207 protein-coding genes, 1 tRNA gene and 1 pseudogene (2 of these 209 running past the window's edge) are annotated in these 223,629 nt (G+C 73.4%); 90 read left to right on the top strand and 119 right to left on the bottom strand.

What is annotated here, in order from left to right:
* Positions 1 to 2,951 carry the 5' portion of a DUF4132 domain-containing protein gene (locus AB0D29_RS11985; RefSeq protein ID WP_362853576.1) on the bottom strand. The gene continues 190 nt to the left of window position 1, outside the view, so only the first 2,951 of its 3,141 coding nucleotides appear in the window; it begins with the start codon at positions 2,949 to 2,951; its stop codon lies beyond the left edge, outside the window.
* A 414-nt stretch (positions 2,952 to 3,365) separates the two neighbouring features.
* On the opposite strand from AB0D29_RS11985, the gene AB0D29_RS11980 reads away from it, so the two are divergent.
* Positions 3,366 to 3,584 carry a hypothetical protein gene (locus AB0D29_RS11980; RefSeq protein ID WP_351301951.1) on the top strand — a complete coding sequence of 73 codons (219 nt, stop codon included), beginning with the start codon at positions 3,366 to 3,368 and terminating at the stop codon, positions 3,582 to 3,584.
* 52 nt (positions 3,585 to 3,636) lie between these two features.
* On the opposite strand, the gene AB0D29_RS11975 is transcribed toward AB0D29_RS11980, so the two are convergent.
* Positions 3,637 to 4,029 carry a CU044_2847 family protein gene (locus AB0D29_RS11975; protein WP_362853574.1) on the bottom strand — a complete coding sequence of 131 codons (393 nt, stop codon included), beginning with the start codon at positions 4,027 to 4,029 and terminating at the stop codon, positions 3,637 to 3,639.
* Between the two features lie 343 nt (positions 4,030 to 4,372).
* Between AB0D29_RS11975 and AB0D29_RS11970 the strand changes: the two genes are divergently transcribed.
* From AB0D29_RS11970 to AB0D29_RS11960, 3 genes are all read left to right on the top strand, one after another.
* The gene (locus AB0D29_RS11970) at positions 4,373 to 4,924 is read left to right on the top strand and encodes an HPP family protein (RefSeq protein ID WP_362853573.1); all 552 of its coding nucleotides are present in this window, start codon (positions 4,373 to 4,375) and stop codon (positions 4,922 to 4,924) included.
* 140 nt (positions 4,925 to 5,064) lie between these two features.
* Positions 5,065 to 6,318 carry an MFS transporter gene (locus AB0D29_RS11965; protein ID WP_362853572.1) on the top strand — a complete coding sequence of 418 codons (1,254 nt, stop codon included), beginning with the start codon at positions 5,065 to 5,067 and terminating at the stop codon, positions 6,316 to 6,318.
* A 241-nt stretch (positions 6,319 to 6,559) separates the two neighbouring features.
* Complete coding sequence (locus AB0D29_RS11960) at positions 6,560 to 6,901, top strand: hypothetical protein (protein WP_362853570.1); 342 nt, start codon at positions 6,560 to 6,562, stop codon at positions 6,899 to 6,901.
* Positions 6,902 to 6,947: 46 nt separating this feature from the next.
* On the opposite strand, the gene AB0D29_RS11955 is transcribed toward AB0D29_RS11960, so the two are convergent.
* Positions 6,948 to 8,411: an amidase gene (locus AB0D29_RS11955; RefSeq protein WP_362853568.1), complete on the bottom strand. Its 1,464-nt coding sequence runs from the start codon at positions 8,409 to 8,411 to the stop codon at positions 6,948 to 6,950.
* A gap of 257 nt (positions 8,412 to 8,668) precedes the next feature.
* On the opposite strand from AB0D29_RS11955, the gene AB0D29_RS11950 reads away from it, so the two are divergent.
* On the top strand, positions 8,669 to 8,893 hold the full coding sequence (locus AB0D29_RS11950; RefSeq protein WP_362853562.1) for a helix-turn-helix transcriptional regulator: 225 nt from the start codon (positions 8,669 to 8,671) through the stop codon (positions 8,891 to 8,893).
* Positions 8,894 to 8,900: 7 nt separating this feature from the next.
* On the opposite strand, the gene AB0D29_RS11945 is transcribed toward AB0D29_RS11950, so the two are convergent.
* Positions 8,901 to 9,842, bottom strand: a complete 942-nt coding sequence (locus tag AB0D29_RS11945; protein ID WP_362853567.1) for an alpha/beta hydrolase — start codon at positions 9,840 to 9,842, stop codon at positions 8,901 to 8,903.
* Between the two features lie 126 nt (positions 9,843 to 9,968).
* On the opposite strand from AB0D29_RS11945, the gene AB0D29_RS11940 reads away from it, so the two are divergent.
* The 4 genes from AB0D29_RS11940 to AB0D29_RS11925 all read left to right on the top strand — a co-directional run bounded on the left by AB0D29_RS11940 (position 9,969) and on the right by AB0D29_RS11925 (position 13,601).
* Positions 9,969 to 10,559, top strand: a complete 591-nt coding sequence (locus tag AB0D29_RS11940) for a PadR family transcriptional regulator (RefSeq protein WP_362853565.1) — start codon at positions 9,969 to 9,971, stop codon at positions 10,557 to 10,559.
* 133 nt (positions 10,560 to 10,692) lie between these two features.
* The gene (locus tag AB0D29_RS11935) at positions 10,693 to 12,417 is read left to right on the top strand and encodes an acyl-CoA dehydrogenase family protein (protein WP_362853563.1); all 1,725 of its coding nucleotides are present in this window, start codon (positions 10,693 to 10,695) and stop codon (positions 12,415 to 12,417) included.
* Positions 12,418 to 12,683: 266 nt separating this feature from the next.
* Positions 12,684 to 12,908 (top strand): helix-turn-helix transcriptional regulator, encoded by a 225-nt coding sequence (locus AB0D29_RS11930; protein ID WP_362853562.1) that lies wholly within the window; start codon positions 12,684 to 12,686, stop codon positions 12,906 to 12,908.
* Positions 12,909 to 12,944: 36 nt separating this feature from the next.
* Positions 12,945 to 13,601 carry a class I SAM-dependent methyltransferase gene (locus AB0D29_RS11925; protein ID WP_362853560.1) on the top strand — a complete coding sequence of 219 codons (657 nt, stop codon included), beginning with the start codon at positions 12,945 to 12,947 and terminating at the stop codon, positions 13,599 to 13,601.
* A gap of 53 nt (positions 13,602 to 13,654) precedes the next feature.
* On the opposite strand, the gene AB0D29_RS11920 is transcribed toward AB0D29_RS11925, so the two are convergent.
* Together AB0D29_RS11920 and AB0D29_RS11915 are read right to left on the bottom strand one after the other, a co-directional pair.
* Positions 13,655 to 14,869: a cytochrome P450 gene (locus AB0D29_RS11920; protein WP_362853559.1), complete on the bottom strand. Its 1,215-nt coding sequence runs from the start codon at positions 14,867 to 14,869 to the stop codon at positions 13,655 to 13,657.
* Positions 14,870 to 14,984: 115 nt separating this feature from the next.
* Positions 14,985 to 16,076, bottom strand: coding sequence for a substrate-binding domain-containing protein (locus AB0D29_RS11915; RefSeq protein ID WP_362853558.1), 1,092 nt, complete (start codon positions 16,074 to 16,076; stop codon positions 14,985 to 14,987).
* Between the two features lie 292 nt (positions 16,077 to 16,368).
* Between AB0D29_RS11915 and AB0D29_RS11910 the strand changes: the two genes are divergently transcribed.
* Positions 16,369 to 17,073, top strand: coding sequence for an intradiol ring-cleavage dioxygenase (locus AB0D29_RS11910; RefSeq protein ID WP_362853557.1), 705 nt, complete (start codon positions 16,369 to 16,371; stop codon positions 17,071 to 17,073).
* 34 nt (positions 17,074 to 17,107) lie between these two features.
* On the opposite strand, the gene AB0D29_RS11905 is transcribed toward AB0D29_RS11910, so the two are convergent.
* The gene (locus AB0D29_RS11905; RefSeq protein ID WP_362853555.1) at positions 17,108 to 17,518 is read right to left on the bottom strand and encodes a DUF4440 domain-containing protein; all 411 of its coding nucleotides are present in this window, start codon (positions 17,516 to 17,518) and stop codon (positions 17,108 to 17,110) included.
* On the opposite strand from AB0D29_RS11905, the gene AB0D29_RS11900 reads away from it, so the two are divergent.
* The 3 genes from AB0D29_RS11900 (at position 17,498) to AB0D29_RS11890 (ending at position 20,222) form a co-directional block, all read left to right on the top strand.
* Positions 17,498 to 17,989 carry a helix-turn-helix domain-containing protein gene (locus AB0D29_RS11900; RefSeq protein ID WP_362853553.1) on the top strand — a complete coding sequence of 164 codons (492 nt, stop codon included), beginning with the start codon at positions 17,498 to 17,500 and terminating at the stop codon, positions 17,987 to 17,989. The genes AB0D29_RS11905 and AB0D29_RS11900 overlap by 21 nt on opposite strands.
* Positions 17,990 to 18,171: 182 nt before the next feature.
* A complete protein-coding gene (locus tag AB0D29_RS11895; protein WP_362853552.1) occupies positions 18,172 to 18,510 on the top strand; it encodes a hypothetical protein in 339 nt (112 codons plus the stop codon).
* Between the two features lie 113 nt (positions 18,511 to 18,623).
* The gene (locus AB0D29_RS11890) at positions 18,624 to 20,222 is read left to right on the top strand and encodes an FAD-dependent monooxygenase (protein WP_362853551.1); all 1,599 of its coding nucleotides are present in this window, start codon (positions 18,624 to 18,626) and stop codon (positions 20,220 to 20,222) included.
* Positions 20,223 to 20,273: 51 nt separating this feature from the next.
* Here the strand turns inward: AB0D29_RS11890 and AB0D29_RS11885 are convergent, their stop codons facing one another.
* Positions 20,274 to 20,804 carry a hypothetical protein gene (locus tag AB0D29_RS11885; RefSeq protein ID WP_362853549.1) on the bottom strand — a complete coding sequence of 177 codons (531 nt, stop codon included), beginning with the start codon at positions 20,802 to 20,804 and terminating at the stop codon, positions 20,274 to 20,276.
* A gap of 163 nt (positions 20,805 to 20,967) precedes the next feature.
* On the opposite strand from AB0D29_RS11885, the gene AB0D29_RS11880 reads away from it, so the two are divergent.
* Positions 20,968 to 21,933 carry a glycosyltransferase family 2 protein gene (locus AB0D29_RS11880; protein ID WP_362853547.1) on the top strand — a complete coding sequence of 322 codons (966 nt, stop codon included), beginning with the start codon at positions 20,968 to 20,970 and terminating at the stop codon, positions 21,931 to 21,933.
* A 10-nt stretch (positions 21,934 to 21,943) separates the two neighbouring features.
* Here AB0D29_RS11880 and AB0D29_RS11875 read toward each other — a convergent pair whose 3' ends face one another.
* The 5 genes from AB0D29_RS11875 to AB0D29_RS11855 all read right to left on the bottom strand — a co-directional run bounded on the left by AB0D29_RS11875 (position 21,944) and on the right by AB0D29_RS11855 (position 26,537).
* The gene (locus AB0D29_RS11875; RefSeq protein ID WP_362853545.1) at positions 21,944 to 23,170 is read right to left on the bottom strand and encodes a hypothetical protein; all 1,227 of its coding nucleotides are present in this window, start codon (positions 23,168 to 23,170) and stop codon (positions 21,944 to 21,946) included.
* A gap of 137 nt (positions 23,171 to 23,307) precedes the next feature.
* A complete protein-coding gene (locus tag AB0D29_RS11870) occupies positions 23,308 to 23,925 on the bottom strand; it encodes an NAD(P)H-dependent oxidoreductase (RefSeq protein ID WP_362853544.1) in 618 nt (205 codons plus the stop codon).
* 109 nt (positions 23,926 to 24,034) lie between these two features.
* On the bottom strand, positions 24,035 to 24,928 hold the full coding sequence (locus AB0D29_RS11865) for an arginase family protein (RefSeq protein ID WP_362853622.1): 894 nt from the start codon (positions 24,926 to 24,928) through the stop codon (positions 24,035 to 24,037).
* Positions 24,929 to 25,008: 80 nt separating this feature from the next.
* Positions 25,009 to 25,674 (bottom strand): nucleoside/nucleotide kinase family protein, encoded by a 666-nt coding sequence (locus AB0D29_RS11860; RefSeq protein ID WP_362853542.1) that lies wholly within the window; start codon positions 25,672 to 25,674, stop codon positions 25,009 to 25,011.
* A gap of 20 nt (positions 25,675 to 25,694) precedes the next feature.
* Positions 25,695 to 26,537: a methyltransferase domain-containing protein gene (locus tag AB0D29_RS11855; protein WP_362853540.1), complete on the bottom strand. Its 843-nt coding sequence runs from the start codon at positions 26,535 to 26,537 to the stop codon at positions 25,695 to 25,697.
* Between the two features lie 132 nt (positions 26,538 to 26,669).
* On the opposite strand from AB0D29_RS11855, the gene AB0D29_RS11850 reads away from it, so the two are divergent.
* From AB0D29_RS11850 to AB0D29_RS11815, 8 genes and pseudogenes are all read left to right on the top strand, one after another.
* Positions 26,670 to 27,272, top strand: a complete 603-nt coding sequence (locus AB0D29_RS11850) for a WHG domain-containing protein (protein WP_362853539.1) — start codon at positions 26,670 to 26,672, stop codon at positions 27,270 to 27,272.
* An 80-nt stretch (positions 27,273 to 27,352) separates the two neighbouring features.
* Positions 27,353 to 28,534 carry a GDSL-type esterase/lipase family protein gene (locus tag AB0D29_RS11845; protein WP_362853537.1) on the top strand — a complete coding sequence of 394 codons (1,182 nt, stop codon included), beginning with the start codon at positions 27,353 to 27,355 and terminating at the stop codon, positions 28,532 to 28,534.
* Between the two features lie 187 nt (positions 28,535 to 28,721).
* On the top strand, positions 28,722 to 31,484 hold the full coding sequence (locus AB0D29_RS11840; protein ID WP_362853535.1) for a sugar-binding domain-containing protein: 2,763 nt from the start codon (positions 28,722 to 28,724) through the stop codon (positions 31,482 to 31,484).
* A 16-nt stretch (positions 31,485 to 31,500) separates the two neighbouring features.
* Positions 31,501 to 32,069: pseudogene (locus AB0D29_RS11835) on the top strand (hypothetical protein).
* 195 nt (positions 32,070 to 32,264) lie between these two features.
* Positions 32,265 to 34,250, top strand: a complete 1,986-nt coding sequence (locus AB0D29_RS11830) for a calcium-binding protein (RefSeq protein WP_362853534.1) — start codon at positions 32,265 to 32,267, stop codon at positions 34,248 to 34,250.
* A 171-nt stretch (positions 34,251 to 34,421) separates the two neighbouring features.
* The gene (locus tag AB0D29_RS11825; RefSeq protein WP_362853532.1) at positions 34,422 to 36,008 is read left to right on the top strand and encodes a serine/threonine-protein kinase; all 1,587 of its coding nucleotides are present in this window, start codon (positions 34,422 to 34,424) and stop codon (positions 36,006 to 36,008) included.
* A gap of 45 nt (positions 36,009 to 36,053) precedes the next feature.
* Positions 36,054 to 36,626 carry an NAD(P)H-dependent oxidoreductase gene (locus tag AB0D29_RS11820; RefSeq protein ID WP_362853531.1) on the top strand — a complete coding sequence of 191 codons (573 nt, stop codon included), beginning with the start codon at positions 36,054 to 36,056 and terminating at the stop codon, positions 36,624 to 36,626.
* Between the two features lie 116 nt (positions 36,627 to 36,742).
* Entirely contained in the window at positions 36,743 to 38,479 is a 1,737-nt protein-coding gene (locus tag AB0D29_RS11815) for a hypothetical protein (protein ID WP_362853529.1), read from the top strand.
* A 33-nt stretch (positions 38,480 to 38,512) separates the two neighbouring features.
* Here the strand turns inward: AB0D29_RS11815 and AB0D29_RS11810 are convergent, their stop codons facing one another.
* Positions 38,513 to 39,085 carry a GNAT family N-acetyltransferase gene (locus AB0D29_RS11810; protein WP_362853528.1) on the bottom strand — a complete coding sequence of 191 codons (573 nt, stop codon included), beginning with the start codon at positions 39,083 to 39,085 and terminating at the stop codon, positions 38,513 to 38,515.
* A gap of 28 nt (positions 39,086 to 39,113) precedes the next feature.
* Positions 39,114 to 39,647, bottom strand: coding sequence for a GNAT family N-acetyltransferase (locus tag AB0D29_RS11805; RefSeq protein WP_362853526.1), 534 nt, complete (start codon positions 39,645 to 39,647; stop codon positions 39,114 to 39,116).
* Positions 39,648 to 39,772: 125 nt separating this feature from the next.
* On the opposite strand from AB0D29_RS11805, the gene AB0D29_RS11800 reads away from it, so the two are divergent.
* Positions 39,773 to 41,140, top strand: a complete 1,368-nt coding sequence (locus AB0D29_RS11800) for a pyridoxal-dependent decarboxylase (protein ID WP_362853525.1) — start codon at positions 39,773 to 39,775, stop codon at positions 41,138 to 41,140.
* A 196-nt stretch (positions 41,141 to 41,336) separates the two neighbouring features.
* A complete protein-coding gene (locus tag AB0D29_RS11795; protein ID WP_362853523.1) occupies positions 41,337 to 41,810 on the top strand; it encodes a hypothetical protein in 474 nt (157 codons plus the stop codon).
* A gap of 146 nt (positions 41,811 to 41,956) precedes the next feature.
* Here AB0D29_RS11795 and AB0D29_RS11790 read toward each other — a convergent pair whose 3' ends face one another.
* Entirely contained in the window at positions 41,957 to 42,736 is a 780-nt protein-coding gene (locus tag AB0D29_RS11790) for an NAD(P)-binding domain-containing protein (protein ID WP_362853621.1), read from the bottom strand.
* Between the two features lie 149 nt (positions 42,737 to 42,885).
* On the opposite strand from AB0D29_RS11790, the gene AB0D29_RS11785 reads away from it, so the two are divergent.
* Positions 42,886 to 43,383: a hypothetical protein gene (locus AB0D29_RS11785; protein ID WP_362853521.1), complete on the top strand. Its 498-nt coding sequence runs from the start codon at positions 42,886 to 42,888 to the stop codon at positions 43,381 to 43,383.
* A gap of 63 nt (positions 43,384 to 43,446) precedes the next feature.
* Here the strand turns inward: AB0D29_RS11785 and AB0D29_RS11780 are convergent, their stop codons facing one another.
* From AB0D29_RS11780 to AB0D29_RS11770, 3 genes are all read right to left on the bottom strand, one after another.
* Positions 43,447 to 43,797 carry a hypothetical protein gene (locus tag AB0D29_RS11780; RefSeq protein ID WP_362853519.1) on the bottom strand — a complete coding sequence of 117 codons (351 nt, stop codon included), beginning with the start codon at positions 43,795 to 43,797 and terminating at the stop codon, positions 43,447 to 43,449.
* Between the two features lie 348 nt (positions 43,798 to 44,145).
* The gene (locus tag AB0D29_RS11775; RefSeq protein WP_362853517.1) at positions 44,146 to 44,649 is read right to left on the bottom strand and encodes a hypothetical protein; all 504 of its coding nucleotides are present in this window, start codon (positions 44,647 to 44,649) and stop codon (positions 44,146 to 44,148) included.
* A gap of 122 nt (positions 44,650 to 44,771) precedes the next feature.
* Positions 44,772 to 45,803 carry an RNA ligase family protein gene (locus AB0D29_RS11770; RefSeq protein WP_362853515.1) on the bottom strand — a complete coding sequence of 344 codons (1,032 nt, stop codon included), beginning with the start codon at positions 45,801 to 45,803 and terminating at the stop codon, positions 44,772 to 44,774.
* A 153-nt stretch (positions 45,804 to 45,956) separates the two neighbouring features.
* On the opposite strand from AB0D29_RS11770, the gene AB0D29_RS11765 reads away from it, so the two are divergent.
* Positions 45,957 to 46,292, top strand: coding sequence for a hypothetical protein (locus AB0D29_RS11765; protein ID WP_362853513.1), 336 nt, complete (start codon positions 45,957 to 45,959; stop codon positions 46,290 to 46,292).
* Here AB0D29_RS11765 and AB0D29_RS11760 read toward each other — a convergent pair.
* Complete coding sequence (locus AB0D29_RS11760; RefSeq protein WP_362853512.1) at positions 46,289 to 47,203, bottom strand: MBL fold metallo-hydrolase; 915 nt, start codon at positions 47,201 to 47,203, stop codon at positions 46,289 to 46,291. The two genes, AB0D29_RS11765 and AB0D29_RS11760, sit on opposite strands and share 4 nt — an antisense overlap.
* Positions 47,204 to 47,287: 84 nt before the next feature.
* Positions 47,288 to 48,541, bottom strand: a complete 1,254-nt coding sequence (locus AB0D29_RS11755) for an MFS transporter (RefSeq protein ID WP_362853510.1) — start codon at positions 48,539 to 48,541, stop codon at positions 47,288 to 47,290.
* A gap of 143 nt (positions 48,542 to 48,684) precedes the next feature.
* Between AB0D29_RS11755 and AB0D29_RS11750 the strand changes: the two genes are divergently transcribed.
* Entirely contained in the window at positions 48,685 to 49,236 is a 552-nt protein-coding gene (locus tag AB0D29_RS11750) for a TetR/AcrR family transcriptional regulator (RefSeq protein WP_362853620.1), read from the top strand.
* A gap of 86 nt (positions 49,237 to 49,322) precedes the next feature.
* On the top strand, positions 49,323 to 49,838 hold the full coding sequence (locus AB0D29_RS11745; protein WP_362853509.1) for a GNAT family N-acetyltransferase: 516 nt from the start codon (positions 49,323 to 49,325) through the stop codon (positions 49,836 to 49,838).
* A gap of 2 nt (positions 49,839 to 49,840) precedes the next feature.
* On the opposite strand, the gene AB0D29_RS11740 is transcribed toward AB0D29_RS11745, so the two are convergent.
* From AB0D29_RS11740 to ppk2, 3 genes are all read right to left on the bottom strand, one after another.
* Complete coding sequence (locus AB0D29_RS11740; protein WP_362853507.1) at positions 49,841 to 52,480, bottom strand: SpoIIE family protein phosphatase; 2,640 nt, start codon at positions 52,478 to 52,480, stop codon at positions 49,841 to 49,843.
* 243 nt (positions 52,481 to 52,723) lie between these two features.
* Positions 52,724 to 54,577 carry a VanW family protein gene (locus AB0D29_RS11735; RefSeq protein WP_362853505.1) on the bottom strand — a complete coding sequence of 618 codons (1,854 nt, stop codon included), beginning with the start codon at positions 54,575 to 54,577 and terminating at the stop codon, positions 52,724 to 52,726.
* A gap of 124 nt (positions 54,578 to 54,701) precedes the next feature.
* A complete protein-coding gene (ppk2, locus tag AB0D29_RS11730) occupies positions 54,702 to 55,508 on the bottom strand; it encodes a polyphosphate kinase 2 (protein WP_362853618.1) in 807 nt (268 codons plus the stop codon).
* A 270-nt stretch (positions 55,509 to 55,778) separates the two neighbouring features.
* Between ppk2 and AB0D29_RS11725 the strand changes: the two genes are divergently transcribed.
* A complete protein-coding gene (locus AB0D29_RS11725) occupies positions 55,779 to 57,656 on the top strand; it encodes a protein kinase (RefSeq protein WP_362853504.1) in 1,878 nt (625 codons plus the stop codon).
* A gap of 37 nt (positions 57,657 to 57,693) precedes the next feature.
* On the opposite strand, the gene AB0D29_RS11720 is transcribed toward AB0D29_RS11725, so the two are convergent.
* From AB0D29_RS11720 to AB0D29_RS11700, 5 genes are all read right to left on the bottom strand, one after another.
* The gene (locus AB0D29_RS11720) at positions 57,694 to 59,097 is read right to left on the bottom strand and encodes a M1 family metallopeptidase (RefSeq protein WP_362853502.1); all 1,404 of its coding nucleotides are present in this window, start codon (positions 59,095 to 59,097) and stop codon (positions 57,694 to 57,696) included.
* Between the two features lie 91 nt (positions 59,098 to 59,188).
* On the bottom strand, positions 59,189 to 63,127 hold the full coding sequence (locus tag AB0D29_RS11715; protein ID WP_362853501.1) for a Pls/PosA family non-ribosomal peptide synthetase: 3,939 nt from the start codon (positions 63,125 to 63,127) through the stop codon (positions 59,189 to 59,191).
* A 206-nt stretch (positions 63,128 to 63,333) separates the two neighbouring features.
* Complete coding sequence (locus tag AB0D29_RS11710; protein ID WP_362853500.1) at positions 63,334 to 63,846, bottom strand: DUF6328 family protein; 513 nt, start codon at positions 63,844 to 63,846, stop codon at positions 63,334 to 63,336.
* A 44-nt stretch (positions 63,847 to 63,890) separates the two neighbouring features.
* Positions 63,891 to 64,214: a plasmid stabilization protein gene (locus tag AB0D29_RS11705; RefSeq protein ID WP_362853498.1), complete on the bottom strand. Its 324-nt coding sequence runs from the start codon at positions 64,212 to 64,214 to the stop codon at positions 63,891 to 63,893.
* Between the two features lie 79 nt (positions 64,215 to 64,293).
* Positions 64,294 to 64,704 (bottom strand): Fur family transcriptional regulator, encoded by a 411-nt coding sequence (locus AB0D29_RS11700; RefSeq protein WP_362853497.1) that lies wholly within the window; start codon positions 64,702 to 64,704, stop codon positions 64,294 to 64,296.
* 301 nt (positions 64,705 to 65,005) lie between these two features.
* Between AB0D29_RS11700 and katG the strand changes: the two genes are divergently transcribed.
* A complete protein-coding gene (gene katG, locus AB0D29_RS11695; protein ID WP_362853495.1) occupies positions 65,006 to 67,237 on the top strand; it encodes a catalase/peroxidase HPI in 2,232 nt (743 codons plus the stop codon).
* A 71-nt stretch (positions 67,238 to 67,308) separates the two neighbouring features.
* A complete protein-coding gene (locus tag AB0D29_RS11690) occupies positions 67,309 to 67,761 on the top strand; it encodes a hypothetical protein (protein ID WP_362853494.1) in 453 nt (150 codons plus the stop codon).
* Between the two features lie 55 nt (positions 67,762 to 67,816).
* Here AB0D29_RS11690 and AB0D29_RS11685 read toward each other — a convergent pair whose 3' ends face one another.
* Together AB0D29_RS11685 and AB0D29_RS11680 are read right to left on the bottom strand one after the other, a co-directional pair.
* A complete protein-coding gene (locus tag AB0D29_RS11685) occupies positions 67,817 to 68,194 on the bottom strand; it encodes a hypothetical protein (protein ID WP_362853492.1) in 378 nt (125 codons plus the stop codon).
* Between the two features lie 131 nt (positions 68,195 to 68,325).
* The gene (locus AB0D29_RS11680) at positions 68,326 to 68,751 is read right to left on the bottom strand and encodes a YjbQ family protein (protein WP_362853490.1); all 426 of its coding nucleotides are present in this window, start codon (positions 68,749 to 68,751) and stop codon (positions 68,326 to 68,328) included.
* Positions 68,752 to 68,848: 97 nt separating this feature from the next.
* Here AB0D29_RS11680 and AB0D29_RS11675 point away from each other — a divergent pair, with 97 nt between their 5' ends.
* Positions 68,849 to 69,754, top strand: coding sequence for a hypothetical protein (locus AB0D29_RS11675; protein ID WP_362853488.1), 906 nt, complete (start codon positions 68,849 to 68,851; stop codon positions 69,752 to 69,754).
* Here the strand turns inward: AB0D29_RS11675 and AB0D29_RS11670 are convergent.
* From AB0D29_RS11670 to AB0D29_RS11645, 6 genes are read right to left on the bottom strand one after another with little or no spacing between them, the layout of a single operon-like run.
* Complete coding sequence (locus AB0D29_RS11670) at positions 69,723 to 70,148, bottom strand: VOC family protein (protein ID WP_362853487.1); 426 nt, start codon at positions 70,146 to 70,148, stop codon at positions 69,723 to 69,725. The genes AB0D29_RS11675 and AB0D29_RS11670 overlap by 32 nt on opposite strands.
* A gap of 18 nt (positions 70,149 to 70,166) precedes the next feature.
* A complete protein-coding gene (locus tag AB0D29_RS11665; protein ID WP_362853486.1) occupies positions 70,167 to 70,877 on the bottom strand; it encodes an ABC transporter ATP-binding protein in 711 nt (236 codons plus the stop codon).
* Positions 70,874 to 71,647 (bottom strand): ABC transporter ATP-binding protein, encoded by a 774-nt coding sequence (locus tag AB0D29_RS11660; RefSeq protein ID WP_362853485.1) that lies wholly within the window; start codon positions 71,645 to 71,647, stop codon positions 70,874 to 70,876. Before AB0D29_RS11660 ends, AB0D29_RS11665 begins: the two co-directional genes overlap by 4 nt.
* Positions 71,644 to 72,642: a branched-chain amino acid ABC transporter permease gene (locus AB0D29_RS11655; RefSeq protein WP_362853484.1), complete on the bottom strand. Its 999-nt coding sequence runs from the start codon at positions 72,640 to 72,642 to the stop codon at positions 71,644 to 71,646. The genes AB0D29_RS11660 and AB0D29_RS11655 overlap by 4 nt, the downstream gene beginning before the upstream one ends.
* A complete protein-coding gene (locus AB0D29_RS11650) occupies positions 72,639 to 73,517 on the bottom strand; it encodes a branched-chain amino acid ABC transporter permease (protein WP_362853482.1) in 879 nt (292 codons plus the stop codon). The genes AB0D29_RS11655 and AB0D29_RS11650 overlap by 4 nt, the downstream gene beginning before the upstream one ends.
* Before the next feature lies 1 nt (position 73,518).
* Positions 73,519 to 74,694, bottom strand: a complete 1,176-nt coding sequence (locus AB0D29_RS11645) for an ABC transporter substrate-binding protein (protein ID WP_362853480.1) — start codon at positions 74,692 to 74,694, stop codon at positions 73,519 to 73,521.
* A gap of 256 nt (positions 74,695 to 74,950) precedes the next feature.
* On the opposite strand from AB0D29_RS11645, the gene AB0D29_RS11640 reads away from it, so the two are divergent.
* Positions 74,951 to 76,579, top strand: a complete 1,629-nt coding sequence (locus AB0D29_RS11640) for a carboxylesterase family protein (RefSeq protein WP_362853478.1) — start codon at positions 74,951 to 74,953, stop codon at positions 76,577 to 76,579.
* A gap of 82 nt (positions 76,580 to 76,661) precedes the next feature.
* Here the strand turns inward: AB0D29_RS11640 and AB0D29_RS11635 are convergent, their stop codons facing one another.
* Together AB0D29_RS11635 and AB0D29_RS11630 are read right to left on the bottom strand one after the other, a co-directional pair.
* The gene (locus AB0D29_RS11635; protein WP_362853477.1) at positions 76,662 to 77,510 is read right to left on the bottom strand and encodes a PaaX family transcriptional regulator C-terminal domain-containing protein; all 849 of its coding nucleotides are present in this window, start codon (positions 77,508 to 77,510) and stop codon (positions 76,662 to 76,664) included.
* Between the two features lie 115 nt (positions 77,511 to 77,625).
* The gene (locus AB0D29_RS11630; RefSeq protein WP_362853475.1) at positions 77,626 to 78,969 is read right to left on the bottom strand and encodes a phytase; all 1,344 of its coding nucleotides are present in this window, start codon (positions 78,967 to 78,969) and stop codon (positions 77,626 to 77,628) included.
* A 310-nt stretch (positions 78,970 to 79,279) separates the two neighbouring features.
* On the opposite strand from AB0D29_RS11630, the gene AB0D29_RS11625 reads away from it, so the two are divergent.
* From AB0D29_RS11625 to AB0D29_RS11615, 3 genes are read left to right on the top strand one after another with little or no spacing between them, the layout of a single operon-like run.
* Complete coding sequence (locus AB0D29_RS11625) at positions 79,280 to 80,671, top strand: MFS transporter (RefSeq protein WP_362853617.1); 1,392 nt, start codon at positions 79,280 to 79,282, stop codon at positions 80,669 to 80,671.
* A gap of 35 nt (positions 80,672 to 80,706) precedes the next feature.
* Positions 80,707 to 81,441 (top strand): response regulator transcription factor, encoded by a 735-nt coding sequence (locus AB0D29_RS11620; protein WP_362853474.1) that lies wholly within the window; start codon positions 80,707 to 80,709, stop codon positions 81,439 to 81,441.
* Positions 81,438 to 82,853, top strand: coding sequence for a HAMP domain-containing sensor histidine kinase (locus AB0D29_RS11615; RefSeq protein ID WP_362853472.1), 1,416 nt, complete (start codon positions 81,438 to 81,440; stop codon positions 82,851 to 82,853). Before AB0D29_RS11620 ends, AB0D29_RS11615 begins: the two co-directional genes overlap by 4 nt.
* A 4-nt stretch (positions 82,854 to 82,857) precedes the next feature.
* Here the strand turns inward: AB0D29_RS11615 and AB0D29_RS11610 are convergent, their stop codons facing one another.
* Entirely contained in the window at positions 82,858 to 83,817 is a 960-nt protein-coding gene (locus tag AB0D29_RS11610; RefSeq protein WP_362853616.1) for a TAXI family TRAP transporter solute-binding subunit, read from the bottom strand.
* An 80-nt stretch (positions 83,818 to 83,897) separates the two neighbouring features.
* On the opposite strand from AB0D29_RS11610, the gene AB0D29_RS11605 reads away from it, so the two are divergent.
* From AB0D29_RS11605 to AB0D29_RS11585, 5 genes are all read left to right on the top strand, one after another.
* Positions 83,898 to 84,530: a hypothetical protein gene (locus tag AB0D29_RS11605; protein ID WP_362853471.1), complete on the top strand. Its 633-nt coding sequence runs from the start codon at positions 83,898 to 83,900 to the stop codon at positions 84,528 to 84,530.
* A 12-nt stretch (positions 84,531 to 84,542) separates the two neighbouring features.
* On the top strand, positions 84,543 to 85,028 hold the full coding sequence (locus tag AB0D29_RS11600; RefSeq protein WP_362853469.1) for a PhzF family phenazine biosynthesis protein: 486 nt from the start codon (positions 84,543 to 84,545) through the stop codon (positions 85,026 to 85,028).
* A 158-nt stretch (positions 85,029 to 85,186) separates the two neighbouring features.
* Positions 85,187 to 85,459, top strand: a complete 273-nt coding sequence (locus AB0D29_RS11595; protein WP_362853468.1) for a hypothetical protein — start codon at positions 85,187 to 85,189, stop codon at positions 85,457 to 85,459.
* A 287-nt stretch (positions 85,460 to 85,746) separates the two neighbouring features.
* A complete protein-coding gene (locus AB0D29_RS11590) occupies positions 85,747 to 86,487 on the top strand; it encodes a tRNA-dependent cyclodipeptide synthase (RefSeq protein WP_362853467.1) in 741 nt (246 codons plus the stop codon).
* The gene (locus tag AB0D29_RS11585; RefSeq protein WP_362853465.1) at positions 86,477 to 87,661 is read left to right on the top strand and encodes a cytochrome P450; all 1,185 of its coding nucleotides are present in this window, start codon (positions 86,477 to 86,479) and stop codon (positions 87,659 to 87,661) included. The genes AB0D29_RS11590 and AB0D29_RS11585 overlap by 11 nt, the downstream gene beginning before the upstream one ends.
* Positions 87,662 to 87,770: 109 nt before the next feature.
* Here the strand turns inward: AB0D29_RS11585 and AB0D29_RS11580 are convergent, their stop codons facing one another.
* The 6 genes from AB0D29_RS11580 to AB0D29_RS11555 all read right to left on the bottom strand — a co-directional run bounded on the left by AB0D29_RS11580 (position 87,771) and on the right by AB0D29_RS11555 (position 94,472).
* On the bottom strand, positions 87,771 to 90,173 hold the full coding sequence (locus tag AB0D29_RS11580; RefSeq protein ID WP_362853463.1) for an excinuclease ABC subunit UvrA: 2,403 nt from the start codon (positions 90,171 to 90,173) through the stop codon (positions 87,771 to 87,773).
* Positions 90,174 to 90,252: 79 nt separating this feature from the next.
* Positions 90,253 to 90,666 carry a VOC family protein gene (locus tag AB0D29_RS11575; RefSeq protein WP_362853461.1) on the bottom strand — a complete coding sequence of 138 codons (414 nt, stop codon included), beginning with the start codon at positions 90,664 to 90,666 and terminating at the stop codon, positions 90,253 to 90,255.
* A gap of 10 nt (positions 90,667 to 90,676) precedes the next feature.
* Positions 90,677 to 91,096: a helix-turn-helix transcriptional regulator gene (locus tag AB0D29_RS11570; RefSeq protein WP_362853459.1), complete on the bottom strand. Its 420-nt coding sequence runs from the start codon at positions 91,094 to 91,096 to the stop codon at positions 90,677 to 90,679.
* 97 nt (positions 91,097 to 91,193) lie between these two features.
* Positions 91,194 to 92,213, bottom strand: coding sequence for a LuxR C-terminal-related transcriptional regulator (locus AB0D29_RS11565; protein ID WP_362853457.1), 1,020 nt, complete (start codon positions 92,211 to 92,213; stop codon positions 91,194 to 91,196).
* 103 nt (positions 92,214 to 92,316) lie between these two features.
* Complete coding sequence (locus tag AB0D29_RS11560) at positions 92,317 to 93,201, bottom strand: AraC family transcriptional regulator (protein ID WP_362853455.1); 885 nt, start codon at positions 93,199 to 93,201, stop codon at positions 92,317 to 92,319.
* Between the two features lie 359 nt (positions 93,202 to 93,560).
* On the bottom strand, positions 93,561 to 94,472 hold the full coding sequence (locus AB0D29_RS11555) for an aminoglycoside phosphotransferase family protein (RefSeq protein ID WP_362853453.1): 912 nt from the start codon (positions 94,470 to 94,472) through the stop codon (positions 93,561 to 93,563).
* A 123-nt stretch (positions 94,473 to 94,595) separates the two neighbouring features.
* On the opposite strand from AB0D29_RS11555, the gene AB0D29_RS11550 reads away from it, so the two are divergent.
* Positions 94,596 to 97,835 carry an amidohydrolase family protein gene (locus tag AB0D29_RS11550; RefSeq protein ID WP_362853452.1) on the top strand — a complete coding sequence of 1,080 codons (3,240 nt, stop codon included), beginning with the start codon at positions 94,596 to 94,598 and terminating at the stop codon, positions 97,833 to 97,835.
* Positions 97,836 to 97,866: 31 nt separating this feature from the next.
* Here AB0D29_RS11550 and AB0D29_RS11545 read toward each other — a convergent pair whose 3' ends face one another.
* The 5 genes from AB0D29_RS11545 to AB0D29_RS11525 all read right to left on the bottom strand — a co-directional run bounded on the left by AB0D29_RS11545 (position 97,867) and on the right by AB0D29_RS11525 (position 103,754).
* A complete protein-coding gene (locus AB0D29_RS11545; protein WP_362853450.1) occupies positions 97,867 to 98,265 on the bottom strand; it encodes a DUF4440 domain-containing protein in 399 nt (132 codons plus the stop codon).
* Between the two features lie 81 nt (positions 98,266 to 98,346).
* Positions 98,347 to 99,138, bottom strand: a complete 792-nt coding sequence (locus tag AB0D29_RS11540) for a methyltransferase domain-containing protein (protein WP_362853449.1) — start codon at positions 99,136 to 99,138, stop codon at positions 98,347 to 98,349.
* A gap of 559 nt (positions 99,139 to 99,697) precedes the next feature.
* Complete coding sequence (locus AB0D29_RS11535; protein ID WP_362853447.1) at positions 99,698 to 100,222, bottom strand: GNAT family N-acetyltransferase; 525 nt, start codon at positions 100,220 to 100,222, stop codon at positions 99,698 to 99,700.
* A gap of 63 nt (positions 100,223 to 100,285) precedes the next feature.
* The gene (locus AB0D29_RS11530) at positions 100,286 to 101,566 is read right to left on the bottom strand and encodes a serine hydrolase domain-containing protein (protein ID WP_362853446.1); all 1,281 of its coding nucleotides are present in this window, start codon (positions 101,564 to 101,566) and stop codon (positions 100,286 to 100,288) included.
* Between the two features lie 100 nt (positions 101,567 to 101,666).
* Positions 101,667 to 103,754, bottom strand: a complete 2,088-nt coding sequence (locus tag AB0D29_RS11525) for a SpoIIE family protein phosphatase (protein ID WP_362853445.1) — start codon at positions 103,752 to 103,754, stop codon at positions 101,667 to 101,669.
* Positions 103,755 to 103,983: 229 nt separating this feature from the next.
* Here AB0D29_RS11525 and AB0D29_RS11520 point away from each other — a divergent pair, with 229 nt between their 5' ends.
* A complete protein-coding gene (locus tag AB0D29_RS11520) occupies positions 103,984 to 104,604 on the top strand; it encodes an L-threonylcarbamoyladenylate synthase (RefSeq protein ID WP_362853443.1) in 621 nt (206 codons plus the stop codon).
* A gap of 18 nt (positions 104,605 to 104,622) precedes the next feature.
* Here AB0D29_RS11520 and AB0D29_RS11515 read toward each other — a convergent pair whose 3' ends face one another.
* From AB0D29_RS11515 to AB0D29_RS11500, 4 genes are all read right to left on the bottom strand, one after another.
* Positions 104,623 to 106,773, bottom strand: coding sequence for a bifunctional serine/threonine-protein kinase/ABC transporter substrate-binding protein (locus AB0D29_RS11515; protein ID WP_362853441.1), 2,151 nt, complete (start codon positions 106,771 to 106,773; stop codon positions 104,623 to 104,625).
* Positions 106,774 to 106,779: 6 nt separating this feature from the next.
* Positions 106,780 to 108,951 (bottom strand): bifunctional serine/threonine-protein kinase/ABC transporter substrate-binding protein, encoded by a 2,172-nt coding sequence (locus AB0D29_RS11510; RefSeq protein WP_362853440.1) that lies wholly within the window; start codon positions 108,949 to 108,951, stop codon positions 106,780 to 106,782.
* Complete coding sequence (locus AB0D29_RS11505) at positions 108,951 to 109,820, bottom strand: hypothetical protein (RefSeq protein WP_362853438.1); 870 nt, start codon at positions 109,818 to 109,820, stop codon at positions 108,951 to 108,953. The genes AB0D29_RS11510 and AB0D29_RS11505 overlap by 1 nt, the downstream gene beginning before the upstream one ends.
* Positions 109,821 to 109,912: 92 nt before the next feature.
* Positions 109,913 to 110,317 carry a GNAT family N-acetyltransferase gene (locus tag AB0D29_RS11500; RefSeq protein WP_362853437.1) on the bottom strand — a complete coding sequence of 135 codons (405 nt, stop codon included), beginning with the start codon at positions 110,315 to 110,317 and terminating at the stop codon, positions 109,913 to 109,915.
* A 181-nt stretch (positions 110,318 to 110,498) separates the two neighbouring features.
* On the opposite strand from AB0D29_RS11500, the gene AB0D29_RS11495 reads away from it, so the two are divergent.
* Positions 110,499 to 111,197: a beta-glucanase gene (locus AB0D29_RS11495; RefSeq protein WP_362853615.1), complete on the top strand. Its 699-nt coding sequence runs from the start codon at positions 110,499 to 110,501 to the stop codon at positions 111,195 to 111,197.
* Here AB0D29_RS11495 and AB0D29_RS11490 read toward each other — a convergent pair.
* The 4 genes from AB0D29_RS11490 to AB0D29_RS11475 are packed head-to-tail and all read right to left on the bottom strand — an operon-like array spanning position 111,194 to position 115,433.
* Positions 111,194 to 111,889, bottom strand: coding sequence for a ribonuclease H (locus AB0D29_RS11490; protein WP_362853435.1), 696 nt, complete (start codon positions 111,887 to 111,889; stop codon positions 111,194 to 111,196). The genes AB0D29_RS11495 and AB0D29_RS11490 overlap by 4 nt on opposite strands.
* A gap of 7 nt (positions 111,890 to 111,896) precedes the next feature.
* Complete coding sequence (locus tag AB0D29_RS11485) at positions 111,897 to 113,582, bottom strand: histidine kinase (protein WP_362853433.1); 1,686 nt, start codon at positions 113,580 to 113,582, stop codon at positions 111,897 to 111,899.
* A gap of 58 nt (positions 113,583 to 113,640) precedes the next feature.
* Positions 113,641 to 114,441, bottom strand: a complete 801-nt coding sequence (locus AB0D29_RS11480) for an ABC transporter permease (protein WP_362853431.1) — start codon at positions 114,439 to 114,441, stop codon at positions 113,641 to 113,643.
* 14 nt (positions 114,442 to 114,455) lie between these two features.
* Positions 114,456 to 115,433 (bottom strand): ABC transporter ATP-binding protein, encoded by a 978-nt coding sequence (locus AB0D29_RS11475; protein WP_362853429.1) that lies wholly within the window; start codon positions 115,431 to 115,433, stop codon positions 114,456 to 114,458.
* 183 nt (positions 115,434 to 115,616) lie between these two features.
* Between AB0D29_RS11475 and AB0D29_RS11470 the strand changes: the two genes are divergently transcribed.
* The 3 genes from AB0D29_RS11470 to AB0D29_RS11460 are packed head-to-tail and all read left to right on the top strand — an operon-like array spanning position 115,617 to position 117,691.
* On the top strand, positions 115,617 to 116,315 hold the full coding sequence (locus AB0D29_RS11470; protein ID WP_362853428.1) for a hypothetical protein: 699 nt from the start codon (positions 115,617 to 115,619) through the stop codon (positions 116,313 to 116,315).
* 2 nt (positions 116,316 to 116,317) lie between these two features.
* Positions 116,318 to 117,001, top strand: coding sequence for a TetR/AcrR family transcriptional regulator (locus tag AB0D29_RS11465; RefSeq protein ID WP_362853426.1), 684 nt, complete (start codon positions 116,318 to 116,320; stop codon positions 116,999 to 117,001).
* Positions 117,002 to 117,037: 36 nt separating this feature from the next.
* Complete coding sequence (locus AB0D29_RS11460; protein ID WP_362853613.1) at positions 117,038 to 117,691, top strand: response regulator transcription factor; 654 nt, start codon at positions 117,038 to 117,040, stop codon at positions 117,689 to 117,691.
* Positions 117,692 to 117,700: 9 nt separating this feature from the next.
* Here AB0D29_RS11460 and AB0D29_RS11455 read toward each other — a convergent pair whose 3' ends face one another.
* Positions 117,701 to 118,093: a MerR family transcriptional regulator gene (locus AB0D29_RS11455; protein ID WP_362853425.1), complete on the bottom strand. Its 393-nt coding sequence runs from the start codon at positions 118,091 to 118,093 to the stop codon at positions 117,701 to 117,703.
* A gap of 50 nt (positions 118,094 to 118,143) precedes the next feature.
* Here AB0D29_RS11455 and AB0D29_RS11450 point away from each other — a divergent pair, with 50 nt between their 5' ends.
* Positions 118,144 to 119,415 (top strand): MFS transporter, encoded by a 1,272-nt coding sequence (locus AB0D29_RS11450; RefSeq protein WP_362853423.1) that lies wholly within the window; start codon positions 118,144 to 118,146, stop codon positions 119,413 to 119,415.
* 15 nt (positions 119,416 to 119,430) lie between these two features.
* Here AB0D29_RS11450 and AB0D29_RS11445 read toward each other — a convergent pair whose 3' ends face one another.
* Positions 119,431 to 120,573, bottom strand: a complete 1,143-nt coding sequence (locus AB0D29_RS11445) for a serine hydrolase domain-containing protein (protein ID WP_362853421.1) — start codon at positions 120,571 to 120,573, stop codon at positions 119,431 to 119,433.
* Positions 120,574 to 120,704: 131 nt separating this feature from the next.
* A complete protein-coding gene (locus AB0D29_RS11440; RefSeq protein ID WP_030384970.1) occupies positions 120,705 to 120,908 on the bottom strand; it encodes a cold-shock protein in 204 nt (67 codons plus the stop codon).
* Between the two features lie 289 nt (positions 120,909 to 121,197).
* Here AB0D29_RS11440 and AB0D29_RS11435 point away from each other — a divergent pair.
* The 5 genes from AB0D29_RS11435 to AB0D29_RS11415 all read left to right on the top strand — a co-directional run bounded on the left by AB0D29_RS11435 (position 121,198) and on the right by AB0D29_RS11415 (position 124,110).
* Positions 121,198 to 121,271, top strand: a tRNA-Met gene (locus AB0D29_RS11435).
* A gap of 219 nt (positions 121,272 to 121,490) precedes the next feature.
* The gene (locus AB0D29_RS11430) at positions 121,491 to 121,988 is read left to right on the top strand and encodes a SigE family RNA polymerase sigma factor (RefSeq protein ID WP_362853419.1); all 498 of its coding nucleotides are present in this window, start codon (positions 121,491 to 121,493) and stop codon (positions 121,986 to 121,988) included.
* Complete coding sequence (locus AB0D29_RS11425; RefSeq protein ID WP_362853418.1) at positions 121,981 to 122,406, top strand: hypothetical protein; 426 nt, start codon at positions 121,981 to 121,983, stop codon at positions 122,404 to 122,406. The genes AB0D29_RS11430 and AB0D29_RS11425 overlap by 8 nt, the downstream gene beginning before the upstream one ends.
* Positions 122,407 to 122,504: 98 nt before the next feature.
* Positions 122,505 to 123,776, top strand: a complete 1,272-nt coding sequence (locus tag AB0D29_RS11420; protein WP_362853416.1) for a mannosyltransferase family protein — start codon at positions 122,505 to 122,507, stop codon at positions 123,774 to 123,776.
* A gap of 79 nt (positions 123,777 to 123,855) precedes the next feature.
* On the top strand, positions 123,856 to 124,110 hold the full coding sequence (locus AB0D29_RS11415; RefSeq protein ID WP_362853415.1) for an antitoxin MazE7: 255 nt from the start codon (positions 123,856 to 123,858) through the stop codon (positions 124,108 to 124,110).
* 14 nt (positions 124,111 to 124,124) lie between these two features.
* On the opposite strand, the gene AB0D29_RS11410 is transcribed toward AB0D29_RS11415, so the two are convergent.
* Genes AB0D29_RS11410 through AB0D29_RS11365 form a run of 10 tightly spaced genes read right to left on the bottom strand, consistent with a single transcriptional unit; the run spans position 124,125 to position 135,278 of the window.
* Positions 124,125 to 125,567, bottom strand: coding sequence for an ATP-binding cassette domain-containing protein (locus tag AB0D29_RS11410; RefSeq protein ID WP_362853413.1), 1,443 nt, complete (start codon positions 125,565 to 125,567; stop codon positions 124,125 to 124,127).
* Positions 125,564 to 126,394 (bottom strand): ABC transporter permease subunit, encoded by an 831-nt coding sequence (locus AB0D29_RS11405; RefSeq protein ID WP_362853411.1) that lies wholly within the window; start codon positions 126,392 to 126,394, stop codon positions 125,564 to 125,566. Before AB0D29_RS11405 ends, AB0D29_RS11410 begins: the two co-directional genes overlap by 4 nt.
* On the bottom strand, positions 126,391 to 127,338 hold the full coding sequence (locus AB0D29_RS11400; RefSeq protein ID WP_362853410.1) for an ABC transporter permease: 948 nt from the start codon (positions 127,336 to 127,338) through the stop codon (positions 126,391 to 126,393). Before AB0D29_RS11400 ends, AB0D29_RS11405 begins: the two co-directional genes overlap by 4 nt.
* Complete coding sequence (locus tag AB0D29_RS11395; protein WP_362853408.1) at positions 127,335 to 128,903, bottom strand: ABC transporter substrate-binding protein; 1,569 nt, start codon at positions 128,901 to 128,903, stop codon at positions 127,335 to 127,337. Before AB0D29_RS11395 ends, AB0D29_RS11400 begins: the two co-directional genes overlap by 4 nt.
* Entirely contained in the window at positions 128,900 to 129,724 is an 825-nt protein-coding gene (locus AB0D29_RS11390; RefSeq protein WP_362853407.1) for a class I SAM-dependent methyltransferase, read from the bottom strand. Before AB0D29_RS11390 ends, AB0D29_RS11395 begins: the two co-directional genes overlap by 4 nt.
* Positions 129,721 to 131,022 (bottom strand): MFS transporter, encoded by a 1,302-nt coding sequence (locus AB0D29_RS11385; protein ID WP_362853405.1) that lies wholly within the window; start codon positions 131,020 to 131,022, stop codon positions 129,721 to 129,723. The genes AB0D29_RS11390 and AB0D29_RS11385 overlap by 4 nt, the downstream gene beginning before the upstream one ends.
* Positions 131,019 to 132,074, bottom strand: a complete 1,056-nt coding sequence (locus AB0D29_RS11380) for an enolase C-terminal domain-like protein (protein ID WP_362853403.1) — start codon at positions 132,072 to 132,074, stop codon at positions 131,019 to 131,021. The genes AB0D29_RS11385 and AB0D29_RS11380 overlap by 4 nt, the downstream gene beginning before the upstream one ends.
* Positions 132,071 to 133,159 (bottom strand): pyridoxal-phosphate dependent enzyme, encoded by a 1,089-nt coding sequence (locus AB0D29_RS11375; protein ID WP_362853402.1) that lies wholly within the window; start codon positions 133,157 to 133,159, stop codon positions 132,071 to 132,073. The genes AB0D29_RS11380 and AB0D29_RS11375 overlap by 4 nt, the downstream gene beginning before the upstream one ends.
* A complete protein-coding gene (locus tag AB0D29_RS11370) occupies positions 133,156 to 134,001 on the bottom strand; it encodes a DUF364 domain-containing protein (RefSeq protein WP_362853401.1) in 846 nt (281 codons plus the stop codon). Before AB0D29_RS11370 ends, AB0D29_RS11375 begins: the two co-directional genes overlap by 4 nt.
* Positions 133,998 to 135,278 (bottom strand): ATP-grasp domain-containing protein, encoded by a 1,281-nt coding sequence (locus AB0D29_RS11365; RefSeq protein WP_362853399.1) that lies wholly within the window; start codon positions 135,276 to 135,278, stop codon positions 133,998 to 134,000. Before AB0D29_RS11365 ends, AB0D29_RS11370 begins: the two co-directional genes overlap by 4 nt.
* A gap of 148 nt (positions 135,279 to 135,426) precedes the next feature.
* Between AB0D29_RS11365 and AB0D29_RS11360 the strand changes: the two genes are divergently transcribed.
* From AB0D29_RS11360 to AB0D29_RS11345, 4 genes are all read left to right on the top strand, one after another.
* Positions 135,427 to 136,002: a GNAT family N-acetyltransferase gene (locus tag AB0D29_RS11360; RefSeq protein ID WP_362853398.1), complete on the top strand. Its 576-nt coding sequence runs from the start codon at positions 135,427 to 135,429 to the stop codon at positions 136,000 to 136,002.
* An 88-nt stretch (positions 136,003 to 136,090) separates the two neighbouring features.
* Entirely contained in the window at positions 136,091 to 136,375 is a 285-nt protein-coding gene (locus AB0D29_RS11355; protein WP_362853397.1) for a DUF6400 family protein, read from the top strand.
* On the top strand, positions 136,362 to 136,622 hold the full coding sequence (locus AB0D29_RS11350) for a hypothetical protein (RefSeq protein WP_362853396.1): 261 nt from the start codon (positions 136,362 to 136,364) through the stop codon (positions 136,620 to 136,622). Before AB0D29_RS11355 ends, AB0D29_RS11350 begins: the two co-directional genes overlap by 14 nt.
* Positions 136,623 to 136,731: 109 nt before the next feature.
* Positions 136,732 to 137,562, top strand: a complete 831-nt coding sequence (locus AB0D29_RS11345) for a class I SAM-dependent methyltransferase (RefSeq protein WP_362853394.1) — start codon at positions 136,732 to 136,734, stop codon at positions 137,560 to 137,562.
* Positions 137,563 to 137,596: 34 nt separating this feature from the next.
* Here AB0D29_RS11345 and AB0D29_RS11340 read toward each other — a convergent pair whose 3' ends face one another.
* Complete coding sequence (locus tag AB0D29_RS11340) at positions 137,597 to 138,556, bottom strand: LysR family transcriptional regulator (protein ID WP_362853393.1); 960 nt, start codon at positions 138,554 to 138,556, stop codon at positions 137,597 to 137,599.
* A gap of 178 nt (positions 138,557 to 138,734) precedes the next feature.
* Here AB0D29_RS11340 and AB0D29_RS11335 point away from each other — a divergent pair, with 178 nt between their 5' ends.
* Positions 138,735 to 142,208, top strand: a complete 3,474-nt coding sequence (locus tag AB0D29_RS11335) for a M28 family peptidase (RefSeq protein WP_362853612.1) — start codon at positions 138,735 to 138,737, stop codon at positions 142,206 to 142,208.
* A gap of 79 nt (positions 142,209 to 142,287) precedes the next feature.
* On the opposite strand, the gene AB0D29_RS11330 is transcribed toward AB0D29_RS11335, so the two are convergent.
* Together AB0D29_RS11330 and AB0D29_RS11325 are read right to left on the bottom strand one after the other, a co-directional pair.
* A complete protein-coding gene (locus AB0D29_RS11330; protein WP_362853392.1) occupies positions 142,288 to 143,397 on the bottom strand; it encodes a serine hydrolase domain-containing protein in 1,110 nt (369 codons plus the stop codon).
* Positions 143,398 to 143,590: 193 nt separating this feature from the next.
* Positions 143,591 to 143,875 carry a hypothetical protein gene (locus AB0D29_RS11325; protein ID WP_362853391.1) on the bottom strand — a complete coding sequence of 95 codons (285 nt, stop codon included), beginning with the start codon at positions 143,873 to 143,875 and terminating at the stop codon, positions 143,591 to 143,593.
* A gap of 99 nt (positions 143,876 to 143,974) precedes the next feature.
* Between AB0D29_RS11325 and AB0D29_RS11320 the strand changes: the two genes are divergently transcribed.
* Positions 143,975 to 144,364 (top strand): response regulator, encoded by a 390-nt coding sequence (locus tag AB0D29_RS11320; RefSeq protein WP_362853390.1) that lies wholly within the window; start codon positions 143,975 to 143,977, stop codon positions 144,362 to 144,364.
* A gap of 304 nt (positions 144,365 to 144,668) precedes the next feature.
* Positions 144,669 to 145,319: a DUF4360 domain-containing protein gene (locus AB0D29_RS11315; RefSeq protein WP_362853388.1), complete on the top strand. Its 651-nt coding sequence runs from the start codon at positions 144,669 to 144,671 to the stop codon at positions 145,317 to 145,319.
* On the opposite strand, the gene cynR is transcribed toward AB0D29_RS11315, so the two are convergent.
* A complete protein-coding gene (gene cynR, locus AB0D29_RS11310) occupies positions 145,286 to 146,248 on the bottom strand; it encodes a transcriptional regulator CynR (protein ID WP_362853387.1) in 963 nt (320 codons plus the stop codon). The genes AB0D29_RS11315 and cynR overlap by 34 nt on opposite strands.
* 124 nt (positions 146,249 to 146,372) lie before the next feature.
* Between cynR and AB0D29_RS11305 the strand changes: the two genes are divergently transcribed.
* Together AB0D29_RS11305 and cynS are read left to right on the top strand one after the other, a co-directional pair.
* On the top strand, positions 146,373 to 146,984 hold the full coding sequence (locus tag AB0D29_RS11305; RefSeq protein ID WP_362853385.1) for a carbonic anhydrase: 612 nt from the start codon (positions 146,373 to 146,375) through the stop codon (positions 146,982 to 146,984).
* Between the two features lie 53 nt (positions 146,985 to 147,037).
* Entirely contained in the window at positions 147,038 to 147,508 is a 471-nt protein-coding gene (gene cynS, locus AB0D29_RS11300; protein WP_362853383.1) for a cyanase, read from the top strand.
* A gap of 218 nt (positions 147,509 to 147,726) precedes the next feature.
* On the opposite strand, the gene AB0D29_RS11295 is transcribed toward cynS, so the two are convergent.
* Together AB0D29_RS11295 and AB0D29_RS11290 are read right to left on the bottom strand one after the other, a co-directional pair.
* Positions 147,727 to 148,137, bottom strand: coding sequence for a rodlin (locus AB0D29_RS11295; RefSeq protein ID WP_362853381.1), 411 nt, complete (start codon positions 148,135 to 148,137; stop codon positions 147,727 to 147,729).
* 79 nt (positions 148,138 to 148,216) lie between these two features.
* The gene (locus tag AB0D29_RS11290) at positions 148,217 to 148,978 is read right to left on the bottom strand and encodes a class I SAM-dependent methyltransferase (protein WP_362853379.1); all 762 of its coding nucleotides are present in this window, start codon (positions 148,976 to 148,978) and stop codon (positions 148,217 to 148,219) included.
* A 63-nt stretch (positions 148,979 to 149,041) separates the two neighbouring features.
* Here AB0D29_RS11290 and AB0D29_RS11285 point away from each other — a divergent pair, with 63 nt between their 5' ends.
* Positions 149,042 to 150,553, top strand: a complete 1,512-nt coding sequence (locus AB0D29_RS11285; RefSeq protein WP_362853378.1) for an AMP-binding protein — start codon at positions 149,042 to 149,044, stop codon at positions 150,551 to 150,553.
* 9 nt (positions 150,554 to 150,562) lie between these two features.
* On the opposite strand, the gene AB0D29_RS11280 is transcribed toward AB0D29_RS11285, so the two are convergent.
* The 4 genes from AB0D29_RS11280 to AB0D29_RS11265 all read right to left on the bottom strand — a co-directional run bounded on the left by AB0D29_RS11280 (position 150,563) and on the right by AB0D29_RS11265 (position 153,810).
* Positions 150,563 to 151,717: a serine hydrolase domain-containing protein gene (locus tag AB0D29_RS11280; protein WP_362853376.1), complete on the bottom strand. Its 1,155-nt coding sequence runs from the start codon at positions 151,715 to 151,717 to the stop codon at positions 150,563 to 150,565.
* Between the two features lie 103 nt (positions 151,718 to 151,820).
* Positions 151,821 to 152,003 (bottom strand): hypothetical protein, encoded by a 183-nt coding sequence (locus tag AB0D29_RS11275; protein ID WP_362853375.1) that lies wholly within the window; start codon positions 152,001 to 152,003, stop codon positions 151,821 to 151,823.
* A 62-nt stretch (positions 152,004 to 152,065) separates the two neighbouring features.
* Positions 152,066 to 153,397 carry a sigma-70 family RNA polymerase sigma factor gene (locus AB0D29_RS11270; RefSeq protein WP_362853373.1) on the bottom strand — a complete coding sequence of 444 codons (1,332 nt, stop codon included), beginning with the start codon at positions 153,395 to 153,397 and terminating at the stop codon, positions 152,066 to 152,068.
* Positions 153,394 to 153,810, bottom strand: coding sequence for a YciI family protein (locus AB0D29_RS11265; RefSeq protein ID WP_362853372.1), 417 nt, complete (start codon positions 153,808 to 153,810; stop codon positions 153,394 to 153,396). The genes AB0D29_RS11270 and AB0D29_RS11265 overlap by 4 nt, the downstream gene beginning before the upstream one ends.
* 182 nt (positions 153,811 to 153,992) lie before the next feature.
* On the opposite strand from AB0D29_RS11265, the gene AB0D29_RS11260 reads away from it, so the two are divergent.
* Positions 153,993 to 154,424: a GNAT family N-acetyltransferase gene (locus AB0D29_RS11260; protein WP_362853370.1), complete on the top strand. Its 432-nt coding sequence runs from the start codon at positions 153,993 to 153,995 to the stop codon at positions 154,422 to 154,424.
* A gap of 143 nt (positions 154,425 to 154,567) precedes the next feature.
* Positions 154,568 to 155,290: a hypothetical protein gene (locus AB0D29_RS11255; RefSeq protein WP_362853369.1), complete on the top strand. Its 723-nt coding sequence runs from the start codon at positions 154,568 to 154,570 to the stop codon at positions 155,288 to 155,290.
* Here AB0D29_RS11255 and AB0D29_RS11250 read toward each other — a convergent pair.
* Positions 155,287 to 155,988 (bottom strand): lysophospholipid acyltransferase family protein, encoded by a 702-nt coding sequence (locus AB0D29_RS11250; RefSeq protein ID WP_362853368.1) that lies wholly within the window; start codon positions 155,986 to 155,988, stop codon positions 155,287 to 155,289. The two genes, AB0D29_RS11255 and AB0D29_RS11250, sit on opposite strands and share 4 nt — an antisense overlap.
* A gap of 224 nt (positions 155,989 to 156,212) precedes the next feature.
* Here AB0D29_RS11250 and AB0D29_RS11245 point away from each other — a divergent pair, with 224 nt between their 5' ends.
* Positions 156,213 to 158,534 (top strand): serine hydrolase, encoded by a 2,322-nt coding sequence (locus tag AB0D29_RS11245; protein WP_362853367.1) that lies wholly within the window; start codon positions 156,213 to 156,215, stop codon positions 158,532 to 158,534.
* An 85-nt stretch (positions 158,535 to 158,619) separates the two neighbouring features.
* Here AB0D29_RS11245 and AB0D29_RS11240 read toward each other — a convergent pair whose 3' ends face one another.
* Complete coding sequence (locus AB0D29_RS11240; RefSeq protein ID WP_362853366.1) at positions 158,620 to 159,426, bottom strand: hypothetical protein; 807 nt, start codon at positions 159,424 to 159,426, stop codon at positions 158,620 to 158,622.
* On the bottom strand, positions 159,426 to 160,712 hold the full coding sequence (locus AB0D29_RS11235; RefSeq protein ID WP_362853365.1) for a VWA domain-containing protein: 1,287 nt from the start codon (positions 160,710 to 160,712) through the stop codon (positions 159,426 to 159,428). The genes AB0D29_RS11240 and AB0D29_RS11235 overlap by 1 nt, the downstream gene beginning before the upstream one ends.
* A 173-nt stretch (positions 160,713 to 160,885) precedes the next feature.
* On the opposite strand from AB0D29_RS11235, the gene AB0D29_RS11230 reads away from it, so the two are divergent.
* Positions 160,886 to 161,251 carry a DUF6204 family protein gene (locus tag AB0D29_RS11230; protein ID WP_362853364.1) on the top strand — a complete coding sequence of 122 codons (366 nt, stop codon included), beginning with the start codon at positions 160,886 to 160,888 and terminating at the stop codon, positions 161,249 to 161,251.
* A gap of 61 nt (positions 161,252 to 161,312) precedes the next feature.
* Here AB0D29_RS11230 and AB0D29_RS11225 read toward each other — a convergent pair whose 3' ends face one another.
* Together AB0D29_RS11225 and AB0D29_RS11220 are read right to left on the bottom strand one after the other, a co-directional pair.
* Entirely contained in the window at positions 161,313 to 162,968 is a 1,656-nt protein-coding gene (locus AB0D29_RS11225) for an FAD-dependent monooxygenase (protein ID WP_362853362.1), read from the bottom strand.
* A gap of 76 nt (positions 162,969 to 163,044) precedes the next feature.
* On the bottom strand, positions 163,045 to 163,455 hold the full coding sequence (locus AB0D29_RS11220; protein WP_030770995.1) for an organic hydroperoxide resistance protein: 411 nt from the start codon (positions 163,453 to 163,455) through the stop codon (positions 163,045 to 163,047).
* 128 nt (positions 163,456 to 163,583) lie between these two features.
* Between AB0D29_RS11220 and AB0D29_RS11215 the strand changes: the two genes are divergently transcribed.
* On the top strand, positions 163,584 to 164,069 hold the full coding sequence (locus AB0D29_RS11215) for a MarR family transcriptional regulator (RefSeq protein WP_362853360.1): 486 nt from the start codon (positions 163,584 to 163,586) through the stop codon (positions 164,067 to 164,069).
* A gap of 59 nt (positions 164,070 to 164,128) precedes the next feature.
* Positions 164,129 to 165,163, top strand: coding sequence for a PHP domain-containing protein (locus AB0D29_RS11210; protein ID WP_362853359.1), 1,035 nt, complete (start codon positions 164,129 to 164,131; stop codon positions 165,161 to 165,163).
* 25 nt (positions 165,164 to 165,188) lie between these two features.
* Here AB0D29_RS11210 and AB0D29_RS11205 read toward each other — a convergent pair whose 3' ends face one another.
* The 3 genes from AB0D29_RS11205 to AB0D29_RS11195 form a co-directional block, all read right to left on the bottom strand.
* Complete coding sequence (locus tag AB0D29_RS11205; RefSeq protein WP_362853358.1) at positions 165,189 to 166,388, bottom strand: NAD(P)/FAD-dependent oxidoreductase; 1,200 nt, start codon at positions 166,386 to 166,388, stop codon at positions 165,189 to 165,191.
* Positions 166,389 to 166,547: 159 nt separating this feature from the next.
* Complete coding sequence (locus AB0D29_RS11200) at positions 166,548 to 168,185, bottom strand: response regulator transcription factor (protein ID WP_362853356.1); 1,638 nt, start codon at positions 168,183 to 168,185, stop codon at positions 166,548 to 166,550.
* Positions 168,186 to 168,226: 41 nt separating this feature from the next.
* Positions 168,227 to 169,177 (bottom strand): UbiA family prenyltransferase, encoded by a 951-nt coding sequence (locus tag AB0D29_RS11195; protein ID WP_362853355.1) that lies wholly within the window; start codon positions 169,175 to 169,177, stop codon positions 168,227 to 168,229.
* 76 nt (positions 169,178 to 169,253) lie between these two features.
* On the opposite strand from AB0D29_RS11195, the gene AB0D29_RS11190 reads away from it, so the two are divergent.
* Genes AB0D29_RS11190 through AB0D29_RS11180 form a run of 3 tightly spaced genes read left to right on the top strand, consistent with a single transcriptional unit; the run spans position 169,254 to position 171,970 of the window.
* Positions 169,254 to 170,312, top strand: a complete 1,059-nt coding sequence (locus AB0D29_RS11190; protein ID WP_362853354.1) for a 3-oxoacyl-[acyl-carrier-protein] synthase III C-terminal domain-containing protein — start codon at positions 169,254 to 169,256, stop codon at positions 170,310 to 170,312.
* 30 nt (positions 170,313 to 170,342) lie between these two features.
* On the top strand, positions 170,343 to 170,945 hold the full coding sequence (locus AB0D29_RS11185) for an isoprenylcysteine carboxyl methyltransferase family protein (protein WP_362853352.1): 603 nt from the start codon (positions 170,343 to 170,345) through the stop codon (positions 170,943 to 170,945).
* Positions 170,942 to 171,970 carry an NAD(P)/FAD-dependent oxidoreductase gene (locus tag AB0D29_RS11180; protein WP_362853350.1) on the top strand — a complete coding sequence of 343 codons (1,029 nt, stop codon included), beginning with the start codon at positions 170,942 to 170,944 and terminating at the stop codon, positions 171,968 to 171,970. Before AB0D29_RS11185 ends, AB0D29_RS11180 begins: the two co-directional genes overlap by 4 nt.
* A gap of 94 nt (positions 171,971 to 172,064) precedes the next feature.
* Here AB0D29_RS11180 and AB0D29_RS11175 read toward each other — a convergent pair whose 3' ends face one another.
* Positions 172,065 to 173,069: a hypothetical protein gene (locus AB0D29_RS11175; protein WP_362853348.1), complete on the bottom strand. Its 1,005-nt coding sequence runs from the start codon at positions 173,067 to 173,069 to the stop codon at positions 172,065 to 172,067.
* Positions 173,070 to 173,263: 194 nt separating this feature from the next.
* Here AB0D29_RS11175 and AB0D29_RS11170 point away from each other — a divergent pair, with 194 nt between their 5' ends.
* Positions 173,264 to 174,886 (top strand): carboxylesterase family protein, encoded by a 1,623-nt coding sequence (locus tag AB0D29_RS11170; RefSeq protein WP_362853346.1) that lies wholly within the window; start codon positions 173,264 to 173,266, stop codon positions 174,884 to 174,886.
* Here AB0D29_RS11170 and AB0D29_RS11165 read toward each other — a convergent pair.
* Together AB0D29_RS11165 and AB0D29_RS11160 are read right to left on the bottom strand one after the other, a co-directional pair.
* The gene (locus AB0D29_RS11165) at positions 174,870 to 175,601 is read right to left on the bottom strand and encodes a hypothetical protein (protein WP_362853344.1); all 732 of its coding nucleotides are present in this window, start codon (positions 175,599 to 175,601) and stop codon (positions 174,870 to 174,872) included. The two genes, AB0D29_RS11170 and AB0D29_RS11165, sit on opposite strands and share 17 nt — an antisense overlap.
* An 81-nt stretch (positions 175,602 to 175,682) precedes the next feature.
* Positions 175,683 to 176,402 carry an MOSC N-terminal beta barrel domain-containing protein gene (locus AB0D29_RS11160; RefSeq protein ID WP_362853342.1) on the bottom strand — a complete coding sequence of 240 codons (720 nt, stop codon included), beginning with the start codon at positions 176,400 to 176,402 and terminating at the stop codon, positions 175,683 to 175,685.
* 26 nt (positions 176,403 to 176,428) lie between these two features.
* Between AB0D29_RS11160 and AB0D29_RS11155 the strand changes: the two genes are divergently transcribed.
* On the top strand, positions 176,429 to 176,908 hold the full coding sequence (locus AB0D29_RS11155) for a hypothetical protein (protein ID WP_362853340.1): 480 nt from the start codon (positions 176,429 to 176,431) through the stop codon (positions 176,906 to 176,908).
* Here AB0D29_RS11155 and AB0D29_RS11150 read toward each other — a convergent pair.
* From AB0D29_RS11150 to AB0D29_RS11130, 5 genes are all read right to left on the bottom strand, one after another.
* A complete protein-coding gene (locus tag AB0D29_RS11150; protein ID WP_362853339.1) occupies positions 176,874 to 178,727 on the bottom strand; it encodes a hypothetical protein in 1,854 nt (617 codons plus the stop codon). The two genes, AB0D29_RS11155 and AB0D29_RS11150, sit on opposite strands and share 35 nt — an antisense overlap.
* A complete protein-coding gene (locus AB0D29_RS11145) occupies positions 178,724 to 182,971 on the bottom strand; it encodes a DUF5682 family protein (RefSeq protein ID WP_362853337.1) in 4,248 nt (1,415 codons plus the stop codon). Before AB0D29_RS11145 ends, AB0D29_RS11150 begins: the two co-directional genes overlap by 4 nt.
* On the bottom strand, positions 182,968 to 184,125 hold the full coding sequence (locus AB0D29_RS11140) for an AAA family ATPase (RefSeq protein WP_362853335.1): 1,158 nt from the start codon (positions 184,123 to 184,125) through the stop codon (positions 182,968 to 182,970). The genes AB0D29_RS11145 and AB0D29_RS11140 overlap by 4 nt, the downstream gene beginning before the upstream one ends.
* A gap of 136 nt (positions 184,126 to 184,261) precedes the next feature.
* Positions 184,262 to 189,190 carry a DNA-binding protein gene (locus AB0D29_RS11135; protein WP_362853334.1) on the bottom strand — a complete coding sequence of 1,643 codons (4,929 nt, stop codon included), beginning with the start codon at positions 189,188 to 189,190 and terminating at the stop codon, positions 184,262 to 184,264.
* Positions 189,187 to 190,053 carry a DUF4132 domain-containing protein gene (locus tag AB0D29_RS11130; protein ID WP_362853332.1) on the bottom strand — a complete coding sequence of 289 codons (867 nt, stop codon included), beginning with the start codon at positions 190,051 to 190,053 and terminating at the stop codon, positions 189,187 to 189,189. The genes AB0D29_RS11135 and AB0D29_RS11130 overlap by 4 nt, the downstream gene beginning before the upstream one ends.
* Positions 190,054 to 190,254: 201 nt before the next feature.
* Here AB0D29_RS11130 and AB0D29_RS11125 point away from each other — a divergent pair, with 201 nt between their 5' ends.
* Positions 190,255 to 190,995, top strand: coding sequence for an HNH endonuclease family protein (locus AB0D29_RS11125; protein ID WP_362853330.1), 741 nt, complete (start codon positions 190,255 to 190,257; stop codon positions 190,993 to 190,995).
* The gene (locus AB0D29_RS11120; protein WP_362853329.1) at positions 190,992 to 191,279 is read left to right on the top strand and encodes a hypothetical protein; all 288 of its coding nucleotides are present in this window, start codon (positions 190,992 to 190,994) and stop codon (positions 191,277 to 191,279) included. Before AB0D29_RS11125 ends, AB0D29_RS11120 begins: the two co-directional genes overlap by 4 nt.
* Before the next feature lie 20 nt (positions 191,280 to 191,299).
* On the opposite strand, the gene AB0D29_RS11115 is transcribed toward AB0D29_RS11120, so the two are convergent.
* From AB0D29_RS11115 to AB0D29_RS11105, 3 genes are all read right to left on the bottom strand, one after another.
* The gene (locus AB0D29_RS11115) at positions 191,300 to 192,397 is read right to left on the bottom strand and encodes a YncE family protein (protein ID WP_362853611.1); all 1,098 of its coding nucleotides are present in this window, start codon (positions 192,395 to 192,397) and stop codon (positions 191,300 to 191,302) included.
* Between the two features lie 53 nt (positions 192,398 to 192,450).
* The gene (locus AB0D29_RS11110; RefSeq protein ID WP_362853328.1) at positions 192,451 to 193,131 is read right to left on the bottom strand and encodes an ankyrin repeat domain-containing protein; all 681 of its coding nucleotides are present in this window, start codon (positions 193,129 to 193,131) and stop codon (positions 192,451 to 192,453) included.
* 166 nt (positions 193,132 to 193,297) lie between these two features.
* Entirely contained in the window at positions 193,298 to 193,831 is a 534-nt protein-coding gene (locus AB0D29_RS11105; RefSeq protein ID WP_362853326.1) for a GNAT family N-acetyltransferase, read from the bottom strand.
* Positions 193,832 to 193,981: 150 nt separating this feature from the next.
* Between AB0D29_RS11105 and AB0D29_RS11100 the strand changes: the two genes are divergently transcribed.
* On the top strand, positions 193,982 to 195,262 hold the full coding sequence (locus AB0D29_RS11100) for a sulfite oxidase (protein WP_362853324.1): 1,281 nt from the start codon (positions 193,982 to 193,984) through the stop codon (positions 195,260 to 195,262).
* Positions 195,263 to 195,270: 8 nt separating this feature from the next.
* On the opposite strand, the gene AB0D29_RS11095 is transcribed toward AB0D29_RS11100, so the two are convergent.
* Positions 195,271 to 196,431: an alpha/beta hydrolase gene (locus AB0D29_RS11095; RefSeq protein WP_362853323.1), complete on the bottom strand. Its 1,161-nt coding sequence runs from the start codon at positions 196,429 to 196,431 to the stop codon at positions 195,271 to 195,273.
* 483 nt (positions 196,432 to 196,914) lie between these two features.
* On the opposite strand from AB0D29_RS11095, the gene AB0D29_RS11090 reads away from it, so the two are divergent.
* Positions 196,915 to 197,235 (top strand): hypothetical protein, encoded by a 321-nt coding sequence (locus AB0D29_RS11090; protein ID WP_362853321.1) that lies wholly within the window; start codon positions 196,915 to 196,917, stop codon positions 197,233 to 197,235.
* A 1,016-nt stretch (positions 197,236 to 198,251) separates the two neighbouring features.
* Here AB0D29_RS11090 and AB0D29_RS11085 read toward each other — a convergent pair.
* From AB0D29_RS11085 to AB0D29_RS11070, 4 genes are all read right to left on the bottom strand, one after another.
* Positions 198,252 to 199,001, bottom strand: coding sequence for a hypothetical protein (locus AB0D29_RS11085; RefSeq protein ID WP_362853319.1), 750 nt, complete (start codon positions 198,999 to 199,001; stop codon positions 198,252 to 198,254).
* Between the two features lie 403 nt (positions 199,002 to 199,404).
* On the bottom strand, positions 199,405 to 200,343 hold the full coding sequence (locus AB0D29_RS11080; protein ID WP_362853318.1) for an amidohydrolase family protein: 939 nt from the start codon (positions 200,341 to 200,343) through the stop codon (positions 199,405 to 199,407).
* A gap of 318 nt (positions 200,344 to 200,661) precedes the next feature.
* Complete coding sequence (locus AB0D29_RS11075) at positions 200,662 to 201,348, bottom strand: class I SAM-dependent methyltransferase (protein ID WP_362853316.1); 687 nt, start codon at positions 201,346 to 201,348, stop codon at positions 200,662 to 200,664.
* A 299-nt stretch (positions 201,349 to 201,647) separates the two neighbouring features.
* The gene (locus AB0D29_RS11070) at positions 201,648 to 202,622 is read right to left on the bottom strand and encodes a 2-oxoglutarate and iron-dependent oxygenase domain-containing protein (RefSeq protein ID WP_362853314.1); all 975 of its coding nucleotides are present in this window, start codon (positions 202,620 to 202,622) and stop codon (positions 201,648 to 201,650) included.
* Positions 202,623 to 202,862: 240 nt separating this feature from the next.
* Between AB0D29_RS11070 and AB0D29_RS11065 the strand changes: the two genes are divergently transcribed.
* From AB0D29_RS11065 to AB0D29_RS11055, 3 genes are all read left to right on the top strand, one after another.
* A complete protein-coding gene (locus AB0D29_RS11065) occupies positions 202,863 to 203,615 on the top strand; it encodes a VOC family protein (protein WP_362853610.1) in 753 nt (250 codons plus the stop codon).
* Between the two features lie 131 nt (positions 203,616 to 203,746).
* Complete coding sequence (locus AB0D29_RS11060) at positions 203,747 to 203,935, top strand: DUF6381 family protein (protein WP_030384902.1); 189 nt, start codon at positions 203,747 to 203,749, stop codon at positions 203,933 to 203,935.
* Between the two features lie 234 nt (positions 203,936 to 204,169).
* Positions 204,170 to 204,982, top strand: a complete 813-nt coding sequence (locus AB0D29_RS11055) for a DUF1206 domain-containing protein (RefSeq protein ID WP_362853312.1) — start codon at positions 204,170 to 204,172, stop codon at positions 204,980 to 204,982.
* 44 nt (positions 204,983 to 205,026) lie between these two features.
* On the opposite strand, the gene AB0D29_RS11050 is transcribed toward AB0D29_RS11055, so the two are convergent.
* On the bottom strand, positions 205,027 to 206,385 hold the full coding sequence (locus AB0D29_RS11050; RefSeq protein WP_362853311.1) for a M64 family metallopeptidase: 1,359 nt from the start codon (positions 206,383 to 206,385) through the stop codon (positions 205,027 to 205,029).
* Between the two features lie 138 nt (positions 206,386 to 206,523).
* Here AB0D29_RS11050 and AB0D29_RS11045 point away from each other — a divergent pair, with 138 nt between their 5' ends.
* Positions 206,524 to 207,903 (top strand): helix-turn-helix transcriptional regulator, encoded by a 1,380-nt coding sequence (locus AB0D29_RS11045; RefSeq protein ID WP_362853309.1) that lies wholly within the window; start codon positions 206,524 to 206,526, stop codon positions 207,901 to 207,903.
* Here AB0D29_RS11045 and AB0D29_RS11040 read toward each other — a convergent pair.
* From AB0D29_RS11040 to AB0D29_RS11020, 5 genes are all read right to left on the bottom strand, one after another.
* Positions 207,866 to 208,414 carry a hypothetical protein gene (locus tag AB0D29_RS11040; RefSeq protein ID WP_362853307.1) on the bottom strand — a complete coding sequence of 183 codons (549 nt, stop codon included), beginning with the start codon at positions 208,412 to 208,414 and terminating at the stop codon, positions 207,866 to 207,868. The two genes, AB0D29_RS11045 and AB0D29_RS11040, sit on opposite strands and share 38 nt — an antisense overlap.
* A 99-nt stretch (positions 208,415 to 208,513) precedes the next feature.
* Positions 208,514 to 209,413, bottom strand: coding sequence for an MFS transporter (locus tag AB0D29_RS11035; RefSeq protein WP_362853305.1), 900 nt, complete (start codon positions 209,411 to 209,413; stop codon positions 208,514 to 208,516).
* Between the two features lie 24 nt (positions 209,414 to 209,437).
* Positions 209,438 to 210,019: a helix-turn-helix domain-containing protein gene (locus AB0D29_RS11030; protein WP_362853303.1), complete on the bottom strand. Its 582-nt coding sequence runs from the start codon at positions 210,017 to 210,019 to the stop codon at positions 209,438 to 209,440.
* Positions 210,020 to 210,153: 134 nt separating this feature from the next.
* The gene (gene rpsN, locus AB0D29_RS11025) at positions 210,154 to 210,459 is read right to left on the bottom strand and encodes a 30S ribosomal protein S14 (protein WP_362853301.1); all 306 of its coding nucleotides are present in this window, start codon (positions 210,457 to 210,459) and stop codon (positions 210,154 to 210,156) included.
* Positions 210,459 to 210,599 carry a hypothetical protein gene (locus AB0D29_RS11020; RefSeq protein WP_362853300.1) on the bottom strand — a complete coding sequence of 47 codons (141 nt, stop codon included), beginning with the start codon at positions 210,597 to 210,599 and terminating at the stop codon, positions 210,459 to 210,461. Before AB0D29_RS11020 ends, rpsN begins: the two co-directional genes overlap by 1 nt.
* A gap of 17 nt (positions 210,600 to 210,616) precedes the next feature.
* Between AB0D29_RS11020 and rpmG the strand changes: the two genes are divergently transcribed.
* Genes rpmG through rpsR form a run of 4 tightly spaced genes read left to right on the top strand, consistent with a single transcriptional unit; the run spans position 210,617 to position 212,484 of the window.
* Positions 210,617 to 210,781, top strand: a complete 165-nt coding sequence (gene rpmG, locus AB0D29_RS11015; RefSeq protein WP_362853298.1) for a 50S ribosomal protein L33 — start codon at positions 210,617 to 210,619, stop codon at positions 210,779 to 210,781.
* Positions 210,782 to 210,822: 41 nt separating this feature from the next.
* Positions 210,823 to 211,071 (top strand): type B 50S ribosomal protein L31, encoded by a 249-nt coding sequence (locus tag AB0D29_RS11010; protein WP_362853296.1) that lies wholly within the window; start codon positions 210,823 to 210,825, stop codon positions 211,069 to 211,071.
* Complete coding sequence (locus AB0D29_RS11005; protein WP_362853295.1) at positions 211,068 to 212,210, top strand: GTP-binding protein; 1,143 nt, start codon at positions 211,068 to 211,070, stop codon at positions 212,208 to 212,210. Before AB0D29_RS11010 ends, AB0D29_RS11005 begins: the two co-directional genes overlap by 4 nt.
* Before the next feature lie 37 nt (positions 212,211 to 212,247).
* Entirely contained in the window at positions 212,248 to 212,484 is a 237-nt protein-coding gene (rpsR, locus tag AB0D29_RS11000; RefSeq protein WP_362853294.1) for a 30S ribosomal protein S18, read from the top strand.
* Between the two features lie 74 nt (positions 212,485 to 212,558).
* Here rpsR and AB0D29_RS10995 read toward each other — a convergent pair whose 3' ends face one another.
* The gene (locus tag AB0D29_RS10995) at positions 212,559 to 212,798 is read right to left on the bottom strand and encodes a DUF6158 family protein (RefSeq protein ID WP_362853292.1); all 240 of its coding nucleotides are present in this window, start codon (positions 212,796 to 212,798) and stop codon (positions 212,559 to 212,561) included.
* Positions 212,799 to 212,932: 134 nt separating this feature from the next.
* Positions 212,933 to 213,841, bottom strand: a complete 909-nt coding sequence (locus tag AB0D29_RS10990; RefSeq protein WP_362853290.1) for a LysR family transcriptional regulator — start codon at positions 213,839 to 213,841, stop codon at positions 212,933 to 212,935.
* Positions 213,842 to 214,024: 183 nt separating this feature from the next.
* Between AB0D29_RS10990 and AB0D29_RS10985 the strand changes: the two genes are divergently transcribed.
* Positions 214,025 to 214,555, top strand: a complete 531-nt coding sequence (locus AB0D29_RS10985; protein WP_362853288.1) for a DUF6817 domain-containing protein — start codon at positions 214,025 to 214,027, stop codon at positions 214,553 to 214,555.
* 6 nt (positions 214,556 to 214,561) lie between these two features.
* On the opposite strand, the gene AB0D29_RS10980 is transcribed toward AB0D29_RS10985, so the two are convergent.
* On the bottom strand, positions 214,562 to 217,813 hold the full coding sequence (locus AB0D29_RS10980) for a TIM-barrel domain-containing protein (protein ID WP_362853286.1): 3,252 nt from the start codon (positions 217,811 to 217,813) through the stop codon (positions 214,562 to 214,564).
* 222 nt (positions 217,814 to 218,035) lie between these two features.
* The gene (locus tag AB0D29_RS10975; RefSeq protein ID WP_362853285.1) at positions 218,036 to 219,634 is read right to left on the bottom strand and encodes an alpha/beta hydrolase; all 1,599 of its coding nucleotides are present in this window, start codon (positions 219,632 to 219,634) and stop codon (positions 218,036 to 218,038) included.
* A gap of 195 nt (positions 219,635 to 219,829) precedes the next feature.
* Here AB0D29_RS10975 and AB0D29_RS10970 point away from each other — a divergent pair, with 195 nt between their 5' ends.
* The 3 genes from AB0D29_RS10970 to AB0D29_RS10960 all read left to right on the top strand — a co-directional run bounded on the left by AB0D29_RS10970 (position 219,830) and on the right by AB0D29_RS10960 (position 222,359).
* A complete protein-coding gene (locus AB0D29_RS10970) occupies positions 219,830 to 220,687 on the top strand; it encodes an MBL fold metallo-hydrolase (RefSeq protein ID WP_362853283.1) in 858 nt (285 codons plus the stop codon).
* Between the two features lie 183 nt (positions 220,688 to 220,870).
* Complete coding sequence (locus AB0D29_RS10965) at positions 220,871 to 221,830, top strand: SDR family NAD(P)-dependent oxidoreductase (protein WP_362853281.1); 960 nt, start codon at positions 220,871 to 220,873, stop codon at positions 221,828 to 221,830.
* Positions 221,823 to 222,359 carry a GNAT family protein gene (locus AB0D29_RS10960; RefSeq protein ID WP_362853279.1) on the top strand — a complete coding sequence of 179 codons (537 nt, stop codon included), beginning with the start codon at positions 221,823 to 221,825 and terminating at the stop codon, positions 222,357 to 222,359. The genes AB0D29_RS10965 and AB0D29_RS10960 overlap by 8 nt, the downstream gene beginning before the upstream one ends.
* A 21-nt stretch (positions 222,360 to 222,380) precedes the next feature.
* Here the strand turns inward: AB0D29_RS10960 and AB0D29_RS10955 are convergent, their stop codons facing one another.
* From AB0D29_RS10955 to AB0D29_RS10945, 3 genes are all read right to left on the bottom strand, one after another.
* Positions 222,381 to 222,665: a hypothetical protein gene (locus AB0D29_RS10955; protein ID WP_362853277.1), complete on the bottom strand. Its 285-nt coding sequence runs from the start codon at positions 222,663 to 222,665 to the stop codon at positions 222,381 to 222,383.
* Positions 222,666 to 222,764: 99 nt separating this feature from the next.
* Entirely contained in the window at positions 222,765 to 223,433 is a 669-nt protein-coding gene (locus AB0D29_RS10950) for a response regulator transcription factor (protein ID WP_362853275.1), read from the bottom strand.
* Positions 223,430 to 223,629: the 3' portion of a sensor histidine kinase gene (locus AB0D29_RS10945; protein ID WP_362853273.1), read on the bottom strand. Its footprint extends 1,114 nt past the window's final position; 200 of the gene's 1,314 nt are visible here — the last part of the coding sequence; its start codon lies beyond the right edge, outside the window; its stop codon occupies positions 223,430 to 223,432. Before AB0D29_RS10945 ends, AB0D29_RS10950 begins: the two co-directional genes overlap by 4 nt.

Genomic DNA, 223,629 nt, shown 5'->3' with positions numbered 1-223,629 from the left:
CGGGTGGCCGGTTCCACGGCGAACACCTGCGCATGGCGCTGCCGTGTGGCCGCGTCCGTCGACTCCAGCAGTTTCCGCGCCTGGTCGACGGTCACCTCCCGCAGTCCGCAGGCGACCGTCTGGTCGCCGTCGTGCCCGTGGCTGAGGCAGTGTGCGCGCAGGGTGTCCGCCAGCAGTACCGCGGGATCGGCGTCCAGTGCCTGCTGTACGTACGTGTCGAAGTGCTTCGCCGCCCCGGCGACGACGAAGGGCTCGACATGGAGCAGCAGGTCCTGGAGGGCGAACAGCCCACCCGGGCCGCCCTCCCGCACGCGCCGTGCGCGTTCGTCGAGGATCCCGGTCATCAGATCCCGCAACGGTTCCAGCGCGGCCACCCGCTTCGTGACCTTCGGGAACGGCGTCAGGCCGTGCCGTGTGACGGTGTAGCCGTAGCTCCCCCGCACGGTGCCGGTGAGTTCGGTGCGGATCGGATCGCGGAACGCGGGATCGCCGAGTACGGATTCGACGCCTTCGGTGCCCCGGCGCTGTATCCATTGCAGGGCGAAGACCCGCTGACCGTCCCCGGGTTCGGCGAACGGTATGCCCGCCCGCCGCATCAGGACGAGCAGTTCGAGGTCGACGCCGACGCCCCAGAAGTCACCCCCCAGGGATCTGCTTTCCAGCCCGAGCAGCGGGTCGCGGGTCTCGCCCGCCTCCCGCATCCGTGCCGCGATCGACGCGACCACCGGTTCCAGCCCGGCGACGGGCTGGCGCAGGCCCGCGTACCGCCGGAGGAACAGCGTCAGCCAGGCGTTCGCGACCTGCGCCGACGCGGCGGAGTCGGGCTCCGCCCCTCCGGTGAGCCGTTCCAGCAGGCCGAGGCGTGCCATCAGGGCGAGCCAGGCCTCGGCGGCCGCGGTCTTCGCGACGGCCGAGGAGCCCCGGGGCTCCGGCAGGTGGGTCCTCAGGTGTCCGGCCGTGTCGGGGTGTTCCGCGAGATCCCGCTCCAGCGGCGCCGCCCAGGCCTCCCACACGGGAGCCGTGGCCGTCGCCAGTGCGCCGCCTCTCAGCAGCAGGTGGAGGATCTCGGTGTTGGTGTCGTCGGCGGCCAACGGGCCGCCGCCCATTCCCTCCGCCAGCTCCACGGCGAAGGACGCGGGGATGTTCCGCTGCCGGTGGTACGTGACCCCGTCCCGGACGAAGGAGGTGGGGATCCTGCTCTCCCTGCGGCACGATTCGAGGACGAGCCGGCGGTAGCTCTCGTACGCCTCGCCGACCGACGAGCGCGCGGCGATGTCGTCCCGGTACTGCCGGAGCAACTTCTCGTCGACGACGCCGAGGGCGCGGAACTCCGAGACGAGCTCCCGCAGAGCGCTCTCGTCGATGCCGCCCAGCCGCTTCTCGGCGGCGCGTGCCTCGGTGTAGAGCGGCCTGGCCATCGCCACGCTGCCCGCCGCGGCCACGATCCGCGCACCCTCGTCCAGGGCGAACGGCAGGAGCTCGGGATGAGGTGCCGTCAGTTTCTTCAGGCTCGCCGAAAGCTGGGTCGCGGCCCGGCCGGGCTTCGTTTCGGCCGTCTTCGCGCACGTGCGCAGCGGAGCGAGCAGTCCCATCGCCTGCCGTGCCAGCTCCGGGTGCACCCGGCAGACCCGGGAGAGGAAGTCCAGGGAGCGTACCGGTGTCCGGCCGACCGGCGCGGCTGCGCCCGCGTCGGGTTCCAGGCCCAGCGCCCGCGCCACCGCGTCCTGGGCCCCGACCTCCCGGGCCACGACCAGCCGTACGAAATGCCCGCCGTCCCCCAGCAGCGACGATCCGTAGCGGCGCGCGGTCAGCAGTTCCTCGTCCGGACCGGCCGGGTCGCCCGCGAGTACCGCACCCGCGTCGAGGAGCCGGCGTGCGTCGGCCGGCTGCCGCTGCCTCTGAGGGCCGGCCTCCGGTGCGCCCGCGGCGGCGTACTCCGCGCACGCGACGAGAAAGGACTGGTACCCGGATGCCCCGTCGGCGGGCAGGGTCCTGAGGGAGCGCCCCTCGGCGGCCTCCCGCTCGTCGTAGAGGGCCGTGATCGCTCTGATCCCCTCGGACCAGACGGTCCTCGGCACCACGTCGTACGTCCCAGTTCCCCGCCGCCCCCGGGCGTCGGTGAACGAGACGTCGTGCAGGCTCACCGGCGCCACGGGTCCCTGGTAACGCAGGTCGGCCACCATGCCGTGCCAGCGCCCCTGGTGGCCGAAGGTGAATCCGGCGCGCTCCCCGCTGATGCGTCCGCCGAACCGCGCCACCGAGCGCTCGAAGCGGGCCCCGGACTCATAGGAGGCGCCGTGGAAGACCGTGATGCCCTCGCGTGTGCTCCGCGTTCCCGGGGCGGGCGCGGGCGAGCAGTCCGGCCGTACGTACACCGCGCGGTGCAGTTGCTCGATCCCCTGCTCCCCGCCCAGCGGATCCAGCAGCTTCCGCCAGCGTTCGAGCAGCCCGGTGCCGCGCGGGTCGAGGAGCACCGGATGCGGGATCATGACCACGGCGTCGTCCAGCTCGTGTTCCCCGTCGAGTCCCGTCACCACCAGCGCACTGCCGCCCGGGCGCGGCGCGAGGCCCGTGAGCACCCCGGCGCGCCGCACGTCCGGCTCCGCCGCCGACCCGTCGCCCGCGCCGCCGTACGGCGCGATCACCGCGTACCGCAGGGCGCGCTGCCAGTACGGGTCGGGCCACACCTCACGTATCAACGCGGCGGGCACAGGCAGGCATTGCGTCATCCACCGTTCGACGCTCGTCTGCGCCTGGACGGCATGGTCGCCGATCCATTCCGCCAGCGCGGTCAACTCCCGTACCAGCGGCTCCGTCTTGAGTGCAGGCGGCACCTTCTTCAGCTCGCGCCCCGCCGCGGTACGGCAGCGGAGCACCGGCTTCGGCGCTGCCCAGGGATCGAGTGCCAGCTCATGGTCCCCCGCAGCCCTCCATGCAGTGGTCGAACTCATCGCGTGTACCCCCGTGGTGCATCGGTGCCCGCGCTCGTACGAGCAGCCGATCACAACCTACTAGCCCCCACTGACAGCACGGCTCTCCGCGGATTCACAGCACGCGGGCGGCCTCCCGAGATGCCGACTGGCGGGGCGGTGACTAGTATCGACCGTAGGTAACTGTGGCAATTGCGGGAAACACACCCTTTGCCTTCAGTGATGCGCCAGCACGCGCGGCGTGCGAATTTCGCACCAGCCCCGAAGGTCCGTGGCCCCATGAGGCCGCGTTGACGGCGGGCACCCCTTACACGTCACATGTGCAGGGAATTTTATGGACACGGGTGCGGCGCGTGCATCACATCTCATGTGTGAGGAGGAAAAGAAGTCTTCGTGCTCAAAGCAATTATGAAGGGTTCTGAAACCATGCGAGCAATGAGAGTGAAGCGACTCTTCGCGGTGTCCGCCATCGGCGTTCTGATGGCCGGCGGCGCCGCCATCGGAGCCGCAGGTACGGCTTCGGCGGCAACCCCGACCCACTCCGCCACTTATGTGACCGGCGGCGGCTGGGACCACGACCGGGGCGGCCACGGCTGGTACGACGACGATGACGACGACTGGGGCGGCTACGGAGGGTACAACGACGACTGCTGACCAGTCGGAAGGGCGCTGTGCGGCTCCAACGTGGGCTGCACAGCGTCACATTTCAGTGCGCGAGCCGTCCGCTTGAGGTGTCCGGACCCCCCGCGCCTTCCCCTTCCCGGGGGCGCCAGGTGAGGGTGACCGTGATCGCGGCCTTGGCCTCGCCGTCCGCCAGCAGGGCGACGGCCTTGCCCGGCTTCGCCATCAGCTCGATGCCGAAGGTGACGCCGACCTCATCGGGGCCGGCGGCCAGCGCGGAGTCGAGCACGGCGGAGCCGATGCCGCTGACCAGTTCGTTCAGCTGGTCCACGCGGGCGGTGAGGTGGTCCAGCGCACCCACGTCCTCGTAGGCGGGTTCGTCCGATCCGCGGGGAACGTCCTCGGGTCGCATCACGCTGACGCGGGCCAGTACGGTCTCCCCGCCCGGCAGTTCGATCTGCTGGATCCGCCGTTCCATCGGCTCTCCCCCTGCCACGGACAACCGGCTTTCGCCTGTGCCTCATTGACCTCGCCGACGGCCATTGTGCCCGTCGTGTCCGGCCCGTGCAGGGTGATCGCCCGATCCGTGAGCCACCGCCGCCGGACCCTTTCACCGGGTGTCGGCCGTACGCGCATGCCGTACGCCGGCGCGCCGAAGGCTGCCGCCCCCGCCGGAGCCGCCGAGGACCGGCCGGATATCGTCGTACGGGACGTCCCCGGCCCACCCTCGCCCCGGGCCGCCCCTGCCCCGGCAACCCGCCCGGGCCCTCCCGCCCTGCCCCGGCCCCGTCGGCCGCCTATCCCGGACGTTCCCCACACACATGCACACCGACACGATCCTGCGCCCCGAGCCCGCGCCCGCACCGGCACCGCCCCCGTCCGCGAAGGGAGCCGGGCGGGCCCCGGCCAGGCCCACCCCGGCGGCGGCCCTCCACACCATCTGCGCGGCGACCGCCGTCCTGCTGGGGCTCGTCGCCATCGGCGCGATGATCCACGAGCCGGTGCTGATACCCCCGCTGGCCGCCAGCGCCGCGCTGGTCCACAGCGCCCCGGCCCTGCCGCTCGCCCAGCCGCGCGGCGTCGTCATCGGCCATCTCGTCGGCTGCGCCGTGGGCTACTCCGTACTCGCCGTGGCGGGCAGCAGCGCCTGGGCCGCGGCCGTGGCGGCCGGAATCACGCTGGCGCTGAACATGGCCGCCCGTACCCCGCACTCGCCGGCCGTGGCCACCGCCGTGATCATCCTGCTCCAGACGCCGGACCCCCGACGGTTCGTCCCGCTGCTGTTCGGTTCGGCCGTCCTGCTGGTGCTGACCGGATACGCCGCTTCCCGCGTTCGCCGCAACGCTCCGAGGTACCCCGCCTACTGGTGGTGATCCGGCGACCGGCCGATCCGTGGGGTGACCCGGTGATTTGACCCGGTGGTTTGACCCGGTGGTGTGCTGCTCGCTTTGATTGCGCCGGCCGATGTGAGGCCGTTCGTACGAGAGGGCGAGAGGGCGAGGGCGCGCTGATCATGGTGGCTGGGCGCTCGCTGGGTCGGCGGTTCGGGTGGCTCTGGGCGGCGTACGCGGTCAGCACGCTCGGCACGTGGCTCGCGTTCGACGCGTTCACCTTGATCGCGATCCTCGTCCTGCACGCCGGGGCGACCGAGGCGTCGGTGCTGGCGGCCGCGGGGCTGGCGATCGGCTCGGTCGTGGCGTTGCCGCTCGGCCCGTGGGTGGAGTTCCGCCGCAAGCGGCCGGTGATGATCGCGATGGACCTCGTCCGGTTCGCGGCGTTGATGAGCGTGCCCGCGGCTTTCGCGCTCGGCCGGCTGAGCTTCGCCCAGCTGCTCGTCGTGTCGGTCGTCGTCGGCGCAGCCGACATCGCCTTCACGGCGGCCAGTGGCGCGTGCCTGAAGGCGCTCGTCCGGCCGGAGGACCTGCTCGTCGCGAACGGCCGGTTCGAGTCCACGACCTGGACCGCCACCATGCTCGGCCCGCCGCTCGGCGGCGCCGCGATCGTCCTGATCGGCCCGGTGATGACCGTGGTGGCCAACGCCGTGAGCTATCTGCTCTCGGCAGCGGGCATCCGCGCGATCGGCGGGCAGGAGCCGCGCCCCGCGCCCGCCGGAACGCGGCCGCGGCCGCGGCTGCGCGTCCGCGACCTGGCCGAAGGATGGCGGTTCATCCTGACCGACTCCGCGCTGCGCCCCTTGTTCGCCAATACGGTCCTGGTCAACGGCCTGATCATGGCGGCCTCGCCGCTGCTCGCCGTCCTCATGGTCCGCGACCTCGCCTTCACACCCTGGCAGTACGGCCTCGCCTTCGCCGTGCCCTGCGTCGGCGGCCTGATCGGCGCACGGCTGGCTCCCCGCCTCGTCGCGCGGTTCGGCCGGCACCGGGTCATGGTCACGGCCGGGGCGCTGCGGGCGTGCTGGCTGCTCGGGCTGGCCTTCGTCGGCCCCGGGACCGCCGGGCTCGTGCTCGTCATGGCCGTGGAGCTCGGGCTGATCACCTGCATGGGCGTGTTCAACCCCGTGTTCGCCACCTACCGGCTCGACCGGACCCCGGCAGACCGGGTCGCCCGCGTCCTGTCCGCGTGGTCGGTCACCAGCAAAGCGACCATCGCCGCGCTGACCGCCCTGTGGGGCCTGCTGGCCGGCATCACCGGCCCCCGCACCGCCATCGCGCTAGCCGGTCTCCTCATGATGGCGAGCCCGTTCCTCCTCCCCCGGCGCGACGGCACCCCACGGCACGAGCGGGAGCCGGCTCACGACCGCACCTGACGGCCCCGCGACTCACCGCCGGGGTCCGGAGGCCGGCAGTGGCGGCTGCTGCCACGCGCCGGTGAAGAAGCCGGCCGGCACCGGCGAGCGGGGGGCGACGTTGTGGTCCTGGCCGGTCAGAGCGTGGAGGGTGTAGTCGTCCAGGCGACCAACCGCCCCCGACCGTAAGGTACGTTGGGCGTGCCCGGACAGTCCACGCGGCCGGGGCCCGCCCCGGACCGCCTTACCCCAGGAGTCACCCGTGGCGCGCTCGCTCGACGGCCTCGTCTTCGTCCCCGTGGCCGACCAGGCACCCGGCCAGGTCGGCCGGCAGACCCGGTTCGAGTACCACGAGCAGGACGGCCGGGTCTGGGCCGAGTACGGCGGCGGAGACGTACTGAGGGGCTATCTCGTCGGCACCCGGGCGGACGACGCCGTCGACTTCCGCTACGTACAGCTCCGCCTCGACGGCACGACCGCGTCCGGGCACTGCACCTCGCTCGTCACGGAGCTCCCCGACGGCCGCCTCCGCCTGGAGGAGACGTGGACGTGGGAGTCGCAGGAGGGGCACGGCACCAGCACGGTCGAGCAGCCGCTCGGCTGAGGTCCTGCCGCGACGCCGAAGCCCACCCCGCGGCAGGTCCGCTCGATCACCGCGCCGGCAGCTCCGGACGCCGCTGCGCCCACGGCCGGACCGTCTCCAGCTGCGCCGCCACCCGGAGCACGGTCACCTCGTCGTCGCGGCGGCCCACCAGTTGCACGGCGAGCGGCAGCCCGTCCGGCCCCAGGCCCGCCGGGACGGACGCGGCCGGGTGTCCGGTGACGTTCCACAGCGCGGTGTAGGCGACCATCGGGCGCGAGCGCACCAGCGCCGTCAGCAGCCCGGCGCCGTCCAGCACGCCCACCGGGCGCGGCCGCTCGGCTATCACCGGGGTCAGCAGCAGGTCCATGGTGGTGAACATCCGGTCCGCGCGTGCCGCCAGCCGCTCCCCCGCCCGGATCCCGCGCTCCACGGCGGATTCGGGGACCAGCCGGGCGAGCGCGAGGGTGCCGCGGGTCCGCCGCTCCAGCAGGTCGGGGCGCTCGACCGCGGCGGCTTCCGCCCGTACGCCGCCGCAGAACTGCGCGGCGAACGGGGCCGTCGCGTCCGGGTAGCGGGGGTTGACCTCGCGTACGTCGTGACCCAGTTCGCGCAGCGCCCGTACGGTCTCCAGCAGGGCCTCGACGTGAGTCGGATCGGGGCGTACGCCGGGCACGGCGGGCTTGGCGGAGTAGCCGATGCGGAGCCGGCCGGGCTGGGTCTCCAGGGCCCGTACCCAGCCCGTGGTCGCGGGGCGGGCGCTCCAGCGGTCGGTGGGGGTGGTGCCGGCGAGGACGTCGTAGAGCAGGGCGGTATCGCGCACGGTGCGGGTCAGCGGCCCCACGGTGCCGAGGGCGTACCAGAGGTGGGCGTTCGGGGCGGTGGAGACCCGGCCGCGCTGGGGTTTGAGGCCGAAGAGTCCGCAGCAGGCCGCCGGGATGCGGATGGAACCGCCGCCGTCGCCGCCGAGCGCCGCCCCGACCAGTCCGGCCGCGACGGCGGCGGCGCTGCCGCCGCTGGAGCCGCCGGGGGTGCGGGTGGTGTCCCAGGGGTTGCGGGTGTGGCCGTGGGCCACGGATTCGGTGAAGGGCCACTGCCCGAACTCGGGCATCGTCGTCTTGCCGATGACGACGGCGCCGGCGGCGCGCAGGCGGCGTACGGCCTCGGAGTCGTCGGCAACGGGGGTGTGGTTGGCGGCGCCGCCGAAGGTGGTGACCTGACCGGCGACGTCCAGCTCGTCCTTGACCGCGATGGGGACGCCGTGGAGCGGACCGTCCGCTCCTTCCGCGTCCCGGGCATCGGCCTCGGCGAGGGCCTGCTCGGCCAGGACGACGCGGAAGGCTCCGAGGGCGGGGTCGATCCGGGCGATGCGGCGCAGCGCGGCCTCGACGAGGGCGCGGGAGGTGGTCTTGCCCGTGCGGACCAGCTCGGCCTGCCGCTCGACGGACAGGTACATCAACTCCGCGTCGTCCCGCTCCTGTTCCCCGCTCCGCTCCCCGTTCCGCTCCCCGCCGTGTGCGCCGTCCCTGTCCATGGCCACCCCTCCCGCTTACCAGTCGGTAACTCCGGGCAAGGCTGTCGTCCCACCGCGTGCACGTCAAGCACCCGTGGGCGGCCCGGCGCGCAGCGACATGCCCTGTCACACGCCTGTGACAGTCGGCGGACACGGCGATGAAGTCACACGGCCAATCTCTTTATCAGGGACAAACACCGCATTACGGAAAGCGTCCCCTGCTTCCGAGGTCGTGAGCAGAGATGACCGAGACGAAACGAAACGTCGGAGGAAATCCCATGAGCCTCACCCTCACCGCCCCGACCGCCGAAGCCACCCTCCTCGCCCCCCGCGAACAAGAAGCCCTCCGCCACATCGCCGCCGGACGCACCTACCTCCAGACCGCCCGCCACATGGGCCTCTCCAAGCACACCGTCGACGCCTACCTCCGCCGCATCCGCGCCAAGCTCAACATCAACAGCACCGCCGAAATGACCCGCATGGCCATCGCCCTCGGACTCTGACACCGGCCTACGAGCCGCTGGGAACGGGACTCGGCCGAGCTGCGGCCCGGTCCGCGACGAGCCGGACCGCCGCGATCGTGAGGTCCGGGTCGTGGAGCTGGACGTAGTGGTCGCTGCCGGTCGCCAGCAGGTGGGGGGTTTGCGGCCGCAGGCCCACCAGCGCCTGCTGGGCCTTGGGCCAGGCCGTCTCCAGCTTGGCCAGGAGGTCCTTGGACATGGTGGGCGGCGCGGCGAAGGGTTCGGTCTTGCTGAGCACCGCGACCGGGACCGGTGGGAGCGGGCCGCCGCGGTCGATGGCGGTGACTCCACCGTCGATGTCGACCTGCTCGAAGGCCGGGTCGGCGTCGAAGGGCGTGCCCGGATGCCGTAGCGCCTCGACGTACGCCGCCCAGTCCGCCCCCATCGCGGGCTTCAGCGCGGGCCCCAGCGCGTCGACCAGGACCAGACCGCGGGTTCGCTCCGGGTGCTCCTGCGCGTACCGCAGGGCGAGCATCCCGCCGAACGAGTGCCCCACCAGCAGGTACGGGCCCGGGATGCGCCCGACGGTCAGCACCCGGTCCAGGTCCTGGACCATGGCGGGCAGTTCCCGGGTGCCCCGTACGGGCGTGCTGCGGGTGGTGAGCGCCGGTGGCTGCGTGTAGCGGATGGTGCCCGGGCGGTCGTAGGTGCATACGCGGGTGAACTCGGCCACGCCCGGCAGTACCGCCGGCGCCTTCGGCACGGGCGGGGTGGTGTCGGTCAGCGACCACGGGTCGGAGGCCTCGTGCAGCCCGGACAGGAGGATGACGGTGGGGCTCCCGGAACCGGAGCAGTGCAGGTAGACGCTCCGCCCACCGCCGACGTCCACCTGCCGCTCGGTGTCCCCGCCGTCCGGCCCCGGTGTGCCCGCCACCAGCAGGAGGACGGCGACCGCGGCGGCCGTCAGCCCGCCCGGCACGCGCCATCGCATACCTCCAGCGTCCCGCGCCCCCCATGGGTCCGCCAACCAGGCCCCGTCCCGTCCGCCCGGGTGAGCCGCGTCTCACCTGGCTGCCGCCGCTTGTCTGTGCAACAAGTTGCATAGCAAGATCGCGGCATGGCGCTCGAACACGCGATCCTCGTCTCCCTGCTGGAGAAGCCGGGCTCAGGCTATGAGCTGGCCCGCCGGTTCGACCGGTCCATCGGCTACTTCTGGACCGCCACCCACCAGCAGATCTACCGCGTCCTCAAGCGCATGGAGAGCGACGGCCTGCTCACCGTCCGCACCGTCCCACAGCAGGGCCGGCCGGACAAGAACGAGTATTCAGCCGCCGGCCCGGGCCGCGCCGCACTCGCCCAGTGGCTGCACGAGCCGATCGAACCCGAGAGCCTGCGGCACGACCTCGCCGTGAAGATCCGCGGCGCGGCCTTCGACGACCCCGCCTCCCTGATCCGCGAGGTCGAGCGGCACCAGCAGGCACACCGGGACCGCCTCGCGCGCTATCTCGCCGGGGAGCTGCGCGACTTCACCGGGCCCGACGCCCCCTCTCCACTGGACGCCGGTCAGGAACTCCAGCACGTCGTCCTGCGGGGCGGAATCGCGCAGGAGCGGATGACGATCGCGTGGCTCGACGACGTCCTGGCGACCCTCCACCGGCTCGCCCGGCCCACCCCCAGCCCTCCCGCCTCACCCACCACGGCCGCCTGAACCGCACGGCACGCACCCCCACCAGCCGCACCAGCCGCACCAGCCGCACCAGCCGCACCAGCCGCACCAGCCCAGCCTCCTCTCTCCGCGCGTCCGCGCGACCTTCGACCCAACCCTCGGAAGGTGAACCGCCATGTCCGACCCTCTGCTGTTCCACCCGCACACCTACGACCCCGCGCACTTCGACCCGGAGACCCGCAGGCTCCTGCGCGCCACCGTCGACTGGTTCGAGGCCCGCGGCAAGCGCCGGCTCATCGAGGACTACCGCTCCCGCGCCTGGCTGGCCGACTTCCTCGCGTTCTCCGCCAAGGAAGGGCTCTTCGCGACCTTCCTGACCCCGGCCCCCGGCGCCGGCGAGGGCGAGCCGGACAAGCGCTGGGACACCGCGCGCATCGCGGCCCTCAACGAGATCTTCGGCTTCTACGGCCTCGACTACTGGTACGCGTGGCAGGTCACCATCCTCGGCCTCGGCCCGGTCTGGCAGAGCGACAACGCCGCCGCCCGCGCCCGCGCCGCGCAACTCCTCTCCGAGGGCGAGGTGTTCGCCTTCGGCCTCTCCGAGAAGACCCACGGCGCCGACATCTACTCCACCGACATGCTGCTGGAGCCCGACGGCGACGGCGGCTTCCGTGCCAGCGGCTCCAAGTACTACATCGGCAACGGCAACGCCGCCGGCCTCGTCCCCGTCTTCGGCCGCCGCACCGACGTCGAAGGCCCCGACGGCTACGTCTTCTTCGCCGCCGACAGCCGCCACCCGGCCTACCAGCTCGTGAAGAACGTCGTCGACTCCTCCAAGTACGTCAGCGAGTTCCGCCTCGACGACTACCCGGTGGCCGCCGACGACGTCCTGCACACCGGCCGTGCCGCCTTCGACGCGGCCCTGAACACCGTCAACGTGGGCAAGTTCAACCTCTGCACCGCCTCCATCGGCATCTGCGAGCACGCGATGTACGAGGCCGTCACGCACGCGCACAACCGGATCCTCTACGGCCGCCCCGTCACCGCCTTCCCGCACGTGCGCCGCGAGCTGGCCGACGCCTACGTCCGCCTCGTCGGGATGAAGCTGTTCAGCGACCGCGCCGTCGACTACTTCCGCTCCGCCGGACCCGACGACCGCCGCTACCTGCTCTTCAACCCGATGACCAAGATGAAGGTCACCACGGAGGGCGAGAAGGTCATCGACCTGATGTGGGACGTCATCGCCGCCAAGGGCTTCGAGAAGGACAACTACTTCGCCCAGGCGGCCATCGAGATCCGCGGGCTGCCGAAGCTCGAGGGCACCGTCCACGTGAACCTCGCGCTGATCCTCAAGTTCATGCGCAACCACCTGCTGGACCCGGCCGAGTACGCGCCCGTACCGACCCGCCTCGACGCCGCCGACGACGACTTCCTGTTCCGGCAGGGCCCGGCCCGCGGTCTGGGCTCCGTACGCTTCCACGACTGGCGTCCCGCGTACGACGCCTACGCGGCCGTGCCCAATGTCGCGCGCTTCCGCGAGCAGGCGGACGCCCTGTGCGAGTTCGCGGCCACCATCGCCCCCGATGAGAAGCAGAGCCGCGACCTCGACTTCCTCCTCTCCGTGGGCCAGCTGTTCGCCCTGGTCGTCCACGGACAGCTCATCCTGGAGCAGGCCCGCCTGACGGACCTGGACGAGTCCGTGCTCGACGAACTGTTCTCCGTCCTCGTACGCGACTTCTCCCAGCACGCCATCGAGCTCCACGGCAAGGACTCCACCACCGCCGAGCAGCAGGCCTGGGCACTCGGCTCCATCCGGCGCCCGGTGATCGACGAGGCCCGCGCGGCCCGCGTCTGGGCGCGCGTCGAGGCGCTCTCCGGCACCTACGAAATGGCGCCGTAGGCGCTCGGCTCCCTCGGCGGCCTGCCGCCACGCCACGGCGTGCGGGCCGCCGAGGGGGCTGACCAGGGGTTTCTTCGGGAGGGACGACCGGGCTGCCGATCGCAGCGGGCGCTGTCACACGCCTGTGACAGTCGGCGGACACGGCGATGAAGTCACACGGCCAATCTCTTTATCAGGGACAAACACCGCATTACGGAAAGCGTCCCCTGCTTCCGAGGTCGTGAGCAGAGATGACCGAGACGAAACGAAACGTCGGAGGAAATCCCATGAGCCTCACCCTCACCGCCCCGACCGCCGAAGCCACCCTCCTCGCCCCCCGCGAACAAGAAGCCCTCCGCCACATCGCCGCCGGACGCACCTACCTCCAGACCGCCCGCCACATGGGCCTCTCCAAGCACACCGTCGACGCCTACCTCCGCCGCATCCGCGCCAAGCTCAACATCAACAGCACCGCCGAAATGACCCGCATGGCCATCGCCCTCGGACTCTGACACCCCGGTGTCAGTGGGGACTGGGACCATCGGTCCATGACTGACCGTGCCGCCTTGATCACCGCCTACTGGGATGCCGCCGCAGCGACCTTCGACGACGAGCCCGACCACGGACTGAGGGCCGAGAGCACGCGCAACGCGTGGATCCAGCTCCTGCACACGCTCCTGCCGACAGAACCGGCCGACGTCCTCGACATCGGCTGCGGCACCGGGTCTATGTCCCTGCTGCTGGCCGGGGCCGGGCACCGGCCGACGGGTGTCGACCTGGCGCCGCGCATGCTGGAGCAGGCACGCGCGAAGTTCCAGGCCGCCGGGCTCGCGGGCCGTTTCGTGGTCGGTGACGCCATGCTGCCGCCGACCGGGAAACAGTGGTTCGACGTCGTGCTGTCCCGCCATCTGGTGTGGACGCTGCCCGATCCGGAAGCGGCCTTGCGCGCGTGGGTCACCCGCCTTCGACCGGGAGGCCGGCTGGTGCTGGTCGAGGGGCGTTGGCGCGAGGCGGGCGGGCAGGACGCCCCGTACGTCGCCGGCGCCGAATCACTCCCGTGGAACGGCGGAATCACCGCCGAAGACCTCGCCGCGGCCGTCCGCCCGCTCACTGCCGCCGTGCGCATCGAACCACTCAGCAGCAAGCCCGACCTGTGGGGCGGTCCGGTGGCCGACGAACGGTACGCCCTGATCGCCGACGTGTGAGCCGCCGAGGAGGCGGGCATCCGGTCGCCCGTGGTCGGCACGGCGACGCCCGGCTAGCCGCCGGGGGTGAAGGTCACCGGGAGGGTTTGGGGGCCGCGGAGGCCGCCGGGGCGCCAGCGGATCTCGTCCGGGGCCACGGCGAGCCCGGGGAGTCGGCGCAGGGCGGTGCCGATGGCGATCTGGCCCTCCAGGCGGGCCAGCGGCGCGCCCAGGCAGTAGTGGATGCCGTGCCCGAAGGCGAGGTGGGGGTTGTCCTGTCGGGTGATGTCCAGGTGGTCGGGGGCGGGGAACCGGGCCGGGTCGCGGTCGGCGATGGCCGAGGCGATCAGTACGGTCGCGCCGCGCGGGATGGACGCGCCCGCGATCTCGACGTCCTCGCGCGCGAAGCGGGCGATGCCCGGGCTGACGGGTCCGTCGTAGCGGAGGAACTCCTCGATCGCGCCCGGCAGCAGCTCGGCGTCGGAGCGCAGCAGGTCGAGCTGGTCGGGGTGGGCGAGCAGCATGGCGATGCCGCCGCCGATCAGGTTGACCGTGGTGATGTAGCCGGCGACCAGCAGCAGGAACACCATGGCGATGAGCTCGTCCTCGCTCAGCTGCTGTTCCGCGTCGCGGGCGGTGATGAGGCCGCTGAGCAGGTCGTCGCCCGGGGCTGCCCGTTTGGCGCGGATCAGTTCGGTGACGTACGCGCGCATGTGCTGCCACGCCTCGTTCACCACGGCGGGGTCCGGCGGCTCCGCGCCCCGCCTGATCATGCGGTCGGTCCAGCCCTGGAAGTCGTGACGGTCGTCCACCGGGACTCCGAGCAGTTCGCTGATCACCGTGACCGGAAGCGGCAGCGCGAAGTCCGCGATGAGGTCGGCGCGGCCGTGCGGGACGACCGCGTCCAGCAACTCGTCGGCGATGGCCTGGATCCGGGGCCGCATCCCGGCCACCCTGCGGGCGGTGAACGCCTTGGAGACCAGGCGGCGCAGGCGCGTGTGGTCGGGCGGGTCGCTGCGGAGCATGTTGCTCAGCATCGACTCGCGTTCCGTTTCGGGCAGCTGCTGCAGGAGGCGGGTGTCCGAGGCGTCGCGCACGTCGCTGCTGAGGCGGGGTTCGGAGAGGGCCGCGAGTCCGTCTTCGTAGCGGGTGACGAGCCAGGCCTCCAGACCTCCGGCGATGACGACGCGCCGGACGGGGCCGTCCTCGCGCAGTTGCCGGTACAGCGGGAAGGGGTCCGCGACGAAGGCCGGGTCGGCATAGGGCAGAAGGACCGGCCGCTCGCTCATCATGCCTCCAGAAGTACGTCGCCTTCTCTGTGGAGCGCGATGATATACGCCTAACTCTCCCCTAATGTCGGTTTCCGGCCACGCCCGGCGCTGCCCGCCGTACGGGAGGACCGCGTCACTTCAGGCCGATCTCCTCGCACGTGGCCTTGAGCTTGTCGGTGCAGATCTCCTCGACGGTGAAGACACCGTCGAGGACCACGGTGCTGCCGATGTTGTTCCTGGTCACGGAGGTGCCGGGGATGAGCACCGACGGCACGCGCTTGGTGGTCGGACTGCTGACCACCTGGTTGATGATCCCGTCGATCTTCTCGCCTTCGGCGAGGGTGACGGCGAGCTCCGCGGCGGCCTCGGCCTCGCGGGCGTACGGCTTGTAGACGCTCATGTACTGCTCGCCGGCCACGATGCGCTGCACGCCGGCGAGTTCGGCGTCCTGGCCGGTGACCGGGGGCAGCGGGTTGACGCCCGCGGCCTTGAGGGCGGCGATGATGCCGCCCGCCATGCCGTCGTTGGCGGAGTACACGGCGGTGATCTTGTCCTTGCCGAGGGCGGAGATCGCGGCCGCCATGTTGCTGTTGGCGTTCTCCGGCTTCCACTCGACGGTGTCGTACTCCTTGCCGACGTTGACCTTGCCCTCGAGGACGGAACGGGCACCGGCTCTGAACTGAGCGGCGTTCGGGTCGGTGACCGCGCCGTTCATCATGACGATCTTCCCGTTCCTGGCCTTGTCACCCAGGGCCTCCAGCAGCGCCTTGCCCTGCACGCGACCGACGTCCTCGTTGTCGAAGGAGGTGTACGCGTCGATCGGGCCCTCGGCCAGGCGGTCGTAGGCGACGACCGCGATACCCGCGGCCTTGGCCTTGGTCACCGCCCCGGCGATCGTCTTGGAGTCCACCGCGTCGATGATCAGGACATCGACCTTGTCGCCGATCATGGTGTCGACCTGGGCGTTCTGCTTCGCCGCGTCCCCCATGGCGTTGGCGTAGACCACCTTGCCCTTGCCGAGGGTCATGAGGGCGACCTTCTTCTCGATCAAGGGCTTGTCGAACTTCTCGTAGCGCGCGGTCTCGTTCTCGGGCAGCAGGAGTCCGACCTTGACCGCGCCCTCGCTCCCGCCGGCCCCGTCGTCCGCACCACCGCAAGCGGCGAGCGTGAGGGTGAGGGCCGAAACGGCCAGTCCAACGGCGGCACGACCCACATACACGTTCACGAAGTGAACCTCCCTGACGGGGCCGTGTCCGTACGGCCGAGGTGGGGGCAGTCAACGTGGCCGCTCCACTGCCGTCAAGAAGTGAAGTGTTAACGACCTGGCAACGTTGTCTTGATCTCGCCGCAAATCACCCATGCCGGTGTTTTATCCCCTACTCGCACACTCACTTCCTGACGTTACGTCAACTTCTGAACGAATGGTCCAGTCCAGGCTGGCCCGACGAAACCCGGCAGCGGCGGCCTCCGGTGTGTCGGTACCGACCGTGAAAGCTGCCGTCCGGCACGGTGGGCGCATGGCCGAGAACGACACCAACCGGACCAGCCGTCGTGCTGTTCTACGAGCCGCCGGTACGGCCGGGGCCGCCGCGCTGGCGGCGGCCTGCGCCGGTCCCGCCGGGACACGGGGTGCGGCAGGGCAGCCGTCGGCGTCGGCGCCTCGGCCGCCGACCGGCAGCGCCACCCCGTCCTGTGTCCTCGCGGTCGAGGCGGGCGCGGGCCCGTACTACCTGGACCTGGACCGGGTGCGTTCGGACATCACCGAAGGCATGGGCGGAGTGCCGTTCCGGCTGGACCTCACGGTGGTCCGGGCGTCGGCGGGCTGTCGGCCGCTCGCCGCCGCCACCGTGGACGTCTGGCACGCCGACCCCTCGGGCGCCTACTCCACCGGCAAGTCCACCTTCCTGCGCGGCACGCAGGTCACCGACGACGCCGGCCGGTGCGCGTTCCGGACGATCGTGCCCGGCTGGTACGCGGGGCTGGCACCCCACATCCACTTCAAGGTGCACCCCGACAGCCGGACCGAGACCACCTCCCAGCTCTTCTTCCCCGAGGACCTCCTGCTGAAGGTGTACGCGCGCCAGCCCTACGCACGCCGCCCCGCACCGGAGCACCCCAACCAGCGGGACAGCCGGTACAGGGCCGCCGGCGCCGCCATGACGCTGGCCGTATCGCCCGACGGCGACGGCTACCGCGCCGCGTACACGGTGGGAATCGCCTGAACCGGGGCGACCGCCGGGGGCGCGCCCCCGCCGCTCAGGCGGGCGGGGCGCCGAACGGGTTGTCGATGACGTAGCGCCACAGACCGTCCGGGCCGCGCCGTGCGACGTCCGTGGCGGTCCCGGCCAGCCGGACGGCCGCGCCGTCCGGTCCCGTGCCCTCGATGCGCCAGTCGACGATGAGCAGCGCGAGGTCACCCGCCGTGTACGTGTGACGCGGGCTGACCTCGATCGGCAGGCCCAGCGCGAGGAACTCGGCCGTGGCCGAGGCGAGCTCGGTGCCCGTCAGCGGGACTCCGGGCCGTGGGACGAAGACGGCGTCCGGCTCGTACACCTGGGCCACGGCCGCCGGTTCGCCGGTGTTGAAGGCCGCGGCGAACACGGCCGGATGTTGCCGGGGGTCGGTGGTCAGGACGACAGTGGGCGCATGATCGCGTTCGAGGTTCATGACCACAGCCAAGCCGACGCCGAAATGGGTCACCAAAGGGAAAGCCACGCCGACGGGTGGGACCCCGAGCTGGTTCCGGACGCCGGCGGGCGTACCCGACGGCCGGAGCCGGACTGCCCGGTGGAGCTGGCGCTCGCAGCCGTGTCCGGGCGCTGGACCACGCTCGTGCTGCGGGAACTGATGGGCGGGCCGCTGTCGTTCGGGGCGCTTTCGGCCCGGCTGCCCGAGATCAGCCCGAAGGTCCTCACCGAGCGGCTACGGACCCTGGAGGGGCGGGGTCTCGCGGTCCGGGAGCGGCTGCCGGGCTTCCCCGTACGCACGCGCTACGGGCTCACCGCGGCCGGTGCGGCCCTGCGGCCCCTGCTGGTCGAGCTGTACCGGACCGGGGTGGAGCTGGCGCGGGCCGGGGCAAATACGGAGACGGAGCGCGCCGGGGCGGGTCGGGGTTCGGGAGGGGCCGCCGCCCAGTAGCCTGAACGCGTTCAACCGGTGTGTTCCAGCCATGACGCTACGAGGGGGACGTTGTGAGAGCCATTGCGTCGAGCGGCAGAACCACTGCCGGCGGAGCCGCTCGCGGAGGTGCGCGCGAAGGTGCGCGCCACTGGGTTCACCCGTGGCAGTTCGGGCTCGCCGTGTGCGCCCTGCTCGCCCCCGTGCCGCCCGCGTTCATGGCCGGCGCCCGCATGGAGGGCCTCGGCTACCCCGTGTTCCTCTCCGTCACGGGCCTGCTGGTGGCGTGGCCGCTGTTCCTCCGCCACCGCCGGGTGGCGTTCGTACGGACCTCGGCCATCGGGGGGCTCGTCCTCATGATGTGGTCGTACGCGGGAGCCCTGGGCGGGCTGGGTGTCTTCTCCCTGTCGGTGCCCCTCATGTGGCTGGCCGCCTTCGCGGACCCGCGCCGCAGGCCGGTGCCCGCGGCCGTCATGGCCGGCGCCGGTGCCCTTCTGATGGTGGCGATGGCAACCGTGCCCGGCTTCTGGTGGCGCGCCTGACCGGGACTCGGCCTGGCCCCGGGCTGGTTCCGCGTAGTGCGCCGCGTCGCTCGGGGTTCCCGGCGGATCCCCCGGCTAAGGTGGAGACCCGAGGTCAGCAGGAGGATCGTGGCATGCCCGCGGCAGACACCGAGGTGGACGTACTGATCGTCGGCGGTGGGCCGGTCGGGCTCACGGCCCGCGCGCTGCTCCGACGCTGGGGCGTGCGGACCATGCTGGTCGAGAAACACTCCGCGCTGTCGCCCTTCCCCCGCTCCCGGCTGGTCAACGCGCGCTCGATGGAGATCTTCCGGCAGCTGGGCATCGCTGCCGAGATCACGGCCAACGCGTTCCCACGGGAATTCGGCCGCATCCGCTTCCGCGACACGCTGTACGACGCCGACTTCGCCACTGCGGCGATGATCGGGGTCAACGCGCCGATCCCCGAAAGCCCCGTGATCGGCGTGGCGACCTCGCAGGACCGGTTGGAACCCACCCTGCTCGGCGCGGCGGACACACCGGTGCGGTTCGGGGTCGAGCTCGTCGATCTGGCCGAAGAACCCGAGGGCGTCGTCGCCCAACTCGTCGACCGCCGAAGCGGTGGAGGGATGCGCGTCCGCGCCCGCTACGTACTCGCCGCCGACGGCGCGAACTCCACCGTCCGGCAACGGCTCGGGATCGACACCACCGGACCGGGAGCGATGGCGGCCGTCACCACCGTCGTGTTCGATGCCGAGCTCACCACCTGGTGCGCCGACCAGCCCGCCGGGGTCTACTTCACCGCCCACGGTTCCTTCCTCCCGCTCTACCCGGAAGGGGGCTGGGCCTGGCTGGCCCCCACGCCGGAGGACCCGGATCGCGCCGACTGGCCCGACCTCGTCTCGCGCGCCCTGGGCTCCGGTTCCGGCCCCGGCGTGCGGCCCGACGTGGTGCGGGTCCAGCACTGGGTGATGAACGCGTTCGTCGCGGAACGCTTCCACCACGGCCGGATCCTGCTGGCGGGCGACGCCGCGCACGCGATGCCCATCACCGGCGGCCTGGGCATGAACACCGGCCTCTCCGACGTGCACAACCTGTGCTGGAAACTGGCGGGCGTGCTCCACGGCTGGGCCGGACCAAGCCTGTTGGAGACGTACGCGACGGAACGACAACCCGTCGCACACCTGACCCTCCGTCAGGCAGTGGCCAGCACCCGCCTCATGTTCCAGGCACAGAGCCTGCGCCAAGAGCAGCTCGACTCCGGCGAAGCCGCCCCGGCGCACGTCGAACTGCCGTGGTCGGAAGGGTACTTCGCCCAACTCGGCCTCGTGCTCGGCGTCACCTACCGCTCCGCGGCCGTCCTCGTCGACGGCAGTCCCCCACCGCCCGAAGCATCCGAGCCCTCCGAGCCGTCCGACGTGGGCACGGACTACGTCCCCACCGCGGAACCGGGCCACCGCATGCCCCACCTCTGGCTCGCGCCCGACCGCTCGACGCTCGACGCCTTCGGCGAGTGGTTCACCCTGCTCACCCCGGACCCCGCCCGCTGGGAGCGGCAGACCGCCGCTCCGTGGCCGCTGCGCGTCGAGACCCTTGCGGCGGAGCACGCAGAGCTCTGCGGCCTGTCCCCGGACGGAGCACTGCTCGTCCGACCCGACGGCCACATCAGTGCCCGCTGGCCCGGCCGTCCGCCGAACGAATCGGCCCTCGTCCGCGCCCTCGCGGCCGTCACCGGCTCGACGGCGCCCCCGTAGACCGTACGAGGAGGCCCCGTCGGTGGTTCACCGACGGGGCCGGGTGCTGCGTCAGAGGGCGCTCTTGGTCGCGCTGTCGACGGAGCACTTCTTGTACTCGCTGCCGTCGCCCTTCCCGGTGTACGGGGTCTTGGCCTCGGTCTGTGCGGACGCACCCGCCTTGACGGTGAGTGCGCTCACCCTGGCCTGGGCCGAGGTCGCGGTCGAGGTGGCGTCCCCGCTGAACTTCATGGTGATGTTGTAGGTGTAGTCCACCGAACCGCTGTTGGTGACGGTGAGCCGGGCGACCAGGTTCTTGCCCGAGTCGTCCAGCTTGCAGCTGTCGATCCTGATGTCGCGTTCGGCCTTGTTCTTGCTGCTGGAACCGCCGGTGACGGACGTGCCGCCGGAAGTGCTGCTGCCGCTGGTGCTGCTGCTGTCGCTGCCGTTGCCACCACTGGTGGTGCTGCCCCCGCTGGAGCTGCTGGAGCTGGAGCCGTGGCTGCTGCCGCCGCAGCTGGCGCCGTGGGAGCCACGGGCTCCGGTGAGTGCGACGATCGCGATGCCGAAGACGGCGATCGCGCGGACATGGCGAAGCTTCACGTTCAACCCCGTTGAAATATCAGTGACCAAAAAGGCCCGCCTTGACGGGCACACGTCACCCTAACAGCGGACACCGGATGCCTCGTCCGAGCCCACACCGGAGGCGGAGCGGCCCGCGGCACTCGGGCGCCTCAACGTGCCGCCGCCAGGCGGTTCACGCATCATGAGTGCTGTGCATGACCCACACAGGGGACCGGTCTCTCTGTCGATCGTGGTCCCCATCTTCAACGAGGAGGAGGCCCTGCCCGTTCTGGTGGCGCGGCTCCGGCCGGTCCTGGACGGGTGCGACGAACCGTACGAGGTCCTCGCCGTCGACGACGGCTCGACCGACAAGACCCCCCATCTGCTGGAAGACCTGCGCAACGCCTGGCCCCAGCTGCGCATCGTGGCCCTGCGGCGCAACAGCGGCCACCAGGCGGCCCTCACGGCCGGACTGCACCGCGCCCGGGGCGCGTACGTGATCAGCATGGACGCGGACCTCCAGGACCCTCCGGAAGTCATTCCCGACATGCTCGCCCTGGCCCGGGCGGACGGTCTGGACGTCGTCTACGGCGTCCGGATGGACCGCTCCACCGACACCGGCTTCAAGCGCCGGACCGCCGCCGCCTACTACTGGCTCATGCGCCGTCTGGCCGGCTCCCACGTCCCTGCCCAGGCCGGCGACTTCCGCCTGCTGACCCGCCCCGTGGTGGAGACCCTCAGAACCCTCCCCGAGCAGCAGCAGATCTACCGCCTGCTCATCCCCTGGCTCGGATTCCCCAGCGGTCAGGTCACCTACCAGCGCGCGGAGCGGGTGGCGGGCACCACCAAATACCCCCTGCACAAAATGGTCCTCTTGGCCCTGGACAGCATCACCAGCTTCTCGGCGGCCCCCCTGCGCCTGGCCACGGCGCTCGGCGCCTTCAGCCTCGTCGTCTGCCTCGGATTCCTCACGTGGACCCTCGTCGTCCACGCCACGGGAAGCACCCTGCCCGGCTGGACCTCCCTGATCATCACGATCCTGTTCTTCGGCGCCGTTCAGCTGTTCTGCGTGGGCATGCTCGGCGAGTACGTGGCCCGCATCTACACGGCCGTCCAGGCCCGGCCCACCTATTACGTCGCCCGCGACACGGACGAGGAACAGCGGTAGGGCCGCTCGCCTACACCAGCACCCCGGAGAAGAACATCGCGCCCAGGAGGGCGTACTGGACCGAGCAGAGCACCAGCAGCGGCACCTGGACGAACAGGGACATGCGCCTGACCAGGATGAGCCCGACGAACATCTGCGCGTGATTTCGGTACCACGACATTTCCGCGCCCGCCAGGAACGGCACCAGGAAGACGGCCACCGTCAAGGTCAGGGCGGCCCATTCCTCGACCTCAAGTGCACGGTTGCGGATGAGGAGGGCGGCGGCCGTCGCCAGCACGAGGAGCACGAAGACGAGGTTCAGCCAGAGCTGGGTCCTGTGCGCGGCGAGGCTGTGCTCCACCAGCCACGGCAGATGTCCCTTGGGCGTGTACCAGTCGCTGAACGGGAAAGCGTACGCGTCCGCCATCGCGGCGAAGGGCTGGTGCAGGCCTCCTTGCCCGTAACTGGATTCCTGGAGGATCTCGTACGCGTCCCAGTGCCCCGTCGCCTGCCACATCAGCCATTTGGACCAGAGCACGCCGCAGCCGGCGAGGACTGCCGACAACCCGGCCTTCGCGAACCGGATCGGCCACGCGTCCCTCCGCCACGCGAAGAACGCGCTCAACAGCAGCATGCCGACGGCGACAGCGCCCACGGGATAGCAGGAGGCCGCCACGAAACCGCCGGCGGCGGCGATCGTCCAGGAACCGCGCTTCACTCCGGCGACGCAGACGAGCAGCGCCAGTGTTCCGGTGGCGAGGGGGAACACGGCATGGAGGTAGATGGCGCCCGGAAATACCGTACCGATGGCCAGGGTGAGGCCCGTGGCCCAGGTGAGCCGGGCGCCGAGCAACCACCACAGGACCGCGAACATGCCGAACAGGGACGCTTCGGTGACGACCACGGCGGACAGCTCATGGGAAAGCCCGGTGGCGGAAACCGCCCGGACCGACATGGGATACCCGGGAAACCAGGCGACGTTTCCGCACATGACGTCGCGGAAGTTCGGGTACCGGTCCCGGCACCAGAACATTTCGTAGCCGGTCTTGGCGATGGACAGGTAGTGGGCGGAATCCCAGCGGATGCGGCCGCCCGTGGACCAATACGCCACCTTGGATCCGTCGCCGGCGACCGATGCCTTCGCGACCGTCCAGGTGACGAGGTTCGCGATCAGCCATGCCACGACAGGCGGCAGCAGGCCATGGCGCCGGTCGCGGCGCACCGGCCGGACGGGTTCCACCACTGCCGGGTCAGGCATCAGGCACCGTGCCGATCATCTCCAGCTCCGCGGTCCGTCCGTCGTCCAGGCCGTACGGTGCCGTGCCGCACGATCAGTTTGGCGAACGCCTCGCGGAGCCGCACCCGGAAGTACCCCTCCGGCCGAGCGCAGTGCTGCTACCGGCCCGCGGGCTCCTCCTCGAACGGGAAGCGGGCGAGCGGGGTCTCGCCGTGGAAGAACGTCTTGGCGCGGACCATCGCGCGTTCGTCGTTCTTCACCTGACCGGGGCGCGAGCCGTTGCCGAACAGCACCCCGCCGAACCGCATCCGCATGTAGGCCGCCGAGTTGTTGAGGCTCGCCACCAGGCCGTCGGCGACCACCTCGTCGCGATCGGCCATGACCGTCACGCCCCACAGGGTCCGGCCCGCCATCCGCTGCTTGAAGTCCGAGCCGGGTGCCGTCAGCCAGCCCGACCAGTAGTCGAGGTAGCGCTTGGTCTGCGCGGAGAGCGAGTACCAGTACAGGGGCGAGGCGATGACGATGTCCGTGGCCTCCAGGGTGGCCTGGAGCAGCAGTTCCTCGTTCTCGTCGACGGTCCGGAACTCGCTTTCGTGCCGCCCGTCCTCGAAATCGGGCAGTGGCAGCTTGGCCAGGTCCACCCAGCGGCGCGGTACTTCAGCGGGCAGTTGTTCGGCCGCTGCCCGCGCGAGCATCTCGGTGTTGCCGTCCGCGCGGGAGCTGCCGAGGACGAAGAGGAACGAGCGGTCTGCGCCACGGGGCGTCTCGGTCTGCATCTCTGCTCCGGTTCTTCGACCCCCGAGTACGGGGGAACGGCTGCGATCATCGCCTCCAACGCCCCCGACCTGCAGGGCTATTCCGACAGGCGTACGAGGCGAAACCGGCTCACGCCGTGTGACCGGTCCCGGTCCGCGCCGACAGTCCTCGGCGCAGGCAAGCGGTGAGCCGGGCCGCGATGGTCCCGTCCGGGTCGAGGCCGGGGTTGAAGATCGTGACGTCGAGGCCGGCGGCCCGTTCGTCGGCCAGTGCCGTGCGCAGCACGCTCTCCAGCTCCGACCAGGTCAGCCCGCCGGGGATGCGGTAGTCGACGGCGGGCATGACCGCGTCGTCGAGGACGTCGACGTCGAGGTGGACCCAGTAGCCGGCGCTCTCGTCGTGGGCGAGGCGGCTGATGGCGGCACGCGCGGCGGTGGCGGCGCCGGCCGCGCGCACGGCGTCGAGGTCGACCGCATGGAGTCGGGGCGGCAGCGGTTGCATGCCGGCCTCGCGGGACTCGGCGGAGTCACGGAATCCGAAGGCGACGACGTCCTCGTCGCGCAGCAGGGGCCCGAGGCCTTCGAGGTCGGTGAGCAGCCGGGGGCCGCGGCCGGTGGCGAGGGCGAGTTCCATCGAGGCCGCCTCGCCGGTCGGCTCCGCCGAGGGCTGGTAGAAGTCGGTGTGGCCGTCGAGGAACAGCAGGCCGTAGCGGCCTCGGCGGCGCAGGGCCAGGAGGTTGCCGAGCAGGATGGTGCAGTCGCCGCCGAGGACCACGGGAAAGCGGCCGTCGTCGAGGACGGCGCCGACGGCGTCGGCCAGCCGGACGGAGTACCGGGCGATGCCGGCGGGGTTGAGGACCTGCGTGTCGGGGTCCCGTCGCGGGTCGTACGCCGGTGGCTCGACGCGGCCGGCGTGCACCGTGCCGGGGTGGTCCGCGAGACCGGCTGCGAGCAGAGCCGCGGGCAGGTCCTGGACGCCGGACGGGCGCAGCCCGAGTACGGACGGTGCCTCGATGATCGCCATTGCGCGCACGGAACCAGGATCCCGTACGGGGGTGCGCCCTGCCGTGCCGGGCCGGATGGGTTTCGGCGTCGGCGTCGCCCTCAGCCGGTGTCGAGGACGAGGTCGGCGCGGTGTCGGCCCGGGGCGACGAGGCGGGCGTTCACCTCGTCCGAGCGGGTCACCCACTCGCGTGCGTATGCCGGCTCCTTGCCGTGACGCACGTGCCGGTCGACCAGGCGCCGGACGCGCAGCTCCTCGTCCGGGGCGAGGTACCAGACCTCGTCCAGCAGCGGTCGTACCGACGCCCACTCCCCCGCGTCGTGCAGCAGGTAGTTCCCCTCGGTGATCACCAGCGGTACGGCCGGGGGCACGGGGATGCTGCCCGCGATCGGCTCCTCCAGGGAGCGGTCGAAGGCGGGTGCGTACACCGTGGCCCCGTCGGACGCGCGCAGGCGGCGCAGCAGCGAGACGTACCCCGCCACGTCGAAGGTGTCCGGAGCGCCCTTGCGGTCGGCCAGACCCACCCGGGCCAGCTCGGCCTGGGCGAGGTGGAACCCGTCCATCGGGACCACCACGGCCGTCTCCGGCCCGAGCGCTTCGGCGAGCCGTGCGGCCAGCGTCGATTTCCCGGCCCCTGGTGGCCCGGCGATGCCGAGGATCCGTCGGCCGCCCCGTACCGCCGGCCCGGCCCCTCCCGCCGCCGGCCCGGCCGACCCGGCCAGCCCGGCCGCCCTCAGTACCAGCTCCCTGGTCGTCTGCACCTGCATCCGCACATCCTGCCCGAGGATCACGCGGCCGTGGGCGCCGCGCCCTTCCACCCCCAGGCGGTGAGCATGCCCGGTGAGAGGCCGGTGCACCGCGGGGAATCCAGGTAGCGCACGGCTTCGTCGAGCTGTCCGTCGTCGACGATGCCGGTGGCGACCATGGCCTCCCGTGCCCGCTCCCAGGTCTCCGCCCAGAATCTGCTGATCGCGCTGCCCGGCAGGAGCGGCGGTACGTGGATCTCGGCCGCCACGGACTCCAGCCCGGCCTCGCGCAGCAGCTCGGGATGGCCGGGCACCCGTGCCACGTCGGTGCCGATGCTGTCGCGCAGCCCCTCCCACATCGCCCGCATCGCGCGGGTGTACGGGGTGACGGGCGCCGAGCCGGTGGTCAGGTCGACCGCATCGCTGATGACCAGTACGCCGCCGGGGGCGAGCAGCCCGCTCAGCTTGGCGACCATGTGCTGCGGGGACGGCAGGTGCATGAGGACGAACCGGGCGTGGACCAGGTGGAACGGGCCCGGGGCGAAGTCGTCGGAGGTGACGTCCCCCTGCAGCACCGTCAGTCCGGGCACCGGGTGCGCCGCGAGGAACCGTACGTCGCGGTCCACGGCGAGGACCGTCTCGACGCCCGCTTCCTCCAGCAGGAGGCGCGCCACCGTGCCGGTTCCGGCGCCCACGTCCAGGCAGTTCCAGCCCGGGCCCGCGCCCAGCAGCTTCAGTCGGGCCAGGGTCGTCGCGTCGTAGGTGAGGGCTCCGAGGTCGATCCGGTCGCCCTCGCCGCCCTCGTCGGGGCGGAAGACCCGCTCGCCGTAGCGCCCCTCGCCCGGGGAGTCGGTGTGGTCCGATGACAGCTCTTGGCCGGTCATGGGCCGATTGTCCCTCGATCGGCCCGGAGCGGCTCGCCCGGGCAGGGACGCCACGCGCGCACGCACCAGGCGGGGTTTGCCTAAAAGCTTTAGGTAATTTAATAATAGACATAGGCGAACGGGAGGATGGCCATGGCGCGCGTAGGACTGACCACGGAACGACTCACCCGGGCGGGGGCGGAGCTCGCCGACGAGGTCGGCTTCGACCAGGTGACCGTCTCGGCGCTCGCCCGGCACTTCGACGTCAAGGTGGCGAGCCTGTACTCGCACGTGAAGAACTCCCAGGACCTCAAGACCCGGATCGCCCTCCTCGCCCTGGAGGAACTCGCCGACCGGGTGGCCGCGGCGCTCGCGGGCCGGGCGGGCAAGGACGCCCTGACCGCGTTCGCGAACGTCTACCGCGACTACGCCAAGGAGCACCCCGGCCGCTACGCCGCGGCCCAGCTGAGGCTCAGCCCGCAGGACGCGGCCGCCAGCGCGGGCGTCAGGCACGCACAGATGACCCGGGCGATCCTGCGCGGCTACGACCTGGCGGAACCCGACCAGACCCACGCGGTCCGGCTCCTGGGCAGCGTCTTCCACGGCTACGTCAGCCTGGAGCTGGGCGGGAGCTTCAGCCACAGCGCCCCCGACGCCCAGGAATCCTGGTCACGGGTCCTCGACGCCCTCGACGCCCTGCTGCGGAACTGGCCCGCGCCCGCCGGCGCACCGGGTCCGACCACCCGGACGACGTAGGCCACGTAGACCGCCCAGTCCTCTCGGACCACTCAGACCACTCAGACCACTCAGACCACTCGGATCAACAGGCTGGAACCGTGAGTACCGCACCCGACTGGATCACCACCCCCATCACCTCCGACCTCCTGCGCGGCGCCCTCGACCTGGAGCAGACCGCGCACGGCGTGCTGCCGCACCGGCTGCCCGCCCGGGCCCGCGCCCAGAGCACCGACGGTCAACTGGCCATGGCCGAGGCCCAGCCCTCCGGCGTACGCGTGGTCCTGAGCACCCGCGCCACCGTCATCGAACTGGACGCGCTGCGCACCAAGCGTGCCTACGTGGGCGCCCCGCCCCGCCCCGACGGCGTCTACGACCTCCTCGTCGACGGACAGGCGGCCGGGCAGGCCTGCGTGACCGGCGGCAACCTGCTGACGGTGGACATGGCCACCGGCTCCGCGGAGACCCGGAGCGGCCCGGTCGGCACCGTCCGGTTCGCCGGTCTTCCCGACCGCGTCAAGGACGTGGAGATCTGGCTGCCGTACAACGAGACGACCGAGCTGGTGGCCCTGCGCACCGATGCCCCCGTCGAACCCGTGCCGGACCGGGGCCGTGCGCGGTGGGTCCACCACGGCAGCTCGATCAGCCACGGCTCCGACGCCGCGAGCCCCAGCGCGACCTGGCCGGCCGTGGCCGGGTTCCTCGGCGGTGTGGAACTGACCAACCTGGGTCTGGGCGGCAGCGCGCTGCTCGACCCGTTCACCGCCCGGGCGTTGCGCGATGCCCCCGCCGACCTGATCAGCATCAAGATGGGCATCAACCTCGTCAACACCGACGTGATGCGGCTGCGCGCCTTCGGCCCGGCGGTGCACGGCTTCCTCGACACCGTCCGCGAAGGCCACCCCACCGTTCCGCTCCTGGTCGTCTCGCCCATCCTCTGCCCCATCCACGAGGACACGCCCGGCCCCAGCGCCCCGGACTTCGAGGAGCTGAAGGCAGGCCGGCTCAGCTTCCGGGCCACGGGCGACCCCGCGGAACGGGCGGCCGGAAAGCTGACCCTGGGCGTCATCCGGGACGAACTCGCCCGGATCGTGCGGCAGCGCGCGGCCGAGGACCCCCACCTGCACTACCTGGACGGCCGTGCCCTCTACGGCGAGGCGGACTTCGCCGAGCTGCCGCTGCCCGACCAGCTCCACCCGGACGCCGCGGCGCACCGTCGCATGGGCGAGCGCTTCGCCGCACTGGCCTTCGAGTCCGGTGGGCCCTTCGCCACCGGCGGGTGAGCGGGCCGGGCCGCGGCGAGGGCGCGGGCGGCAACGGCGACGGCGACGGCGACGGCGACGGCGACGGCGACGGCGACGGCGCAGTCGGACCACATCTGGCGTGGCGTCCCCGTCCGCCGAGGCGAATGCCGGTATACCCCAGGGGAAGTCCCACCAGGTCCCTCTCCCCCGGCCCGCGGGAGGCCCCGTGTTCCACCGCCTCGGCCTCGCCGCGCTCGGCCTGGCCCTCGCCCTCGCCGCCGGCCCGTCCACGGCGGCTCCGCAGCCGGCTCCCACTCCGGGCTCGGCGTCCGCGCCGGGGGCCGGGCCGGGGGCGGGACGGCAGGTCCCGGCGGCCTCCGCGGTCACCGCCGTCGCGTCCGCCCCCGGCAGCACAACGGCCCTGGCCGGGTACGCCGTCCGGTCGACGGCGGAGGTCACCGACTCGGCGGCCACCGTCTCCAGCCCCGGATACCCGGCGACGGGTTGGTATCCGGCCGGCCCACGCTCAACCGTCCTCGCTGCGCTGCTCGCCGCAGGCGTGTACCCCGACCCCTTCTACTCCACGCAGCAGCAACGGATTCCGGCCGCGGACTTCGACGTGCCCTGGTGGTACCGGTCCGATTTCACCGTCACCGACACGACGGCCCGCACCCATCTGGACTTCAGCGGGGTCATCTCCGCCGCCGACGTGTACGTCAACGGCCACCGGATCGCCTCCGCGGCGGACGTCGCCGGCGCGTACACCCGGCACGAGTTCGACGTGACCGACCTGATCAAGGAGGGCACCAATACGGTCGCCTTCCGGATCCAGCCCAACGATCCGCGCAAGCGGCTCACCATGAGCTGGCTCGACTGGCTCCAGCCGCCACCCGACGAGAACATGGGCATCGTCCGCGACGTCACGGTACGCCGCGGCGGGCCGGTCGCCCTGCGCGACGCACACGTGGTGACGGCCCTGGCCATGCCGTCGATGGCTACCGCCGACCTGACCGTGAAGGCTCAGGTGCGCAACGACTCGGCCGCATCCGTCACCACCACGGTGTCCGGCACGGCGGGCCCGGCCGCCGTCAGCCGGACCGTCACTCTGGCCCCGCACGAGACGCGGACCCTGGTCTTCTCCCCCGCCGACCACCCCGCGCTCCGCCTCGGCGCGCCCCGCGTGTGGTGGCCCGCCGCGATGGGCGAGCAGCCCCTGTACGACCTCGACCTGACGGCGACCGTGAACGGCGCGCCCTCGGACACCGCGCGCCAGTCCTTCGGCATCCGCGACGTGCAGGCCCCCTTGAACGCGGACGGGGACCGGCAGTACCGGGTAAACGGCCGCCCGCTGCTGATCAAGGGGGCCGGCTGGTCCCCCGACGAGTTCCTGCGCTGGGACCGCACCTACGTCGAGGACCGGCTGAAGTACGCCCTCGATCTGGGCCTGAACACCCTTCGCCTGGAAGGGCACATCGAGCCCGACGAGTTCTTCGACCTCGCCGACCGGTACGGGATCCTGACGCTGCCCGGCTGGGAGTGCTGCAGCAAGTGGGAGGGCGAGGTCAACGGCACCGAGGCCGGGGAGGAATGGGACGATCCCGACTACCCCGTCGCCCGGGCCTCCATGGCTGCCGAGGCTGCCCGGCTCCGCCATCACCCCAGCGTGATCTCCTTCCTGATCGGCAGTGACTTCGCGCCGAACGAGGAGATCGAGCGGGGTTACGTCGACGCGCTGCGGGCCGCCGACTGGACGGCCCCCGTGGTCCCGGCGGCCTCCAACGCCTCCGCTCCGATCACCGGGCGCTCCGGCATGAAGATGACGGGACCGTACGACTGGGTGCCGCCCGGCTACTGGTACGGGAAGCGGGAGGGCGGCGCCACCGGCTTCAACTCCGAGACCAGCGCCGGCCCGGACGTACCGACGCTCGACACGCTGCGCCGCATGATGTCGCCGGCCGAGCTGGAGACCCTCTGGAAGAGCCCGTCCACCGCCCAGTACCACCGCTCCCCCTCGCGTACCTTCGCCACCCTGGGGCTGTACGACGCCGCGCTGGCCGGCCGCTACGGCGCCCCGACCGGCCTCACCGACTACGTGCGCAAGGCGCAGCTCGCCCAGTACGAGAACGTGCGCGCACAGTTCGAGGCCTACGGGCGCAACGCCAAGGACGCCTCCGAACCGTCGACCGGGGTCATCTACTGGATGTTCAACAGCGGCTGGACCTCCCTGCACTGGCAGTTGGTGGACCGCTTCCTCGACCAGGGCGGCGCCTATTTCGGTGCGAAGAAGGCGAACGAGCCGCTGCACGTCCAGTACGGGTACGACAACCGCTCGGTGTCGGTCGTCAACAACCGGACGTCCACGGCCTCCGACCTGACGGCGCGGGTGACGCTCTTCAACCCGGACGGCGCGCAGCGGTACGACCGGACGGTGACCGGCCTGAGCGTCGCGGGCGACGGCGCGAGCCGCACCGCGCTCACGGTCCCGGATCCGGCGTCGGTCCCGGGCCTGGCCACGACGTACCTGGCGCGGCTGCTGCTGACCGACGGCGCCGGACGCGAGGTGAGCCGGAACGTCTACTGGCTCTCCACCCGGGTGGACGTCCTCGACTACGACAACACCGACTGGTACTACACGCCGACCACTTCCTACGCCGACCTGCGGGGGCTGAACTCGATGCCGCAGGCGGCGGTCACCGCGGCCGCCTCGACGACGGAGGACGGTACGGGGACGTCCACGACGACGGTGACCGTACGCCGCACGGGCGCGGGCACCACCCCGGCCCTGCTCACCGACGTCCACCTCGTGGGCGCGGACGGCAATCCGGTGCTGCCGGTACGGTGGAGCGACAACCAGGTCAGCCTCTGGCCGGGCGAGTCCGCGACACTCACCGCGACCTACCGAACCGCGGACCTGCGCGGCTCCGCGCCGCGGCTGCGCGTCTCCGGCTGGAACACACCGACGACTGAAATCGGCGCCGGCGACCTCTGACCCGTCTGGATGGACCGTGTCCTTGCCGAGCCTGTTGGGGGTCTTCGCCCACCCCGACGACGAATCCCTGCTCGCGGGCGGCGTCCTCGCCCGGCACGCCACCTCGGACGCGCGTTCCGGCCCGACATCGTGGTCACCCACGACGAATACGGCCAGCTGACCGGGCACCCCGACCACGTCCACACCCACCGGGTCGCCCTGCTGGCCGTGCACGCCGCCGGCCTCGAACACCTCTACCCCGAGGCCGGGGAACCCTGGCAGCCCGGGGCCCTCTGTCTGGCCACCCATCCGCACTCGGGCGTCGGTGAGCTGGGCGGGTTGCTGGCCGGTGTCGGTAAGACGGTGCGCAGCGTTCCGGACGAGCGGGTGACCGCGACGGTCGACGTACGTCCGTGGCTGGACCGGAAGTGGGCCGCGATCGCCGCGCACCGGAGCGAGGTGGAACGCCACCGGTCGCTGCCCGGCATCCTCTCCCGTCTCCCCGCCGATGCGCGCGGGCGCATCCTCGCGACGGAGTGGTTCACCCGTCTGACCGTCCGTCCGGCGCCGGCCGACTCGGGGGACCCGGGTGGGTTGACCGGCTGAGCCGACGCCGTCGGGTCGCGGCCCTCACTCGTGCGGGTGGATCGGGGCGTCCAGTGGGCGCAGCACGGCCAGCCGTACGCGCGGGGCCGTGCCGCTGCCAACAGGCTGTGGCCTGTCACAGGGGGCAGCGGCCCGCGGCGCGGCGGCGAGCGGGCAGGAGGGACTCAGATCGATATGTCCGCATTCCCTTCCGGTGTGAGAAGAACGCTGGGTCGCGCCGGGGTCGCGGCCGCCACCGGCCTGGCCCTCGTCCTGACCCTGCCGGGGGCCGCCCTGGCCGCGCCCGGCGACCTCGATCCCACCTTCGACGGTGACGGGCGGGTCGTCACCGACTTCGCCGGTTACGACGAGAGCCGTGACATGGTCGTGCAGGCCGACGGCAAGATCGTCACCGTCGGCCTCAACACTCCTCCGCAAGGCGGCGCGGCCGACTTCGCGGTGGCCCGCTACATGACGGACGGCAGCCTCGACACCTCCTTCAGCGGCGACGGTCTGGTCCTGAGCGACCTGCGCGGTGACGGTGACGACGTGGCCAACGGAGTGGCGGTGCAGCCGGACGGCAAGATCGTCGTGGTGGGCAGCAGCGCGGCGCCCGACAGCGCCGGGCTGTTCACCGTGGTCCGCTACCGGATCGACGGCAGCCTCGACACCGGCTTCGACGGCGACGGCATCGTCCTCACCGACTTCGGCACCGGGGGCCCGCAGGAGGCCTTCGCGGTGACGGTGCAGGCGGACGGCGGCATTCTCGCCGTCGGCATGAGCGGCGCCGAGGTCGCGCTCGCCCGCTACCACGCGGACGGCAGCCTCGACACCTCCTTCGACGGCGACGGCAAGGCGACCACCGCCTTCGCGGGGGGCGCCGCGACCGCCTTCGACGTGACGACGCAAGCCGACGGCAGGATCGTCATCGCCGGCCGCGCCGGGTACAACTACCCCGCGAACGCCTCCGACTTCGCACTGGCCCGTTACCACTTCGACGGCAGCCTCGACACCTCCTTCGACGGCGACGGCAGGGTGACCACCGCCTTTGCCGAGGCCGACGTGGCCGGCGGGGTGCAGGTGCAGTCCGACGGGAAGATCGTCGCGGCGGGATCCAGCGCGTTCGACTTCGCGCTGGCCCGCTACCTCCCCGACGGCACGCTCGACGGCGGTTTCGACGGCGACGGCAAGGTCACGACCGATTTCGGGACCGGCACCCTGGACGGAAGCTCCGACCTCGCGCTGCAACCCGACGGGAAGATCGTCGCCGCGGGCATCAGCCGGAGCGATTTCGCGGTGGCCCGCTACAACGTCAACGGCACTCTGGACAGCGGCTTCGGGACCGGCGGCAAGGTGACCACCGACGTCTACTTCGGCTTCTTCGACACCGCCAGCGCGGTGGCCCTGCAGTCGGACGGCAAGATCGTCGCCGCCGGCAACACCGGCGACGACCGCGGCCTGGTCCGCTACCAGGTCGCCGCCACCCCGCCGCCCCCGCCCGGAGTGAACCTGTCCGTCACCAAGACCGGACCCGCCGTCGTCAGCCTCGGCGACCAGGCCACCTACACCGTGACGGTGACCAATACGAGCACCACGACGACGGCCACCGCGGTCACGCTGGCCGACACGCTCACCGGACCGGGCTCCCTGCTGTCCGCCACGCCCGGCCAGGGCACCTGCACCACGACCGCCACCGGCGCCAACTGCGCTCTGGGCTCCCTCGCCCCGGGGGCCAGGGCCACGGTGCAGGTGGTCGCCGAACCCCGGGCCACGGGCACCCTGTCCGACACGGCCACGGCCGGCGCCGCGCAGACCGACCCGGTGCCCGCCGACAACACCGCGAGGGCGGCCAGTACGGTCAACAACGCGCGCGGCTGCACGATCGTCGGCACCAGCGGCCCCGACAACCTGGTCGGCGGCTTCGGCAACGACGTGATCTGCGCCCTCAGCGGCAACGACGTCATCAGGGCCGGTTACGGCAACGACACCGTGCTCGGCGGCCCCGGAAACGACAACGCCGACGGCAGCTTCGGAAACGACACGCTGACCGGCGGTCCCGGGAACGACACACTGACCGGCTCCTACGGCGACGACCGGCTCAACACGGTCGACTCCGTCTCCGGGAACGACACCGCCAACGGCGGCCTCGGCACCGACACCTGCACGACCGACCCGGGCGACAGCCGCCTGAGCTGCCCCTAGGCCCCCTCTTTCGGATCTTGCCTGCCCCCCTTCGGATCTCGTCCGGTTCTCGTCCGGCCCGGGCGGGCTCCGAAGGGGCTCGTCCTTTAGGGTGACCCAGCGGGTGGTCCGCAGGGGCGGGTCGGCAATGGTCATGGGAGCGGGTGGAGTTGGTGGAGTCTTTGCTGCCCGGTGACCCGCCGGAGATCGGGGGGGTACCGCCTGCTGGCGCGGCTCGGCGCGGGCGGGATGGGCGAGGTGTTCCTGGCCCGCACCGCCTCCGGGCGGCCGCTGGCCCTGAAGACCGTGCACCGGGACCTGAGCCTGCAACCGGACTTCGCCGAACGGTTCGACCGGGAGATACGCACCAACGACCGCGTGCGCAGCGCGTGGACGGTCTCGGTGGTGGACTTCAGCCGGCCGGGCGCGTCCCCGCAGTGGCTGGCCACGGAGTACGTCGCCGCGCCTTCGCTGGGCGACTGGGTGCACCGGTACGGCCCGCTGCCGGCACCGGCCGTGCGGTCCCTGGCCCGGGAGCTGGCGGCCGCGCTCGTCTCCGTACGGGCGGCGGGCGTGGTCCACCGTGACATCAAGCCCGCGAACGTGCTGCTGGGCCGGGAGCGGCCCTTCCTCATCGACTTCGGCATCGCCCGCGCGGTCCGCGACCCCCGCTACACGCAGACGGGTGCCGTCATCGGCACGCCCGGCTTCCTCGCGCCGGAGCAGGCGACCGGATCCGTGGCCTCGGCGCCGGCCGACGTGTTCTCCCTCGCCGCCGTCCTCGTGTACGCGGCCACCGGGCGCGGCCCGTTCGTGGCCGGTGGCGAGGAGTTGGAGCTGCCGGCCCTCCTGTACCGGATCGTGCACGACGAGCCCCAGCTCGACGGCGTACCGGACGTACTTCTTCCGCTCGTGCGGGAGTGCCTGGCCAAGGACCCGGACCTGCGACCGACCGCCGAGGAGCTGCGGGAGCGGCTCGGTGCCTCCGAGGAGGAACAGGACGGCTGGAGCGGGGCGGTGCCCGCGGCCCTGGTGGCGGAGGCCGGCCGCCGGGAAGCCGCACTCCGCCGGCTCCTCAGCGCGCCGCAGCCGCCCGCCTACGCCCCTGGCGGTACGGGCCCTTCGCCGCTCGCCCCGCCGCCCCAGCCGCCCGCGACGGCTCCGGGCACTCCGCTGCCGTCCGCCGCTCCCACCGGGCGCGCCGACGGGTGGGCGTCCCGTAGGCCCCGCGTGATCACCGCGGCTGCCGGCGCCGCCGTCCTCGCCGGGGTCGTCGCGCTGACGGTCCTGTTTCCCCGGGGCGGTGACGGCGACAAGGCCGCGCCCCGAACCACATCGCCCACAGCGTCCGCCTCTGCCGCGTCGTCGCCCTCCGGTCCCTCGCTGCCGGCGTCGTGGGTCGGTACGTGGTCCGGCGTCGGCCCCGGAACCCCGGAGGCGGACGGCATCACCCGGGCGCGGGCCGGCGAGTTCTCCGTCACGGTCACGCTGCACGCCGGAGCCGTGGGCGAGCTCGTGGGCCGGCAGGTCAGCGACCTCAAGGAGCTCGCGACGGGACGCAACCTCGGGTGCACGGAAGCCCTCCAACTGCGCCAGATCCGCCAGGACAGCGCGGTCTTCGAGGCCGTGACCAGCCATCCGACCGACCAGACGGCCACCTTCGACTGCCCCAAGGGCAACCTCTACGTGCTGACCATGGCGGAGCAGGACCGGCTGACGCTGGAGTCGGAGGGAGCACAGTCGGCCGGCGCACCCGGGGCTCTGACCCGCCGTCAGTGAACCGGCGTTGACCTCAAGCGAACTTGAGGTCGTAAACCTGTGCTCATGACCACTCCACTGCGCATCGCACTCATTGTCGGCAGCACCCGGGAAGGCCGGTTCGGCCCGACGGTCGCCCGCTGGTTCGAAGCCGTCGCCACCGCTCGCGCCGACATCGAGCTCACCGTCATCGACCTGGTCGACGCCGACCTCCCGGCGCACTGGACCAGTGACCTCGCGCCGCGCGGCCGGGCCTTCGTCCAGCGCCTCGCCGAGGCGGACGCCTACGTGCTGCTCACCCCCGAGTACAACCACTCCTTCCCGGCCTCGCTGAAGCAGGCGATCGACATCGCCGGGCGCGTCTGGGCGCGCAAGCCGGTCGGTTTCGTCTCCTACGGAGGGCTCTCGGGCGGCCTGCGCGCCGTCGAGCAACTGCGCCTGGTCTTCGCCGAGCTGGCCGCGGCCACCATCCGCGAGACGGTCAGCTTCCACCAGTTCCCGTTCGACGAGGCCGGCCGGCCCCACGACTCCGGGTCGGCCGAGAAGGCGGCCGTGACGATGCTCGACGACCTGGTCTGGTGGGCCGGCGCCCTCCGGACGGCGCGTGAGCGCGACACGGTGTGGAGCGAGGCCTCGTGAGGGCCGTCCGCCACGACGCCTGAGGTTCGCACCCGTCCGCGTATCCGTGCCCCGTCCGCACCGAGCGGTCCACCGTTCGGCGCGGCCGGGGCAGACGGCGTACTACGCTGCCGATCATGAGCGGATCGGGGGCCGAGGAGCCCTGGCACGTCCTGGAGAAGGTGAGCGAGGGGCAGGAGGAGATACCCGGCCTGCTGCGCGGGCTGGTGACGCCCGGGAGCGGACGGGATCCGTGGTCGGCGTTCGACCACCGGCTGCGCTGGTCGGACCCTCCGGAGCTCGTCGTCGCCGTACTGCGGCGCTTGCTGGAGATGATTCCGCGGCTGGACGAGACGTGCCGGCTCGGTGTGCTCCGCCTGGTCGCGGACCGCGCGGTGATGATGCGCGTGGGCGCCTTCCGGGCGCAGGCCCCCGGTATGGCGGAGGCACTGGTCGAGGGCCAGCGCGCCGCGGCGCGGCTCCTCGTCGACAGCAGTGCCGAGGTCCGCTCGTACGCGGCCCGGGCGATCGAGCAGGTCCGCGCCGCCGACCCCGCGACCTTGGAGGCGCTGCGACGGCGGGCCGCGGTGGAGGTCGACCTCGCCACTCTGGGCCGCGTTCTGATCGCGGCCGGAGAAGTGCTCGCGGCATTCGGCGCGTCCCAGCCCGGGGGGTGGCTGGACCCCTGGCTGGACCACTCGGATCCGCACATCCGGCTGGCGGCCCGGAGCGCGCGGCTGACGTCGGGTGCGGCCACGGCATCGGTCACACCCACCGCCTCGTCACTCACCGGGAACTCCGATGCGCGTCGCGCGGCCGTCAAGGAGGCGGGCGCCCGGCTGCGCACCTGGCGGATTCCGCCGGACGGCGCGTGGGAGACGGTCCTCGCCGGGCTGTCCGACGACGACCTCCTGACCTCCGGCGAAGCGCACGACATCGTCGCCCGGGGCGGATCGGCGATCGCACCGTACGCCGATCACCTCGCCACCTTCCGCTGCCGCGAAAGCGGGCGCGCCGACAGCCTCGTGCAGGCCCTGATGGGCATCGGCGATCCGCGCGCCCTGCCGTGGTACCTCAGGCAGGCCGACAGCCCGTGGATGGAGGTCGAGTCCCTGCCGGTGGAGTGGGCCCCGAGCGTCATGCCCGCACTGCTGGTGCAGCTCGCGGGCCGGCGCACGGAGCGCGTCCTGCGCGTCCTCACCGGCTGGGGCCCTGCCGCCGCACCGGCGGTGCCGGATCTCACGGGGCTGCTCGACACCCCGCACGCACGCGCGGCCGCGGGCGCCCTGGGCCGGATCGGACCGGCGGCGGTCGACGCCGCGGGCCTGCTGGCCGCCCTCGCGAAGGGCGACCTGCGCCCACGGCGCTTCGCGGGGAGCGAGGACCGGGAGCCGCGCCGCTGGCACGGCGTACAGACCGCCGCATGGGCGTACTGGCGCGTCACGGGTGACCCGGGGCTCGCGCTCGCCGCCCTCGACGCGGCGATCCGGGGCGGGCTGGCCCGGCCGGTCCTGTCCCACCTGGCCGAGCTGGGCCCGCTCGCGGCCGGGTACGCCGATGCGCTCAGACCGTTGCTCGGCAGCCTCGGCGAGTGGACCCGGGTCGGCGCGGCCGAGGCCTGGTGGCGGCTGACGGGGGATGCCGACACTGCGGTGGCGACCCTGCTCCCCGAGCTGCACCCGCTGGCGGAGCACCGGGCGGGGCCGCTCCTCCTCCGGGTCGTCGCCGCCCTGGGCGCGATCGGCCGGCCCGCCGCTGCGGCGGCGCCCTTGCTGGCGGAGGTCACCGCCTCGGAGCGCCGCTACGGAGGGGACATCGTGCGGGACGAGGAACTCTGCCGCGTGGTGCGGACCGCCTTGGCGGCGATGGGCTGACTCCCTCGAGCACCGTCGCTCGGCGGCGCGCGGTCAGCGCAGGTCGAGCCGCATCAGGACGCGAGGGTGACCGGCCAGCACCGAGGTCGTGTCGGCGGCGTGCGTGAACCCGGCGCGTTCGAAGTTCTTCCGGATCCCGGCGTACGCCATCGTCATGTCGACCTTGGCGTCGCCGCTGTCGAGGGGGTACGCCTCGACGGCCGGGGCGCCGTGGGTGCGGGCGAACGCGACCGCGCCGGCGATGAGGGCGTGCGAGATGCCCTGCTTCCGGTGGCCGGGGCGGACCCGGATGCACCACAGCGACCAGACCGGCAGGTCGTCGACGTGCGGGATCGTACGGCTGCGCGCGAAGGAGGTGTCCGAGCGCGGCGCCACCGCGGCCCAGCCGACGGGCTCGTCGCCGTCGTAGGCGATCACCCCCGGAGGGGGCTGCGTGCCGCACAGCTCGGCGACGTACTCACCGCGGGCCGGTCCGCGCAGCTCGTTGTTGAGCTTGGACGGGATCCGGTGGCTGAGGCACCAGCAGACGTTGGCCCCGGCCGACTTCGGGCCGAGCAGGGCGCGGACGTCCGCGAAGTCCGAAGCCGGGCGAACTTCAATGGTCATGACACCACCATGGCACGGTGCACGGAGCTCACATGGGGAGGGAGCGCAGGTGTACCGGGCCGTCGGGCCGGTGCGCGTCGGCCCGCAACGGGATCGTCATGGTCGGCAACGGCATCTTCACGGTCCCACCCGGCTGTTCGACGTGGACGTCCTCGTCGAGCGTTCGCCAGCCGAGCCGTTCGTACAGGGGGACGAGGAGCGGTCGGCAGAAGAGCAGGGCGTGGTGAAGTCCCGTCGTCCGGGCGTGGTCGAGAGCGGCCGTCAGGACCAGCCGGGCCAGTCCACGTCCCCGTACGTCGGGCGCGACGGCCACCCCTCCGACGCCCATGAACTCGGTGTCCACGCCACCGATCGACAGGGGCAGTCTCAGCAGACCGGCATGGGCCACGAGGCGGTCGCCCTGCCGGACACCGAAATGGTCCTCCTTGGGGAGCCACGTGAGGCCGGCTTCCGCCACGCCGAACGGGTCCGGGCCGTCGCCGAGGATCTCGCTCTGCTCGGTCTTCGTGTAGCGCGCGAGGCGCACTGCGGTCGGATGGGGCAAGGAGCCGCGATCGGTCATCCGGCCATGATCGCGTTCCGGGCCCCCGTCCGGCCAGGCCCCGGCCGACGAGGTGGTGATGATCATGCGGGGCCCCGCGCGGCACCGGCTTGCGGGGCGGCGGCACCTGTCCCATAGTCCGAGGTATGGACGCGCGCGAGGCGGCGCTGGGACGGGCACACGACCATGCCCTCCGCTGGCTGGCCAGCCTGTCCGACCGCCCGGTTCCCGCACGCGCTTCGGTCGACGAGATCGTGCGCGCGCTCGGAGCCGAACTCCCCGAGGGTCCCAGTGCCCCCGCCGACGTCGTCGATCTGCTGGCCACGGCCTGTGAGCCGGGGCTGACCGCGTTTCCGAGCGGCCGTTTCTACGGGTTCGTGATCGGGGGCACCGAACCGGCCGCGCTCGCCACGGACTGGCTGGTCAGCGCCTGGGACCAGAACTGTGTGATGCGGGCCGTCTCGCCCGCGTACACCGCGGCGGAGGAGATCGCCGAGGACTGGCTGCTGGGGCTCCTCGGCCTGCCCGGTGACAGCGCGGTCGGCTTCACCACGGGTGCCACGATGGCGAACTTCACCTGCCTCGCCGCCGGGCGCGACGCGGTGCTCCGGAGCGCCGGCTGGAACGTCGCCCGCGACGGACTCGCGGGCGGGCCGCCCGTACGCGTCCTCACCGGCGAGGACCGGCACATGTCCGTCGACCTGGCGCTGCGCTACCTGGGTCTCGGGAAGCCCGAGCTGGTGCGGGCGGACGAGCAGGGGCGCATGGAGCCGCAGGCCCTGCGGGACCTCCTCGCGGACGGCGGCCGGGGCCCGACGATGGTGGTCCTGCAGGCCGGAGACATCCACTCCGGCGCCTTCGATCACTTCGCCGAGACGATCCGGGCCGCTCGCGAGGCGGACGCCTGGGTGCACGTGGACGGCGCCTTCGGGCTGTGGGCGGCCGCCTCCCCGCGCCACGAGCACCTGACGGAGGGCTGCGCGGACGCCGACTCCTGGGCGACGGACGCCCACAAGACCCTGAACGTGCCCTACGACTGCGGGCTCGCCGTCGTGCGCGACCCGCTCGCCCTGCGGGCCGCGATGGGTGTTCAGGGCGACTACCTCATCCAGCACGAACACGGGGACCCCGTCGACAAGGTCCCCGAACTCTCCCGGCGCGGACGGGCCTTCACCGTGTGGGCCGCACTCAGGTCCCTCGGCCGGTCGGGGGTGGCCGACCTCGTCGACCGACTGTGCCGGCACGCCCGCGCGTTCGCCGACGGCATCGCCGCGATCGACGGCGCGACCGTCCTCAACGACGTGGTGTTCACGCAGGTCTGCGCCGAGTTCGGCAGCGACGAACGCACGGAGCGGGTACTCGCCCGGCTGCTCGACGACGGCACCGCGTGGATCAGCGGCTCCACGTGGCACGGCCGGCGCGTCATGCGGATCTCGGTGAGCAACTGGTCGACGACCGACGGGGATGTGACGCGCGCGCTCGACGCGATCCGGCGGGCGTCCGCCGGCCCCTGATCCACGGGCCACAGTGGCGCGACCCCGGCCGCGTGCCAGCCCCTCCTGCACGCGGGTGTGGGCACGCGTCTAGCATCTCCTCGCTCGTACGAAGACCCGGAAGATCCTCCGGGACCGCGGTTCCAGCGGTCGGACAGAGAAGAGACGCGACACCGTGATGCCGGTACGTTCCCCGCGCCGTGGGCTGATCCTGGGCGTGACCATCACCCTCGGCTGCGTGTCCGGCCTCGGCCTGCTGGCCGGGTCGCTCTACATGCTCTTCTACGGCTCGGAGGGCGCGTGCGAGGAGCCCGGCGCACGGGAGCGGCTGGCGCGGGTCTCGGCCGCGGTGCCTGCCGCCGCGGCCGGGACGGCCCCCGTGGCGGAGCGGACCGGTGCGGAGTGCATGGACGACAGCGGGGATCCCTGGATGACCGCGAACAGCGTGTACACCCACGGCGGAGACGTCCAGCCGCTGATCACCCACTACTGGGACACCGCGACGGCGGACGGATGGAAGCCTGTCGGCGCGCGGGCGAAGGCCCCGGAGCGGTTCCGGGGCGTCTCGGGCATGTGTTTCCGCAAGGACGTGGCGGGCGAGCCGGCCCTGCTCCGGGTGGGGTCCGCGGGGCCCGGGGAAGTCCTCGTGGCCGTGGAGTCCGCGCTGGACGGATCCTCGATGGACTGCTGAACCACCGCCCGGGCGACCGTCCCTGACGGCGGGTCAGGCGAATGAGGGTCGCCCCGTTGGGGCACTCCGGGGGCCGGCCCGCCTCGGCGCGTACGGCGGCGAGGCGGGCGGCGGCGCAGGGTCGCCGGGACGCCGTGACCCGGCGGTCAGCCCCGGAAGCCCTCGGGACGGACCGGGGAGGCTTCGGCGAGGGCCTTGGTGACCCCGTCCACCCCTTCGCGCAGTCCGTAGACGGGGGTTTCGGGCTGCTGGCGCCAGGAGTCGTCGATGCCTCCCGCGTCCACGGTGTCGAAGCCGAGCTCCTCGATGAGGGCGCGGACGGCCTTCTTCCCCGCCTCGTCGTCCCCCGCGACGGGCAGGGCGATCCGGTCGGGGGCGCCGGCCGGGCGGTGGCGGTCGAGGATGTCCTGCGCGTAGGTGCCGTTGAAGGCCTTGATGACGGGGTGTCCGAGCTGCCGTTCGGTCCAGCGGCTCTCGGTCAGGCCCTCGTCCTCGACGCCGGCGATCCGGCCGTCGCGCTGCTGCGGGTAGTAGTTGCCGGTGTCGATGACGGTGAAGCCCTGGGCCGCTCCGTCGAAGAGGCCGGCGGGCAGGTCGGGCACGTTCTTGAAGGGGATGGTGACCACGACGATCTCGGCTCCGCGTGCGGCTTCCGCCACGGTCACGGGGGTGGCGCCGGTCTCCTCCGCGAGGGCCGACAGGGTGGCGGGGCCGCGCGAGTTCGCCACGGAGACGTCGTGTCCGAGGGCCGCGAGCCGGCGGGTGAGGTTGCCGCCGATGTTGCCCGCGCCGATGATGCCGATCTTCATGAGCTCTCCTGTGCCTGCTGGGTCAGTGTCGCGCTCGTGCCAACTTCCGGCGTCGGCGCGGCATTCCGGTCCCGTACCGCTGTCACCCGCGGGAGCGACGGGATCGCGCCGCGGCAGGAGGGCCGATCGGCGCGCGGAGCCGCCTGGGCCATGCCCGATGCGTCCGCCAGCGTGACTTTTCGGCCATTTCTCACATTCCGAGAACCGGGTGGGCCCGGGGGCGCGTCGATCCGTTCAGCCACTCAGCACGGGGAAAGGCTCAGCCGATGTCCAAGCCCTCAGCCAAGCGAACCGCCTCCCTCACCCTCGCGGCCGCCGCGGTACTCACCCTCGCCTTCGTCACCACCACCTCCACCTCCGCATCCGCCTCCGCAGACGGGTCCACGCCGAAGCAGGCCCCGGCGGCCGCCGCGTTGCCGTCCGTCACGGGCAGCCCCGAGGCGGCCTTCACCCGCATCGCCGACTTCTACGGTTCCTACATCGACGCGGTCTACGACGGGGACGGGCAGAGCGCGGACCGGCTGCGCGCCTCGTACCTGTCGGAGCCGCTCCGGGCGGAGCTGAGGCAGTGGGAGGAGACGAACCACGCGGACGGCGTGCTCCGCGCGCAGAACGTGCCGCTGCAGTGGAAGGTCGCCTCCACCGGCAGCGGCACGGGCAGGACGAACGCCACGGTCACCCTGACGTGGGGCGGCGGCGCCACGACCAAGGTCTACGTCCAGGCCGACCTGGCCACCCGGAAGATCGTGTCCATCCGGGACTGACCCGCGTGCGCGGGGGCCGCTCGAAGCGGGAACCGGATCCCGGCGACGACGCGGCCCCCGCCCTCAGTGGATGACGCTGAAGCTGCGCCAGGGCAGGCTTTCGGGGGCCGTCACGTTCGAGAGGGTGGTGGCCACGTAGATGCCCTCGGCCCGGTCGGTCTTCTGACAGTTCTCCGTCCGGTACAGCACGATGTCGACGAGGGTGTTGTTCTCGACGTGGGTGGCGCCCTTGGGGATGGCGATCTTGTGGCAGCCCGTGACCAGGGTGTTGCTGTAGCTCAGCTCGACCGGCGAGTCGTGGCCGCGGAAAGTGAGCATGCCGACGGTGCTCCGACCCAGGCCCGAGCAGGCGGTGGCCGTCAGCAGCAGCGCTGCGGCTCCCGCGAGGATGCTGAAACGTCGCCTGTGGGACATGGTGCGGTCCTCGTCTGTGCGGTGGTGGCGGTCCTTGCACACAGCGTGGCCCGGCGGGGCCCGCGTGGCTTGCGCTGCTCGGCCGACCGGATGAACCCGGCGGCGGATGGCGGGTGGGCCGCACCCTCGCGAGGGATTCGTCCGGGCCGAGGCGTAACCAAGGCGACGGTGAATCGTTTCTCTATCTGTCGCAGATACACAACCGCGTCCCCCGCGGCGTCAGCGGCACGAGGGTCCGGGGAAGTCCATCACTCCCCGGGCCCTCGGCTCCTCCCCCGGCCGGCGGGACCGGACGCCTGGTTGGGCCCGTCCGGTCACCGCCCCCGCGTTCCGCGGCCGCCTGCGCGGTCAGCGGCCGCGGCGGTTGTCGTAGACGGTGAGGGACAGCGCCTTCATCGCGGTCTCGGCACGCTTCGCGTCCAGGCCCTCGTCGATGGCTTCGAGGGCGGCGGCCGCCGAGGTCTGCACCGGGTGCGGCAGGCCCTCGTAGGCGGCGATCCGGTAGGCCATCGTGCGGCGGGCCGTGCGCTCGGCTTCGGTCACCCCGTCGGGGGTGAGGGGGAAGACGGCGGCCTGGTACGTCGCGATGCACACGAGGGTCGCGTCGGAGAGGCCCTCCGCGTAGCCGTCGGACGGAACGGCGTCCTCGCGCTCGGGCTTGAGGAACGCGAAGACCTGGCGGCGTGAGAGGAACGCCCCGAGGCCCGCGCCGAGGCCGGCCGCGCTCGCGCAGACCAGGGCCATCAGCCGGCCGGACAGGAGCAGACCGAGGCAGGCTCCCCCGACCGCACCGCACGTCACCAGGACGAAGGTGATCATCAGGTGGATGCGCTGAGCGGGCGGGGACTTCATGCCAGCAGTATGCACAGCGCCACGGGGTCGGCAGGCCCCACCCCGTCCGGGCCGCCGCCCCGGTCCGGACCGCCCCCGTCCGGGCCGCTGCCACCCGCCGTGTCGCGCGTCGGACACGGCGCTCAGACCCGGCGCTCAGGCCGGCGGTCGGCCGCGTCGAAGCGGGCCAGGGACAGGGCTCCGGCGTGCAGGGACTCCTCCAGCGCGCGCCGCGTCGCCCCGTCCAGTCCGCCCAGGGCCTCCGCCGCCTCCTCGGTGGCGTCCCGGGCTATCTCGGCGGCCAGGTCCCCCGGCGGCGTACGGGGTCCCAGCTTGCTCACCGCCGACGCGGCGCGGGCCGGGGTGAGCAGGCCGGTGCCGTGCGCGAGCAGCCAGCCGGGGACACCGGCCGCGCCGTCCGCGGGCGCCTGGTAGGGGCGCGAGCCGTCGAACCGTTCGTCCTCGGCGAAGGCGGGCTGCTTGAACTTGGCCATGGGCCGCCCGGACTCCCGGGTTTCCCCGGCGGGCTTGACGACCAGGCCTTCCGCGAGATTGTCCGGCAGGGCGGGCAGGCCCAGCAGGCCGGGCAGCCGGGTGGGGAAGACCACGGGCAGTTCCTGGAGCCGGGCGATCGGGCCTTCGGCCAGCAGCGGGACGCAGACCAGGCCGGCCGCGTCCGCCGCCGCGCGCAGCGTCCGGTCGGCGACCCAGCGCGGGCCTTCCCCCTCCCCCTCACCTTCCCCGTCGGCGACGGTCGCGTCGAAGGGCAGCCACAGCAGGTCGGGGGCGTACCAGACGCCGGTCTGTACGGGCTCCGCGCCGTGCGTCGGCGGTACGTCGGGGTGGGGGTAGCGGCCGCCCGCGAGTTCGCCGTAGAGGGTCACGACCGCCGTGGCCGGGGCCCCGCGGTCCGCGCGCAGGGCCTGAGCGCAGCGGATCGCCGCGACCGCCAGGGCGGGCCAGATCCGGCCGACGCCGAAGAAATCGTCCAGCCCTGCGTCGGCGAGGAGTTCGCGCCGCTTGGCCGGGTGCGCGCCCGCCTCGTCGCACACGACGGCGAAGTTGGCGCCGTGGATCTTCTCGTGGGCGACCCAGTTCCGTCCGCGGACCTCGCCCAGGCGGCGGTTCGCGGGGATCTTCGGATACGGGGACCAGGGGCGGGGTTCGGGGTGCACCGCGCGATGGTAGCGAGCACGGCGGGGGCGGAGCACGGGATTTCCGCGGCGGCGGGACCCGGACCCGGGAGGAGATCCCCGGCTGCAGCGTGCCTGGTCGCCGCCTTCTAGGGTGGCCACGACAACTCACCTGCCCGGAAGGGGAATCCAGACGTGTTCGCTGTGATCTACCGGTGGCGGCTCCACCCGGGCCTGGAGCAGCAGTTCGCCGACGGCTGGCACCGGGTGACGGCCGCCATCCACGCGCGGTGCGGCTCGTACGGTTCGCGGCTGCACCGGGCGGACGACGGCACCTGGGTGGCGTACGCCCGCTGGCCCGACGAGGCGACGCGTGAACGGTGTTCGGCGCCGGACCCGCAAGGGGTGGCCATGATGCTGGGGGCGATAGCGGAGCGCTTCCCGGAGACCCGGCTGCAGATCGTCGACGATCTGCTCGCCGAACCGGATCCGGAGCCGGAGCCGGAACCCGGGCACGAGTCGCTTGGCTAGTGCCCGTCGGCGGGGACGGGTGCGAGCCGGTAGGCGCCCTCGTGCGTGACGACGCGGCCCGCGGTGGGCGGCGCGAAGTGGGTGCCCAGGAGGAGGGCGTCGGTGTGGGCGAGCGAGCCGAGCAGGGTGCGGCGCGAAGTCTCGGACCGTGCCGGGTCGATGTCGACGCAGGCTCCGATGGCGGGGTGGGCGAGCTGGACGGGGTGGTGGATGCAGTCACCGGTGATCACAGCCGTCCGGCCACGGCTGGTCAGCTCGACGGCGATGTGGCCGGGGGTGTGGCCGGGCGTGGGGAGCAGGCGCAGGTGCGGGGCGATGGCGGCGCCCCCGGCGGGTACGTCGACGAGGTCGAGCAGCCCCGCCTCCTCCACCGGGATCACGGAGTCGACGAACATCTGCCTGCGCGCCGCGTCCATGTCGTACCCGGCCCAGAACTCCCGCTCGGCGCGGGAGGTGACGTAGCGGGCGTTGGGGAAGGTCGGGACCCACGCGCCGTTCACCTCGCGCGTGTTCCAGCCGACGTGGTCGGCGTGCAGGTGGGTGAGGACCACCAGGTCGACCGTGTCCGGGGGGAATCCGGCGGCGGTGAGGCGGTGGAGGTAGTCGGTGTTCAGGTCGTGCCAGGCGGGGTTGGCTCGCTCCTTGCCGTTGCCGATGCCGGTGTCCACCAGGACGCGCAGCCCGTCGACGGTGAACGCGAAGCTGTGGCTGTCGATGTGCAGGATGCCGTCGTCGTCGGCGAAGTGGGGGCGCAGCCAGTCCTGCCCGGCGACGACGGCGGGGGTGGCGTCCGGCAGCAGCCACGGTCCGGTGGCGGGCGGCAGCAGGGTCTCGTCGATGCGGTGGACGGTGACGTCGCCCACGGTCCAGGTGGGGACGGCGGTCGGGTGGGTGGCCGGCGGAGTGCTCATGACGGTTCGTTTCCTCTGGTCTGATCGGGGCTGGTCGATCTGGTCGATCTGGTCGATCTGTTCGATCTGGTCTCGTGGGTCTGGCTACGGGAGGTCGTGGGGTGCGCCGCGGGTTCCCCTGTGCCGCGCCGCGGCGAGGGCGCCCAGGGCCGCGACGGCGAGCAGGGCGGTGGCGACGGCGTAGGCGTGGGTGGCGGTGGCCAGTCCGTAGTGCTGGGTGGCGGCGCCCGCGGCGATGGCGGGCAGGCTCATGGAGAGGTAGCTGAGGACGTAGTACGCGGCCAGGGTTGCCGCCCGGTCGTGTTCGGGGAGCCCGGTGAGCGTCATGCGCAGCGCCCCCTGGGAGACGGCGCCGAACGCGATCCCGGCCAGGGCCGCTCCGCCGTAGACGGCGGGCAGGCCGGCGCCGTGCAGAGCGCCCAGTGCCAGCGCGCCGGCGGGCAGGACCGCGAGGCTTCCGCCGGTGACGGCGGTGCGCGGGGCCGTGCGCCGCAACGTCCACACGGTGAGCGTGGCCGCGGCGGTGAGCGTGAAGAAGACCATGCCGCCGGCCGACGCCGGGGCGGTGGGGGCCACGAGGTGCACGAGCGACGGGCCGAGGGACGAGTAGAAGCCGCCCAGCGCCCAGATGGCGACGACGGCGGTGCCGGCCACCAGGAGCGCGCGGCGGGCCGGCGGTGCGACGGCGAGCCGCGGGCGCAGCGAGCGCAGGGCGCCGGTGTGCGGGCGGGCCGTCTCCGTGGTGAAGGTGACCGCGACCGCCTGTGCCGCGAACAGGGCCGCCGGCAGCAGGTACACGCCGACCGTACCCGCGGGGGCGAGCAGGGTGGAGACCAGCACGCCGGCGGCCATGCCCGCGACCGGCGCGATGCTGTTGGTCAGCGCGGACCGTCCCGGACGCCGGGGGTCCTCCAGGTCGAGGAGGGCCGCGCCCGCGGCGCTGGTGGCCGCGCCGGTGGCCGCTCCCTGCAGGATCCGGGCGGTGATCAGGTCTCCGGCTCCGCCGGCCGTGGCCAGCAGCACCATGGACACGGCTCCCAGGGCCAGGGCGCCGGCCAGGACGGGGCGTCGTCCGAGGTGGTCGGAGAGGGATCCGGTGGTGAGCAGGGCCAGCAGGAGCGCGAGGGCGTAGGCGCTGAAGACCACGGTGATGGTGAGCGCGGACAGGCCCCAGGCGTCCTGGTAGTGGGGGTAGAGCGGGGTGGGCGCGCTGGAGGCCGCGAGGAGGGTCGCCAGGATGGAGGCGTTCAGGGCGAAGGAGGCCGTGCGGTTTCCGGTGTACCTGCGGAGGGCTCGGTAGGGGAACGGCGCGGGTGCTCGTGGGGTAACGGCGGGCATGGGCAGGCTCCTTGGCGCTAAACGCAATCGGTTCGCTTTAACCCACCGTAGATCCACACGGCCAACTAACGCAAACCTTTCGCTTTAAGAGCTCGCGCTAGAAGCAATGATTTTGCGTTAAGGTGACTGACGTGAGCAGGCAGATGGTGCGCCCCGGTGGGCGCAGCGCCCGGGTCCAGGCATCGGTGCACACCGCGGTACGTGAACTCACCGCGGAGCTGGGCCGCGACGCCCTGACGGTTCCGCTGATCGCCCAGCGTGCGGGCGTGACCCCGTCGACGGTCTACCGTCGCTGGGGCGACCTGCAGGAGCTCCTGTCGGACGTGGCGGTCGAGCGGCTGCGCCCCGAGACCGCGCCCGAGGACCACGGCGCCCTCTCGACCGACCTGACGCACTGGGCCGAGCAGTTCCTCGACGAGATGTCCTCCCCCGTCGGCCGCGCCTACATCCGCGACGCCCTGCTCGGTGACCCGGACGGCAGCAACGCCGGCCGGTGTTCCGCCTACGCGGCCGAACAGATCGGCGTCGTCCTCACCCGCGCCACCGAACGCGGCGAGCGGGCACCCGACGTCGAAACGGTCATCGACCAGATCGTCGCCCCCCTGATGTACCGCATCCTCTTCCGCCCCCAGGGACTCGACACCGCATACGCGCGGCGCCTCGTGACGGCGGCCCTCGGCCCGACGGACCAGTGACCGCCTGAACGCCTGAACGCCTGAACGCCTCCGCCTACCGGGAAACCCGGTTCGTCCCGAGGTACCGGTGGCCATACGGTGGCGCGATGGTGCATGTGCGGGAGATGGATGCGGCCGACATCGAGGCCGTCTCGACGATCCGCGTCCGGGGGTGGCAGGCGGCGTACGCCGGCATCGTTCCCCGGACGTACTTGGACGCGATGACGGTCGAGTCCGATGCCGCCCTGCGGCGGCAGTGGTTCTCGCAGCCCCGCGGGGAGTCGAGGGACCTCGTGGCGGTCGGCGAGCACGGCCCGGTGGGGTGGGCCTGCTTCGGGCCGTGTCGCAGTCGGATACCGGGCCCGCGACGGGTGGCCGAGGTCTACGCCCTGTACGTCTCACCCGACCTGATCGGCCGGGGCATCGGCCGCAGGCTCCTGGACGAGGCCCACTCCCGGATGGCGGGCCAGGGGTTCGAGACGTCGGCCCTGTGGGTCCTGCACGACAACCAACGGGCCCGGCGCTTCTACGAGCGGGCCGGCTACCGGGCCGACGGCGCGACCCAGGACGACGTCTACGACGAGGTCACGCTCACCGAGCTGCGCTACCGGCGCGGGCTCTGAGCTCACAGGGGGTCCACGTCCAGGAAGGCGGCGAGGGCGGGTTCGGCGCTGCCCGGGGTGCCGGGGGCGAGCAGTTCCGCCCAGATGACCTTGCCCTCGGGGGTGTAGCGCGTGCCCCAGTGTTCGCTGAGCTGGGCGACCAGGAACAGGCCGCGGCCGCCCTCGTCCGTGGTGGCGGCGTACCGCAGGTGGGGGGCCGTGCTGCTGCCGTCCCACACCTCGCAGGTCAGGGTGTGGTCGTGGAGGAGCCGGACGCGGACCGGCTCGCTGCCGTGCCGCAGGGCGTTGGTGATCAGTTCGCTGAGGATCAGTTCCGTGGCGAAGCCGAGGTCGGACAGGCCCCACTCGTCGAGCTTCTTCGCCGCGACGCTGCGCATGGCGCCGACCGCGCTCGGTTCGAACGGTACGTTCCACTGCGCGACCCGGTCCGGGCCGAGGGTCCGCGTCCGCGCGATGAGCAGCGCCACGTCGTCGGTGGGCCGGGGCGGCAGCAGCATGTCGAGCACGGCCCGGCAGCTTTCCTGCGGGTCCCGGTCGGGATGGCTCAGGGCCGCGCGCAGGAGTTCCAGCCCCTCGCCGATGTCCCGGGTCCGCTCTTCGATCAGCCCGTCCGTGTAGAGGACGAGCTGGCTGCCCTCCTCCAGCTCCAGTTCCGCGGTCTCGAAGGGCATGCCGCCGAGCCCCAGCGGGGGTCCGGCCGGCAGTTCCACGATCTCCGTCGTGCCGTCGGGGGCGACGACCAGGGGCGGCAGGTGCCCCGCCCGTGCCACCGTGCAGCGCTGGGACACCGGGTCGTAGATCGCGTACAGGCAGGTCGCGCCCATGATCCCGCCCCCGCCGTTCGTGTCGGCGCCGTCCCCGTCGCGGTCGTGGTCGATGCGCTGTACGAGGTCGTCGAGCCGGGCGAGGATCTCGTCGGGCGGCAGGTCGAGGGAGGAGAAGTTGTGCACCGCCGTGCGCAGCCGTCCCATGGTGGCGGCGGCGTGCAGGCCGTGTCCGACGACGTCTCCGACGACCAGCGCGACCCGGCAGCCCGGGAGCGGGATCACGTCGAACCAGTCGCCGCCCACCCCGGACTGTGCGGGCAGGTAGAAGTGCGCCACGTCCATGGCGCTCTGTTCGGGCAGGGCGCGCGGCAGCAGGCTGCGCTGGAGCGTCACGGCGAGGGCGTGCTCGCGCGTGTAGCGGCGGGCGTTGTCCATGCTGACGGCGGCGCGGGCGACGAGTTCCTCGGCCAGCGACAGCTCGTCCTCGTCGAAGGGCTCCTTCTTCTCCGACCGCCAGAAGTTGACCACGCCGAGGACGACGCCGCGGGCCATGAGGGGGGCCGCGATGAGCGAGTGGATCCCGTACTCGACGATCGCCTGGGCGCGGGGCGGGTCCTGGGCCTGCCAGCCCGGCGCGTCGGCCAGGTCGGTCACCAGTTCCGCCCGGCCGGTGCCGTAGCCGCGCGCCTGCGGGGTGGACGGCAGGAAGTCGATCAGCCGGCCGACCGGGTAGAGGGGATGGTCGGACCGGATGCCGCTGACCGCGGTGCGCCGCATGTCGGCGCCCGGGGCGGGTTCGTCGCCGTCGATCACCTGGTCCGCCAGGTCCACCGTGACGTAGTCCGCGAACCGGGGGACGGCGACGGCGGCGAGCTCCTCGGCCGTCCGTACCACGTCGAGGCTGGTGCCGACCTCGCCGCCCGCGTCGTAGAGCAGCTTGAGGCGCCTGCGGGCCGTCTCGGCCCGGGCGGTCAGGACCCGCATCTCGGTGGAGTCGCGGATGGTGACCGCGCTGCCCTCCGGCCGGCCCCGGGGGTGGGTGGGCCGCTGGTTGACCACGAGCAGCCGGTCCCCGCTCTCCAGTACCTCGTCGGTGGCCGTCCGGCCGGAGAGCAGCAGGTCCGACATCCGGCGGTCCAGGCCCGGTACGTCCGCGATGTGGCGCCCGTCGGCATCCTCCGGCAGCCCCAGCAGCCGTTTGGCCTCGTCGTTCGCCAGCAGCAACCGACCTTCACCGTCGGTGATCAGGACCCCCTCGCGGACGGCGTGGAGCACCGCGTCGTGGTGCTCGTACATGCGGGTCATCTCCTGCGTGCCGAGCCCGTGGGTCTGGCGGCGCAGACGTCTGCTGATCAGGGCCGTGCCGACGGTCGCCAGGGCGAGGCCGGTGGCGATGGCCAGGAGGATGACGGGGAGCTGGCGGTCGACGACGCCGGTCACGTTCTTCACGGTCAGGCCGGCCGAGACGAGGGCGACGACCTTGCCGTCGGGGCCCTTGACCGGAACGATCGCCTGGATCTCCTTGCCGAGGGGGCCCTGCACGCTCTCGGTGTGGACCTTGCCGGCGAGGGAGGGCTCGATCGTGCCGACGAACCGTTTCCCGATGCGATCGGGCTGGGGATGGCTGTACCGGATGCCGTTGGTGTCCATCACGACGATGAAGTCCACGCCGGCGGCCTTGCGCGTCTGTTCGGCCGTGGGTTGCAGGATCTCGGACGGATTGGACGTCTTCAGCGCGTCCTGCAGGCCCAGCGAGTGGGCGAAGGTCTCGGCCACGGACACCGAGCGGTTGCGTGCTTCCCTGTCGATGTCGTGGCGCGACTGGAGTACGAGGGCCAGCAGCGACCCGGCCGCGAGCAACACCACGATCGCCACCTGGAGGACGAATACCTGTCCGGCGACGCTTCTGGTCCTGTTGCCTAGCGGTGACCGCACCGACGTGCCCGGCACGGGTGGCGAGGAATGGTCACGAACCCAGTTGTAGCACTTCCGGGCCGCCATGGCTCCCATCGCGCACGGCGCGCGCCGGATCCGTCACACCTCGTCCTGGACGACCGGTCGGTGCGACGGGGGTCCGCGGAGGGCCTGCGGGCCGCCCGCGGCCGGGCCGGACGGGGCCTACGGGGTACGCGGCGCCTGCGCGGCCTGGGCGATCCCGGCGGCCGGATGGGTCTCGGGGGTCTGCTCGGCCGGCTGGGTGCCCGGCGCCGGCGAGGCCCCCGGTGTCTGCGACGCGCCCGGGCTCGGCGAGGCCTCCGGCGTGCAGGTCACCTCGTCGCGCGGTGTGTAGTGGGTCTTGAACTCCTCGTGCTTGACCTCCTTGCCGCCCTGGACGAAGACACGGCCCACGGCCACGTCGAAGCCCTCGAGCGGGGTCTGGACCTCGCACGTCGGCCCGCTGCCCGTCCGCTTGGCGGGCGGGGTGATGTTGGTGCGCGGCCCCTTGGTCGCACGTATCTCGTCGTACTTCTTCGTGCCGAGGAGGGAGATGGTCAGCGAGGTGTCGGTGGACCGGGCCTGGATGTAGAGGGGGTGGCCCGAGTCGTTGACCCAGCGCAGGTCGAGGGTGCCCCAGGCGACGGTGGCCTCCCGGCCCTCGGGGTAGCGCTCGATGTAGAAGGAGTGGGCGCCGTGCTCGACGGGCTTGACTCCCGCGAAGAACGCCGCGTTGTACATGGTGGTGGCGACGGCCGAGACGCCTCCGCCGGGCGATTTCACGTACTGGCCGTCGTTGATCATGATGCCGTCGACGAAGCCGTTCTCGGGGGTGCGCTCGCCGACCGTGCGGTTGAAGCTCCACTCCTCCCCCGGCATGACGACGGAGCCGTTGATGAGCTCCACGGCGCGGCCGATGTTGGTGGTGCGGTACGGGGCGGACGGGAACTCGACGGTGAAGGAGGAAACCTTCTCCTTGATGCCGAGCCGCCGCGCCTCCTCGGCGGAGAGCTCCGGCTGGACGGCCACGGTGGCGAGCTCGCCGCTGCGGGCATCGCCCGAGCGGGTCAGCAGGGGCAGCACGGCCTTGCCGAGGGCCGCCTCCGTGACCTGTCGGCCCTCGCGGCCCGGGTCGCCGATGACCACCCTGCCGTCCGCGTCGAGACGGGGCACGGCGTCGCGCGGGGCGGAGGTGACCGCCCCGATCGGGCGGGCCACGGCGGGGTCGGCGAGCAGGCCCTTGGAGTCCAGGGCCGGCACGAGACGGCCCTGGGCGTCGGCCCGCATCTTCAGGTGCTCGCCGAGGACGCCGGGGCCTATGGACAGCCGCTGCCCGGCGACGGTGAGGTTGACGGGCCCGGACATCGCGGGCTGCGCGAACTGGCGCATGGCCCGTCCGGTCTCCTCGGTGCCGATGCGGGGCTGGGTGCGCTCGACGGGCATCACGACGGGGCCGGCGTCCGGTCGCAGGTAGGCCGTACGGAGGGTGTCGAGGGCCCGGTCCTCGACGAGGGTGACGCCCTGCTGCGGGGCGACGGCCTTCGCCGCGCCCTTCTCGAAGGTGATCTCCCCGTCGCGGGCCTGCTGCCCGGTGGCCGTGCGGATGCGGTCGACCGCGGCCCGGGCGGTCTGCTCGTTCATCCGGATCACCGGCTCGACCTCGCGGTCGCCGGAGGCGAAGAGCCTGCCGATGACGGTGGCCGGGCCGTATCCCGTCCGGACGGCGTGGTCGACGGTCGCGGTGGTGTCGAGCGAGAGCCCGAGCGTGGCGGGGTCGGCCTTCTCCACGCGGTCGCCGATCTGCATGGCGACCGGGGCCGCGGCGGCGGGCCCGAGCTCGTGGGTCAGCTTCTGCTGCGCCTGCGCCCGGCTCATTCCGCCGATGTCCACTCCCAGGACGCTCGTGCCCTGGTCGATGTCACCGCCGGCCACGAGCCCGGTGACGTAGAGGCCGCCGCCGAGTCCGAGTACGACGGCGCCGCCTGCCAGCGGCAGGGCGATACGTCGGTTGGAGGTCCAGTTGGCCACACGTCCCATGTCTCTCCCACGGCGCCGACCGGTCAATCGGGTGGCGCGGGCCCCACAAGCGACCCATAGATGACAGTTCCGGGAGGTAATGATCCATGCCAAATGGGTGATTCTGGGGTGAATGTAATAGTTCTCACGATGTGGGTCGGGGCTTACTCAGCGTGGCCGCGTGATCGGGTACGAGGGTCTGCAGGTCCTTGGGCGGACGCTCGTACCCCGTCGACGCGGGCCGGGGCGGCAGGACGAGCGAGGGCAGGGCCACGTCCTCGTACGGGACCGAGGACAGCAGGTGGGCGATCATGTTGAGCCTCGCGCTGCGCTTGTCGTCGCTCTCCACCACGTACCAGGGGGCGTCCGCGGTGTCGGTGTGGACGAGCATCTGGTCCTTGGCCCGCGAGTACGCCTCCCAGCGCGTGAGGGACTCCAGGTCCATGGGAGAGAGCTTCCACCGGCGCAGCGGGTCCTCGGTGCGCCGGCGGAAGCGTTCCTCCTGGACGGCGTCGCTCACCGAGAACCAGTACTTGCGCAGCAGGATCCCGTCCTCGACGAGCATGCGCTCGAAGACCGGACACTGGCGCAGGAAGCGCTGGTGCTCCGCGGGGGTGCAGAAGCCCATGACGTGCTCCACCCCGGCGCGGTTGTACCAGCTGCGGTCGAACAGCACGATCTCGCCCGCGGCCGGCAGGTGCTCCACGTAGCGCTGGAAGTACCACTGTCCGCGTTCGCGCTCCGTCGGCTTCGGGAGGGCGGCGATGCGGGCGACGCGGGGGTTGAGGTGTTCGGCGACCCGCTTGATCGTGCCCCCTTTGCCCGCCGCGTCGCGGCCCTCGAACACGACGACCAGTCGGGCACCCTCCACACGCACCCATTCCTGGAGCTTGATCAGCTCGGTCTGGAGCCGAAGCAGCTCCTTCTCGTAGACCGCCTTCTTGAGACCCATGACCGTCTCCTCCTCGTCGTCGTCCAGCGCGTGGATCAAGACTGCCGGATCCCGGGGTTCACACCCGGCTCATTCAGGCCTCACGGACACTCGCCGGCAGGATCTTCAGCAGCTCGGCGATCGACCCTCCCAGCCGGTGGCCCTGGTGGCCGGGCGCGCAGGTCGGCTGAGGTGAGGGTGCGCCAAGTCGGCGCTGGCACAGGCGCGTTGCCGATGGCGGATCATCGGGTTAGATTTCTGGAAACTGATTCTAATTCGAGCGGGGCAGACGTGTTAGAGCTGACGGGGAGCGGAGCCGAGCCGTTGGAGGCGGGGGATCCGCGCCGGATCGGGGCCATTGCGCTGGCGGGCCGGCTCGGGGCCGGAGGCATGGGGCGGGTGTACCTCGGGGTCCATGAGGGCCGGTACGTCGCCGTCAAGCAGCTGCTGTCCTCGGTCGTCGGCGAGGACGAGGACTTCCTGCGGCGTTTCGGGCACGAGCTGGACAACCTCGCCCGGCTGCCGGCGGAGGCCACCGCGCCGCTGCTCGCCAGCGACCGCTCCGCGAGCCCGCCGTGGTTCGCCACCGGGTACATCCCCGGGCTCACCCTGCGGGAGGCCGTCGCGCTGCACGGCGGCCCGCTGCCCGCGGACGCGCTGTGGCTGCTGCTGCGGGAGGCGGCGGCGGGCCTGGCCTCGGTGCACGCGCTGGACATGGTGCACCGGGACCTCAAGCCGTCCAACGCCATGCTGACGCTCGACGGTCTCACGCTCATCGACTTCGGCGTCGCCCGCGCCGCGGAGCAGAGCCAGCTGACCAGGACCGGCATGGTGGTGGGCACGCCCGCCTACATGGCTCCCGAACAGGCCTCGGGCAGGCGGCGGTTGAGCGGCGCCACCGACGTGTTCGCGCTGGGCTCCGTCCTCGCGTACGCGGCGTGCGGCCGGCCGCCCTTCGGCGACGAGTCGGGGCACGGCGTGCTGTACCGCATCGTCCACGAGGAGCCCGACCTGGATCCGTTGCGGGAGGCGGAGCCGGAGCTCGCCGACCTCGTCGCGGCCTGCCTGGACAAGGATCCCGACGCCCGCCCCACCGCGGCCGAGCTCCTCGAACGCGCCGCGCAGCACGGCCCGTTCACGCAGCCGCTGTGGCCGGCGGCCATCGCCGAGCGGCTGACCGAGCGGGCCGCCTTCGCCGCGAACGTGCAGGAGGTCGACGTACCGACGCTCCCGCTCAAGGGTGAGAAGCCGGACCCGGACACCGAAACAGAACCGGCGCCGGGCAAGGGATCCGAGAAGGCGCCGGAGGATCCGGGGCCGGCGCCCACACCCGCCGCGTCCCGCCCGGAACGGCCCGAACGGCGCCGCCGCACCCGCGTCCTGCTGGCCGTCCTCCCCGTCGTCGTGGTCGCGGGCGGCACGACGCTCGCCGTCCAGTACCTGCCGCACACGGGCTCACCGCAGGCCGATGCGCGCAGCACCCCGCAGACTCCGGTCACGGCGCCGGCCGACCCGTCACCGCCGACGACGACGGGCGGCAGCCCGGCGGCTACGGCGTCACCCGCGCAGTCGCCGGCCCAGGCGCAGGGCGGGGCGGGCGGCGTCCCCCCGAACGCGGCCGCCGCGGGCGCCGGACAGGGCCCCGGCTCCGGTACGGGCCCGGGCGGCGGCGCGCAGACCGGTCCGGGCGGCGCGGGCGGCTCGGCCGGATCCGGCACGAACGCGGGCGGCGCCGGCGGTACGCACCCCTCCGGCGGCGGAACGTCCACGGCCCCCACGGCCCCGGCCCCTCCGGCACCCCCCGCGTCCGGCACCTACCGCTACCGCAACGGCAACAACGGCAAGTGCATCACCCAGGTGTTCGGCGCCTCGGACTTCGGCGAGTGCTCGGACGGGTCCGCCCGCTGGACCGTGCAGGGCAGGTCGGACGGCAGCTTCAAGCTCGTCAACCAGCAGAGCGGCCAGTGCCTGTACTCCAACGGGCTCGGCCAGGCCGTCTTCGTGGGCGACTGCGCCCAGGACATCGGCCGGATCTGGCGCACCGGCGCGAACGGCAGCCTCCGCAGCGACCTCGGCGGCGGCGGCTGCCTCGACCTGGGCATGGCCAGCGGCCTGGCCACTAAGTCCTGCGGCGGGGAGGCCTCCCAACGCTGGACGAGGCAGAGCTAGACCGAGCCGAGGCAGAGCCAGCCCCAGCCGGGGCGAGCTAGGCCGAGGTCCGGCCGCGGCCGCGGCCCTTGCCGGGGCCGCCGTTCGTCGGCGGGTAGCCGGGCTTCGCCGGTATCGACGGGGAGGGCAGCGGCGGGAGGGCGGGCTCGTAGAGCCAGGCCGAGAACAGGTCGTCCAGGGGGTCGGCCGCGTAGCGGGCCACGTGGGTGGTGAAGCCGGCGGTGGTCACCACCCCGTTGCGGTGCACGGTGAGCCAGTCGCGCAGCATGCGGAAGAACGCGCCGTCGCCCAGGGCGCAGCGGATCGCGTGCACGGCGAGGCCCCCGCGCTGGTACAGGCGGTCGTCGAACATGAGCTTGCGGCCCGGGTCGGCGAGCCGCAGGTCCTGCGTCCGCGTGGCCAGCAGCCGGTGTGCGGTGACCGCCAGCTCGTGCGCGGTGCGCCCGCCGGAGCGCTCCGACCAGAGCCATTCGGCGTACTTCGCGAAGCCCTCGTTCAGCCAGATGTGCCGCCAGTCGGCGATGGTCACGCTGTTGCCGAACCACTGGTGCGCGAGCTCGTGGGCGATGAGGCGTTCCGAGCCGCGCGCGCCGTCGACGTGGTTGGTGCCGAACAGGGAGAGGCCCTGGGCCTCGACCGGTACGTCCAGTTCCTCGTCGGCGACGACGACCGTGTACTCGCCGAAGGGGTAGGGCCCGAACAGTTCCTCGAACAGCTGCATCATCGCGGGCTGCCGGGCGAAGTCGCGGGAGAACTGCGGCAGCAGGTGCGCGGGCACGTGGGCGCTCTGCGGCACACCACCGAGCCCGGGGTCGCCGAGCAGCACCGTCTGGTGCATGCCGATGGACAGGCCGACGAGGTAGCTGGAGGTCGGCGCGGCCTGCTCGTACACCCAGGTGGTGGTGCTGGCCCTGGTGGTCCGGGTGAGCAGCCGGCCGCCGGCGACCACGGTGTAGGCGGAGGGCGTGTTGACGGAGATCTGGTACGAGGCCTTGTCGGCGGGCCGGTCGTTGCACGGGTACCAGGAGGGAGCGCCGACCGGCTGGCTGGCCACGAGCGCGCCGTCGGTCAGTTCCTCCCAGCCGAGTCCGCCCCAGGGGCTGCGGACCGGCTTGGGGTTGCCCGCCCAGTGCACCTCCACGGTGAAGGCGGCGCCGGCGGGCAGCGGCTTGGCCGGCCGGATGCGGAGCTTGCCGCCGCGGTGCGCGTAGTGCGGCGCCCGGCCGTTGACGAGGACGCGTCCTATTCTGAACTCGGCCAGGTTGAGGTGGAACTCGGTGAGCGGTGCCCGCCCGGCGATGGCGCTGAGCCGGGCCGTCCCGGCCAGCCGGTTGGGGCCGGGACGGTATTCCAGAGCGAGTTCGTACCGGTGCACTCGGTAACGGGAGTCGCCGTTGGCCGGAAAGTACGGGTCGGACACGTCTGTCTTCTGGCCGCTCACTGCCGCTTCCGCTCCCTGCGCTGTGCTCGTACGACGTGCTGGTGTCCCGCTGCCGCCACTGCCGCTTCCGACCACCGCAGGGACGGTCCGTTCAGGACCGCCACGCCTCGATCGGATTGCCCAGCCAGCGGGTGTCGGCGGGGACGGATTCCCCGGCCATCACGAGAGAGGCGGGACCCAGCGTGCTGCGGGCCCCGACCGTGCTGCCGGGCAGGACGATTCCGCCCGGGCCCAGGGTGGCGCCCTCGCGGAGGACCACAGTATCCGTCCTCAAGATCCGGTCGTGGAAGAGGTGTGTCTGCAACACACAGCCGCGGTTCACGCTGACCGCGTCGCCCAGGACGACCAGGTCCATCTCGGGCAGCCAGTAGCTCTCGCACCACACGCCGCGGCCGATCCGGGCCCCGAGCGCGCGCAGCCACAGGGCCAGCAGCGGGGTGCCGGGCACGGATCCGGCCAGCCACGGCACGGCCAGTACCTCGACGAAGGTGTCGGCCAGTTCGTTGCGCCATACGAAGGCGCTCCACAGCGGGTGCTCGCCCGCCCGGTGCCGGCCCACGAGCAGCCACTTCGCGGCCACCGAGACCGCGCAGGCGGCCACCCCGGCGGCCAGCAGGACCGCTCCGGACAGCAGGGCGGTGCCCCAGGTCCCCAGCCCGGTCGCCGTGATCAGCGCGCAGAGCGCCGCCACGGTCAGGACGGCCAGCGCGGCCGAGCAGAACACCGGGACGAGCCGGCACAGCTCCACCAGCCCGCGCGCCCACAGCAGGTGCGCGGGCGGGTCGTAGGTCCGGCTCTGGTCGGCGTCGGCGGCGGAGCGCGGCAGCTTGACCGGCGGCAGGCCCAGGTACGAGCTGCCCTTCTTGGCCTTCTTCGGGGTGGCGGACAGCACGCCGACCAGCCCGTCGTCCGGCACGGTGCGGCCGGGGGCGGTCATTCCGGAGTTGCCGAGGAAGGCCCGGCGGCCGATCTCGGAGTGTCCGATGCGTACCCAGCCGCCGCCCAGTTCGTAGGGGGCGGTCAGGGTGTCGTCGGCGAGGAACGCGCCTTCGCCCACGGTGGTGAGGCTGGGCAGCGCGAGGACGGTGGACACCTCCGCGCCCCGGCCGATCTTCATGCCGAGCAGCCGCAGCCACACGGGGGTGATCAGCCCGGCGTACAGCGGGAACAGCGTCTCCCGGGACAGGTCCATCAGCTGGGTGACGGTCCAGGCCTGCCAGCCGACCCTGCTGTGCGTCGGATGGTTGCCCGTGCGCAGTCCGAGGCTGAGCAGCCGTACGGAGACCAGCAGGAGCAGGGCGTACGCGCAGCCGAAGGCGAGGGCCCCGGGGACGACGGCGATCAGCGCTCCGCGCAGGGCCTGGGCGAGTCCGGCGTCGGCGGGCACGAACCGGCTGACCACGAGCAGGGCGGGCACGGTGGCGAGCACGGGCAGGGCCGTGAGGCAGAAGCCGGTCGCTCCGTACATGGCCCGCCAGTGGACCGAACGCGGCGGGCGTTCCTTGGGCCAGTTGCGCTTGGCCTTGCCGAGCTTGCCGGCGGGCGCTCCGGCCCAGCGCTGGCCGGTGGGGATCTGGCCGACGACGGCGGAGCCGGGGGCCACCTCGGCCCGCTTGCCGACCCGGGCGCCGGGGAAGAGGATGCTGCGGGTGCCGACCACCGCGCCGGCGCCGACCTTGACCTGGCCGATTTCCAGCCGGTCCCCGTCCAGCCAGTGCCCGGAGAGGTCCACCTCGGACTCCACGGCGCAGCCGCGGCCGAGTTTGAGCATGCCCGTGACGGGGGGCAGGGAGTGCAGGTCCACCTCGGGGCCGATCTTGGCGCCGAGGGCCCGCCCGTAGCGTTCCAGCCAGGAGCCGGTGAGTGAGGTCGCGCCGACGTACTCGGCCAGCCGCTCGGCGGTCCACAGCCTCAGGTGCACGCTTCCGCCGCGCGGGTGGCGGCCCGCCTTCACGCCGCGCAGCAGCAGGCGGGCGCCGCCGGCGGCGATCACGAGGCGGCCGGGCGGGCTGAAGAGCAGTGCGGCTCCGGCGGCGACGAGCCACCAGGAGGCGGTCGGTGCCCACGGGTAGGGCCCGAACCAGTGCAGTACGTTGCCCAGGGCCAGCAGCGCCACCGTCCAGCGCAGGCCCACCAGGGTGTACAGCGGGAGCAGCAGCAGCGACTGGATCACCTTGGCGCGGAGCGGCACGGGGGCGATGGTGCGGGCCGCGCCGTCGTCCTGGACGGACTTCTCCAGGCGCCGGGCCAGCTTGCGCAGGGTGGGCTGCTGGTAGATGTCGAGTACGGCCGCGCTCGGGTAGCGGGTGCGCAGCCGGGTGGTGAGCTGGGCGGCGGCGAGGCTGCTGCCGCCGATCGCGAAGAAGTCGTCGGCTGCGCTGTTGACGGCCACGCCGAGGGTCTCGCTCCACTGCTCGGCGAGCCAGGCCTCGGTGCCGTAGAGCTGCTCGGCGGGTCCGGTGGTCTCCAGTTCGGGCAGGGGCCAGGGCAGCGCGTTGCGGTCCACCTTGCCGGAGGTGCGGGTGGGCAGCTCGTCGACCGGTGCGAGCAGCGGTACGAGGGCCGCGGGCAGCTCGGAGCGCAGCCGTTCGACCGCGGCCGCGTGGTCCCAGCCGTCCTGGGTGACGAGGTAGCCGACGAGGAGCTGGTTGCCGCTGCGGGCGGTGCGTACGGCCGCGGCGGCGCCGGCGACGCCGGGCAGGGCCTGCAGGGCGGCGTCCACCTCGCCCAGCTCGATCCTGCGGCCGCCGAGCTTGATCTGCTCGTCGGCGCGGCCGAGGAAGACCAGCCCTTCCGGTTCGGCGCGGACGAGGTCGCCGCTGCGGTAGGCGCGCTGCCAGCCGAGGGACTCCAGCGGGGCGTACTTCTCGGCGTCCTTCTCCGGGTCGAGGTAGCGGGCGAGGCCGACGCCGCCGATGACGAGCTGGCCGCTGCCGCCCATCGGCACCGGTTCGCCGGACTCGTCGACCACGGCCAGTTCCCAGCCGCACAGGGGCAGGCCGATCCGGATGGGTTCCTCGCCGGTGAGGAGCGCGGCGCAGGCAACGACGGTGGCCTCGGTGGGGCCGTAGGTGTTCCAGACCTCGCGGCCCTCGGTGACCAGGCGCTGCGTGAGCTCGGGCGGGCAGGCCTCGCCGCCGAAGATCAGCAGCCGGACCTCGTTGAGGGTCTCGGGCTCCCAGAGCGCGGCCAGGGTCGGCACGGTGGAGACCACGGTGATTTCCTGGTCGGCCAGCCAGGGGCCCAGGTCGGCGCCGCTGCGGACCTGGGAGCGCGGGACGGGCACGAGGCAGGCGCCGTAGCGCCAGGCGAGCCACATCTCCTCGCAGGAGGCGTCGAAGGCGACGGACAGCCCGGCCATGACGCGGTCGCCGGGTCCGATCGGCTCCTCGGTGAGGAACAGCGCGGCCTCGGCGTCGACGAAGGCGGCGGCGCTGCGGTGGCTGACGGCGACGCCCTTGGGCTTGCCGGTGGAGCCGGAGGTGAAGATGATCCACGCGTCGTGCTCGGGGCCGGGCCTCGCGGCGGACGCGGCGGTGCCGGCGAGGCCGGTGGTGTCGATGCGCCCTCCGGCGCCGAGGACCGCCCGTACGCCGGCCTCGCCGAAGACCAGCTCGGCGCGCTCGTCGGGGTCCTCGGCGTCGACCGGGACGTAGGCGGCGCCCGCGGCGAGCACGGCGAGGATCCCCGCGTACAGCTCGTTGGTCCCGGACGGCACGCGTACGCCGACCCGGTCGCCGCGGCCCACGCCGGCGGCCGCGAGGGCGCGGCGGCGGCGCTCGACCTCGGTGGCCAGCGCGCGGTAGGTCAGGCGGGTGGTGCCGTCGTCCAGGGCGAGCTCGTCGGGGTACGCCCGTACGGAGGCCTCGAAGATGTCGACGAGGGTGCGCGTCGGCGCGGCGGGTCCGGCGGAGAAGCGGGCGGACTTGCCGGACTCCCCGCTCGCGTCCCCGTCCGCGCCGCTCGTGTCGCCGTACGCGTCCTCGCCGTCGAGCAGAGTGAGTTCACCGTGCTCAGGTGTTGCAGCCATCGGGCCTCGCGTCTCGTTCCCGGACGTCCCGGGTCGCCGGCGGAGCCCAGGTCTGCCCGGGTTGTTCCGTTCCAGCGCCAAACAACCCACCAGTCTAGTGCGGCATCAAGGATTTTCTTCTTGAAGCCTGACGTGTGGCCGGGAAGGAACGATGGCGCCGCATCGTGGTGAACGGGTCGTGAACGGGGCGCGAACGGACCTGCCGCTCAGTGCTCCGCGGTGTACCGGATCCGCGCCCACAGCGGCAGGACGAACCAGCACAGGAGGTACCAGGCCAGTACGCCCGCCACCAGCCAGGGCACGACGGCGTCGTGGGTCGCGACCCGCAGGACCAGGAAGAGGGCCGCGGTGCAAGTGGCCAGCAGCAGGACGAGTCCGGTGAAGGTGAGGCGCGAGGCCCACGCCACGGCCTCGGGCTTGATGCGCCGGCCGGAGACGACGCGGTGGAAGGCGACGGGCCCGATGAGCGCGCCGGTCGCCAGCGAGCCGAGCACGACGGTGACGATGTAGATGGTCTTGTCGGTCTGCGGAAGTTCGTGGAAGAGAGGGGTGAACACGACCGTCAACAGGAAACCGAAGAGGATCTGCACGCCCGTCTGGGCGACGCGGATCTCCTGGATCAGCTCCTGCCACTGCCGGTCCGCGCGTTCCTCTTCGCTCTCGCTTCTTCCGTCGGTGGCTTCCGGACTCTCGCTTCTTCCGTCGGTGGCTTCCGGCATGGCGCCTCCACGGGGCGACGGCCGACGCGTCGGCGGCTTGATGTTCAATGGCCCAGCTTGCGCTTGAGTTCGGCCTTGTCCATGGAGGAGCGGCCGTGCAGGTTGCGGCGCTTGGCCTCCTCGTAGAGCTGGTCGTAGGTGGGCCCCTGCGCGCCGCTGTGGGAGCGCTGTCCGCCCCGCTTGGCGGAGGACATGTCCTGGAGCGACGTCTTGCTCGCCGTCTTGGACTCGCCGGCGCGGGCCCGTTCCTTGTTGACCGTCCTGGCGGCGATCTCCTCGGCACGCTCGGTGCTCTCGCCGCGCTTCTGCGCGCTCTCCTTGATGTGTTCGTACTGGCGTTCACGCTTCTGGCTGAAACTGCGGGGCATGGTGCCTCCTTGGTCGACGCCCGGTGTGCGGCGCATACCCGCTCGGCGCCCGCTCACTCCCGGGCCCCTCCCACGCCCTTCAGGCGCAGGCCGGGCACAGGCCGCGGTAGGTGACCTCGACCCCGGACACCGTGAAACCGAAGCGTTCCTCCGCCGGGAGGCCGGCCAGGGGGCTTCCGGTCGGGTGGACGTCGCGGATCAGGCCGCAGCCGGAGCACACCAGGTGCTGGTGCGGGTGGTGCGCGTTGGGGTCGTAGCGCTTGGCCCGGCCGTCGGTGGTGACCTCCGCGACCTCGCCGAGGGCGACCAGCTCGCCCAGGGCGTTGTAGACGGTGGCCCGGGAGATCTCGGGCAGCCGCTGCGCCGCACGGGCGTGCACCTCGTCGGCCGTGAGGTGCACGTGGTCTCCGTCGAGGACCTCCGCGACCACGCGCCGCTGGGACGTCATCCGCCAGCCACGCCCGCGCAGCCTCTGCAGCAGGTCACTCATATCGGCTCACCTGTTTCAGGTTCGACGGATCCCCGAACCCCTGTCGTCCGACATCGGGGATCCGACTCAATATGGGCTTGGTATACTTCTTGACTTGGATTCCGTCCATCGTAGGATCGGTTTGATGGATAGCCAAGAGACAGGACGACTCCAGAGCGGCAGGTGACACCGTCCGGGACGGTGGCCGCCTCGGCGTCGAGCCGACCGACGAGGCCGAGACCGTGCGCGGGGCCCTCGCCCCGGCAGTTCCCTCGCATTCAGTTCCTGAACACCGTGATCCGCCTGGTACGGAAGGATTCCCATGTCTGAGAACCATGATGCAATCGTCGTAGACGCCAAGTCGGAGGGCGGTGGCGGCTGCCCGGTCGCACACGAGCGCGCCCCGCATCCGACCCAGGGCGGCGGAAACCGTCAGTGGTGGCCCGAGCGCCTCAACCTGAAGATCCTCGCCAAGAACCCCGCCGTGGCCAACCCGCTCGGCGAGGAGTTCGACTACGCCGAAGCGTTCAAGTCCCTTGATCTCCCTGCCGTGAAGCGGGACATCGCGGAGGTGCTGACCACCTCGCAGGACTGGTGGCCCGCCGACTTCGGCCACTACGGCCCCTTCATGATCCGCATGGCCTGGCACAGCGCCGGCACCTACCGCATCAGCGACGGCCGAGGCGGCGCCGGAGCGGGCCAGCAGCGTTTCGCGCCGCTCAACAGCTGGCCGGACAACGGCAACCTCGACAAGGCGCGCCGACTGCTGTGGCCGGTCAAGAAGAAGTACGGCCAGAGCCTGTCGTGGGCCGACCTCCTCATCCTGACCGGCAACGTGGCCCTGGAGCAGATGGGCTTCGAGACCTTCGGCTTCGGCGGCGGTCGCGCGGACGTCTGGGAGCCCGACGAGGACGTCTACTGGGGTCCCGAGACCACCTGGCTCGACGACGAGCGCTACACCGGCGACCGTGAGCTGGAAAACCCCCTCGGCGCGGTCCAGATGGGCCTCATCTACGTCAACCCGGAAGGCCCGAACGGCACTCCGGACCCGCTGGCCGCCGCACGCGACATCCGGGAGACGTTCCGCCGGATGGCGATGAACGACGAGGAGACGGTCGCCCTCATCGCCGGCGGCCACACCTTCGGCAAGACCCACGGCGCGGGCCCGGCGGAGAGCGTCGGCGCGGACCCCGAGGCCGCCTCGATCGAGCAGCAGGGCCTCGGCTGGGCGAACTCCTTCGGCACCGGCAAGGGCGCCGACGCGATCACCAGTGGTCTGGAGGGCATCTGGACGAACACCCCGATCACCTGGGACAACAGCTTCTTCGAGATCCTCTTCGGCTATGAGTGGGAGCTGTTCAAGAGCCCCGCCGGCGCCCACCAGTGGCGGCCGAAGGACGGGGCCGGCGCGGGGACCGTGCCCGACGCCCACGACGCGTCCAAGAGCCACGCTCCGACGATGCTGACGACCGACCTCTCGCTGCGGATCGACCCGGCCTACGAGCAGATCTCGCGGCGCTTCCTGGAGAACCCCGCCGAGTTCGCGGACGCCTTCGCCCGCGCCTGGTACAAGCTGACCCACCGCGACATGGGCCCGGTCGTGCGCTACCTCGGCCCGGAGGTCCCGGCCGAGACGCTGCTGTGGCAGGACCCGCTCCCGCCGGTCACGCACGAGCTCGTCGACGCCGCCGACATCGCCTCCCTCAAGGAGCAGGTCCTCGCCTCGGACCTGACGGTCTCCCAGCTCGTGTCCACGGCGTGGGCCTCGGCCTCGTCGTTCCGCGGCAGCGACAAGCGCGGCGGTGCCAACGGCGCGCGCATCCGGCTCCAGCCGCAGAGCGGGTGGGAGGTCAACGAACCCGACCAGCTGGCGACGGTGCTGCGCACGCTGACGGGGATCCAGGAGTCCTTCAACGCCGCCCAGTCCGGCGGCAAGCGGATCTCGCTCGCCGACCTGATCGTGCTCGCCGGTGCGGCCGCCGTCGAACAGGGCGCCAAGGACGCCGGGTTCGACGTCGAGGTGCCCTTCGCGCCGGGCCGTGCGGACGCGGCGCAGGAGCAGACGGACGTGGAGTCGTTCGCCGCGCTGGAGCCGACCGCCGACGGGTTCCGCAACTACCTCGGGAAGGGCAACCGGCTTCCGGCCGAGTACCTGCTGCTGGACCGGGCGAACCTGCTGAACCTGAGCGCCCCCGAGCTGACCGTCCTCGTCGGTGGCCTGCGCGTCCTGGGCGCGAACCACCAGCAGAGCGCGCACGGCGTCTTCACCACCTCCCCGGGGTCCCTGACCAACGACTTCTTCGTCAACCTGCTGGACCTGGGTACGACGTGGAAGGCGACGGCCGGGGACGAGAGCACCTTCGAGGGCCGTGACGCCGCCACCGGCGCCGTCAAGTGGACCGGCACCCGTGCCGACCTGGTCTTCGGGTCGAACTCGGAGCTGCGCGCGCTCGCGGAGGTCTACGCGAGCGACGACGCGAAGGCGAAGTTCGTGAAGGACTTCGTCGCCGCGTGGGACAAGGTGATGAAGCTGGACCGCTTCGACCTCGTGTGACCCGACGTCCGGGCCGGCCGGCCCCCCTCCGGCCGGCCGGCCCGGACTCCCTGGGAGGCGGAACCTTGGAAATGATCTTCCGGAAGCTTCCGGACCACCACCACGAGCTCGAGGTACGGGACCGGCGCGGCCCGGACGTCCGGCTGGCGGCACGGCCCACCGGTCCGACCATGCCCCACGACCTCGTGCACGCGGCGGTCGAGAGCGCGCTCGGGATCGCCGACGGGTTCTGGGGCGCCACGGCGGAGGGCGCCACCTTCGAAGGGTTCGAACCGGTCGGGCCGACCCGCCACCGCCGGTCGGGGCTGAAGGTCCTGCGGCGCAAGGGCGACGCGGTCATGCGGGCCGAGCTCCGCGTCAACTGGGCCTACCGCGTCTGGTCGGGCCTGTCCACGGACGGGCGGGGGCTGGGCCGCAGCCCCCTCGACGACCGGCAGACCGCCCTGGCCTCGGCCGCGCTCGACCGCGCGGCGCAGCGCTGGTCCGAGGTCGAGGAGGGCCAAGCCCTCACCTGGCGCTGGTGACCGACGCCCCGGCGCGCGGCGGTCCACGAACTCGCGCGGACGCGGCCGAGGCCCCTCACGCCAGTTCGGCCATCTCCCGGTCCACTGCGCCGAGTTCCGCCTCGCGGCCGCCCATGAGTGTCAACTGCTTCTTGTAACGGACCAGCGCGCCGACGAGCAGGTCTGCCCGGCCGGGCTCCATGGCGTACATGCGGCGGGCGGCGGCGACTGCCTCCGCATGCAGGGCCAGGGCCGTTTCGGGCAGCGCGGCGAATTCGTGGCGGCTGTATTCGAGCAGCGCGTCGGTCAGCAGGGGCAGGTACGCCAGCGGACTCACCTGGGCGAGCACGCGGTAGGCGGCGACCTCCTGCCGGACCGGCAGCGCTTGTGATCCGAGGAGAGCCACTCGGGCTCGGAGTACCGCGTCGTGACTGGGGTGCGCTGTGAGAGTCATGACGGTGATTCTCAAAGCCGCACAGGGGTCCGAACAAGACAATCCGGCTGTGCCCTTGGTCCTACGAAAATGCCGTCTGACCTGTCATGATGGTGACGTCTTCACCCCTGAGCCCCGACTCTGACGCTCCTTCAGCAGCCGAGGAAGGACAGGCGGACCTGGCGCCGGGGGTTGTCCCGGTTGGTGTCCACCAGGGTGACGGACTGCCAGGTGCCCAGCGCGAGCGTTCCGTCGATCACCGGCAGCGTCGCGTGGGGCGGGACGATCGCGGGCAGTACGTGGTCCCGCCCGTGGCCGGGGGATCCGTGCCGGTGCCGCCATCGGTCGTCCGCGGGCAGGAGGGACCCCAGGGCCGTCAGGAGGTCGTCGTCGCTGCCCGCTCCCGTCTCGATGACGGCGAGGCCGGCGGTCGCGTGGGGCGTGAAGAGGTTCAGCAGTCCGCACTGCCCCCGTGCCACCTCCGCGAGGAAGGCGGCACAGGCAGCGGTCAGGTCGTGGACCGTCTCCCGGTCCCCGGTCGTCACGTCGATGGTGCGCGAAGCGAAGGTGTCGGCCATGGCCCCATCCTCACGCCGTGGCTCCCCGCAGCCGTGCAGCCACGGCGGTGTCGGACGGCCCGGCGCACTGGGCGGCCGAATCGATGGAAGGGGGCCCGTGGAGGGCGAGGTGTCGGTGGCCGAGGTGAAGGCCTTGACGGAGGGGCTCGTCGCGCTCGATGTGGCGGCCGGGGCGCGGTGGGCGGTGGGCCCGGCCCTGGCGGCGGTCCGTGCGGTCGGTGGCGGCCCGGTGCGGGACGACGCGGGGCGGGCCGCGCGCGCCGAGCTGTGCCAGGTCGCCGCGTGGATCGCCTTCGACGCCGAACGGCACGGGGTGTCGCGGCGGCTCCACCTGCGGGCCCTGGAGCTGGCCCGCGGCGGCCGCGGGGCCGGACCCGCCACCGTGGAACCCCTGGCGCTCGCGGTGCTGGCGATGCAGGAGGAGCATCTGGGCCGGCCCGGGAGTTCCCTTCGGATCGCCTCGTCCGTGCTGGCCCGCGAGGACCTTCCCGGGCGCGTCGCGGCGATCTTCCACGTGCGGGCGGGGCGGGCCCTGGCCCGGCTGGGGCGCGGGTCCGAGGCCGGGCGGGCCCTGCGCACCGCCGCCGAGCTGCTCGACGACCCGCCGACGGACCGCGACCCGCCCTGGGCCTGGTGGTTCGACCGGCCCGAGCTCGAAGGCCACCAGGGCCTGGCGCGGGCCGCGCTGGGGGACCTGGACGCGGCGGCCGCCCTCCTGCACGGCGCGGCGCACGCCGACGGTGACGGCCCGGCCTACCGGGTGCTGTTCGCGGCGGAGCTCGCCCGGGTCCTGGCCCGGGCGGGCGACTGGCGCGAGACCGACACGGCCATGGGGACCCTGATGGACGCCGTGCCCACCGTCGGGTCCGTGCGGGCGCTGCGGGTGATGGGCCGGGCCGCCCGGCTCGTCGAGGGCGGCCGCCGCGTACCGCGCCGTACCCGCGAGACCGCCCGCCACCTCGACCGGGTGCTCAGGAGCCCGGTAGCTGCGCCGCCACGATGACGTTGCCGTAGAGGTCGGCGAAGTGCAGGGAACGGCCCGCGTCCCCCACCCGTTCGTTCCACACCCGCACGCCGTGGGCGCGCAAGTGCGTGCCGGTCCGGTCCACGTCGTCCGTGTACAGGACGAGGAGCGGCCGGCCACCGCACTGACGGCCGATCAGTTCGCGTTCCCGGGCCGTGGTCGCGGGCATCAGCCAGAGACCGGCCGCCGGCCGCCCGGTCGGGCCGGGCAGGCCGATGTGCAAGTACCTGTAGCCGTCGGCCGTCTGGTCGTACAGCACCACGAAGCCCAGGACGTCCCGGTAGAAGGCCAGGGCGGCTTCGGCGTCCGCGACGAGCACCACCGTGCGGCCGAGGGCGGTGAAGGGGGGTTCGCGGTCGGGAGAGGGAGTCATCGGTGAGTCCTTCCGGTGTCAGTCGACGCCCAGCAGACGCCGCCGGTCCTCGGGCCGGGACGCGAATTCGGTCGCGGCCGCCCGGTGCACGATGCGGCCCTTCTGCATGACGGCCACCTGTTGGGCGGCGGACAGGGCGAGCCCCAGGTTCTGCTCGACGAGGACGACCGTCATGCCCTGCGCGCTCACCTCGCGGATCACCTCGCCCACCTGCGCGACGATCGCGGGGGCGAGTCCGTCGGACGGTTCGTCGAGGAGCAGCAGCCGCGGATTGCCCAGCAGGGCCCGGGCGATGGCGAGCATCTGCTGTTCCCCGCCGGAGAGTTGGTCGCCGCGGTGTCCCAGTCGCTCCCCCAGCCTCGGCAGCAGGTCGAGGATGCGCGCCCGGGTCCACGGCCCGCGTGCGCGGCGCCGTGGCGCGGCGATCGCGAGGTGCTCCGCCACGGTCAGCGGTGCGAACACCCGGCGCCCCTGCGGGACGACCCCCACACCGGCGCGGGCGATCACGTCCACGCGGGCGCCGCCGATCTCCCGGCCGTCGAGCTCGACGCTGCCCTCGTAGGGTCGGACGAATCCCATGACGGTCGAGATGAGGGTGGTCTTCCCGACGCCGTTGCGCCCGAGGACGGCGAGGGTCCCGCCCGCCTCGAGGTCGAGGTCGACGCCGCCCAGGACGACGCCGCCGGCGTAGCCGGAGCGCAGGCCGCGCACGCTGAAGAACGGTTTCACGAGGAGACCTCCGTGGTGCCCAGGTAGGCGCTCTGGACCTCGGCGGAGGCCCGTACCGCGTCCGGGGGTCCGGTGGTGAGGTGGTTGCCGAGGTGCATGACGGTCACGGTGTCGGCGAGTTCGAAGACCATGTCGAGGTCGTGTTCGATGAGGAGTACGGTCACCTCTTCGGGCAGGGCCGCGATCAGCTTGGTGAGCCGCTCCGTCTCCGCCGGCGACATGCCGGCGGCCGGCTCGTCCAGGAGCAGCAGCCGAGGTTCGGTGGCGAGGGCCACGGCGACCTCCAGCTGCCGCCGTTCGCCGTGCGAGAGCTCCGCCGCCGGCACGTCGTGCCGGGTGGGGAGGCCGACGCGCTCCAGCAGGGTGCGCGCCCGCGCGGTCGCGGCGGCCCGGGCTCCGGCCGTCCGCCGGCCGCCGAACCCCGTTCCGGTCCCGGCCCGGCGCAACGCGGCGAGCAGGACGTTCTCCAGCACGGTCTCCGGCAGGAAGAGGCTGGAGTGCTGGAAGGTCGCGGCGATGCCGAGTCCGACCCGTCGGTGCACGGGCAGCCGGGTCACGTCCCGCCCGTCGAGGAGCAGGGATCCGGCGGTGGCAGCCAGGGTGCCGGAGACGAGGCCGAAGAGCGTGGACTTGCCGGCGCCGTTCGGGCCGATGACCGCGTGGCGCGCGCCGGCGCGCACGGTGAAGCCGACCTCGTCCACGGCTCGGAAGGAGCCGAAGTGCTTGGAAACTCCGCGCAGTTCGAGGAGATCGGGTGCGGGATCGGTCACGCCGTCCTCTTCCGGTTCGGCCTCGACGGGAGCCGTACGCCGGCCAGCCCGCGGGGCAGTGTGTAGACGGCGATGACGAAGAGCAGGCCGAGCAGCAGCGGCCCGCGCCCGGCGACCGCCTCCAGGTTCCCGAGGTGGTCGCGGGTGGTCCAGATCAGCGCGGCCGCGGCGCAGGTCCCCCACATCGAGCCCGAGCCGCCGATGACGACGGCCAGCAGCGCCAGCGCCGCGATCTCGAACCCGGCGTCGCCGGGCGAGACGAACCGCTGCACGGAGACCCACAGCGACCCGGCGGCGCCGGCCAGCGCCGCGGCGCCGCAGTAGACGGCCAGGGCGTACCACCGGGTGGGGTAGCCGATGGCCTTCATACGGGCCTCGTTGTCGCGGATTCCGCGCAGGGCGAGGGCGAAGGGGGTGGAGCCGAACCGGCTGACGGCGGCGAAGAGCAGCAGGAACACGGCCAGTACGTAGAAGTAGACCAGTCCGTCGAGCTCCAGCGCGGGCATGCCGGGCAGCGGGACGACGGGCGGGACGCCGGACATGCCGTCGCTGCCGTTGGTGAGCGTCTTCCAGTTGACCGCGGCGCTGTACGCGATCTCGCCGACGGCCAGCGTCAGCATCAGGAACACCACCCCGCGGGCCCGGACGGCGAGCCATCCGGTGGGCACGGCCACCAGTGCGGAGACGGCCGCGGCGACGAGGAGTTGGAGCGCGCCGATGTCGGTGAGCCGGGTGGCGACGATCGCCCCCGTGTAGGCGCCGACGCCGAAGTACGCGGACTGGCCGAGGGTCGGCAGTCCGGTCAGGCCGGTGAGCAGGTTCACGCTCAGGGCGAGCAGGGCGAAGACCAGGACCCGGGAGAGGGTGCCGATGGCGTACGAGCCGAGGAGGAAGGGGGCCAGGGCGAGTGCGGCGATCACGGCGGTGACCAGCAGTCGCCGGGTGGTGGAGCGCTGCCGTGCCGAACCGGACGTGGACGTTGCGGAGTGGCTCATGTGCGCACCGCCGACGCGACCAGGCCGTGCGGGCGGACGACGAGCACCAGCAGCATGGTGCCGAAGAGGAGGAAGGGCGCGTACTCCGGGAGCAGGGCCACACCGAGCGTCTGGACCTGGCCGATGAGCAGGGCGCCGGCGAGTGCGCCGCGTACGGAGCCGAGGCCGCCGACGACCACGACGACGAGCGAGAGGACGAGCACGCTCTCGTCGACGCCCGGGCCGGGTCCCAGGATGGGGGCGCCGAGGACTCCGCCGACCGCTGCCAGGGCGGCGCCGGCCGCGAAGACCCCGTAGAGCACCTTGCGGATGTCGACGCCCTGGGCGCGGACCATGTCCCGGTCCGCGACGGTGGCCCTCACCAGGGCTCCGAGCGAGCTGCGTTCGAAGACGAGGTACACGACGGTCGCGAGGCAGGCGGCGACGGCGATGAACACCAGCCGGTAGACGGGATAGGTGTGGCCGAGGAGGTCCACCGTCCCGCGGAGCGAGGTCGGCGGGTCGGTGGGGAGCACCTCGCCGCCGAAGGCGGCGGCGAGGAGGTCGGCGACGATGAACGTGATGCCGAGCGTGAGCACGGCCTGGTCCAGGTGACCGCGCCGGGCCAGCGGCTGGGTGAGCGCCGTCAGCGCCGCTCCCCCGAGGGCGCCCACCAGGGCGCCGGCCGCGAGGGCGAGGAGGAGGCCCGGCAGGGTCCCGTCGGAGAGCGCGTACGCGGTGTAGGCGCCCGCGAGGTACAGCGTGCCGTGCGCCAGGTTGAGGACGTCCATCATGCCGAAGACCAGGGAGAGCCCCACCGCGATCGTGAAGAGCAGCAGTCCGAAGGCGACTCCGTCGACGACGCTGACGACGTTGCCGTCCAGCCATCCGCCCATGTCAGCCGCCCAGTCGGCCGAGGTCGCCGGCGACGGTGTTGGCGCCCTGCCGGACCTCGCGCAGGTACCACGGCTGCTCGGGGGTGCCGCCGCCGTTGAAGCGCCAGGTGCCGCGCGGGCTGTCGATGTCCCCCACCGTGGCGATGGCGGCGTTGACCGTCTCCGAGGTCACGGTGCCGCCGGCCGCCTTGATCGCCTTGTCGAGGACCTGCGCCGCGTCCCAGGAGGCCATCGCGTAGGTGGTCGGGTCGGCGCCGTAGGCGGTGCGGTAGGCCGGTGCGAACTGCTTGTTGGCGGCGTTGTCCAGGTCGGCGCTGTAGTTGAGCGCGGTGAGGATGCCGGTGGCCGCCTCGCCCTGCCCCTTCAGTACGCCGCCCTCGGTGAGGAAGCCGGGCGCGTAGAGCGGGATCTTGCCGGCCAGTCCGAAGTCCCGGTACTGCTTCACGAAGTCGACGGCCGCGCCGCCGGCGTAGAAGCAGAAGACGGCCTTGGCGCCGGAGTTCTCGATCTGCGCGAGGTAGGGCTGGAAGTTCTTGGTGGCCGGGAACGGGGTGTAGACCTCCTCCCCCGCGATCTTGCCGCCGGCGGGGAGGAAGGTGGACTTGAAGCCCTCGATCTCGTCCTTGCCCGCCTGGTAGCCCGCGGCGATGAGGAAGACCGGGCCGCCGGCCTTCTCGGCGACGTGCTTGCCCAGGGCCTTGCCCGGTTCGTCGTTGACGTAGGAGGTGCGCCAGACGTACTTGGTGCCGGTCAGGGTCGTGGGTGAGGCGTTGGAGCCGACGAGCGGGACCTTGCTGGTCTCGAAGAGGTCCTTGACCCCGTTGATGGTGGCCGAGCTGACCACCCCGCTGACCGCGAGCACCCGGTCCTGCTTGACGAGCTTCTCGGCCGCCGCCTTGCCGGAGTCGGCGGTCTCCCCCTCGTCGGCGACCACGACCTGGACCTCGCGGCCGCCGAGCTTGCCGCCGTGCTGGGCGACGTAGAGCTCGAAGCCCTGCTTCATGTCGTCGCCGAGCGCCTTGTAGGTCCCGGACTGCGGGACCAGGAGCCCGATCTTCACGGGCCCGCTCTGCTTGTTGCCCTCGCCGTTGCCGAGGCTGGCGCCACCGCATGCCGTGGCCAGCAAGAGGCCGGTGACTGCGGTGATCAGACCTACGGGGCGAAACCGACCTGCCATGGGGACTCCGTACGTTGTGACCCGGCCCCGGCGGCCCGAAAGGTGCCGATGGGGTGCGGGAGGGGGTGCGGGGTGGGGGAGGTGACACGTGTCTATCGCGTCAATGCGACGCTCGTCAATAGTTCGCAAGATATGTACGGCGGATGCGCCCCACCCCTTGACCCGGGTCTCGCGTATGCCGTAGCACTGACCCTCGTCAATTTCACGCTATGCCATTGCGGCAGCGGGCCCCCGATACGTCAGGGAGTGAAGCACCATGACCGACGATCCATCGCGGCGCAAAGTCCTCAAGAACAGCGGGGTGTTGGCCGGCGCCGCCTTCCTCTCCGGCCTCCCGGGCGGCCACCCGGCGCAGGCCGCCCCCCGGGCGAACGATCCCTCGCCCGTCGTGGAGCTGCCCGCGGGCCGGCTGCGCGGAGTCGTCGAGGGAGGGCTCGCCGTGTTCAAGGGCGTGCCCTACGCGGCGCCCCCGGTCGGCGCCCTCCGATGGCGGCCCGCCCAGCCGCACCCCGCATGGCAGGGGACGCGCGAGGCGACCGCCTTCGGCCCGAGCGCACCGCAGCCCTACCAGGAAGGGGCCGGCGGGCCGCTCGGCAACCACGGCGCGCCCCCCTTCAGCGAGGACTGCCTCACGCTCAACGTCTGGACCCCGGCGGCCGATGCCGCCAAGCGTCCCGTGCTGGTCTGGATCCACGGCGGCGGCTTCATCTCCGGCTCCGGTTCACTGCCCAACTACTCCGGCGAGACCTTCGCGCGCGACGGCGATCTCGTCGTCGTGACCCTCAACTACCGCCTCGGGCCGCTGGGATACCTCTACTTCGGCGAGGACGGCGCCGGCGGCAACTTCTGGTTCACCGACCAGCTCGCCGCGCTTCGCTGGGTACGGGACAACATCGCCAGGTTCGGCGGCGACCCGGACAACATCACCCTCGCCGGGCAGTCCGGCGGCGCCTTCTCGGTGGCGGCGCTCGCCGGCGCCCGGCCCGCCGGCCGCCCGTTGTTCCGGCGGGCCATCCTGCAGAGCCCGCCGCTCGGGCTGCAGATCCCCACCCGGGCGGAGTCGCTCCAGCGCAGCGCCACCTATCTGGAGATCCTCAAGGTGCGGGACCTGGCCGCGGCGCGCGCCGTGCCCTGGCCCCAACTGGTCGCCGCCACCTTCGAGATGTTCGGTCGCACCGAGCAGTGGGGGTACTGGTCGACCCCCTACCTGCCGGTGATCGACGAGGGGACGATGGACCGCAACCCGGCCGATCTGCTGCTCAGCGGCCCCGGGGCGGACATCGACGTCCTCATCGGCTGGACCCGGGAGGAGGCCAACCTCTCCTTCGCGCTCAACCGGGCCTACGCCGACGTGACCAAGGACCAGGTGCTCGCGAGGGTGCGGAACACCTTCGGAGCGCGGGCGGGCGAGGCATACACCGCGTACGAGGAGTCCCGGCCCGGTGCCCGTCCGCTCGACGTGCTCATGGACCTGGTCGGCGACGACCTGTTCCGCATGCCGGCCGTGTCGCTGGCGGAGCGGCGGGCGGCCCGCGGGCGGCCGGTCTGGGCGTACCAGTTCGACCTCCCGACGCCCGCCTACGACGGCCAACTGCGGGCGGCGCACTGCCTGGAGCTGCCGTTCGTGTTCGACAACTTCGACAAGTGGGCGCAGGCGCCGTTCCTCGCGGGGCTGAACCCCCGGGTCCGTGACGGCCTGGCCTCGACCATGCACGCGTCCTGGATCTCCTTCATCCGCACCGGCGACCCCAACCACGCCCCCATGCCGAAGTGGGCGCGCTACGAACGGGGTTCCCGCACCACGATGCGGCTGGACTCGGTCACCTCGGCCGTTGACGACCTCGCCGGGTACTGGCGGCGCCTGCACCAGCCGACGGGGCGCTGACCGGCACGCGCCCGGGCCGAGCGGTCTCCCGGAGCAGGACCCGGCCGGGAGGCCGCATGCGGCAGGACACCGAAGAGACGGCCTAGACCGTTCCGGGACCGGGGGGCTCCTCCGTCAGGCCGGTGACCTCCTGTACGTGGCGCAGGCCGGGCGCGGCCAGTACGTCGTTCAGCTGCTGGAAGATCTGCCGTGCGGCGACGGCGTTCCAGTCGGCGGGGAGCAGTTCGGCGGGCAGGCCCGGGTCGAGGTACGGCAGGCGGCGCCACTGGGTGAGCATCGGGACGTAGGCGCGGAAGGCCTCGGCGCCGTCGATCTCGCGCTGTTCGGTCAGCTGCGCGGCGAGGGGTCCGTAGGCCTGGGTGAAGCCCGCGTACTGCTCCTCGATCGCGGGGAAGTCCCACCAGGAGCTGACGGTCTCGGGCAGCTCGCTGAAGGCGGCGTAGTCGGCGGCGAAGAGGTGTACGTAGTCGCTGAGTCCGAGGCGGACGAGCATGTCGCGGGCGTCGCCGAGCAGGCGGCCGGGAGCCAGCCACACACCGGGGGCGATGTTGCCGAAGCCCAGCCAGGTCAGCCGGGTGCGCAGCTGGTAGCGGTAGGACCGCTCGGACTCCGGCACGGAGAAGACGGCCATGGCCCAGCCGTCGCTCAACTTCGCCGGTTCCAGGCTGCCGAAGATGCGCCGGTCGCCCTCGTCGAAGACGGGCTGGGCGGCCGGGCTGAGCCGGTACCCGGTGGCGCCGCGGCGTTCCGGTTCGAGGACGCCCTTCTTCTTGAGCCGGGAGATCGCCGAGCGCGCCGCCGGGCCGTCGACGTCCAGTTCGGACATCAGGGTGACCAGGTCGGCCACGGAGATCCAGCCTCCGAGGCGTCGCAGGAACGCCCCGTAGACCGTGTTGATCAACGAGCTGGGCCTGAGGGGACTGTCCGCCATGATCGCCTTCCGTCGTGTGCGGTCGCGATCCTACCGAGCCGCGCGAACGCGGCGGCGGCCAGTCCCGGCCTGCCCGGGCCCGCCTCGGGAAGGCCGGGCCCGGACAGGCACGGGGTCACAGGCGCGCGGCCCGTTCGAGGCGGCCGAGGTCCACGAACTTGAAGTCGGTGTCGGTGCGGGTCTCCCCGTCGGGACCCGTGGTCCCGGGGGTGTTGGCGCCGTCCTGGACGACCAGCAGGCCGTTCGGGAACTTCGTGCCCAGCGGCGCGCTGGTGACGGCGGCGCCGTCGCACTCCTGCGATCCGTCGGGCGCACCGGGCCTGGTGCCCGCCGCGATGCGGAAGCTGCGGACGTACGCGTTGCCGCGCTCGCGGTCGAAGACGGCGAAGGTGTCGTCGCCCTGGCTGGAGGCGAGCAGGTAGCCGCCGTGGCCGGGGTGCTCGGGGTCGCGCCAGATGGTCAGGCCCTCCACGTCGGCGGAGACGTGCCGGCCGCCGAAGCCGGGGTCGGCGCCCGCGTCGCATTCCTCGGTCCCGGGGTTCCAGGTGCCGGGCACCCCGAAGGAGCGGACCTTCTCGATCAGGCGGGCGGGGGAACGCAGGTCGGCGTCCAGCTTCCAGATGCCGACGTCCTCCTGGCCCGCGTAGAGGTCGCCGGTGTCGGGATCGATGACCATGCCCTCGACCTGCGGGAGTTCGCCCGGTTCACCGCACGGGGTCCACGCCTTCCCGTCGGGGAGGGTGAAGGAGGACGGCAGCGAGGTGGTGCGGACGGTGCGGTAGCCGACCTTCCCCTGCGCGTCGGGCAGGAGTTCGGCGAGGGCGAGGGCGGTGGCGTGGCGCCGGCTGGTGACGGCGAAGGAACGGCCGCTGTGGCGGTCGGTGTACGCGGCCAGGCCGTAGACGGTGCGCTGGTCGTTGACCTCGTCCTGGCCGGCGGAGAAGACCTGCGGGGCCGCGGACTCGTCGGTGACGTCGACCAGCGGGGCCGCGGGCCGGCGGGGGTCGATCCGGTAGACGCGCAGCTGGTCGCGGCCCCGGTCGGAGACGACGGCCACGTCGTGGCGGGCGCCGCCGGGGAAGCGGAGCCCGGTGATCAGGTCGACGTTGTTGAAGCGCCCGGGCGCGTCGCCGCCGCGTGGCGGCGGCGGGGCCGGCAGGGACTGCACCTGGCGCCCGTCCAGGTCGTACACGCGCAGGCCGCCCTCCTTGGCGGTGGCGATGACCAGACTGCGGTCCGGGTCCTTCTCGTTGCGCCAGATCGCGGGGTCGTCGGCGTTCGCGTTGCCGCCGGCCTCGTCGTCGAACAGGGAGGGCGTCTCCAGGGAGGCCTGCACCTGCGGCAGCGCCGCCACCGCGCCGTGGTCGCCGCGGGCGTGCGCCGGTCCGGCGACCACTCCCAGGGCCACGAGGGTCGCCACTGCGACGACCGGCGTCCGCCTTCTCCTGATCACGCTCATCCTGCCTCCCGCTCACGATATCGGGTGGGGGCCGGGCCCGCTTCCCGCCCTTGGGGGGGCTCCCGGGTGGCCGCCCCCACCGTGGGCCACCCGCGGGTGGCCGCCATGGAGCAGACATGACGTGCACATGGCCGAGCCGTGAAATCCCCGCAGCCGGGCGGCTTTCTTAGCGGAACGTTAGATCTGCGTGCCGGAGCTTGTCCGGGTACGACGGCGGACGCATGCTCGGGACACTTCCCCGCCACCGGGGCATTTCTCCCTCTCCCCTCGGGGACATCCGTCAGGAGCCGCCATGTCCGCGTCCGCCGTCATGCCCGCTTCACCGCCCGGTGACGAGCGCAAGAAGCGCCGTCTCGCCCTGATCGGCGGGTCGCTCGGCAATCTCGTCGAGTGGTACGACTGGTTCGTCTACGCCAGCTTCGCGATCTACTTCGCCGACTCCTTCTTCCCCGGCGACAATCCGACCACGCAGCTGATGAACACGGCGGGCATCTTCGCCGTCGGCTTCCTGATGCGCCCCGTCGGCGGGTGGATCCTCGGCCGCGCCGCCGACCGGCACGGCCGCAAGAGCGCCCTCACCCTCACCGTCACGATGATGTCGGTGGCCGCCCTGCTGATCGCCGTGGCCCCGACCTACGGACAGGCCGGCTACTTCGGCGCCCTGGTGCTGCTGCTCGCGCGCCTGCTCCAGGGGATGAGCATCGGCGGCGAGTACGCGGCCAGCGCCACCTACCTGACCGAGGCCTCGGCCCGCAACCGGCGCGGTCTCGGCTCCTCCTTCCAGTACGTGTCGATGACCTGCGGCCAGCTGCTCGGCCTGGGCATCCTGATCACGATGCAGCACACCCTCACCACCGCCCAGTTGGAGAGCTGGGGGTGGCGGATCCCCTTCGTCCTCGGGGCGTTGTTCGCGGTGGTCGTCTTCTGGCTGCGGCGCCGGCTCCAGGAGACCGACGCCTTCAAGGAGGAGTCGGCGGGCGAGGAGGCCCACGACGACAGCACCCGCGGCACGCTGAAGGCCCTGTGGCTCTACCGGCGGCAGGCGGGCCTGGTCATGGCCCTCACCCTCGGCGGGACCGTGGCCTACTACACGTACACCACCTACCTCACCAAGTACCTGGTCGGCAGCGCGGGCATGCCGAAGACGACCGCCACCCTGGTCAGCTTCACCGCTCTGACGCTCTTCGCCGTGCTGCAGCCCTTCGCCGGGATGCTGTCCGACCGGATCGGCCGCCGCCCGCTGCTGATCACCTTCGCGGTGGGCTGCACCGTGGGCACGTACCCGATCATGACCGCCCTCGGGTCGGCGTCCTCGTACTGGTCCGCGCTGGGCCTGTCCCTGCTGGCCCTCGTGATCATCACCGGGTACACCTCGATCAACGCCGCCGTGAAGGCGGAGCTGTTCCCGACCCGGGTGCGCGCCCTGGGCGTCGCGCTGCCGTACGCGATCGCCAACGCACTGTTCGGCGGCACGGCGGAGTACGTGGCGCTGTGGTTCAAGAACGGCGGCCACGAGAAGATGTTCTTCTGGTACGTCTCCGGGTGCGCCCTCGTCTCCCTGGTGACGTACGTCCTGATGCCGGACACCCGCAACGCCGCGCTCAGCCGCGCCGAGGCCGAGTCCGACTCCGGTGCCGCCTCGGGTGCCGGCGCCGGTGCCGGTGAAGCGCCGGAACGTCCGGCCGCGGCTCCCGTAAGCTGAGCCGACCGGGGTCACAGGTCGCGAGGGAACTGTCTATGCACGCGCTTCTCGTCGAGGACGACGACCGGATGGCACGGGCCCTCGGCACCGCCCTCGCCCAGCGCGGGCACACGGTGCGCCGGGTGGGCCGCGCCCTGGACGCCCTGCGGCACGTGCACGAGGCCGGGTTCGTCCTGCTGGACCTGGGCCTGCCCGACCTCGACGGGCTGGAACTGCTGCGGCGGCTGCGGACGGTCTGCGACGCGCCCCTGATCGTGGTGACCGCGCGCTGCGAGGAGCGCGACATCGTCCAGGGGCTGCGGGCGGGCGCCGACGACTACGTGGTCAAGCCGTTCCGGATGGCCGAGCTGATGGCCCGTATCGACACCGTACGCCGCCGGACCGACACGCGGTCCGGCGGGGCGGGCGCCCGCCCCGCCGACCCCGGCGGTGTCGGGGGCGCCGGGGGCCGGCCCGTGCGCACCGGCGACGTCGAGGTCGACCTGGCGGGCCGTACGGTCACGGTGGCGGGCGTCGAAGTACGGCTGACCCGGCGCGAGTTCGACGTCCTCGCCTTCCTCGCCGCCCGCCCCGACGAGGTCCATTCCCGCGAGGTGATCCTGGACCGGATCTGGGGGGACGTCCTGCTCGCAGCCTCCCGCTCCCTGGACGTGCACGTGGCGGGCATCCGCGCCAAGACCGGCCGCGCCGACCTGGTGCGCACGGTCCGCGGGTTCGGCTACCAGCTCGGCTCCCCCACCACACCCGTGGAAGGGGACGGCGCGCGATGAGGCGCAGGCTCCTCGCCGTGCTGATGGTGCTCATGGGGGCCGCGGCGCTGCTGCTCTGCGTCCCCCTGGCCGATGCCTACGCGCGCGGCCGCACGGAGCACCTGCTGCTGCAACGGCGTTCGGAGGCCGTACGGTTCGCCGATCTCGCCGACCGGATGCGCGCCCCCGCGGACCGGGCGGAGCTCTCGGCCGAGATCGGCCGGTACGCCGAGCTGTACGGGGCCGGGGTGGTGGTCGTCGACACGGCGGGAGAGACCATCGCGCGGGCCGGATCGGGGCCCGCGTCGCGGGCCGCCGCGGACGCGGGCGCCGACACCGCCGCGGGCGCCCCCTCCGCCGCGGCGGACGCCCGTCGCCGCGCACTCACCGGCCGCTCCACCGACCGGCTGCCCACCCTGCGCCCCTGGGGCCCGAGGACCGTCGTGCTCGCCGAACCGGTGGGCCGGGACGAACGGGTCAGCGGGGCGGTCCTGCTGGCCGTGCCCACCGACGCCGCCCGCCGGGACGTGGCGGTCCGCTGGTCGCTCATCGCCACCGGGGCGGTCGCCGCCTTCGCCGCGGCGGCCCTGGTCGCGGCGGGGATCGCGCGCTGGCTGATGCGCCCGCTCCTCGATCTGGACCGGGCGGTGGAGCGGTTGGCCGCCGGCAGCCTCCGGGCCCGGGCGGTGTCCGACACCGGCCCCCCGGAACTGCGACATCTGCGGCAGCACTTCAACGCCATGGCCGAGGCCATGGCCGACTCCCTGGGCCGCCAGCGCGACTTCGTCGCCGACGCCTCCCACCAGCTGCGCAATCCGCTCGCCACCCTGGTGCTGCAACTGGAGAACGTCGAACCGCACATCGCTCCCGGTCCCGGCCTCGCCGAGCACACCCGCGCCCTGGACGAGGCGGAGCGCCTGGAGGAACTCCTCGACGGCCTGCTGTCCCTCGCGCGGGTGGAGTCCGGCACGGCGGAGCCCGGCCATCAGGACGTGGCACAGGCGGTACGGGACCGGGTATCGGCCTGGACCCCGGTGTTCCGCGCCGCGGGACTGCACCTGACGGCCGCCGGCCTGCCGCAGGAACTGCCGGCGCGGGCGCTGCCCGACGCGGCGGGCCGCATCCTGGACTCGCTCCTCGACAACGCGGTCAAGTTCGTGCCGCGCGACGGCCGTGTCGAGGTGCTCGCCGTACGGGCGGACGACGGAAGCGCGGTCGTCCGGGTCACCGACGACGGCCCGGGCGTACCGGAGGACCAACTCGCCCTGCTGCTCAGGCGTTTCGCCCGCTCCCCCGAGCACCAGAACGTGCGCGGCAGCGGACTGGGACTGGCCATCGCCGACGAACTCGCCCGCGGCAGTGGCGGCCGGCTGGAGGTCCGCGCAAACGTGCCGCACGGCCTGGTCGTCGAGCTGCGGCTGCCGGCCCGATGACCGCTCAGCCGTACACCGACCGGTAGTAGGCGACGGCCCCCGGATGGAGCGGCACCTCCCCCGTGGAGATGGCGAACCGGGGCTCCAACCGCGCTCCCGCCGTGACCTCGCGCAGCAGGTCGCGCCACTGCCGGAACACGACCTGGAGCAGGGCGCGGGCGGCGCCCTCCGTCAGGTCCGCGCGGGCCAGGAGGTAGTTGCCGACGCCGATGGTCGCGACCGGCTCCGTGAGCCCGTACACCCCGGCCGGCAGGGTGACCGCCGAGTAGGCGGGGGCGTAGCGCTCCCGCAGCGCGCCCACGTAACCGTCGAGCGGCAGGAAGCGCAGGGGCAGTTCGCGCGCCAGCCCCGACAGCGCCGGCGTGGGGACGCCGCCCGACCAGAACAGCGCGTCGACCGTGCCCTCGCGCAGGGCCAGGGCCGAGGCAGCGAGGCCCAGGCTCCGCCCGCGGGCCGGCGCGGGGCCGTCGCTCAGCCCGGCCGCCCGCAGCACCCGTTCGGCCACCACCTGCACGCCCGAGCCCTCCGCGCCGGCCGCGACCGGACGCCCGGCGAGGTCCCGCACCGCGCGCACCGGCCCGTCCGCCGCGACGAGCAGGTGCGTGTAGTTCACGTAGACCCGGGCCAGCGCCGTCACGGCGGCCGGCCGGGAAAACGACTCGCGCCCCAGTGCGGCGTCCTCGGCCACGTCCGCCATGGCCAGCGCCAGTTCCACGGAGCCGTCGTCCAGCTGCCGCAGGTTGTCCACGCTCGCCGCGGTGCTCACGGGCACGATCTCGACGGGCCGGCCGCTCGCGGCGACGGCCTGGGCCAGGGCCTTCCCGAAGGCGTTGTACGGCCCGCCCTCCGGCCCCGTCGCGAGCCGCAGCCTCCGTACCGGACCCGCGTCCCCCGAGCATCCGGCCAGTGCCGCGGCGAGCGTACCGACCCCGGCGGCCAGCAACCCTCGGCGGCTGCTCCCCATGCTGGTCACGGCCCAAGCCTAGGCCCTCTCGCCGTGGTGGCGGAGGGCGGCTTCGCGGGCCGGCATGGCAGAGTCGTCCCATGGTCACTTCGATACGCGCGCCGCGCCGTCGCTGCGCCGCGGCCGCCCTTCTCCTGAGCGCCGCCCTGTCCCTGACCGGCTGCGGCGAGCGCCGCGGCACGGATGCGGCTCCCGGCGCCCCGGACCCGCTCCCGAGCGCGAGCGCGAGCGCCAGTACGGGCCTCGACGCGAGCCCCAGTGCCCCCGGCGCCTCCCCCTACGTGGAGCCCGGAGCCGGCGACGGCGCCCCGCACTACGGGGAGAACAACGCCCACCGCCGCTCGGGCGAGATGTCCCCCGCCAGTGCGAAGGACGCGCGGAAGGAGGCCGACCGGATCGAGCCCGTGCTCAAGCGGCTGTGGGAAGCGGGCACATGGGACCTTCCGAGCGTGCGGGCGGCCCTGCAGCCGCTCGGCTACGAGGAGGAGCGGACCGGCCCGAAGGGCGAACGGCTCGGCGGAACGATCGGCATCCGGGCGATGGAGCCGCGCTTCCAGGGCGACCACTACGTCACGCCCGAGGGCACCCGGGTCGGGCTGCGGGTCCACGACGACGCCTGTGTCACGGCGTTCGTGCAGAAGACCAACTACGAGGTCAAGACGAACGGCCCGTACATGGAGAGCGGCTGCTTCGAACCGCCCTTCGCCCGCTGACGGCGCCGGCCCGTGCGCTACCACCACGTCGACGTCTTCACCGACCGCCCCTACGGCGGCAACAGCCTCGCGGTGTTCCCCGACGCCGATGCGCTGACCTGGGGTCGGATGCGGGCCATCACCCGCGAACTGCGCCACTTCGAGTCCGTCTTCCTGCTCCGCGACGGCTCGCCCGCGCACCCCCGGCGGGCCCGGGCGCGCGTCTTCGACCTCACCGGGGAGCTGGACTTCGCCGGCCACCCCCTCATCGGCGCCGCCGCGGTCCTGCACGCGCTCCACGGCGCCGCGGACCACGAGGCCTGGACCCTGCGCCTGCCGGCCCGGACGGTGGAGGTCACCACCGAGCGCCGCGGCCCGGGCCGGTACGCGTCGCTCCTCGACCAGGGCCTGCCGCCTTCCTCGGCCGCCCCGCCCCGCAGGGGCTCGCGGCCCTGTTCGCCCTCGAACCGGACGACCTGGATCCCCGCCTGCCGCCGGAGGTCGTCTCCGTCGGCGTGAGGACCCGGTGTACCCGGTGGCCGGGGCGGCGAGGTTGCGCGGGGAAGAGTAAGGCGGCGTGGGCCATTCAGGGCGACCGCCGTGTGTCGGCCCTCCGAGGCGGGCGGGGGCTCCTACCTTCCGGAGGTGTACGTTCCGAATCTGCGAAAGGCATCGCCGTGAAGCGAACCGTCCGTACCACCTCCCGCGCCCTGGCCGTCCTCGCCGCCGGCACCATGCTCGGCCTGTTCGGCGCCGCCGCGCCCGCGGCCGCCGACTCGGGCCCGACGTACGTGTTCGTCATCGGCAGCAACATCGTCCAGTCGGCCCAGGACGACATCTTCAACGCCGGACGGGACAACACGGTCGGCTCCCACAACGGGGAGACCGCGGCCACCTCCGTCTCGGCCTTCGAGTCCATGGCGACGGCCGACTGGGCGAAGACCTTCTGACCGACGGCTCGAGGGCTCGACGGCTCGACGGCTCGACGCGTCAACCATGCCCGAGGACAGGGGCCGGCCGCTACCGGGCGGCCCCGTCCCCGGCCACATCGACACATGGAATTCATCAACTCCGCGCGAACACATCGCCAACTCTTGGCCCCTCACCGCCCGCACGAAAGATGCCCCAGACAACCGTGTTGTCCGACAGGTGAGTTACCAACAGGAAGTGATGGAACGTCGCACAGAGTTGCGGTACCTTCCATCACGTCGCCGCCACACCCGGGGCACAGGGCCCCATGGGACTTGCGGCACAAAGGACCCGACACCTGTTGACGACAGCGACCGAAGTCTTCACAGTCCGGCCGTACACCCCGCATTGCCAGGTGATCAGCACCGAGGGCGACCATGCCGTCATTGGCATCTCCCCGGGGAACAGCTATTTCTCCGCCCAGCGCGTGCTCGACCTCGCCCAATGGGGGATGCGCAACTTCCAGCAGGTCGACCTCATTTACACCGACCTGCACGTGGCAGAGATGTACGAGGCCCTCGGCTACGGCGAGGACGAGGCCCGACGCAAGGCGGTCAAGAATCTGCGCGGCGTTCGCGCCAAGGTGAACAACGCCGCCGCGGAAGCCGACCCCACCGGCACCCGCCTGCGCGCCCGGCCGATGTCCTCCCTCACCGACATCCCGGCCTACCGCGCTCTGCACAGCCACCTGAACAACCTGCTCGACAACGACCCGGAGTTCCGCGAGACCTGCAACTCCCTGGTCGACGCATTCCTCTCCTCCAAGGTCCTGGACGGGAAGTCCGCCACCACCCGGCAGCGCGAGGTGTGCCTCGAGTACGTCTGTGCCGAGGCGCCGCTCTTCCTCGACACGCCGGCCATCCTCGGCGTGCCGTCCTCGCTCAACTGCTACCACCAGCTCCTGCCGATGGCGGAACTGCTGTACTCCCGCGGTTCGGGTCTGCGCGCCTCGCGCAACCAGGGACACGCCATCATCACGCCCGCCGAAGGACACCCCGATGCCCACTGACACCCTGCTCGACTTCCCCTTCTCCGCGCGCGGCGACCAGCTCCCCAGCGAGATCGAGGAGCTCCGCAACGAGCCCGTGAAGCGGGTCCGCACGATCGCCGGCGACGAGGCCTGGCTCGTCTCCTCCTATGAACTGTGCAAGCAGGTCCTGGAGGACCCCCGGTTCAGCCTCAAGGACACGTCGGCCCCCGGCGTGCCCCGCCAGTACGCCCTGACGATCCCGCCCGAGGTCGTCAACAACATGGGCAACATCACCGGAGCCGGTCTGCGCAAGGCCGTCCTCAAGGCGATCAACCCCAAGACCGACGGCATGACGGACTGGATGCGGGCCCAGGCCAACGCCCTGGTCGACGGTCTGCTGGCGCACGGCGCCCCGGTCGACCTGCGCGGCCAGTTCACCAACCCGTACGCCGAGCACCTCCACTGCCGGATCCTCGGCATCCCGGAGGCCGACGCCCCGCGCCTGGCCGCCAGCCTCGACATCGCCTTCATGAACTCGGCCTGCCCCGTCACCGGTGCCAAGCTCAACTGGGACCGGGACATGGCCTACATGGTCGAGCGCCTGGACGACCCCGCCACCACCGGGCTCATCTCCGAACTCGCCGCCCTGCGCAACGACCCGGACTACGCCCACCTGACGGACGAGATGCTGGCCACGGTCGGCGTCACCCTGTTCGGCGCCGGGGTCATCTCCACCATGGGCTTCCTGACGATGGCGCTCGTCTCCCTCATCCAGCACCCCGAGGTGTGGGAGCAGCTGCGCGAGGCGCCGGAGAAGATCCCGGCCGCCGTGGACGAACTCCTGCGCATCAACCTCTCCATCGCCGACGGGCTGCCCCGCCTCGCCCTGGAGGACGTCACCCTCGGCGACGTCGAGGTGAAGAAGGGCGAGCTGATGCTGGTCCTGGTCGAGGCCGCCAACACCGACCCGGCCGTGTACCCGGACCCGCACGTCGTGGACATCGACCGGGCGAACGCCGGCACGCACCTCTCCTTCGGCGGCGGGCAGCACTACTGCCCCGCCACCGCCCTCGGCAAGCGGCACACCGAGATCGCCATCGAGGTCCTGCTGGAGAAGATGCCCAACCTCCAGCTCGCCGTCCCCGTCGACCAGTTGGTCTGGCGGACCCGCTTCATGAAGCGCCTGCCGGAACGCCTGCCCGTGCTCTGGTAGCCACGCCGGCGCGTACGCGCGTACGCGGACTGCCCCGGCCGGATCATCCGGCCGGGGCAGTCCCCCGTGGCGGCTCGCGTGCGGGCACCCTGGTCGGCGTACGGCCGGGTCAGGCGCCGACGTACGCCGCGAGGTGCTCGCCGGTGAGCGTGGCGCGCTTGGCCACCAGGTCGGCGGGGGTGCCCTCGAAGACGACCTTGCCGCCGTCGTGGCCGGCGCCGGGCCCGAGGTCGATGATCCAGTCGGCGTGCGCCATGACCGCCTGGTGGTGCTCGATCACGATCACCGATTTGCCGGAGTCGACCAGCCTGTCGAGCAAGCCGAGCAGATGCTCGACGTCGGCGAGGTGGAGGCCCGTGGTCGGCTCGTCGAGGACGTAGACGCCGCCCTTCTCCGACATGTGGGTGGCCAGCTTGAGCCGCTGTCGCTCGCCGCCGGAGAGCGTGGTGAGCGGCTGGCCGAGGGTGAGGTACCCGAGGCCCACGTCGCCGAGCCGGTCGAGGATCTTGTGCGCGGCCGGCGTGTGCGCCTCGCCGGCGCCGAAGAACTCCTCGGCCTCGCTGACGGACATCGCGAGGACCTCGCTGATGTCGCGGCCGCCGAGCCGGTATTCGAGCACCTCCGCCTGGAAGCGCTTGCCCTCGCAGTCCTCACACGGGGTGGCGACGCCCGCCATCATCGCCAGGTCGGTGTAGATGACCCCGGCGCCGTTGCACGTGGGGCAGGCGCCCTCGGAGTTGGCGCTGAACAGGGCCGGCTTCACGCCGTTGACCTTCGCGAAGGCCTTGCGGATCGGGTCGAGCAGTCCGGTGTAGGTCGCCGGGTTGCTGCGCCTGGAACCGCGGATCGGCGTCTGGTCGACCGACACCACCTGCTCGCGCGCCGGGATCGAGCCGTGGACGAGGGAGCTCTTGCCGGAGCCGGCGACACCCGTGATGACGACCAGCGCTCCGAGCGGGATGTCGACGTCGACGTCCCGCAGGTTGTTCGCCGTCGCGCCGCGGATCTCCAGCGCGCCGGAGGGCTCGCGCACCGTCTCCTTGAGCGTGGCGCGGTCGTCGAGGTGGCGACCGGTGATCGTGTCGCCGGCCCGCAGACCCTCGACGGTGCCCTCGAAGCAGACGGTGCCGCCCGCCGTGCCGGCGCCCGGGCCGAGGTCGACGACGTGGTCGGCGATGGCGATCGCCTCGGGCTTGTGCTCCACGACGAGCACGGTGTTGCCCTTGTCCCGCAGCCGCAGCAGCAGGTCGTTCATCCGCTGGATGTCGTGGGGGTGCAGGCCGATGGTGGGCTCGTCGAAGACGTAGGTGACGTCGGTGAGCGCGGAGCCGAGGTGGCGGATCATCTTGACGCGCTGCGCCTCGCCGCCCGAGAGGCTGCCCGCGGGCCGGTCGAGGGCGAGGTAGCCGAGGCCGATCTCGACGAAGGAGTCGAGGGTCTGCTGCAGGGCGGCGAGCAGCGGCGCCACCGAGGGCTCCTTGAGGGCGCGGACCCACTCGGCGAGGTCCCTGATCTCCATCGCGCAGGCGTCGGCGATGCTGATCCGCTTGATCTTCGACGACCGGGCGCCTTCGCTGAGCCGGGTGCCGTCGCACTCGGGGCAGGTGGTGAAGGTGACCGCCCGCTCCACGAACGCCCGGATGTGGGGCTGCATCGCCTCCTTGTCCTTGGACAGGAAGGACTTCTGGATCTTCGGGATCAGCCCCTCGTAGGTGAGGTTGACGCCGTTGACCTTCACCTTGGTCGGCTCGCGGTAGAGGAAGTCCTGCATCTCCTTCTTGGTGTACCGGCGGATCGGCTTGTTCGGGTCGAGGAAACCCGACTCGGCGTAGATCCCCACGGTCCACACGTTGTCCGACTTCCAGCCGGGGATGGTGAACGCGCCCTCGGCGATGGACTTGGAGTCGTCGTAGAGCTGGGTGAGGTCGATGTCGGAGACCTTGCCGCGGCCCTCGCAGTGCGTGCACATGCCGCCGGTGCGGTTGTAGGTCGCCTTCACCGTCCTGGTCTTGGCGGCGCCGCGTTCGACGGTGATCCCCCCGCTCGCCCGGACCGTGGCGGTGTTGAAGGAGTACGCGCTGGGCGGGCCGATGTGCGGCTTCCCGAGCCGGCTGAAGAGGATCCGCAGCATCGCGTTGGCATCGGTGGCGGTGCCGACGGTGGAGCGGGGGTCGGCGCCCATCCGCTGCTGGTCGACGGTGATCACGGTCGTCAGCCCGTCGAGGACGTCGACCTCGGGGCGGGCGAGCGTCGGCATGAAGCCCTGGACGAAGCTGCTGTACGTCTCGTTGATCAGCCGCTGCGACTCCGCGGCGATGGTGTTGAACACGAGCGAGCTCTTGCCCGAACCGGAGACCCCGGTGAACACCGTCAGCCGGCGCTTCGGGATCTCGATGCTGACGTCCTTGAGGTTGTTCTCGCGCGCGCCGTGCACGCGGATCACGTCGTGGCTGTCGGCACCGTGCGGCGCGGACGACCGCGCCCCCGTCCCCGTCCCCGTGGCCTTGCTCATCGTGTCTCCGTCGTTCGGGCGGGGACCGCGTGTGCGGTCCCCGTCGGTTTCGCTGTCCGGACTGTGCTGCGGGCTGTCTCTACCGCTTGGGCTGGTTGAAGCGGAGCATGTTGCCGGCCGGGTCGCGGAAGGCGCAGTCGCGGACCCCGTACGGCTGGTCGATCGGCTCCTGCAGGACCTCCGCGCCGGCTGCCCGGATGCGCTCGAAGGTGGCGTCGACGTCGTCGGTGGAGAAGATCACCCCGCGCAGCATGCCCTTGGCCAGCAGCTCTGCCATCTGCTGCTTGTCCGTCGGGGAGGCGTTGGGGTTGGCGAGCGGCGGTTCGAGGACGATCTCCACGTCGGGCTGCTCGGGTGAGCCGACGGTCACCCACCGCATCCCCTCGAACCCGACGTCGTTGCGTACCTCCATGCCGAGGACGTCGCGGTAGAACGCGAGCGCCTTGTCGTGGTCGTCGACTGCGATGAAGCACTGCGAGAGCTTGATGGTCATGCCTCCGACGCTACGAGGCGGTGGCCGATTCCGCTTCTCCGTTCCTGATCGGTCGCGTATGAATTTTGGCGATGCACGCCGGGATCGCCGCACCGGCCTCGTGGGGGCGGGCCCGGTACGCGCTCGGGCTCTCGCCGACCAGCTCCGTGAAGCGCGAGCTGAACGATCCGAGCGAGGTGCACCCGACCTCGAAGCAGACCTCCGTCACGCTGAGGTCACCCCGCCTCAGCAGGGCCTTCGCCCGCTCGACGCGGCGGGTCATCAGGTAGCTGTACGGGGTCTCCCCGAAGGCGGCGCGGAAGCTGCGGGAGAAGTGCCCGGGCGACATGAGGGCGACGTTGGCCAGTGCCGGGACGTCCAGCGGCTGCGCGTAGTCGCGGTCCATCGTGTCCCGCGCACGACGCAGGCGTACCAGGTCCTCCAGGGTCATGCCCCCAGCATCGCACGGGCGCGGCCGGGGCGGCGGCCGCCTGTGGGAAGTCGATCCGACGGCTGAGGGCAAGCCTTCGGCGGCGCTCGCCCTCGGGTCACAGCCAGCCGGCCTGCGCCGCTCTCAGCCCGGCCTCGAAACGGCTGCGTGCCCCCAGCCGCTCCATGATCGATGCCATGCTGCGGCGGACGGTGCTCAGGGACACCCCCAGCCGCCCGGCGGCCGTCTCGTCGGTGAGCCCCTTGGCCAGCAGGGTGAGCAGTTCGCGTTCCTGGGCGGTGAGCCCGGTGTCCTCGTCCCTGGCCTGCCGCGCGCCGAGCGGCAGGGCGACCGCCCACACCTGCTCGAAGAGCGTCGACAGCGCGGTCATCGCCCCGGCCGCGTGGAGGAGGACGGCCCCGCGGCGGGTGTCCGACGGATCCAGCGGGACCAGCGCGCTGGCACCGTCGATGAGGATCATCCGCAGCGGCAGGGTGGGAACCGTGCGCACCTCGCCCCCGGACTCGGTCAGCCAGCGGGCGTACTCGAGCGTCGGCGCGCTGTTGCGGACGCTGTCCAGGCAGACCGTCCGGAGCTCCACCCCGCGGAGCAGGATCTGGGCGTCGTTGTGCCGCGCCGCCTCGATGGACGCCGGGGAGTGGCCGCCGCCCGGCATGAACGTACAGACCGAGGTGGTGGCCTTGTTGGCGATCTGCTCCAGTCGGCTCTGGATGGCGTCCATGCCGATGAGGCGCTCGCTGTCCGCCTCGTCACTCCCGCCTCCGCTCGCGCCCCCGCCGGCGCCCCCGCCCGCGGGCTCGGCGATGTCGGCGAGCATGCGGGTGACCGCGACGTGGGTCTCGTCCAGTTCCCGCCGGCGCTGCTCGAGTTCGTCCTGCTGGCGGCGGAGCAGCAGCTGGAGCCCCAGTTCGGGGTGGATCGCCCGCCATCCTCCGGGCCGGTCCGCCGACCTGCGCAGCAGGGAGAGCTCGGCGAGTCTGTCCAGCGCGTCCCGCACCTGCTGTTCCTCGAGTCCGAGCCGCTCGGCCATCTGCCCGACGCCCCAGCCCTCGGGGCGCGCGGCCAGCAGCCGGTAGACGACCTCGGTCGATGTGTCGAGTCCCAGTGCGGACAGCATCGCGGCGCTCCTCCCCCACGTCGACAACGTCTCTTCAACGTCTCTTCCAGGCGCACAGCAGCATGGGGGGAAGCAGGGCCGGCGGTCTTGTAGGAATCGGAGTTCAGGCGTGGTCCGGCAGCAGCAGGCTGGTCACCCGGCCCGGCACCCGGTCCAGCGCCGAGCCGGGCGGCAGTCCGCCCCGGTGGGCCGCGAACCGCGACGGGGTGAGCCCGGTCATCGCCTTGAACTCGCGGATGCAGTGGGCCTGGTCGTGGAAGCCGCCGAAGGCCGCCACCTCGGCCCCGTCCAGGCCGAGCGACTGGAGGCGCAGTGCCCGCTGGAGCCGGGCCACCCTGGCGACGGCCTTCGGTGCCAGCCCCACCTGCTGCCCGAAGCGGGCGCGCAGATGGCGGGAGCTCCAGCCGACCTCGCCGGAGATCCTGCTGAGGGCTTCGGGCCGGCCGTCCGCGCGCAACCGCCGCAGGGCCTCGCGGACTTCGGGCGAGACCGTGCCGCCCTTGTCGCCGCAGGAGAGGAACACGGCGTCGAGGAGGGCGAACCGGTCGGCCCAGGCACCGGTCTGCTGGAGCTGCTCGACCAGGAGGGCGGCGTTCCGGCCGAGCAGGTCGGACAGGTCGACGAAGGCCTCGGTGAAGTACCTCATGGGTATCCCGAAGGTCCGGTAGGCGCCGAGCGGGGAGAAGGTCACCTCGATGCCGTGCAGGCCGCCGGTGTGCTCGCCGCGCGTCGCGGTGGTGCGCAGCCCGGAGAGGAAGGACGAGGCGCCCTGTGGCGGTCCCCCGGCGGTGAGGCTGAGACCGCCCGCGAGGGCGATGACCACCGTCACCACGCCGTCGGGGACTTCGAGCCGGGACCGGGGTCTGCCTTCCGGCAGCCGGTAGCCGTGGTACGCGATGATCTGCCCCCGCAGGGCCGCTCCAGGACGCGACCTGATGCTCTCGGCACCTCCGGCAGCGGGCTCCGGAGCGCGAACGATCGAGACCATGCCTACCCCCCCGTATAGGGCGCCTCCGGTCCGGACGGCCACCAGGATGCATCAGCCCGGGCCGAATCCACAGGCGGGTCTCGGCACATTGCCGGCCGGGCGGGGCGATTGGCCGGTTCCGAACGGTGACACCAAGCTCTCCGGGCTGCTTGCTCTCACCCTTCGCCCCTTCCACCGGTCCGTGCCGGGCGGAAGGCTGTTCACCGGGAACAGGGCGAGCCGCCGAAAGCCGAACGTCTGCCGGACTGCAGAATCGAGGGGAATTCCATGATCTGGGACTGATCCGACCCGACCCGACCCGACCGGACCCGACCCGGCCCCGTTCCGCTCCACGACCGGCGGCGGCGGCGGCGAGCTCGTCAGCCCGCCCCCGTTCCCTCCGCCAGCACCTCGCGGATCACGTGCCGGGCGTTGAGCGCCATCGCCCGGTTCGTCTCCCGGTAGTACGGCAGCGCGATCAGCGCCTGTGAGAGGGTCCGCCCCCGGCCTCGCCGCCAGGTCGCATCGTCCACGCCGAGCTCTTCACGGAAGACCTCCCGCGCCCCGGCCGGCAGCAGGTTCCACGCCGGGAACAGATCGCACGCCGGGTCCCCCACCCCCGTGCACCCGAAGTCGATCACCGCGGTCAGCCTGCCACCGTCCACGAGCAGATTGCCCGGCATCAGGTCGGCGTGCAGCCACACCGGCGGCCCGTCCCACTCCGGGGCCCGCAGCGCGTCCTCCCACACGGCGGCCGCCGCATCACAGTCGACGCCCTCCTGCGGGATCGCGCGCAGTTCCTCGATCGCCGCCCGGGTGGGCCCGTCGAGGGAGGCGAGCGGTCCGCCGCGGTGGGCGCGCGGCGCCCCCGGCAGGGTGATGCTCCGCATCGCCGCCACGAACCCGGCCAGGTCCCGGGCCAGCGCCACCGGTTCGCCCAGCGCGCCCGCCTCCGGGTTCTCCCCCGTCAGCCACCGGCACACCGACCACCGCCACGGATACCCCTCGGCGGGCTCCCCGGCCCCGAGCACCTCGGGGATGGCCGTGGGCAGCCCGGGTGCGAGGCGCGGCAGCCACTGCCGTTCCATGGACACGTCCCCGGCTCCGCCCTCCGTCAGCGGCAGCCGTACGACCATGTCCTCGCCCAGCCGGTACATGGCGTTGACCGTGCCGCCGGACGGGAACCGCTCCACCGGCATCCCCGCCCACTGCGGGAACCGTCCGGCGACCAGCCGCCGTACGAGGTCGTTGTCGACGGGGTGCTGACCGGGATGCATCTGTCCTGTGCTCACGACCGTCATCCGACCGTCGGAGGGCCTTCGGGATCAAGCGATTTATCCCTGCCGGTGTCGCCGTTGCCCGACGGGGGTCTTGATCGTTTGGTTGTACGTCGACGGGCGAGGCGAGGGGTCGGAATGCGAGTTGCGCGCAGGACCGTGCTGCAGGCGGCTTCGGTGGGAGCCGCGGCGGCGCTGCTCGGGCGTTCCCCCGCGGCAGCCGACCAGGAGGCCGCGGCAGGAGCCGCGAAGGGCGGGGCGGGGACGGTCGCGGCGGCGACGGGCGGAGCGGCGACCGTCGGTCTGCGCTTCACCGGTGCGACCAACGGGGCCGCGACCGCCACGGCCGCCGGGGACCGGTTCGTCGCCGAGGTGCAGAACGTCCTGTGGTCGCTGCCCCCGGACGGTTCGCCTGCCACGCCCCTCACCCCGCCCGATCTGGAGCCCGGGCGTCCGGTGTTCTCCCCGGACGGCCGCCAGGTGGCGATGAGCGCCTACCGCGGGGGCGTCTTCCACCTCTGGGTGATGAACGCGGACGGCTCCGGTCTGCGCCGGCTCACCGACGGCCCCTTCGACCACCGCGCGCCGGCCTGGTCGCCCGACGGCCGCACCCTCGCCTGCTGTTCCGAACGCGGCGGTGATCCGGTGGCCGGCAGCCCGTACCGGATCTGGACCGTCGACGTCACCGGCGGCCGCCCGCGCCGCCTGACGGGCCTGCCCGGGCAGGAGGGCCCCGGCCAGGACGGGGAGTGGGAGGACTTCGACCCCGTCTGGTCGCCGGACGGCTCCCGCGTGCTGTTCGTCCGCGCCACCGTGACCACGGGCACGCCGGCCGGCGACACGCTGACCGCCCGGACCATCGCCTCCGTCGCCGCCGACGCGCCCGGACCGGTACGGACCGAACACACCGTCACCGGCGGCCGGCTGATGGCTCCCGCGCTCTCCCCGGCCGGCCGCACCGCCTGGCTGTCCGCGGCCCCCGGCCCCCGCAAGGCCGAGACCCTGACCCTGTTCGCGGACGGCCGTCCGGTCGCCCTCGAAGGGGACCTCGCGCCCGCTCCCCCGCGCTGGATCGGCGACGACCGCCTGCTGATCACCCTCGACGGCCGGTTCCGGGTGATCCGCCCGCACCGTGACGCCGGCGCCGGGCAGGAGATCCCCCTCGACGCCACCCTCGAAGTGGAGCGCCCCCGCTACCGGGTCAAGGAGTACGTCCTGGAGGCGGAGCGGAGCCTCCCGGTCCGCGGCATCCACCTGCCCGCCCTGTCCCCCGACGGCCGCAGCGTGGCCTTCGCCGCGCTGAACGCGCTGTGGGTCGCGCCCGTCACCGGCGGGCCGCCGCGCAAGATCGTCCAGGCCCCCGTCACGGCCTACGTCCAGGGCCCGGTGTGGACCCCGGACGGCCGGGCCCTCGTCTACACCGACGACCGCGACGGGCTGAACACCGTACGCCGCAGGGAGCTCGACGGCAGCCGGGAGAGCGTGCTCGCGCCGGGCGGCCGGGTCTACGGGGCGCTCTCCCCGGACGGCACCCGGCTCGCCGCGCTGGACCTGGCCGGGCGGCTCCTCGTACGCGACCTCGCGACCGGGACGGAGACCGCGCTGGTCCCGGCACTGGGCGGGGGCGGACTGCCCGGCCCGCCCAGCTGGTCGCCCGACGGCCGGCACCTCGCCCTGTGCGACCGCAACCGGCTCAGCCGGCGCTTCCGCGAGGGCTACAACCTCATCCGGATCGTCGACGCCGCCACCGGCGCCGCCCGCCTGCACGCGCTCGCCCCGCACGCCTCGCTCGCGGACCGCTACGCCTCCGGACCCGTCTGGTCGCCCGACGGCCGCTTCCTCGCCTGCGTCAGCGAGTCGGCGCTGTGGCTGCTGCCCGTCGGCCCCGACGGCACGCCCACCGGACCGGCCCGCCGCCTGACCGACGAGCCCGCCGACCACCCTTCCTGGTCGGCCGATGCCCGCACCCTGCTCTACCAGTCCTGCGCCCGGCTGCGCCTGCTCACCCTCGACGGCGACGGCGTGCCCGCCGGGCCCGCCCGGACCGTGCCCGTCTCCCTCTCCTACCGGCGCCCCGCACCCGTCGACACCGTCGTGCACGCGGGACTGTTGTGGGACGCCACCGGCTCCCCGCCCCGGGCCGACGTCGACGTCCTCGTCAGCGGCGGCCGGATCACCGCCGTCGAACCGCACCGGCCGGGCCGCCGCGCCGCCCGCACCGTCGACGCCTCCGCCGGCACGGTCCTGCCGGGCCTGTGGGACTCACACGTCCATCCGTACCCCTACACCTACGGGGCGCGCCAGGGCGTGCTGCACCTCGCGTACGGCGTCACCACCGTGGTCTCGCTCGGCGGTTCGGCCTACGAGCAGGCCCGGCTGCGCGAGGACATCCGGGCCGGGCGGCTCGCCGCGCCGCGACTGCTGGCCGGCGGAGAGCTCCTCGACGGCTCCCGGGTCGCCTACAGCATGGGGCGCGCCCATCGCACCCGTGCGGGGTTCGCCCGCTCGCTGGCCCGGGGCGCGGCGCTGGACTGGGACTTCGTCAAGACGTACGTACGCGCCCCCTACGAGCTGATGGCCGAGGCGGCCCGCTTCGCGCACGAGCGGCTCGGTGTCCTGGCCGGCTCCCACCTGTGCGCCCCGGGCCTCCAGGCCGGCCAGGACCTGACGACGCACCTGGTGGCGACCGAGCGCGCGGAGTACGGCCACGGGGCGACCCCGCGGGGCCACACGTACCAGGACACCGTGGAGGTGTACACGCGCGGCGGTTTCGATCTGATCGCCACCCCCTTCACCGCGCTGCCGCTGATCGGCGCCGATCCGGCGCTCGCCGACGATGTGCGGGTGACGGGCCTGATGCCGCCCTGGGACGTGGAGGCCGTCCGGGCCGCGGCGGCGAGTGCGCCGAGCGCGGAGCAGAGCGCCGTCCTGGAGCGCGAGGTGGACGTCTACCGGCGTGTGGTGGCGGGTGGCGGCCGGCTCGCGCTGGGCACCGACGCGCCGCTCACCCCCGTCGGGCTCCATCTGCACCTCTCCCTGCGGGCCCTGCACCGGTACGGCATGTCGCCGGCGGAGGCGCTGACCACCGTGACCCGTACCCCGGCCCGGGTGTTCGGCGTCGCGGACCGGCTCGGCACGGTCGAACCGGGCAGGATCGCCGACCTCACCCTCGTCGACGGAGACCCCTTCACCGACTTCGCGGACCTGATCCGGGTACGGGCGACCGTCCGGGGCGGTGTCGTGCGTGAACGCCCGGCCCTGGAGCGTGCCTTCACCCGTTCCGGCGCGACGCCGGACGCGGCCCCCGGGGACTGGGGCGGGGTGCTGCGCCAGATGCTCCGGGACGGCTGCTGCACCGGCCACGAGGGCGACCGCTGACGAGCGCCGCCAGGCGCGGGCGGCTTCGCGGTCAGGGCTGGTCGTACCAGGAGAAGGCGGCGATCCGCCAGCCCTCCGGGGTCCGCACGAACTGGATGGTCTTGGTCCCGCCGCCCTCGAAGGGCTCGCCGTCCAGGATCCCGGACTTGCGGTACTCGCCGAACCGCGAGGCGATGTCGCCCGCGATCTCGGTCCGTTCCGAGGTCTCCCACTCGGAGAACTCGGCCAGCCGGCCGCCGGACAGCAGCAGCCGGCGCGGCTCGATGAACTCGTCCACGGTGTAGGGCGTGAAGTCCGGGCCGGTCTTGACGATGACCCCGCCCGGGAGCATGAGCCGGCGGATCCGTTCCACGTCGGCGGCCTGCCCGCCCCGGTTGTCGAAGGCGCCGAAGAACTCGGCGGTCACCACGTCTATCTCGGCCTTGGACATGGCGCGACAGTAACACCCGTACGGGCGGCGGGCGTCGCACGGGCCGCCCACGCCTCCGTACGTCCGTACGTCCGCGTACGGTCAGGCCGCGAGCGCCGTGGTGATCACCAGGGGCGGCCTCTCCCGCTCCGCCGACCAGGCGCGGCCGGCCGCGAGATCCGGATCGGCGACGGTGAGCGCCTCGTCCACGGTGGGCCGGTGCTGGACGACGTCCCGGAAGCCGGCGCGCTCCAGCAGGGCCGGGAAGTAGCCGACGGGCCAGGCGTGGTTGCGCATCTCCTGCCAGGTTCCGTCCGTGCGCCGCAGCCGTACCGTCAGCTCGTCGCCGGGCCCGTACACCTCGCCCGGTTCGCCGATCCGCAGCGAGGCGTACTCGGTGCCGTTGCAGCCGGGGTCGGTGCTCAGCAGCACGCACAGGGCATCCGGCCGCAGCAGTCGGCGGATCTCGGTGAACACGCCGAGCACCGCGTCCTCGGTCGGCAGCGACGCGAGCACGTGGTTGCACATGACCGCGTCCGCGCAGCCGTCCGCGAGGCCGGTCACCCGGCCGTCCTCGACGAGGTGGTACTCCGCCACCGCGGGCGCCGAGGCGCGGGCCAGCGCCAGCATCTCCGGGGAGGTGTCCACCCCGAGGACCCGCGCCCCCAGCCGCCGGGCCGCGTGGTCGGCCACCTTGCCCGGTCCGCACCCGTAGTCCACCAGGACCGCCCCGGGGCCGATCCGACGGGACAGGGCCCGGAAGACGAAGGGGTACCCGAGCAGCCAGTCCGTGGCCGCGTCCACCGCGGCGAATGCCCGCGCGCCGTCATGTCCGGACCAGGCGGCGCCGTCTGTACCGCCGCTCCGCCCGGGTCCCTCCGACCAGTCGCTCACAGCCCCACTATCGACCCATTACGGCCGCCCGGCACTGTTACGACACGACGTCCCGGCCTGCCGCGTTCCCGCCCCCGGATTCCGGCCGAAACGGCTTCGGGCCGGGCGGCCCCGTGACAGCATCCTCCCCATGAGTCGAGACGACAGCGACGAGGCGTACGTGGTCGGCCTGTGCAACCAGGTCCTGGGCGCCACGGCCCTCACCCAGCACAGGTTCGACTGGCTGCTGGGCGATCCCGGGGCGGGAGGCCGCCGGGCCAGGCTGCCGGTCGACGCCTACTGGCCGGGCCACCGGCTGGTGCTGGAGTATCGGGAGCGCCAGCACGACGAGCCGACGCCGTTCTTCGACAAGCCCGACAGGATGACCGTCAGCGGAGTCCACCGCGGCGAGCAGCGCGCCCGCTACGACGGCTACCGCGACACGCAGATCCCGGCCCACGGCCTGCGGCTCGTGGTCGTCCGCACCTCGCCGCCGGCGGCCGGGGGCGCCTGCGCCGCGTCCCGGAAACCGACGTGGAGATCCTCCGTGTTCTGCTCGCCGGGGTGGCGGAGCGGGATGCTAGAGGTTGATCCAGTAGCGTCGCTTGGGGCCGATGAGGGTTTCGCGGACGTCTTCCAGCACGCCGCCGTTGGCCTCGATCGTGCGGATCGAGGCCTCGTTTCCGGGGTCGCAGGTCAGCAGGACCCGGTCCATCCCCAGCAGGCGGGCCTCGTGCCGGACGGCGCCCAGGGCCCAGGTGGCGAGGCCGCGGCGGCGGGCCGAGGGACGGACGCTGTAGCCGATGTGGCCGCCCGCGTCGAGCAGGAAGCCGTTCAGGTAGTGCCGTAGGTCTATCGCGCCGAGATAGGTGTCGTTCTCGGCGATCCACCAGTACGTGGCGTGCACGCGGCCGTGCTCGACCGGCGCCGTACGGTCGGCGTACCGGTGCAGCCGGTCCACCCAGGCCGCGAAGCCCTCCGGGCTGTCCACGTCGTCGTCGGAACCGAGCCCGGCGCCGTCCAGGTGCGCGTCGGGGCCCGCTTCCCGCTGGGCGGCGAGCCAGGAGCTGTGCAGGCGGGACGTGGGGCTGATGAGCTCTGGCATACCTCGGACCCTACCGGAACAGTCGGATCATCCGACCCGGTCCGGTGGCGCCGGGGGCGGACCTCAGCCCGACGGCGGTGCGGCCGGCGTCGACGCAGGTGACGCAGGTGTCGGGGCCGAGGGCTTGGGGGCCGGGGGCTTGTGCCCGGGGTAGACGTGGTCCGGGGTCACGATTTCGGTGATCGCCTCGCCGAAGAGGGTGCTGGGCTCCTGGCCGTCGTGCAGGACGTCGGTGTTGAGGATGACGACCAGGGTGGCCTGATCCTGCGGCAGGAAGACGCCCAGGCTCTCGTAGCCCGGCAGCGAACCGTTGTGCCCGATCCAGCCCTGGACGTTGAACAGACCCAGCCCGTAGCCGGCGCCGGGGATGCCGACCGAGGTGGTCTTCAGGCGCTGGGCCTGTGTCTCGGGCGTCAGCAGCGTGCCCGTGGCGAGGGTCCGCGCCCAGCTGCGCAGGTTCTGGAGGTCGGAGATCATCGCGCCCGCGGCCCAGGCCCAGGACGGGTCCCAGCCGGCGGCGTCCTCGATCTTGCCGGAGGCCGTCTGGTCCGTGTAGCCCTGCGCGTGCGGTGCGGGGAACTCCGCGCCGGTCGGGAACAGCGTGCGGCCCAGTCCGGCCGGCTGCACCACGTCCCGGTTGATGACGTCCTTGAGCGGCCGGCCGGTGACCTTCTCGATCAGCAGGCCGAGCAGGATCAGGTTGGTGTTGGAGTACTCGAACTCCGCGTTCGGCTCGAACTGCACCGGGTGCTTGAAGGAGTAGTCGAGCAACTCCTGCGGTGTGAAGGTACGGTCGGGGTCGGTGGTGAACGCCTTGTCGAAGTCCGCGTCCTCGCTGTAGTTGAAGAGCCCGCTGCGCATGCCGGCCAGCTCGCGCAGGGTGATGCGGTCCCCGTTGGGAACGCCGGCGATGTAGTCGCCGATCGGGTCGTCCAGGCCCACCTTGCCCTGGTCGACCAGCTGGAGTACGGCGGTGACGGTGAACGTCTTGGTCTGGCTGCCGATGCGGGTGTTGAAGTCGGTCCGCATGGGGGCGCCGGTCGCCTTGTCGGCCACGCCGAAGGCCCTCACGTAGCTGCCCTTGCCGGGTGCCCACAGCCCCACGATCACGCCCGGCACCTGGGCCTCGCGCATGACCTGGCGCACGGCCGCGTCGAGTTGGGCCGCGGCGGCCGGGGTGAGCTCCGGGAAGCCCTCCTCGCCGTCCGGGGTGGGGGCGGCGGGGGCGGACCGCACCGCGCCGGGCGTCCCGTACGCGGAGCCCGCGACGGCCGGGGCGACGAGCAGACAGGCCGCGGCGGCGGCCACGCAGGTCCGGCGGAACCATGTGTGCGTCCGAGTCACCACGTGCCTCCTGCCGTACGGGGTTCAAGGCGAGGCGATCACGAACAGCGTAAGGTCGCACCGGTCCGGCCGCGAGGCGAGCGGTCCGCCGCGGCCGGGGCTACGGCAGGGACCTCGCGCGGGCGATGACCAGGGCGACGTCGTCGTGGTCGTCCGGCCGGCGCAGGGAGTCCAGGAGCCGGTCGCAGGTCTCCTCCAACGGGCGTCCGGTGTCGGCGAGCAGGGCCAGGAGCAGGTCGAGGCGTTCGTCGATGGGCTGGTCCCGGGTCTCGACGAGGCCGTCGGTGTAGAGGACGAGTTGGTCGCCGGGTTCCATGGCGACGGTGGTGGCCTCGAAGGGGATGCCGCCCACGCCGAGCGGTGCGCCGGTGGGCAGGTCGAGGAGTTCGGGGGTGTGGCCGGACCGGATGAGGACGGGCGGCAGGTGTCCGGCGACGGCCACCCGGCACTGGGCCCGGTGCGGGTCGTAGACGACGTAGACGCAGGTGGCGATGGTCTCTTCGAGGGCGGCGGTGGTGCGGTCGAGCTGCTGGAGCACCTGGGTCGGGTCGAGGGCGAGTTCGGCGAGGGTACGGGTCGCGGTGCGCAGTTGTCCCATGCTCGCGGCGGCGTTGATGCCGCTGCCCATGACGTCGCCGATCACGAGGACGGTGGTGTCGTCCGGGCCCGCGATGGCGTCGAACCAGTCGCCGCCGATCTCGCTGCTGGCCGCGGCGGGCCTGTACCGGGAGGCCACTTCCAGGCCGGGGGTGGGCGGCGGGTGGTGCGGGAGGAGGTGGTGCTGGAGGGCGAGGGCGGTGTGGTGCGCGTTGCGGTACCAGCGGGCGTTGTCGATGCACACGGCGGCGCGGGCGGCCAGTTCCCCGGCCAGCACGATGTCGTCGTCGTTGAAGGGCAGCGGGTTGCGGGTGCGTTTGAGGTCGAGGGCGCCGAGGACCTCGCCGCGCGCGATGAGGGGCACGGCCAGGTACGAGCGCAGGCCGGCGCGGGTCAGGAGCGAGGCGGCGGTGCTGTCGCGGGCGATGCGCGAGATGTCCTGGGCGTGGACGTGGGCCACCAGGACCGGGTGTCCGGTCGTCACGGACTGGGTGACCAGCCGGTCCGCGGCGTACGCGGCGATGTCGCCCGGCGGGTCCGCGGCGCGCACGGCCTCGCTGGGGAAGGCGGAGGCGACGGCCAGGGCACGGAACACGGCGGGCTCGTGGGCGGAGGACCGCAGGGTCGGCCGGCCCTCGAGGACGGAGTCGAGGATGTCGACGGCGGCGATGTCGGCGAGCTCCGGCACGACGACGTCGGCCAGCTCGCGGGCGGTCTGGTCCAGGTCGAGGGTGGTGCCGATGCGGACGGTGGCGTCAGCGATCAGGGCGAGGCGCCGGCGGCTGCGGGCGATCTCGATGGCCGCCTGGTGACTCTGGGTGACGTCGACCACGGACGTGGCGAGGCCGAGGACGCGTCCGGTGGCGTCCTCCAGCCGGTAGTACGACACCGACCAGGCGTGCTCGGTGCGCTCCCCGCCGTGGGTGCGGCCGGCCGTGAACTGTTCGAGCAGCGGGGTACCGGTCGCCAGGACCTGGCGCATGGCCGATTCGGCGGCCTCGGTGTCGTCGAGGAAGGAGAGGGCCTCGCGGACGCTCCGGCCGATGTGCTGGGCGGCGGGCAGCCCGTTGATCCGCTCCAGCGTCGGGTTGACGAGGACGTACCGCAGTTCCGTGTCCAGGACCGCGAGGCCGATCGGGGACTGGGCCACCAGGCGCGCGGAGAGGGCGAGGTCCCGCTCCAGCTGCCGCAGCCGCGTGCGGTCGGTCGCGATGCCGAGGGCGTACAGGTCCCCGTGCTCGTCGAGCAGCCGCATGTTGCGGAATTCCACCAGGCGGGTGCCGCCGTCCTTGTGGCGTACCGGGAAGGCGCCCGCCCAGTCCCCGGCGCCGCCCATGACCCGTGCGAAGAGCTCGGTGACGAGCCCCAGGTGTTCCTCGGCGGCCAGCAGCCCGGCCGCGGGCCGGCCGAGCGCGTCCTCGGCCGACCAGCCGAACAGCTGCTCGGCCTGGGGGCTCCACAGTGCGATCCGTCCCTCGGCGTCGAGGACGACCGCCGCGACGTTCAGGACGTCGAGCAGCCCGCTGGGCGGGGCGAGCCCGGGCGCGGTACGCCCGGTCCCACCGGCTCCCGACCCGTCGATCGAACCCATCGGGGACGCTCCCTTCCGGCACCTCCGGCCCGGCCCCCACCCGCCCAGCGGCGGCCCGGGGCGCACGGCTACCTCTCATCGTGCCCCGGAACCCGCCCGGCAGCGCCCGGAGCGCCCGCCCACCCGGCCGGCCGGGTGGCGGTCATCGGCCGGATCGGTTCACTCAGCGCGCGCATCTGCGAATCGCCGCGGCCCGAGCGGCGGCGCCGGGACCACGTACGCTCGGCGGATGGCGAAATACTTCGACGTACATCCCGAGAATCCCCAGCGGCGCACCATCGACAGCGTGGTCGACATGATCCGCGGCGGGAAGCTCGTCGCATACCCGACCGACTCCTGCTTCGCGCTGGGTTGCCAGCTGGGCAACCGTGACGGCATCAGCCGGATCCGGTCGATCCGCAACCTGGACGACCGTCACCACTTCACCCTGGTGTGCCAGAACTTCGCGCAGATGGGCCGGTTCGTCCAGATCGACAACGACGTGTTCCGCGCGATCAAGGCGGCCACACCCGGCAGTTACACCTTCATCCTCCCGGCCACGTCGGAGGTGCCTCGCCAGCTGCTGCACCCGAAGAAGAAGACGGTCGGGGTCCGGATCCCCGACCACGTCGTCACGCAGGCCCTGCTCGCCGAGCTCGGCGAGCCGCTGCTCTCCAGCACCCTGCTGCTGCCCGACGAGGACGAGCCGATGACGCAGGGCTGGGAGATCAAGGAGCGGCTCGACCACGAGGTGGACGCCGTGCTGGACTCGGGCGACTGCGGCACGGAGCCGACCACGGTCATCGACTTCTCCGGCGGCGAGGCCGAGATCGTCCGCCGGGGCGCGGGCGACACCTCGCGCTTCGAGTAGTCGCGCCGGCCCGGCGGGTCACGAGGAGGGGCGCACGTCCGGGTAGAGGCCCAGGTACCGGTACGCGCCGGATTCGGCCCGGTAGAGGTGGGCGGTGCGGCCCCGGGTCAGCACGTGCGTGTTGGAATCGAAGGCCAGCGGCTTGGCCAGGCCTTCGTGGGCCGTCCGGAAGATCCGGCGGGCCAGGCCGGCACGGTCCCGCCCCTCCTCCTCCAGACCGGTCAGGGCCGCGGCCAGCAGGCCCACGGCGTCGTACGCCTCGGTGGCCCATCGGGCGGGCGGCTCCCCGTGCGCCGCGCGATGGGCCCCGACGAACCCGGCGGCGGCGGGGACGGCCGGCGGGTCGGTGAAGAGGGCGCTGAACGCCCAGCCCTCGGCGGCCGGCCCGGCGTCGGTGAGGAAGGCCGGTTCCATGACGTGCTGGAGGGCGACGCGCGGGCCCGGGAAGCCGGCATCGGCGAGGGCCCGGGCCAGCCGGGCCGCGCGCTGCGGTGAGGTGCCGGCGTAGACGACGGCCTCGGCCCGGGCCTCGGTCAGGGCGCGTACCACGCCCGCGAAGTCGGAGCCGCCGACCGGGATCCGGTGGACGCTGAGCGTGCCCATCGAGGGCGGGCTCTGCTGCAGGCTGCGGATGAGCGGCCAGGTGGGTTCGCCGCCTTCGACGTCCTCGACCAGGCCCGTGCGCCGGACGGGCTTCACCCGGCTGAGGTAGTCGATCACCGGGAGGGCGAAGTGGTCACCGGCCGGACGGGTGGCGCACACCGTGCGCCATTCCGGCTGGGCCAGGGCGGTCTCGGGGCTGTCGACCGACACCAGCACCAGGGCGACATCGGCCGTGCCGCACGCCGGGGCCAGCACGGGCACGGCCGCTTCCCAGGTGGGGCCGGTGAGCGCGACCACCGCGGGGTCGGCGACCAGATCCTTGACCACCTGCGCGGCGCGCGCCGGGTCACCACCGTCGTCGGCGACGCGCAGGGCCAGCAGGAACGCGGCGTCCTTGCGGCTGTTGTGCTGCTCCACGGCCAGTCTCATGCCGCGCTCGTGGGCCTGCCCGGTCGCCTTCCCGGGCCCGGTCAGGTCGGCCTGCAGGGCGAGGGTGAGTGTGGCCAGGTCGCGGGCCGGCGGCGGTGTCTTGCCGCGGGCCCGCCCGCGGGTGGCGAACCAGGCGGTCGGCGCGCCGACGGCGGCGAGGCCCGCGCCGGCCGTGAGCAGCCGCCTGCGCGTGAGGCCCCGTACCGGCGTCTGCGGCGCGTCGATCCGGGTCGGTTCCGGGGCGGGCAGTTCCAGGGCCCTGGTGGAGCGTTCGGCGATGAGCCGGGGCAGTGGGGGCGGCAGCCAGTCCTCGGCGCCCGCGCCGGACGGGTCGTCGTCGCCGAGCGCGGCGCCCAGCTGGGCGGGGGTCGGCCGGGCGGCCGGGTCCTTCGCCAGGCAGGCCAGCACCGGGTCGAGCAACTCCGGGGGAAGACCGGTGAGTTCGGGCTCGTCGTGGACCGTGCGGTAGACCACCGCGGCCGCGTGCCCGCCGCCGAACGGGCCGTGACCGGTCGCCGCGTACGCCAGGACGCAGCCGAGGGAGAACACATCGCTCGCGGCGCCCGCCGCAGGTCCGCCCGCGCGGGCCTGTTCGGGGGCCAGGTATCCGGGCGTGCCGATGACGGCGTCCACGGCCGTCAGCGTGGCCGCCCCTTCGGCGCGCGCGATCCCGAAGTCGATCAGCCGGGGCCCGTCCGGGGCGAGGAGGATGTTGCCCGGTTTGACGTCACGGTGGACCAGCCCGGCGGCGTGCACCTGCGCGAGGGCTTCGGCGAGCCGCGCGCCGAGGATCCGTACGGCACGGGCGGGCAGGGGGCCGTACCCTCCCACCGCCTCGGACAGGGCGGGCCCGGGCACGAACGGCGTGGCCAGCCACGGCTCGCGCGCCTCCGGGTCGGCGGCGACCACCGGGACCACCCAGCGCCCGGTCAGCTGCCCGGCGGCCTCCACCTCGCGCCGGAAGCGGATGCGGAAGTCCGGGTTCGAGGCGTGGTCGGCGCGGATGACCTTGACCGCCACGAGGGTGCCCGCCGCCGAGCGGGCGAGGTACACCGTGCCCATGCCGCCCGAACCGAGGCGTCCCAGCAGCCGGTTGCCGCCGATCGCGGCCGGATCGGCCGGGGTGAGGGGGCGCATCCCCGGTCATCCCGCCGGGGACGCGGTGGGCGCGGGCTCGTTGGCCGGGCCCACGTAGCGGATGCTGCCGCCCTCCACCCTGTGCTGGAAGTAGATGTTGCCCTTGACCTGCCGGCGGTCGTCGAAGGTGTACTCCTTGGTCAGGCCGCGGAAGGTGCCCCGGGTGAGCGCGGTCAGCAGGTCGGCGCGGTTCGGGCGACTGCCGCCCGCCGCGGCGGTGACCAGCCGGTCGATGACCAGACGGGTCGCGTCGAAGGCCTCCGCGGTCCAGATCGCGGGGGCCGATCCGTACGCCGCCCGGTGCGCGCGGGCCACTTCCGTGACCTCGGGGGCTTCGGGGCCCGTGTACGGCGTGAAGAACTGCCAGCCCTCGGCGGCCGGGCCGGCGGCGGCGAGGAACTCCGGGCCGGCGATGGTGTAGTCGGCCGCCCTGGGCCCCTCGAAGCCGGCGGCCGCCAGCAGTCCGGCCGCCTTGGCCCCGCCGGCCGGGGTGCCCGTGTAGAAGAAGCCGTCGACGCCGTGCGCGAGCAGGTCGGCGACCACCGGGGCCAGGTCCTGGGTGCCGCGCGGGACGACGCGCACGTAGAAAGTGGCCTCGGGCACGAAGAAGGCGATGGTGCGGCCCACCAGCAGGGCCGCCTGCCAGGTGTCGGTGTCGCCGTCGCGGTCGCTGAGGATGCCCATCCGCCGGACGCCCTGTTTTCCGGCCAGTTGGAGGTTGACCACGGCGGCCTGGGCCGAGGAGATCGGGCAGCTCTGGAAGAAGCTGCGCCGGTCGGTGACGCTGAAGGTGGTCGCCAGGGCCGACACGGTGACCAGCGGTACGGAGTTCTCTCCGTAGAGTTCGAGGCACGGGATCACGGACGCGTTGCCGGTGGGGCCGATCACCGCGAACAGGTCGCGGTCGGCCATGAGTTCACCGGCCGCGGCCGGTGAGCGGTCGGCCCGTCCGGCGTCGTCCGCGGTGGCGACGGCGAGGGTGAAGGGCTTGTCCTTACGTGAGTTGAAGGCGTCGACGGCCAGCCGCACCCCCCGTTCCTGGGCCTGACCCGCGGCCTTCTGGGGGCCGGAGAGGTCGGCGTGCACGCCGATCACCCAGCGCCGGGGGGCGGGCGCGGCCGCGTTGCGGTCCTTGTCGTCCTCGCGCAGCGCCAGCCACGCGGCCAGGCCGCCGCCGGCCGCGAGCACGGCTCCGCCGGAGGCGAGGGCGAGGAAACGCCTGCGGGAGGGCGCGGCCGCGCCGGGCTTCGGGGCGGCGTCCGGGTCGGCGACGGTCTCCTCGATGCCGGGCAGGGCGAGCAGCGCGGCGGCGCGCTCGGCGATGGTGGCGACGACCGGGTCGGGCAGCCAGTCGGTGCCCTCCCCCGGTGTGTCCTCGGTCAGCGCCTCGTCCAGCTCGTTCGCGGTGGGGCGGATGTCGGGGTGCTTGGCGAGGCAGGTCCGCAGCAGGGCGGCGAGTTCGGGGTCGGCGAGGATCTCCGGGCCGAACTCGGGCTCGTCGTGGACGGTCCGGTAGAGCACCGCGTCCACGGTCCCCGTGCCGAAGGGAAGGCGGCCGGTGGCGGCGTACGCGAGGAGGCAGCCGAGCGAGAAGACGTCGCCGGCCGGTTCGGCGGGGCGGCCCTCGGCCTGCTCGGGCGGGAGGAAGCCGGGGGTGCCGAGGACGGCGTCGGCGGAGGTCAGGGCGGTGTGTTCGCCGCCGCGCGCGATCCCGAAGTCGATCAGCCGGGGCCGGTCCATGCCGAGCAGCACGTTGCCGGGTTTGACGTCGCGGTGTACGAGGCCCTGCGCGTGCATCACCCCGAGGGCCTTGGCCAGGGCCTTGCCGAGGATCCGTACGGCGCGCAGCGGGAGCGGGCCGTGGGCGGTGACCGCCTCGGCCAGGGAGGGGCCGGCGACGAAGGCGGTGGCCAGCCACGGCTCGGGCGCGTCCGGGTCGGCGCCGGTGATCCGGACGGCCCACGGGCTGTCCACCTCGGCGGCGATTGCGGCCTCGCGGCGGAAACGGGCCCGGAAGTCCGCCTCGTCGGCGTACTCGGCGCGGATCACCTTGACGGCGGCGAGCGCGCCGTCGTCGGTGCGGCCGAGGTAGACCACGCCCATGCCGCCGGCGCCGAGCCGGCCGAGGAGGCGGTACCCGGCGATCCGGGAGGGGTCCGGGGCAAGGAGCGGCTCCATCAGCCCGTCTCCTTTCCGAGCTCCTGCTTGGCCTGCAGCATCATCCGGCTGGTGGCCTGGGCGGCGAGCCCGTTCATGGCCTCCTCGGTGAAGCCCGTGGCGCCCTTGCCCGCGATGGCCACGGTGACCGGGCCGAACTGGGCCTGGGACCAGGTGTAGCGGTAGGGCCCGCCGTCCTGCGCGCTGACGTACTCGCCGGTCTCGGTGAAGGCGTCCTCGGTCCAGCCGTTCGCCTGCTCGCCGAGGTAGAAGGAGCCGCCCCACAGGTTCTTGAGCTCCTCGCCCTCCCGCAGCTTCTGGCCGGGGCAGCGCAGCACCTCTTCCATGGCGCGGGCGGTCTCCCAGCCGGATTCCTCGCGGTTGTGGTGGACGGTGACCGTGGCGTTCAGCCGTACGCGGCCACGGCCGTTCTTGGCCGGGATGTGGAAGTAGCGGGTGCTCGTGGCGAGTACGTCGGCCGGCAGGCCCGCGGTCTGCCAGACGCAGTCCTCGTCGAGGACGGGCCAGCGGCCGGGATCGCTCTCGAACGGGGTGCTGCGCACGACTTCGGGGCCGAAGGCCGCCTCGGTGATGACGATCCGGCCGAGCAGGGCGCGAGCCTCGGCGACCGTCTTCGGCTGCTTGGACTCGTCCAGCGGGGGCACGAGGGGGTTGGCCGGGCTGCCGGCCGGGGCGGCCGGCGTGCTCGCCCCGGAGCCGCCCGGGGCCGGGCCGCCCGTGGCGGGCGACGCGGCCGGGGTGCGGCCCGCGGAGTCACCTGTCGCCGCACCGCCCTTCGCCGTGCCGCCGGCCGTACACCCGGCGAGTAGGAACAAGCCCGCTGCCGCGCACCCGTAGGCGCGCAGCGCGGAGCGCCGTCTGCGTGTCACTGGTCCCCCCACGGCAGGGATCGTACCCCGCTGCGGGGGCGCGCAACTGGCCTACGGAAAAGCGGTGTTGAGGGCGTTCGCGCCCGGTCGGCTCAGCGGGAGCCGAGGGTCCAGGCGGATTCGTGGCGGGTGAAGCCGATGTGCGGGTAGTAGTCGACCGCCGCCGGGGCGGAGAGCAGGACCACCTTCGCCCGGGGCGCCGCCTCCTGCGTGACCCGGATGAGGTCGCGGCCCACGCCCTTGCCCTGGTGGGCCACGTCGACGGCCAGGTCGCTGAGGTAGGTCGAGTACACGCCGTCGGTGAGGGAGCGGGCGATGCCGATGAGAGCGCCGTCGTCCGCGCGGGCGACGACGACGAGGTTGGCGCCGGCCAGCATCCGGGCGAACCGCTCCACATCGGCGACGGGGCGGCGCTCGGCGAGGGTGGAGGCCCGGTAGAGGCCGATGACCTCCTCGACGTCCAGCTCGGCGCCGACGACACGTTCACAGGTCCACATACCGCTGCCACTCCCCGCATGTAATAGGCACTATTCCATATCGATTATTACATGACGGGGATGGCGGAACACAAACCGGTGGACCGGTATGTGAGGTGCGGGAGGTGGGCAGGCTGCAGGGGCATCCGTCCACGGAAGGAGCCCTGTGCTCACTCACGTTCTCGCCTGGTTCCGACGGCTCCTGCGACGATTCACCGGCGCCACGGCCCGTGGCACCGGCCTGGCGAGCGGCGGGACCCCGCTCTTCACCGCGGACTTCGGGTCGGCCGCCCAGTGGGTCGCCGGCCGCTCCTGGGCGTATCCGGACGGCGGCCCCACCAACCCCGGTGACAACAAGCTCGACCACCTGGTGGAGGACCCGTCCTACAGCCGCACCGGCACCTTCCGGGCCGTCCGCCGCCCGGACGGCAACTGGAACGCGGGCCTGCTGACCACCGAGGGCAGCGACGAGGGGTTCACGGTGCGGACCGGGGACGTACTGGAGTCACGGGTGCGGCTGCCCGCCGAGGCCGGGGCCTGGCCGGCGATCTGGACCTGGCGGGACGGCGGCAACGAGGTCGACGTCTTCGAGTACCACCCGGACAACCCCGACCTGCTGGAGCTCTCCAACCACGTCAAGGGCGGCTCCCGCTACCACCGGGACCCGTCGGTCGGCCCCGGCGGCTGGGTGGACCTGAAGGTCGAGTTCGGGGCGCGCTCGGTCGTGTGGTGGGTCAACGGCACGCGGGCATACGCCGACCGGCGCGGGGTGGGGCGCAACTGGAGGGCGTACCTCATCGTCAACCTCTCCGTCTGCGCCGGGCGCTACCACCCGGCGCCCGACGAGGACGTCTCCGAGATGTCGTACGAGGTCGCGTACCTGCGCGTCCACCGCCCCTAGGCGGAGGCGGAGGCGGCGCAGCTCTCGTGGCCCCAGCGGCTCCCGTTCTTGGCGATCATGTCACCGACGGCGTAGGGCTTCCCGCAGGGGCAGCTGCCGGGGAACTTCGCCTTGATGGGCCGAGACGCACGGCCGGATGCGGCGCCTTCGGCCGGCCGCTTCCGCGCCGTGCCCGTCTTCTGGCGCGCGGGCGCGGCCGGGGCCGGGACCGGCAGGTCCGCGTGTCCGAGGGCGGTGCCGGCGGCCTCCTGTGTGCGGGCCGCGTCGCTGGCGGCCTGGTCGGCGATCGCGTTCAGCAGGTCGCCGTCCTCGCGGTGCGCCGGAACGTAGACGAAGGTCACGTCACGGTCGGCGAGCAGCAGGTCGATCTCTTCGACGAGTCCGCGGTTGGCGACCGGCTGGCCGGAGGAGGTCTTCCACCCGTTGCGCTTCCAGCCCGGGAGCCACTGCGTCACGGCCTTCATCGCGTACTGGGAGTCCATCCGCACCTCGACGGCCGTCCCGGGGGCGACCGCCTCGAGCAGCCGCTGGAGGGCGGTCAGCTCGCCGATGTTGTTGGTGGCCCGGCCGAGCGGCCCGGCCTCCCAACGCTCGGGGCGTCCCTGGGAGTCGGCGATGACCCAGCCCCAGCCGGCCGGCCCGGGATTACCTTTCGCCGCTCCGTCACAGGCGGCAATGATGCGTTCAGACATCCCCCGATCATGCCTCATCCGCCGAGGTGGTGAGCGGTCGGCTCGGGAGCACGTCCTTGGCCGCCAGGCGGGAGCCCGCGTAGCAGAGCCGGTAGACGTCGGCCTGGTCGAGGACGCTGCCGTGCGAGCGGTAGTACGTGCACACGGTGCCGGCGGGCGCGGGCACCGCCTTGACGGCGTCCGGTACGTACCGGAACTCGCGGTCCGGGAGGAGGTGCGCGAGTTCGGCCCGCTCCTGGCCGGGCCGCAGGGCCGCGAAGTCCGCGGGGCGCAGCACGCAGGCGGTCAGCTGGTGGGCCAGGTACGCGGCGGAGCCGAGGAGGAGCAGGCCGAGTGCGGCCGGGGCCGCGATGGCGAAGGCGAACCGGAGCCGGGCGCGGCGCCGGGCGTCGGCGAGCCGGCGCGCCGACTCCGCACCGGCTTCCTCCTCCGGGGGCGCTCCGGCGGCTTCCGGACGCAGGGGGCCCACCTGGTCCGGGAGGGTGGCGCGCACCTCGAAGCCGCCTCCGCGGGGTGCGGCGTGCAGGGTTCCGCCGATCAGCCGGACCCGTTCGCGCAGGCCGGTGAGCCCGCGGTGGTCGGAGGCCCGCGAGGTGTCGGGGGCGTGCGGCGGGGCGAAGTCCGATGAGCCCTTGGGCGGGGCGGAGTTGGCCACCCGCACCTCGGTGCGGGTGCCCTGGTGGGCGATGCGGATCCGGACCTCGGCGCCGGGGGCGTGCTTGATGGCGTTGGTCAGCGACTCCTGGACCACGCGGTACGCCGTGCGGTCGACCAGCGGCGGCAGGACCCCCGTCTCCCCCTCCCGCCGCAGGTCCACCGTGACGCCGGACTCCCTTGCCCGGGCCACGAGTTCCTCCACCGGCTCTACGGACGAGGCCGTCGGATCCCCGTGCGGTCCGTGGCCTCCATGACCGTCGGAGCCGTCGGACGCGTCGGAGCCGTCGCGCACGATGCCGATGGTGTCCCGGAGGTGCCCGACGGCGTCCGCGACGGCCGCGCGCAGCACGGCCAGGTCCGCCCGGTCCTGGCCGGAGAGGGTGGGCGAGAGTTCCAGGGCGCCGGCGCGCAGGGCGATCAGGCTCAGCTCGTGGCCGAGCGAGTCGTGCATGTCGGCGGCGATCCGCGTCCGTTCCCGCAGCCGGGCCTGCTCGGCGACGAACCGCTGCCGCTGTTCGAGGCCGCGCGCCCGCTCCCAGCCCCCGCGCACCAGGGCCAGCCTGGCCTGCCGGTAGCGGCCGGCCAGCCAGGGCAGGAGGAGGGCCGAGGGGATCATGGACACCGCGTAGAACCAGTACACGGGGCCGACGCCCAGGACGGCGCACAGCGCGAGGTCGACGGCCATGCAGGCCCCGAAGAGCAGGAGCGCCGCCCCCGTGCGGGTCGAGCGGACGCCGAGGAGGTACGTCAGCACGGCCAGGGCGGCCAGGTACGGGCTCGCCGTCGCGGTCGGCTCGGCCAGGCCCAGCGCGCACGCCGCGTTGGCGAGGAACACGGCCGCGCCGGGCCGTTTCCGGCTGCCGGGAACCGCCACCGCCAGGATCAACAGGGGCAGGACCAGGCCGAGTACCGGGGAGGCTTCGGCGACGCGCTCCCGGAAGGCGAAGACGCCGGTGCCCGCGAGCGCCGCCCACAGCGCGCCGTCGCGCACGGCCGGTCCGATCCCCCTGAGCACCGGAGCGCTCGGCGTCCTCACGCGTGCCCCCGCCTTCCCTCTCGTGTTCCCCCACCTCACCCGCCGAGGCTAGTCCAGGTCATCCGTCGCGGCGCCGCAGGACCGCCCGGCCGGCCAGATGGGCCGCGGCGGTCCAGGCCGACACGATCAGCAGTCCGACGGCGGTCGGGTACGGGGCGTCGCCGTCGGCGCGCATGAAGTGGGCGCCGGCGCTCTGCGGAAGGTAGTCGTACACCGCCAGGAGGACGGGGCCGCCGAGCGCGGTGCACATGCTCGGGAGCACGGAGATCAGCACGAAGGCGGCCGACAGGGTGCCGGCCGCGGTCCGCAGGGCGAACGACAGCCCCACCGTGAGCACGGCGGTCAGGGCGAAGTAGAGGCCCATCGCCAGGACCTGGGAGGCCGCCTCGGCCGGGACGAAGACGGCGTGCCCGCGGAAGGGTGTCCAGGCCACGGCCATGCCGAGGACGGCGAACAGGGCTCCGGCGGCGAAGGCCGCCGCGGCCGTCACCACCGCCTTGGCCAGCTGCATGCGGTGCCGGACCGGCACCCACTGGAGCGAGGTGCGGACGCTGCCCGTGGAGTACTCGGCGGTGACCGTGCTCATCGCCAGGACGACGATGACGAACTGCCCGAGGGCGACGGAGGAGACCGGGGCGTTGCCGAGCGCCTGGACCGGTCTGTCGTTGATGCGGGCGATCGCACCGTAGTAGAAGGTGAAGACCCCGGTCAGCAGGACGCCGGCGAGCAGGCAGGCGTACGGCGCGCGGACGGACCACAGTTTGGTCCACTCGGCGCCGACCGCGCCGGCGAATCCGCCGCCGGACGGCCCGGTGCGGGTGCTGGCTGATGTGTCTGAGGTGTCTGATGGGGCTGTCATGGCGGACATGGTTTTCACACCTCGGTCGTTGCGGTCGGGGCGGAGCCGTCGGACACGGGCGGCGGCGGGGACGCCGCCGCTCCGTACTCGACGCTGTGCTCGGTCAGTTCCATGTAGGCCTGCTCCAACGAGGCCGGGACACTGTGCAGTTGGTGCAGCGCAACGCCCAGGCGGTGGGCGAGGTCGCCGATCTCTGCCGCGGTCCGGCCCCGGACGACGATCTCGTTCCGCTCGCCGCCCGGTGACTCGACGGTCACCCCTTCGTACGCGCGCAGGCGACCGGCCAGGCCGCTCAGGTCGGCGGGGTCGGCGGTGCGCACCCGCACCGAGGCCGAGGCGCTCGCCGCGAGCAGGTCCGCCATGGGGGTGTCGGCGAGCAGCCGGCCCCGGCCGATGACGACGAGCCGGTCGGCCGTCAGCTGCATCTCGCTCATCAGGTGGCTGGAGAGGAAGACCGTACGGCCCTGGGCGGCCTGCGCGCGGACGAGTTCGCGCACCCAGCGCACACCCTCGGGATCGAGGCCGTTGACCGGTTCGTCGAGGATGAGCACCTGTGGATCGCCGAGCAGGGCGCCCGCGATGCCGAGCCGTTGGTACATGCCGAGCGAGAAGGCGCCGGCGCGCCGGCGGGCCACCTTGGCCAGGCCCACCGTCTCCAGGACCTCGTCGACACGGCGGACGGGGATGCCGTTGCTGCGGGCCTGTGCGATCAGGTGGCTGCGCGCGGAGCGGGCCGGGTGGAGGGCCTTCGCGTCGAGGAGCGCCCCGACCTCGCGGACCGGATGGCGCATCGAGGCGTACGGCCTGCCGTCGATGAGCGCGCGGCCGGCGGTGGGCCGGTCCAGGCCGAGGATCATGCGCATCGTGGTGGATTTCCCGGCGCCGTTGGGGCCGAGGAAGCCGGTGACGCGCCCCTCTTCCACGTCCAGGGTCAGTCCGTCCACGGCGACGGTGTCGCCGTAGCGCTTGGTCAGGCCTCGCAGGGTGATCACGGGTGTCCCTTCGGTGTTCGCGGCAATGCCACGACCGTAGGAAGCAGCCGGTGGGCCGGTCATCAGCCGCGGGGCGGCGATCCGCGCCCCTACTTTCGTCGGGGGTCCCCCACCGAACGGCATCAATTCCGATCTCGAGGATTCTCATTGAATCAGCTGTGTATACGTCATACACTCTCGCTTATGTCATATACAGCAACGGGTCCGGGCGGCTTACCGCTGCGCAGGTTCACCGGAATCGCAGGCGTGGCGTTCACGGTCCTGCAGGTCATCGAGGTGCCGCTCTACTTCGTCCATGACGGGGCACCCCCCGACTCCAACGTGCTGACCCGCATCCTCCTCAGCCTTGTCGTCCTCGTCCTGTTCCTCGGCTTCGTCACCGGGGTTCGCGAGCTGATCCGCCGGGCGGACCCGGCCTGCGGCTGGGTCGCGGACATCGCCCACGGCGCGGCACTGGCCTACATCGCGGTCACCTTCGTCGCACACTCCCTGCAGGCCGGAGAGGTCATCGCCGCCGACGAGCCGGTCGATCCCACCATCACCGCCGAGGGCACCTACCTCCTGTACGGCTCCATCGGTCGCATCCTCACCGCGGTGTTCCTGGTGGCCGCCGGGTATGCCGCGGTTCGCTCGGGACTGCTGTCCCGGTGGGCCGCCCGGTCGGCATACGTCATCGCCCTGATCAATCTCGCGTTCGTCCCGTCGCTGTATTTCGGCAACGACACCGGACGGTTCGTCAGCGCCAACGGCTGGGGCACCACGGCCACCATCGCCGGCCTCTACGCCTACTGGGTCCTCGCGTTCGGCATCGCGCTGCTCCGGCACCACAACACCCGCCGCTATGCTGGGCGACCGGGATCGACCTCGGAGAATCGGCGGTAGAAGTGTCAGCGGACAAGAGCGCGGCGGCTACCTTCCGGCTCCTCTGGGAGACGAAGGACAGCGCTCGGTCCTCTCTCAGCGTCGACGGCATCGTCGAGGCCGCCATCGCGCTGGCCGACGCCGAGGGCCTGGGCGCGGTCTCGATGCAACGGGTCGCCGGCGAACTCGGCTACACCGCGATGGCCCTGTACCGGCACGTCCCCGGGAAGGACCAGCTGGTCGCCCTGATGGCCGACCGCGCACAGGGCGGCCCTCCGGCCGAGTCGGGGAAGGAGTGGCGCACCGAAATCCTGAACTGGGCCGATGCGGCCTGGGACTTCTACCTCGCCCACCCCTGGATGCTGCGCGTGGCCACCACCGGGGCCCCGACCGGTCCGAACGAACTGGCCTGGTTCGAGGCTCTTCTGCGGCCCCTGGCCCGGTCCGGCCTCGCCGCCGAGAACCTGGTCGCCACCGCCATGTTCATCTCCAGCGCCGTCCGCGACCTGGCCCGGATCGCCACCGAGATCGTCCCGTCCGGCCCCGACTACGGGAACCTCCTCGCCCAGGTCGTCCAGCCCGACCAGTTCCCCACCCTCGCGTCCCTGATGGCCTCGGACGCCGTGGAAGACGACGGCGACGTCAGGCCCGCCCTCGACTTCGGCCTCGGTCTCGTCCTCGACGGCCTCAAGACCCACACGTCCTGACGCCGACAAGCCCAGTAGACTGCGCCGGTGGTCCAGGTGCTGGTGGCAGACGACGAGGCGATGGTCCGGGCGGGCGTACGCGCGATCCTGGCGAGGGATCCGGGGATCGAGGTCGTCGCCGAGGCGGCCGACGGGCACGAGGCCGTCGACGCCGTGCGCAGGCTCCGGCCGGCGGTGGCCCTGCTCGACATCCAGATGCCCCGGCTCGACGGGATCTCGGCCGCGGCCCGGATCCACGACGAGCTGCCCGGCACGGCGGTGATCATGCTGACCACCTTCGGCGAGGACGAGTTCATCGGCCGGGCCCTGCGCGAGGGGGCGAGCGGCTTCCTGCTCAAGGCCGACGACCCGCGGGAGTTGCTGACGGGCGTGCACGCGGTGGCCGCGGGCGGCGCGTACCTCTCGCCGAAGGTCGCGGCCCGGGTCATCGCGGGGCTGCGCACCGGGCGGATGGCGGGCGGAGCGCCGCCGCGGGCCGCCCTGGACCGGCTGACGGAACGGGAGAACGAGGTCCTGGCCCTGCTCGGCACCGGGCTGTCCAACGCCGAGATCGCCGCGCGCCTGCATCTGGTCGAGGGCACGGTGAAGGCCCACGTCAGCGTGATCCTCGGCAAACTCGGCGTACGGAACCGGGTGGAGGCGGCGATCGCCGCCCACGAGGCGGGCCTGGCCGCACGCCCCCGCCACTAGTTCACCGGCTCAGGAGCCGGGCCCGGACTCCGAGAGGAGCTGGCACTTGTCGAAGTTCATGCAGCCGCAGGCGAGGCAGTCGGCGACCGCGTCGCGCAGGAGCTGGGTCTGCCGGATGAACCGGTCCAGTTCGGGGAGTTTGCTCTCGGCGAGCGCGCGCCACTGCCGGGTCGCGCCGCGGTCGGTGTCGGTGTCCAGCAGGGCGCGGATCTCGGCCAGGGTGAACCCGGCCCGCTGGGCCATCTTGATCAGCGCGATCCGCCGTACGGTGCCGGCCGGATAGACGCGCCGGCCCGCGGCCCGTTCGGCGGACGGCAGCAGACCGACGCTCTCGTAGTAGCGCAGGCCCGACGGTCTCATCCCGACCTGCCGGGCGAGCTCCCCGATACCGAGCTTTCGCACCTGCCATTCCCCCTTGACCTCAAGTGCGCTTGAACCAGGAGTCTGACCGGGTGACTGCTCCACAGACAACTCGCCTGCTGCCGCAGGCCTACCGGCCGCTCTTCGCCCATGCCGGGTTCCGGCGGCTCCTGCCCGCTCTGGCGGCTTCCGATCTCGGTGACGGGATGAGCGTGGTGGCGGTGGCCTGGCTGGCCATCGAGATCGCGCCTCCGGGACGGTCCGGGATGCTCCTGGGAGCCGCGCTCGCCGCGTACGCCCTCCCCGGGGCAGCCGGTGCGCTGCTGTTCGGGCGGTGGCTGCGGCGCCTGCCCGCCGCACGGCTGCTGGCGGCCGACAGCCGGATCCGTGCGGTGCTCCTCGGGTGCGTGCCGCTGGCCTGGGTCTTGGACGCGCTGCACCCCGCGCTGTACGTGGCCCTGCTCGCGGGCTCGTCCGTCCTGCACGCCTGGGGCAACGCGGGGAAGTACTCGCTGCTCGCCGGGCTGCTGCCGGCGGAGCACCGGCTGGCCGCCAACGCGCTGGTGAGTTCCAGCACCTCGGCCTCGATCGTCATCGGCCCCGCCCTCGCCGGCTTCCTCGCGGCGGCGGTCAGCCCGGCCTGGCTGATCGGTCTCGACGCGCTGTCCTTCGCCGTGCTCGCCGTCCAGGTGGGCCGGGTGCGGGTGCCGTCCGGCGAGACCGGGCAGGCCGACCAGGCGGCCGCACCCGTCGACGCCGACCGGTCGGCCGCGGGCCTGCACTTGTTGCGCAAGCAGCCCGAACTCCTCGGTGTCCTCGCCCTGACCTGGTTCTTCAACTTCCTCTACGGGCCGGCGGAGGTCGCGCTGCCCCTGCACGTCACCGACGACCTGCACGCGGGGGCGGGTCTCCTCGGGCTGTACTGGGCGCTGTTCGGGGCGGGCGCCGTGCTGGGCGGCCTGGCGGCGGGGGCCCTGCGCAGGTTCCCGCTCTGGCCGGTCACCCTGACCATCGTCGCCGGCTGGGGGCTGGCTCTGGTGCCCTTCGGCCTCGGCGCGCCCGCGGCCGTCACGCTCGCCTGCTTCACGCTCGGCGGGTTGATCTACGGACCGTTCACGGCGCTGTCCTACACCCTGTTCCAGGACCGCACGCCGGCCGCCTGGCTGACCACGGTCCTGGCCGCCCGCAGCGCCGCCCTCCTCACCGCCGGGCCGGTGGGCACCGCGCTCGGCGGACCCCTCATCGCGCTGATGGGGCCCCGGGGGGTGCTGGCGGCGTCGGGGGTCGCGACCGTCGTACTCGCCCTCGTCGCCGCCGTGATGCGGGCCCGGACCGCTCGGCGGGCAGCGTCCCGCCTCGCCTGAGCCGGTCCGGACCCGTCAGGACCCGCTCGGCGGGGTGACGACGGCGGATCTGATCGCGTCGGCCAGCACCCGGGCCGCGGTGTCCTCCGCGCCGGCCACGAGGCGGGTCCGGGTGAGGCAGAAGGCGAGGCCCCGCCCGCGGTCGGCGAAGGCGATGCTGCCGCCGCTGCCGTGGTGTCCGAAGGCCCTGCGGTCGCCGGCCATCGCGGGCAGGCCGAGGAAGTAGCCGAGCCCCTTGGCGTACCTGCCGAGGAGCATCAGGTCCTTGCCCTCGACGGCCACGCCGGCGGCCAGTGCCGTTCGTTCCGGGGACATCAGCCGTACGCCGTCGACCTCGCCCGACAGCGCGGCGTACAGCCGGGCGGCGGCCCGCGCGGTCGTGGTGCCGCACGCGGGCAGGTCGGCGAGCAGGTACGCCCGGCGGTTGGCGAGCTCGGCGACGGTCCACACGGCGCGGTTCGGGACCACGTACCGGCGGAACGGCGCGGAGGGCGGAAGGCTCTCCAGCCAGGCCGCCCAGTTGCCCTCCACGAGCGGCGCCGTACGGACGAGTTCGCTCTCGGGCAGGCCGAAGAAGAGCTCGTCGGCCACGCCCAGCGGCTCGGTCACGTAGGTGCGCAGGGCCTCGGCGGGGGTGAGCCCGGTGATCCGGCGCACGGTCTCGCCCAGGATCCAGCCGAAGGTCCAGCCGTGGTACCCGCTCGCGGAGCCCGGCTCCCACATCGGCTCCTGTGCCGCGACGACCGCGCACATGGTGTCCCAGTCGCACAGCTCCTCGGGCGTGAGGGCGGCGGGGAGCTGCGGCACGCCGATGGTGTGCGTCAGGGCGTGGCGTACGGTGGCCCGCTCCTTGCCGTGCGCCCCGAACTCGGGCCAGTAGTGGGCGATGGGGGTGTCGTACGCGATCAGCCCGCGCTCGGCGAGCACGTGCACCAGGGTCGCGGTGAAGCCCTTGCCCGTCGAGAAGCTGTGGATCAGCGTGTCGGATCCGAGCCGGCGGCCACCGGGGTGGTCGGCCCAGCCCGCGTGTGCGTCGACGATCGGCTCGCCGTCGAGGTAGGCCGCCACCTGGAGGCCGCTCTCCCGGCCGGACTCCACCAGCTCTTCGAGCATCCCGGCGACCCGCGCCTGGACGTCCGCGCTCACCCTGCGATTCACCCGTGCATCATGCACCAGGGCCGTGCGGCAGTCGCCGCACGGCCCTGGTGTCGCATGTCGGACGTTTCGGCACGTCGGTGATCACATCAGTGACGACCTCGGCGACGAAACGGTTCTCCGGCGGTCCGAGACTAGGCGGGGGTGATGTTCTCCGCCTGCGGGCCCTTCTGGCCCTGCGTGATGTCGAACGTCACGGCCTGGCCCTCCTGGAGCTCACGGTAGCCGGACGCGTTGATCGCCGAGTAGTGGGCGAAGACGTCCGGGCCGCCACCGTCCTGGGCGATGAAGCCGAAGCCCTTCTCAGAGTTGAACCACTTCACGGTTCCCGTAGCCATGTTCATGCCTTCCCGTTGACGTAACGCCTTCCACACGGCGTGGAAGGCGGAGGTGATCGCCCTGGTCCTACGGCACAACACAGCAAAACTGCCCACACCGAAAGGCACGGGCAAGGCACTTGGAACCACGACAGCTACCCGTGAAGGTACACGCCTGCACGCACGGTCACCAGGGGGAATGATCTCGCCTTAACGACGGGATTCGGCCGGTGCGCGGACCGTACGGGCCCGGCCGTCCCGAAATGTGGCGAGTGGGACCCCCGGAATGCCGTAGGGTGAGGTCTACCGACGCGGGGTGGAGCAGCTCGGTAGCTCGCTGGGCTCATAACCCAGAGGTCGCAGGTTCAAATCCTGTCCCCGCTACTGCTCACGAGGCCCGGATCCTGACGGATCCGGGCCTCGCGTCATTTCCCCCGTACGGTCCCGGGCGGGGGCGCGGGCCGGGGGCGGCCCGCCCGCCGGGAACCGGGCCGACGACCATGTGACGCCACTCACACGACGATCTGTCATCCGGTGTCAACCGGATGCGGGACGGCAGGCGTATGCCCCCTGAGAGGTGCACATGGATTCGGGAGCGATTTTTTGACCGTCGAGGAGTTCGAGGAGTTCTACGCGCAAGCGGCGGGACGGCTCACAGGACAGCTGTACGTGATGCTCGGTGACCATCACGAGGCGCAGGACGTGGTGCAGGAGGCCTTCGTCAGGGGCTGGGGGCGGCGACGCCAACTGGACCGGGACGGCAGGCCGGAAGCCTGGATCCGTACGGTCGCCTGGCGGCTCGCGGTCAGCCGCTGGCGGGGACGGCGGCGGACCGCCGACGCCTGGCGGCGCACGGCCCCCGCGTCCCACGTGGAGGGGCCCGGTCCGGAGGCGGTCGCCCTCGTGGAGGCACTGCGGCAGCTGCCCCCGAAGCAGCGCCGGACGATGGCGCTGCACTACCTGTGCGATCTGACCGTCGAGCAGATCGCCGCCGAGACCTCCCTGTCCGCGAGCACGGTCAAGACCCATCTGTCCCGGGGCCGGGCCGCGCTCTCCTGCCATCTGCAGGATCCCCGCATTGAGGAGGCTCCCGATGCCTGAGTCCCACGACCCGTTGCGGTCCCTGTTCCGGGAAGCCGCCTGCGAGGGCGCGTCCCGCTCCGCGCTCCCGCCCGTCGCCGTCATCGAGCTGCGCGGGGAACGGGCCCGGCGGCGCCGGATCGCCGGCCTCGCCGTCGCCTGTTGCCTCGTCCTCGCCGGATCCGGCGCGGCCGTCGCCGCGTTCCTGCCGGACAGCCCGGGCCCGGTCCTCCCGGCGAGCACCCCCTCTCCCCTGGCCCCCTCCTCCGGGCCGACCCCCACGCCGTCCACCTCGTCGTCCGCCACACCGACGACCCTTCCGTCCTCCACGCCGACCTCCAGCCCGACCCCGCCCCGCCATACGACGGCGCCGCCCGGCACTCCCACCGGGACGACGTACCCGGGCGCGTCCGCGACTTCCTCGCGGCAGCCCGGGTAACCCCCACCCGCGCCACTCCCCCATCACCGCCCGAGGACCCCGGCCTTGAAACCCAGGCCGGTGGTTCCGCATGCCCTCACAGGGTCAGGAGATCCCGTATGTCCGTTTCCGCCCCGCATCGGCCGGCCGCGGTCGCCGACGCGCGCACCACCGGGCCGCGCGTCCCCGACGAGGACCGCACGGGCGGCACCGACCGCACCGGACACACCGGCCACGCGCGGCGCCGTCGCCGGACGCTGCGCCGTCTCGGCCCGGACGACCGCGAGGTGCTGTGGCTCTACCTGCTGACCCGCGTCGGCATCTGGACCGTCGCGGGGGTCGTCGGCTGGCTGTTCCCCGCCGACGGCGACGCCCGCCGGCCCGCCTCTCCGCTCGCGCCCTGGCAGCAGTGGGACTGGACGCACTTCATGCACATAGCCAGGGACGGCTACTTCCCCGACCACGCCGGGCCCTGGACGGCCGGCTGGGACAACCGTGAGGCCTTCTTCCCCGGCTTCCCCCTCACCCTGCGCGCCGTCCACACCGTCGTCCCCGACTGGGCCGCGGCGGGAGCGCTGATCTCGTTCCTCGCGGGCGGCGTCGCCGTCCTGGCGCTCGCCCGCATCGCCCGCCTGCGGCTGCCCGTCCAGGACGCGGGCCGGCGTACGGTCCTCTTCCTCCTGATGTCGCCGTGCGCCGTGTTCCTCGCCGCCGGCTACACCGAGGCGCTCTTCCTCGCCCTGGCCCTGCCCGCCTGGCTGGCGGCTCAGCGGCAGCACTGGCCGACGGCCGCGGTCCTGGCCTGCCTGGCCTGTTCGGTGCGCGTCACGGGGCTGTTCCTGGTGGCCGCGCTCGTCCTGCACTTCGTACTGACCGCCCGGGGCCGCTCGGCCTGGCGCGCGGCGCCCTGGCTGTTGCTGCCCGCCCTCGCACCGGCGTCGTACTCCTGGTACCTGCAGACGCACACCGGGGACTGGATGGCCTGGAAGCACGCTCAGGAACGCGGCTGGTACCGGGACTTCCACGCACCGTGGGAAGCCTGGAGCAACACCTGGGAGGCCGCCTTCCACCACACCCAGCCCACCGGATACGCGCTGATGTGGCAGGCCGAACTCCTGGCCATGGTGGTCGGTGTCGTCCTGATCGCCGTGCTGGTACGGGGCCGCCGCTGGCCCGAGGCGCTGTACATGGCCCTCACCCTGTGGGCCCTGGGCACCTCCTACTGGTACACCTCGATCCCCCGTTCCACACTGCTGTGGTGGCCGCTGTGGACCGCCCTGGCCGCCTGGAGCCTGCGCCGGCCACGGGTGAAGTCCGCCTACCTGTACGTCGTCGGCCCGCTCGGCGCCACCGTCGCCCTGACCTTCCTCACCGGCCGCTGGGCCGGCTGAGGACGCGGTCGACCCTCTCGTCCCCGTGCCCTGCGGCGAACGGCCCCCCGCCCGGTCCGCGGGCGCGCATACTCGGTGCATGGCCGACACCACCACAGTCGAGGTCGACACCGATGTGCACGACCGGCTCGCCGTGCTCGCCGCGGACCGCGGACTGAGCCTGCGGGCGTACCTCGCCGAACTCACCGCCGCCCAGGAGAACGCGGCCGCGCTCGCCCGCGCCGCGCTCGCCTTCGAGAAGGCGCTCGAACGGCCCGGTTTTCGCGAGGGGTTCGCCCGTGACTTCGGCGGCCTCGCGGCCCGCCGCCCGTCCGACCCCCGCAACCGGCCGTAGCCCCACAAGGGCCGTCAGCCACGGAGACCGGGTCCCGCGGCGCCTTCCGGCCCGCCCGTTCGGGCGAGGCGCCCCGCCTCCAGGACGGCGGTACGGTCGGCCAGCGCGGCCGCGGCCACGAGGTCATGGGTGATGAACACCAGGGCGAGGTCCTGGTGTTCGCGCAGCCCGGCGAGCAGGTCGAGCACGGCCGCACGGGTGGCGGGGTCGAGCCCGGAGGTGATCTCGTCGCAGACGAGCACCCGCGGGCGTGCGAGCAGGGCCCTGGCCAGCGCGGCGCGTTGGAGTTCCCCGCCGGAGAGCTCCCCCGGGCGGCGGCCGGCCGGTCCCGCGCCCAGGCCGAGGGCCTCCATCGTCCGGCCGGCTTCCGCGCGTGCGCCCCGCACGTCGGCCCCGCGCAGCCGGACGGCCGTACGGGCCACCTGGTCGAGGACCGGCCGGTGTTCGTCGAAGGCGGCCTTCGCGTCCTGGAACACGTACTGCACGGCGGCCAGTTGCGTCCGGCTGCGCGCGCGCAGGCTCCTCGGCAGCGGTTCGCCGTCGAGCAGGATCCGGCCCCGGTGTCCGGCGTGCAGCCCCGCGAGGCACCGCCCCAGGGTGGTCTTGCCGCTGCCCGAGCGGCCGACCAGCGCGAGGCACTCGCCCGACCGGACCGAGAGCGCGACCTCGTGCAGCACGTCGACGGCCCCGCGCGCGGTGCGGTGCCCGGCGGTCAGGGCGCGTACCTCCAGGACGACGGGCCCGGCCGGGCGCGGCACGAGCGGGGTGGCGGGCACCTCGGGCGGCGGGTCGCCGAGCACGGCGTGCACCGGTCCGCGCTCCACGACCCGGCCCGCGCGCATCACGACGACGTCGTCGGCCAGCCGGCGCACCACGTCCATGTCGTGGCTGAGCAGGACGACGGCGATGCCCCGGCCGGCGAGGGCGGCCAGCTCGGCGACGACGGCCTGTTTGGTGAGCGCGTCCTGTCCGGTGGTCGGTTCGTCGGCGACGATCACCCCGGCCCCCAGGAGCAGCGCCTGCGCCAGCACCACGCGCTGCTGCTGTCCTCCCGAGAGCTGGTGCGGGAAGCGGCGCAGCGTCCCCGCGGGGTCGGGGATCCGGGCCAGCTCCAGGGCTTCGAGCACCCGCCGGCGGATCTCGCGGCGGCCGCCTCCCCGGCGGGCGGCGACGTCGCCCAGCAGGGCGCCGACGCGCCGGGCGGGGTTGAGTACGGCGCCGGGGTGCTGGGGTACGTAGCCCACCGCGCCGGCCCGTTCCGTCCGTACGGCGCCCTCGACGCGGGCGCCGGGCGGGTACTCGCCGAGGAGCGCGAGGCCGGTGGTGGTCTTGCCGCTGCCGGAGGGGCCGATGACGGCGGTGACCCGGCCGGCCCGGGCGGTCAGGCTCACCCCGTCGACGACGGCCCGGCCGCCGATCTCGACGCGCAGGCCCCGTACTTCTGCCACGGCGGTCATGTCCGTACTCCCTTCCGGCGGCGCCCCGGCGGGCGGGGAGCTCCCGCGTGCAGCGCCGCGTCACACAGCAGGTTGGCGCCCATCGACAGCGCGGCGATGAGCAGGGCGGGCACCACCACGGCCCAGGGCTGGAGGAACAGGCCGGTCCGGTTGCGGTCGACCATCACCGCCCAGTCGGCGGCGTCGGGTGCCACGCCGACGCCGAGGAACGCGGCCGTGGCCACCAGGTAGAGGGCCCCGGTCAGCCGGATCCCGGCGTCCGCGGCGAGGGTGCGCCGCAGGGAGCGGGCCACGTAGCCGAGGGCCGTGCGCCACCAGGACTCGCCCTGCATGCGCAGCGCCTCGACGGCCGGCCGGGCGCACACTTCGACCGCCGCCGCGTGGACGACCCGGGCCGCGTCGGGTACGGCGGCCAGTGCGACCAGGGCCGTCAGTCCGGCGGGGCCGGGGGTGAAGGTGGCCGCGACGAGCAGGACCAGGAGCAGCGAGGGTACGGCGACCAGCACGTCCAGCGGTCTCATCAGTACCTCCTCCAGCCACGTCCGGCGGGTGAGCGCGGCGGCGAGGCCGAGCGGCAGGGCGAGCAGGTACGCGAGCAGGGTCGCGCCGAGCGCCACGAGGACCACGGACCTGCCGCCGAGCAGGATCTGGTGCCAGACGTCGCGGCCGCTGAAGTCGGTTCCGAGCCAGTGGTCCTGGCCCGTGGCGAAGGAGACGGACCGGGGTCCGGCGGGGCCGGCGGCCAGGGGTCCCAGCAGGGCGAGCAGCAGCGGTGCGGCGACGAGCGCGGCGCCGAGGGCGTAGCGCGCCGGGGAGCGGGTCGTCACGCGGCCACCTCCGAGCGGGGGGCGAAGCGGCGGGCGACGAGGTCGGCGCCGAGGTTGACGAGGACGGTGACGATGCCGAAGACGACCGCCATGCCCTGGACGACGGGTACGTCGCGGGCGGCGACGGCCTCGATGAGGACGGTGCCGAGGCCGGGCACGACGAACAGCGCCTCCACGACGATCACCCCGCTCAGCAGCCAGTCGCAGGTGCGCGCGAGCTGTTGGGTGGCGGGTGCCAGGGCGTTGGGCAGGGCGTGCGCCCAGCGGATGCGGGAGCCGGACAGTCCGCAGCGGCGGGCCTGGGCCACGTACGGCGAGGCCATCGCCTCGATCATCCCGGCGCGCACCAGACGGCTGAGCGTGCACACGGGCCGGGCCGTCAGGACGAGGACGGGCAGGACGAGGACCTCGGGCCGCACGAGGGGGTCGGCGGCGACGGCGGTGGCCGGGAGCCAGCCCAGGTGCAGGGCGAACAGGGCGGCCAGCAGCACGCCGAGGGCGAATTCCGGTACGGCGTGGACGGCCAGGGTCAGGGCGCTGACGGCCCGGTCCACGAGGCCTCCCTCCCGCCGGGCGGCGAGGACTCCGAGGCCGACCGAGAGCGGGACCAGCACGGTGAGCGTGGCGGCGGCGAGCAGCAGGGTGGGGCCGAGGCCGTCCGCGAGCTGGCCGCTGACGGGCCGTCCGGTGACCAGGGAGGTGCCGAGGTCGCCGTGGAGCATGCCGGTGACCCACTCCTGGAGCCGTTCGGCGGCGGGCCGGTCCAGCCGCATGGTCGCGCGGATGCGGGCGATGCGTTCGGGGTCGGGCTGGTCGCCGGCGAGCGCGACGGCCGCGTCGCCGGGCAGCGCCTCGGTGAGGGCGAAGACCAGCAGGACGACGGCCGCCGTCTGCCCCAGGCCGAGGAGCAGACGGCGGCCGATCCAGGGGAGGCGGCCCGTCACGCGAGCCAGAGCCGGTCGAAGCGGGCCCAGTCGAGGGTGTTGGCGGGGGCGGCCTTGGACACGCCGCGGACCTTGGGCGAGGTGGCGACGATCCAGTCGGCGAAGCCCCAGATCAGGAAGCCTCCTTCAGCGTGGAGCCGGCGCTGCATCCGTTCGTACAGGGCGGTGCGCTCCTTCTCGTCGGGGGTGGACTGGGCCTGCTGGTAGAGGTCGTCGAAGTCCTCGTGCTGCCACTTGGTGGCGTTGGTGGTGGAGGCGGTGAGCAGCCGCTGGGAGACGTGGGATTCGATGGGCATGGCGCCGGACCGGTAGGAGGCGAGGGTTCCGGAGTTGAGGATGTCCTTCCAGTACGTCTCCTTGTTGCCGACCTTGACCTCGACGGTGACCCCGGCCTTGGCCGCCTGCTCCTTGAAGATGGCGGCGGCTTCGATGAATCCGGTGGCGGCGGGCGCGGTGTCGAGGGTGACCTGGAGCCCTTCGGCGCCGGCCTCCTTGAGCAGGGCGCGGGCGCGTTCGAGGTCCTGGACGCGCTGCGGCAGGCCGGCCGCGTAGTACTGGCAGCCTTTTCCGAAGAGGTCGTTGCCGATCTCCCCGGCGCCGGAGAGCGCGCCGTCGACGAGTTCCCTGCGGTCGGCGATGAGGAAGAAGGCCTGGCGGACCCGCTTGTCGTCGAAGGGTGCCCGGTCGGTCTTCATGACGAAGCCCTGCATGGCGCTGCCGGGCAGCCGTACGACGTCGATGCGGCCCTTGCCCTCGTGGGCGCGGGCGGTGGCCGGGTTCAGTTCGTGGGCGTACTCGACCTGGCCGCCGAGGAGGGCGTTGACCCGGGCGGACTCTTCGCCCGCAATGACGAATTCGAGTTCTTCCAGGTGGGGGGCGCCCTCCCAGTAGTCGGGGTTGCGCCGGACGAGGAGGCCGGCGCCGGGCTTGAAGGAGACGAAGGTGAAGGGGCCGGAGCCGACGGGCCGGTCGAAGGCGGTGGTGCCCTCGGGCACGATGTAGGCGCCGAAGGCCGCGAGGGTGTTGGGGAATTCGGCGTAGGGACGCTTGAGCCTGAACTCGACGGTGGTGGCGTCCACGGCGCGGCTCGCGGAGAGGTCGACGGGTTCCAGCGAGGCCTTGGCGCGGAAGGTGCCCTTGGGATCGGCGATGCGGCGGTAGCTGTAGAGCACGTCCTCGGCCGTGACGGGCCGGCCGTCGTGGAAGGCGGCCCGGCGCAGGGTGATCCGCCAGGTGTCGAGGGTCTCGTTGGGTTCCCAGCGTGCGGCGAGGCGGGGCACGGGGGCGAGGTCGGCTCCGAAGTCGGCGAGCTTGTCGAAGAGGGCCTTGGCGCGGGCCGCGTCGACGAACAGGTTGGCCGCGTGCGGGTCGAGGGTCTCGCCCGCGCCGCCGCCCGCGAAGGCGGCGCGCAGCCGTCCGCCGGGCTTGGGAGCGGTGTCGGCGGCGTTCTTCGCGCCGGTGGGGGTGCCGGGACCGGTCCCGCAGCCGGCGGCGAGGGCGAGGGTGGCCGCGCTGCCGGCGACGAGGAGGCTTCTTCGGGCGGGGCCGGTGGGGCGGTCGTTCATGACGGGCTGTCTCCGTTGCTGTGGTGAGGGTGGTGTGGGTGCTGCACGCGGGCCACGAGGTGCAGGCGGTCGCCGCTCACCGTGGTGAGCGGGGTGTCCCCTTCGTTCCAGGCCGGTTCGGTGCGGGGGCCGGGCCGGTCGTAGAGGTCCAGGGGCTCGAAGCCGGCGGTGGTCAGGAAGTGGCGGAGCTCCTGGGGGAAGAGCAGGCGCCAGGCGGAGTGCTGGACGGCCGGGGGTGAGCCGTCGTCGGCGGTCCATTCCCGGCGGCGCCGCAGGAGCTGGGCGGCGTGGTCGATGTGGAGGGTGGTGTGCGAGGTGTACGTGGTCCCGTGCCGGGTGAAGCCGGCGGTGCGCGGGCCGTCGAGCAGTTCGGTGTTGCCGAGGAAGAAGGCTCCGTTGCGCATCTCGGCGACGAGCAGCCCGGCGGGGGCGAGGTGGGTGCGGCAGCGGGCGAGGAAGGCGGTGAGGTCCTCGTTGGTGTGGCAGTAGAGCAGCGCGCTGTCCAGGCAGACCACGGCGTCGAAGCGGGCTCCGAGGTCGAACTCGCGCATGTCGGCGCGGTGGTAGGCGGGACCGGGGTGACGGGTACGGGCGTGGGCCAGCATGGCGTCGGAGGTGTCGATGCCGGTGACCCGGCGGCCGGCCTCGTGGTGCAGCCAGGCGGCGTCGCGGCCGGTGCCGCAGCCGACGTCGAGGACGCGGGGGCCGGCGCCGTGGCGCGCGAGCACGTCCTCGGCCCAGCGGGCGGCCAGGCGCCGCGGGTCGGGGAAGCGCTCTTCGTACAGGTCGGGACGGTCGGTGAGGAGGTTGCCGGTGCTCATCGTTGCTCGCTTCTCGGGCGGGTGCCGTCGCGGTGGCGGGGGCCGGGGTCCGGGTCGGGTCCGGACGCGGGGGCGGGGGCGGGGGCGGCGGGCAGGCCCTGTCTTCGGTCGAGCCGTGTGACCGCCGCCGCGCAGGCCAGGCCGAGGGCGAGGCAGCAGGCGAAGGGCAGCCAGGCGGCACCGGAGCGGCCGGCGGTGTCCATCGCCCAGCCGACCCCCGCGCTGCCGATCGCGGCCGCGGTGCCGGACACCGCGTAGAAGAGGCCGTAGTAGGTGCCGGTGAGACCCTCCCGGCCGAAGGCCGGTATCAGCTCCATCACGAACGGCTGGGCGATCATCACGCCGACGTGCAGGAGCAGGGCCCCGGCCAGGACGGCGAGCAGGTCCGCCGGGTGCGGGGCCGGGGCGCCGGCGACGAGCAGGGGCGGGACGAAGCCCAGTCCCATGACGGCCAGGCCCGTGGCGATCCAGCGGCCGCGGCTGCCCGCGGACTGCAGCCGGCGGGTGATGCGCAGCTGGAGGAAGAGATGGGCGAGGGTGCCGGCGAGGAACAGCAGGCCGATCGAGCCGTCCCGGCCGGAGGCCCGCACGGCGGCGTGGGGCAGGAGCAGGTAGAGCTGGTTCTGCAGCCCGTACATGCCGGTCATGGCGACCGAGAACGCGAGGAAACCGCGGCTGCCCGCCGCCTCCCGCCAGTCGCCGAGCAGTCCGGTGTCCGGGGCCGGGATCCGCCGGGCGGGCAGCACCAGCAGCTGCGCGAGGGTGAGCACGGCGAAGACCGCGGCCGCGGTGACGGCGGCCGCCCGGAAGTCCACGAGGAGCAGCAGGGTCCCCAGCAGCGGGCCGAGCAGCGCCCCTGCGGTGGCGAAGACGTTGAACAGTGCGAAGGCCTCGGCCTTGCGCTCGCCCGCCTCCTGGGCGACGTACGTCCGTACGGCGGGGTTGAACAGGGCGCCCGCGAGCCCACTGAGCATCGCGGCGGTGAGCAGCAGCGGCAGCGCGTCGCCGAGGGCGAACAGGGCGAACCCGAGCGTCCGCAGGGCGCAGCCGGCGATGATCACCCCGCGGGCGCCGAGCCGGTCGGCGGCCGAGCCGCCGACCAGGAACAGGCCCTGCTGGCTGAGGGTGCGCAGGCCCAGGACCACGCCGACGACGGCCGCCGAGAGGCCGAGGTCCTCGGAGAGGTGGGTGGCGAGGTAGGGGACGAGCAGGTAGAAGCCGGTGTTGACACCGAGTTGGTTGACCAGGAGCAGGCGCACGGCGAGCGGGAAACCGCGGACGGCGGTGAGGGTCCTCATCGGCCGGTCTCCCCGCCGGCGCGTCTGACGCCGAGTCCCGCCCGGTCCGCGGCGCGTACGGTGCCGTCGGTTCCGCCGATGCCGGTCCACGGGTCCTCTGCGAGCAGCAGGTGCCCGTCGAGGTCGATCCAGCGGGCCCGGTCGGCGAGGTGCACGGCGGGCGCGATGCCGAGGGAGCTGGCGGTGAGGCAGCCGAGCATCAGCTCGGTGCCGGTGCCGCGCAGGGCCTCTTGGATGCGCAGGGCGGCCCGGACCCCGCCGCACTTGGCGAGTTTGACGTTGACCCCGTGGACCCGTCCGGCCAGGGCGAGGGCGTCCTCGTAGGAGACGGCGTCCTCGTCGGCGATGACCGGGACCGGGGATTCCCGGGCCACCCGGGCGAGCGCGTCGGGGCTGCCGGGCGCGATCGGCTGTTCCACGGCGGTGACGCCGAGTTCGGCGAAGCGCGGGAGCAGGTCGAGGGCCTGGCGTTCGGTCCACGCCCCGTTGGGGTCGAGCAGCAGGCTCGCGCCGGGGGCCCCGGTGCGTACGGCGGCCACGCGCGCGAGGTCCTCGGCCGGGTCGGGTGAGCCGGCCTTGACCTTGAGGGCGGTGAAGCCGCTCGTGGCGAGCCGGGCCGCCTGTGCGGTGGCCGCCCCGGGCGCGGTGATGCCGATCGTACGGGTGGTCGCGGCGGACGGGGCCGCGGGCGTGCCCAGCAGGCGGTGGGCGGGCTCGCCGGCCCGCTTGCCCACCAGGTCGAGTACGGCGGCCTCGATCGCGGCCAGTACCCCGGGCGGCAGGCCCTGCCAGGCCGGGTGTCCGGCGCCGGTCTCCGCCCAGGCGGTCTCAGGGTCGGGGAAGCGTTCGGTGGCGGCGCGCACGGACTCCAGGTGCCGGTGGATCCGGGCGGTGGGCAGGCCGAGGTAGTCGCTGCTGACGGCCTCGCCCCAGCCGCGCAGTCCGCCGTGTTCGACGGATGTCCACACGGCGTCGCGGCGGGTCATCACGGAGCGGGAGATGCGCAGGGGTTCCGCGAGGCGGAGGTCGGCGGTGTGCCGGGTGAGCTTCACGCGGCGCCCCCTCGGGCGGGGGCGAGCACGGTGGCGCAGCGGGCCCAGCCGGCGGCCTCGGCCGCGTGGGGGTGCGCGATCTGAAGGGGGCGGACTGCGAGGGCGCAGGTGTCCAGGCCGTGGGCGTGGCAGAAGTCGTCGTCGTAGACGGTGCCGAGGTAGCGGTGCGGTCCGTCCGGGAACACGGTCGCGACGACCGCGCCCGGCTGGGTACGGGCCGCCCAGGCGGCGACGAGGGCGACGGCCCCGGTGCTCCAGCCGCCGCTGACGAAGGCGGAGCGGGCGAGCCGGCGGCAGGCGTCGACCGCCTCGGCGGGCCCCACCCAGTGCACCTCGTCGAAGGCCTCGTAGGCCACGTTGGCCGGGTGGATGCTGCTGCCGAGCCCGCGCATCAGCCGGGACCGGGCGGGCTGTCCGAAGATGGCCGAGCCGACGGAGTCCACGCCGATGACCTTGAGCCGGGGCCAGCGGCGGCGCAGCGGGCCGGCCAGGCCGGCGCTGTGACCGCCGGTGCCGACGCTGCACACCAGGACGTCGAGGTGGTCGAGCTGGGCGGTCAGCTCGGCGGCGAGGGTGAGGTAACCGGCGGCGCTGTCGGGGTTGTTGTACTGGTCGGGCCAGTAGGCCCCGGGCGTCCGGCGCAGGACCTCGCGCAGCCGGGCGATGCGGGCGGCCTGCCAGCCGCCTTCCGGCGCCGGGCGGTCGACGAGCTCGAGCCGGGCTCCGTAGGTGCGCAGCAACTGGCGCATGGACGGTTCGAGTTCGGTGTCGCCGACGAGGACCACGGGGTGGCCGAGGGCCTGACCGGCGAAGGCGAGGCCGATGCCGAGGGTGCCGGAGGTGGATTCCACGACGGGGGCGCCGGGCAGCAGTTCGCCGCGGGCGCGGGCGCCGGTCAGCATGGAGACGGCGGCTCGGGCCTTCATCCCGCCGGCGCCGAGGCATTCGAGCTTCGCCCAGAAGCCGGGGTGGCGGTGCGGCAGGTCGGCCCGGATCCGGGCGAGCGGGGTGCCGCCGAGCAGGGGCAGGAGGTCGGGGTTGGCGGTGTGGGCCGCCGGGCGGGTCAGGATCGGTGCGACGGTCACCGGGCGCCCCCGTAGCGGTGGACGACGCCGGGGCCGCCGTCGAGCCAGAAGAAGGGGTAGGGCTCGGCCGAGACGGCGCTCACCCCGGCGCCCAGGAAGCGGGGCAGGACGGCGCTGCCGGTTTGGGCGAACATGACGAGGGGTTTGCCGGTCGCGGCGGCGTGGTCGAGCAGCGGCTGGAAGGTGCCGTTGCCGAGGGTCATGCCGGAGGCGAGGACGGCGTCGCAGCGGTCCAGTTCGGCGAGGGCGTCGGTGAGGACGGGCTCGCCCCATTCGGTGGTGCCGCCCTTGAGGTCGCAGGGCGCGTAGGCGGTGCCGCGCTCGCGCAGCCGTTCCAGCAGGGAGTTGACGACGCCGACGACCAGGACCCGCTCCGGTCCGCGCGCGGGGAGCAGGTCGACGACGGCGCGGGCGCGGGCCCGGGAGCGGTGCAGTGAGCTGCCGGCCGGGATCGGGTAGGGGCGGGCGCCGTGGTCGGGGGTGTGGGGGCGTACGTGCATCAGGTAGGCGTCCAGGGCGGCGATCCGTACGGGGGCCAGCGGATGGTCGAGCAGCTCGGCGACGGTGGCGCCGGCGCAGTCTTCGAGCGCGGCCGGGGGCAGGGCCCCGGGCTCCACGGCGCAGGAGCCGACTGCCTCGGCCAGCCGGAGGCTGAGCACCTCGTTGCGGTAGCCGCCGGAGCGTCCTTCGTGGCGTACGGCCTGGGTGGTGGTGAAGGCGAGCGCGACGCGCTGCCCGGCGGGGTCGGGCCCGTGGGCCCCGGCGCGCACGTGCGCGAGGAGCTCGTCGACGGTCCGTGCGGCGGGTGGGCGTAGGGCGGTGGTGGAAACGGGCACGGTCACGCGGTCACCGCCGCGGGCAGCTCGGGACAGGCGTAGGAGGGGCGCAGGCCGGCCAGCAGGTGTTCGGCGGCCGCCCGGGCTCCGCTGCCTTCGGTGTCGGCGGTCATGACGTGGCCGAGGTACTCGTTGTTGCTGGTGGCGGGCAGTACTGCGCGGCCCGGTTCGGCCAGGGTGAGCTCCAGCACCTCGGGCCGGGCGCGTACCTGTTCGGCGCCGTCGATGCCGGTGAGGGTGCCGGCGCCGTCGGGCAGCAGGAAGGCGATGGCGGCGCTGCGCACCCCGGTGGGGCGGACGGTGAGGTCGGGTTCGCGGCCGAGCGCGAGGTCCACGCAGGCGGCCGCCAGGTCGACGCCCGTGACGTGGCGGACGAGTTCGGTGATGCGGTTGCCGGCCGGGCGGGGGTTGACCTCGATCAGGCGCGGACCGGCGGGGGTCAGTTTGAGTTCCGTGTGGCAGACGACGTGGTCCAGGCCGAGCGCCGCCACGGCTCGTACGGCGCTCTCGGCGGCCTCCTTGACCAGGTGTGGGGCGAGGCCGGCCGGGAACATGTGGCCGGTCTCGACGAAGGCGGGCGCGCCGCCGATGCTCTTGTCGGTGATGCCGACGACGTGGGTGGCGCCGCCGTGGGTGACGGTCTCGACGCTGATCTCGGGGCCGGTGAGGAGTTCTTCGAGGAGGAGTACGGGGGCGCGCCGCTGGCCGCGGGCGTTGACGGGGAATTCGGCCAGCGCCCGGCAGGCCCGCTCCAGTTCGTGTGCGTCGTTCACCCGTCGGACCAGCATTCCGGCGCACAGGTCGACGGGTTTGACGACCAGCGGGTAGCCGATGTCGCGGGCGGCTTCCAGTGCCCCGGCGGTGTCCGGGCGGACGGCGAAGCGCGGCCCGGGCACCCCGGCCGCGGCCAGGACCTGGCGGGTGCGGTCCTTGCGGCAGGCGTTCCCGACGGCTTCGGGGGTGGGGCCGGGCAGGCCGAGGCGTTCGGCGGTCCGCGCGACGGCGGGCAGGTAGTAGTCGCAGGAGGAGACCACCCCGTCGAAGGCGAGGACCTCGTGCAGCCGCTCGACGAGTGGCAGCAGCGTGTCCCTGTCGTTGGTGTCGGCCGTGACGATGTTGCGCGCGCCGAGCAGGGGGTGCGGGCCGTCGGCCGGCGCGGCGCGCAGGTAGTGGTGCAGGTCCCGGGTGAGGAAGCTGAACGTGTGTCCGCCTTCACCGATCGCCCTGGGCAGGAGCCTGCTCATCGATCCGACCCAGCTTTCGACAACCAGCAGATGTCCCACAGGAGTTCCTCTCAGACGGGCATGACGGCACTGGGGCGTGCGGGTGGCACGGTGCACCCGGCAGGAGGCGCCCGCACCGAACCCGGCAGACGTTATCGGAAATCGTTTTCATTTCCAATACGTCGATTTTCCGGTACGGTGTGGAGGCATGGAAGAACTGAGACAGCATCAGCACGTGCGCGTGGGGGCGTACGAGGTACGGCACGCCGGGCCGCAGGACGTCCGCGGGGCGCGCAGCGTCATGCTCGACACCTTCTACCGGGAGTTCGCGTACGGGTACGTGCCCGCGTGGCACTCCGACGTCGTCGACATCCTCGGCACCTACCTCGACCACCCGCGCCACGCCCTCGTCGTGGCCGTACGGGACGGCGAGGTGGTGGGCACGTGCGCCGTGCACTCCCGCGGCCCCGCCCACCCGCCGCATCCGCGCCGGCTCGTCGAGCGCTACCCCTCGGGCAGCACCGCCCAGCTCCTGCGGGTCTACGTGCGCCCCGCCCACCGCCGGCACGGGCTGGCCCGGGCCATGGTGCGCCAGGCGTGCGCGTTCGTGGCCGGTGTGCCGGGCTACGAGCGCGTCTACCTGCACACGAACGTCGACATCCCCGGCGCGGAGCGGTTCTGGCGCAGTCTGGCCACCGAGGTCTGGGACGCCCGCACGACCGGCGAGCACGGCGGATTCGGGACGGTCCACTTCGAGATCCCGGCTCCCTGGGCGCTGCCGTGACTCCGGGCTCCTCCCCGACCGCGGGCCGTGCTGTGACTCCGCCCACCCTCCCTTGACCGATCAAGGAAGGGTTACCTAAGTTCGAATCATGAGCCCCCAGCACCCCACTCCCCCCACCGGCCCGGACGACGCGTCCGCCGCGCCCGAGCTGGTCGGCTTCACCGTCGACCTCACCTCCCAGGAGGTCCTCCGGCGGGCCCAGGTGATGGAGGCCCTCGGCCCCGACTGGGACCCGATCGAGGTGCTGCGCGGCGAGGAGGCGGCGTACGACCTGCTCTACTCGGGACTCGACGCCGAGCAGCAGCGCGTGTACGACGACCTGGTCGCGGCCGGCGTGCTCCCCGATCGAGGACACGGCCGTGCTGCCGCTTGACCCGCAGGCCGACATCGGCCGCCGGGCCTGGGTGGCCTGCCCGAACTGCGACGACACCCGTGGGTGCGAACCGTGCGGCAAGCGCGGCGCGTGCTCCGCGCACTGGCGCTACCTGCTCTCCAACACGGGCAGCCTGCTCCACCTGCAGTGCCCGGGCTGCACCCACGTCTGGGTGCACGAGAGCGGCTTCGGCGCCACCCGCTCCACCCTGTGGAGCCGTCTCACCGGCGGCCCGTCCCACCCCTGACCCGCTCTGACCCACCTCTGACCCGCCCCGCGGCGGTCGACGGGCCGGGCCCGGGGGACGTGCCTATCCTCGAAGAAGGGGCTGCTCCGAGCCCTGGAGGACGGCTGTCATGACCGAGGCGAGCGAAGCGGTCCAGGCGGACCGCACCCTGAAGGCCCGGCACCGCGCGATGTGGGCGCAGGGCGACTACCCCTCCGTGGTCTCCCACGTCATCCCTGAGCTCGGGGCCCGGCTCGTGCGGGAGTGCGGCGTCCGCCAGGGCGACCGGGTCCTCGACGTCGCGGCGGGCTCCGGCAACGCGGCCATACCGGCGGCCCTGGCCGGGGCCGACGTGGTGGCCTCCGACCTCACCCCCGAGCTGCTGGAGATCGGGGCGCAGCTGGCCGCCGTACGCGGTGCCCGCCTGGAGTGGCGGGAGGCCGACGCCGAGGCCCTGCCCTTCGCGGACGGGGAGTTCGACATCGTGATGTCGTGCGTCGGCGTCATGTTCGCCCCGCACCACCGGCCCGCCGCCGAGGAGATGCTGCGCGTCTGCCGCTCCGGCGGCACGATCGGGCTGGCCAACTGGACCCCGCAGGGCTTCGTCGGCCGGATGTTCGCCACGATGAAGCCCTTCGCTCCCCCGCCGCCGCCCGGCGCCCAGCCCCCGCCCCTGTGGGGGGACGAGGAGCACGTCCACGAGCTGCTGGGCGACGCGGTGACCGACGTCGACGCCCGCCGCGAGACGGTGCGCGTGGACCGGTTCACGCAGCCCTCGGCCTTCCGGGAGTTCTTCAAGGCCTGCTACGGGCCGACGATCGCCGTCTACCGCGCCGTCGCCGACGACCCGGACCGGGTCGCCGCCCTGGACGCCGCGCTCGACGCCCTCGCCGCCGAGCACACCGTGGACGGGGTCATGGAGTGGGAGTACCTCCTGCTGACCGCCCACCGCCGGGGCTGATCGGCGCCCTGGCCCGCCCGGTGTCCCACCCCGGTCAGTCGACGGCCGGGTGCACCTCCGGGTGGGCGTCCCACCACTCCTTGTGGAAGGGGTTGTTGTCCACATTGGCCAGGTAGGCGCGGGCCGCGGCCCGGTAGAGCAGTTCCGCCTGCCCGGCCGAGAGCGCCGAGCGGTTCCAGGCCAGCCGGATGCGGCCCGTGATGGGGGTGCCGACGAGCGGGCGCATGACCGTGCCCTCCCCCGGCGGCGCCGTCGGCTGGCAGAGCGAGACGGCGCGGCCCGCGGCGATCAGGTCGTGCTGCATCTTGCGGTCGGTGATCCGGTAGCGCAGTGACGGACTGAATCCGGCCTTCGCGCAGGCGGCCACCAGGGCCTCGGGACCGCCGTCGTCGTCCTCGACCAGGGTCAGCCACGGCTCGTCCGCGAGATCCGCCAGGTCGACGCGGTCGAGACCCGCCAGGGGGTGCTTCGCCGACAGCCGGATGCAGAAGGGCTCCTTCGGGATCAGCGTCCTGGCCAGGGTCCCTTCCGGCAGCGGCACCTCGTGGTCGTTGACCTCCCCGTAGACGATGGCGTCGTAGCGCCCGGCGCCGAGCATCCGGGCCAGCGCGGTCACCGAGTCCTCCAGGTCCACGGCGATCTCCCGGCCGGACATGGACAGGTCGGTCTGGGCGAGCAGGCCGTCGAGCAGCACGAGCAGGATGCAGCCCAGGCGCAGCGGGCCGCCGGCGGACAGGGCGCGCGCGTCCGCCCCCAGGGCGTCCATCTCGCTGAGCACGCGCCGCGCCCTGGCCAGCACGAACTGCCCCAGCGCGGTGGGTTCCACCCCGCCCCGGCCGCGCACGAACAGCTCACCGCCGGTGACCTGCTCGATGCGCCGCAGCTGCGCGGAGAGAGCGGGCTGGGAGACACCGAGCCGCCGCGCCGCGCCCCCCAGGCTGCCCGCCTCCGCTATCCGGCAGACGGCTTGCAGATGCCTCAACTCCAGCTGCATCCGGGCAGCGTACGCAGCCGGCCGTCCCGGCACCATAACGCGGGCCTTATGCCGGCCGGGATGTCCCATTCTCGTCATGTCCACGCTCATACTCGGCCGCGAACGAACACTCATCCCCGACCCCCCACGATCGGAGTGGACGTTGCAGCCCAGACGATGGACGGCGGCCGTGGCAGCGATGGCGCTGACCGCAGGACTCGCCGGCACCCTGGCCGGGACGGCATCGGCGGCGCAGCAGGCGCAGCCCGCACCCTCCTCGAAGGACACACCGGCCGCACGCGCGGTCGCGGCGGCCGACCAGGCCGTCGACAGCGGTCTCGACTCCCTGGTCAACTCCTCCCAGGAACAGTACGAAAGACGTCTCGTCACCCCCTGGGTGAAGGACCTCTACTCCGTCTCGTACGAGCGCAGCTACCGCGGCCTGCCGGTCGTCGGCGGCGACGCGGTCGTGCTCGCGGACGGCGCCGGCAAGGTGCGCGCCCTGCAGTCCGCCTCCTCCGTACGGATCGACGTGGCGACCCGCGCGTCGGTCTCCGCCAAGGACGCCGAGTCCACCTCGCGGTCGAGGCTGGCCTCGGTCGACAAGGTCGAGAGCAGTCGGCTCGTGGTCCGGCTCAAGGACGACAAGCCGGTGCTGGCCTGGGAGACCGTGCTGAGCGGCCGAACCAAGACCGCGCCCAGCCGGCTGCACGTCTTCGTGGACGCGCGGACCGGCGCCTTCGTCGACAGCTACGACGACGTGGTGGCCGGCTCCGGCAACAGCAAGTGGAACGGGCCGGGCCCGGTCTCCATCGACACCACCAACTCGGGTTCCACGTACACGCTGCGCGACCCGAACCGGCCCGGCCTCAGCTGCGCGGACTACGGCAACGGCTCGGTCTTCACCAAGTCCTCCGACTCCTGGGGCACCGGCAACCCCACGAGCAAGGAGACCGGCTGCGTCGACCTGATGTTCGCGGCGCAGAAGCAGTGGGACATGCTCTCCCAGTGGCTCGGCCGCAACGGCATCAGCGGCAACGGCCGCAGCTTCCCGGGCAAGGTCGGGCTGAACGACCTCAACGCCTACTGGGACGGCAGCTCGGTCACCATCGGGCACAACAGCGCCAACGAGTGGATCGCCGGCGTGGACGTGGTGGCCCACGAGTACGGTCACGCCATCGACTCCAACACCCCCGGCGGGACCAGCGGCCAGGAGTCCGGCCTCGGCGAGGGCACCGGCGACATCTTCGGCGCGCTGACCGAGGCGTACATCAACCAGCCGGCCCCGTACGACACCCCCGACTACACCGTCGGTGAGGTCATCAACCTCCAGGGCCGGGGCCCGATCCGCAACATGTACAACCCGCCGGCCGTCAACAACGACCCGGCCTGCTACAGCTCCGCGATACCCGGCACGGAGGTGCACGCGGCCGCCGGACCGCTGAACCACTGGTTCTACCTGCTGGCCGAGGGCAGCAGCCCGGGCGGCGGCAAGCCGAACAGCCCGACCTGCAACCAGTCCACGGTCACCGGGGTGGGCGTCCAGAACGCCGGCAAGATCTTCTACGGCGGCATGCTGCTCAAGACCAGCAGCATGTCCTACAAGAAGTACCGCACGGCGACGCTGAACTCCGCCAAGTCCCTCGACGCCACCTGCGAGCTCTTCAACAAGACCAAGAGCGCCTGGGACGCGATCAGCGTGCCCGCCCAGTCCGCGGACCCGACCTGCACCCCGAGCGGCCAGAACAACGACTTCTCGATGGCGCTGAACCCCTCGTCGGGCACCGTCCAGCAGGGCGGTACGGTCACCACGACCGTCGGCACCACCGTCACCACCGGCACCGCCCAGTCGGTGACGCTGACCGCGAGCGGCCTGCCGGCCGGGGTGAGCGCCTCCTTCAACCCCGCCACCGTGCAGTCCGGCCAGTCCTCCGTACTGACCCTGACCGCCACCGCCAACGCGGCGCCCGGCGCGTCCACCGTCGTCGTCAAGGGACAGGGCGCCGCCCTTTCCCACACCGTCGACTACGCGCTCAACGTCGGCGGGACCCAGCCCGGCAACGACCCGCCGGACATCAGCGTCGCCAACGTGCAGGCGCACCTGGCCCAGTTCGGCACCATCGCGTCCCAGAACGGCGGCCACCGCCGGGCCGGCAGCGCCGGCTACACCCAGTCCCTGGCCTACGTGAAGGGCAAGCTGCAGGCCGCCGGCTACACCGTCACCGAGCAGAACTGCACCTCCTGCACCTACCCGTCGAACAACCTGATCGCCGACTGGCCGGGCGGCCCCGCCGACCAGACCGTCATGTTCGGCGCCCACCTCGACGGCGTCTCGGCCGGCCCCGGCATCAACGACAACGGCTCGGGCTCCGCGACCCTGCTGGAGAACGCCCTCGTCCTCGCCCAGAAGAACCCCACGATGACCAAGCACGTGCGCTTCGCCTGGTGGACCGACGAGGAGCAGGGCCTCAACGGCTCCGAGTTCTACGTCAACCAGCTGAGCAGCGCCCAGCGTGCGGCCATCAAGGGCTACTACAACTTCGACATGGTCGGCTCCACCAACGGCGGCTACTTCATCAACAACGTCAACTCCGCCACCGCGGCCCCGCTCAAGGCGTACTGGACCTCGCTGAACCTGGCACCCGAGGAGAACACCGAGGGCCAGGGCCGCAGCGACGACTACTCCTTCCAGCAGGGCGGCATCCCCACCTCCGGCTACGCGGCCGGGGCCAGCGCCCGCAAGACCTCGGCGCAGGCCGCGAAGTGGGGCGGCACGGCCAACGCCGCGTACGACTCCTGCTACCACAGCTCCTGCGACACCACGAACAACATCAGCGCCACGGTGCTGGACCGCAGCGCCGACGGCGTCGCCTACGCCGTCTGGAAGCAGGCCGTCGGCGGTGAGACCCCCGCACAGGACTTCTCCATCGGTGTCAGCCCGTCCGCGGGCAGCGCGGCCCCCGGCGGTTCCACCACCGCCACGGTGAACACCGCCACCGTGAGCGGCGCCGCCCAGACCGTCGCCCTGTCCGTCACCGGCGCGCCGGCCGGCGTGAGCGCCACGCTGAGCCCCGCGTCCGTGCAGTCCGGCAGCTCCTCCACCCTGTCCGTCCAGGTCGGCGCGAGCACCGTGCCCGGCACCTACACGCTGACGGTCACCGGCTCGGGCACCGTCAGCCACACCACCACCTACACGCTGACCGTCACCGGCGGCGGCAGCTGCACGCCGCGCCAGCTCGTGGTCAACGGCGGCTTCGAGAACGGCGCGAGCCCGTGGAGCGCGACCGCGGGCGTCATCACCAACCAGTCCGGGCAGGCCCCGCACGGCGGCAGCTACAAGGCGTGGCTGAACGGGTACGGGTCCACCCACACCGACAGCGCCTCGCAGTCGATCGCCGTCCCGTCGGGCTGCTCCTCGTACCGGCTCTCGTTCTTCCTCCACATCGACACGGACGAGGACGAGAACGTCGTCTACGACAAGTTCACCGTCTCCGTCGCCGGCCAGACGCTGGCGTCCTTCTCCAACCTGGACGCGAACTCCGGCTACGCCGAGAAGTCCTACGACCTCTCCGCCTTCGCCGGCCAGAGCGTCACCCTGAAGTTCAACGGCGTGGAGGACCAGTCCCTCCAGACCTCCTTCGTCGTGGACGACGTCGCCCTCCAGGTGAGCTGACGCCCACCCGGCCCCTTTGATGTCCGGCCCGGCCCCCGTACGGCGGGGGCCGGGCCGGACGCATGCCGGCTGGGCTCCGTCAGGCGGAGCCGGTCTTGGCGAACTCGGCTTCGAGCACCTCGGTGAAGAGGCCGATCGGGTCGCTCCAGTCGCCGTTGAGGCTCTGGGAGACCAGGTGCTCGCCGTCGCGGGTGCCGTAGGTGTAGCAGAAGGATCCGGTGAAGGCGCCTCCCATGCCCCAGACCGTCGCGCCGGAGGACAGGTCCACCGATGCCACGCCGAGGCCGTAGGAAGTGCCGGGGATCCACTTGCCCGCGGGGGTCGGGAAGACGGTGAACATCTCCTCCTGCTGGGCGGGCGGCAGCAGCCGGCCGGCCAGCAGCGCGCCGAAGAACCGGTTCAGGTCACCGACGGTGGAGACCATGCCGCCTGCCGTCCAGGCGAAGCTGGCGTCGATCTCGGTCACGTCGTGGATCTCGGCGTCGGGCGCGGGCAGGTGGTTCTTGCTGTAGAGACGGGTGTGCGGTCCGCGCAGCTCGTGCTGGTCGCCGCCCGGCAGGTAGGTCCCGGTCAGTCCGAGCGGGCGGACGATGCGCTCGTCGAGCTCGTCGGCGTAGCTCCGGCCGGTGACCTTCTCGACGACCAGGCCGCACAGGACGTAGCCGGTGTTGCTGTAGGTCCAGCCCTCGCCCGGTGCGAAGTCGGGGGCGTGGGACAACGCGACCTCCACCAGCTCCTCGGGGCGGAACGTGTCGTAGCGGTGCTCCAGGAACGCCGGGCCGTAGTGCCGGGACGTCAGCGCTTCGTCCTGGGCGTAGTTGAAGAGTCCGCTGGTCATGCCGAGCAGCTGGCGGAGGGTGATCCCGCCGCCGTCGTTGCCGTTGCCCCGGACCAGGCCCGGCAGCCATTCCTCGACGGTGTCGTCCAGGCCGAGCCTGTGCTCGGCCGCCAGCTGGAGGAGGAGGGTGGCCGTGAAGGTCTTGGTGGTGCTGCCGATGCGGAACTGCTCCTGCGGCAGCCGCGCGCGCCCGGACACCTTGTCCGCCACCCCCGCCGCGGCGAACCAGCTTCCCGAGCGGTCCTGGACCTCGGCGACCATGCCGGGAAGGCCGCTCTCGGTCACGGCCCGGTCCAGGACCTCCTGTACGGCCGCACGTGAACTCATCCTCTGGGGAACGGACTTGGTCATCTCGGTCTCCTCGATGCGGCTCCGGCGTTCTTCCCGAAGGGAAAAACGCTACGCCGCGGGGCCCGCGCGGCGCTGGCCCGCTCCCGGCCAACATCGAGGACGACCTGGGCAGCCGGGCGGATTCGCCCTCTTTCTCCCCGCGGTTTCAGCTGCTAGGGGAGGTCCGGGGGCGGCCGGGGCCGGCGGCCCGTCGTCACCGCGAGGTGCCGCTCCGGCCCCGCTCGGGGGCGATCATGGCGGTCAGGCCGAGATCCAGCTCCGCGCCGTCGACGAGCAGCGCCTCGATCGATCGGGTACGCGGGTCGATGTCGGCCTCCATGCCCTCACCGCGGTAGTGGGGGTAGCCGGAGGCGCCGGTCTCCCCGGTGGCCTCGACCGTGGCCGCGCGCAGGGCCCTGTCCGCGACGGAGGCACCGCGCAGGTTCTCGATGTGTTCGGGCACCAGCAGGATCTGGAAGCTCTGCGGCTCAGTGGTCATGGCTCGAAGCTACCGGATCAGGTGCCCCGGAGCGGGCGCTCACACGCCCCACCTCGTACGCTCTCCAGGACCCACGGACGCGAACGAAGAGGCAACACCATGAGCGGCGATTCCCCGAGCAAGATCCTCCTTGTGGCGAAGGACCGCACCCTCCGGACCCTGCTGGAGCGGCTCCTCGTGGGCCGGGGGTTCGCCGTGGTCGACGGCGGGAGCGGGGTGGACACCGTCGCCCTGCTGGGCAGCGCCGGCCCGATCGCCCTGGTGATCTGCGAGCGCACCGGCCCGGGGCTGGACGAGGTGGCGATGTTCGAGGAGATCCGCCGCCACCCCGACCACGGGCGCGTGCCGATCCTCGCGCTGCCGCCCGCGGACCCGGAGTGCACGGTCCAGGCCCTGGGGGCCGGGGTGAGCGACTGCCTCGCGAAGCCGTTCCACCCCACCGAGTTCCTGGCCCGCGTCGAGCGCCTCGCCCGGCCGACCGCGGCCTGATTCCGCTCTTCGTCCTCCGGCCCGTCGTCGGGATCCGGCCGGTCCGGGCCGGGGAGTGCGATTGGCCGGAGATCGCCCTGGTCCGGGCGGCCCGGGGTTCCTACGATTCGGGCACCCGGTCTTCACCGATCGGGAATTGTCAGGGACATGCCCAGATTCCCCTTCCTGGGCCTGCCCCGTTCCACCCTGCACACCGGTCTGTGACGACCCGGCCCCGCTCTGGCCGGCCGCACCCCCCACCTTCCGGCACGCAGGCACACCCGCCTGCGCGCCTCCCGGTACCGAAGCAGTGGATCGGAGAACCATGTCCGGTGGATTCCTCGTGAGCGGCGCGATCGGCGCCCTGCTCACCGCCACCCTCCCCACGCACGCCACCCCGTCCGCCATCGTGGACCCGCCGCCCGACCGCATCGTGATCGAGGTCGCGACCGTCAACGGATCCGGGTGTCCCAAGGACACCGCGGAAGTCGCGGTGTCCCAGGACAACACCGCGTTCACCGTGACCTACAGCCAGTACCTGGCCCAGGTCGGCGGTGGCGCACCGCCCACCGCGGCGCGCAAGAACTGCCAGCTCAGCCTGATCGTGCATGTGCCCCACGGCTTCACCTACGCGGTCGCGAGCGCGGACTACCGCGGCTACGCCTCGCTCGCGCCGGGCGCGAAGGCCACCGAGAAGGCCTCGTACTACTTCCAGGGCTCGCCGGACACCGCCGCGCGCACCCACAACTTCAGCGGGCCGCAGGACGACAACTGGCAGGCCACCGACGTGACCGACTGGGCCCAGCTGGTGTGGGCGCCGTGCGGGGTGCAGCGGAACTTCAACATCAACACCGAGCTGCGCGTCACGAGAGGCACCTCGTCCCCCTCGTCCACCAGCTACATGACGATGGACTCCACCGACGGCAGCATCAACACCATCTATCACCTCGCCTGGAAGCAGTGCCCCGACAAGTGATCCGCCCCTGCCGCCTCCCCCTGCGCGTGCGCGCGCAGCGGGGGGCGGTACCCGCGTTCCCGGACGAGGTGGGCGATGAGTTCGGTAAAGGCGCGGGACGCTGCGCTCTCGTAGGCGTTCTCGCGGCGCAGCAGGGTGACCGTGCGGGACGGGAGGGCGGGGTCCAGCGGGACGGGACGCAGGTACGGGTGGTCGTCGGTGACCGCGGCGGGCAGGACGGTGGCCAGCGAGGTGCGCCGGACGATCTCCGTGAGGGCCTGGACGGAGTTCGCCTCGACCTCGATGGGCGGCCGGACGCCGTGGGCGGCGAGGTAGGCGTCGACGTGCCCGCGGGTGGCGAAGTCCCCGCTGAGCAGGGCCAGTCGGCGCCCCGCCAGGTCGCGTACGGACAGCGGTCCCGGATCCGCGTCGGCGGCGGTGACCAGGGCGAGGGTCTCCGTGAACAGGGGGGTCGCCGCGAGGCCCGGCAGGTGCGGCCCCCGGAAGGCGAGCCCGAGGTCGTGGTCGTCGGCGAGCAGGCCGGCCTCGATGCGGTCCTGGGGCATCTCCCGGACCTCCAGGGTGATCCCGGGGTGGGCCGTGCGGAGCGCGGCGACGAGCGGGCCGACGAGGTACGCGGTGAAGGTGGGGGTCAGCGCGAGGCGCAGGTGGCCCCGGGAGAGGTCGGCGAGGTCCAGGACGGCCCGCTCGGCGGCGGCGAGTTCCCGTAGGGCGGAGCGCGCGTGGTGGACGTACGTCGCGCCGGCGTCGGTGAGCCGGACGGCGCGTCCGGTGCGGTCCAACAGCTGTGCTCCCACGGTGCGTTCGAGCTGCTTCACCTGCTGGGACAGGGTGGGCTGGGAGATCCGCAGCTCCTCGGCGGCGCGGGTGAAGCTGCCGTGTTCGGCGACGGCGATCAGATAGCGCAGGTGACGCAGTTCCAGAGCCATGCGCACAACTATAGATGGCGTCGATGGCAGACATGGGTTTTGCGTCTTGGACACAATAGATGCAGCTCATGCATGGTGGAACACGTCAAGCCCTTCGGGGCACGTCCCATCGAAGGGAGTGACGGTGAAGGACCTGTCCGACGGCGTCGCACGCTTCCGGCGCGAGGTGTTTCCGGCGAAGGCGGAGCTCTTCGCCCGCCTCGCCGGTACGCACCGGCCCACGACCCTCTTCATCGGCTGCTCCGACGCCCGCGTGGTGCCGGAGCTGATCACCCAGAGCGAGCCGGGCGAACTGTTCGTCGTCCGCACCGCCGGGAACCTCGTCCCCGCGTACGCACCGGGCCCTGACGGGGTGACGGCCAGCATCGAGTACGCCGTCGCCGTCCTCGGGGTCACCGGCATCGTCGTGTGCGGGCACTCCGCCTGCGGGGCGATGACCGCCCTGGCCGAGGGCACGGACCTGGGCGCGGCCCCCTCCGTCGCCGGCTGGCTGCGGCACGCGGACGCCTCGGTGGCCCGGACGGCGGGCGCGGGCCCGGACCGGGTGTCCGCCCTGGTCCGCGAGAACGTACGCGCCCAGCTCGCGAACCTGGCCACCCACCCCTCGGTCGCCCGCGCCCAGTCCGCGGGAACCCTCACGCTGCGCGGGTGGGTCTACGACATCCGCTCCGGCGATGTCGCGGAGGTCGGCCCCGTCGCCGAACGCCGGGCCGCGCTCACCCCGCGTACGGCCTGACTCCCCATCCCCCCGCCCCTCTGCCCCCCTCATCACCGTTAGGACGTCCCGCCATGCCGCACGCCCAGTTCGACCCCACCGCCCGCCAGGCCCTGGCCGTCGCCGTCGTCGACGCCAAGACCCGCAAGGACCTCACCTGGCAGCAGCTCGCCGACACCGCCGGCCTGTCGGTCGCCTTCGTCACCGCCGCCCTGCTCGGCCAGCACCCCCTGCCCGAGCCCGCAGCGCACGCGGTGGCCGATCTGCTGGGCCTCGACGCGGACGCGGCACTGCTCCTGCAGACGATCCCGGCCCGCGGCCCGGTGACCGGCGGCCTCCCGACCGATCCGACGATCTACCGCTTCCACGAGATGCTGCACGTGTACGGGACCACCCTGAAGGCCCTGGTCCACGAGCAGTTCGGCGACGGCATCATCAGCGCGATCAACTTCAGGCTGGACGTCAGGAAGGTGGCCGACCCCGAGGGCGGCGAGCGCGCCGTCATCACCCTGGACGGCAAGTACCTCCCGACGAAGCCGTTCTGACGCAGCGGTTCCGACGCAGCCGTTCTGACGCACGCCGAAGAGCCTCCGGCCCGGTCGGGCAGGAGGCTCTTCGAAGTGGTGTTCGGTGCCCACGGCGACGGCCGTCGGACGGCGCGCGCCGGTTGAAAGGTGGATCCGCGGATCCGGGTGGAACAAGCCGGGGCCCCGTGGGCACTCGCGCAGGCGTCTGAGGCCCCGGCTCGCACAAGGGGACTCCGTCAGCTGCCGGCGGAGAGGTTGCCCGACAGGACCGGGATGTTGTCCAGGATGTGGGAGAGCGGCTCGTCGCCCTTGGCCTGGGTGGAGTTCTCGGTGCACTGCTGGTTCTGCGGGTTCGACAGGACGTTGACGTCCTGGACGCCGAGCTGGCCGAGGGCAAGGATGTTCTGGAGGTTCAGCTTCGCCGGCAGGCCGATGCAGGGCTTGTTCAGGGTGCCCTGGACCACGCTGAGCTGCGGGCTCAGGTCGCCGTGGGTCTTCTGGTTGCCGTAGACCTGCTGGGCACCGTTGCCGTTGACGGTGGTGACCCCGCCGTCGTTGCCGATGGCCATGGCCGGGGCGGCCAGGGCGGCGCCCGCACCGAGGATGGACGCGGTGGCGGCGGCGGTGGCCATAATCTTCTTCAGCATCAGTGGTCCTTATGTCGCACGAGTGCGTGATGGGTGAGCGCCTTGATCAACGCACGGGGCGACGACAGGTTCCTCCGCTTCACCCGATCAGCCCCTTCCCCGCTTCGGGGCCGCGTACGGCCAGGCTCAACTCGGCGACGTAGCGCTCCTCCACCCGGCCGTCCGGGAAGTCGCGCATGAGGCGGGCGCGTTCCTCGGCGAGGAAGGCGTCCGTGCCGGGCTCGCCGACGAGGAAGAGGGAGTGCGTGGACAGCTTGGCCAGATGGGTGTCGACGGGGACGCGGCGCGACCACGTCAGGCGGCGGACGGTGAAGCGCAGCCCCTCCTGCGAGCGGGCGCGCTCGTTGATGTACCAGCCCGGGCCGAACCGCTCCTCGATGCGCGCCTGCTGATCCGCGATCCAGCCGACGGTGACGTCCGGGTCGTTGTGCCAGACCGCCAGCGCCCCGCCGGGCCGCAGCACGCGCAGCGCCTCGGGGACGGAGCGGGCCGGGTCGGTCCAGTGCCAGGACTGTGCGTACGTCAGCAGGTCCAGGCAACCGGAGGCCAGCGGCAGCCGGTTGCCGTCCGCGCGGACGAGCGGGATCCGGGGGTTGCGGCGCCGGAACTCGGCGGCCATGCCCGCGCCCGGCTCCACCCCGATCACGCGGGCCCCGCGCGCCTCCAGCAGGGCGGTGGCGATTCCCGTACCCGCCCCGACATCGGCGATCCGGGCCCCGGCCAGCGGAAAGCCGGCCAGTTCCGCCAGCGTGTCGAAGAGCGCGGGCGGGTACGACGGGCGATGGTCTGCGTAGCGCGCGGCCGCGGCGCTGAATGAACGAGCACGGGATTCGGTCGTCATGCCCCTCATGATGCCGAGGGTCGCGGGCGCTGTGGAACAGGGCGCGGAGAGGCGGGTCGGCGCGTGGTGGCCGCACGGTACGTCACGGAACTGGTCGGGGCGCTGGAGCGGAACGCGGGGCGGCCCGCCCTCGGGAGCGGCCCGCTCGTCCTGGAGTTCCAGGAGGTCCTGGACGGTGCCCGCCGGCTGGCCGGGGTGCTCGCCGAAGCGGGGATCGGGCGCGGTTCGGGGCTGGCGTGCGTGGCGGGCACGAACCGGCCGGAGGTGCTGCTGGTACGGATCGCCGCCCATCTGCTGGGTGCGCGGCTGACGCAGGTGCTCGCCGGGCCGGCCCTGTACGGGCTGGACTTCATCCTGCGGGACTGCCGCCCGGACCTGGTGGTGCACGATGTCGCCGTGCCCGGTACGGGGGCGCCGCGGCTCGCCCTGGACGAGCTGCACCGGCGGGCCGCTCTGCGCGAGGCCGCGCCGGTGTCCGTGGCGGCGCGGGAGGACGACGTGGCGCGGGTGACGTACACCGGCGGGACCACCGGGCGGCCCAAGGGGGTGGCCTCCACCTTCGGGGCGATGGCCGCACGGAACGCCGTACACGCGGAGGGCTGGGCGGACGCGGTGTACCTGTCGGTCACCTCGCTGGCGCAGCGCTCGGGCGGCCGGTGCCTGGAGCAGTTGCGCGCCGGGGGGCGGGTGGAGATCCTCGACCCCTTCGGGACCCGGGAGTTCGCGGCGGCCTGCCTGCGGCTGGCGCCGGTGTCCACGTACCTGACGACCTCGATGGTGTACCGGCTGCTGGGCGACCCGGTGACGGCCCACGGCGTGCCCGGGCTGGAGACCGTGTCGTACGGCGATTCCCCCGTCCACCCCGAACGGCTGCGGGAGGCGGTGACCCGCTGGGGCGGCCGGTGGCAGCAGGGCTACGGCATGAACGAGGCGGCGGTGATCTGCCGCCTCTCCCCCGCCGACCACGAGGCGGCGGTGGCCGGGCGGCCCGAGCTGCTGGCGTCGGTCGGGCGGCCGGTCGCGGGGGTGGAGGTCGAGGTACGGGACGAGCGGGGGACGGCGGTGGCGGCCGGGGACACGGGCGAGGTGTGGGTGCGGTCGGCGGCGATGATGGCCGGGTACTGGGGCCGGCCCGGGCTGACGGACGGAGTGCTGCGGGACGGGTGGCTGCGGACCGGGGACCTCGGACACCTCGGTGCGGACGGCTACCTGTACCTCGACGACCGGGTCAAGGACGTGGTGATGGTCGACGGGGACAACGTGTACTGCATGCCGGTCGAGGCGGCGCTCACCCGGCATCCGGCGGTGGCGCAGGCCGTGGTGGTGGGCCGGCACAGCGAGCTCACCGGCGAGGAGGTGTGCGCCTTCCTGGTGCCGGCGCCGGGGTGTCCGCCCGGCGCGGACGTGGCCCGTGAGGCCTGTGACCTGGTGGAGAAGGAGCTGGCCCCGGCGCACCGGCCCACCGCGGTGTTCTGGGAGCGGACGATCCCGCTGACCGCCCGGGGCAAGCCGGACAAGCGCCGGCTGCGGGAACGCGCTGCCGCCGGTGGCGGCGGCAGCGGCGGACGGGCGTAGCGACGCGCGCTAGTGCCGGGCGGCGGCGTAGGTCCAGAACTCCCGCATCACCTCGGGCGGGGTCGGGGCGGTCAGTTCCCGCTGGGTGAGCAGAACGGTGACCGTCCCGGTCGCGGGGACCACGTGCGCGGCGGTGCCGGTGCCGCCGATCCAGCCGTACCGGCCCGGAACGTTCCACGGGTCGATGCGGGCCACGTCGACCGAGCCGCCGAACCCCCAGCCCTGACCCTCCAGGAACAAGGTGGCCTCCTCGCGCTGCCGCGCGGTGAGGTGATCGGTGGTCATCTGCCGTACGGACTCCCGCGAGAGCAGCCGCCCGCCCTCGTACGCGCCCTCCGCGAGCAGCATCCGGCCGAAGGCGAGCAGGTCGTCGGCGGTGGAGACCAGCCCGCCGCCGCCGGACGGGAACGGGGGGAGGCTGCTCCACTGGCCGTCGGGCGCGTCGACCCGCTCCAGGGCGCCGCCGTCGGACGCGGCACGGTAGGAGCTGGTGAACCGGTGGCGCTGCTCGCGCGGTACGGCGAAGGCGGTGTCCCGCATGCCGAGCGGCTCGAAGAGGCGCTCGGCCAGGAAGACCTCGAAGGGCTGCCCGCTCGCGCGGGAGACGAGTACCCCGAGGATGTCCGAGCAGGTGTGGTAGAGCCAGGCCCGCCCCGGCTGGTGCAGGAGCGGGATGCCCGCGAGGATCGCCGTCCACTCGTCCGGCGCCGCGACCTGCCCGGGCTGCGACGGCCCCTGCCCCAGCTCGCTGAACAGCGGGGCCACGGCGGGCAGCGAGAAGTCGGTGGGGAAGCCGTAGCCGGCGCGGAAGGTGAGGAGATCGGCGACGGTGATCGGGCGGTCGGCGGGAACCACGTCGTCGACGGGTGAGGACGGGGTGCGGACGACCACCGGCGCCGCGAGTTCCGGCAGCCAGCGCGCCACGGGGGCGTCGAGGGCGAGCAGACCCTCCTCGATCAGCACCATGGTCGCCGCGGCGGTCACCGGCTTGGTGACCGAGGCGATCCGGAAGAGGGAGTCGCGCGCCATCGGGGCGGCGCCTGACGTGTCGAGGGAGCCGACGGCCGCGACCTCCACGGCCTCGCCGTGGGCCACCAGGCCCACGGCGCCGGGCAGTGATCCGTCACCGACACGGGTCTCCAGGAGCCTGCGCAGGTCGCTCATGGGTCCACCTTCTCGTACGTGCGGATGCTCGTAGGGAAGACTGCTGCCGGGCCGCGCATTCATCGGTCCGACACGCACCGAACCACGGTCGCCCGGACAGGGCCTAGGCGGCCGGGACCACCGAGGCCCGTATGGCCGCGGCCCACTCCTGCAGCAGGACGGCGTGCCGGATCCGCTCCCCGTCGGAGAGGCGGCCCTCGGCGCGGGCGAAGAGGCAGCGGATGTCGGCGTTGATCTCGGCGAGGGAACGTTCGGCTGCGGGGTGGTCGTCACGGGTGCGGCTCACGTGATCAAGAGTAATCGCGGGGTGTGACAGCCGTGGACCATGTCCGTCATGCGGACGCCCCCTCAGTCCGCGATCCGGGCGGCCCGGAACTGGAGGTAGCGGCGCTCCGGAACGCTGAGGGTGAGTCCGGCGGCCTTCGCGTAGGCGGCACGCGCCGCCGCCCGGTCGCCCGCCATCTCCAGCAGGTGGGCCCGTACGGCCTCCAGGCGGTGGTGGCCCGCGAGGCGGTCGTCCTCGTCCAGGGCGGCGAGCAGCGCGAGGGCCTGCCGGGGCCCGTGCACCATGGCCACCGCGACGGCGTGGCCGAGGCGCTCGACGGGGCCGGGGACCAGTCGCATCAACACCTCGTACAGGGCGAGGATCTCCGCCCAGTCGGTGTCCCCGTCGCTCGCCGCCTCGTCGTGGACGGCCGCGATCGCGGCGCGCAGCTGGTAGGGGCCGAGCGGGGCGTGGGTCAGGGCGTCGCTGACCAGGGCGACCCCCTCGGTGATGGCGGCGCGGTCCCAGCGGGTGCGGTCCTGCTCGGCGAGGGGGACGAGGCTGCCGTCGGGCGCGGTGCGGGCGTCGCGGCGGGCGTCGGTGAGCAGCATCAGGGCGAGCAGGCCGGCCACCTCGCCGTCGGCCGGCAGCAGGACGTGGACGGCGCGGGTGAGGCGGATCGCCTCGGCGGCGAGGTCGGCGCGTCGCAGATCGCGGCCGGAGGTGGCGGTGTAGCCCTCGTTGAAGATCAGGTAGAGCACCTGGAGCACGTCGGCGAGCCGCTCGGCGCGGTCAGGGGCGTGATGCGGGGCATGGTCCGAGGCGTGGTCCGGGGCGCGGTCCGGGTGCCGGCCCGGATCCTGGTCCTGGTCTCGGCCGTCGTGCGGGATGCCGAACGGTGCCCCCGAGGCCTTGATGCGCCGTTTCGCCCGGCTGATCCGCTGCCCCATCGTGGCCTCGGGAACGAGGAAGGCACGGGCGATCTCGGCGGTGGTGAGCCCGCCGACGGCGCGCAGGGTGAGGGCGATCCGGGCTTCGGGGGACAGTTCGGCGTGGCAGCAGAGGAAGAGCAGGGCGAGGGTGTCGTCCTCGGCGGGGGTGCGGCTCTCCCCGGGTGGCGGCTCCACGAACGCGTCGCGCGGGGTCAGCGCGGCGGCCGTCTCCTCCCGGCGCCTGCGCGCGTCCTCGCTGCGCAACTGGTCGGTGAGGCGGCGGGAGGCGACACGGATCAGCCAGCCGCGCGGATTGTCCGCACGGCCTTCCGCGGGCCATTGGCGGGCCGCGGCGAGCAGGGCCTCCTGTACGGCGTCCTCGGCGGCGTCGAAGTGCCCGTAGCGGCGGACGAGCGCGCCGAGGACCTGCGGCGCCAGCCGGCGCAGCAGGTCCTCGCTCGCGGGGACGGATTCCGTCGTCACATCTCGGTTCCGGAAGCGCTGTCGACGGGTCGCACGACGACCGGGTAGTTCGGCGCGCCCTCCGGCACCGGGCAGGCGTAGGCGCGGGCGGCGATCTCGGCGGCCCGGGCGAAATCGGGGACGTCGACGATCCAGTAGCCGGCCAGCACCTCCTTCGCCTCTCCGTACGGTCCGTCCGAGATCACGGGGGCTCCGTCGGCGCCCACGGTCACCAAGCGGGCCTGGCGGGGTTCGGTGAGGCCCTGTCCGTCGACCCACTCGCCCGACTCGACGAGCTCGGCGTTCAGGGCGCCCATGTGGTCGTACATCGCCTTCAGCTCCGTCTCGGACCAGGCCGGGCCGCCCTCGCTCGCCTTGCCGTACATGGCGTCGTAGTCGGCCTGCCTGCCGAGGACCATCAGCATGTACTTCATGGGGTGCCACTCCTTCTGTTCCCACTCACGGCTCCGGGATCGGGAGCCTCTCGCACGGGACGTCGGAGCCGTCCTTCCCATTTCGACACGTCGGCCGGTGCCGCGCGAGACGGCCGCGCACGGCCGGAGGCGGGACCGGCCGGGACCAGGTGTCGCCCGAGGGGCCCCTTACGCTGGCCCCCATGAAGATCATCGACCTGGAGCCGGGCGACCCGCGGCTCACCGCCGACCTGCTGCCCGTGCTGCGCGAGCTCCGTCCCCACCTCACCGAGGAGCTCTTCCTCGGGATCCTCGCGGAGGGGCACGGCCAGGGGCTGCGCTTCACCGCGGCGTACGACGCGGACGGCGGGTGCGTGGGCGCGGCCGGCTGGCGGCTCGTCGCCACCACCGCGCTGGTCCGCAAGCTCTACGTGGACGATCTGGTCACCGCCGCCTCGACCCGTTCCACCGGGGTGGGGCACGCGCTGCTCGCGCACCTGGAGGAGCACGCGCTGGCCGCCGGCTGCACCGCCCTCACCCTCGACTCCGGCACCCAGCGCACCGACGCGCACCGCTTCTACTTCCGCGAGCGGATGGCCGTGACGGCCTTCAGCTTCGAGAAGCCGCTCGGCTGAGCGGGCCGGGGACCGGGGTGCGGTGCCCCGGGGGGAGGCCGTGACCGAAACGTCGCCGCCCCGAGGCCCGCTCGGGATCGTCGGGCGCCCAGGTGGTTGCTACGTTCCTGCGGAAGCCGACCGACCCTGGGGGAACCGATCTCATGTCCGCATCCCGAGGCCCCCGGAGGGGCCTGTCCGCCGCGGCCGTGGCCGCCGTTCTGCTGGCGGTCTCCACGGGGTGCGGGGACAAGGGCGGCGAGGTCCCGGCGGCCTCGGTTGCGGCCTCGGCTTCGGCTTCCGCGGAGGTGTCGGCGTCCGCCTCGGAGTCGGCGGCCGCGGCCTCCTCGGCCCCCGCCTCCGCGCCCGTTTCGGCCTCCCCGTCCGGTTCCGCCGTGCCGCCGGCCCCGGCCACGACCCGGGCGACGCCGCCTGCGGCTCCGACCCGGCTGAGCGTCGCGGTCGACACCCGGGGCGGCCGGCTCGCCCTCGTACGCGGCGGCGCCGCGCAGGAGTTCACCGTCACCCTGCGGAACGGGAACTCCGCCGAGTACCGGCATCTGCTGGTCGCCTTCCAGATGGAGTCCCTCGTCGGCGAACCCGGCGACCAGCCGGGCAGCGGGCCGGGTTTCCTGCTGGAACGCCTCGACCAGGCCTCGGGCACGTGGCGTCCGGCCGACTTCCGCATCGCCAACGACGTCAAGCCGGTGTCCCTGTACACGGGCGGCGGCCCGCTCGCCCGCGAGGCCGTGCGCGTGGAGCGCTACCGGCTGCGGGCGACCGCCGGCGGGCCGACGGGCAGCAGCCCGGTGGTGGTGTCCTTCATCGACACGGACGCCGACCGGGAGGTCGCCGCCCACGTCGTCCTCACGCACGCGACCCGCTAGGACGGCTCGGACGTCTGGGACGGCCGGGACGGCCGGGACGAAGCTGCCGAGCACGCCTCCCCGGCTGCGAGCGCGGCGGTCCGCCAGGCGGCGGTGACGGCCCGTCGGGCCCGGTCCGTCGCCTCCGGCACCCGGTCGGGGAGCTGCAGCGGCGAGCCGATGTGAACGTGCAGGCAGGGCCGGCGCAGCGGGGCGGTGACGACTCCGGCGAGCTGCTTGGCGCTGCTGCCGGAGCACAGGCGACGGGCTCCCGCCTGGCCGACGGGGACGACGGGCGCTCCCGTCGCGGCGGCGAGCCGGGCCAGGCCGCTGCGGAAGGGACCCGGGGCCGACTCCCCCGCGTCGCGGCGCGACGGCAGACCGCCCTCGCCGTAGAGCAGCACGCTGCGGCCCGAGGCGAGGGCGACGGCGGCGGCGTCCAGGGAGTCGGCGGCCCGGGCGGTGCCGCGGTGGACGGCGATGTGCCCTTCGCGCCGGAGCGCGGAGCCGAGCAGGGGTACGCGCCACAGGCCGCCGGTGGCCAGGATGACCGGCTCGATCCCGTACCGGCGCAGTGCGGCGACCACGACGGCCGGGTCGGCGAGGGAGGTGTGGTTGGCGACGAGGATGCTCGGCGCGGCGGGCCGCGCGCCCGGGTCGGCGGTGACGGTCAGCCTCCCGAAGGCGGGGACGAGGGCGGCGGCGATTCGGCTGAGCATGGACGGCCCCGTTCGGATGCGGTGGTTGTGCTGGTGCGGTCCATCGTCGACCGGTGGGGTGGCGCGGTCATGAGTAGCCGTACTCAATCGAATATGACCGAACTGTCACAGGATCGAGCGCGCGGAACGTACGGGGGCACCGCGCACATCTAGCACTTCGGCGGGGCTCCTCGGGGCTCCGCCGCACGGTATCGGAACGGTGTGAACAGCAAGGCGGGGCAGGGATGAAGGCGGTAACGGTGGCGGGCGGTTCCTCGGACGACCCGGAGATCGAGCAGGGGACCGCCGTCCCGGAGGTGGAGCCCGATGTCGCCCCCGACATCAGGGACGACGACACGACGCCGGCCAACACCCCGGACCCCCGGGCCCGGCCCGAATCCGAGGCGACGGCCCAGCCCAAGCCGGAACGCACGGCTGACGCCAAGGCCGACACCGGTGCCAAGACCGGGGCAGCGAGCGGGGCCGAGGCGGAGGCCGAAGCCGGGGCAGAGGCAGGGGTCGAGCGCCAGGGCGGCGCGGAAGCCGGAGCCGAGACGGGGACGGAGCCGCAGGCCGAGGGCGACAACGGAGCTGAGGTGGAAGCCGCAGCCGACTCCGATGCGGGAACCAAGGCTGCGGTAGAGCCCGTGGCCGAAGCGACCGAACCGGCGGGCGACGCTGTGGACGAAGTCGCAACCGGGTCTTCGACCCAGGCGGCACCCGAAGCCGAGGCTGCGGTCGAGCCCGTGGCCGACGGCGAGGTCGACGCCGAGGCCGGGCCGGAGGCCGAGGCCAAGCCGACCCGTAACGCGGCGCGCACAGCCGAAGCCGAGACCACGGCCGACCCGAAGGGCAACGCCGGCGGCGCAACCGCAACCGGGCCCGCACACCAGGCGGCCCCCGAAGCGGCCGGCGGTGCAACGGCAACCGAGAACAAGGCGGGTACCAAGGCCGCCTCCGCGGAGCCCGTGGCCGACCACACGGTCGACGCCGAAACCGGGCCGGAGGCCAAGGCGGCAACCACACCGGCACGCACGGCCGAAGCGGAGGCCGAGCCTGAAGGCGAGGCGCCCGCGGCCGGGGCCGATGAGACGCAGGTTCTCCTCGCGCCCCGGCCCCGGCCCTCCTGGGCGCGTGAGGCCGAGGCGAAGGCGGAGCCGCAGGCGGACTCCGAGCGGACGAGCAAGTTCGTGGCGCTCAAGCCGCTCGACGTCGCCCCGCCCGCCGCGCCGCAGGCGAACCCGCGGCTCCAACCGCCGGAGGCACCCGCTCCGCTGCCCCCGCTCGATCTGCTGGCCGAGCTCACCAACACCGCTCCCCCGCCGGAGACCCCGCGCCGGACCGCCGTGCGCCGCGTCAAGGTGTGGACCCCGATCCTGCTCGTCCTCGCCGGTGCCTACGTCGGTGCGCAGATGCTGCGCCCGCTGCCCGCCCCGCAGATGGTCTCCGCCGAGACCAACCGCACCGTCGACGGGCAGTTCACCATCCCCTGGCCCGCCAAGGGCCAGGGGGCCGTCCGCATCGCCGGCTCCGGCGACATCGGCACCTTCGGTGAGCAGAAGCCCGTCCCGACGGCCAGCGTCGCCAAGGTGATGACGGCCTACGTGATCCTCAAGGGCCACCCGCTGCGCAAGACCGACCCCGGTCCCGACATCACGGTCGACGCGAAGACGGTCGCGGACGGCAACTCCGAGCACGAGTCCCGGATCGTGGGACTCACCGCCGGCCAGAAGTTCAGCCAGCAGGACATGCTGAAGATGCTCATGATCCCCTCGGGCAACAACGTGGCCCGGCTGCTGGCCCGTTGGGACACCGGGACCGACTCCGAGGCCGCGTTCGTCGCGAAGATGAACGCCGCCGCCAAGGAACTCGGGATGGCCGACACCACGTACACGGACCCCAGCGGTCTGGACGCGGGCACCGTCAGCACCGCCGCGGACCAGCTCAAGCTCGCCGAGGCCGTCATGAAGGACGAGGTCTTCCGCTCGATCGTCACGCTGCCGAACGCCACCATCAAGGGGCTTTCCACGCCGCTCGACAACAACAACGACCTGCTCAACAGCAGCATCCGCGGCATCAAGACCGGTTCCAGCACACCCGCCGGCGGGGCCCTGATGTGGGCGGCGTACAAGACGATCGACAACAAGGACCAGTTGATCCTCGGCACGTTGATGGACCAGCACGCGGACGGCCCGGACCTGAACGCCGCGAACAGCCTCATCCTCGTGCAGGACAACAGCAAGAAGATCATCGAGGCGGTAAGGGGGGCCCTGGCATCGGCCCCCGTCATCCGCAAGGGCCAGCAGGTGGGGTACCTGGACGACGGGCTCGGCGGCCGTATGCCGCTCGTGGCCACCAAGGACCTGAACGTGATCGGCGTACCGGGCCAGCAGCTGAAGCTGTCGCTCGTGCCCGGCGCCTCGCCGCTGCCGCACACCGCGAAGGCCGGTTCCGAGGTCGCCGTCCTGACGGTCGGCGACGGCCAGGGGGCCACGAGCGTGCCGGTGGCGGTCCAGGGGGACCTGGCCGAGCCCTCGTTCGGCACCCGCATGACCCGCATGCGCTAGAACGGCCGGTACGGGCAAAGGAGGTCGCGGCCCGAGGGCCGCGACCTCCTTGTCCTACAATCCCGTTCAGGCCTGCCCGAGCAGGTCAGGCACCGCTCGGCACCCGCGACGGCCGGCCCGAGCCGCGCGTGAGGGAGTACCCGAACATGCCCGCGGCAGCAGCGAGCACTCCGCCCATCGCGGTCCAGATCCAGCGGTCGGACCACCAGCCGCCGGACCAGCCGTCCTCCGGCTCGCGCAGGGACGCGGTCACCGTGCCGGCGACCAGGGGCGTGGAGAGCGCGCCGTCCACCGCGTGGACTCCGCCGGTCTCCTTCACGTCGGCCTCGACGGCCGCGCGCACCGGCAGGCCCAGGTCCTCCTCCGGCAGGTTCACGACCGTGAGGCGGACGTAATAGCTGCCCGGCAGCGGGTCGTTGGCCCACTGCTCGGCGCCGGCGCGGACCGTGCGCAGGGTGCAGGACAGTTCGACGGACGCGGCTTCCTTCGCCGCGGCCGCGCTCTGCGTGCCGTAGGTGCACGCCTGCCGGCGGCGCAGCCCGTCGTACACGTCGAGCTGCCAGGTCGAGGCGCCGTGCCGGCTCGCCGACGCGGGCAGTGTGACCGCGGCCTTCACCGTGGCGCGCTGCTGCGCGTCGAGCGGCAGCACCCAGTAGAGGTAGTCGCCGGTGGACGCGTCGGCCGTGGCCTTCTGGCCGGGCCGGAACGCCGCGGCGGTACGGAAGCCGGTGCCCGCCTCGGTCGGGGCGGAGTCGGCCTTGCCCTTGCCCGGGGTGGCGGTGGGGCTCGCCGACGGCGTGTCCGCGACCGCCGTGCCCACGGCCGTACCCGCCACCGCGAGGGCGGCGGCTCCGGCGAGCAGGGCGGCGGTCAGTGTGCGTACGGTACGCATCAGTTGGTCCTCCAGACGGAGATGCGCCAGCGCGAGATCCATCCCCACACCAGACCGGCCAGCAGTCCGGCGAGCGCCAGCACGGCCAGCAGCCACCAGCCGCGGCCGAGGCCGAAGGCGGCCACGTCGGAGGCGCCGTCGGGTCCGTCCACCAGGTCGATGGTCAGCTCGACGGGCATGCCCGGGGTGGTCTTGACGGACGCGGGGGCGGAGAAGGAGTTGCTGACCTGGATGCAGACGGTCTCCGCCGCGGGCTTCGCGTCACCGTCTCCGTCCTCGCCGTCGTCGATCTCGGCCTTCGGATATCTCAGTCCGGTGGAGAGGACGTCGGTGCGCCCGTCGCCCGCCTCCGAGCCGCGCACGATCTCGCGCCCGTGGACGGTCGTGGCCCGCAGCAGGACTCCGTAGTCCTTGTTGACGGCGCGGTCGGCGCCGATGCTCACCGAGGCGCGCAGCTCCTGGCCGGGGAGGACGTCCACCCGGTACCAGCGGTGCTCGCCGAAGGTCTCGCGGTCGCTGTAGAGGCCGGCCTTGAGCTGCGGGGCGCCCTCGCACTGCTTGGCGCCCTCGGTCGCCACCGGGTTGACGACCGGGTCGGCGGCCCGGTCGACGAGTTGGCGCACTCTGCTGGAGAGTTCCGCCTTGTGCTGTACCGAGGTGTACGTACCGCCGGTGGCCTCGGCGATGCAGGTCAGCTGCGCCCGGGTCTTCGCGTCGGGTACCAGGCCGAGGGTGTCGATGACCAGGTGGATGCCCTTGGCGGCGATCTCGCGCGCCACTTCGCAGGGGTCGAGCGGGGCGCAGGTGTCCTCGCCGTCGGTGATGAGCACGATCCGCTTGGTGGCGTTGCCGCCTTCGAGGTCCTGGGCCGCGCCCTGGAGGGCCGGTCCGATCGGCGTCCAGCCGGTGGGGGCCAGGGTCGCCACGGCCGTCTTGGCCTCGGTCCGGTCGAGCGGCCCGACCGGGTAGAGCTGCTTGGTGTCCTTGCAGCCGAGCGCCCTGTCCTCGCCGGGGTAGGTCGCGCCCAGGGTCCGTATGCCGAGTTGCACTTCGGCGGGTACGGCGTCGATGACCTCGTTGAAGGCCTGCTTCGCCGCGGCCATCCGGGACTGGCCGTCGATGTCGGTCGCCCGCATGGAGCCGCTGACGTCCAGGACGAGATCGACCTTGGGGGGTTCCTTCGCCGTCGGTCCGTCGGCGGCGGTGGCGCTCGCCGGGAAGAGCCCGACGGCCAGGGCTGCGAGCAGGCCGCACGCCCCGGCCGCCAGCCGTTTTCTAGTGATCATCGCCGGATCGTATTGAGGATCGTCCGGCAATCCAAAACCGGGTGCCCGCCGTGACTTTCGGGGTGTGGGCGGCTTTCCGCCAGGTGCCGCCGCGGTGGCCGGGGGGCGGCGGACGGGGCGGACCGGCGGATATCCGGGTGCATGGGGCGCAGCGCCCGATCTACTCTGCCGGGATGAGTACCCGTACCTTCCGCATCACCGTCCGCGGCTCGTTCGACGGTCTGACCGACGGCCAGCGGGCCGAGCTGCTCGCGGCCGCGCCCGAGCACGACATGCTGCGCGCGGAGTTCACCGCCGAGGGGCACCTGACGTACGACCTCGCGGCCCGGCCCTTCTTCACCTTCCGCTTCCTGGACTCGGGCGAGGCAGAGGAGGACATCCTCGACGCGACGGCCCGTGCGGAGCTGGCGGCGGAGAGCTGGCTGACCGAGCGCGGTTACGGCTTCAAGCAGGTGAAGTCTCAGGCTCAGGACCTGTCGCAGGCTCCGCTGGGCAAGCGCGGGCGGCGTGAGGCGGCCCGCGCCGACGGCCGGGCCTGACGGCCTCGCCGGTGCGGCCCGGCCGCCGGACGTCGCCGGTCAGGCCGTCGGAGGTCGCCGGTCAGGCCTTGTCGTGCGCGGCGAAGACCGCCCCGAGGTGGGCGGCCAGCGGCTGCGGGGCGGGCGGGGTGAGCCGGGCGCCGAGGTAGCCGTCCGGGCGGATCACGAAGGCCGTCGGCTGGTCGACCGCGTAGCGGCGGGCGAACTCGCCGCGGGTGTCGCCGTACACCGGCAGCACGGCCGCACCGGCCTGGCCGGCGGTCGGGGCGTCGGTCGGGGCGTCGGCCGGGAGCACCACGCAGGCCTCCACGCGGCCCCCGGAGGACTCCCTTGCCGTCCGGACGAGTTCGTCGAGGCCGGGCCCGGTCCCGTACAGCAGCAGGAGGTGCTCGCGCTCCCGAAGGAGGTCGTAGAGCCGCAGCGGGTAGGCGGGGATCTGCCCGGTGAGCCCGCCGCAGTCCGGTGCCCGGTCGCCGGGCCGGGGCCCCCGGCCCGCACCGGGCGGGTCCACGACCGGGCTTCCCCGGTAGCCGACGAGGAGTTGGGCCTCGCGCAGCATCAAGGTCGCCGGGTCGTCCGGGTCGGCCTCGAATCCCTGGACGGCGTGCCGCACGGTGCGGCCGACGACCTCCTCGCCGACGGGCCGGCGCTCGGCGTCGTAGCTGGCGAGGAGGGCGGGGTGGGCCGCGTCCCGGACCGCGAGGGCGAGTTTCCAGGCCAGGTTCCAGGCGTCCTGGATACCGGTGTTCATGCCCTGGGCGCCGGTGGGCGGGTGGATGTGGGCCGCGTCCCCCGCGACGAAGACCCGGCCGTCCCCGTACCGGTCCACGATCCGGTGGCTGATGCGGAACACCGAGGCCCAGCGGATGTCGGAGGCGGTGGTCGGTTCGGGTGACAGCCGGTCCAGGACGGTCTGGATGTCCGCCAGTCCGGGGGCCCGGCTGCTCTGCAGGCCGTGGGCGATCCCGTCGGAGGCGTCCTCGGCCTGCCGCGCGGTGGAGAGTTCGGGCGGCACCATCATCGACATGCGGTACCGCCCCGGCCCGGGCAGCGGGATGCACACCAGCACGTCGTCGACGGCGCCGGCACCGTCGCGGTGCAGGGAGCGCACGCCGAACCCGCGCGGTACGTCCCAGTCGACCCGCACGTCGGCGAGCATGTACTCCTCGGGGAAGGCACCGCCCTCGTAGCTGAGCCCGAGCCCCTTGCGGACGATGCTGTGCGCGCCGTCGCAGCCCACCAGGAAGCGGGTGCGCACCTCTTCCTCGGCGCCGGACGGGCTGTGCAGCCGGCAGGTCACCCCGCCGGCGTCCTGCCGGAACGACACCAGTTCGGTGCCGCGTTCGACGGCGGTGCCGAAGCGGGCCAGGAACTCGTCGAGGATGCGCTCGGTCTCGTACTGCGGCAGCGCCGCGAATCCGTAGGGCACTTCGGGCGGCAGGACGAGGTCGAGGCGCGGCTGCTCGACGCCGTTGACGTACAGGTACTGGCCGCGCATCGGGACGGCCGCCTCCAGGGCCGCGCGGACCAGTCCCATGCGGTCCCAGATCTCCAGGGTGCGCGGCTGGATGCCCACGGCCTTGGCGAACGGCAGCCGGGCGGGCAGCCGGTCCACGATGCGGCAGGAGATTCCGCGCCGGCGCAGCTCGGCCGCGGCGGTCAGTCCGACCGGGCCGGCGCCGACGACCAGGACGTCCGTTGCGTAGGTGTGCGCCACTGGCGCCTCCCGGCGTGCGGCCCCCCTGGGGTTCGGTGCCCCTCCATGGTCGCCGCGCGCCGGGTGTCCGGCATCTTTACTCGATCACGAGGTCGACGTCGATGTTGCCGCGGGTGGCGCGGGAGTACGGGCAGACCTCGTGCGCCTGCTTCACCAGCAGGGCGCCCGTCTCGCCGGCCAGGGACTCGGGGAGCTCGACGCGCAGGGTGACGCCCAGGCCGAAGCCGGCGCCGTCCTTGCCGATGGAGACCTCAGCGGTGACCGAGACCTCGCTGGTGTCGGCCTTGGCCTGGCGGCCGACGAGGCCGAGCGCGCTGGCGAAGCAGGCGGCGTAGCCGGCCGCGAAGAGCTGCTCGGGGTTGGTGCCCTGCCCGTTGCCGCCGAGCGCCGGGGGCATGGCGAGGGCGAGGTCGATCTGGCCGTCGGAGCTGACGGTGCGGCCCTCGCGGCCGTTGGCGGTGGCGACAGCGGTGTAGAGCGCGTCCATGAGAGTCCCTCTCGCAGAAATGAACCGTGGCGGCGGCCGGTGGTCGGCCGCGCTCCACTAGTAGAGCACGCAATTCAGTTGTGCGCAATTCAATGTCGCTCAAGCCTGGTCCGGGTACACTGGCCGACATGACCGAGCAGCCGACCGCGACCCACCCCGACCAGGACTTCCTCCGCCTGGACGGCCAGATCTGCTTCGCGCTGAACGCCGCGAGCCGCGCCTTCGGCGGCCTGTACCGCGTCGTCCTCAAGGACCTGGGGCTCACCTACCCGCAGTACCTGGTGATGCTGGTGCTCTGGGAGCACGGCGAGCTGCCGGTCAAGGAGATCGGGCAGCACCTCCGGCTGGACTCGGGCACGCTGTCCCCGCTGCTCAAGCGGCTGGAGACGGCCGGGCTGGTCCGCCGCGAGCGCAGCACCGAGGACGAGCGCTCCGTCCACGCCCACCTGACCGAGGAGGGCGCCGCGCTGCGCGTGCGCGCCGCGGAGGTGCCCCGGCGGATCGCGGCGGCGACCGGCTTCGAGCTCTCCGAGGTCCTCGACCTCCAGACCCGCCTGAACCGCCTCACCGCCGCCCTCGACGCGGCCGTGCCGCGGGAGGCGGGAGAGGCGTAGCCGCCCCCCGCGCCGGACACTGGTCCGGGAGGCAGGGGGCAGGAGGCAGGAGGTACGCGATGGAACCGGTGGCGGCACTGGACCGGATCGCCTTCCTGCTGGAGCGCGCACAGGCCCCCACCTACCGGGTACGGGCCTTCCGGACGGCGTCCGCGACTCTCGCGCGGATGGGCGGGCGGGAGGTGGCCGAGCGGGTCGCGGCGGGCTCCCTGGAGTCCGTCAAGGGCATCGGCCCCAAGACGGCCCAGGTCGTACGGGAAGCCCTCGACGGGGCGGTGCCCGCCTATCTGCAGACCTTGGAGGACGAGGCCGCCGCGCTCCCCGAGGGACCGCCGGCCACGCCCGCCGCCACCGCGCTGCGGGCAGCGCTCCGCGGGGACTGCCACGTGCACTCGGACTGGTCGGACGGCGGCAGTCCCATCGAGGCGATGGGCCGGGCGGCGGCCGCGCTGGGCCACGACTGGGCCGTACTGACCGACCACTCGCCGCGGCTGACGGTGGCCCGGGGGCTCTCGCCGGAGCGGCTGCGCGAGCAGCTGGGGGTGGTGGCCGAGCTCAACGACACGTGGGCGCCCTTCCGGCTCCTGACCGGGATCGAATGCGACATCCTCGACGACGGGGCGCTGGACCAGGAGCCGGAGCTGCTGGAGCGGCTCGATCTCGTCGTCGGCTCGGTGCACTCGAAGCTGCGGATGGACGCGCCGTCGATGACCCGGCGGCTGCTGGCCGCCGTGCGCGATCCACGGATGGACGTACTGGGCCACTGCACGGGGCGGCTGGTCACCGGACGCACCCGGCCGGAGTCGCAGTTCGACGCCGAGGCCGTCTTCGCGGCCTGCGCGGAGGCGGGTACCGCCGTGGAGATCAACAGCCGGCCCGAGCGCCTGGACCCGCCCCGGCGGCTGCTGCGCCTGGCCGTGGCGGCCGGCACCTTCTTCGCGATCGACACGGACGCGCACGCCCCGGGCCAGCTGGACTGGCAGATCCTGGGCTGCGAACGTGCCGTGGAATGCGGCGTCCCGGTCGAGCGGATCATCAACACCTGGCCCGCGGACCAGCTCCTGACCTGGACCGACACCCGACGCGCCGCATGAGGTCCGCACACCGGCCGTGAGGTCCTCACACCGGCAGGGCTCCGAGGCTTTCCGGCGCGAAGAAGTCGGCGGGCGAGGTGACGCCCGCCGCCACCCTGGCGAAGCCGTCCATGGCCGGGCGGCTGCGGGACACGGCGTCGAGCAGCCGGAGCATCTGCGGTGGCGGCGGGTCCAGGGTGGCCAGCTCGGTGGTGAACTCGTACATCGGCAGGACCTGCCCGTCGCGGCTCTCCTGGTACTCCCGCATGGCCGCGTCGAAGGTCCGGCGGCCGGTGAACGTCCGGTCGAGCGCCCGCACGCACAGTTCCGCGTCGCGGAAGGCGTCCTGGATGCCCTGGGCCGTGATGAAGTCCTTGAGGTACCCGGCGTCGCCGACGAGCGCCCAGCCCGGACCGTAGGGCCGGCGCAGGAAGTTCGGGACCGCCGTGCCGACGAGGCGCTCCACGCGGCGGGCCGACGCGACCCGCTCGGCGAAGGAGGGAACCAGCGCCAGGGTGGCCAGGTAACCGGCCTCGACGTCCGCCCGGTTGGCCCGGAAGTCGCGCATCGGCACCCCGCAGATCACCACGGTCAGGCCGTCGTTGGTGGGCCAGGCGGCGAAGGCCCGGTCCGGCCGGACGTAGGTCTCGAACCGCCCGTCCATCGGCAGGCCGGTCCAGTACGCGTAGTAGCTGCACTGGAGTTTCGGCTTCTGCTCGTAGGCGGCCGCACCGACGGAGCGCGCCACCAGGGAGTGGGCCCCGTCCGCGCCGACGACGACGCGGGCGTGCTCCGTGACGCTCCTGCCGCCCGCCCCGTGCCCCCGGATCCCCGTGACCGCGTCGCCCTCGACGACGAGTTCCTCGACGGTGAACCCCTCCCGCACCTCGGCGCCCGCCCGGTCGGCGGCGTCGACGAGGACCTTGTCCAGGACCCTGCGGCGCGGCGCGTACGCGGCGGCGAACCCGCAGCCCGCCGGTGATCCTTCGATGGTGAACGGCCCGAAGTCGAAGGAGTAGGTGGCGATCGGCGGGCAGCCGCTCGCGAGCACCTCGGGCAGCAGCCCCCAGCGGTCCAGGGCGGCGAGGCCCGGCGGGTGGACGAGGTGGGTGGAGACCGTGTCGCTCGGGAAGGTGGCCCGGTCGGCCAGGAGCACCCGGTAGCCCTTGCGGGCGAGCAGCATCGCCGTCGGTGCGCCGGCGCACCGCGCGCCGACGACCACCACGTCGTGGATCTGGTTCGGCATGACGTCACCTGCCGTCGGTCGGTCCCGGAGGGCGCGCGAGCACCGCGGGGGGGGGGTCGTACGGTGGAAACGCTAGGCGGCGGACCGGATGGTCCGCGTCGGCAGAACGTCCACTCCGCGGCATGGGCAGTTGTGCGCATGCGCACGTGCACGGGATGGTCAGGCCAGGCCGTGCCGGTGTGCGTACGCCGTCGCCGCCGAGCGCGACGACACCCCGAGCTTGGTGAAGATGTTGCTGACGTGACGGGCGACCGTCTTCTCGCTCAGGAACAGGTCGTCCGCGACGGCCCGGTTCGACTTCCCCACCGCGACGTGCCGCAGGACCTCCCGCTCCCGGACCGTGAGCAGGCCCGCCGCCCTGTTCGCGGCCTTGAGCACGCGCTCCTCGGCCCGGAGCAGGTCCGGTACGGCCCCCAGCTCGCGGAAGACGGCCGTGGCGGCCTCGAGCTCCAGCCGTGCGGTGACGTCGTCGCCGCTCTCCCGGCAGGACAGCCCGATGAGCAGGCGGGTCCGCGCGACCTCGTACGGCGCGTCCAGGTCCCGGAACGTCGCCACCGCGTGGCCGAGCACGGCCTGGGCGCCGCGCGCGTCGCCGGACGCGAGCAGGACCGCGCCCCGTGCCTGTCCGCTGATGGCGCTCAGCAGCGGGGAGTCCACGGCCTCGGCGGCCACGGCCAGTTCGTCCGCCGCGGCGCGGGCCTCCTCCGGCTCGCCGGCCGCCAGCATGATCTCCACGTACGCCGGGAGGATCCGGCAGCGCGCGCCGTCGTCGACGGACGCGTCGAGCGCGGTGCGGATCGCGCGGGCGGCGGCTCCCGCGTCCCCGGCCGCGAGCAGCGACAGCGCGAGTCCCGGCTGTGCGCCGTGCCCGAGCCTGCCGGCCTCGCGGTACGCCTCCTGCGCGCGGGCGGTTTCGCCGCGCAGCCGGTGGAGTTCGCCGAGCTGGTAGTACGCGGCGTCGGCGGAGCGGGCCGTCGGCGTCGACCGCAGCCACCGACAGGCGCGGTCCGCCTCGTCCAGGGCGTCGTCCCAGTCCCCGTGCAGCCGCATGACCTCGACGCGGTGGGCCAGGCAGATGCCCCGGTAGGGCACCGATTCCTGCTGCGCGGTGCACCAGCGGGACAGCTCGGCCGTCCATTCCCGGGCCCGGCGCAGGTCGAAGGCGTCGTGACAGGCCGCGATCACCGCGCAGTAGGCCAGTCCGGACACGATCGGGGAGACCTCGCCGGCCGTCACCGCGACCATGGCCTCGTCGAGGAGGCGGATTCCCTCCCGGGCCCGGCCGAGCCTGATCAGGCTCTCGCCGATGCAGACCAGGGCGAAGTTGGTGAGATCGGGGTCCGTGAAGCGTGTCGCGAGGGCCAGGGCGCGTTCGGAGACGGCCAGGGTGTGCTCCGCGTCCCCGGCGAAGTGGCTGCGCAGCCCTTCCAGCGCCAGCAGGTAGCCCTCTTCGAGGGTGTCCGGCTGCCCGTCGTCGAGCAGCCGCCGGGCCCGCGCGGTCCAGCCGGCGCAGCGGGACCACTCCCCGCTCAGCACGAGGTCGAGCCCGAGCCAGAACACGCAGTGGACGGCGCGCGGGACGTCACCGCGGGTCAGCCACGCATGGTGCGCGCGCGTCCACAGGTCGTCGCTCTCGGTGGTCCGGCCGGTCAGGTGCGCGGCGAGGGCGAGCCGCTCGAGGTCCTCGGGATCGAGCGGGTGCTCGCGGTCGGCCTCCGACAGGATCGCGAACACCTCGCCCCACGCGTGCCGCGACCGCGCCGTTTCGGCGGACCGCTGCGCTGCGGCCGGCTCCATGGACCCATTCTCCTCCGGGGTCCCGCCGGAAGGACGGCGGCTCAGGGGCGGAGCTCGAAGAGCAGCAGGACCACATCGGCCGCGGCCACCGCCATGGTGGTCAGGAACGGGAGCCTCCCGGTGGGCCGGCGGGCGGCGAGGAGCAGCGCCGCCGCCGTCGCGGCCAGCAGCCCCCAGCCGTACGCCGTCACGCGCCCCGGCGGTCCCGCGACCAGGGCCGTGGTCGAGCCGAGGACGAGCAGGGCGGCCAGCGCGGCCGAGCGCCGTACGCCGAGCCGCTGGGGCAGTCCCACCACACCGGTGGCCAGGTCGTCCTCGATGTCGGGCAGCACGTTGGCGAAGTGCGCGCCCGCGCCGAGCAGGCCCGCGGCTGCCGTGAGCCACGGTGGCGGCCAGGGCGCGCCCGGAAGCCCGAGGGTGACGAAGGCGGGCAGCAGGCCGAAGGCCAGGGCGTACGGGGCCCAGGAGGCGGCCGTGCTCTTCAGCCGGAGGTTGTAGGCCCAGGCGGCCGCGACACCGACGAGGTGCACGGCGCCGGCGAGGAGTCCGCCGGCCAGCGAGAGCGGGACGCAGAGCAGCAGGGCCAGGGCCGCCGCCCGGGTCACGGCGGCGGCCGACACCGTACCGGCGACCAGGGGTTTGTCCCGTCTGCCGGTGGCCAGGTCGCGCCGCAGGTCGGCGCGGTCGTTGCACCAGCCCACCGACAGTTGTCCGGCGGCCACCGCGCCCACGGTGACGGCCGCTCCCGGCAGGCTGCGGCCCGCGGCGGCCGTCAGGGCGACGCTGAAGAGGGTGACGGCCGCCGCGGGCAGCGGATGGCACGCCGCGAGCAGGCCGGACACGGTGCTTGCGGATCCGGCCGGGAGGTCGGTCCTGGTGGGCGCGTCGGTCTCGGGGGGTTCAGTCGTCTCGGGGGGCGCGGTCGTGTCGGGGGGCGCGGTCGTTTCGGCGGGGGCGGTCGTTTCGGGGGTCTGCGGGGTTCGCGCGGGCACGGCGACACGGTATGCGGCGCCGCGCCCGGTTCTCCTGATTCATAACGATGTGTCAGTTGTTTCCTATGGTGAATCAATGACACGTGTTCTGGCAGTGCGCAGCGTGTTCCCTCCCCATCTCCATACCCAGGCCGAGATCACGGAGGCGCTCGCCCGCTTCATGCCGTCCGGCTCCGATACCGCCCTGCTGCGCCGGGTCCACGCCTCGGTGCGCGTGGAGCGCCGCCATCTCGCGCTCCCGCTGGAGCGGTACGGTCCGGCGAACGACTTCGGCACGACGAACGCCCTGTTCCTCGAGACGGCCCTGGAGCTCGGCGCCCGCGCCCTCGAACTCGCCCTCGCCGACGCCGGCCTGACGCCGGGCGAGCTCGACCTGGTCATGTCGACCACGGTGACCGGGCTCGCGACGCCCTCGCTGGAGGCCCGGCTCGCCACCCGCGCCGGGCTCCGGCCCGACGTGCGGCGGGTGCCGCTCTTCGGCCTCGGCTGCGCGGCCGGCGCGGCCGGTGTCGGCCATCTCCACGACCATCTGACGGGCCGCTCCGGCCATGCGGCCCTGCTGCTGTCCACCGAGCTGTGTTCGCTCACCCTCCAGTCCACGGACACCTCGATGGCGAACCTCGTGGCCGGAGCCCTCTTCGGCGACGGCGCGGGCGCCCTGCTGGCCGTCGGGCGCGACCATCCGCTGCACGCCACCGGCGCCGGGCCCGAGGTCGTGGCGGCCCGCAGCCGGCTCTATCCGGGCACCGAGCACCTCCTCGGCTGGGACATCGGGCACTGGGGGATGCGCATGGTGCTCGGCCGTGAACTCCCCGACCTGGTCAGGCTGCACGTGGCCGAGGAGGTCGAGACCTTCCTCGCCGCGCACGACCTCAAGCCCCCGGACGTCGACGCGTGGATCTGCCATCCGGGCGGCCCGAAGATCCTCGACGCGCTCTCGGACGCACTCGCGCTGCCGGAGCAGGCCTTCGCCGCGAGCCGCCGTTCGCTCGCGGCCGTGGGCAACCTCTCGTCCGCCTCGGTCCTGCACATCCTGGACGGTGTCCAGAGCGCGGGGCCGCCGCCCGGATCGGTCGGCCTGATGCTCGGCTTCGGCCCGGGCTTCGCCTCCGAACTCGTCCTCCTCCGCTGGTGACCCGACGAACGCGATGGACCCGGTGACCTCATGACCTCCTTGACCTCCTTCACCTCCTTGACCTCCCTTCCCTCCTCCCTCGGCCCGTACCTGCTGCTCATCGGACTCGTCGTCGCCGAGCGCCTCGCCGAGCTGATCACGGCCCGCCGCCACACCGCCTGGAGCCTGGCCCGGGGCGGACGCGAGTACGGCCGCGGCCACTACCCGGCCATGGTCGCCCTGCACACCGCGCTGCTGGTGGGCTGCGTGGTGGAACCCCTGGCCGCCGGCCGGCCGTTCGTCCCCCTGCTCGGCTGGTCGGCCCTCGGCGTCGTCATGGCCGCCCAGGGCCTGCGCTGGTGGTGCATCGCCACCCTCGGGCGGCGCTGGAACACCCGGGTGCTCGTCGTCCCCGGTCTGCCGCTGGTGGAGGCGGGACCGTACCGGCTGCTGCGCCATCCCAACTACGTGGCGGTGGTCGCCGAAGGGATCGCGCTCCCGCTCGTGCACTCGGCCTGGCTGACCGCGCTCGGCTTCACCGTGCTCAACCTGCTCCTGCTGCGCGTCCGGATCGGCTGTGAGGACGCCGCCCTGACGGACGGCGGCCGGCTGCGCGCCGCCGCTTCCGTCCCGTCCGCGGGCGCCAGGCCGTGATCGACCTGCTGATCGCGGGCGGCGGTCCGGCCGGGCTGGCCACCGCCATCCACGGCGCCCTCGCCGGCCTGGAGGTGGTGGTCGTGGAGCCGAGGCCCACGCCCATCGACAAGGCCTGCGGGGAGGGCCTGATGCCGGGCGGCGTACGCCGGCTGCTGGAGCTGGGCGTCCCCGTGGCCGGGCAGCCGTTCCGCGGCATCCGGTACGTCGACGGCGTCAGCGGCCGGCACGCGGAGGGCCTCTTCCGGTCCGGCCCGGGCCTCGGTGCCCGGCGGACGGTGCTGCAGGCCGCACTGGCCGAACGCGCCGCGCAGCTCGGCGTACGGGTGCTCCGGCAACGCGTCGACCAGGTGCGCCAGGACGTCCACCACGTCAGCGCGGCCGGGCTGACCGCCCGCTACCTCGTGGCCGCCGACGGGCTGCACTCCCCCGTCCGGCGCGGACTCGGGCTCTCGGCGCCGGCCGCGCCGCGCAGGCCGGCCCGCTACGGACTGCGCCGCCACTACGCCGTGGCGCCGTGGAGCGACCTCGTCGAGGTGCACTGGTCGGCGCGGTGCGAGGCCTACGTCACCCCGCTGGCGCCCGACCGGGTGGGCGTGGCCGTGCTGACCACCGAACAGGCCCCGTTCGACGTACAGCTCGCCCGCTTCCCGCTGCTGGCGGAGCGCCTGGGCGCGGACGCGGCCGGTACGCCGGTGCGCGGGGCCGGGCCGCTGCGCCAGGGGGCGCGCGTACGGGTGGCCGGGCGGGTGCTGTTCGTGGGGGACGCGGCGGGGTACGTGGACGCGCTGACCGGCGAGGGCCTCACCCTCGCCGTGACGGCGGCGGGCGAGCTGGTGCGCTGCGTGCGGGAGGGCCGGCCGGCGGCGTACGAGCAGGCGTGGCGGGACCTGTCGCGCGCCTACCGCACCCTCACCGCTTCCCTGCTCTGGGCCCGTCACCAGCCGCGGCTGGCCCCGCGGATCGTCCCGTTGGCCGCCCGGCTCCCCCGCGTGTTCACCGGGGCGGTGAACCTGCTCGCCTGACACGGCACGCCTGACTCGACACACATGACGACACACATGACACGGCACCCCGCGCACGGGGCGCGGGGTGCCGGTCGGGCGGAGGGGCCTCGGGTCAGGCCGAGTTCTCCTGACGGTTCCTCAGGGCCAGTCCGGCGAGGACCGCGCCGGCCGCCGCGCACAGCACGACGGTGACGCCCGCCCAGGCCAGGGTGGAGCCCACGGCGCCGGCCAGCGGGTCGAAGCCCGCCGATCCGCCGAGGACGTGCAGGGCTACGACCGCGGTGCCCGTGACCGCGCCGGCCCGCCACACCCCGGGGGTGTCGCGGAGCGCCACGAGCGCCCCGATCCCCAGGCAGAGCACCGCGACGAGGAGGGGCAGGAAGTCGGCGGGGGCCGCGGACGGCAGGGCCGTCAGGTCGTTCGGCAGGTGCAGCGCACCACTGACGAGCAGGGCGAGCGCGACGGGCCAGCGCAGTACGTGCCGCAGGGCCGGGGAGCCGGCCTGTTCGGCGACGGGGGCGGTGCGCCGGCGCGGGTCGTGCTGCCGCTGGGGCCGCTCCTGCTGCCGCTCCGGGCGCCGCTCCTGGTACGGCGCGTCGTACAGCTCCGTGTACGGCAGCTCGTACGGCTCGTCGAACCGCTCGTCGTACGGCTCGTCCTCGGACTCGTGGTGGCGCTCCTCGTCGTCCTGCTCGGGGGGACCGGCCCGGCGCTGCCGGTCCGCCGTACCGGGCTCGTCCTTCCCGAGGATGGTGACCAGCAGGGCCACGTCCTCGATGGACCGTCCGACGGCGGCGGCGCGCAGCGTGATGTCCGCTTCGACCACCTCGTGCGGCGACTCGCCCAGGAGGGCGACCATCCGTTCCACGTCCTGTACGGGCCGGGTCACGGCGGCCGTGCGCAGCGCCTCGTGTCCGGCGTCGGGCAGCCGGCCGCCCTCCTTGAGGAGGCTCACCAGGGCGGTGACCTCCTCGAGGGGACGGCAGGTGGCCGCCGCGTCCAGCAGGGTCCGCATGCGCTGTGTGTTCGGCGCGTCCGGCGCGTCCGGTGCGGTGGAGTCGGGGGTCCCGCGGCGGTCTTCGTTGGGCGTCGTCGCGAGGGTGATGGGGTCATTCATGGAAAGCTCCGTTCGCCGACGCGCGGGTCTACACATCGCGCGCCGGTCATCGTGCGTCATGGGAAGCGCACGCTTTGTTACATTGAGTGCCTGTTCTGCTCACTGCGCCATTCGGGGCGGGCAAACGGGGGTGTCCACGGTGGCCGCCCGGGCCCACCCGGCTTCCACGGGGAAAGGTCGTCGGAGTGCCCGACATGCGCCAGGTCCGACGACGGTGCTCGCTGCTGCTGCCGGTCGTGTTGCTCCTGCTGGGCGCCGCGGCTCCGCCGGAGCGGCCCGCCGTGGACACCGAACCCGTGGTGAGCACCGACCGGGGACCCGTACGCGGCCGGACGCACGGCGCGTACAACACCTTCGAGGGGATCCCCTTCGCCGCTCCCCCGATCGGCCCCCTGCGCTGGCGGCTCCCCGAGCCGGCGGCGCGGTGGGAGGGCGTACGCGATGCCGGGGCGCCCGGGGCGCGCTGCGTGCAGCTGCCGCCGGTCGGGTCGGGCGGGCCGAGCGGCTCCGAGGACTGCCTGTACCTCAACGTCACCGCTCCGGCCGGCGGCCGTGATGCCTCGGGCCGGCTCCGGCCCGTCATGGTCTGGTTCCACGGCGGCGGCTTCGTCAACGGCGCGGGCGACCTCTACCGGCCCGACCGGCTGGCCGAGCGGGGCGGGGCCGTGGTGGTGACGGTCAACTACCGGCTGGGCGTCTTCGGCCTCTTCGCCCATCCGGAGCTCGGCGGGGCCCCCGACTTCGCCCTGGCGGACCAGCGGGCGGCGCTGCGCTGGGTGCGGGCGAACGCGGAGCGCTTCGGCGCGGACCCGCGCAACGTCACCCTCTTCGGTGAATCGGCGGGGGCCCTCAGCGTCTGCGCCCACCTCGCCTCACCTCCCTCCGCGGGCCTCTTCCACAAGGCGATCGTGCAGAGCGGGTCGTGCTCGACCACGATGCTTCCCGGGACGGTGCTGCCCGGCCTCGGCCGGTACGAGCCCTTCGTGCCCGAGCGGCGCACGGTCGAGGAGGGCGCCCTGGCGGCGGCCCGGCTCGGCTGCGGCCGGTCCACCGGAGTGCTGGACTGCCTGCGCCGCCGGGACTCCGACACCCTCGCGACCGCCGACCTCATGCAGCGCTTCTCCCTGGTCTCCTACGGCAACGGCACGCTGCCGCTGGAGCCCCGGCGGGCGCTGGAGGCCGGGCGGTTCCACCGGGTGCCGGTGATGCAGGGCAGCAACCAGGACGAGATGCGCATCTTCGTCGCACAGACCCTGGCCGCGTATCCGATCGGCGACGAAGCCACGTACCGGGCCCGGCTGGAGCTGTCCTTCGGCGCCCCGGCCGCCCGTGCCGTGGAGGCCCGCTATCCGGTGTCGGCCTACCCGACCCCGGCCGTCGCGTGGGCCACGCTGCTGTCGGACGCTTCGTTCATCTGCCCGGCGTTGCGGGACGGCGCGGCGCTGGCCCGGCACGTGCCGACGTACGAGTACCGGTTCAGCGACCGTGGCGCGCCCAACTTCACCGGCCTGCCGGAGGTGCCGGGGCTGCCGTACGGCGCTTCCCACGGCTTCGAACTGCCGTACCTGTTCACGATGGCTCCGCTGAGCGCCCCGCAGGAGCAGCTCGCGGACCGGATGACCGGCTACTGGACCGGATTCGCCCGCACGGGCGTTCCGACGGCGCCGGGGGCCCCGGAGTGGCCGCGCCACCGGTCGGCGGCGTCCGTGCTGTCCCTGGCGCCGGGCGCGGGCGGGATCCGTACGGTGGACGCGCGGGCCGAACACCACTGCGCGCTCTGGGACGCGCAGTGGCCCGGAGTCACCACTTCTGGGTGATGACGTCGTAGTCGTGGGCGCGGAGGGTGAGGGTGCCGGTGTCGCCGTAGACCTGGCGCCGCCATGCGGTGAAGACGTCGGCGATCCGGCGGGCGTCCTCGGCGGCGCCCTTGCCCACCTGCCCGGTGGTGAAGGTGATGCGTGCCTCGCCTTCCGCGCGGACCTTGCGGACGCGGGTCTCCCTGAGGCGGATGTCGCTGTCCTGGTCGGTGCGGCGCTTGTCGTAGTAGGCGTTGAAGTCCCGGGTCATGTCGAACCAGTCGGCCGGGCCGCAGGGGCCGCCGCCATTGCCCATCTCGCCGTCGGTGGGCGGGCCCACGTATCCGCCGGTCTCCTGGTCGGTGGGCGGACCGGCAGGGGCACCCGTGTCCTCATCCGTCGGCGGACCGGCGGGAGCTCCCGTGTCCTCATCGGTGGGCGGACCGGCAGGTGCACCCGTGTCCTCATCCGTGGGCGGACCGGCAGGTGCCCCCGTGTCCTCGTCCGTGGGCGGACCGGCGTAGCCGCCGGTCTGCTGGTCCGTCGGGGGGCCGGCGTCGCCGCCCTTGCCCTCGTCCGTCGGCACGTCGAGATCGCATTCGGCCGGCGCGAGCGTGGGAACGCCGGCGGGCGGCGCGGCCTGCCCCGCCCGGGTGGTCCCGCACCCCGCCAGAACGGCGCACAGGAGCCCCGCCACCACCACGCGTCCCGTCACGGACCTCGCTGCGATTGTCATGACCATCCACTCTCCCCCTTTGGCCATGAAGAGGTGATCCGGGCGGTCCCGGTTCCGCCCCGGCTCACCTGATCGCGGCCGCTACGCGAGGACGACGCGCTCCCCGACCCGGACCGTTCCCGGTGTGATGACGCGGGCGAGCATGTCGAGGCGGTTGTCGTGCGCCTTGGCGATGGCCTTCAGGATCAGCGGCGAGTGCGGAAGGTCCTGCTGCGCCTGGTTGGTCATCACGCACCGCTCGCTGGAGCGCAGGAACTCGATGTGGAGGGCGTCTCCCACCCGGGCCTTGCGGCCGATCCACTCGTCCTCGACGAACGGCGGGGTGCCGGGCGGGGTGCGCAGCAGGAGGTTCGGCCGGAACCGGCGTTCGTCGACCGGTACCTCCGGCACCTCGTCGCGGATCCAGTCGAGGGTGGCCGTCGTCAGGACGCTGAGCGGCAGCTGGTCGAAGTGCGAGACCTCGCCCTCGCGGGCCAGCTCGACGTCGTCGCGGCCGAGGTGGGTGCGGAGGTACGCCGTGGGGTCGGCCACCACGCGTCCGTGCGGGTCGATCAGCTCCGGCAGGCCCGGCTCCTGGTCGCCGGGCGCGTAGCGGGAGCTCAGGTGGAGCAGCCCGTCCATCCGCCGGAAGCGCCGGGTGTTCTTGCCCGAGCCGAACTTCCCCTCGGCGTCCCGCACCGCGTACAGCCGGTCGCCCGCCAGGCCGCGCTCGTCGACCCGTACGCCGCGCAGCCGTTCGCCGCCTGTCGACTTGATCGGGTACCGCCAAATCCGCTCTATCACGCCCGCGTTCTCTGCCACCGGCACGACGGTACTACGGTGGGATCATGACCGGTTCCCTGGTCCGTCCCCTCCTCTACCTCGATGTCGACGGCCCCCTCATCCCCTTCGGCGCGGGGCCGTACCCGCCCGGGGACGGTGCCGATCCGCTGCTCGCCCGGATCGATCCCGCGCTCGGGCCGCGGCTGGCGGCGCTGCCGTGCGAGCTGTGGTGGGCCACGACCTGGATGGCGGAGGCCAACGAGTGCGTCGCGCCCCGGCTCGGCCTCCCGGAGCTGCCGCTGGTGGCCTGGCCGGAGCCGTCCGACGCCGACGGGCGGGGCGGGATCCACTGGAAGACCCCGGCCCTCGTCGCGCACGCGGCCGGACGGCCCTTCGTCTGGGTCGACGACGAGATCACCGGCGCCGACCGGGACTGGGTGGCCGCCCGGCACCCCGGCCGGGCGCTCCTGCACCGCGTGGATCCCGGCCGTGGGCTGGGCGGGGCGGACTTCACCGCCCTGTGGGCGTGGCTCCGTTCGGCATAGCGGCCCAGGACGCGGCGACCAGCGAGCGTTCCGCCGCCGCGAGGTGGGTGGCCGCGGCCAGCCAGGCCCAGGCGTACCCGTCGGGCGAGGGGTCGGTGAGCCGGCCGAAGGCGTTGCGGGGGCGGCGGTCGGCCTCGGCGGCCAGGGCCGCGGACAGCTCCGCGGCCGCGGTGAGCCCGGCCCGGCGCAGCGGGCCGAACGAGGCCAGGGGCGCCGTACCGCGGCCCGCTTCGGCGACGGCGCGGCGGCCGCCCGCGACCCCGGTCTCCAGGAGGCGGCGTACTCGCCACAGCGGGGAGTCGGCCAGCGGGTCCGGCCCCTGTCCCTCGGCCGCCGGGACCTGCCCGGGGGCGTCGGCCGGTGGCGGGAAGTGGATGCCCTGGAGGCGGTCGTAGCCGAGGTCGGCGCGGCCCAGCCATTCCTCGGGCAGCCGCAGCGTGTACGGCGCGCCGGGCACCGGGCCGACGGCGAGGGGGCGCAGCGTGGCGGCGCGGTCCAGGTCGGGGCGGCCCAGGACGCGCAGCCGCAGCCCGGGGTGCGCGGCGATCCGGCGCAGGTTCGCCGTGTGCGGCAGCTCGGGGTGGGGGTGCGCGGGCAGCAGCCGCAGGAGCGGGGCGTCCGGGCGTGCCTCGCGGACGAGGAGGTGTTCGCCGGCCGCGCCCACGACGGTGACGTCGCAGCCGAGCAGCGCGGACTCGGCTCCCTCCGGATCGGCCAGCAGCTCGGCGACGGCCTCGGCGGGCGGGCGGGCGAAGAGCGGCGCGGCGGGCTGCTCGGTCCAGAGCGTGCCGCGCAGCGGGGTCGCCCTGACCCCGCGTCCGGCGCCGAGCCGGCCCTCGGCGGAGACCGTCGCGCCGACGATGCGCAGGCCGCCGCGGGCGAGACCGGCGTGGTCGAGGGTGGCGCCGCCGAGGGCGACGGAGGCGGAGCCGGCGCCGCGGGCGCGGGCCAGGCCGCCGGGGCGGACGTCGGACACCGAGTAGCGGGCGCCGTCGGGGGCCAGCAGGTGGGTGACGACTCCGCCGTATCCGGTGGCGGAGAGCACCGGTTCCCGGCACAGGCCGTGCACCTGGAGGCTGCCGCCGGGCGCGTAGGCGCGGCGGGCGGTGCCGGTCAGCGCGGGGTCGGCCGCTCCGGAGGCCAGCACGCCGGCGGTGTGCAGGAGTTCGCGGAAGGCGTCGGTGAGGGCGCCGAGCCGCTGCGTGGCCCGGCGTTCCCGGGCGGCGCGCAGGCCGCGTACGACCCGGAGGGCGGCGGCCTCGGCGCGCGGCAGCCCGGCGAGGCGGGCGGTGTGGGCGGCGCGCAGCAGCTCGGCCTGGACCACGGCGCCGCCGGCGGTGACTCCGGCGGCGAGGGCTTCGGCTGCGGCGTGCCAGAGCGCGGCCGCGGCGCCGAGCTGGGCCTGGGTGAGGGCCGGTGCCGGGCCGGCCGGCTCGGCGGACCCGGCGGACCCGGCGGACCCGCCGGGCCCGGACTCCGTCGGGGCTTCCGCCTCGGGCCGTTCCACGGGCGGTGGCGGCGGGGCCGCGTCCGCGAGCGGGGCCGCGCCCAGTGCGGCGGCCCGGTGGAGGCAGCGGGGCGCCAACAGGCAGCTGCACGTGGCCTGTCCGGCCTCGGTGACGGTGCCCGAAGGGCCCGGGCGCAGGGTGACGAGGGCGTCCTCGCCGAAGCGGACGGTGACGCTGCCGTCCGCCTCACGGGCGGCGCCCGCCACGCAGCCCTCGGTGGCGGCGTCCAGCTTCTTGCGCAGGCGGGCGGTGAGGTTCTCGACCGCTTCGGCGAGCACCTCGGGTGCGACGGGCGGCAGTTCGGTGCTCAACGGGACTCTCCACGGAGGCGGTCGCCCACCCAGCGGGCGAGGGCGAGGGGGCTGAGGGCTGCCACGGGCATGCCGGCCGCGACGAGTTGCCGCGCGACCGGGACCGAGTACCGGGGCGTTCCCGCGTCGTCGAGCGCGGCGCAGCCCATCAGGTGGGCGCCGGAGGCGGCCAGCGCGCGGACCTCCCCGAGGAGCCCGCCGATCGGGGCGCCCTCCTCGAAGTCGCTGACCACCACGACGAGGGTGCGGCTGGGGACGGTGATCAGGGTGCGGGCGTGCGCGAGGCCGGCGGCGATGTGCGTACCGCCGCCGACGCGGACCTCCAGCAGCAGCGAGAGCGGGTCGTCGACGCGGTCGGTGAAGTCCACGACCTGGGTGGAGAAGGCGAGGAAGTGGGTGGACAGGGTCGGTACGCCGCCCAGCACGGCCGCGGTCAGCGCGGACCAGATGACGGACGCCTCCATCGAGCCGGAGACGTCGACGACGAGGATCAGCCGCCAGTCGGCCTCGCGGTTCGCCCGGGTGCTGAAGACGGGCCGCTCCGGTACGACGACGACCGTGCCGTCGGCCCGTCGCCGGGTGTGCGCGAGGTTGGCGCGCAGGGTCCGGGCCAGGTCGAGTCTGCCGCCGGGGCGGCGGGTGGGACGCGGGGTGGCGAGGCCGGAGAGGGCCGGGCGCAGGCGGGTGGCCAGCTCCTTGGCGAGCTCGTCGACCAGCCGCCTGACCAGGGGTCGCAGACGGGCGAGTTGGGCCTCCGGGAGCCCGCCGGCCAGGGACAGTACGGAGCTCAGCAGTTCCACGGAGGGCCGTACGGTCGCCGGGTCGAGCTGGGCGAGCACGTCGGTGCGGCCCGCTTCGGCGGCGCCGGCGAGCACTTCCTCCCGTACGTCCGCGCCGAACAGTGCCTCCAGCTCCTGCGACCACTCGCGGGCGGTGGGGAAGGAGGCCTCCTGGCCGCCGCCCTGGCCGCCCCCTTGGCCGGAGTCGAGGTCGGACGCGCCTTCGCCGCGCCCGGTGCCGTACAGCTCGTCCAGTGCGTGGGCGTAGCGGCGGGCGCCCGCGGGGAGGCGGTCGCGTTCGCGGCCGAGCAGCAGCCGCCAGCGGTCTGCGGGGGCGAGCCGGTGTTCCTCGGCCTCGGGGGTCCCGGCGGGCGGGGCGTCGGGAACGTCCGGGCCCGGGGCGGGTGCCTCCGCTGCGGGCAGCGGGAGGGCCTTGAGCGCGGCGAGGCCGGCGGCGTCGGCCGCGGCCCAGAGGGCGAGCAGGGCGGGCGACGCGTCGAGTGCGAGGTCGATCCGGTCGCCGAGCCGCTCGGTGACGGTGTCCAGCAGCCGGTCGCGGGCGGCGGGCGACAGGGCGTCGAAGCCGCCGCGCAGCGCGGGGAGGCGGTCCAGGAAGTCCTGGTCGGCGAGGCTCTCGACGCGGGCGAGGAGCGGGGTCAGGGCGGCGGGCGAGGACCCCAGCAACGGGCCCGCGGCGGTGAGGAGTCCGGCGAGCCGGCGGGTCAGGGCGCGCCTGCTGTCGGCGGTGCCGGCGGCGTCGATCCATCCGGCGGCGCGGTCGCCGAGCCCGGCGGCCGGGTCGAGGTCGAGGAGGACCCGTACGGCCAGGGCGGCGCCCTGCATCAGCGGGGACGCGGAGGCCGCCAGGCCGGCGAGGGCCTCGTCCGTGCGCAGGCCGAGGTGGTGGGCGGCGGCGCGGTCGGCGAGGGCCACGAGGGCGGCCGCGTCGGCGGGGTCGTCGCTGCCGGCGAGGCCGGGCAGCGAGCGTACGGCCGCTTCGAGGAGGTCCGCGGTGAGGGCGGCGGCGGTGGCGCGGGACCCGTCCGAGGTGCCGGGGAGGTGGCCGCGGTGCAGGGCCTCCAGGAGGTCGAGGGCGTCGAGGAGTTCGGGCAGGGTCGCCGTCTGCGGCAGGGCGGTGGCCGCCTCGTGGAGGCGTACGTCGACCAGCTCGGGCAGATCGCAGCGCGCGGCGGCGGCCAGCCCGGCGAGGATCTGCGCCGGGGTCGGCCCACCGTCGGCGGCGGCCCGGCGGGCGGTGTCGCGCAGGGTTCCGGCGGCCGCCTGGGCGGCGGTGACGCCGCGGACCCCGGCGAGATCGAGGCGGGCCGGGACGGAAGGCGTCCAGGACAGCCGCCACTTGGTGCCGAGGGCGGTGCCGTCGCCGGTGGCGGCCACGGTGAGGGGCTCCCCGTAGGAGGCCCCGCACACGAGGAGCCGCTGCAGCAGGACCTCGCGGCGGCCGTCCAGGGCGGAGCGCAGCGGGTCGAGGCGGACCTCGCGGGAGGCGGGCTCGTCGGGGCCGGGCAGCCGCAGTTCCGTCAGCTCGGCCTCGACGGAGGGGCCGAGGCCGGAGCGGGGGGCGTGCGGGGTGATCCGCCCGCGGGCGGTGCCGACGAGCACGGCCTCGAGGGCGCGGGCCAGCGCGCGGCCGCGGCCGAGCGGTTCGCCCTGGCCGAGGACGGTGGTGACGGCTTCGAGGAGCTCGCCGCGGCCGGGGGCGGGCAGCCCGCGCAGGACGGCGAGGTCGCAGGCGAGCCGCAGGGTCTCGGCGGCCTCGCCGGTGCCGGCGGTGTGGCCGGCCCGGCGCAGCTCCCGGCAGAGCCGGACGACGGCGACGGAGGCCGCCTCCCGGACCCGCCCGGGGTCCCCGCCGGCCTCCAGAACGGCCTGCTGCCAGAGCGGATCCCGGATCCCGGCGGGGTACCCGGAGCGGGAGTCGAGCAGGTCGAAGGAGTACGGCACGAAGGAGGTGACGGCCCCCTCCGCCCCTGCGCCAGGACCGGCATCCGCCGTCCTCGCGGCCCGAGGCCCCGGCACCGAACCGCCGACCGGCGCCCCCGCGCCGCCACCGCCGGACCCGGTCCCGGCGTCCACGCCTACGAGGGCCGGGGCTGCCTCAACGAGCCCCGTGCCCACGGGGGCGGACCCGCCCCCGGCGCCCGCGCCCGCCGGGGCGACGGCAACGGGCCCGGCACCCACACCCGCACGGGCCGGCGCCACCTCGGCGGGGCCGGTCCCGGCACCTTGGCGCGCGCGGTCGGCAACAGCAGGGCCGGTCCCGGCGCTCGCGTCGAGGAGCGTGGGGTCGGCAGCGACCGCCCCGGCCCCCACGTCCACACCCGCAAAAGAGGAGTCCGCAGCGCCAGGACCCGTCCCGGCAGCCACACCCTGGCGGGCGCCGTCGGCAGCAGCCGGGCCGGTCCCGGCGCTCGCGTCGAGGAGCGTGGGGTCGGAAGCGGCCGGGCCGGCCCCCGCGTCAACACCCGCAAGAGAGGAGTCCGCATCGGCAGGACCGGTCCCGGCTGCCACACCCGGGCGGGTGCGGTCGGCGGCGGCCGGGCCGGTTCCGGCACCCTGGCGGGCGCCGTCGGCAGCGGCCGGGCTCGTTGTGGCGCCGGCGCGCGCCGGGTCTGCGGCGGAGGCGTCCGCGCCCAGGAGGGCCGGGGCGTGGAAGGCGCCGATCACGGCGGCCACCCGGTGGCCCGCGGCGGTGGCGCCGGCGATGACGGAGCGCATGTGGGACTCGCGGGCCAGGTCCCTGGCCGGTGGGGTGGAGTCGGCGCGCAGCGCCCAGCCGACGCCGAGCGCGGCCCGGCGCACGGCTTCCGGGGAACAGCCCGGTGCGAGGACCTCGACGGCGCGGTCCCACAGATCGTCACCGTCCCGGCCGGTACCGGCGGCGGTGAGCGCGTCCGCGAAGGACCGCCCCCGCGGCGCCCGCGCATCCGGCTCGAAGCCCGACTCCGCCGGAGTCGCAGCGTCGGGGCCTGCCGGGTACGGGGTCGAGCCGACGGGCTTCGCCCCGCCCGGGATCGGCCCCGCCGTGACCGCCGGGTCGGGGTCCGGGCCCGTGGGACCGGCCGGGGCCGGCTCCGCGGGCTCGGCCGTCCAGGCGGGGGACGGGAGGGGGAGGTCGCAGCAGAGGACGGTGGCGCCGGTGCGGCGGGCCCAGCGGATGGCGGCCAGTTCCGGGGAGAAGTCGGCGAACGGGTAGAACGCCAGGCGGCCGTCGCCGTCGGTGCCCGCGAGGGCGACGGGGGCGACGGTCTCCGGGTCGGCCAGGTGCTCCAGCCACGGCTGGAAGTCCGCCGGGAGCTCGACGCAGACCACGTCCGCGCCCGAGGCGTCCAGCAGCTCGGGCACCACGGCGGCCAGCGCCGGGCTGTGGTGGCGCACCCCGATGAGGTACGGCTCGCGGGTCGCGGCGAGGTCGTCCACCGCCGCGCGCGGGTCGGTGTGCGTCAACGCAGGCTCCCGCGCAGGTCCCAGAGGCGGCGCCACATCGCCGAACCGTCCTCGGCGCGGCGGCGCACCGGGCCGTCCCAGTAGCCGAGGAGGCGGCCGTGGTCGGCCGGGTCGTCCTTGCGGACCACGCCCAGCAGGTGCCCCGGCAGCAGGTCCAGCACGTCCCCGCCCGGCAGGTACGCGGCCGCGACCCCGAGCGAGGCCGCCACCTGCACGGCTTCGGCGGTGGACATGACCGTACCGGGGCGCTCCACGTCCCAGCCCTCGGCGGAACGCCCGGAGCGCAGGTCGCGGAAGACGGTGACGAGCGCGTCGAGGACGGCGTCGTCGACGCCGAAGGCCGCGCCGGCCCGCTCGACGGCGGCGACCGCCTGCCGGCGGATCAGCGTGGCCTCGGCGTCCGCGTCGGCGATCGGGGCGACCGTCTCGAAGTTGAAGCGCCGCTTGAGGGCGGCGGACATCTCGGAGACGCCGCGGTCCCGCAGGTTGGCGGTGGCGATGACGGTGAAGCCGGGGGCCGCGGAGACCACGGCGTCCTCGGTGGCGGTCAGTTCGGGCACGCTGATCCGCCGGTCGGACAGGATCGACACCAGCGCGTCCTGCACCTCGGGCAGGCAGCGGGTGATCTCCTCGACGCGGACCACGCGTCCGGTGCGCATGGCGGAGAGCAGCGGGGAGTCGACCAGGGCTCCGGAACTGGGCCCCTGCGCGAGCAGCAGCGCGTAGTTCCAGCCGTAGCGGAAGGCGTCCTCGGTGGTACCGGCCGTGCCCTGGACGGTGAGGGCGCTGGTGCCGCTGACGGCGGCGGCCAGCAGCTCGGACAGCATGGACTTGGCGGTGCCGGGCTCGCCGGTGAGGAGCAGGCCGCGCTCTCCGGCGAGGGTGACGACGCAGCGCTCCACCAGGGCGCGTTCGCCGACGAACTTGGGGGCGATGGCCAGCTTGGCGGGGAGCCCGGCGCGGCGCTTGGGCAGGGCCAGCTCGGCTCCGTCGCTGCCGCAGACGAAGGTGACGACGGCGCGCGGGGTGAGGGCCCAGCCGGGCGGCCGGGGGCCGGGGTCCTGGGCGGCGAGGAAGTCGAGTTCGGCGGCGTACCGCTCCTCGGCGGGCAGTACCTGCCGGGCGGCGGGGACGGATGGTGCGGTGACGGTCATCGGGGTCCTCCTGGACGGGAAGGGAAGGGAAGGGAAGGGAAGGGGCGGGGCGGGGCGTGGGTACGCGTGTCGGGCTGGGGCGCGGCGCACCCCTGCGGGGGGGCGCCGCGCCGAGCGGGCCGGGACGGCCGGTGGTTCAGCGGCGGCGGCCGCGGGTGCGCTTCACCTTGAGCTCCTCGAAGCGCGGGACGTCGCCCTCCCGGACCCGCTGCCAGGCCCGGCGGTAGAGGTCCGCGGCCGGTTCGGCCGGGGTCAGCACGCCCAGCAGCGGCCGCTCGCCGGCGCCGAGGCCGTACATCGGCAGCTTCCACTGCTCCACCGGCAGCGTCGGGGAGGCCATCTCGGCCCATCCGCCCGGCAGGAACAGCGAGCGCCCGGCGCGGGTGCGGCCGGCCGACACCACGAGCTCGGTGGCGGCCAGTTCGGCGCGGGCGGCCTTGAGGCGGGCCGGCTTCCAGCCCGTCCACCGCGCGGTGTTGCGGTCGGTGGGATCGGGCATGGCGAGCAGCGCGAGGTACAGGGTGGCCGCGTCGGCGCCCAGCCCGTGCGCGGCGGACACCTCCTCGACCAGCTCGGGGACGGAGCGGCTCGGGTCCTGCGGCCACCAGGTGCCGTCGGCGTCCACCGCACCCGCCGCCGGGGCGCCCGGGTCGGCGAGCAGGGCGGCGAAGCGGGGGTCGTGGACGGTCCGCAGCGCCGTCTCGACGGCGGAGGGCCGCTGGTCGGCGCCCCGCAGCGCCGGGAGGTACGGGTCGGATCCGGTGGAGTCCAGCAGGGCCGGGTGCAGTGCGGGCTTGGGCTGGTCGTCGTGGGTGGCCATGACGACCGCGCCGTAGCGCTCGTAGCCCTCGCCGGTCTCGGTCGGCGTGCCGGCCGCCTTCCGGAAGTCGGGAAGGCTGGTGTAGTGCCCGAGTTCGAGGAGCAGTTCGGGCGCGGCGAGCCGCTGTCGTACGGCGGTCAGGGCGGGCGGCAGGGCCGCTCGTACGGGGTCTCCCGCGGGCAGCCGGTGCGCCAGCCAGGCCGCCGTGGCCACCGTCCCGGTCAGGACGCTCGCGGTGAACGCGTTGGTGGCCGGCTCGCGGGGCTCCACGTGGTCGCCCTTCACCGCCCAGGCCACGTCGACGGAGAGTTCGCGCGAGGCGGCCGGGTCGAGCAGTGCGCCCAGGCCCCGGTGCGCGGCCCAGCCGCGGCCGACGGCGCGGGCGACCTCGGTGGCCAGCCAGTCGGGTACGCGGGTACGCCGGCCCACGCGCCGGTTCCACACCTCCGCGGCGGCGGCCGCGTCGGGTCCCTCGCTCCACAGCTGCGCCGGATCGGCGGGCAGCAGGGCGGCGACCACGGCGCGGCGCACCTCGACGTCGAGGTTCTTCAGCTCGTCGCGGGCGTGGGCCGCGTCGGGGGCCTTGACCCCGAGGGCGGTGCGCAGCTCCGTGGGCAGGAAGTTGCGCTCGTAGGTGTCGATGTGCGGCAGTCCGGCGATCACCAGGCGGGCGAGGGCGCCGGAGACTCCGGTCAGCCGGGAGAACTCCTCCGCGGCCTCCTGGTGGAAGGGGACCGGGCCGTGTTCGGCGACCGCGGCGAGGAAGTCGGCCAGCCAGCCGGCGCCCCGGGCGCGGTCGCCGAGGGGGGCTTGGCCCCGCACGGTGTAGGGGCCGGGGACGGTGAAGCGGCCGGTGGGGTCGTGCAGCAGGGCGCCGAACTCGTGGCCGTGGGACACGGATTCGGCGTGCTCGGTCAGGGCGAGGACGGCTCCGCCGCCCAGCGGCAGCAGGCCGCGGTGGTACAGGTCGCGGGCCAGGCCGTCGGGGCCGGTCAGGTGGGGGCGGTCGAGGTGGATCAGGACCCGGCGCCAGCGGTCGGCGGAGCCCTCCGCCGAGGCCAGGCCGAGGGCGTCGACCGAGCCGAGCAGGCTGACGAGGGCGGCCCGCTGTTCGTCGGTGGCGGACACGGTGGAGGCGCGGTAGGCGACGGCGGCGGGCTCGTCGAGCAACGGAGTCCAGGAGAAGGTGTAGTGCGGCAGCGGCGGTACGTCGAAGTGGAGCCTGCCGGGCACCTCGGCCTCGTCGGTCCGCGCGCAGGCGGCGCGGAGTCGGCTCAGCATGTGGTGGGCGCCGTCCTGGTCGCTGCCCCAGCGGCGGTACCCGTAGCCGATGAGTCCGCTCAGCGCGTCGCCGAGCAGTCCGTCGCTCGGGCCGTGCTCGCGCTCCTCGGCGGGGGTGTCGTCCGGGTGGAGCCGGGCGGCGACCTGGTCCAGGGCCTTTTGCTGGGTGAGGGTGAAGCGCAGCACCTCGACGATGCCGCCGATCAGCTCGGGGGCGGTGACCTGCGGCAGGGCCGCGCTCACCAGGCCGGGCAGGTCGGTGACCTTCTCGGCCGCGGCGGCCGCCTTGAGCAGCGCGGCGACGGTCTCCCGGTCGGCGGCGCGCAGCGCGGCCGAGCCTTCGGTGTCGCGGGGGCGCAGGGCGTACCAGTGCGACAGCGGCGGCAGGTCCACGCTGCCGGTGCCGAAGTCGGAGCGGCGGCGGTGGTCGCCGCGCGAGCGGGCGGTGACCACCCCGTCGGGGTCGATGATGCTCAGTTCCTGCCAGTGCTGCGTCAGCGCGCGGGGCCGGTCGTCGCCGGGGAAGGCGAGCGCCGCGAGGGGCATGTCGCGGCCCTCGGGCACGGTGACGCTGCGGCCGCCGGTGTCGGTCCCCTCCCAGCCGTGGCCGGGGATGCGGACGGTGCGCCAGCCGAGCAGGCCGTCGGCGGGCGCGCCGAGCACGGAGCCCGCCACGGTGGGCGCCGGGCGCAGCCAGTTGGAGTGGCCGCTGCGGCGGGCGTTCTCCGGGTGGGTGCGCAGCGCGTCGGCGAAGAACCCGGGCAGGGAGGTCCGGCCGTAGGCCGCGCCGGCGGGGTCGTACTCGAGCCAGCCGGCTTCGTTCTTCTCGTCGCGCCGCTGCCACACCCAGTACGAGGTGCCGTCGGACAGCAGCGGCCGCTCGTCGGGGAGCTTCGTGTCGCCGCGGTGCAGGACGCCGCCGCCGGTGGCGCGGCCGCCGCCGGGGAGCGGCAGGGAGATGTGGTCGCTGCGCAGCGACCAGTGGTTGCGGTCGGTGTCGAGGGTGAAGACGCTCTGGGGTGCGGAGTGCCAGTAGCCCTCCGTGCTGTTGGTGCTCCAGGCGGACCAGAAGACCAGCAGGTCGCCGTCGACGTAGTGGAACGCGTGCCGGTGATTGGATCCGGCGGGGACGCGCAGGTCGTGGGTGAGGACGGTGGAGTCGGCGTCGAGGACGCGGACCTCGGTCTCGTTGGCGACGATCAGGTACGGCCAGGCTTCCGTCACCGTGAGGCCCCGGTGGCTCTGGCCGGGGCTCAGTTCGGCGAGGGCGCGCTCCCAGGAGGGCCAGGCCAGCTCCTCGAAGAGGCCGCCGCGCAGGGTGCGGGCGAGGGTTTCGGCGAGGTCGGCGGCGGCCGCGGCGGCCACTTCCTCGGGGGCGAGTTCGAGGGCTTCGGCGGGCAGCCAGGTCAGGCGCTGGATGGCGTCGGGCACTCCGGGCAGGCCGGCGGCGATCGAGGCGCGGGCGACTTCGCGCATCCACTCGGTCAGGAGCGGGCGGCCGCCGGGCGACTCGGCGACGCGCCGGATGACGTCGGGGCCTTCGCCGCCGCCGAGGGCGTTCAGCGCCCGGCGGAAGGCGGGGTGGAAGCGCGGGTCGGCGCCGAGGGCGCGCAGGTCGCGGCGCTGGTCGGAGTCGGCCCAGCCGGTCAGGTTCAGCTGGTCGTGCCGGTGCCGCTTGTTCTCGGGGTCCGGGTCGGGGTCGGCGACCGGGATCTCCAGGGCGAGCAGCAGGTCGAGGAGGTCGGCGTCCTCGACCCCGATGCGCAGGCCCGCTTCCCGGCCGGGCCGGGCGAGTTCGGTGCGCAGCTGCTCCGCGCAGCGCTCGACGACGTCGAGGAGGGCGGTGAGGGCGGGGCGCACGCCCCAGCCGCCGTGGCGGGCGGCGTGGAAGCGTTCCAGCCAGCCGGCGGCGCCGTCGGGGGACCGCTGCTCGGCGGGCGGTTCCTCACTGGTCAGTCCGGCGGTGGCGCCGGACTCCTCGAGGATGTCCAGCCACAGGGTGGTGAGCTCCTCACCGGAGGGCGGGGTCAGGCCGAGGAGCGTGCCGCGTACGTCGGGACGGCGCTGGGCGAGCGCGACGAGGGCCGCGCGGTGGGCCTTCCACCAGCCGGCCGCGGCGCGCAGGGTGGCGGGCAGGGGCAGCAGTTCGGCGAGGTAGTCCTGTTCGGCCTCGGTTCCGGTCAGGCCCGCGGCGCGGGCGAGGCGGCGCAGCTCGACGACGGCCTGGGCGGAGGGCGGCAGCCCGCCGGCGGTGCGGCGTACGCACAGGCGGCGGAAGCGCTCGTGGGCCTCGGCGGGGGTGACGCGGCCGGCCAGGGCCTTGCCGTAGCCGGTGAGCACCTTCACGGGCAGGGCGCCGGCCAGGGCGAATTCGAGGAAGACGGAGTCGAGGCGGTCCTCGTCGATGGCCAGGCCGTACTGGGCTTCGGCGGCGCGGGCGCGGCCGAACAGCTGGGCGGCGTAGGTGGTGTTCTCGACGGCGAGGAAGACGCGGGCCGCCTGCTCGTGGAAGACGGGCAGGAAGTGCGGGACGGAGGCGGCGAGGCGGTCGGCGAGTTCCTGGCAGGCGTCGAGGGCGGCCTTGGGCTTGGTCTTGGCCTGCCGGGCGATCCGGTCCAGTTCGGGGACGACGGCGAGGGCGTGGTGGCCGTCCTCGGGGTGGTGCACGAGGACCCATTCGGGGAAGCCGAGTGCCTGGCGCCGGCTCAGGCCGACGACGGGGGGCTCGTCCTCGTCGCGTACGAGTCCGAGGAAGCCGGCGGCGAGGTCCTCGGCCGGGCCGAGTTCGGCGGGCGAGAGCCGGACGACGACGCGGTCGTCGCCGAGCCCGGGGTGGCGGTAGGAGCGGGCGGTCAGTGCGACGGCGGTGGGGCCGGCGCCCTTGGTGTCGTGCGGCAGTACGGCGCCCGCCTTGAGCAGCAGTTCGGCCGTGTTCATCTCGGTGTCCCCCAGGTTGGTGCTCATGCGTCCCCGCCCTCCTCGATCTTGCGCCCGGCGTACAGCGCCGCGGCCATCCGCATGCCCTCGGACCAGGCGACCGGTCCGACGGTGGCCAGCGGTACGGTCCGGCCGTCCTCGTCGTGCCAGCTGAGGGCGCCCGTGGTCATCTCGTCCTCGTAGTAGGGCTCGCCGATCCACACGGCGGCCTCCGCGCCGGCCCCCGCGTCCCTGACCTTGCAGGTGGCGTAGCCGCCGGAGACGCGGTAGCCGAGGGCGGTGGCGCGGGCGGCGAGGCTGAAGCGGGTGGGGAAGACCCCGCCCGCGTAGTCGCGCACCTCGGTGGCGGTGGCGGTGAGCCCGTCCGGCTTCTGCCAGGTGGCGCGGTGGATCTGCTCGACCCGCTGCACGATGCCCAGCTCGGCCGCGAACTCCCGTACGTCGTCCAGGTCCGGCAGGAGCACCGGGTGGGGCAGGGTCACCGTGCGCGGGGAGAGCCGTACGGTCTCGCCGTCGAGGTTGACCACCTTCAGTTCACCGGAGGCGGTGGCGTCGCGCAGGAAGCCCACCTCGTCCGGGTCGTCGCCGACGACGGCCATGTCGCGCAGGGCGTGCTGCCAGGCCTCGTCCGGCCAGACCCGCGCGAGCAGTTCGGTCGGTACGGGCAGCGAGGACACCATCCAGGCGTCGACCTGTGCGACGCACGCGGCCTCGTGCCGGTCGAGCCATTCGGTGAGCCGGCGCAGCCGGTCCACCTCGGGATGGTCCTTCAGCGCCTTCGGCAGCGTCTTCAACTGCCGTCCCGCCGTCCGGCCGGTGGCGGACCTCGCCACCACCCGTCCCTCCACCAGGGCGATCTCGTACCCCTCGCCCGCCGCCAGCCATGCCATCAGCCCGTGCCCCTCCGCCTGTCGCATCCGGTTCCGCGCAGCCCGGACAGGGGGGAACTGACCCCCCTGAGCTGCGGTATGCCGGGAGACTAGCGAGCCGCACTGACAACGCCCGCCGGAGGGTCCGCATCCGGTTTTATGTCCGGTTCTGGGTAGTCTTCCGGGGACAGTTGCGACGCGGGGCCGGGCAGGGGTGGGGTTATGGGACGTCAGATAGGTGTGCCGGGTGCGGTCCTGGCGGCCGTGCTGCTGGCGGCGGGCGCCGCCGGTTGCTCCGGTGCGGACGCGCCGGGCGGCGGGGACGCGAAGCCGTCGGCCACGCGGACCGTGCGGCCCCCGGATGCGGATCCGGACTCGAAGCCGGATTCCAAGCCGGGCGGCGGGGACGTGCTGCCGGGAATGGTCACCGTTGCCGTGGCGCGGACCCAGTTGGCGGCGCTGAAGGTGGCGCCGGTGGGCACGATGGCCGGCTACAGCCGGGACAAGTTCACGCACTGGGCCCAACAGGGGAACAAGTGCGACACCCGTGAGGTGGTCCTGGAGCGCGACGGCTCCGGCGTCAAGCGGGACGGGGAGTGCCGGGCGGTGTCCGGCAACTGGAAGAGCCTGTACGACGGGGCGGTCGTCACCGACGCCGCGAAGATGGACATCGACCACATGGTCCCGCTCGCCGAGGGGTGGCGCTCCGGCGCGGCCGGCTGGGACGCCGCCAAGCGCAAGGCCTTCGCCAACGACCTGACCAACCCCCAGCTGCTCGCCGTGACGGCGGCCTCGAACCGTTCCAAGGGTGACCAGAGCCCGGACCTGTGGCAGCCGCCGGACAAGGCGAGCTGGTGCCAGTACGGACGGGCCTGGACCACCGTGAAGTCCACGTACGGGCTGACCGTCACCGAACCGGAGAAGAAGATGCTCACCACGATGCTGGACACCTGCGCCTCATGACCGGAGCACACCACCGGCGGTGGCAGGACCGGGTGACTCCCGGGCCGGGCGGCGCCATGACCGACGAGGTCGGCGTCATCACCGGCCCGCTCACCCTGTGCACCACCGCCGTGGCCGGGGACCTGGTCCGCTTCGACATCCAGTACGAGGGCGCCGACGAGTGGTACACGCTCTCCGGCAGCCCGCTCCCCCACCACGGCGATCCGGCCGCCCTGCACGCCGCCGCCCTCGCCTCGGTCCGCCGGGGCGGCGCGGCCCGCGCCCCGGGGACCGCGCCCACCTGAGCGGGGCGCCCGGAAAGGATCTAGAGGACGGCGATGCCGAGCGGCCTGGTGCCCGCCGGGAGGCGGCGGGCGGCGCCCGTGTCCAGGTCGACGACCGTGATGCCGTTCCAGTGACCGTCGCGGGTGTAGCCGCCCGTGACGTACGCGGTCCGGCCGTCCCGGGACACGGCCACGTCCTCGTGCGGGCCCTCCAGCGGGTACACCCGCTCGGCGCCGTCCGGGGAACGGACCGTCAGCGACGGGCCCTTGCCCGTGCCGGGCTCCACCGCTCCCGTACCGACCACCAGGAGCCGGCCGTCGGCGGTGACGGTGGCGCCGTGCTGGTGGGTGTCCGCGGTCATCGGCTCGACGGTGGTCCGGCCGCTCCGCGGGTCGACCACCGCGAGCCGCTCGCCCTCGAAGGGGAGCAGGAGCTTCCCGTCGGCCGGGCGGACGGCGGCGTAGTGCGGCTTCAGCCAGGAGCCGAGCCCGCCCTCGGTGCCGTACGGGGCGACCTCGATCCGCCGGGGCCGCAGCGAGGCGGCCGCCACGACGGTGACGTCGAAGGAGTCGTGGCCGGTGACGTACACCTCGGCGCCGTCCGTCGAGACGTCCACGTCGAAGGGGCGCCGGCCCACCGGTACGACGGCGCTGACCCGGCGCGTCGCCGTGTCCACGACCTCCAGGACGCCGGTGGTGCCCGGGACGTTGACCCCGACGTAGGCGTGCGCGCCGTCGGGTGAGAGCGCGACGCCCATGCCGCCGCCGCGGTACTCGCCGTCGGTGACCGGGCCGGTGGCGGTGCGGTACGGGACGCGGGCGAGCAGGGCGCGGGTGCGGGTGTCGACGACGGCGAGGCCCTCGGCCGTGGCCACCCACGCGCGGCCGTCCGCGCCGACGGCCAGTCCGTACGGGGCCCGGCCCACGGCGACGGAGGCGACCGCTCCGCGCTCCGGGTCCACGAAGGTGACGGTGTCGGCCCCGAAGTCCGCGGTCAGGAGCAGCCCTTGCGGGGTCGGCGCGGTGGCCGGCAGCGGGGAGGCGGCGGACGGCGCCGGGCTCGGCGTCGCGGAGGCCGGCGGGGTCGAGGAGGTCGTGGACCCCGTCGAACTCCCGTCCTGTGTGCAGGCGGACAGCAGCAGGGCCGCGGCGAGCGCCGCGAGGGTGGTACGGGCGCCCCGTGCGCGGCGGTTCACCGCCCGGTCCCCGGCTCGTTCCCGGAAGCCCCGGAGGCCCCGCCGGACCCGCCGTCCCCGCCCGCCCCGCCGTCCCCTCCGGCCCCGGCCGCGCGCAGGATCCGCGCCATGCCCCCGAAGCCCCGGCGCACGGCGTGCTCGTACGGGGTCACCCCGTCGTGGTCGGCCAGTTCGGGAGCGGCTCCGGCGGCGAGCAGGAGGGCGACGACCTCCTCGTGGCGGAGGCCGCCGTCGCCGAGGATCACCGCCTCCAGCAGGGCGGTCCAGCCGAGCCGGTTGACGTGGTCGACGTCGATGTCCGTCTCGTCGAGCACCGCCCGCACGTACGCGGTGTGCCCGCGCTCGGCGGCCGGGATGAGGGAGATCCCGCCGAAGCGGTTGAGCTGCTTCAGGTCGGGCCCGGCGGGCAGCAGCAGGCGCATCATCCGGACGCTGCCGGTGACGCCGGTGACCAGCCAGGGGCTGTCCTCGCGGGAGTCCGGGGCGTTCGGGTCGGCTCCGGCGGCGAGCAGTACCCCGGCCGCGGCCAGGTGGTCGCCGAGCGCGGCGAGCAGCAGCGGTGTGCGCAGCTGCTCGTCGCGGGCTTCCACGGCGGCGCCCGCGGCGAGCGCGGCGCTCACCGCCGCCGCGTCGCCGCGGCGGGCGCCGTCGAGGAGCAGTCGGTCGTGCGCGTTCATGGTGTCCCTCTCGGCTCCGGGGCGGGGAGGGCCGCGTACGCCCTCCCGCTCCCCCGGTCCATGCTCGCCGCGCCGCAGCCCGCGGCCGGTCCGCCCGCCGGACGGAGCCCGGGAGCGGTCCGGTCGACCCCGGGGTCGGCCGATCGGCTGATGCGGGACGGCGGGATCAGGCCTCGTACTCGGTGAGGTCGATGCCGTGGACCCGCACGGAGGTCTCGTACCGGGGGTCCGTGGTGTCGCGTTCCATCACCATGCCCAGCTTGCGGATCACGTTCTCGGAATCGGTGTTGCTCATCCGGTTGATCGCGACGACCCGGTCCAGGCCGCGGTCCTGGAGGGCGAACTCCAAGGTGGCGTGGGCGGCCTCGGAGGCATAGCCCTGGCCCCAGTACTGGCGGCCGAGGCGCCAGCTGATCTGCACGTCCGCGCGGGCGTCCGGCAGGTTCTCTAGGACCGAGAGGCCGACCGCACCGATGAGCTCACCGGAGCCGAGGAGCTCGACGGCGAAGAGCCCGAAGCCCTCGTCGTCCCACTCCTCCTCCCAGCGCTCGATCTCCTCGGCCGTCTCGTCCAGGTCGAGGGTGGACCCGTCACCGATCCAGCGCATCACCTCCGGGTCGGCGTTGATCTCCGACAGGGGGACGAGGTCGTCGTCGGTCCATCGGCGGAGGAGGAGGCGGGGGGTACGGATCTCGGTCATGCCCCACATCCTGCCGAATCTCCGCCGACCAGCGGTAATCGGCCGTTGCGGCAGTGTTTCGAGTGCGTGGCCATCGCCCTGGGAAGGTTCCCGCGGCTCGCCCCGGACCTCTACGGTCCGTCGGGAACCACGACCGAGGAGAATCCCACCATGCCCGTCGACCTGTCGGACGAGAGCCGGTACGACCGCACGCGCCTGCGGCAGTGGACACGCGGCCGTGCCCGCTCCGCCGGAGTGGACCGCCGCGATCTGCTGAAGCTGTTCGCGGTCGGGACGGCCGCCGGATCCCTGGGCGTGGCCACGGGCGCGCCGGCCGCGGCGGCCCCGAACCCGGCCGGCGTCGCGGCCGCGGGCCCCGTCACCGTCAAACCGCTGCCGCCCGAGCTGTTCACGCTCCGCGGCACCAACGCGGAGACGAACTTCGCGGCGCTGCGCGGCACCGGCCCGCTCACCCCGATCGACCGGTTCTTCGTCCGCAACCACACCTCCACCCCGCGCGTCGACGCGGGCGGGTGGCGGCTGAAGGTGTGGGGCGACGGGCTGGCGGGCGGCCCGGTGGAGTTCTCGTACGAGCGGCTGCGGGCCCTGCGGGCGGTCGAGCGGACGCTGTTCATCGAGTGCGCGGGCAACGGCCGGAGCTTCTACACCACGCAGCAGGGGCAGCCGGTGACCGGCACCGCATGGACCCTGGGCGCCATCGGGGTCGCGCGCTGGCGCGGGGCGCGCCTGTCGGACGTGCTGCGGCTGGCCGGGGTGACCCGCGGCGCCGTCGACGTGCTGCCGAGCGGGCTGGACGACGAGGTGATCGCGAACGGGGTGAACCTGGGCCGGGTGCGCCGCCCGCTGCCCGTGGCGAAGGCGCTGGACGACGTCCTGCTCGCCTACGAGATGAACGGGCAGCCGCTGCCGCCCGACCACGGCGGTCCGGTGCGCCTCGTCGTACCGGACTGGGTCGGGATCTCCTCGATCAAGTGGGTGGGTGACATCGAGGTGAGCGACGAGCCGCTGTACTCGCCGTGGAACACCGACATGTACCGGCTGTTCGGGCCCGAGCACCCGGCGCAGGGCAGCGCCCCGCTGACCCGGCAGACCCTCAAGAGCGCCTTCGAGCTGGAGCTGGGGGCCACCGTTCCGGTGCACCGGACCCGGCTGCTGACCGGCCGTTCCTGGTCGGCGGCGGCCCCCGTCACCCGCATCGAGGTCAGCACGGACGGGGGCGGCCACTGGCGGCGGGCCCGGATGCACGACGCCCCGCGCCGGGGCGGCTGGGTGCGCTGGTCGCTGCCGTGGACCCCGCGGACGACGGGTGCGACGGCGCTGCTGGCCCGGGCGACCGACGCGAGCGGGCGGACGCAGCCCGAGACCTCGGTCCACAACACGCAGGGCTACCTCTTCGACGCGGTCGTGCGCCACCCGGTGACCGTGGTCTGAGCCGCGGTTCAGGGGGTGTGGAAGCGGACCTCCGGCGCGTCGGGGGACGGGCCGTCGAGGAGGGGCCGCGGTATGCCCTTGAGGTGCTGGTCGAAGAAGGCGGAGACGTAGCGCCGGGTCAGCTCGACGGAGCGGGCTCCGGGGAGCGGGGCGTCCTGGTCGGGGAGGCCGAGCTGTTGGGCGATCGCCGGGAAGTCGGTGAAGGTGAAGTGGCCCGAGTCCGCGAAGGTGACCCAGCGCTTCCAGCCGTCGAGCTTGGGCCAGCCTTCGTCCCACGACGTGATGTCGCCGGGGGCGCTCTTCTGCTCGCCGAGCAGCATGAAGGGGCGCCCGCCGAGTCCCGTGTCGGGGACCGGGGTGTGGAGTCCGCCGTCCATGTTCACCCCGGCGCGGATCCTGGGGTCGACGGCCATCGCGGCGACCGCGGAGGCGCCGCCGATGGAGTGGCCCGCCATGGCGATGCGGCTCTGGTCGATGAGGCCGGCGTGGCGCCAGGCGGGGTGGCGTCCGGTCAGGCGGTCCAGCAGGAAGGACACGTCGCGGCCGCGGGTGTCGCTGACCGTCCGCATGGGGGTGCCCGACTCGGTCTTCTCGCAGGCCAGGCACTTCAGCACGCGCCCGCCGGGGAAGGCGGTGCCGACGCTCTCGTAGGCGTGGTCGACGGAGGCGACGACGTAGCCGCGGGAGGCCAGGTCCTCGGCGAGCGCGGTGAGGGTGGCGCGGTGGACGGTGAAGCCCGGGGAGAGCACGACCAGCGGGTACCGTCCGGCGAGGGGGCGGGCGTGGGTCCGGGAGGCGCCCGCCGTGCCGGTCAGGGTCTCGACCGGGATGACCTGCTCGAGTCCGCGGTCGACCAGCAGCAGCCGGGCCTCCTCGTCGGTGAGGTAGCGCGCGGGGCCGCCGGTGTCGCGCCGCGCCGGGTAGCGCATGGTGACCATCAGCTCGCGCGGCCCGGATCCGGCCCAGGGGTCGGTCCGGCTGCGGTCCACCAGGTGCAGGTCCTCCCGGCCGACGGCGAAACGGCCGGTGGGGCGCGGGAGTTCCACCGTGGTGCGGAGCCGTGCGGCGGCGGACGGCGAGTCCGCGGCGGCGGTACCCGCGCCGGCGAGCGGGAGCGGCAGGAGGAGGGCGAGCAAGGCGGCTGAGGCGACAGCTCTGCGTCGGTTCATGAACCCGAGGCTATGCAGAGGCAGTAGACGGATCGTCACCTCCCAGGAGGATCGCCCCGTCCCTCCCGAGTAGACCCCACCTCCCCCTCAGGTCTCATCCCTCGGTGACGCCGATCGCGCCGACGTACCTGGCCCGGCGACACTGCTATCGATCGCTACGGCCTGAGAAGACCACCAACCGGTTCAGAATCGCGGCGCGGCGGTCGCAACCCGTGCAGGGTCGGGGCACAGCAACACGGGTGACGCGCTTCACGACGTCGCCCAGGCCGATGTCCTCGTTCAAGAAGCCCGGCAGCTGTACCCGAAGCGGGCGGGAATCCTTGCAGCTGCGCTCATTTTCATTCCACCTTCTGTCGCGAGCCACGCCACACCCTCCTTCAATTGTCTACAACATCGCAAATTCAACGAATGCGACACAGTTGCAGACCGTCTACCAACGCCAGACAATATAAGCATACCCCCACCTTCCGAGGAGGCCGACAAATGGCAACTCTGCGCATATTGAAGATCGAATGCCACAGGGTGACCACCGGTATCGGTGATGATGACTGCGAGATGCTGATCGACAATGAGAGCGTATTTCGGAAGCAAATGGGGGATGGCGACGAGCACAGTTTCAACAATCTCCAGAGGACCTTCACCAACAGGATCAAAATACTGGTGTGGGAGCGGGACAGATCTTCCCCTTCCGACATCATCGGCGTGTTCTACGCGAACAAATTCCAGGCAGATCAGGGTGATACAAAGGAAGCCATGTCAGGCGACGGGTCACTCTACGACCTCACCTACCGAGTCACCCAGTGAAATAGATCCCAGCATTCACGAAAGAGCGCTCCGACAGTTACGTCGAAGCGCTCTTCGCATCGCCGACCGTCAGGCGCAGCGATATTTTCCCGTACTGGACTGGTACACGGCATGCTGTCCAGGCAGGCAACACTTTCCTTTGTCGCAATGCTTGCCGGGCGGGCAGGCCACCCCGTTCTCGCAGCATTCTCCTTCAGGACAGCATTCGCCGGAGGCGCACGTCTCACGGGGCCTGCAGCACGTCTCGGTCCCTTCTGCCTCATCGGTGCCTTTGCACACGACTCCACTGCAGCAGGTGTTCGACGCCGTGACCCGGTCCTTCGGGCAGCATCCGGTCGTGGTGCAGTCCTCGCCGGCGCAGCACCGGCGGGTGCCATGGCACACCGGACCGCCGCAGCATCGTCCGGAGATGCAGTCCTGCCCGGGGAAACAGCAGAGCCCGTTGCAGACGCGCCCGGGAGGGCACGCCCCGCCATCGGTGCACACCTCCTGCCCCGGGGTGTAACACCTGCCGGCGCAACACCCTTGCCCTGGGCTGCAGCAGGTGCCGTTGCAGCATGCCTGGCCCACAGGGCAGCAGTCACCTCCACAGCAGGATTTTCCGGGAGGACAACATGTCAGGCCGCTGAGGTATCCGGCTCCCGAGGGGCAGCACTCATAGGACTTGGGGCAGCATTGGACCGGAATTTCCCGGGGGTCCGCGGCGGGCCAGGCGCAGCTCTTCACATCGGGCCGCTGGCACGACGAGTGAAGCGGCGGCGGCCGCCCGTGTTGGCGGCACCACGAGCGGCACTCACTCGGGGGCGGGTATGCCAACTCCGACGGCACGTCATACTCTGTGGGGGCATTCTGGCACTCGTTGATGCACCGGGTCAGCCACCCGACCTCTCCGATCAGGACGCCACCGGTCCACTCAAGCCCGGCTACCGGCGTGCGGTAGCGCTCGGTCGTTTGGTAGAGCGAAGCCTCAGCCGTAGAGCCTGGCGCTGCCATCCCACCAGCACCTCCCACCGCTTCTACCTGTCGTAGTACGGGGACAGTTTGGTCACCAGGAATGGAAACTCTTCCGTGACGTCGACCCGGACGAAGTACTTCTCCGTCACGTCCGTCTTCCTATCGGTGTACGAGAAGAGGACATCCTGGATGTTCCGCGAGCCACCAAGACGTGAGGGCCGTGTCTCGATGGCTGTCAGCGCGAGTCCCGCAATGGAGGACTCAGCACTCTTCACATAGATCTCCGCATACCGGACGGCAAGGTAGTTGAGGGCCCGGTGCGCATCGGAGGAGCCGGCGTTGTCCGCGAGTTCCAGCACTCGCTCGAACAGATCCGCACCAGCGTTCCGGAACGCTTCCTCTTCAACTGCATCCGGCTTGGGCAGTCCGGTGATGAGTGATTCCGTGTCGAACGCGTAGATCTGGTCGAACGCCAGGACCGGAAGCATCAGCCCGTTGCATCGATCCGGTGGTGCGAACGGGCTCAGCAGGCCGATCACCACGTGAAGGTCGCTCATTCGCGGCGCTGCGCCCAGCGCGTCCACGAGGACGCTGTAGTCCGCGCTGTCCCGGGGCTGGACGATGTAGGCATCAATGCCCCGAATCATGAGGACGTAGCACAATTGCCTGCTGAGATACCGGTTCTGAGGGGCGGAGAGGACCGCGTGCAGGGCTTGGCGGTCCGACATGCGGGCCGTCTCGGCGCGTCCCGTGGCCTGTGCGAACTCCTTCTCCGCTCCTAGGCTCGGGAATCGCGGCTCGATCCTGCCCACCGCGTACACGAACGGGGGAAGGCCCACTGTCTGCTGCCCGACGTCCGCCTCGGCGTTGCCGCCTCCGCAGCGACCACCGCAGCCACAGCTGTGCGGCGCCGCCGCGCCAACAGGACCGTGATCGTGCGCTTGCCGAGGAGACTCGACCGATTCCTGAGGTGTTACCGCAGATTCATCCATGAGATCAGCGTCCTTCCGCGCATGCACACGGACCGGGTCACGGACTGCCTCTACACACGAAGGAGCGATGTCATCCCTGAGGAGCCTCTACCAGGCTACGCCGACCAGATCCCACCCGCGAGGCCAAGCGGGAGCGTCCCGCCACACGATCCCGTTGAGGACCGCGCTGGTTCTTCCCACCACGACAGCCCCAACACGGGCCGGGCCAAAAGGCGTCCGCGGGTCAGGCGCGGGCGAGGCGGGGGAAGAGGATCTCGGCGTTGCCGCGGTGGATCGCGTGGAGTTGCCCGTCCTCCCAGTGCGGATATTCGTCCAGCCCGTCGTCGAAGCCGCTGCACCATTCCTCGGGGACCATCGGGAAGTCGCTGCCGTACAGGACGTGTCCGGGTTCGGCGAAGGCGAGGAGCGAGGGCAGCGAGGCGGGGCCCGCGCAGAACGCGGTGTCGAAGTAGAAGCGCCGCAACTCGGCCAGGAGGTCCTCGGGCGCCTGGCCCGGACGCAGCCGGGCGGCGGCCGCGAAGCGGTGGGCGGCGTACGGAAGGAAGCCGCCCGCGTGCGGGAGGATCATCTTCAGCCGGGGGTACCGGCCCGGGACACCGGCGACGGCCAGGTGCAGGGCGGTGCGGGCGGTGTCGTACGGGAAGTCCACCAGCGGGCTGGGCAGGCCCGGGACCATCGCTCCGGGTGGCGCGGTGGGGTGGACGAGGACCACGGCCTCCCGCGCGTCCAGTTCGGCCCAGAGGGGCTCGAAATCCGGGTCTCCGAGGTAGCGCCCGTGGGCGTTGGACAGGACCATCACGCCGTCGGCGTCCAGTTCGTCGAGGGCGTGGGCGGCTTCGACGAGCGCTCCGTCCACGTCCGGCAGGGGGAGGACGGCGAAGTTCCCGAACCGGTCGGGCCGGTCCTTCATCAGCTCGGCGGTGAACTCGTTCACGTCCCGGGCCGTGGCCCGAGCGCCCTCCACGTCGCCGGGGGCCCCGAGCGGAGCGGCGTACGAGAGGACGCCGGTGGCGATCGAACGGCGGTCCATCATCGCGATCGCGCCCTGCCGGTCCCAGGCGGGCACCGGCCAGCCGAGGGCGGCGGCGCGGTCGGCGATCGCGCGGCTGTGGTCGGGCGGGATCACGTGGTGGTGGACGTCGATCCGTGCGTGTTCGCTCATTGCGGTCCTCGTCTCCTCCCGCCGGCCTCCGGGGCGGGCCGGTGCGCGGTGGACGGGAGCGCGGCGGGCCGGCCGCAGCCAATGAGACTCCACGGACGGCGATGGCCGCTCGTACACGCGAGCGCCGCCAGGGCCGTTCCACCCGTCCGGCCTCTCGTACGCTGACCGTACCGACGCGCACTGCCCGTTTGCCCGGCTCCCCCGATGCCGGCGCGCGGTCCGTGTCCGCCGCGTCGGGAGACAGGGTGCACCCGCGGTCGTACCGTCGCCCCGACCTCCGGATCGACGGACCTTCTCGCGCCCGCCGGCGTGAGCAGGCTACGGGCCGCCGGTGACCGGCAGGGCCCGCACCCAGGTGTGGTCGCCCGTCAGGTAGGCGTCGACGGCGAGCCCTGCCTCGCTCAAGGCAAGCTCGAAGGCCTCGGTGGTCAGGGGGCGCGACAGGAACGTCTGGGTCCATCGGGCGTCCGGGAAGACGTATTCGACGTGGACGGACCGCACACCGGGGCCCACCGGATCGGAGGACAGCACCCGAACGAGACCGTCGGCGATCTTCCGCTCGTGCGGCAGGTTCTCGTGCCTGCCTTCGCCCTCCCGCTGGATCAGTACGCAGCCGTCGTTCGCGACATGGCGTCGACAGGTCCGCAGCAGCCCCCGCAGCACTTGTGGATCACCGGCGTGGACGAGGAACGACCCCAGCAACACCACATCGAAGTGCTCGTCGAGTGCCAATTCCTCGATCGGACTGCAGACGGTCCGGGCGCCGTGCACCCGCTCCAGCATCCGGGGGAATTCATCGACGGCAGTCACGGTGAAGCCGCGCTCGACCAGCGGATGCGTCACGCGGCCCACACCGGATCCCAGTTCGAGGATGCGGGCCTTGGCGGGGACCGCCCGTTGGATGATGTCCGGCTCGTCGCCCACGGGGAGCCGCTCGTACAGCTCGACCGCGCACCCGTCCGGCGTGATTGCTCCCGGCCCGGTTCCTCGGTGACCCTCGCGCATCCGCCTGCCCATATGCCATGGGACCACGGCGGGGGCTGCTGCGAAAGACCACGTCTCCCCAGGTATCGCGATGGCCCATGGCCGGCAAATGCACATGGAGGGCGGGAAGTCGGCCGCATCAGACCGGTCCCTTCCCTGAGGCGTGCTGGACCGGTACACCCGGTTCGTGTCCTGGCAGGCGGATCGCCGGGTCCACCGGCAGGCAACCGCCGTAGGAACGGCAGAAGGGGTACCTGCAGGCGCGGGCCCGGACCGCCGGCCGGAGTGAGGGTCCGCCGGCGCCCCGAGCCGTCTCGATCTCAGCCCCCCTCCGTGACGCTGATCGCGTCGAGCTTGCCGCGCAGGTACGTGTGGGAGTCGACGGGGTCGTGCACCACGCGGCCGACGGGGGCGGGGAGGGATTCCACCCGGGTGTGCGCGTCGCATTCGTAGAAGTAGACGAGGGAGATCAGTTCCTCGGCCGGGGTGTCGGCGGGCGGGGGCAGGACGCGGTGGCGGCCCGCGCGCCAGCGGTCGCCCGTCCAGCGGGCCATCAGGTCGCCGATGTTGACGGTCAGTGCGGCCGGGTCGTAGGGGGCGTCCTGCCAGCCGTCGGCATCGGTGTGGATCTGGAGCCCGCCCGCGCCGAGCTGCCTGTCGAGGACCGTGACCGTGCCGAAGTCGGTGTGCGCGCCGATGCGGAACTGGCCGGGCAGCGGCGGGCCGACGGTTTCGGTGCCGGGGTACCAGTTGACGTTGAACCCCCACGTGGGGTGGGAGGTGTGGCGCGTGAAGTGGTCCTCGTCGAGTCCGAGGGCGGTCGCGAGCAGTTCCAGCAGTTCGTCGGAGAGGTTCCGCATCAGGTCCAGGTACTCCGTCACCAGCGGCCGCAGCGCCGGCACCTCGGCGGGCCAGGCGTTGGGCCGGAACCACTCGGCGTCCACGGCGGGGTCGCCGGTGGGGTCGTCCGCCGCGAAGGACCAGGACTCCTTGAGGTCGGGCGGTGAGGCCGCGCCCTCGGCGTAGCTGTTGGCCTCCGCCCCGGGGCCGAGCCAGCCGCGGCCGCCGACGGTGACGGCGTAGGGCTCCTTCACGGCGGCCGGCAGCCGGAAGAACGCGCGCGCCGCCTCCCTGATCCGGGCGGGCAGCGAGGGGTCCACGCCGTGGCCGGTCACGAGCAGGAATCCGGCCGCGCGCAGGGCCTCGTCGACACGGGCGGCCGTACGGGCACGGTCGCGCGGCCCCCCGGACCGCCACGGTCCGAGATCGATGACGGGAACCTGGGAACCGACCATGGGAGACCTGCCTTCCGGGGCTGCGGGGTGGCGTCCGGAACCGAGGCTAGCGCCGCACGCCGCCGGCCGGGATCGACACGGAGCGTGATTCTCGGACACCTTCCGTGTGCGTGCGCCGCCGCCGGCCGCGAGGAACGGCACGAAAAGGACCAGAATGAACCGGGGGACTCATCAGGGACGGAGCGAGCGGTGGAGATTTCGACGAGGGAGGTCTTCGGGGCGCCGTGCTGGGTGAGCCTGATGACCCGCGACCTCGAGACGGCCCAGCGTTTCTACGGTGCGGTCGCCGGCTGGCGGTTCCGGCCCGCCCGCCTCGGCGAGGCCTTCTCGGTGGCGTACCTGGACCGTGTCCCGGTGGCCGGCATCGGAGCGCTGGCCGGGGACCTGGGGGTCGCGGTGGCCTGGACCCCGTACTTCGCCGTCGACGACGCGGATGTGGCGGTGGACCGCATCCGGGAGCGCACGGGCACCATCGCCGTCGGCCCGGTCTCCTTCGAATCCGGCGGCCGTGCCGCGCTCGTCGCCGACCCCGACGGTGCGGTCTTCGGGATCTGGGAGGGCGCCGTGGCCGCGGACTGGCGGGCGGGCAAGGGCCCGCTGCCGGCCTGGCTGGAACTGCGTACCCGCAACGCCCTCGACGCGGCGATCTTCTACGGCGCGGTACTCGAATGGGCCACCGACCGCCCCGGCTGCTGCGAGGTCTCCTACGAGGAGGACCAGGTCGTCCTGCGGCAGAACGGTGAGCCCGTGGCCCGCCTGAACAGCGGCCCCGTCGAGCTCGCCGCCTACTCCCCGCACACCAGGCCCCGCTGGCACGTGCACTTCCGGGTGCCGAAGCTCCGGCCGGCGATCGAGGCGGCCGTCGCCCTGGGCGGACGCGCGGTCTCGGACATCACCTCGAACGCCGTGGAGCGCTGGGTGACGCTCCGCGACCCGGACGGGGCCCTGTTCACCCTCACCACCCTGCTCGGCGCGGACACGGACCTGGACTGACCCGCCCGACCCCCGGACCGCCCAGGAGCCGGGGGGTGCGGATCACGCTCGGTGACGCTTCGAGATGCGGGCGCCCGGCAGTGCTGGTTCGCTGAATCCGCCCGCTCTCCCCACTGATCCAAGGAGCGATCATGAGCGTTTCAGGCGAATCCCGCGGCCGGTCCCAGCAGATGCGCGCCAAGGCCCAGGAACTGAACGACGCGGCCGAGCGTTCGACCGACCCGGAAGAGCGCCGTCGGCTGAAGGAGAAGGCCCGTCGCCTCCAGGAGCAGAGCGAGCAGGAGGGCCGGATGGACGACCGGGGCATGGACCCCATGTAGCCCGGAGCCCACGCCCCGCGTCTGTCCCCCGTACCCCGGCCGGTGGCCGCCGCGATCCGTCGCGCGGCCACCGGCCGGTGCGCTGTCGCCGGGCAGTGCACCGGCCCGCACCGCATGGAGGGGCGGCGCCCGGGTAGCCGCACGGAGAATCGTCCGGCACGCGGGTCCGGCGCGTACGCGTCCGCCCACCGCGCCGGACCGAGCGGAAGGGGGGCTGGTCTCATGGTCGGCCGAATGGCACGTGAGGGCGCACGGACCGGGTCCCGGGGCGGCACGGGGCGCGAGGTGGTGGCGCGGTGCGGACTCGTGGCGCGCGGACTGCTGTACGTGCTCGTCGGCGTGCTCGCGGTGCGGGTGGCGTTCGGCGACGGCGGCCAGGAGGCGGACCGCACGGGCGCGCTGCAGGAGCTGGCGGAGAAGCCCCTCGGCGGCTTCCTGGTGTGGGCCGTCGGAATCGGCCTCGTGTGCATGATGCTGTGGCGGCTGTCGGAGGCGGTGTTCGGCGCCGCCGGCCCCGATGGCGACAAGGCCTCCAAACGACTGGCGTCGGCCGCCCGGACCGTGTTCTACGGGGTCGTGGCGTTCTCGGTGCTGTCCTTCGCGGCCGGAACCGGCGGCGGGCGGTCCAGCGACGAGCAGTCGCGCGACGTGACCTCGAAGGTGATGGAGGCGCCGGGCGGCCCGTGGTGGGTGGGGGTGGCCGGGGCGGCCATCGCCGTGGGCGGCATCGTGATCGCCGTACAGGCGGCCCGCCGCTCGTTCCGCAAGCAGCTGGAGATGGGCCGGGTGCCCGAGGGCGTCCGCAGGGCGGTCGAGTTCCTCGGGGTCGCCGGCGGCCTGGCCCGCGGCGCGCTCTTCACGGCGGCCGGGGCCTTCGTCGTCTACGCGGCCGTCAGCTACGACCCCTCGCAGGCGAAGGGCGTCGACGACACCCTCAGGGCCTTCGCCCAGACCCCGGCGGGACCGTGGCTCCTCGTGCTGGTCGCCGCCGGGCTCGTGCTGTTCGGGCTGTTCTCCTGGGCGCTGGCCTGCTGGCGCCGCGTGTGAGGCGAGCGGCCGGTGGGGCGCTGGTCAGAGCCGTGGGGCGCTGGTCAGAGCCTGACCGTCCAGGTGGCCGTGGACCGCAGCGTACGGATGGTCTTCGGGTCGCGCACCGACGGCGTTCGGTCCTCGGCCGTGACCGACAGCCGGTGCGTCCGGAGGTCGAACAGCCACAGCTCCGCCACCGGCACCTCGGTACGGCCCTCGAAGCGCTTCAGCTCCCTGCCGTCGAGGTACCAGCGGACCACCGGCTGCCTGCCGTCCGCCCCGAACAGCCTCGGTACGGATGCCTTCGCCGTGTGGCGCAGCCGCAGGGTGCGGTCGGTCGGGGTGAGCGGGGTGACGATCCGCGCGTGCTGGTAGAAGCCGGCGATCATGGACTCGACGCCCGGCAGGTTGAAGGGCTTGCCGAGGACCCGCATGAGGGAGTTGTCGGTGGGCCGGTACAGCCCGGTCACGAAGTAGTTGCCGCCCTCGTGGGCGCCGACCGTGCCGCCGTCGGGTGACTCCTCGCCGAGCCAGCGGTACCACTTGGCGCGCTGCGCGGCCATCCGGTCGGCGGTCAGGGCGGTGCTGTTGGATTCGGCGGGCTCGGGTCCGGTGTACTTCTCGTAGTCGGGGACGCCCGGGTAGAAGTACTCGTCGGCGAGCTTGCCCAGCGAGTGGCCGGTCTCGTGGATGGCGACCTGGCCTGACTTCGGGTGGCCCGCCGAGGCCGTGGAGATCCCCTCGTAGCCGAGGGTGGCGCTGCGCTCGTTGTAGCCGGCCCCGCCGTACTTGGCGCTGTTGGCGAGGACGATGACCAGGTCGGCCGCGGGCGCCTTCGCCACGTACGCGTCGACCTTGGGCTGGTCGATGCAGAGCAGCCGCTCGATGTCCTCGCACCAGAAGTACGAGCCGAGGGCGGTGTCGCGGACGGTGGCGGGATCGGGGTCGCCGGAGACGCCGGAGTCGTGGGAGACCGCGTCGACGGTCCAGACGTTGAAGAGGTTCCGGTACGTGGTGTACGGCTCGACGGCCGTCACCTCGGCCCACTTCTGTTCGGCGTCGGCGTGGAAGCGCGCCAGCTCGGCGGCGGTGTAGCCGTCACCGATGACGACGACGTCGAGGCGGTCGGCGGTGGAGCCGTTGTCGATCAGTTTGGTGACCGCGCCGTCGGCCTCGCGCTGCGCCGGGGAGAGCCGGCCCGCGCTCTTCGCGGGGCCGCCCGCGGCCGGCACCCGGGCGTGGCCGGATCCGGCGTCGCCGCCCTGCTCCGGGCCCGGTATCTCCACCTCCACCCGGCTCTTGGCGGCCGGCGGGTCGGCCGCGTCGGCGGGCCCGGCGGCCACCAGCGCGGCGGTCGCGCAGACCATCGCGACGGCCGCGCGCAGCGCCGTGCGGACGGCCGGACGTCTGACTCGAACCATGAAGTCCTCCCCCGTGAACGGAAGTTAAGCAGTCTGGTAAATCTGCTGAAGTGGTTGCTTAAACTAGGTGGCGCGCGAGTGGTGCGCAATGCCTGCTCCCCCTGAATACTGGGGAGTTCGAGCAACCAGGGGGACTTCATGGACGAACCGGCCCTGATCGGCCGCAGGGTTCAGCGCATGCGCGGTGAACTGGGCCTGACCCAGCGACAGTTGGCGGAACCGGCATATACCCCGGCCTATGTCTCCACCCTGGAGTCGGGCAAGGTCCGCCCCTCCGAGACCGCGCTGCGCTTCCTCGCCGCACGCCTGGGCACCTCGTACGAGGAGCTGACCACCGGCCGCCCCGCCCACCTGGCCACCGAGCTGCGGCTCGCCCTCACCGACGTCCAGCAGACGCTCGCCACGGGCGAGGCCGCGGAGGCCGCCGTACGCTACCGGCGCCTGCTCACCGAGGCGGAGGGCCTCGGGCTCGTCCCCGAGCAGGCGGAGGCCCGGCTCGGACTCGGCGAATGCGCCCTGGAAGCCGGTGAACTACCGGACGCGATCGGCCACTTCGAGGCGGCCGAGCGACTGCTGGCCGACCAGCCGCTGCCCCGCCGCGCACGGCCGATCCGCGGGCGCGCCGTGGCCCACCTGCTCGCCGGTGAGCTGCGCTACGCCTGTTACCTCCTCGAATCCACCATCGACGAGCTGGGCGCGAGCGGGCTGGCCGATCCGGACGCGCTGGTGCTGCTCCACGCCGCGGTGATCGGTCCGTACATCGACATGGGCGCCCATGCCCGCGCCGCCCACGCCGCCGAGCTCGCGCTCGCGCTGGCCCCGCAGGTCAACGATCCGGCGCTGGTGGCGGGGATGCACCGGCAGGTGGCGCGGACCTTCCTCGCCGAGGGGCGGGTGGCCGACGCCGACGCCTCCCTCGCCAAGGCCCAGGCGATCTACGGGCAGTTGCGGCTGCGGACCGATCTGGCGCACTGCCACTGGATGCGCGGCTACGTACAGGCCCAGAACGGCGAGCTCGCCTCGGCGGAACGGGAGCTGCGCACGGCCCGGGACATGCTGTCGGCCCGGCGCGCGGGCCTCTACACGGCCCAGGTGGAGGTCGAGCTGGCCGATGTACTGCGGCAGCTGGGCCGGTACGAGGAGGCCGCCGGGCTGCTCTCCGCACTGTTGGACCTGGGCGACCGCCACGGCGCCGTCCACGCGGGGGGCGCGCACCGGCTCCTCGGCCTGATGGCCGAGGAGCGCGGTGACACCGAGGCCGCCGAGGAGCACTACGTGAAGGCGCTGGCGCTGCTGGAGCGGAGCGGGGCGACGGGGGACCTCGCCGATCTGTGCCGGCTGCTGGGCGACCTGATGCGGCGTACGGGCCGGGTGGAGGCGGCGATGGACGCCTACCGCACGGGCCTGGGCCACCGGGCGGCGCCGGGCACCACCACCCTGGGCCCGGCGCCCGCCGCGCCCGCGTTCCGGCCGGCGCGGCTCAGTGGTTCTCGGTGGGCCGCAGGTCCCGCGGAATGAGCGACCAGGTGGTGGCCGCCGCGACGACCGCGAGGCCGCCGGCCAGGAGGAACGCCGGGGTGATCGCCAGGGTGTAGGCCTGCGAGGCGGTGTCGAGCAGCGCCTGGCCGACGGAGCCGCCCAGCCGCTCCGCGGTGTGCGCGGCCTCGCCGACGGAGTCCCGTACGGCGGCGGCGGTGGGGCCGTCCAGGTCGAGGGCGGGCAGGTTGCCCCGGTAGAGCACGGCCGCGGTGGAGCCGAGGACGGCGACGCCCATGGCCGAGCCCAGCTCGTAGCAGGTCTCCTCTATCGCGGCGGCGCTGGAGACCTCGGCCGCGGGCGCGGCGGAGACCAGGGTCACCGAGGCGACGGTGGTCGCGATGCCGGCGCCGGCGCCCATGACGGCGAGGGCGGCCGCGAAGGCCGGGTAGCCCAGGTCGGTGAACTGCTGGAGGGTCCAGGGCAGGGCCATGCCGGCGGCCAGGACGACCAGTCCGGCGCCGAGCACGTGGCGGATCGCGAAGCGCTGCATCAGCGAGGGGGCCACCATCGAGGCGGCGATCAGGGCGAGCGGGGCGGGCAGGAGGCGTATCCCGGCCTGGAGCGGGGTGTAGCCCTCGCCGTACTGGAATCACTGGGTGACCAGGAACAGGATCGCGCCCATGCCCACCATGGGCAGGAAGATCGCGGTCGCGGCGACGCTGAAGGCGGGCTTGGCGAACAGCCGGACCTGCAACAGCGGGTTGTCCAGGCGCAGCTGGCGGCGTACGAAGACGGTCAGTGCGACGGCGGCGACGAGGAGCAGGGCCCAGGGCAGCGGGTCGGCGACCCCGCTCTTGCCGAGCTGCTTGATGCCCCCGGCCAGGGCGAGCATGCCGACGACCGACTGGCCGACGCCCCACCAGTCCCAGCGGCCGGCGCTGCGCGGGGAGCGCGATTCGGGCAGGTAGCGCAGGCCGGCCGCGACGATGACGGCGGCGACCGGGAGGTTCAGGAGGAAGGCCGAGTGCCAGCCGTAGTCCTGGACGAGGAGCCCGCCGACCACCGGCCCGAAGGCCATGCCGCCACCGAAGACGGCCGCCCAGACGGCGAGCGCGAAGGCGCGCTCCTTGGCGTCGGTGAAGACGGTGCGCAGGATCGACACGGTGGACGGCATGATGGCCGCGCCGCCGATGCCGAGCAGGGCGCGGGCGGCGATCACGTGCCAGGCCTCGGTGGAGAACACGGCTATGAGCGAGGCCAGCGAGAAGATGCCGAAGCCCGCCATGAGCAGCCGCTTGCGTCCCCAGCGGTCCCCGAGCGCGCCCGCGGTGACCAGCAGGCCGGACAGGGCGAGCGCGTAGACGTCGATGATCCACAGCTGCTGCACGGCGCCGGGCCGGAGGTCGCCGACGAGCGAGGGGAAGGCCACGTTGAGGATCGTGGTGTCCATGGAGATGAGCAGGAGGCTGCCGGAGAGGATCGCCAGGACGATCCACCGGCGGGGGGCCGGCGCGGGGGTGTGCATCGGGTTCCGTTCGAAGTGGTTCACGGTGTGCGCACGGTGGCGCGCGGGTCAGGGTGCGGGGTCGCCGGCAGGGGGCTGCGCGGCGGGCCGCGTCCCGCTGAGGAAGGAGGTCAGGACCAGGTGGCCGATCTGGCGGCGGGCCAGGTGGCCGTCGCGTACGCCCTCGGCGGCCGCGTCGAGCAGGCCCCAGAGCGAGTACCAGATCCAGTACGGCGGCAGGTCGGCGCGCAGTCGCCCCAGCCGCTGGCCGAGGGCGAGGAAGGCCAGGGCCCGCCGGTCCTGCCGGTCGACGCCGGCGCGGAACTCCGGGTCTGCGAGGACGGTGGCGTCGCGCGAGGTGAATCCGTAGAGGTGCGCGGCGGGCATCAGGGCGAGGACCAGGTCCTCCAGGGCGGCGTCGAAGGCGGCCCCGTCGGCGTCCTCGGCCAGGTCGAGCGGGGCCAGGCACCCGTCGACCACCTCGATCGCGCGGACCGCGACGGCCTTCAGCAGGGCCTCGCGGGTCGCGTAGCGGCGGCTGAGCGTGGCGCGACTGGTCCCGATCCCGGCGGCGATCTGCACCATGGAGGCGCTGTGATCGCCGGCGAGGACGCGTGCGGCGCCGTCCAGCAGTTCTTCTTCGTGCACCATGACGATGAGCCTCCTTCGCCTCGAACGATACAAGATTGTCTCATTCGAAGCAAAGATGACCCACGTGTCGCGGCGCTGGACGCGCACCGGCCCGCACCCCCGAGGGGGTGCGGGCCGTTCTCGTCACCCGGGAGTCACCAGGAGGACTTGGTGACTCCGGGCAGGAATCCCGCGTGCGCCTGTTCGCGCATGCGGACGCGGGAGAGGCCGAACCTGCGCAGGTGCCCGCGCGGCCGCCCGTCCACGCCGTCCCGGTTGCGCGCCCGGGTGGCGCTGGCATCGCGCGGCTGGCGCCGCAACTCCGCGAGTGCGGCGGCGCGTTCGGCCTGGGTCGAGGACGGCCGCCGCACGGCCTCCTTCAGCTCCGCCCGACGGGCGGCGTACCGCTCGACGACCGCCTTGCGGCTCCCGTTCCGCGCGATCTTGCTCTTCTTCGCCATCAGATCCTCACCCCGCACGCCTCGATCCGCGCCGCCGCACTCTCGACACCCATGACGTCGACGGCCTTGATCGCCCTCGCCCTGAGGGCGAGCCGCATGTGACGCCCTTCATCGAGGGCCTTATTGATAATGGAAACCATTTGCATATACTAGCGGCATGGCACGCAACGAAATACGCCCGATCGTCAAGCTCCGCTCCACCGCCGGAACCGGCTACACGTACGTCACCCGCAAGAACCGGCGCAACGACCCCGACCGCATGGTGCTGCGCAAGTTCGACCCGGTGGTGCGCCGGCACGTCGACTTCCGCGAAGAGCGCTGACCCCCTCCCCCTGCCCCTCTGATCCCCAGGAGAAGAGCCCCGTGAAGCCCGGAATCCACCCCGCCTACGGCCCCGTCGTCTTCCGCGACAAGGCCGCCGACTTCGCCTTCCTCACCCGGTCGACCGCCACCAGCGACAAGACGGTCAAATGGGAGGACGGCCACACCTACCCCGTCATCGACGTGGAGATCTCCTCGAAGAGCCACCCCTTCTACACCGGCACCGCCCGCGTCCTGGACACCGCCGGCCGCGTCGAGCGCTTCCAGCGTCGGTACGGGAGCAAGCCGTGACCCTGCCCGTCGTCATCGTCGGCGGGCTCCACGCGGACGCCCGCCGGAGCGTGGTACGGGAGCTGCTCACCACCGTGCCCGGCAGTGTCGCCCTGCACCACGACCTCTCGACGGCGGCCGAGGGCACCGTGCGGCGCCTGGTGCGCGACTCCTCGGGCGAGCTGTCCCGGGGCGAGGCCCCGCTCGTCAACGACTGCGCGTGCTGCGCGCTGCGCGAGGACCTCGTCCCGGAGCTGCGCCGGCTGGCAGCGGACGGGCCGGCCCGGCTCGCCGTCGTCGAACTGTGGGATTCCGTCGAGCCGCGCGCGATGGCCGAGGTCGTCGCCGCGCACGGCGGCGCGGCGCTGGACCTGACCAATGTGATCACCGCCGTCGACCCCGCCCTCGTCCTGCCGTACCTCGCCAACGGGGACGACCTGACGGAGGCGGGGCTCGCCTCGGCGGCCACCGACCAGCGGACCGTCGGCGACACCTGGGCCCGGCAGCTGGAGTACGCGCCGGTCCTCGCGCTCGTCGGCGGTGCGGACGCGGAGGCGGAGGACCGCGCCCTGTTGGCTCAGCTCCACCCGACCGCTCGGCGGGTGGAGACCGGGACCGGTGAACTGGCGCGGACGGCCTTCGCGGGATTCGACACCGAGGCGGCGGCCGCCGCCCAGCACCCGGCCTGCGCGCGGCTTCCGCAGGAGGCGGACGAGGCCGGAGTGGCCACCCTCGTCTGGCACCGCCACCGGCCCTTCCACCCGGAGCGGCTCTACGCGGCCCTGGAGGACCTGGCCTGTGCGGCAGCCCGCAGCCGCGGCCGCTTCTGGCTCGCCGACCGTCCCGACACCCTGCTGGCCTGGGACGCCGCGGGCGGCGCGCTCTGCGTGGAGAACGGCGGTCCGTGGCTGGCCTCGCTGCCGGACGCCGCGTGGGAGATGGTGCCTCCCGTGCGCAGGGCGGCCGCCGCCCTGGGCTGGCACCCCGAGCACGGCGACTGCTGCCAGCACCTGGTCTTCACCTCGCCCGGTCTCGACCGTGAGGGGCTGGCGCGGCTCCTCGAGTCGTGCCTGCTGACCGACGCCGAGTACGCCGCCGGGCGGGAGGCGTGGAAGCGCCTGCCGCCCGCCTTCGGCGCGCTGCTCGACCCCGTCTCCTGACCCGTCCCGTCCCGTCCCGAAAGCCGAAGGAATCCGCATGGCCCGCCGTCACGACCCCCGCAAGCCCGTCAAGGCCCGTCCCAATCCGCTGGACGCCGCCGAGATCACGTACATCGACTACAAGGACACGGACCTGCTGCGGAAGTTCGTCTCCGACCGCGGCAAGATCCGCAGCCGCCGTGTCACCCGGGTCAGCGCCCGGCAGCAGCGCCGGCTGGCCGCGGCGGTCAAGAACGCCCGCGAGATGGCCCTGCTCCCCTACGCCACCCGGTGACCGGGCTCCGGCGGTCGGGTCCTCGGGGAGGTCTCCCCGGGCCGGCCGCCGGGTACGGGACGGGCCCGCGATGGCTAGTCGGCGCCGCGGGCACGGGCCCCCGAGCGGGTGCGACCCGGGGTCTGGGCCCGCTGCGGGTGGCGGCGCACGTACTCGTGCTCCAGTTCGTTCATCCGCTTCGTGTGGGTGACCAGCGCGTCGTCGGACCCGTGCAGCAGGGTCTCGTGGCGCGTGCGGTGGATGGCCTCCAGCTCCTTCAGGAGCCTGCCCTCCTCCAGATTCCGCGCCGCCGGACCGCCGTCGTGCTCCGTCATGGCACGTGCACCTCCTCCGCCGGGCCGCGGGATCACGCCTGGCCTTCGTCCCCGGCCCCTCCATCATCCTCCGCCCCGCGCCCCGCGTCCTCGTCAGCCGCCGAACCCCCGTGGCGGCCGGGGGTACCGGGGCGTCACTGCTGCCCGGCGGCGCGCGCCCGGCAGCTGCGGGCGACCTCGTCGGCGAAGACGAGGGCCGGCGGGGCGAGCGCGGCCCAGCGGCGGACCGCCCAGCCCACCGCGAGCGGCGGCAGGGCGGGAACGGGCACGAGGCGCAGCGGGCCGTCGGCGCCGGGGACCTGCCAGCCGGGCAGCGCGGGCACGACGGCGTGGCCCAGGCCCAGTTCGGCGAGGAGCAGGGCGGTGTCCCAGTCGGCCACGCTGGTGTCGGAGCGTACGTGGATGCCCGACTCGGCGAAGGCGGCGTCGAGGTGGGCGCGGGAGGCGGAGTTCTCCGGGAGCCGGATGTGGCGGATGTCGGCCAGGTCGGCGGGATCGATGCGCGGGCGGGCGGCGAGGGGGTCGTCGGCGCCCACGGCGAGCACCCAGGGCAGTTCCATGACCGGACGCTGTTCGATGCCGCGGACCGGTTTGCCGATGGTGATCCAGGCGAGGTCGAGGTCGTCGGCGGCCAGGGCGTCGAAGCAGCTGCGGCTGGAGTTCTCGGTCTGGAACTCCAGGCTCACCCCGGGGTGGAGGCGGCGGAAGGTGACGACGGCCTCGGACATGAAGTGCCGCACGGTCGTCGCGCCGGTGGTGACGCGCACCGAGCCGCCGCCGCCCCGTACGAGGTCGTCCACCCGGCGCAGGGCTCCGTCGAGACCGGCGATGCCGTCCGCCGCGGCGGCCTGGAGGATGCGGCCGGCCTCGGTGGGCACGACCCCGCGGGCGTGTCGCTCCAGGAGGCTCGCGCCGGTCTGCTTCTCCAGGTGTCGGACGTGCTGGCTGACGGCCGACTGGGTGCAGCCGAGGTCGCGGGCGACGGCGCTGAGGCTGCCGGCACGGCAGACGGCCACGAACACACGAAGATCGTCGAGGGTCACGGGATCCAAGGTATCGCTTGGGTGTGGGGAGTAAACCGGAGGATTGACTTGGGGTTTCGGCTGGATCAAGATCGATGCAGGGCCCGGGCGGCAACCCGTCCCCGCCGTCGCCACGGGGTCCGGACCCCCGGCGATAGGTGTGGACGGGTGCCGACCCACCACCACGACCCGAGGGGAGTACCCGTGTCGGAGCGCGCGGTCGCGTGGCTGCGGGATCTCGGTGCGCAGGATCTCGCCCACCCCGGCGGGACCCTGCTCGCGCACCTGGAGCGCGTACGGGCGCTGCTCGCCTCCTGGGGTGCACGGCCCGCTCTGCAACGGGCGGGCCTGTGCCACGCCTTCTACGGTACGGACGGGTTCCCCATGCCCCTGCTGCCGCTCGCCCGGCGGGCCGAGCTGGCCGAGGTGATCGGCGAGGAGGCCGAGGCGATCGTGTACCTCTACGCCGCCTGTGACCGGGCGGCGTCCTATCCGACGCTCGCCGACGAGGAGGCGGCCTTCCGGGACCGGTTCACCGGCCGTGTCCACTCCCCCGCCGTGGAGCTGCGGAGGGACTTCGCCGAGCTGTCGGCGGCCAACGAGCTCGACCTGGCGCGCATCGATCCCGCCTTCCGTGAGGCGTGGGGGCCCGGACTCCTCCGGTTGTTCGGCCGGTTCCGGGGGTTGCTGAGCGAGCCGGCCCGGCGGGAGTGCCGGGCCGTGCTCGGCGGCTGAGGGGCATCAGGGGGTGAAGGTCCAGCGCTGGGCCGGGGTGTTGTCGCAGGCGGCGCGGGTGAGGGTGGTGCCGTTGGCGGTGCCCGAGCCGGCCGGGGTGAGGCATTGGCCGGCGCTGCGCAGGGTGCTCTGAGGTCCTGCCTGCCAGCTCTGGCCGGGGCTGCCGTCGCAGGTCCGGATGGTCAGGCGGGTGGCGTTCGCGCCGTCGAGGCAGACGCCCGTGAGGCCGGTGAGGCGGCCGTCGCTCTGGAGGGTCCAGCGTTGGTTGGGGCCGCCGTGGCAGGTGTAGAGGGTGGGTTCGGTGCCCGGGGTGGTGGCGCTGTGCGGCAGGTCCAGGCAGCTCCCGGAGGCCGCGTTGACGAGGGTGGCGTCCGCGGGGAGGGGGGCCGGGCGGCCGGTGAGGGTGATCTCGGCGGCGCTGGTCCAGGGGCCGCGCCCGCCGGCCTCGGTGAGAGCTTTGAGGCGCAGGTAGCGGCCGCTCTTCGGGGTGAGGGGGACGGTCTTGGCGGCCGCGGTGTCGGGGAAGGTGCCGCCGGCCACCGGTGGCCCCCAGTCGGCGGTGGTGTTGGAGACGTAGACCTCGTAGCCGCCGATCCGGCCGTTGACGCCGCCGTCCTGGCGGGGCAGGTAGCCGAGGCCGTCGACCGCGTAGCGGGCGCCGAGGTCGATCTGGATCTCGTGCGGCAGCGCTGCGGGCTTCGCGCCGGACCAGGCGGAGTGCCACAGCGTGGCCGGGTTCCCGTCGAAGGCGCCCGCGGCGGCGCCGTTCTCGGCGCTGGTCTCCTGGCTGTCGGCGTAGGCCAGGGACCAGGACGACCTGTCGATGGGGGCGGCGGAGGGCAGCGCCTCGGCCGCGGGGAGGCTGGTGCCGGTGGCCGAGACGCTGAAGGCGCCCGCCTTGGAGCCCGTCTTGACCCAGAGCACGCCGGAGCGGTCCGCCGGGTCGAAGAACCAGCCCGAGGCGGCGGAGTCGTAGGCGGCCTTGGAGGTCAGGCGCACCGCCGCGGTTCCGTCCACTGTGAGGGACGTCGGCGCGGAGGCCACGTGGAGGGTGAGCTCGTAGCCACGGGAGGCCGGCTTGCCGGTGTAACTGCCGTTGGGGGCACCGACGTTGACGGTGACCGTGCCGGAGCCGGCCGTCGGGGCGGCGACGTCGACCCGCTGGCGGGCGTAGGCGCCGGACTGGTGGGCACGGGTGCGGCCGTCGTCCTCGTAGAGGCTGAAGGAGGAGTTGCCGCGCGGGTGGATGTCGTAGGTGAGGGTGGAGACGGGCTTCTCCCCCGTGTGGTTCATCTGCGGCCACATCGGCACGACGGCGCCGCCCTTGACGAAGAGCGGGAGGGTGTCGAGGGGTGCCCGGTAGCCGTTGAGGCGGCCCGGGCCCGCGTACGTCTTCCCGGTCCAGTAGTCCGTCCAGGTTCCGGCGGGGAGGTAGATGCCGTCGCGGACCGAGGTGTCGGAGACGACGGGGGCGACGAGGAGGGAGTCGCCGGCCATGAACTGGCCGCTGGTGGCGTTGCCGCGGGCCACCGGGTCGTCGGGGTACTCCAGGACCATGGCGCGGGTGCTGGGGACGCCGCTCTCGTGGGCGACGCGGCTCATCGTGTACAGGTACGGCATCAGCCGCATCTTGAGCTGGAGGTACTTGCGGTTGATGGAGAGGTAGGGCTCGGCGAAGCGCCAGGGCTGCTTGTCCTGGTAGCCGGCGGACGGGTTGGTCGCGCCCCAGCCGGACATCGTCATGAAGGCCGGGGTGAAGGCCTTCCACTGGAGGTCGCGGGTGTAGGTCTTGGGGCTGCCCCCGAAGATCCCGTCGACGTCGCCGGCGGCGTAGTTGAGGCCGGAGAGGCCCGCTCCGGTGATGGCGGGGACGTGCCAGCGCATGTCGTCCCAGGTGCCGTGGGTGTCGCCGGTCCAGACGACGGCGTTGCGCTGGGTGCCCGCCCAGCCGTCGACGGTCCAGACGTAGCGGCGGGCGTCGGAGTTCTTCTCGATCCCGTCGACGGCCTGCTGCACTCCGTCGAAGGCGTACTTGTAGCCGCTGCCGATCCACGCCACGTCGGTCTTCACGCCGCGGCTGCCGGCCGTGCCCACCTCGTCGGCGATGGAACCGAGGCCGGTGGAGGTCCACAGGCCGGTCTGGAATCCCTTGGCCTTGAGGGCGTCCACCGTGGACTTGAGGGGCTTGGTGTAACCGCAGCCGTAGCCGTCGTTGGGCAGGAACCAGCCCGAGGGCATGTCGGCGGCGCGGGCGTCGGCCGCGTAGCCGACGACGTCGGGGGTGGTCTGGTGGCGCGGCCGGTTGTGATCGCCCTGGTAGTCGGGGTTGGAGGCGTTGAAGCAGTCGGCGTTGCCGAGTTCGAAGCCCCACATCGGAGCCATGAACGGCTTTCCGCTGACGTCGGTGTACGCGTCGAGCACGGACTTGAGGGAGTCGCCGGTGAAGTACCAGGCGTCGAAGCGCTTCTCGTCGTGGGTGAGGGTGGTGGGTGCGTTGAAGCCGTACGAGCCCGGGGCCCAGGTGTTGCGCATGACGCCGTAGCCGTTGGTGGACATGTAGAAGGGGGCGGGGCTGGCGTTGTCGTTCTCGCGCCACTTGTTGTCGACGGCGATCGGGACGGTCTTGTCGCGCAGCGCCCATTCCCCGAGGCGCAGGCCGGTTCCGTAGAACTGCTCGTCCGCGCCGCGCGCGAGGTACTGGGTGGTCTGGCTGCCGGTCCAGCTGGTGGGCTGGGTCTCCTGCCAGACGGGGGTGGTGTTGTCGGCGCGGTAGACGGAGAACCGCAGGGGCGCCTTGTTGACCCGGATGGAGAGGGCTCCGGTGGTGATCCGGTAGTACGCGCCGGCGTCGGAGAAGGACGTGGCCACGGAGCCGAAGTCGGTGGTGGTGGCGAGGTCGGAACCGGCCGGGTCGTTGGTGAAGGTGCCGTCGGGCGAGAGCCAGAGGCGGAAGATGTCGGCGCGGGCGACGACCACGCGGGCCTTGGCCCCGCCGGAGGCCGTGACGGTGAAGGTGTTCCCGGACTGGGTGAAGCCGGTGACGTCGCCCGCGGTGGCCGTGGCCCCGGCTGGGGCCGCGGTGGCGGGCGGGGCGAGGGGGCCCGCGGCGGCCAGGCCCGCGACGGTGAGGGCGGCGGCGAGCAGGGCGGCGCCCGGGGCGCGGCGGCGCCTGCCCGGACGCGCCCGGGCACCTGGGCGGCGTTGCCCGTCGTACTGGTCTTGTCGGCGCTGGCTCCTGCGGATGCTCGGCAGTCTCATGGGCAGCTCCTCGTGCGGTCCGCAGCGCGGACACAGCTCTTTGGCATGCGCCCGACAAGATAGCGCTCCATAGCCCATTGATGAAAGATGATGCTCGAAGTCGGCCGAGATCACGCACCTTCGAGCATCGGTGGTGTGAACATCAGGGCAACATCAAGCAGGGCACGGCACCCGCCGGCCGGCCCGCCCGCCCGCCCGTCCGTCCGTCCGTCCGTCCGTCCGTCAGGAGAAGGGAACCCGGTCCGGGCCGCAGACCGTGCCCGGGGGCGGAAGCGTCCCGTCGACGAAGTAGCGGCTCTCGTACGCGCTGATGCAGCCGCTGTTGTGGTTGAACAGCGCGGTGTGCCCGTACCCGTCGTTGGTGAGCAGGCGGGCGTCCGCCAGCTCGGCGGCCATGGCCTGGGCACCCGCGTAGGGCGTGGAGGGGTCGTACCGGGTCCCGATCACCAGGACGGGACGGGCGGTGGGGCTGTTCCACGGGCCGTCGTACCCGGCGGCGGACCGGGCCGGCCAGGTGGCGCAGGGCTCCGCCGCCCACGTCCAGAAGCGTCCCGCGTCGCCGGCCCGCCGGGCGCTGTCCTCCTCCAGGCCGTGGTAGGCGGCGGGATCGCGCGGGTTGGGGCTGTCGGAGCACCACACGGCCGCCGCCTGCTCGCCCCCCAGGTACGGGTTCGGCTGGGCCACCGGGGGCGGCGGCGGGTACACCGGGGGCTCGGGGGTTCGGCCCTGCGAGAGCGCCTGGAGCCTGCCCGCGAGAGCCGTCCAGCCGGGGTCGACGATGTAGAGCCCGTTGACCGTGTCGGCGACCGTCTTGGCGTACGTCCACGGGCCGATCGGGCGCTCCCGCAGCCGCTGCATCAGCCTGTCGAACTTGTCACGGGTGGCCTCGGGGCTGCCCGCCGAGAAGGCGCAACGGGCCGTGGGCGCCGATCCGCACAGGGTGAGGAACCGGTCCAGGGTGGCCGCGGCGGTGAGGTCCGAGCCCATGCGCAGGAGGGTCGTGGTGCGGGGTTCGCCCTGCCGGGCGCCGTCGTCGGTCCAGGCCCGGGGGGCGATGTTGCTGTCGAGGACCATCGCGCGGACGTGGCCGGGGAAGAGGTTGGCGTAGGTGGCGCCGAGGATCGTGCCGTAGGAGACGCCCAGGTAGTTCAGCTGTGGTTCGCCCACCGACCGGCGGAGCAGGTCGAGGTCCCGGGCGGTGTCGGCGGTCGACACGTGGCGCAGCAGGTCCGGGTCGCGCTTCTCGCAGCGCCGGCCGAGGTCCTCGTACGCGTCGATCCACGCCTTCCGCTCCTGCGCGCCCACCGGGAAGCCGCCGGGTGGGCGGGCCGCCCAGGCACTGGCTTCCTCCGTGGTGTCGAAGCAGTTCACGGCGGTGCTGTTGCCGATCCCACGCGGGTCCCAGCTGACGATGTCGAACCGCTCCCGCAGTTCCTTGGGGAAGGCGTCGTAGTTCTGCGGCACCTGCACCGTCCCGGGGCCGCCGGGACCGCCGGGGTTCACGAACAGGGTGCCGATGCGTCGGCCGGGATCGGTGGCCTGCCGGCGGACGACCGCCAGGTCGATGGTGCGCCCCTCGGGGGCGGCGTGGTCGAGCGGCACCTTCGCCGTGGCGCAGTCCCACGGGCTGCCGGGCTTGCACGGACTCCAGTCCAGTTTCGGAGCGGTCGCCGAGGGTGACGGCGAGGGGGCTGTGGGCGCCGGGGGCGCGTTCGGTGCGGCGGCCGGTCCGGGCCCGGTGAGCAGCGCCGAGCAGGCCAGCGCGGCGGTGAGGACTGCCGCACGGCGTCGGCGGCGGGCTGTGGGGCCTGGTGCGGACATGTTCCGCCCTCCTCCGTAGCGGCGAGGGCTCGGTCCGGTGGTCGATGCCGCCGCATCGGTACACACGCCTCTGCCACCACGAAACCGCAAGGGGGCAGTGCGCGCGAGCCGGGCGCGGGATCGGTGCGGGCCCGGCCGACGGCTCGCTCCCCGGCGCCCGACGACGAGGGGAGGGGGCGAGGGTAGGTTGGACGTGTGATCGACTTTCTCCGGGGCGCCCCGGTTTCAGGCAGTCTCGACGTCGTCTGGCACGCGGGCTGGCCCTCCCCCAAGCACGACCCGGCCCCGGAGATCCAGGTCCACGCCTACTCCGAACACACGGTGATCCTGCGCCAGAACAAGTCCGTGCACTACGAAGCCCCGTTCCTCTTCCTCCTCTTCGGCAGTGACCGCGCGCTGCTCCTCGACACGGGCGCGTCCGCCGACCCGGCCCACTTCCCCCTGCGGGAAACGGTCGACCGGCTGGTCACCGAGTGGCTGGAACGCCATCCGAGGCCCGCGTACGCGCTGCTGGTCGCCCACACCCACGGACACGGCGACCACGTCGCGGCGGACCCGCAGTTCGCGGACCGGCCGCTCACCACGGTCGTGGGACCCGGACTGGACGAGGTCACGGCCGCCTTCGGCCTCACCGACTGGCCGCACCGCACCGGCGCACTGGACCTGGGCGGCCGGATCCTCGACCTGATCCCCGGCCCCGGCCACCAGCAGGCCGCCCTGGTCTTCCACGACCGCCACACCGGCCTCCTGCTGACCGGCGACTCCCTCTATCCGGGGCGGCTCTACATCGAGGACCGGGCGGCCTACTCGGCCACCGTCGACCGGCTGCTGGACTTCTGCGCCACCCGGCCGGTCCGCCATGTCCTCGGCTGCCACATCGAGATGAGCACGGCCGGCGAGGACTACCCCCGCGGCACCGTGCACCAGCCGGACGAGCCGCCGCTCCAGCTCGCCGCGGGCCATCTGCGCACGCTGCGCAGGGCCCTCGACGAGACGGCGGACCGCCACGGCACGCACCCCTACGGAGAGTTCGTCCTCGTGTACCGGGACTGACCGGCCGGGAGCGGGGCGATGCGGGATGCCGCCGGCGCGTGGGCCGGCGCCGCGTCGGCGGGATGTCGGTCGTCCGGCGGGACCGTCGCCGATCCGTGGGCGAGGTGTCGGTGGCCGCTGGAACGGTGGGTGTCGAGCTGCCCGAGGGGGCAGCCGCCCGCAACCGCAAGGGACCCCGTCGCCATGTCGTCCATACTGTCCACTTCCTCCGCCCCGCCCTGGAATCGCCGACGACTGCCCGGGGCCGATGGCCGCGTCTTCCTGGTCACCGGCGGCAACGCCGGCATCGGGTACTTCGTCGCGGAGCAGTTGTCGGCGACCGGAGCCACCGTCGTGCTCGGCAGCCGCAGTCCCGCCAAGGCCGAAGCCGCCAAGAACTCGATCCGGGCGCGCGTCCCCGGCGCACGCGTACGGGCCGTACGGCTGGACCTCGCCGACCTCTCGTCGCTCGCGACGACGGTGGAATCACTGGAAGTGGAACGCCTCGACGCGGTGGTCCACAACGCCGGCGTCGCGCTTGACGACCCGCCGCGCAGGGAGACCGGGGACGGTCACGAGCTCATGTTCGGCACGAACCACCTCGGGCACTTCGCCCTGACCCGGTGGCTGATGCCGTTGCTGTCGGCCGCGCCGACGGCCCGCGTGGTGACCATGGGCAGCTTCGCGGCGAAGTCCGAGCGGCTCGACCTCGACGACCTGCAGTCCCGAAAGGGCTACCAGCCAAAGCGTGCCTACGGACGCTCCAAGCTGGCCCAGATGTACTTCGGCGTCGAACTCGACCGCCGCCTGCGCGCTTCCGGCAGCACGGTGGCGAGCGTGGTGGTCCATCCCGGCGGCGCGCTCGACTCCCTCACCCCGTCACGGCCGCCGGTCCATGTACGGACCACCGGCGCACGGCTGGGCGCGGCACCTGCGGCTCTCCTCCTGCAGGGCAAGCACGCGGGCGCGTGGCCCGCGGTGCGGGCGGTGCTCGACCCGACCGTACGGGGAGGCCAACTGTGGGGACCGCGCGTCTTCGGCCTGCGCGGCGAGCCCCGACGTGAACCGGTGTGGAACCACCTCGCCGACCCCTCCGTCGCGGCACGCTTGTGGGAGGCGAGCCGTGATCTGACCAACGGTCGGGAATACTCGTCACGTGCGTGATCATGTGGAAACGTCGTCAGGTCTGGTGCTGCGGCGCTGGGCGCCGGGAGATGCGGCAGCGGTGAGCGCGGCGTTCGCGGACCCGCTCATGCGCGGTCAGAGCAGTGAGCCGGTGGACTCGGTTCGGGCTGCCGAGTCGTGGATCGCCGACCGCGGCGGTCAATGGGCGGACGGCTCCGCCTTTGCCTTCGCCGTGGTCGAGGGTGACGGGACCGTACTCGGCAACGTCGCGGTCGGTGCCGTGAACCGGCAACACACCACCGGGTGGGTCTCCTACTGGACGACAGCCGCAGCGCGCGGCCGGGGCGTGGCCTCCGCGGCCTGCCGTTCGCTCTCGCGGTGGGCCTTCGACGACGCGGAACTCTTCCGGCTGGAGCTGGGGCACCGGGTGAACAATCCGGCGTCCTGTCACGTCGCCCTTGCCGCGGGCTTCACCGTCGAGGGACTGCAGCGCCAGAAGCTCGCCTACGACGGCGTCCGCCACGACGTGGAACTGCACGCCCGGCTGGCGACGGACCCGCTCCGCTGACCGGCCCGCCCGCACGCGCCCTCAGGTGACGCGGCCGGGGCGCGGGGGTGGGGTGACCGCCAGGACCGGTGGGGCCGGGGTCGACCAGTGGTGGCCGCAGGGGTCGAAGACCAGCGTCACCGGCCGGCCGGGGCGCTGGCGCCAGGAGATGCGGTCGGGTGCGCCGTCGCACACGGGGCAGCAGGGCAGCGGGCCGGGCTCCGACTCCGGCACGCGGTCGGGGGCGGCCGCGAGCGGCGTGGCGTGCGGATCGCGCATGGAGGCTCCCTGGTCGTGCGTGCGGTCGGGCTGATCGCACTGTGCCATGGAGGTGCCCTTCTCCGCACGGGCGAATCATCCAGTGTTTTGGCTGGTCAGAGGTGTGGTCACCAGGAAAATTCCGGTGCTCTTGCGGGCACTTGGTGATCAACCGCTCGCACAACCGGCCTCGACCAGGCCCGATTCGTAGGCCGCGATCACCGCCTGCGCGCGGTCGCGGACGCCCAACTTGCCGAAGATGCCCGTGATGTGGTTCTTGACCGTGGAGACACTGATGTCCAGGTCCAGGGCGATCTCGGCGTTGCCTCGGCCGCCGGCCAGCAGACGCCAGATCTCCAGTTCGCGCGGGGTGAGTTCGGCCGGGGTCGCGCCGGCCGACGACCGCGGCCGCACGGGGGTGCGTACGTAGGCGGAGATGAGCCGGGTCAGCAGCCGCGGCGCGACGGCGGCCTCGCCGGTGTGGACGATGCGGACCGCGGCGATCAGCTCCTCCGGGGAGATGTCCTTGGGCAGGAAGCCGTACGCGCCGGCGCGCAGGGCGGCGACCACGTACTCGTCCATGTCGAAGGTGCTGAGCGCGAGGACGCGGGTGGAGGGGAGCGTCCGCGCGAGCTCCTCGGTGGCCTGGACCCCGTCGAGGACCGGCATCCGGATGTCCATGACGACCACGTCGGGCCGCAGCTCCTGGGCGAGGGCGACGGCCCGGGCCCCGTCCTCGGCCTCGCCCACGACCTCGAACTCCGGGTCGGGGCCCAGGATCAGGGCCAGGCCGCGCCGCACCAGCGGCTGGTCGTCGGCTATGAGCACGCGGATCATCGCTGCCGTTCCTCTCTCTCGCCGTACCCGGGGCCCGCGACCGCGGAGGGGACCGGGAGGCGGGCCGCCACCCGGAAGCCCCCGCCGTCGACCGGGGCGGCCTCCAGGGTTCCGCCCTGCAGGGCGACACGTTCGTGCATGCCGATCAGACCGTACCCGGGGCGCGCCGCGGGCCGGGAGGCCGGTGCCCGCGATC

The organism is Streptomyces sp. NPDC048424 (assembly GCF_040651555.1).
GTDB lineage: Bacteria > Actinomycetota > Actinomycetes > Streptomycetales > Streptomycetaceae > Streptomyces.
The sequence above is the reverse complement of the archived record's forward strand: the minus strand, read 5'-3'. Positions and strand labels throughout refer to the sequence as shown.

Coding starts and splice junctions, on each gene's coding strand:
- AB0D29_RS11980 (WP_351301951.1), top strand. CDS start 3,366: ATGAGAGTGAAGCGACTCTTCGCGGTGTCCGCCATCGGCGTTCTGATG.
- AB0D29_RS11975 (WP_362853574.1), bottom strand. CDS start 4,029: ATGGAACGGCGGATCCAGCAGATCGAACTGCCGGGCGGGGAGACCGTA.
- AB0D29_RS11970 (WP_362853573.1), top strand. CDS start 4,373: ATGCACACCGACACGATCCTGCGCCCCGAGCCCGCGCCCGCACCGGCA.
- AB0D29_RS11965 (WP_362853572.1), top strand. CDS start 5,065: ATGGTGGCTGGGCGCTCGCTGGGTCGGCGGTTCGGGTGGCTCTGGGCG.
- AB0D29_RS11955 (WP_362853568.1), bottom strand. CDS start 8,411: ATGGACAGGGACGGCGCACACGGCGGGGAGCGGAACGGGGAGCGGAGC.
- AB0D29_RS11950 (WP_362853562.1), top strand. CDS start 8,669: ATGAGCCTCACCCTCACCGCCCCGACCGCCGAAGCCACCCTCCTCGCC.
- AB0D29_RS11945 (WP_362853567.1), bottom strand. CDS start 9,842: ATGCGATGGCGCGTGCCGGGCGGGCTGACGGCCGCCGCGGTCGCCGTC.
- AB0D29_RS11940 (WP_362853565.1), top strand. CDS start 9,969: ATGGCGCTCGAACACGCGATCCTCGTCTCCCTGCTGGAGAAGCCGGGC.
- AB0D29_RS11935 (WP_362853563.1), top strand. CDS start 10,693: ATGTCCGACCCTCTGCTGTTCCACCCGCACACCTACGACCCCGCGCAC.
- AB0D29_RS11930 (WP_362853562.1), top strand. CDS start 12,684: ATGAGCCTCACCCTCACCGCCCCGACCGCCGAAGCCACCCTCCTCGCC.
- AB0D29_RS11925 (WP_362853560.1), top strand. CDS start 12,945: ATGACTGACCGTGCCGCCTTGATCACCGCCTACTGGGATGCCGCCGCA.
- AB0D29_RS11920 (WP_362853559.1), bottom strand. CDS start 14,869: ATGAGCGAGCGGCCGGTCCTTCTGCCCTATGCCGACCCGGCCTTCGTC.
- AB0D29_RS11910 (WP_362853557.1), top strand. CDS start 16,369: ATGGCCGAGAACGACACCAACCGGACCAGCCGTCGTGCTGTTCTACGA.
- AB0D29_RS11900 (WP_362853553.1), top strand. CDS start 17,498: ATGATCGCGTTCGAGGTTCATGACCACAGCCAAGCCGACGCCGAAATG.
- AB0D29_RS11905 (WP_362853555.1), bottom strand. CDS start 17,518: ATGAACCTCGAACGCGATCATGCGCCCACTGTCGTCCTGACCACCGAC.
- AB0D29_RS11890 (WP_362853551.1), top strand. CDS start 18,624: ATGCCCGCGGCAGACACCGAGGTGGACGTACTGATCGTCGGCGGTGGG.
- AB0D29_RS11880 (WP_362853547.1), top strand. CDS start 20,968: ATGAGTGCTGTGCATGACCCACACAGGGGACCGGTCTCTCTGTCGATC.
- AB0D29_RS11875 (WP_362853545.1), bottom strand. CDS start 23,170: ATGCCTGACCCGGCAGTGGTGGAACCCGTCCGGCCGGTGCGCCGCGAC.
- AB0D29_RS11870 (WP_362853544.1), bottom strand. CDS start 23,925: ATGCAGACCGAGACGCCCCGTGGCGCAGACCGCTCGTTCCTCTTCGTC.
- AB0D29_RS11865 (WP_362853622.1), bottom strand. CDS start 24,928: ATGGCGATCATCGAGGCACCGTCCGTACTCGGGCTGCGCCCGTCCGGC.
- AB0D29_RS11860 (WP_362853542.1), bottom strand. CDS start 25,674: ATGCAGGTGCAGACGACCAGGGAGCTGGTACTGAGGGCGGCCGGGCTG.
- AB0D29_RS11855 (WP_362853540.1), bottom strand. CDS start 26,537: ATGACCGGCCAAGAGCTGTCATCGGACCACACCGACTCCCCGGGCGAG.
- AB0D29_RS11850 (WP_362853539.1), top strand. CDS start 26,670: ATGGCGCGCGTAGGACTGACCACGGAACGACTCACCCGGGCGGGGGCG.
- AB0D29_RS11820 (WP_362853531.1), top strand. CDS start 36,054: ATGACCACTCCACTGCGCATCGCACTCATTGTCGGCAGCACCCGGGAA.
- AB0D29_RS11815 (WP_362853529.1), top strand. CDS start 36,743: ATGAGCGGATCGGGGGCCGAGGAGCCCTGGCACGTCCTGGAGAAGGTG.
- AB0D29_RS11810 (WP_362853528.1), bottom strand. CDS start 39,085: ATGACCATTGAAGTTCGCCCGGCTTCGGACTTCGCGGACGTCCGCGCC.
- AB0D29_RS11805 (WP_362853526.1), bottom strand. CDS start 39,647: ATGACCGATCGCGGCTCCTTGCCCCATCCGACCGCAGTGCGCCTCGCG.
- AB0D29_RS11800 (WP_362853525.1), top strand. CDS start 39,773: ATGGACGCGCGCGAGGCGGCGCTGGGACGGGCACACGACCATGCCCTC.
- AB0D29_RS11785 (WP_362853521.1), top strand. CDS start 42,886: ATGTCCAAGCCCTCAGCCAAGCGAACCGCCTCCCTCACCCTCGCGGCC.
- AB0D29_RS11780 (WP_362853519.1), bottom strand. CDS start 43,797: ATGTCCCACAGGCGACGTTTCAGCATCCTCGCGGGAGCCGCAGCGCTG.
- AB0D29_RS11775 (WP_362853517.1), bottom strand. CDS start 44,649: ATGAAGTCCCCGCCCGCTCAGCGCATCCACCTGATGATCACCTTCGTC.
- AB0D29_RS11760 (WP_362853512.1), bottom strand. CDS start 47,203: ATGAGCACTCCGCCGGCCACCCACCCGACCGCCGTCCCCACCTGGACC.
- AB0D29_RS11755 (WP_362853510.1), bottom strand. CDS start 48,541: ATGCCCGCCGTTACCCCACGAGCACCCGCGCCGTTCCCCTACCGAGCC.
- AB0D29_RS11750 (WP_362853620.1), top strand. CDS start 48,685: ATGGTGCGCCCCGGTGGGCGCAGCGCCCGGGTCCAGGCATCGGTGCAC.
- AB0D29_RS11745 (WP_362853509.1), top strand. CDS start 49,323: ATGGTGCATGTGCGGGAGATGGATGCGGCCGACATCGAGGCCGTCTCG.
- AB0D29_RS11735 (WP_362853505.1), bottom strand. CDS start 54,577: ATGGGACGTGTGGCCAACTGGACCTCCAACCGACGTATCGCCCTGCCG.
- ppk2 (WP_362853618.1), bottom strand. CDS start 55,508: ATGGGTCTCAAGAAGGCGGTCTACGAGAAGGAGCTGCTTCGGCTCCAG.
- AB0D29_RS11715 (WP_362853501.1), bottom strand. CDS start 63,127: ATGGCTGCAACACCTGAGCACGGTGAACTCACTCTGCTCGACGGCGAG.
- AB0D29_RS11710 (WP_362853500.1), bottom strand. CDS start 63,846: ATGCCGGAAGCCACCGACGGAAGAAGCGAGAGTCCGGAAGCCACCGAC.
- AB0D29_RS11705 (WP_362853498.1), bottom strand. CDS start 64,214: ATGCCCCGCAGTTTCAGCCAGAAGCGTGAACGCCAGTACGAACACATC.
- AB0D29_RS11700 (WP_362853497.1), bottom strand. CDS start 64,704: ATGAGTGACCTGCTGCAGAGGCTGCGCGGGCGTGGCTGGCGGATGACG.
- katG (WP_362853495.1), top strand. CDS start 65,006: ATGTCTGAGAACCATGATGCAATCGTCGTAGACGCCAAGTCGGAGGGC.
- AB0D29_RS11690 (WP_362853494.1), top strand. CDS start 67,309: ATGATCTTCCGGAAGCTTCCGGACCACCACCACGAGCTCGAGGTACGG.
- AB0D29_RS11685 (WP_362853492.1), bottom strand. CDS start 68,194: ATGACTCTCACAGCGCACCCCAGTCACGACGCGGTACTCCGAGCCCGA.
- AB0D29_RS11680 (WP_362853490.1), bottom strand. CDS start 68,751: ATGGCCGACACCTTCGCTTCGCGCACCATCGACGTGACGACCGGGGAC.
- AB0D29_RS11670 (WP_362853487.1), bottom strand. CDS start 70,148: ATGACTCCCTCTCCCGACCGCGAACCCCCCTTCACCGCCCTCGGCCGC.
- AB0D29_RS11655 (WP_362853484.1), bottom strand. CDS start 72,642: ATGAGCCACTCCGCAACGTCCACGTCCGGTTCGGCACGGCAGCGCTCC.
- AB0D29_RS11650 (WP_362853482.1), bottom strand. CDS start 73,517: ATGGGCGGATGGCTGGACGGCAACGTCGTCAGCGTCGTCGACGGAGTC.
- AB0D29_RS11645 (WP_362853480.1), bottom strand. CDS start 74,694: ATGGCAGGTCGGTTTCGCCCCGTAGGTCTGATCACCGCAGTCACCGGC.
- AB0D29_RS11640 (WP_362853478.1), top strand. CDS start 74,951: ATGACCGACGATCCATCGCGGCGCAAAGTCCTCAAGAACAGCGGGGTG.
- AB0D29_RS11635 (WP_362853477.1), bottom strand. CDS start 77,510: ATGGCGGACAGTCCCCTCAGGCCCAGCTCGTTGATCAACACGGTCTAC.
- AB0D29_RS11630 (WP_362853475.1), bottom strand. CDS start 78,969: ATGAGCGTGATCAGGAGAAGGCGGACGCCGGTCGTCGCAGTGGCGACC.
- AB0D29_RS11625 (WP_362853617.1), top strand. CDS start 79,280: ATGCCCGCTTCACCGCCCGGTGACGAGCGCAAGAAGCGCCGTCTCGCC.
- AB0D29_RS11620 (WP_362853474.1), top strand. CDS start 80,707: ATGCACGCGCTTCTCGTCGAGGACGACGACCGGATGGCACGGGCCCTC.
- AB0D29_RS11615 (WP_362853472.1), top strand. CDS start 81,438: ATGAGGCGCAGGCTCCTCGCCGTGCTGATGGTGCTCATGGGGGCCGCG.
- AB0D29_RS11610 (WP_362853616.1), bottom strand. CDS start 83,817: ATGGGGAGCAGCCGCCGAGGGTTGCTGGCCGCCGGGGTCGGTACGCTC.
- AB0D29_RS11605 (WP_362853471.1), top strand. CDS start 83,898: ATGGTCACTTCGATACGCGCGCCGCGCCGTCGCTGCGCCGCGGCCGCC.
- AB0D29_RS11590 (WP_362853467.1), top strand. CDS start 85,747: ATGGGACTTGCGGCACAAAGGACCCGACACCTGTTGACGACAGCGACC.
- AB0D29_RS11585 (WP_362853465.1), top strand. CDS start 86,477: ATGCCCACTGACACCCTGCTCGACTTCCCCTTCTCCGCGCGCGGCGAC.
- AB0D29_RS11580 (WP_362853463.1), bottom strand. CDS start 90,173: ATGAGCAAGGCCACGGGGACGGGGACGGGGGCGCGGTCGTCCGCGCCG.
- AB0D29_RS11575 (WP_362853461.1), bottom strand. CDS start 90,666: ATGACCATCAAGCTCTCGCAGTGCTTCATCGCAGTCGACGACCACGAC.
- AB0D29_RS11570 (WP_362853459.1), bottom strand. CDS start 91,096: ATGACCCTGGAGGACCTGGTACGCCTGCGTCGTGCGCGGGACACGATG.
- AB0D29_RS11565 (WP_362853457.1), bottom strand. CDS start 92,213: ATGCTGTCCGCACTGGGACTCGACACATCGACCGAGGTCGTCTACCGG.
- AB0D29_RS11560 (WP_362853455.1), bottom strand. CDS start 93,201: ATGGTCTCGATCGTTCGCGCTCCGGAGCCCGCTGCCGGAGGTGCCGAG.
- AB0D29_RS11550 (WP_362853452.1), top strand. CDS start 94,596: ATGCGAGTTGCGCGCAGGACCGTGCTGCAGGCGGCTTCGGTGGGAGCC.
- AB0D29_RS11545 (WP_362853450.1), bottom strand. CDS start 98,265: ATGTCCAAGGCCGAGATAGACGTGGTGACCGCCGAGTTCTTCGGCGCC.
- AB0D29_RS11535 (WP_362853447.1), bottom strand. CDS start 100,222: ATGCCAGAGCTCATCAGCCCCACGTCCCGCCTGCACAGCTCCTGGCTC.
- AB0D29_RS11525 (WP_362853445.1), bottom strand. CDS start 103,754: ATGGGTTCGATCGACGGGTCGGGAGCCGGTGGGACCGGGCGTACCGCG.
- AB0D29_RS11520 (WP_362853443.1), top strand. CDS start 103,984: ATGGCGAAATACTTCGACGTACATCCCGAGAATCCCCAGCGGCGCACC.
- AB0D29_RS11515 (WP_362853441.1), bottom strand. CDS start 106,773: ATGCGCCCCCTCACCCCGGCCGATCCGGCCGCGATCGGCGGCAACCGG.
- AB0D29_RS11510 (WP_362853440.1), bottom strand. CDS start 108,951: ATGGAGCCGCTCCTTGCCCCGGACCCCTCCCGGATCGCCGGGTACCGC.
- AB0D29_RS11500 (WP_362853437.1), bottom strand. CDS start 110,317: ATGTGGACCTGTGAACGTGTCGTCGGCGCCGAGCTGGACGTCGAGGAG.
- AB0D29_RS11490 (WP_362853435.1), bottom strand. CDS start 111,889: ATGTCTGAACGCATCATTGCCGCCTGTGACGGAGCGGCGAAAGGTAAT.
- AB0D29_RS11480 (WP_362853431.1), bottom strand. CDS start 114,441: ATGACAGCCCCATCAGACACCTCAGACACATCAGCCAGCACCCGCACC.
- AB0D29_RS11470 (WP_362853428.1), top strand. CDS start 115,617: ATGTCATATACAGCAACGGGTCCGGGCGGCTTACCGCTGCGCAGGTTC.
- AB0D29_RS11440 (WP_030384970.1), bottom strand. CDS start 120,908: ATGGCTACGGGAACCGTGAAGTGGTTCAACTCTGAGAAGGGCTTCGGC.
- AB0D29_RS11425 (WP_362853418.1), top strand. CDS start 121,981: ATGCCTGAGTCCCACGACCCGTTGCGGTCCCTGTTCCGGGAAGCCGCC.
- AB0D29_RS11420 (WP_362853416.1), top strand. CDS start 122,505: ATGTCCGTTTCCGCCCCGCATCGGCCGGCCGCGGTCGCCGACGCGCGC.
- AB0D29_RS11415 (WP_362853415.1), top strand. CDS start 123,856: ATGGCCGACACCACCACAGTCGAGGTCGACACCGATGTGCACGACCGG.
- AB0D29_RS11410 (WP_362853413.1), bottom strand. CDS start 125,567: ATGACCGCCGTGGCAGAAGTACGGGGCCTGCGCGTCGAGATCGGCGGC.
- AB0D29_RS11395 (WP_362853408.1), bottom strand. CDS start 128,903: ATGAACGACCGCCCCACCGGCCCCGCCCGAAGAAGCCTCCTCGTCGCC.
- AB0D29_RS11390 (WP_362853407.1), bottom strand. CDS start 129,724: ATGAGCACCGGCAACCTCCTCACCGACCGTCCCGACCTGTACGAAGAG.
- AB0D29_RS11385 (WP_362853405.1), bottom strand. CDS start 131,022: ATGAGGACCCTCACCGCCGTCCGCGGTTTCCCGCTCGCCGTGCGCCTG.
- AB0D29_RS11360 (WP_362853398.1), top strand. CDS start 135,427: ATGGAAGAACTGAGACAGCATCAGCACGTGCGCGTGGGGGCGTACGAG.
- AB0D29_RS11355 (WP_362853397.1), top strand. CDS start 136,091: ATGAGCCCCCAGCACCCCACTCCCCCCACCGGCCCGGACGACGCGTCC.
- AB0D29_RS11345 (WP_362853394.1), top strand. CDS start 136,732: ATGACCGAGGCGAGCGAAGCGGTCCAGGCGGACCGCACCCTGAAGGCC.
- AB0D29_RS11340 (WP_362853393.1), bottom strand. CDS start 138,556: ATGCAGCTGGAGTTGAGGCATCTGCAAGCCGTCTGCCGGATAGCGGAG.
- AB0D29_RS11335 (WP_362853612.1), top strand. CDS start 138,735: ATGGCGCTGACCGCAGGACTCGCCGGCACCCTGGCCGGGACGGCATCG.
- AB0D29_RS11330 (WP_362853392.1), bottom strand. CDS start 143,397: ATGACCAAGTCCGTTCCCCAGAGGATGAGTTCACGTGCGGCCGTACAG.
- AB0D29_RS11325 (WP_362853391.1), bottom strand. CDS start 143,875: ATGACCACTGAGCCGCAGAGCTTCCAGATCCTGCTGGTGCCCGAACAC.
- AB0D29_RS11320 (WP_362853390.1), top strand. CDS start 143,975: ATGAGCGGCGATTCCCCGAGCAAGATCCTCCTTGTGGCGAAGGACCGC.
- AB0D29_RS11315 (WP_362853388.1), top strand. CDS start 144,669: ATGTCCGGTGGATTCCTCGTGAGCGGCGCGATCGGCGCCCTGCTCACC.
- cynR (WP_362853387.1), bottom strand. CDS start 146,248: ATGGCTCTGGAACTGCGTCACCTGCGCTATCTGATCGCCGTCGCCGAA.
- cynS (WP_362853383.1), top strand. CDS start 147,038: ATGCCGCACGCCCAGTTCGACCCCACCGCCCGCCAGGCCCTGGCCGTC.
- AB0D29_RS11295 (WP_362853381.1), bottom strand. CDS start 148,137: ATGCTGAAGAAGATTATGGCCACCGCCGCCGCCACCGCGTCCATCCTC.
- AB0D29_RS11290 (WP_362853379.1), bottom strand. CDS start 148,978: ATGACGACCGAATCCCGTGCTCGTTCATTCAGCGCCGCGGCCGCGCGC.
- AB0D29_RS11280 (WP_362853376.1), bottom strand. CDS start 151,717: ATGAGCGACCTGCGCAGGCTCCTGGAGACCCGTGTCGGTGACGGATCA.
- AB0D29_RS11265 (WP_362853372.1), bottom strand. CDS start 153,810: ATGAAGTACATGCTGATGGTCCTCGGCAGGCAGGCCGACTACGACGCC.
- AB0D29_RS11260 (WP_362853370.1), top strand. CDS start 153,993: ATGAAGATCATCGACCTGGAGCCGGGCGACCCGCGGCTCACCGCCGAC.
- AB0D29_RS11255 (WP_362853369.1), top strand. CDS start 154,568: ATGTCCGCATCCCGAGGCCCCCGGAGGGGCCTGTCCGCCGCGGCCGTG.
- AB0D29_RS11250 (WP_362853368.1), bottom strand. CDS start 155,988: ATGCTCAGCCGAATCGCCGCCGCCCTCGTCCCCGCCTTCGGGAGGCTG.
- AB0D29_RS11245 (WP_362853367.1), top strand. CDS start 156,213: ATGAAGGCGGTAACGGTGGCGGGCGGTTCCTCGGACGACCCGGAGATC.
- AB0D29_RS11240 (WP_362853366.1), bottom strand. CDS start 159,426: ATGCGTACCGTACGCACACTGACCGCCGCCCTGCTCGCCGGAGCCGCC.
- AB0D29_RS11235 (WP_362853365.1), bottom strand. CDS start 160,712: ATGATCACTAGAAAACGGCTGGCGGCCGGGGCGTGCGGCCTGCTCGCA.
- AB0D29_RS11230 (WP_362853364.1), top strand. CDS start 160,886: ATGAGTACCCGTACCTTCCGCATCACCGTCCGCGGCTCGTTCGACGGT.
- AB0D29_RS11220 (WP_030770995.1), bottom strand. CDS start 163,455: ATGGACGCGCTCTACACCGCTGTCGCCACCGCCAACGGCCGCGAGGGC.
- AB0D29_RS11215 (WP_362853360.1), top strand. CDS start 163,584: ATGACCGAGCAGCCGACCGCGACCCACCCCGACCAGGACTTCCTCCGC.
- AB0D29_RS11210 (WP_362853359.1), top strand. CDS start 164,129: ATGGAACCGGTGGCGGCACTGGACCGGATCGCCTTCCTGCTGGAGCGC.
- AB0D29_RS11205 (WP_362853358.1), bottom strand. CDS start 166,388: ATGCCGAACCAGATCCACGACGTGGTGGTCGTCGGCGCGCGGTGCGCC.
- AB0D29_RS11200 (WP_362853356.1), bottom strand. CDS start 168,185: ATGGAGCCGGCCGCAGCGCAGCGGTCCGCCGAAACGGCGCGGTCGCGG.
- AB0D29_RS11190 (WP_362853354.1), top strand. CDS start 169,254: ATGACACGTGTTCTGGCAGTGCGCAGCGTGTTCCCTCCCCATCTCCAT.
- AB0D29_RS11185 (WP_362853352.1), top strand. CDS start 170,343: ATGACCTCCTTGACCTCCTTCACCTCCTTGACCTCCCTTCCCTCCTCC.
- AB0D29_RS11175 (WP_362853348.1), bottom strand. CDS start 173,069: ATGAATGACCCCATCACCCTCGCGACGACGCCCAACGAAGACCGCCGC.
- AB0D29_RS11170 (WP_362853346.1), top strand. CDS start 173,264: ATGCGCCAGGTCCGACGACGGTGCTCGCTGCTGCTGCCGGTCGTGTTG.
- AB0D29_RS11165 (WP_362853344.1), bottom strand. CDS start 175,601: ATGACAATCGCAGCGAGGTCCGTGACGGGACGCGTGGTGGTGGCGGGG.
- AB0D29_RS11155 (WP_362853340.1), top strand. CDS start 176,429: ATGACCGGTTCCCTGGTCCGTCCCCTCCTCTACCTCGATGTCGACGGC.
- AB0D29_RS11140 (WP_362853335.1), bottom strand. CDS start 184,125: ATGACCGTCACCGCACCATCCGTCCCCGCCGCCCGGCAGGTACTGCCC.
- AB0D29_RS11135 (WP_362853334.1), bottom strand. CDS start 189,190: ATGAGCACCAACCTGGGGGACACCGAGATGAACACGGCCGAACTGCTG.
- AB0D29_RS11130 (WP_362853332.1), bottom strand. CDS start 190,053: ATGGCATGGCTGGCGGCGGGCGAGGGGTACGAGATCGCCCTGGTGGAG.
- AB0D29_RS11125 (WP_362853330.1), top strand. CDS start 190,255: ATGGGACGTCAGATAGGTGTGCCGGGTGCGGTCCTGGCGGCCGTGCTG.
- AB0D29_RS11120 (WP_362853329.1), top strand. CDS start 190,992: ATGACCGGAGCACACCACCGGCGGTGGCAGGACCGGGTGACTCCCGGG.
- AB0D29_RS11110 (WP_362853328.1), bottom strand. CDS start 193,131: ATGAACGCGCACGACCGACTGCTCCTCGACGGCGCCCGCCGCGGCGAC.
- AB0D29_RS11105 (WP_362853326.1), bottom strand. CDS start 193,831: ATGACCGAGATCCGTACCCCCCGCCTCCTCCTCCGCCGATGGACCGAC.
- AB0D29_RS11100 (WP_362853324.1), top strand. CDS start 193,982: ATGCCCGTCGACCTGTCGGACGAGAGCCGGTACGACCGCACGCGCCTG.
- AB0D29_RS11095 (WP_362853323.1), bottom strand. CDS start 196,431: ATGAACCGACGCAGAGCTGTCGCCTCAGCCGCCTTGCTCGCCCTCCTC.
- AB0D29_RS11090 (WP_362853321.1), top strand. CDS start 196,915: ATGGCAACTCTGCGCATATTGAAGATCGAATGCCACAGGGTGACCACC.
- AB0D29_RS11080 (WP_362853318.1), bottom strand. CDS start 200,343: ATGAGCGAACACGCACGGATCGACGTCCACCACCACGTGATCCCGCCC.
- AB0D29_RS11075 (WP_362853316.1), bottom strand. CDS start 201,348: ATGCGCGAGGGTCACCGAGGAACCGGGCCGGGAGCAATCACGCCGGAC.
- AB0D29_RS11070 (WP_362853314.1), bottom strand. CDS start 202,622: ATGGTCGGTTCCCAGGTTCCCGTCATCGATCTCGGACCGTGGCGGTCC.
- AB0D29_RS11065 (WP_362853610.1), top strand. CDS start 202,863: ATGACCCGCGACCTCGAGACGGCCCAGCGTTTCTACGGTGCGGTCGCC.
- AB0D29_RS11060 (WP_030384902.1), top strand. CDS start 203,747: ATGAGCGTTTCAGGCGAATCCCGCGGCCGGTCCCAGCAGATGCGCGCC.
- AB0D29_RS11055 (WP_362853312.1), top strand. CDS start 204,170: ATGGCACGTGAGGGCGCACGGACCGGGTCCCGGGGCGGCACGGGGCGC.
- AB0D29_RS11050 (WP_362853311.1), bottom strand. CDS start 206,385: ATGGTTCGAGTCAGACGTCCGGCCGTCCGCACGGCGCTGCGCGCGGCC.
- AB0D29_RS11045 (WP_362853309.1), top strand. CDS start 206,524: ATGGACGAACCGGCCCTGATCGGCCGCAGGGTTCAGCGCATGCGCGGT.
- AB0D29_RS11040 (WP_362853307.1), bottom strand. CDS start 208,414: ATGCAGCGCTTCGCGATCCGCCACGTGCTCGGCGCCGGACTGGTCGTC.
- AB0D29_RS11030 (WP_362853303.1), bottom strand. CDS start 210,019: ATGGTGCACGAAGAAGAACTGCTGGACGGCGCCGCACGCGTCCTCGCC.
- rpsN (WP_362853301.1), bottom strand. CDS start 210,459: ATGGCGAAGAAGAGCAAGATCGCGCGGAACGGGAGCCGCAAGGCGGTC.
- AB0D29_RS11020 (WP_362853300.1), bottom strand. CDS start 210,599: ATGGTTTCCATTATCAATAAGGCCCTCGATGAAGGGCGTCACATGCGG.
- rpmG (WP_362853298.1), top strand. CDS start 210,617: ATGGCACGCAACGAAATACGCCCGATCGTCAAGCTCCGCTCCACCGCC.
- rpsR (WP_362853294.1), top strand. CDS start 212,248: ATGGCCCGCCGTCACGACCCCCGCAAGCCCGTCAAGGCCCGTCCCAAT.
- AB0D29_RS10995 (WP_362853292.1), bottom strand. CDS start 212,798: ATGACGGAGCACGACGGCGGTCCGGCGGCGCGGAATCTGGAGGAGGGC.
- AB0D29_RS10980 (WP_362853286.1), bottom strand. CDS start 217,813: ATGAGACTGCCGAGCATCCGCAGGAGCCAGCGCCGACAAGACCAGTAC.
- AB0D29_RS10975 (WP_362853285.1), bottom strand. CDS start 219,634: ATGTCCGCACCAGGCCCCACAGCCCGCCGCCGACGCCGTGCGGCAGTC.
- AB0D29_RS10965 (WP_362853281.1), top strand. CDS start 220,871: ATGTCGTCCATACTGTCCACTTCCTCCGCCCCGCCCTGGAATCGCCGA.
- AB0D29_RS10955 (WP_362853277.1), bottom strand. CDS start 222,665: ATGGCACAGTGCGATCAGCCCGACCGCACGCACGACCAGGGAGCCTCC.
- AB0D29_RS10950 (WP_362853275.1), bottom strand. CDS start 223,433: ATGATCCGCGTGCTCATAGCCGACGACCAGCCGCTGGTGCGGCGCGGC.